General features: G+C 52.0%; 145 protein-coding genes, 1 pseudogene and 2 riboswitches. Of the genes and pseudogenes, 46 read left to right on the forward strand and 100 right to left on the reverse strand.

Going from position 1 to position 174,453, the window contains the following annotated elements; all coding sequences use genetic code 11:
• Positions 1-149 precede the first annotated feature (149 nt).
• A complete protein-coding gene (locus KQI79_RS01870; protein WP_216536525.1) occupies positions 150-1,247 on the reverse strand; it encodes a GerMN domain-containing protein in 1,098 nt (365 codons plus the stop codon).
• Positions 1,248-1,439: 192 nt separating this feature from the next.
• Here KQI79_RS01870 and KQI79_RS01875 point away from each other — a divergent pair, with 192 nt between their 5' ends.
• Both KQI79_RS01875 and KQI79_RS01880 read left to right on the forward strand, forming a co-directional pair.
• Positions 1,440-2,048: a phosphatidylglycerophosphatase A family protein gene (locus tag KQI79_RS01875; RefSeq protein ID WP_216536526.1), complete on the forward strand. Its 609-nt coding sequence runs from the start codon at positions 1,440-1,442 to the stop codon at positions 2,046-2,048.
• Positions 2,049-2,226: 178 nt separating this feature from the next.
• Positions 2,227-2,661 carry a Dps family protein gene (locus KQI79_RS01880; protein WP_216536527.1) on the forward strand — a complete coding sequence of 145 codons (435 nt, stop codon included), beginning with the start codon at positions 2,227-2,229 and terminating at the stop codon, positions 2,659-2,661.
• A 33-nt stretch (positions 2,662-2,694) separates the two neighbouring features.
• On the opposite strand, the gene KQI79_RS01885 is transcribed toward KQI79_RS01880, so the two are convergent.
• The 5 genes from KQI79_RS01885 to KQI79_RS01905 form a co-directional block, all read right to left on the reverse strand.
• Positions 2,695-3,696: an MBL fold metallo-hydrolase gene (locus KQI79_RS01885; protein WP_216536528.1), complete on the reverse strand. Its 1,002-nt coding sequence runs from the start codon at positions 3,694-3,696 to the stop codon at positions 2,695-2,697.
• 55 nt (positions 3,697-3,751) lie between these two features.
• Positions 3,752-4,489 (reverse strand): class I SAM-dependent methyltransferase, encoded by a 738-nt coding sequence (locus KQI79_RS01890; protein WP_216536529.1) that lies wholly within the window; start codon positions 4,487-4,489, stop codon positions 3,752-3,754.
• Between the two features lie 772 nt (positions 4,490-5,261).
• On the reverse strand, positions 5,262-5,450 hold the full coding sequence (locus tag KQI79_RS01895; RefSeq protein ID WP_216536530.1) for a hypothetical protein: 189 nt from the start codon (positions 5,448-5,450) through the stop codon (positions 5,262-5,264).
• 296 nt (positions 5,451-5,746) lie between these two features.
• Positions 5,747-5,971 (reverse strand): helix-turn-helix domain-containing protein, encoded by a 225-nt coding sequence (locus KQI79_RS01900; RefSeq protein WP_216536656.1) that lies wholly within the window; start codon positions 5,969-5,971, stop codon positions 5,747-5,749.
• A 181-nt stretch (positions 5,972-6,152) separates the two neighbouring features.
• The gene (locus KQI79_RS01905; RefSeq protein ID WP_216536531.1) at positions 6,153-6,368 is read right to left on the reverse strand and encodes a helix-turn-helix domain-containing protein; all 216 of its coding nucleotides are present in this window, start codon (positions 6,366-6,368) and stop codon (positions 6,153-6,155) included.
• 154 nt (positions 6,369-6,522) lie between these two features.
• On the opposite strand from KQI79_RS01905, the pseudogene KQI79_RS01910 reads away from it, so the two are divergent.
• From KQI79_RS01910 to nagA, 3 genes and pseudogenes are all read left to right on the forward strand, one after another.
• Positions 6,523-7,374: pseudogene (locus KQI79_RS01910) on the forward strand (MurR/RpiR family transcriptional regulator); the annotation flags it as partial.
• Positions 7,375-7,389: 15 nt separating this feature from the next.
• A complete protein-coding gene (gene nagB / locus KQI79_RS01915; RefSeq protein ID WP_216536657.1) occupies positions 7,390-8,118 on the forward strand; it encodes a glucosamine-6-phosphate deaminase in 729 nt (242 codons plus the stop codon).
• Positions 8,115-9,296 (forward strand): N-acetylglucosamine-6-phosphate deacetylase, encoded by a 1,182-nt coding sequence (gene nagA / locus KQI79_RS01920; RefSeq protein ID WP_216536532.1) that lies wholly within the window; start codon positions 8,115-8,117, stop codon positions 9,294-9,296. Before nagB ends, nagA begins: the two co-directional genes overlap by 4 nt.
• Here the strand turns inward: nagA and KQI79_RS01925 are convergent.
• From KQI79_RS01925 to KQI79_RS01935, 3 genes are all read right to left on the reverse strand, one after another.
• The gene (locus tag KQI79_RS01925) at positions 9,293-10,513 is read right to left on the reverse strand and encodes a tyrosine-type recombinase/integrase (protein WP_216536533.1); all 1,221 of its coding nucleotides are present in this window, start codon (positions 10,511-10,513) and stop codon (positions 9,293-9,295) included. The two genes, nagA and KQI79_RS01925, sit on opposite strands and share 4 nt — an antisense overlap.
• A 349-nt stretch (positions 10,514-10,862) precedes the next feature.
• Positions 10,863-11,996 (reverse strand): YhcN/YlaJ family sporulation lipoprotein, encoded by a 1,134-nt coding sequence (locus KQI79_RS01930; RefSeq protein ID WP_216536534.1) that lies wholly within the window; start codon positions 11,994-11,996, stop codon positions 10,863-10,865.
• A 121-nt stretch (positions 11,997-12,117) separates the two neighbouring features.
• Positions 12,118-12,846 carry a hypothetical protein gene (locus KQI79_RS01935; protein ID WP_216536535.1) on the reverse strand — a complete coding sequence of 243 codons (729 nt, stop codon included), beginning with the start codon at positions 12,844-12,846 and terminating at the stop codon, positions 12,118-12,120.
• Positions 12,847-13,060: 214 nt separating this feature from the next.
• On the opposite strand from KQI79_RS01935, the gene KQI79_RS01940 reads away from it, so the two are divergent.
• Positions 13,061-14,053, forward strand: coding sequence for a ketoacyl-ACP synthase III (locus KQI79_RS01940; RefSeq protein WP_230191067.1), 993 nt, complete (start codon positions 13,061-13,063; stop codon positions 14,051-14,053).
• 51 nt (positions 14,054-14,104) lie between these two features.
• Here the strand turns inward: KQI79_RS01940 and KQI79_RS01945 are convergent, their stop codons facing one another.
• The 4 genes from KQI79_RS01945 to gmd all read right to left on the reverse strand — a co-directional run bounded on the left by KQI79_RS01945 (position 14,105) and on the right by gmd (position 17,913).
• On the reverse strand, positions 14,105-14,536 hold the full coding sequence (locus tag KQI79_RS01945) for a hypothetical protein (RefSeq protein ID WP_216536537.1): 432 nt from the start codon (positions 14,534-14,536) through the stop codon (positions 14,105-14,107).
• A 119-nt stretch (positions 14,537-14,655) separates the two neighbouring features.
• A complete protein-coding gene (locus tag KQI79_RS01950) occupies positions 14,656-15,957 on the reverse strand; it encodes a sugar phosphate nucleotidyltransferase (protein WP_216536538.1) in 1,302 nt (433 codons plus the stop codon).
• 46 nt (positions 15,958-16,003) lie between these two features.
• Complete coding sequence (locus tag KQI79_RS01955; protein ID WP_216536539.1) at positions 16,004-16,945, reverse strand: GDP-mannose 4,6-dehydratase; 942 nt, start codon at positions 16,943-16,945, stop codon at positions 16,004-16,006.
• Positions 16,942-17,913 (reverse strand): GDP-mannose 4,6-dehydratase, encoded by a 972-nt coding sequence (gene gmd, locus KQI79_RS01960; protein WP_216536540.1) that lies wholly within the window; start codon positions 17,911-17,913, stop codon positions 16,942-16,944. Before gmd ends, KQI79_RS01955 begins: the two co-directional genes overlap by 4 nt.
• Before the next feature lie 242 nt (positions 17,914-18,155).
• Between gmd and KQI79_RS01965 the strand changes: the two genes are divergently transcribed.
• Genes KQI79_RS01965 through rfbG form a run of 8 tightly spaced genes read left to right on the forward strand, consistent with a single transcriptional unit; the run spans position 18,156 to position 25,454 of the window.
• On the forward strand, positions 18,156-19,391 hold the full coding sequence (locus KQI79_RS01965; RefSeq protein WP_290370016.1) for a class I SAM-dependent methyltransferase: 1,236 nt from the start codon (positions 18,156-18,158) through the stop codon (positions 19,389-19,391).
• Positions 19,388-19,918 carry a dTDP-4-dehydrorhamnose 3,5-epimerase gene (gene rfbC / locus KQI79_RS01970; protein WP_216536541.1) on the forward strand — a complete coding sequence of 177 codons (531 nt, stop codon included), beginning with the start codon at positions 19,388-19,390 and terminating at the stop codon, positions 19,916-19,918. Before KQI79_RS01965 ends, rfbC begins: the two co-directional genes overlap by 4 nt.
• Positions 19,915-20,847 (forward strand): NAD-dependent epimerase/dehydratase family protein, encoded by a 933-nt coding sequence (locus KQI79_RS01975; RefSeq protein WP_216536542.1) that lies wholly within the window; start codon positions 19,915-19,917, stop codon positions 20,845-20,847. The genes rfbC and KQI79_RS01975 overlap by 4 nt, the downstream gene beginning before the upstream one ends.
• Complete coding sequence (locus KQI79_RS01980; protein WP_216536543.1) at positions 20,844-22,058, forward strand: class I SAM-dependent methyltransferase; 1,215 nt, start codon at positions 20,844-20,846, stop codon at positions 22,056-22,058. The genes KQI79_RS01975 and KQI79_RS01980 overlap by 4 nt, the downstream gene beginning before the upstream one ends.
• Before the next feature lie 5 nt (positions 22,059-22,063).
• Positions 22,064-22,831, forward strand: coding sequence for a cephalosporin hydroxylase family protein (locus KQI79_RS01985; RefSeq protein WP_216536544.1), 768 nt, complete (start codon positions 22,064-22,066; stop codon positions 22,829-22,831).
• Positions 22,832-22,847: 16 nt separating this feature from the next.
• On the forward strand, positions 22,848-23,564 hold the full coding sequence (locus KQI79_RS01990; protein WP_216536545.1) for a glycosyltransferase family 2 protein: 717 nt from the start codon (positions 22,848-22,850) through the stop codon (positions 23,562-23,564).
• A 13-nt stretch (positions 23,565-23,577) separates the two neighbouring features.
• Positions 23,578-24,351 carry a glucose-1-phosphate cytidylyltransferase gene (rfbF, locus tag KQI79_RS01995; RefSeq protein WP_216536546.1) on the forward strand — a complete coding sequence of 258 codons (774 nt, stop codon included), beginning with the start codon at positions 23,578-23,580 and terminating at the stop codon, positions 24,349-24,351.
• On the forward strand, positions 24,345-25,454 hold the full coding sequence (gene rfbG / locus KQI79_RS02000; RefSeq protein ID WP_216536547.1) for a CDP-glucose 4,6-dehydratase: 1,110 nt from the start codon (positions 24,345-24,347) through the stop codon (positions 25,452-25,454). The genes rfbF and rfbG overlap by 7 nt, the downstream gene beginning before the upstream one ends.
• Positions 25,455-25,538: 84 nt before the next feature.
• Here the strand turns inward: rfbG and KQI79_RS02005 are convergent, their stop codons facing one another.
• The 4 genes from KQI79_RS02005 to KQI79_RS28130 all read right to left on the reverse strand — a co-directional run bounded on the left by KQI79_RS02005 (position 25,539) and on the right by KQI79_RS28130 (position 31,194).
• A complete protein-coding gene (locus KQI79_RS02005; protein ID WP_216536548.1) occupies positions 25,539-26,519 on the reverse strand; it encodes a substrate-binding domain-containing protein in 981 nt (326 codons plus the stop codon).
• 31 nt (positions 26,520-26,550) lie between these two features.
• A complete protein-coding gene (locus KQI79_RS02010) occupies positions 26,551-28,314 on the reverse strand; it encodes a cache domain-containing sensor histidine kinase (RefSeq protein ID WP_216536659.1) in 1,764 nt (587 codons plus the stop codon).
• Positions 28,314-29,924, reverse strand: a complete 1,611-nt coding sequence (locus KQI79_RS02015) for a helix-turn-helix domain-containing protein (protein WP_216536549.1) — start codon at positions 29,922-29,924, stop codon at positions 28,314-28,316. Before KQI79_RS02015 ends, KQI79_RS02010 begins: the two co-directional genes overlap by 1 nt.
• Before the next feature lie 217 nt (positions 29,925-30,141).
• Positions 30,142-31,194: a glycosyltransferase gene (locus tag KQI79_RS28130; RefSeq protein WP_216536550.1), complete on the reverse strand. Its 1,053-nt coding sequence runs from the start codon at positions 31,192-31,194 to the stop codon at positions 30,142-30,144.
• Positions 31,195-31,464: 270 nt separating this feature from the next.
• Between KQI79_RS28130 and KQI79_RS02025 the strand changes: the two genes are divergently transcribed.
• Genes KQI79_RS02025 through KQI79_RS02035 form a run of 3 tightly spaced genes read left to right on the forward strand, consistent with a single transcriptional unit; the run spans position 31,465 to position 33,598 of the window.
• On the forward strand, positions 31,465-32,172 hold the full coding sequence (locus KQI79_RS02025) for a glycosyltransferase family 2 protein (protein WP_216536551.1): 708 nt from the start codon (positions 31,465-31,467) through the stop codon (positions 32,170-32,172).
• Between the two features lie 21 nt (positions 32,173-32,193).
• Positions 32,194-32,904, forward strand: coding sequence for a glycosyltransferase family 2 protein (locus tag KQI79_RS02030; protein ID WP_216536552.1), 711 nt, complete (start codon positions 32,194-32,196; stop codon positions 32,902-32,904).
• 40 nt (positions 32,905-32,944) lie between these two features.
• The gene (locus KQI79_RS02035; RefSeq protein ID WP_216536553.1) at positions 32,945-33,598 is read left to right on the forward strand and encodes a glycosyltransferase family 2 protein; all 654 of its coding nucleotides are present in this window, start codon (positions 32,945-32,947) and stop codon (positions 33,596-33,598) included.
• 10 nt (positions 33,599-33,608) lie between these two features.
• Here the strand turns inward: KQI79_RS02035 and KQI79_RS02040 are convergent, their stop codons facing one another.
• Entirely contained in the window at positions 33,609-34,268 is a 660-nt protein-coding gene (locus KQI79_RS02040; protein ID WP_216536554.1) for a glycosyltransferase family protein, read from the reverse strand.
• Between the two features lie 162 nt (positions 34,269-34,430).
• Here KQI79_RS02040 and KQI79_RS02045 point away from each other — a divergent pair, with 162 nt between their 5' ends.
• The 3 genes from KQI79_RS02045 to KQI79_RS02055 are packed head-to-tail and all read left to right on the forward strand — an operon-like array spanning position 34,431 to position 36,823.
• Positions 34,431-35,279 (forward strand): class I SAM-dependent methyltransferase, encoded by an 849-nt coding sequence (locus KQI79_RS02045; RefSeq protein ID WP_216536555.1) that lies wholly within the window; start codon positions 34,431-34,433, stop codon positions 35,277-35,279.
• 22 nt (positions 35,280-35,301) lie between these two features.
• Entirely contained in the window at positions 35,302-36,021 is a 720-nt protein-coding gene (locus tag KQI79_RS02050; protein ID WP_216536556.1) for a glycosyltransferase family protein, read from the forward strand.
• Positions 35,996-36,823, forward strand: a complete 828-nt coding sequence (locus tag KQI79_RS02055; protein WP_216536557.1) for an SAM-dependent methyltransferase — start codon at positions 35,996-35,998, stop codon at positions 36,821-36,823. The genes KQI79_RS02050 and KQI79_RS02055 overlap by 26 nt, the downstream gene beginning before the upstream one ends.
• A 79-nt stretch (positions 36,824-36,902) precedes the next feature.
• On the opposite strand, the gene KQI79_RS02060 is transcribed toward KQI79_RS02055, so the two are convergent.
• Positions 36,903-37,661 (reverse strand): FkbM family methyltransferase, encoded by a 759-nt coding sequence (locus tag KQI79_RS02060; protein ID WP_230191087.1) that lies wholly within the window; start codon positions 37,659-37,661, stop codon positions 36,903-36,905.
• A gap of 200 nt (positions 37,662-37,861) precedes the next feature.
• Here KQI79_RS02060 and KQI79_RS02065 point away from each other — a divergent pair, with 200 nt between their 5' ends.
• Together KQI79_RS02065 and KQI79_RS02070 are read left to right on the forward strand one after the other, a co-directional pair.
• The gene (locus KQI79_RS02065) at positions 37,862-38,998 is read left to right on the forward strand and encodes a glycosyltransferase family 4 protein (RefSeq protein WP_216536559.1); all 1,137 of its coding nucleotides are present in this window, start codon (positions 37,862-37,864) and stop codon (positions 38,996-38,998) included.
• A gap of 6 nt (positions 38,999-39,004) precedes the next feature.
• Complete coding sequence (locus KQI79_RS02070; RefSeq protein WP_216536560.1) at positions 39,005-40,150, forward strand: glycosyltransferase family 4 protein; 1,146 nt, start codon at positions 39,005-39,007, stop codon at positions 40,148-40,150.
• A 107-nt stretch (positions 40,151-40,257) separates the two neighbouring features.
• Here KQI79_RS02070 and KQI79_RS02075 read toward each other — a convergent pair whose 3' ends face one another.
• Positions 40,258-41,904 carry a peptidase G2 autoproteolytic cleavage domain-containing protein gene (locus tag KQI79_RS02075; protein WP_216536561.1) on the reverse strand — a complete coding sequence of 549 codons (1,647 nt, stop codon included), beginning with the start codon at positions 41,902-41,904 and terminating at the stop codon, positions 40,258-40,260.
• A 213-nt stretch (positions 41,905-42,117) separates the two neighbouring features.
• On the opposite strand from KQI79_RS02075, the gene KQI79_RS02080 reads away from it, so the two are divergent.
• Positions 42,118-43,707, forward strand: a complete 1,590-nt coding sequence (locus tag KQI79_RS02080; RefSeq protein WP_216536562.1) for a glycosyltransferase family 2 protein — start codon at positions 42,118-42,120, stop codon at positions 43,705-43,707.
• A 73-nt stretch (positions 43,708-43,780) separates the two neighbouring features.
• Positions 43,781-44,179 carry a hypothetical protein gene (locus tag KQI79_RS02085; RefSeq protein ID WP_216536563.1) on the forward strand — a complete coding sequence of 133 codons (399 nt, stop codon included), beginning with the start codon at positions 43,781-43,783 and terminating at the stop codon, positions 44,177-44,179.
• A gap of 72 nt (positions 44,180-44,251) precedes the next feature.
• Here the strand turns inward: KQI79_RS02085 and KQI79_RS02090 are convergent, their stop codons facing one another.
• Complete coding sequence (locus KQI79_RS02090; RefSeq protein ID WP_216536564.1) at positions 44,252-44,887, reverse strand: DUF1796 family putative cysteine peptidase; 636 nt, start codon at positions 44,885-44,887, stop codon at positions 44,252-44,254.
• A gap of 220 nt (positions 44,888-45,107) precedes the next feature.
• Positions 45,108-46,325 carry a glycosyltransferase family 4 protein gene (locus KQI79_RS02095; protein WP_216536565.1) on the reverse strand — a complete coding sequence of 406 codons (1,218 nt, stop codon included), beginning with the start codon at positions 46,323-46,325 and terminating at the stop codon, positions 45,108-45,110.
• Between the two features lie 180 nt (positions 46,326-46,505).
• Here KQI79_RS02095 and KQI79_RS02100 point away from each other — a divergent pair, with 180 nt between their 5' ends.
• Together KQI79_RS02100 and KQI79_RS02105 are read left to right on the forward strand one after the other, a co-directional pair.
• On the forward strand, positions 46,506-46,859 hold the full coding sequence (locus KQI79_RS02100; protein ID WP_216536566.1) for a hypothetical protein: 354 nt from the start codon (positions 46,506-46,508) through the stop codon (positions 46,857-46,859).
• A 58-nt stretch (positions 46,860-46,917) separates the two neighbouring features.
• Positions 46,918-47,982 carry a glycosyltransferase family 4 protein gene (locus tag KQI79_RS02105; RefSeq protein WP_216536567.1) on the forward strand — a complete coding sequence of 355 codons (1,065 nt, stop codon included), beginning with the start codon at positions 46,918-46,920 and terminating at the stop codon, positions 47,980-47,982.
• Between the two features lie 620 nt (positions 47,983-48,602).
• Here KQI79_RS02105 and KQI79_RS02110 read toward each other — a convergent pair.
• The 24 genes from KQI79_RS02110 to KQI79_RS02220 form a co-directional block, all read right to left on the reverse strand.
• Positions 48,603-49,760, reverse strand: coding sequence for a transposase (locus KQI79_RS02110; RefSeq protein WP_216536568.1), 1,158 nt, complete (start codon positions 49,758-49,760; stop codon positions 48,603-48,605).
• Positions 49,761-50,148: 388 nt separating this feature from the next.
• Positions 50,149-51,069 carry an NAD-dependent epimerase/dehydratase family protein gene (locus tag KQI79_RS02115; RefSeq protein ID WP_216536569.1) on the reverse strand — a complete coding sequence of 307 codons (921 nt, stop codon included), beginning with the start codon at positions 51,067-51,069 and terminating at the stop codon, positions 50,149-50,151.
• 10 nt (positions 51,070-51,079) lie between these two features.
• Positions 51,080-51,799: a glycosyltransferase gene (locus tag KQI79_RS02120; protein ID WP_216536660.1), complete on the reverse strand. Its 720-nt coding sequence runs from the start codon at positions 51,797-51,799 to the stop codon at positions 51,080-51,082.
• Positions 51,799-52,704: an NAD-dependent epimerase/dehydratase family protein gene (locus KQI79_RS02125; protein WP_216536570.1), complete on the reverse strand. Its 906-nt coding sequence runs from the start codon at positions 52,702-52,704 to the stop codon at positions 51,799-51,801. The genes KQI79_RS02120 and KQI79_RS02125 overlap by 1 nt, the downstream gene beginning before the upstream one ends.
• Positions 52,701-53,528: a dTDP-4-dehydrorhamnose reductase family protein gene (locus KQI79_RS02130; protein WP_216536571.1), complete on the reverse strand. Its 828-nt coding sequence runs from the start codon at positions 53,526-53,528 to the stop codon at positions 52,701-52,703. The genes KQI79_RS02125 and KQI79_RS02130 overlap by 4 nt, the downstream gene beginning before the upstream one ends.
• Positions 53,525-54,511, reverse strand: a complete 987-nt coding sequence (locus KQI79_RS02135; RefSeq protein WP_216536572.1) for a polysaccharide biosynthesis protein — start codon at positions 54,509-54,511, stop codon at positions 53,525-53,527. Before KQI79_RS02135 ends, KQI79_RS02130 begins: the two co-directional genes overlap by 4 nt.
• A complete protein-coding gene (gene wecB, locus KQI79_RS02140) occupies positions 54,504-55,595 on the reverse strand; it encodes a non-hydrolyzing UDP-N-acetylglucosamine 2-epimerase (RefSeq protein ID WP_216536573.1) in 1,092 nt (363 codons plus the stop codon). Before wecB ends, KQI79_RS02135 begins: the two co-directional genes overlap by 8 nt.
• A gap of 35 nt (positions 55,596-55,630) precedes the next feature.
• Positions 55,631-57,067 (reverse strand): glycosyltransferase family 4 protein, encoded by a 1,437-nt coding sequence (locus KQI79_RS02145; RefSeq protein ID WP_216536574.1) that lies wholly within the window; start codon positions 57,065-57,067, stop codon positions 55,631-55,633.
• Positions 57,068-57,257: 190 nt separating this feature from the next.
• Entirely contained in the window at positions 57,258-58,430 is a 1,173-nt protein-coding gene (locus KQI79_RS02150) for a CgeB family protein (RefSeq protein ID WP_216536575.1), read from the reverse strand.
• A gap of 17 nt (positions 58,431-58,447) precedes the next feature.
• Positions 58,448-59,551 carry a glycosyltransferase family protein gene (locus KQI79_RS02155; protein ID WP_216536576.1) on the reverse strand — a complete coding sequence of 368 codons (1,104 nt, stop codon included), beginning with the start codon at positions 59,549-59,551 and terminating at the stop codon, positions 58,448-58,450.
• A 159-nt stretch (positions 59,552-59,710) separates the two neighbouring features.
• Positions 59,711-60,721: a diguanylate cyclase gene (locus KQI79_RS27430; RefSeq protein WP_253297904.1), complete on the reverse strand. Its 1,011-nt coding sequence runs from the start codon at positions 60,719-60,721 to the stop codon at positions 59,711-59,713.
• Positions 60,696-61,340, reverse strand: a complete 645-nt coding sequence (locus KQI79_RS27435) for a GGDEF domain-containing protein (protein WP_253297905.1) — start codon at positions 61,338-61,340, stop codon at positions 60,696-60,698. The genes KQI79_RS27430 and KQI79_RS27435 overlap by 26 nt, the downstream gene beginning before the upstream one ends.
• 436 nt (positions 61,341-61,776) lie before the next feature.
• Positions 61,777-62,352 carry a DUF5317 domain-containing protein gene (locus KQI79_RS02165; protein ID WP_216536577.1) on the reverse strand — a complete coding sequence of 192 codons (576 nt, stop codon included), beginning with the start codon at positions 62,350-62,352 and terminating at the stop codon, positions 61,777-61,779.
• 95 nt (positions 62,353-62,447) lie between these two features.
• Positions 62,448-62,780 (reverse strand): hypothetical protein, encoded by a 333-nt coding sequence (locus KQI79_RS02170; RefSeq protein WP_216536578.1) that lies wholly within the window; start codon positions 62,778-62,780, stop codon positions 62,448-62,450.
• 278 nt (positions 62,781-63,058) lie between these two features.
• The gene (locus KQI79_RS02175; RefSeq protein WP_216536661.1) at positions 63,059-63,427 is read right to left on the reverse strand and encodes an alpha-helical endospore appendage domain-containing protein; all 369 of its coding nucleotides are present in this window, start codon (positions 63,425-63,427) and stop codon (positions 63,059-63,061) included.
• 36 nt (positions 63,428-63,463) lie between these two features.
• Positions 63,464-63,751: a nucleoside-diphosphate sugar epimerase gene (locus KQI79_RS02180; RefSeq protein ID WP_216536579.1), complete on the reverse strand. Its 288-nt coding sequence runs from the start codon at positions 63,749-63,751 to the stop codon at positions 63,464-63,466.
• Between the two features lie 78 nt (positions 63,752-63,829).
• Positions 63,830-65,230, reverse strand: coding sequence for a glycosyltransferase family 2 protein (locus KQI79_RS02185; RefSeq protein WP_230191054.1), 1,401 nt, complete (start codon positions 65,228-65,230; stop codon positions 63,830-63,832).
• Between the two features lie 85 nt (positions 65,231-65,315).
• Positions 65,316-66,347: a GT-D fold domain-containing protein gene (locus KQI79_RS02190; protein WP_230191053.1), complete on the reverse strand. Its 1,032-nt coding sequence runs from the start codon at positions 66,345-66,347 to the stop codon at positions 65,316-65,318.
• A complete protein-coding gene (locus tag KQI79_RS02195; RefSeq protein ID WP_216536580.1) occupies positions 66,344-67,072 on the reverse strand; it encodes a sugar phosphate nucleotidyltransferase in 729 nt (242 codons plus the stop codon). Before KQI79_RS02195 ends, KQI79_RS02190 begins: the two co-directional genes overlap by 4 nt.
• 16 nt (positions 67,073-67,088) lie before the next feature.
• The gene (locus KQI79_RS02200; protein WP_216536581.1) at positions 67,089-67,826 is read right to left on the reverse strand and encodes a glycosyltransferase family 2 protein; all 738 of its coding nucleotides are present in this window, start codon (positions 67,824-67,826) and stop codon (positions 67,089-67,091) included.
• Positions 67,823-68,647 carry a glycosyltransferase family 2 protein gene (locus KQI79_RS02205; RefSeq protein WP_216536582.1) on the reverse strand — a complete coding sequence of 275 codons (825 nt, stop codon included), beginning with the start codon at positions 68,645-68,647 and terminating at the stop codon, positions 67,823-67,825. Before KQI79_RS02205 ends, KQI79_RS02200 begins: the two co-directional genes overlap by 4 nt.
• 4 nt (positions 68,648-68,651) lie before the next feature.
• Entirely contained in the window at positions 68,652-69,431 is a 780-nt protein-coding gene (locus KQI79_RS02210) for a glycosyltransferase family 2 protein (protein ID WP_483311361.1), read from the reverse strand.
• Between the two features lie 277 nt (positions 69,432-69,708).
• Entirely contained in the window at positions 69,709-78,240 is an 8,532-nt protein-coding gene (locus tag KQI79_RS02215) for a WIAG-tail domain (RefSeq protein WP_216536584.1), read from the reverse strand.
• Between the two features lie 115 nt (positions 78,241-78,355).
• The gene (locus tag KQI79_RS02220) at positions 78,356-79,513 is read right to left on the reverse strand and encodes a glycosyltransferase family 4 protein (RefSeq protein WP_216536585.1); all 1,158 of its coding nucleotides are present in this window, start codon (positions 79,511-79,513) and stop codon (positions 78,356-78,358) included.
• 261 nt (positions 79,514-79,774) lie between these two features.
• Between KQI79_RS02220 and KQI79_RS02225 the strand changes: the two genes are divergently transcribed.
• On the forward strand, positions 79,775-80,911 hold the full coding sequence (locus KQI79_RS02225; RefSeq protein ID WP_216536586.1) for a YheC/YheD family endospore coat-associated protein: 1,137 nt from the start codon (positions 79,775-79,777) through the stop codon (positions 80,909-80,911).
• Here KQI79_RS02225 and KQI79_RS02230 read toward each other — a convergent pair.
• From KQI79_RS02230 to KQI79_RS02240, 3 genes are read right to left on the reverse strand one after another with little or no spacing between them, the layout of a single operon-like run.
• A complete protein-coding gene (locus tag KQI79_RS02230; protein ID WP_216536587.1) occupies positions 80,890-81,702 on the reverse strand; it encodes an energy-coupling factor transporter transmembrane component T family protein in 813 nt (270 codons plus the stop codon). The two genes, KQI79_RS02225 and KQI79_RS02230, sit on opposite strands and share 22 nt — an antisense overlap.
• A complete protein-coding gene (locus KQI79_RS02235) occupies positions 81,680-83,239 on the reverse strand; it encodes an ABC transporter ATP-binding protein (RefSeq protein WP_216536588.1) in 1,560 nt (519 codons plus the stop codon). Before KQI79_RS02235 ends, KQI79_RS02230 begins: the two co-directional genes overlap by 23 nt.
• Positions 83,240-83,257: 18 nt before the next feature.
• The gene (locus KQI79_RS02240; RefSeq protein ID WP_216536589.1) at positions 83,258-83,869 is read right to left on the reverse strand and encodes an ECF transporter S component; all 612 of its coding nucleotides are present in this window, start codon (positions 83,867-83,869) and stop codon (positions 83,258-83,260) included.
• Positions 83,870-83,948: 79 nt separating this feature from the next.
• A riboswitch (TPP riboswitch) is annotated at positions 83,949-84,061 on the reverse strand.
• 176 nt (positions 84,062-84,237) lie between these two features.
• On the opposite strand from KQI79_RS02240, the gene asd reads away from it, so the two are divergent.
• Positions 84,238-85,044 carry an archaetidylserine decarboxylase gene (gene asd, locus KQI79_RS02245; protein ID WP_216536590.1) on the forward strand — a complete coding sequence of 269 codons (807 nt, stop codon included), beginning with the start codon at positions 84,238-84,240 and terminating at the stop codon, positions 85,042-85,044.
• 36 nt (positions 85,045-85,080) lie between these two features.
• On the opposite strand, the gene KQI79_RS02250 is transcribed toward asd, so the two are convergent.
• Positions 85,081-85,866 (reverse strand): helix-turn-helix domain-containing protein, encoded by a 786-nt coding sequence (locus KQI79_RS02250; RefSeq protein ID WP_216536591.1) that lies wholly within the window; start codon positions 85,864-85,866, stop codon positions 85,081-85,083.
• Positions 85,867-86,141: 275 nt separating this feature from the next.
• A complete protein-coding gene (gene pdxR, locus KQI79_RS02255; protein ID WP_216536592.1) occupies positions 86,142-87,623 on the reverse strand; it encodes a MocR-like pyridoxine biosynthesis transcription factor PdxR in 1,482 nt (493 codons plus the stop codon).
• Between the two features lie 125 nt (positions 87,624-87,748).
• Here pdxR and KQI79_RS02260 point away from each other — a divergent pair, with 125 nt between their 5' ends.
• Entirely contained in the window at positions 87,749-88,363 is a 615-nt protein-coding gene (locus KQI79_RS02260) for a pyridoxamine 5'-phosphate oxidase family protein (protein WP_216536593.1), read from the forward strand.
• A 174-nt stretch (positions 88,364-88,537) separates the two neighbouring features.
• Complete coding sequence (locus KQI79_RS02265; protein WP_216536594.1) at positions 88,538-89,833, forward strand: aminotransferase class I/II-fold pyridoxal phosphate-dependent enzyme; 1,296 nt, start codon at positions 88,538-88,540, stop codon at positions 89,831-89,833.
• A gap of 63 nt (positions 89,834-89,896) precedes the next feature.
• On the opposite strand, the gene KQI79_RS02270 is transcribed toward KQI79_RS02265, so the two are convergent.
• From KQI79_RS02270 to KQI79_RS02280, 3 genes are all read right to left on the reverse strand, one after another.
• Positions 89,897-90,703, reverse strand: coding sequence for a pyruvate, water dikinase regulatory protein (locus KQI79_RS02270; RefSeq protein ID WP_216536595.1), 807 nt, complete (start codon positions 90,701-90,703; stop codon positions 89,897-89,899).
• A 33-nt stretch (positions 90,704-90,736) separates the two neighbouring features.
• Positions 90,737-91,378 carry a helix-turn-helix transcriptional regulator gene (locus KQI79_RS02275; protein ID WP_216536596.1) on the reverse strand — a complete coding sequence of 214 codons (642 nt, stop codon included), beginning with the start codon at positions 91,376-91,378 and terminating at the stop codon, positions 90,737-90,739.
• A gap of 111 nt (positions 91,379-91,489) precedes the next feature.
• Positions 91,490-91,660, reverse strand: coding sequence for a GapA-binding peptide SR1P (locus tag KQI79_RS02280; protein ID WP_216536597.1), 171 nt, complete (start codon positions 91,658-91,660; stop codon positions 91,490-91,492).
• Positions 91,661-92,007: 347 nt separating this feature from the next.
• Here KQI79_RS02280 and glpX point away from each other — a divergent pair, with 347 nt between their 5' ends.
• Entirely contained in the window at positions 92,008-93,015 is a 1,008-nt protein-coding gene (gene glpX / locus KQI79_RS02285) for a class II fructose-bisphosphatase (protein WP_216536598.1), read from the forward strand.
• Positions 93,016-93,082: 67 nt separating this feature from the next.
• Here the strand turns inward: glpX and KQI79_RS02290 are convergent, their stop codons facing one another.
• The 4 genes from KQI79_RS02290 to KQI79_RS02305 are packed head-to-tail and all read right to left on the reverse strand — an operon-like array spanning position 93,083 to position 96,690.
• Positions 93,083-94,279 carry an ABC transporter permease gene (locus KQI79_RS02290; protein WP_216536599.1) on the reverse strand — a complete coding sequence of 399 codons (1,197 nt, stop codon included), beginning with the start codon at positions 94,277-94,279 and terminating at the stop codon, positions 93,083-93,085.
• Positions 94,276-94,965, reverse strand: a complete 690-nt coding sequence (locus KQI79_RS02295) for an ABC transporter ATP-binding protein (RefSeq protein ID WP_216536600.1) — start codon at positions 94,963-94,965, stop codon at positions 94,276-94,278. Before KQI79_RS02295 ends, KQI79_RS02290 begins: the two co-directional genes overlap by 4 nt.
• Positions 94,962-96,020, reverse strand: a complete 1,059-nt coding sequence (locus KQI79_RS02300; protein ID WP_216536601.1) for an efflux RND transporter periplasmic adaptor subunit — start codon at positions 96,018-96,020, stop codon at positions 94,962-94,964. Before KQI79_RS02300 ends, KQI79_RS02295 begins: the two co-directional genes overlap by 4 nt.
• Before the next feature lie 31 nt (positions 96,021-96,051).
• On the reverse strand, positions 96,052-96,690 hold the full coding sequence (locus tag KQI79_RS02305; protein WP_216536602.1) for a Yip1 family protein: 639 nt from the start codon (positions 96,688-96,690) through the stop codon (positions 96,052-96,054).
• 172 nt (positions 96,691-96,862) lie between these two features.
• Positions 96,863-96,976, forward strand: a riboswitch (TPP riboswitch).
• 73 nt (positions 96,977-97,049) lie between these two features.
• Here KQI79_RS02305 and KQI79_RS02310 point away from each other — a divergent pair.
• Genes KQI79_RS02310 through KQI79_RS02330 form a run of 5 tightly spaced genes read left to right on the forward strand, consistent with a single transcriptional unit; the run spans position 97,050 to position 100,830 of the window.
• On the forward strand, positions 97,050-98,066 hold the full coding sequence (locus tag KQI79_RS02310) for an ABC transporter substrate-binding protein (RefSeq protein WP_216536603.1): 1,017 nt from the start codon (positions 97,050-97,052) through the stop codon (positions 98,064-98,066).
• Between the two features lie 51 nt (positions 98,067-98,117).
• A complete protein-coding gene (locus KQI79_RS02315; RefSeq protein WP_216536604.1) occupies positions 98,118-98,411 on the forward strand; it encodes a thiamine-binding protein in 294 nt (97 codons plus the stop codon).
• A gap of 18 nt (positions 98,412-98,429) precedes the next feature.
• Positions 98,430-99,221: an ABC transporter permease gene (locus KQI79_RS02320; protein ID WP_216536605.1), complete on the forward strand. Its 792-nt coding sequence runs from the start codon at positions 98,430-98,432 to the stop codon at positions 99,219-99,221.
• Between the two features lie 3 nt (positions 99,222-99,224).
• Positions 99,225-100,010 (forward strand): ABC transporter ATP-binding protein, encoded by a 786-nt coding sequence (locus KQI79_RS02325; RefSeq protein WP_216536606.1) that lies wholly within the window; start codon positions 99,225-99,227, stop codon positions 100,008-100,010.
• On the forward strand, positions 100,003-100,830 hold the full coding sequence (locus KQI79_RS02330; protein WP_216536607.1) for a TatD family hydrolase: 828 nt from the start codon (positions 100,003-100,005) through the stop codon (positions 100,828-100,830). The genes KQI79_RS02325 and KQI79_RS02330 overlap by 8 nt, the downstream gene beginning before the upstream one ends.
• 282 nt (positions 100,831-101,112) lie before the next feature.
• Here KQI79_RS02330 and KQI79_RS02335 read toward each other — a convergent pair whose 3' ends face one another.
• The 14 genes from KQI79_RS02335 to KQI79_RS02400 all read right to left on the reverse strand — a co-directional run bounded on the left by KQI79_RS02335 (position 101,113) and on the right by KQI79_RS02400 (position 116,776).
• Complete coding sequence (locus KQI79_RS02335) at positions 101,113-102,006, reverse strand: transposase (protein ID WP_216536608.1); 894 nt, start codon at positions 102,004-102,006, stop codon at positions 101,113-101,115.
• Positions 102,007-102,437: 431 nt separating this feature from the next.
• Positions 102,438-103,604, reverse strand: coding sequence for a Gfo/Idh/MocA family protein (locus tag KQI79_RS02340; protein ID WP_216536609.1), 1,167 nt, complete (start codon positions 103,602-103,604; stop codon positions 102,438-102,440).
• Positions 103,605-103,706: 102 nt separating this feature from the next.
• Positions 103,707-104,774 carry an aminopeptidase gene (locus KQI79_RS02345; protein ID WP_216536610.1) on the reverse strand — a complete coding sequence of 356 codons (1,068 nt, stop codon included), beginning with the start codon at positions 104,772-104,774 and terminating at the stop codon, positions 103,707-103,709.
• A gap of 56 nt (positions 104,775-104,830) precedes the next feature.
• Positions 104,831-106,048, reverse strand: a complete 1,218-nt coding sequence (locus KQI79_RS02350; protein WP_216536611.1) for an ABC transporter permease — start codon at positions 106,046-106,048, stop codon at positions 104,831-104,833.
• Between the two features lie 4 nt (positions 106,049-106,052).
• Positions 106,053-106,793: an ABC transporter ATP-binding protein gene (locus KQI79_RS02355; protein WP_216536612.1), complete on the reverse strand. Its 741-nt coding sequence runs from the start codon at positions 106,791-106,793 to the stop codon at positions 106,053-106,055.
• A 125-nt stretch (positions 106,794-106,918) separates the two neighbouring features.
• Positions 106,919-108,406 (reverse strand): ABC transporter substrate-binding protein, encoded by a 1,488-nt coding sequence (locus tag KQI79_RS02360; RefSeq protein WP_216536613.1) that lies wholly within the window; start codon positions 108,404-108,406, stop codon positions 106,919-106,921.
• 641 nt (positions 108,407-109,047) lie between these two features.
• A complete protein-coding gene (gene ptsP, locus KQI79_RS02365) occupies positions 109,048-110,793 on the reverse strand; it encodes a phosphoenolpyruvate--protein phosphotransferase (protein ID WP_216536614.1) in 1,746 nt (581 codons plus the stop codon).
• A gap of 19 nt (positions 110,794-110,812) precedes the next feature.
• Complete coding sequence (locus tag KQI79_RS02370) at positions 110,813-111,073, reverse strand: HPr family phosphocarrier protein (protein ID WP_230191043.1); 261 nt, start codon at positions 111,071-111,073, stop codon at positions 110,813-110,815.
• A 46-nt stretch (positions 111,074-111,119) separates the two neighbouring features.
• The gene (locus tag KQI79_RS02375) at positions 111,120-112,568 is read right to left on the reverse strand and encodes a PTS transporter subunit EIIC (protein ID WP_216536616.1); all 1,449 of its coding nucleotides are present in this window, start codon (positions 112,566-112,568) and stop codon (positions 111,120-111,122) included.
• A 35-nt stretch (positions 112,569-112,603) separates the two neighbouring features.
• Positions 112,604-113,080: a PTS sugar transporter subunit IIA gene (locus KQI79_RS02380; protein WP_216536617.1), complete on the reverse strand. Its 477-nt coding sequence runs from the start codon at positions 113,078-113,080 to the stop codon at positions 112,604-112,606.
• A 213-nt stretch (positions 113,081-113,293) separates the two neighbouring features.
• On the reverse strand, positions 113,294-114,160 hold the full coding sequence (locus KQI79_RS02385; RefSeq protein WP_216536618.1) for a PRD domain-containing protein: 867 nt from the start codon (positions 114,158-114,160) through the stop codon (positions 113,294-113,296).
• A 109-nt stretch (positions 114,161-114,269) separates the two neighbouring features.
• Positions 114,270-115,460 carry a DEAD/DEAH box helicase gene (locus tag KQI79_RS02390; RefSeq protein WP_216536619.1) on the reverse strand — a complete coding sequence of 397 codons (1,191 nt, stop codon included), beginning with the start codon at positions 115,458-115,460 and terminating at the stop codon, positions 114,270-114,272.
• Positions 115,461-115,473: 13 nt separating this feature from the next.
• The gene (locus tag KQI79_RS02395; protein WP_216536620.1) at positions 115,474-116,247 is read right to left on the reverse strand and encodes an SDR family NAD(P)-dependent oxidoreductase; all 774 of its coding nucleotides are present in this window, start codon (positions 116,245-116,247) and stop codon (positions 115,474-115,476) included.
• A 73-nt stretch (positions 116,248-116,320) separates the two neighbouring features.
• The gene (locus KQI79_RS02400) at positions 116,321-116,776 is read right to left on the reverse strand and encodes a chemotaxis protein CheX (RefSeq protein WP_216536621.1); all 456 of its coding nucleotides are present in this window, start codon (positions 116,774-116,776) and stop codon (positions 116,321-116,323) included.
• A gap of 270 nt (positions 116,777-117,046) precedes the next feature.
• On the opposite strand from KQI79_RS02400, the gene KQI79_RS02405 reads away from it, so the two are divergent.
• A complete protein-coding gene (locus KQI79_RS02405; RefSeq protein ID WP_216536622.1) occupies positions 117,047-118,006 on the forward strand; it encodes a zinc dependent phospholipase C family protein in 960 nt (319 codons plus the stop codon).
• Between the two features lie 1,044 nt (positions 118,007-119,050).
• On the opposite strand, the gene KQI79_RS02410 is transcribed toward KQI79_RS02405, so the two are convergent.
• Positions 119,051-120,319 (reverse strand): MFS transporter, encoded by a 1,269-nt coding sequence (locus KQI79_RS02410; protein ID WP_216536623.1) that lies wholly within the window; start codon positions 120,317-120,319, stop codon positions 119,051-119,053.
• 255 nt (positions 120,320-120,574) lie between these two features.
• Here KQI79_RS02410 and KQI79_RS02415 point away from each other — a divergent pair, with 255 nt between their 5' ends.
• Both KQI79_RS02415 and KQI79_RS02420 read left to right on the forward strand, forming a co-directional pair.
• Positions 120,575-121,477 (forward strand): LysR family transcriptional regulator, encoded by a 903-nt coding sequence (locus KQI79_RS02415; RefSeq protein WP_216536624.1) that lies wholly within the window; start codon positions 120,575-120,577, stop codon positions 121,475-121,477.
• Positions 121,478-121,493: 16 nt separating this feature from the next.
• Positions 121,494-122,303 carry a histidinol-phosphatase gene (locus KQI79_RS02420; RefSeq protein WP_216536625.1) on the forward strand — a complete coding sequence of 270 codons (810 nt, stop codon included), beginning with the start codon at positions 121,494-121,496 and terminating at the stop codon, positions 122,301-122,303.
• 147 nt (positions 122,304-122,450) lie between these two features.
• Here KQI79_RS02420 and KQI79_RS02425 read toward each other — a convergent pair whose 3' ends face one another.
• Positions 122,451-123,194: a metallophosphoesterase family protein gene (locus KQI79_RS02425; RefSeq protein WP_216536626.1), complete on the reverse strand. Its 744-nt coding sequence runs from the start codon at positions 123,192-123,194 to the stop codon at positions 122,451-122,453.
• 19 nt (positions 123,195-123,213) lie between these two features.
• Complete coding sequence (locus KQI79_RS02430; RefSeq protein WP_367398125.1) at positions 123,214-124,029, reverse strand: AAC(3) family N-acetyltransferase; 816 nt, start codon at positions 124,027-124,029, stop codon at positions 123,214-123,216.
• 161 nt (positions 124,030-124,190) lie between these two features.
• Between KQI79_RS02430 and KQI79_RS02435 the strand changes: the two genes are divergently transcribed.
• The 4 genes from KQI79_RS02435 to KQI79_RS02450 all read left to right on the forward strand — a co-directional run bounded on the left by KQI79_RS02435 (position 124,191) and on the right by KQI79_RS02450 (position 127,819).
• Positions 124,191-124,433 carry a YkuS family protein gene (locus KQI79_RS02435; RefSeq protein WP_216536627.1) on the forward strand — a complete coding sequence of 81 codons (243 nt, stop codon included), beginning with the start codon at positions 124,191-124,193 and terminating at the stop codon, positions 124,431-124,433.
• Positions 124,434-124,581: 148 nt separating this feature from the next.
• Complete coding sequence (locus KQI79_RS02440; protein WP_216536628.1) at positions 124,582-125,982, forward strand: ABC transporter substrate-binding protein; 1,401 nt, start codon at positions 124,582-124,584, stop codon at positions 125,980-125,982.
• A gap of 92 nt (positions 125,983-126,074) precedes the next feature.
• Positions 126,075-126,971: a carbohydrate ABC transporter permease gene (locus KQI79_RS02445; protein WP_216536629.1), complete on the forward strand. Its 897-nt coding sequence runs from the start codon at positions 126,075-126,077 to the stop codon at positions 126,969-126,971.
• A gap of 14 nt (positions 126,972-126,985) precedes the next feature.
• A complete protein-coding gene (locus tag KQI79_RS02450; protein WP_216536630.1) occupies positions 126,986-127,819 on the forward strand; it encodes a carbohydrate ABC transporter permease in 834 nt (277 codons plus the stop codon).
• Positions 127,820-127,873: 54 nt separating this feature from the next.
• Here KQI79_RS02450 and KQI79_RS02455 read toward each other — a convergent pair whose 3' ends face one another.
• From KQI79_RS02455 to KQI79_RS02485, 7 genes are all read right to left on the reverse strand, one after another.
• Entirely contained in the window at positions 127,874-128,380 is a 507-nt protein-coding gene (locus tag KQI79_RS02455; protein WP_216536631.1) for a DUF1572 family protein, read from the reverse strand.
• A gap of 104 nt (positions 128,381-128,484) precedes the next feature.
• On the reverse strand, positions 128,485-129,258 hold the full coding sequence (locus KQI79_RS02460; RefSeq protein ID WP_216536632.1) for a DUF4184 family protein: 774 nt from the start codon (positions 129,256-129,258) through the stop codon (positions 128,485-128,487).
• A 266-nt stretch (positions 129,259-129,524) separates the two neighbouring features.
• Positions 129,525-130,229 (reverse strand): AAA family ATPase, encoded by a 705-nt coding sequence (locus KQI79_RS02465; protein ID WP_216536633.1) that lies wholly within the window; start codon positions 130,227-130,229, stop codon positions 129,525-129,527.
• A gap of 497 nt (positions 130,230-130,726) precedes the next feature.
• Positions 130,727-131,239, reverse strand: coding sequence for a cation:proton antiporter regulatory subunit (locus KQI79_RS02470; protein ID WP_216536634.1), 513 nt, complete (start codon positions 131,237-131,239; stop codon positions 130,727-130,729).
• 636 nt (positions 131,240-131,875) lie between these two features.
• Positions 131,876-132,640 (reverse strand): succinate dehydrogenase iron-sulfur subunit, encoded by a 765-nt coding sequence (gene sdhB / locus KQI79_RS02475; RefSeq protein ID WP_216536635.1) that lies wholly within the window; start codon positions 132,638-132,640, stop codon positions 131,876-131,878.
• A gap of 3 nt (positions 132,641-132,643) precedes the next feature.
• Positions 132,644-134,401: a succinate dehydrogenase flavoprotein subunit gene (sdhA, locus tag KQI79_RS02480; RefSeq protein ID WP_216536636.1), complete on the reverse strand. Its 1,758-nt coding sequence runs from the start codon at positions 134,399-134,401 to the stop codon at positions 132,644-132,646.
• Positions 134,402-134,416: 15 nt separating this feature from the next.
• Positions 134,417-135,091: a succinate dehydrogenase cytochrome b558 subunit gene (locus KQI79_RS02485; protein WP_216536637.1), complete on the reverse strand. Its 675-nt coding sequence runs from the start codon at positions 135,089-135,091 to the stop codon at positions 134,417-134,419.
• A 185-nt stretch (positions 135,092-135,276) separates the two neighbouring features.
• Here KQI79_RS02485 and KQI79_RS02490 point away from each other — a divergent pair, with 185 nt between their 5' ends.
• Positions 135,277-136,179 carry a LysR family transcriptional regulator gene (locus KQI79_RS02490; RefSeq protein ID WP_216536638.1) on the forward strand — a complete coding sequence of 301 codons (903 nt, stop codon included), beginning with the start codon at positions 135,277-135,279 and terminating at the stop codon, positions 136,177-136,179.
• A gap of 68 nt (positions 136,180-136,247) precedes the next feature.
• On the opposite strand, the gene KQI79_RS02495 is transcribed toward KQI79_RS02490, so the two are convergent.
• The 4 genes from KQI79_RS02495 to KQI79_RS02510 all read right to left on the reverse strand — a co-directional run bounded on the left by KQI79_RS02495 (position 136,248) and on the right by KQI79_RS02510 (position 140,867).
• Positions 136,248-137,552: an endo alpha-1,4 polygalactosaminidase gene (locus KQI79_RS02495; protein ID WP_216536639.1), complete on the reverse strand. Its 1,305-nt coding sequence runs from the start codon at positions 137,550-137,552 to the stop codon at positions 136,248-136,250.
• Between the two features lie 39 nt (positions 137,553-137,591).
• Positions 137,592-138,674, reverse strand: coding sequence for a LacI family DNA-binding transcriptional regulator (locus tag KQI79_RS02500; RefSeq protein WP_230191035.1), 1,083 nt, complete (start codon positions 138,672-138,674; stop codon positions 137,592-137,594).
• A gap of 224 nt (positions 138,675-138,898) precedes the next feature.
• Positions 138,899-139,576 (reverse strand): potassium channel family protein, encoded by a 678-nt coding sequence (locus KQI79_RS02505; protein ID WP_216536640.1) that lies wholly within the window; start codon positions 139,574-139,576, stop codon positions 138,899-138,901.
• Between the two features lie 16 nt (positions 139,577-139,592).
• On the reverse strand, positions 139,593-140,867 hold the full coding sequence (locus KQI79_RS02510; protein ID WP_483311362.1) for a TrkH family potassium uptake protein: 1,275 nt from the start codon (positions 140,865-140,867) through the stop codon (positions 139,593-139,595).
• A 306-nt stretch (positions 140,868-141,173) separates the two neighbouring features.
• Here KQI79_RS02510 and KQI79_RS02515 point away from each other — a divergent pair, with 306 nt between their 5' ends.
• Positions 141,174-142,850 (forward strand): CPBP family intramembrane glutamic endopeptidase, encoded by a 1,677-nt coding sequence (locus tag KQI79_RS02515; RefSeq protein WP_216536641.1) that lies wholly within the window; start codon positions 141,174-141,176, stop codon positions 142,848-142,850.
• Here KQI79_RS02515 and uvrC read toward each other — a convergent pair.
• From uvrC to KQI79_RS02585, 14 genes are all read right to left on the reverse strand, one after another.
• The gene (gene uvrC / locus KQI79_RS02520; RefSeq protein ID WP_216536642.1) at positions 142,819-144,717 is read right to left on the reverse strand and encodes an excinuclease ABC subunit UvrC; all 1,899 of its coding nucleotides are present in this window, start codon (positions 144,715-144,717) and stop codon (positions 142,819-142,821) included. The two genes, KQI79_RS02515 and uvrC, sit on opposite strands and share 32 nt — an antisense overlap.
• Positions 144,718-145,124: 407 nt before the next feature.
• On the reverse strand, positions 145,125-149,414 hold the full coding sequence (locus tag KQI79_RS02525; RefSeq protein ID WP_216536643.1) for an immunoglobulin-like domain-containing protein: 4,290 nt from the start codon (positions 149,412-149,414) through the stop codon (positions 145,125-145,127).
• Positions 149,395-153,243: a GH92 family glycosyl hydrolase gene (locus KQI79_RS02530; RefSeq protein WP_216536644.1), complete on the reverse strand. Its 3,849-nt coding sequence runs from the start codon at positions 153,241-153,243 to the stop codon at positions 149,395-149,397. Before KQI79_RS02530 ends, KQI79_RS02525 begins: the two co-directional genes overlap by 20 nt.
• Before the next feature lie 161 nt (positions 153,244-153,404).
• Entirely contained in the window at positions 153,405-160,205 is a 6,801-nt protein-coding gene (locus tag KQI79_RS02535) for a GH92 family glycosyl hydrolase (RefSeq protein WP_216536645.1), read from the reverse strand.
• A 195-nt stretch (positions 160,206-160,400) separates the two neighbouring features.
• Complete coding sequence (locus tag KQI79_RS02540; protein WP_216536646.1) at positions 160,401-161,222, reverse strand: carbohydrate ABC transporter permease; 822 nt, start codon at positions 161,220-161,222, stop codon at positions 160,401-160,403.
• Entirely contained in the window at positions 161,223-162,206 is a 984-nt protein-coding gene (locus KQI79_RS02545; protein ID WP_216536647.1) for a carbohydrate ABC transporter permease, read from the reverse strand.
• A gap of 72 nt (positions 162,207-162,278) precedes the next feature.
• On the reverse strand, positions 162,279-163,625 hold the full coding sequence (locus KQI79_RS02550) for an ABC transporter substrate-binding protein (RefSeq protein WP_216536648.1): 1,347 nt from the start codon (positions 163,623-163,625) through the stop codon (positions 162,279-162,281).
• Positions 163,626-163,906: 281 nt separating this feature from the next.
• Positions 163,907-165,262: a response regulator transcription factor gene (locus tag KQI79_RS02555; protein ID WP_216536649.1), complete on the reverse strand. Its 1,356-nt coding sequence runs from the start codon at positions 165,260-165,262 to the stop codon at positions 163,907-163,909.
• Positions 165,240-166,700, reverse strand: a complete 1,461-nt coding sequence (locus KQI79_RS02560) for a sensor histidine kinase (protein WP_216536650.1) — start codon at positions 166,698-166,700, stop codon at positions 165,240-165,242. The genes KQI79_RS02555 and KQI79_RS02560 overlap by 23 nt, the downstream gene beginning before the upstream one ends.
• Positions 166,697-167,698 carry a sugar-binding protein gene (locus KQI79_RS02565; protein ID WP_216536651.1) on the reverse strand — a complete coding sequence of 334 codons (1,002 nt, stop codon included), beginning with the start codon at positions 167,696-167,698 and terminating at the stop codon, positions 166,697-166,699. Before KQI79_RS02565 ends, KQI79_RS02560 begins: the two co-directional genes overlap by 4 nt.
• A 558-nt stretch (positions 167,699-168,256) precedes the next feature.
• Positions 168,257-169,279 (reverse strand): S-layer homology domain-containing protein, encoded by a 1,023-nt coding sequence (locus tag KQI79_RS02570; RefSeq protein WP_216536652.1) that lies wholly within the window; start codon positions 169,277-169,279, stop codon positions 168,257-168,259.
• Between the two features lie 351 nt (positions 169,280-169,630).
• Complete coding sequence (locus tag KQI79_RS02575) at positions 169,631-170,641, reverse strand: ABC transporter substrate-binding protein (protein WP_216536653.1); 1,011 nt, start codon at positions 170,639-170,641, stop codon at positions 169,631-169,633.
• Positions 170,642-170,702: 61 nt separating this feature from the next.
• A complete protein-coding gene (locus tag KQI79_RS02580; RefSeq protein WP_216536654.1) occupies positions 170,703-171,704 on the reverse strand; it encodes an ABC transporter permease in 1,002 nt (333 codons plus the stop codon).
• A gap of 18 nt (positions 171,705-171,722) precedes the next feature.
• Positions 171,723-173,279: a sugar ABC transporter ATP-binding protein gene (locus KQI79_RS02585; RefSeq protein ID WP_216536655.1), complete on the reverse strand. Its 1,557-nt coding sequence runs from the start codon at positions 173,277-173,279 to the stop codon at positions 171,723-171,725.
• 261 nt (positions 173,280-173,540) lie between these two features.
• Here KQI79_RS02585 and KQI79_RS02590 point away from each other — a divergent pair, with 261 nt between their 5' ends.
• Positions 173,541-174,326, forward strand: a complete 786-nt coding sequence (locus KQI79_RS02590) for an MFS transporter (protein WP_367398126.1) — start codon at positions 173,541-173,543, stop codon at positions 174,324-174,326.
• Positions 174,327-174,453 lie beyond the last annotated feature (127 nt).

Consider the following 174,453-nt stretch of genomic DNA (forward strand, 5'->3'; position numbering starts at 1 on the left):
GCTGTGCGCTTTTATTTCTATTTCCGTCAAAAACAAACGGCACAGGACTTCTCCCCATGCCGTTTGTCTTTTCATTTGTTGCTCCAAATTTTATATTTGGGCTTATCTTAATGACATTGAGATGAGATTCCCCGTTTTTTTACTCGTTTTTACGATTTGACGGCATTAATATGCTCAGGGCGGCCGACCGGTTTGCCGTAATGAATGTCATCCGTTCCGACGATGTCGGACTCTCCGTTCATGTTGATTTTCACTTGTTTCACGTGATTGTTCTCCGTCAAGGTCAGCACGATCGCCTGCAGGAACTCCGACGGCATTTTATCGCCTTTTTCGAATATCTCATCTTCAAGATCGACCGTAATAACCGATTTTTCTTTGTCGTGTTCGATATGTTTCACGGTTGTGCCCGAGGTCATGACCGAAGCCAACGCTTCCGAATGGATCGGCCCGATAATCAACTGCTCGAGCGCCGTTGCGGCGAGATCGTCTGTCGGATTGACCAGCCTGGTGACCGGTACGTAATATTGGAAATGGTCGGCGGTGATCGCCGAGAAATATAATGTAACCGGTACGGTTTGACTATAGGATACGACATCGTCCGCCTTCTCCAAATTGATGCCGATCGCGCGGGTTAGCGGTTTATCGAGCGGAAATTGGTCAATCGGCATTTCGATCAATTTTTTCCCGTCATGCCATAGCTCAACCTGCTCTATGCCCGAAATTCCCGTTAACGTCCATGTTATCGCTTCGACGACTTTTCTTTCGTCCCGCGGACTGTAATCCGCAAATTTCCCCGACAGCTCCACAATCGCCCGCTTCTTGTCTTGTTGTATCGTTACTTGCTTCACTTCCGTCCCTTTCGGCAATACCGCTTGAAACCCGGACGGGATTTTGTCTTTATTCGCGCTGCCGTCGATCAGCATTTCGAGCGATGTTTGGGCCGGGTTATCGGTCTTCGGCACGGAAATCGTAATCGGAGCGAGCAAGCCGTGTTCGTTCCGCAAATATACCGTTAACGGCGAAGCGTTCGGATCCTGCTTTACTTCCTGCCTGATTTCCTGCACCGTTCCTTGGACGGCGGACAGTTGCAGCTCCGACTCCGCCATCATCTGCATTTCAATATCCGGCGGCGGCGGATCGATCGGACGGCTCGACGGACTGGAAAACAAACCACACCCGGACAGCAATAACGGTACGGCAAGCAACGCTCCTACGGCCGGCTTCCGAAACCATGTGCGCATATTCATCCTCATTTCCTCCCTACGCGTTTTTTGCAAAGCGCCGTTTCCCCTCTCCTTACGGATGCCGATGAAATGCATGCGCTTCTATGCTCCATGTCATAGAACAACCTCCCTGTTTGTACTACCATGTATACGAGCCTTGTCTTTGTGATATAACTACTTACCGAAAAAACAAAATCACATCACGAGGTGAATTTCATGGAGGATTCGACTGCCCCGTATTGCTTGAACAGCAAAGAAGTCGCCGAAGCGACGAAAACCTTGCTCGAACAACGAGGGGTACAAAACGAGCAAATCGCCGAATTGGTTATGATATTGCAAAGGAAGTATTACCCTGACTTAACGATGGAAGAATGTCTGGAGAATGTAGAGGCAGTACTGCAAAAACGCGAGGTCCAAAATGCGGTATTGACCGGAATCCAACTCGATATGTTGGCGGAAAAGGGGGAATTGCTGCAACCTTTGCAAAATATGATCCGCAATGACGAAAGCCTGTACGGGGTCGATGAGATTCTCGCCTTCTCGATCGTGAACGTGTACGGAAGCATCGGCTTTACGAACTATGGTTACATCGATAAACTGAAGCCCGGCATACTTGTCCGTTTAAACGACCGGCATGACGGACAAATCCATACGTTTCTCGACGATATTGTCGGCGCCGTCGCCGCGTCCGCGAGCAGCCGCATGGCTCACCGCAAACAAGCGAAGCGCGAGCAGCAGTTGGAAAAAATGCGATCCGCTCATGCGGATGAAAGTGACGCCGCGCCGGATAACGGACCGGAGAGTTGGGGTTGGACCGAGTCGTAAACGATGCGGCAAAAAGGAAGCGTTCATGTAACCGTAAGAATTGGAACGGGGAAAAGTGGAATAATAAACTTACCGCTTCCTGCTTGATTCCTTAGACGAATCGTGTTATTATAATTTTAGTTAGATTATAATAATTCTAATTTAGTATTAATTCTAATAATAAAAAGGAGTGTGCGCTATGAAACCTGTAGTCGACGTATTAAACAAACAACTTGCCAACTGGAACGTATTGTTTGTCAAACTTCACAATTTCCATTGGTATGTCAAAGGCGAGCAATTTTTCACGCTTCATGCCAAATTCGAGGAATTGTACGGGGAAGCCGCGCAATATGTTGACGACTTGGCCGAACGTGTTCTCGCGGTGCAAGGCACGCCGCTGGCGACGATGAAAGATTATTTGGCAACCGCAACCGTAGCGGAAGCGAAAGGCGGCGAAACCGCTCAACAAATGGTACAAGCAATCGCCGACGATTTCACGAAACTGATTGGCGAATTGCAAGCTGGAATGGAAATCGCGCAAGCGAATAACGACGAATCGACTTCCGATATGCTGCTCGGCATCCATACGAGCTTGGAGAAACACGTATGGATGCTTCGCTCGTTTCTTGCATAAATCGCCCTATTCGCAAGCGAACCCCCGGTGAATTCACCGGGGGTTGTACTTTCTAAAGACGATTTGTCCGTCACGCTCTTCTTCCCGTATTCGATCCAATCGTTTCAACTCGATCAAATGAGCCAACGTCTCGGACATGGCAAAGCGGATCTGATGGATCGTCAGCCTCTTGCCGAACAGGGCGACGCATACCTGATAGGCCGTTTGCGGTTCGCAGAGCAGTTCCATCGTATCGTTCAGGCGGCTTTCATGATGAGCGAGAAGCTCGCCGACGCGCTCTTGGAAATTCGTAAACGGATTGCGATGCCCGGGATAAGCCCGCTCCACTTCATAATGGCGCAAGGAACGCAAACTTTCCAGGAACGACTCCAGCGGGCTCGGATCGCTGCCCGGCAAATAACTGACATTAGGCGAAATTTGCGGCAGCACTTGATCGCCGCAGAACATTTCGCGAGTCTCGGCGTCGTAAAAACATAGATGTCCGGCCGCATGGCCGGGAGCAGTCACGAGCAGCCAATGCCTGTCGCCGATTCGAAACGACTGTCCCGTCCCGGCGTCGATATAACGCACTTCAAGCGGATGCGGCGATACAAGAGGCAAGAAGCCGTCCATATGCGGGATGATTTGGTCCGAGACGCTCTTCTCCATGCCATGCCGCACGTATAATGCGTGGAGCCGGCTTGTCATCGTTTGCTCGGGTCCCCACATCATTTGCGCATGCTCGCAACCGATGCGCGACATCCATACGGGGGCGCCGGTCTCCCGTTGAAACCAGCCTGCAAGCCCGTAATGATCCGGGTGATAATGCGTCAATACGATTTGTTCGATATCGGAGAAGGCGAGGCCCAATTCCGCCATTGCCTTTCGCCAAGCTTGCACGGCGTCTTCGGTATGCAAACCGGGATCGATCAACGTGTATCCGCCGCTTCCGCGAACGACATAGCTGTTGACCCAGCGCAGCGAAAACGGCAGCGGTATTTTGACCTGAGTGATGTTCCCGCTCCAATGCGTTAGTTCTGGATATGATACTCCCAATGGATCGACTCTCCTTTATCGGTTGATGCAGGCAATTCTATATAAACGGATAAATTCAGTCTGCTTGCCCGACAAAAATCATTCGCGGCGACAGCGTCGCGTCGTAAGGTATATTTTCGTCGTAACCTCCGTATACACGCTCCGCGCGCAATCCCGCTTGCTGCAGCATGTCCGTCAATTGCGGCAAACGATACAGTTTCACCCGCTCCAAATATTCTCTCTTCCCGCCTTTTTGATCGGAAATGGCAATTGTCTTTTTTACATAACCGTCTTCAATCCGCCGCTTCTCCGTAATCGTTACACCGTCTTCCTCCCGTTCGGAGAAGGGGACGAGATGCCTTTCCACATAAGACGAATTCAAATAATCGATGATGAATTGTCCTCCCGGCTTTAAGACACGCTTCATTTCCCGCAGCACTTGCAAATGTTCTCCGTCCTCCTCGAAGTAGCCGAAAGACGTAAACAAATTAACGACTGCATCGAACTGCATACTATCCAACGGCAGCCTGCGCATATCTCCATTGAGCCAACGAATGCGGCCTTCCCGATCGCTCTTGCGCGCTTCATCGAGCAGCGTCTCCGACAAATCGACTCCAGTCACCTCATAGCCGGCGTCCGCCAGCGCCTGCGAATGGCGTCCCATCCCGCAGCATAAATCAAGCACCCGAGCCCGCGGCGCAAGGCGCAGCCAGCCGATCATTTTGCGCACTTCCTCGTACGCTCCTTGCAGATCGCGGTGCTTATAGACGAGGAGATAGTCTTGTCCGAAACTGCGCTCAAACCACTCGCACATGCTGTCAACCTCTCTTCTGCCTAGTTATCTTCCTTATTGTAATAGATATTCGATGTTTTTAGAAGGCTCTGGAAAGCGGCGGCAGGCCCCTATTTTTGGCGAAGCGGGGTAAACGCAAACGATTTCTCAACGATCTCGAATATAGTGAACGAACTTGATACGCGGGAGGTGACTTGGATTGAGTTGCAAGACTTATCGTTCAGGGCAATCCGGAGGATAAAACCGAAGAAAAGAAAATGCGGCTGCGGCTGCGGAGGGAAATGCGGGAAAAAATAAAGGTTAACGAAGTAAATAGAAATAGATAGGATAACACATCCCAAGGGAAATCCTTGGGATGTGTTGCAGATAAGGAATTCGCGTTATGCTTTACGTATTCCATACCAGCCGAAGCGATGTGGAGGTTGTTGAAGAATTCTTCTCAGGCGTACGGCAAAGCCCATGAAGATGCAACTCCAGCATGGCTTTGCCGATTGTTTGTATGACCTTAACTCATAACAACCAACGAAACTGACAATCCTTATTCGGCTCAAAATTAATGCGTTTCCAAGCTAACGAAAGTACGTGTCGATATTCATGGGAAATCGGCAGTTTTACCGCCTCTTTCCCTTAATTAGCGTGTTTCCGTTTCGTTACATGAACAACAAGGTGATTTACAGACTATTAACGTGTATCCGTTTCGTTAGCTCGCCCGACGGAGCGTTAGCCGCCAGCGGGTACAAGTTTTGCAAATAGAAATAGGGATACGCGCTACGATGCAAGATCTCTTGTCACGTTACCAGCACTCCCTCACACATCTCGGCATGCCGCATACCTGCGTCGTTCCGGCCCATTTCCCCCATAGGCAGCCTTTGCATTGATCCGGCTGCACAGCCTTCGCCGCTTCCTCTTTTCTTTTCAACTTCCTTCTCATCGGTCCCACATCTTTCCGGCAACGGGAAAAAGCCGCCGGAATGATTGTCATTCGCGAGCGGCTCTTTACAGTTGCCTTTGTATCATCGAAGAGTGCCGGGCAAAGCGATCCATACCTGCGGTTTTCCTATATACGCCGCAAACGGCGCAGGTGACGAATAGTTCAGGTGCTCGCCTTTGCTCGATTCTCGATGGTATAAGAATACCACGAACAGAAACAAGTGTTCTTATACAAGTCTTTGATTTTTCTTTGTTTTTCCTTTGGGCCGCGAATTGAAAATCAAAGAACCTTCTTCCTCAGTCCCTTGCGGGATTGTACAAAGAAGGTTAATAAAGTAAGGCTATCGGTCAGATTTTTAATTCCCCAAGCTTGATCAGCTCGACAACCGCTTGTGAACGACCCTTTACATTGAGCTTCTGCATTACATTCGAAATATGATTGCGGACCGTCTTTTCGCTGATAAAAAGTTGGCCGGCAATATCACGAGTTGTTTTGTCTTGAACTAACAGTTCAAAGACTTCACGTTCACGATTTGTCAACAAAAATTTACTCTTATGGTCGCTACCCTTCAATGGTAACAGCATTCCGGCGAATAACGTCTTGACAAGCCGTGCATCGTGCCTTCCCGTAACGCCGCTTATCGTTACCTCTCATCCATTTGCGCCTGTCCGGGAGCGACGTTATTTCTTCGCTCGCCGCGTGCCGCGGCGTTTCCCGCCGAAGCGCCGCCAAACGCCGGCGTCCTGCCGGACGTCAAGATTGCCCGTTGCCTTCCTCCTGACCTTCCAACCAGCGAATAAACACCTCTTTGGACACCTTCAGGCGTCTTCCGATTTGAATCGTATGAAACTGGCCGGAATGAAACAGACCATAGGCAGTCCCCCGGCCGATGCCGAGTATTTCCTGCACATCCTTCACATCCAGAACAGACGGGTAATGATCGAGTGACTTCGCCGACGATTTCGCCATTTCGCGCCTCCCCCCTCTTTCATTGAATATATGGCCTCCGATTTGACGATAATCCTATTGAAAAAATTTTCAATATCCCTTATGATAGTGTTGAAATTATTTTCATGTCACAAAGTTTAATCATTAAAATTTTTTTCATGCGGGAAGTGATATCGTGTCCAGCATATTACACGCTATTAGGAAGCAACTAGACCATCTTCATCAACAAGAGCGGAAACTGGCCGATTATATTTTGCAATTTCCGGGGCATGTGGTGACGATGGGCATTACGGATTTGGCGGAGCAGTCCGGTACGAGCGCGGCTACGGTGACCCGTTTTTGCAAATCGTTATATTTCCGCGGATTTCCGGATTTCAAGACAAAATTGGCTGCGGACATGGCTCAGCATGCTTCCTCGCAATCGTACCAAGACATTATTGCCGGCAATTCGCTTGCCGGCACCGTATCGGCCATCGAGGCGAATCATTTGCTCTCGATTTCGGATACGACGCGTTTGCTGGATTTGACGGAGCTTGAACGGGCGTTGAAAGCTCTGAACAAGGCCGGACGGATCGATTTGTACGGTGTGGCTACTTCGGGAATCGTGGCGCAAGATTTCTATTATAAGCTGGTTCTGATCGGCAAACACGCGTGCGCTTACACCGATTCGCATATGCAGATCACTTCCGCCTCCAATCTAACGCCTAACGATGTCGCAATCGCCATATCCTATTCGGGGGAAACGCTTGAAACGATCGATGCGTTGAAATGCGCCAAAGCGAATGGCGCTACGACGATCTCGCTCACGAAATACGGCAGCAACACGCTGTCTGATTTGGCGGACATCAAATTGTTCACCTCTTCGTTAGAGGAGGGGATGCGCAGAGGAGATATGGCGTCGCGCATCGCTCAATTGCATGTGATCGACATTATTTTTTCGGCGCTTGTCAGCGAACAGTTTACGGATCTTATTCCGAAATTGGAACGCTCATACCGTATGGTTGAGAAATATCGCAAAGAAAAGGGAGGAAACGTAAGCGACATGAACATTTTGACATTTGAGACGAATGAAGAATTAAACGAGGTAGGCGCAGGCATTATCGCAAGCTTGGTGCAAACGAAACCGAACGCCGTACTCGGTCTCGCGACCGGGAGCACGCCGATCGGAATTTACGAAGAATTGATCAAGCTGTATCAAAAAGGCCGCGTCAGCTTCAAACACGCGACGACGTTCAATCTGGACGAATATATCGGTCTGCCGGAAGACCATCCGGAAAGCTACCGCACTTTTATGAACGAAAAATTGTTCAACCATATCGATATCCCGCTCGAACAAACGCATGTGCCGAACGGAAACGCGGCCGATTTGGAGAAGGAATGCCGGGACTACGACGATATGTTGACGAACAGCAAACAAATCGATTTGCAAATTTTGGGGCTTGGCCATAACGGCCATATCGGTTTCAACGAGCCGGATCAATCGTTGAACAGCGGCACTCATATCGTACAATTAAAGGAAGAAACACGCAAAGCCAATGCCCGTTTTTTCAATTCGATCGACGAAGTTCCGACCCAGGCGATCACGATGGGAGTCGGCACGATATTAAAAGCGAAGATGATTATGCTCGTCGTGCGCGGAGCGGAAAAAGCCGCAATCGTGCAGCGCGCTTTGCAAGGGGCGATTACGACGGACGTTCCGGCATCGCTTCTGCAGACCCATCCGAATGTCGTTGTGTTACTCGACAAAGAAGCAGGGGGAATGTTGTCATGAGCGACTCTCAAACATTCTGCATTTACAACGCCAAAGTAGTTACGCCCGAAACTACGCTTGAAAACGGATATGTTCGGGTCGAAAACGGAAAAATCGCATTTGCGGGCTTGCCGCCGGAGTTGCCGCCGGAGAAGCGGAACGAATGGGATGCCGGCGCGATCGACGCCAAAGGCGGCTGGGTTATTCCGGGCTTTATCGACGTGCATGTTCACGGCGGATACGGAGCCGACTTTATGTATTCCAATAAAGAAGTGTTGGACACAATCACGAAATTTCACCGCGACAACGGTACGACGGCGATGGTCGCGACGACGATGACGGCATCCCGCGAAGCGTTGGACCGCGTCCTGGGAGAAGTTCAGCGTTATATGAGCGAGCCGATGCCTTACGCCCAACTGGAAGGAGTCCATTTGGAAGGACCGTTCATTAACGTCAAATATAAAGGGGCGCAAAATCCCGCTTATATGATCGACCCGCAATTGGACTGGCTCCAAGATTGGGTTGCGAAATATCCGGGCGTCATTAAGCAAGTTTCCCTCGCCCCCGAACGCAGCGGGGCGTTGGAAGCGATCGAATGGCTGCGCGGACAAGGGATCAACGTAGCGGCGGCGCATACGGACGCTTCATATGAGCAGATCGAAGAAGCCGTAAAGACCGGATTGAACCAAGCGGTCCATACTTTCAACGCGATGACCCCGATTCATCATCGCAATCCGGGAACGGCCGGAGCCGTGCTTAGCTTGGACGGAATCGTCGCGGAATTGATCGCCGACTGCATCCATGTCCACCCTGCGGTCATGAAAATCGTAGCCAAAGCGAAAACGGACAACAACCTTGTATTGATTACAGATGCGATGTCCGCCGCGGGACTTGGCGACGGCGATTACGAGCTCGGCGGCTTGGATGTCGTCGTAAAAGACGGTCAGGCTCGCCTGAAAGAAGGGGATTCCTTGGCCGGCAGCACGTTAACGATGATTAACGCATTCCGCAACTTCATTCGCCACGTCGGCGTCACCTTACAAGAAGCCGTATTGCTGACAAGCTATAACGCGGCCAAAGCGCTTGGCATCGACGACCGCACAGGCAGCATTGCCGTTGGAAAACAAGCGGATTTGCTGCTCCTGGACGAAGATTTGAATTTGCTTACGGTTTGGGTGAAAGGACAATCCAACCGCTAAGGCATTGGCGAAGCCGTTCCGGCTCGTTCCGCGGCAGCGGCCGTTGCGCCGCTCTCGGACGAATCGGGCCGGCTTTCTTTTTCTTGACCGAATAAAAGCCGATCGAGCGGTTTTACCATCTCATGCTGCAAATGGGGAAGCAAATGCGAATACGTATCCAGCGTCATATAAACCGAAGAGTGCCCTAGCCGCTCGGATACGATTTTCGGATGCACCCCTTGCTTTAATAGTATGCTCGCATGGGTATGACGCAAATCGTGAAAAGTAATGGGCGGCAGCTGCGAATGCGCCAGCATGCGCCTCCAAGCTTTGTAAAGCGTCCGGGAAGGAACGGGTTTGCCTTCGCGCGTACATACGACCAAATCGGGCGGCTGATTGCCTTCATCCGGTTGGCCGCCTTCCTGGCGTTCCTTGATGACGCATTCCCGGTGTTCCACAAGCCACGCAATCGTTTCCTCGGTCAAAGCGATGACGCGAACGCTTTTATCGGTTTTAGCGCCAGGCTGGAATGTTCTTCCGTCATGCGAGAGCGTTTGCCGAATTCGTGCCACTTTATGCTCGAAATCGATATCCGACCACCGCAAGCCGAGAATTTCCCCTTGTCTCATCCCAGTTAATAACGCCAAACCGATCGCGATCGAATAACGTCCTCCTCTTCGCAGCATCCTAAGAAAATAACGGATTTGCCTGATATCCCATACCGTAAACTCCCTGCGTTTCACTGCCGGTTTGTCGACGGACGATGCGGCGTTTTTCACGATTACATTCGCTTTGGCGGCAGATTGCAGCATCGCGTGCAGCAAGGAAAAAATACGCTTGATCGAAGCGTCGGACAATCTTTTGCCGTACAGATCGTTTAAAAACGACGCAATTTTCTCGGATGTTATTTCCGAGCATTTCAATTGTCCGAATGCCGGCAGCAAGTGGCGCTTTAAATAGGAGGCATACAATTGCTTCGTATTGCCGCTTAACTGGCGTCTCCTCGCAAGCCATGTTCGCGCGTAATCGCCGTAAAGGACATCTCCGGCCGAATCGGAACCGTTTCGTTGATTTTCAAGTTCCAACTTGGCGGCGATCATCGCCCGTTCCGCTTCTTTCTTGGTACGGAATCCGCGTTTTTTGCGGCGCCGCCTTTTTCCGGTGACCGGATCTTTGCCCGCTTCAATTTCGTAATACCACCCGTTTTTTTGCGCCCTCGGATCTTTATATACCGGCAAAGGTTCATCGCCTCCCTCTTCATCGCTTAGTTTCCTTTACTACAATAGTTATGCGGAAATGGATGCGAATTGCCGGTAAGGAGGGAGATATTTCGCCGTATGGATTGGCGCCAGAATGCCGCCAATCCCCCCCGAGCGAATATAAAATAACCTTTGCCGTCAAATGTTAAGGCAAAGGTCATTCTAAGGAGCGCTACGCTTCAATAGTGTCACCCCTCCTTGCTCGGGATTTTATGGTATAACAAGGTTAAGGGATACAGTCAAAGTTATACTATGAAGCGTCATATATAATGGTGCGCTCCGCGCAAAAAATGGGCATTCAAACGAACATAAAAGCTTTATAATTGCATTATCGCGTACTTACCGCCGGTCCCGGATTTACCGAGTAGTTATGATGAACCGTTCCGGTCGTCAACGGAGCCATAGGAGTGGTCGGCGTTGTACGAGGCAACAACGTATTGGTATTATATCCTCTATAACCATACATTCCCGTACCTGTCGTACCCGTACGAGACGGAGTTACGTTAGCGCCGGCGTTCGTCGGGAAAATGCGCTGAACCAATGTGGAAAATTCCTGGGCGAATCCGGCAATCGGATGTCCGTTGCTAACATGAGTCATGTAGTTGTTCAATCGCGACACGAGATCCGGGTTGGACGAAACATATACGTTATTCACATGCGGGGCCATTTCCTTAACGACTTTGGCGATCCGATCCTTCATTGCACTGTCTACATCGGTATTGGTCATATTTGGAGTCGTATTGTATACCGACGGACGGTTGTAATTCGTTGTTGGATAGATCGGTTTGGTACGCGCCGTACTTCCCATGCGATTCATGCGGCCGTCATGATCCGTTCTGAGCGCGTTCGATTTGGCACGGTAATGATGCGGAGCCGTATGCGTGCCGATTCGATTCCGGTCCGTCGTATGCGTCGTATAGCCCGTCATGCCGGACACATATCTCTTCGGGTAAGTAACGTTAGGCGTCCCGTAATTTGTCATGCCTCTTTCCCCGTAACGTTTTGCATATTTAGCCGTATAATTTGTCGCCTTTTTCGTTGCCGCAGTTCCATGCATGCCTTTCGTTCGGTTGACCGCATTTGTCCTGTGCGTGCCAACCGTTCCGTCTGTTCGATTCGTAACATGATCGCGCAGCGTGACGGCTACGTATGCGTTACGATCCGTCAACAGCACATTCGCGCTTTGCACGCCGTTTAAAGCGGTGATCCGGTCCGCGATTTCCCGGCTCATGTGCATATTGCTCATCGGATGAATGCCGTTATCGGAACGGGCCGTAATGTTACCGCGCCCCACATTCCGGTTGAAATCCGCCGGCGTCGTATTCAATCTGTAATTGCCGCTTCTTGTTACATTATTCGTTTTCGGCGTTCCGGTGTTATTCGGCACGCAACCTGTCAAACCAACCATGCCGAACGCAAGAGCCGTCGCCAAAGACAAACTGATTGCTTTTTTAGCTCGCATATCCATCCTCCATCCGTTTATATTTGAGGGCTAACAAGATGTAGGATGTGCGGCTGCACATGAAGCTATGCTGTAATGAATTTGCCAGTTCCGCTAAATGCAGTCCATCGCAACGCAGCGCTTACAACGGATTAAAACCGAGAATGCTGAATAAAATAAATGTAACAAAAAAGTATACCCCTACCGAAACAACGATCATACGGGCTTTATGTACGGTCGAACGGAATGCGTACATCTCCAAGGCGGCGGTCAGAATCAGTACGAGATTAACAAGCAATGCGGCGGCGAAAACGGCAAATCCGAGCGGAAAATAGAGCGCGCTAAGCAATCCGCCGACAATCATCGCCGCCCCCGGAAGCCACTGCACTCCGCCAAGAACGGTAACGATTTCCTTCGGGCTGAGCTTCGCGTCGGCAAAGCGATTGCCGAACAGCCAGACGGAAGTCATAAGTACGGTTTGGGACAACAGGCCGAAAATAAGCGCTTGGAATAAAAACAACATCCAAGTGCCGAAACCGAACAGGCCTTTCAGTCCGAAACTTGAGAACGGATTCAAAAAAAGCGACATAAAGGATGCGATCGTAACGATCGCCCAAACGATAAAGCCCAGTAAAGCCGCTCCAACGCCAAAAATGCCGTATATCCATTGCGCCGATGAATGCAATTCCAAACTTTTCAACGGGTTTTGCAGCAAATCGATTACCATTTTCGTATCGATCTTGATTTTCACGGGCTGGCTGGAAGCCGAATTTGCAACCGATACAAGCTCCTTCCGTTTATCGTCCGTATTTTCCGTATAAGGATTCGTTTCGTTCCGATCTGATTTCAAATTCAAATCCGGATCTGTCATTTGGCAATCCTCCTCATTCATTGATTTCTGCATAAGTACAGGTTATCCTTTATAGCGCAAAAATGTTGTCATTTCGTGTCGAACGGGTATTTTTTAACGAAAGCACTTATCGGAAATGATGAGGCGAAAAACAGTTGACAATAGATCACTGATCAAGTAATCTAATGATAAATTTAGTACCTAATACTAATATTTGATATTAGGAGTGAGTCATGTGAATTCCTACGCCCGCATCACGGCAATTGGCACTTACGTTCCTGAAAAGGTGCTGACGAATTCCGATTTGGAACAAATGGTCGATACGACCCATGAATGGATCGTGCAACGGACCGGAATGATCGAGCGCCGCATCGCCGGCGAGAATGAGTTTACGAGCCATCTATGTATCAACGCAGTACGCAATATGGTCGAGCGGTATAACGTATCGCTTCGCGATGTGGATTATATTATCGTCGGCACGACGACGCCGGATACGATCTTTCCTAGCATGTCGGCGCTGGTGCAGGCCGAATTTGGCATCGATGGCTGCGGCGCGATCGATATTTCCGCAGCTTGCGCCGCTTTCGTATCCGGTTTGCAACTTGCGAACGGATTGATCGCTTCCGGCATTCATCGCAAAATCCTCGTGATCGGCGCGGAGACGCTCTCCAAAGTAACGGATTATACGGACCGCTCCACTTGCATCTTATTCGGCGACGGCGCCGGCGCCGTTCTCGTGGAACGGGTCACCGGCGAACCCGGCGCGTTTCTGGCGGCTTATAATACGACGGCGGGCAAAGGCGGAATCCATGTATACCGCGCTAATCTCGCGCAGCAATTGAACGGAACCCCGTTGTCGGGGGGCGGCAAAATGGTGCAAAACGGGCGCGAGGTATATCGCTGGGCCGTCTCCACGGTTCCTGAGGGCATGAACGCATTAATAAAGCAAACCGAATATTCGCTGCAAGACGTCGATTGGTTCGTGCCGCATAGCGCGAATTTGCGCATGATCGAATCGATCTGCGAAAAATCCGGTTTCCCGTTCGAAAGGACGCTGCATAGTCTCCAATACTACGGAAACACTTCGGCTGCGACGATTCCGCTCGCCATCGATTTGGCTTTGCGCGACGGCCGCGTCAAACCGGGCGATCTGATGCTGTTGTTCGGTTTCGGCGGCGGTTTAGTGCAAGCCGGACTCCTGTTGCGGTGGACTGCGGAAGCGCAATGAATGCAAAAATCCCCTCGCTGTTGCGAAGGGGATTTTTGCTTTGCGGCGCCATTAGTCGGAATAAGCGGTTGCGTTGAAGCTCTCGGGACCGATCCGTGTGACGACAGCGACTCCGCCGACAAAGACGAAAGCTTGGTACGTTAAGAATCCCGGGTTCGGAGGATTGAAATCGGCAGCCGTTACCGTAATTGGAATCGTTGTTAAAGCGGCGACGCCTAATAATGGCAATGTAGTTACAGCCGTATAGATTAGAGTGGCTCCAGGCCCTACGCCTCTAAAAATTTGGACGACTGCGGGGGTAAGAACGGTAAGGACACTCCCTATCGTAACGGTGGCGTTCAAAATGACGCGGAGGTTCGGACCCGCGCCAGCCGTAATTAATCCCAACGTTCCGAATAATTGAGGCGTTCCGTCCAATACCGTGTTCGGCGCGCCAAAGGATCCGGAGTTTTGCGAAATTTGCGAATCTATTAATCTGGCCATTTAAGTTCACCTCCCTTGATAGGTATACTCTAATATATGAATCTCGCAAAAATTCGCTTGGACGAACATGGCGGCAATTAAAAAAAACCGTCTTTTGCATTACTGCAAAAGCCGGACTTTCAATCTATGTTTAGTTGCACGACAATCATATCCAAATCGGTTGCCGCTAGAATCGAATGCGCGGAGCCTCGCTCGATTTGCAGCGTCTTTCCCGGCAGGACCGTACGCCGGTGGCCAGCCACATTCGCCTCGCCTTCGCCGCTAATCACGGTCCACACTTTTCTCGTCTGACTGACGGGGTATTCAATTCGGTTGCCTGCGCATATTTGCACCCGCTCTATCGAAACTTCCTTGCCGTTATCATACTTCTTATAATCTATAATCTTTGAAAATCCCCATCGCTTCTCTTCATACATCGGACGGTTATCGACGAAGAAAGCGAGCTCCTTAATTTGCGCGCTGGCCGATTTGGAACTGACGAGAATCCCGTCCGGGCTCGCAGCGACGATCGTATCGGACAGACCGATGACGGCGATCGGAATGTCGAGCTCGTTGACGATATGATTGTTGGGAAAGTTTCCGGAATCTTTGATGATTCCTTTGCCGACCACCGTATTCGCCATTTCGTTTGTCAACGTCTCCCATGTTCCAAGATCTTTCCAATATCCGTCATAAGGCAGCACAATCATTTTGTCCGTATGCTCGACTACTTCATAATCGAAACTGTTGGCAGGCAGTCCGGGATAAGCTTGCCGAAAACGTTCGTACTCGACAGGCAAACCCTTCCGTTCCAAAATAGACAATAAGAACCGCAAGCGAAAAGAAAAAACGCCGCAATTCCAAAGGGCTCGACCCTGAATTAACTGTTCTGCCGTTCTCGCGCCCGGTTTCTCCTTGAAATAGCTTACCTTCAAATACTCGTTCATGTCCTCGTAGCGCGGCATAATATATCCGTATATTTCGGCCGGATACGTCGGCTTCACCCCGATGAGCGCAAGATCGGCCCCCGAATGCTTGAGCGCTCTCTCCGTCCTTTTGATCAGATCGAAAAAATGCAACTCCACATACGGATCGACCGGCATCACCGCAATGACTTCATCGGGATGCAACTTCTCTTGCGAATATAAATACAAAGCCGATAACGCGATAGCCGGGAACGTATCCTTTCGCTGCGGCTCGACGATGATTTTAGCCCGCCCGTTCAATTGGCCCAGCACGATGTCCTGTTGCGATTGGCTCGTAGCGATGACGGAAGCCTCTTCCAATCCGGACCTTCCGATTTGCCTCCATACCCGTTGAATCATCGATTCATAATGCCCATGCTCGTTCAACAGAACTTTCAAAAATTGCTTCGATCGGGAATCGTTGCTTAACGGCCACAAGCGCTTGCCCGAACCGCCGGATAACAAGATCAGCCTCAACAATCTTCACCTCCAAAGTCGTTAAATCTTGTCAATCGATCGCTGTTTAGAAGTGCAAACGCCACCATTGAAGCGTTTCGGTCAAGCCCGCTTCCACTTTGGTCGCAGGAATCCAACCCGTTGCAGCGGCTAATTTGGCGGCAGATCCGACGAACAATTTCACCTCCGCAGGCCGTCGTTTGCTTTCGTCCCGCCTCACGCCAATCGGTACGGAACTCTGTCGCAGCAAGAGCGTCAGCAAGCTTTCAATGGTGCGCGGAATGCCGGAGCATACATTGTATATGCCGGGATCGGGCTTTCGTTCTATTAATTGAATATAAGCTTCGACGACATCGTCCACATAAGTGAAATCCCGTTCCGCGCTCAGGTCGCCTACGCTCATCACCGGCTCGCGCAATCCTCGCTCGATCGCGACGATTTGCGATATAAAATCGGCGACGACAAATCCTCGCTTCTGCCCCGGACCAAAATGATTGAACGGGCGCACATGGATAAGATGCAAACGTTGCTTGCGGGCGAATTGCAGCGCAATTTGCCCGGCGGCATATTTGCTGACGGCGTATGGATTTTGCGGCATGCATGGGGCTTCCTCGGTCAAAGGGATGCCTAACATTCCGCTTGCGCCATACTCTTCGCTCGAACCGGCCGTCAGCACGACCGCTCCCGGCGCCTCGTCCTTCAAGGCTTTCAGCAATTCAATCGTGCCTAACGTATTCGTACGGATCGTGACGTCCGGCCGTTCCCAAGACTCGCTAACGGTCGACTGCGCCGCCAAATGAACAACCGCATCCGGGCGAAACGTCCGGAGGGCTTGCCGGATCGTTTCCGGTCGGAGCAGATCGAGTTCCAGGCCAATCGTATTCGCGCCGTGCGGCGGATGCGAAAGCGGCCGGGCCGACGCGGCCCCGACCGCAACATTTCTTCGCGCAAGCGCTTCGGTAAGCTTCGCGCCGACAAATCCGCCCGCTCCGGTTACCAACACTCTCATCGCTCGGATTTGACCCTTGCCAGATCGGCCTCCACCATCATTTCAACCAATGTCCGCAAATCGGTTGCCGGTTCCCAGCCGAGCTCCCTCTTCGCCTTCTCCGGATTGCCCAGCAGCACGTAGACTTCCGCCGGACGAAACAGTGCCGGATCGATAACGACATAATCCTCGTAATTCAACCCTGCATAATCAAACGCAAGATGGCACATCTGTCTCACCGTTGTCGTCTCGCCGGTGGCGATCACATAATCGTCGGCACGCTCCTGCTGCAGCATCAGCCACATCGCTTGCACATAATCGCCCGCAAAGCCCCAATCCCTTTTGGCGTCCAAATTGCCCAGCACAAGCCGCCGCTGTTTGCCTAGCTTGATTCTGGCGACCGCATCCGTCACTTTTCGCGTCACGAACTCGATGCCGCGCAGCGGTGACTCATGATTGAACAAAATGCCGCTGGAGGCAAACATGCCGAAGCTCTCGCGGTAGTTCACGGTCATCCAGTGCCCGAACAGCTTCGCCGCTCCGTAGGGGCTGCGGGGATAAAACGGAGTGCGCTCCGATTGCAGCGGTTCTTGAATTTGGCCGAACATTTCGCTGGACGACGCCTGATAAAACCGGCCGGAGCCGCCCGTCAGCCGGATCGCTTCCAATAAAAGAAGCGGACCGACGCCGGTAACTTGAGCGGTCATGACCGGCTGCTCCCATGATGTGCCTACGAAACTTTGTGCGGCCAAATTATAGACTTCGTCCGGCTTGGATCGCATCAATGCGCGCGCAAGCGACGTAATGTCCGTCATATCTCCTTCGAGCAGTTCAACCTCCCGCTCGATCTGCAAATATTCGAGCCTCCAGGTGGAGCAGGTGCTTCTGCGCGGTATCAATCCGTATACTTTATAGCCTTTGCCAAGCAAAAATTGAGATAGATACGCGCCGTCTTGACCCGTAACTCCGGTAATTAACGCTGTTTTCATAGCACACCCTCTTAATCAAGGTTTGGATATTTACAATATTAGATGCGCCTCGTATACGAATGGATTGGACGAATCCAAGATGCCGCGCACAATTAGCCTTTAGCCGTTAGTCTATCTTCCAAGCGCGAGGTAACTTTTCCGAAATGCGAAGAATACTATAATGTAAATTTACCCGAGGAGGGAATCAACCGGATGGAGAAATATACGATTCCTCAAAAGAGAGATTACGAGGCGCTTTTACGTTGAAGAGCAAGCAAAGCTGCCGCTTCTGCTCAGGTACGGCAATGATCAGCTTTGTCGATCTCGGACTGACGCCTTTATCCAATTCTTTCATTTCAAAACAAAAAGCTTTATCGTACGAGACGTTTTACCCGCTGCACGCCTATGTTTGCCCCGCATGCCGTTTGGTGCAGTTGGAACAATTCGAATCGCCTCAACATATTTTCAACGACTACGTCTACTTCAGTTCTTACTCGGACAGTTGGCTGCGGCATGCGCAGCGTTACGCCGACGATATGAGCGCCGCCTTCGCGCTGGATTCCCGCTCGAAGGTGGTCGAAATCGCCAGCAATGACGGTTATTTGCTGCAATATTTCCTTGAGAAGGGCGTGGACGTGCTCGGCATCGAGCCGGCGGGGAATGTCGCCGCTGCCGCCATCGAGAAAGGGATCCCGACCGTCATCGATTTTTTCGGATGCGCTCTTGCCCGGAAACTGGTTCGCCGGCATGCGGCCGATTTGCTGATCGGCAACAATGTGCTTGCCCATGTTCCCGACTTGAACGATTTCGTGGCCGGGTTGAAATTGATGCTGAAAGACGGGGGCGTCATTACGATGGAATTCCCTCATCTGCTGCAACTCATGCGGCATAATCAATTTGACACGATTTATCACGAGCATTTTTCTTATTTTTCATTTCTAACGGTGCAACGCGTGTTTGCCAAATTCGATTTGACGATATTCGATGCGGAAGAATTGCCTACCCACGGCGGTTCGCTGCGCATATACGCCAAGCATCGGGACGACGGAACCAAACCGGCGGCGGACCGGGTCGAACGGATCACCCGCAAGGAACTGCAATTCGGGCTCGATTCCATGCAAACGTATTTGGCTTTCTCCGAACAAGTCAAACAAACGAAGCGAAATATTCTGCGCCGTCTGATCGGTTTGAAGAACGAAGGAAGCTCCTTGGCGGGATACGGCGCGCCGGCGAAAGGCAACACGCTTCTAAACTATTGCGGCATCGGCAAAGATTTCATCGATTACGTCGTCGACAAAAACCCGTATAAGCAGCAAATGCTGCTGCCCGGGACCCGCATCCCCGTCGCTCCGCCCGAGCGGCTCCAAGAGACGAAACCGGATTATGTCATCATTATGCCTTGGAATTTGAAGGAAGAGATTATCGGGCAAACGGCTTATATCAGGCAATGGGGCGGCAAATGGCTGACCCTTATTCCCGAAGTGGCGGTGATATCGTGATCTTCCGGGAAACGCCGCTATCCGGCGCTTATTTGATTGAAATGGATCCGATTCGGGACGGGCGCGGTTTCTTTGCCCGGACGTACTGCCGGGAAACGTTTGCCGCCAAAGGGCTGAATCCGCATATCGAACAATGCAATCTGTCTTACAATCGCAGACGGGGCACGATTCGCGGCATGCATTTTCAACGGGAGCCGTATGCGGAGGCCAAGCTCGTGCATTGCATTCGCGGAGCGATCTACGATGCGATTATCGATTTGCGTCCGCAATCCGCCACGTATAAACGATGGTTTGCGGTTACGCTGACCGGCTACGACCGCATCATGCTCTACGTGCCCGAAGGATTCGCCCACGGGTTCCAAACGTTGCAGGATCATACCGAGGTGATGTATCAGATGAGCCGGGCCTATCATCCGGAAGCCTCCGCCGGCATTCGCTGGAACGACGCCCAATTCCAAATCGAATGGCCCCTCGAATGCACCGTCATTTCCGGCAGAGACCGGAGCTATCCGGAGTATGCGCCGTGAACAAAGTATTGGTCACCGGGGCGAACGGCTTTGTCGGCAAGCATGTTGTCGCTGTACTGCAACAAACTTCCTTCGAAGTGCACGCGGTCGGCAGATCGCCCGTCGATCCGGCGGTCGGCGGAACGGTTTCTCGCTTCGAAGGGGTAAAGTGGCATCGGGCCGATCTGTTCGACGAGAGCCAAACGGAAGCCCTCATGGAGCGGGTAAGGCCGACGCATCTGCTTCATCTGGCTTGGGAGGCAACGCCGGGGTACTATTGGCATGCCCCCTCCAATTACCGGTGGGTCGAGGCGTCCGTGCGCTTGCTGCGCCATTTCCACGCAAACGGCGGACGACGTGTCGTTGCGGCGGGAACATGCGCGGAATACGATTGGCGTTACGGCGTGTTGTTCGAGAACGAGACGCCGCTCGCACACGATAGCACTTATGCCGTCTGCAAAAATGCGTTCCGCAGCCTGCTGCACCGTTTCGCAGCCGATCACGACGGTTTCAGCTGCGCGTGGGGCAGGCTATTTTTCTTGTATGGACCTTACGAGCATTCGTCGCGCTTCGTCCCATACGTCATCCGATCGCTGCTGCAAAATAAAGAGGCGCTTTGCTCGGCGGGCCAACATTTGCGCGATTACATTTATGTCCGCGATGCGGCGGACGCGCTCGCGACTCTATTGGCCAGCGAATGGAACGGCGACGCCAATATCGCTTCCGGCGAAACGATTCGCATGCGCGATATGGCGCTGCGTATCGCCTATCGCCTCGGCAAGCCCGAGCTCGTTCGTTTCGGCGGCTCCAGACAAGAGCCGTTCCCGCTTGTGCAAGGCGATATTAGCGCTTTATCGGCCCTCGGCTGGAGCCCGCGGACGGGACTGAACGAAGGAATCGGGCGAACGGTCGCTTGGTGGGAAGAAACGATGAAAGGGGGAACGTCATGAATTCGAACTTGCAATGCCCGGTTTGCCGCAGTTCGCAAACGGAACCGTTTCTTTCGCGACGCGGAGTCCCTGTTCACCAGAACATGCTGTTCCGCAGTCAGGAAGAGGCCGTTGCCATGAAGCGCGGCGAACTTCATTTATTGATTTGCGAACAATGCGGATTTATTTATAACGCTTCATTCGAGCCTTCCAAGCTTGATTACGGAGCGGCGTACAACAACAGCCAAAATTTCTCGCCCGCCTTTCACCGGTATACGAATTCGCTCGCCGCCCATATCGCGCAGCGGATGAAGGGAAGCGGGAAACGAATTATCGAGGTGGGATGCGGCAAGGCTACCTTTCTGCATCAATTGTTCGAGCTGGACGAAGAAATGACCGGATTCGGATTCGACCCAAGCTACGAAGGCCCGGAAACGGCCTATAACGGCAGGCTCCGTTTCGTGAAGGACAATTATGGGCCAAAGTACGAATCGATCCAAGCCGACTTCGTCGTTTGCCGGCATGTGATCGAGCATATTCCGGATCCGGTCCGGCTGCTGGGGTCGATTCGCAAAGCGCTCTCCCATTCGCCGCATGCTCTCGTTTTTTTCGAGACGCCTTGCGTCGAATGGATTTTGCGCCATACGGCCGTCTGGGATTTCTTCTACGAGCATTGCTCCTACTTCTCCCCATTCTCCTTGTCCACAGCGTTCGCGGAATCCGGTTTCCGTACCGGGCAGATCCGCCACATTTTTCAAGGACAATATTTATGGTTGGAAGCTTCGCTCGAACATGGCGGAAAGGACAGCGGCATCGCGGCGGAAGGCGAAGTTGGCGGCGGAGGCGGCGATCGGCTTGGCCAAGCGGCAGAGACGGCCAACCTGGCCCGAGCTTACCGGGAACGGGAGAGCGCCGTGTTCGCACGATGGAGAAACCGCCTGTTCGAGCTCGCGCATAGCGGCAAACCGGCGGTGTGGGGGGCTGGCGCCAAAGGAGTCACATTCGCGAATTTGTTCGATCCGCATCGGGAACAAATCGCTTGCATCGTCGACGCCAATCCGGGCAAGCAAGGAGGATTTTTGCCCGGTACGGGACATCCTATCGTTTCATATACCGAATTACGAAGGCTTGGAATTACCGACGTATTGCTGATGAACCCGAATTATAAAGAAGAAGTGCTCCAGATCGCGGAGAATCATCGATTGCCAATCAAACTAACGGAGTTGGAGTGAAGCGGATGAAAATAACGATCGATTTACATGCGAACACAATGCAAATCGAACAGGGGGATGCCCCGGTTGCACTGAATTTAAACAGCAAAGAAGCGTTCGAATGCCTGTCCGATCTATGGCTGAAATGCGGTTGGGTCAACAAATACGCTTACAGCTTCAGCTGGCTGGGACGTCCTGTCATCCAATTGCCCGAGGATTTAATCCGGATTCAGGAAACGATCTACCGCGTCCGGCCCGACGTGATCGTCGAAACCGGCATTGCGCACGGGGGGACGTTAATTTATTATTCCTCGTTATGCAAAGCGATCGGACGCGGGCGCGTCATCGGCGTCGATATCGAGATTCGCCCGCATAACCGCCAAGCGATCGAAAGCCACGAATTGGCGGGCTACATTACGTTAATCGAAGGAAACGCCATTGCCGAGCCTGTGGTCGAACATGTCAAATCGCTGGTGAACGAAGGGGAAAAGGTGCTCGTCATTCTCGATTCCAATCATACGAAACAGCATGTCCTGCGGGAGTTGGAGTTGTACTCCCCGCTCGTGTCCGTCGATTCCTATATCGTCGCAACGGACGGCATTATGGAAATGCTTGCCGAAATTCCAGGCATTCGCGGCGATTGGGCATGGGACAATCCGAAAGCGGCAGCGGAGGAATTCGTACGCCGTCACCCTGACTTTGCTATCGAGGAACCCGTTTTCCCATTCAACGAAAGCGCCGTTACGGATCGTATCACCTATTGGCCGAGCGCCTATATTCGACGGTTAAAATGAACGAAGGAGTGCCGCCATGAAATACGTGTTCGGATTTTTCTATCGAAACAGCCTGCCTTTATTAAGGCTGGCGCTTGACAGCATCAAACCGTGCTGGAAGCATACGGTCGTCATCGACAATTCGCCCGGCCACGAACTGCAGACCGCCTCGTTTCCGCCGGGGGTTAAAGTTTGCGAACCGCCGGTCCCGCTGTCATTCACCCAATCGATGAATTATTTGATTCGAATCGGCGAGGAACGCGGCGCCGATGTCGTCATTTTTATGCATAACGACGTCGAGATGCATCCGGGAACGATCGAAGCGTATTTGTCCGCAATCAAGACGCTGCTGCAATCGGATAAACAATGGGGCGTTTTGCTGGCCCACGGCTTTCTTGTCGCGGCGCTCAGAATGGAAGCGGTACGCGTCGTCGGTCTATGGGATACGGTCTGGCCCGACATTTACAGCGATTACGACTATTGCCAACGGATCCATATGGCCGGATTCGACCTGGTCGACACCTATTTGCCGCTCACGCATCATAACGGCGGAAGCAATACGATCAAGAACGATCATCAACTCTTCTCCGTTACGCAATTGATGGCGCCGATTTGGGCGGAAGTGTACAAATATAAATGGGGAGGGCCGCAATTGTTGGAAAAATACCGGATCCCCTACGACCCGTCGTCAACCGCGCCTCCTCCTACTTCATGGTCGAACTATTATCATGATTTCAAAACTTATTTGGATTAGGAGGTCTGACGAAGTGAAAGTAGTCATTTTGGCGGGAGGCTTCGGAACGAGAATTAGCGAAGAATCGCATTTGCGGCCGAAACCGATGATCGAAATCGGCGGCAAGCCGATTTTATGGCATATTATGAAAATCTATTCGTACTACGGCTTCCACGATTTTATCATTTGTCTCGGTTATAAAAGCTACTCGATCAAAGAATATTTCGCCAACTATTACTTGTTCGAATCCGACGTTACATTCCATCTCGGCCGGCAAAGCGAGACCGTTATTCATAACTACTCGGCCGAACCGTGGAGCGTGACGCTGGTCGAAACGGGACTGGACACGATGACAGGCGGAAGAATTCAAATGGTCCGGAAGTATGTCGGCGAAGAGACGTTTATGATGACATACGGGGACGGTGTATCCGACATCGATATCGCCCGTCTGGTCAACCTGCACCGTTCGCGCGGCAAACTAGCGACCGTCACGGCGACGCAGCCGCAAGGGAGGTTCGGCATGTTAAATTTGGCGGAGGACGACACGGTCGTCGGGTTTCAGGAAAAACCGAAAGGCGACGGCGGCTGGATCAATGCCGGCTTTTTCGTCTTGGAACCGGGAATTTTCGATTATATCGAGGGCAAGCAAACCAGCTTCGAGAAGGAACCGCTTGAGAGATTGGCCAAGAACGGGCAGTTGGCCGCTTATAAGCATACCGGATTTTGGCATCCGATGGATACGCTGCGGGATAAAAAATATTTGGAAACCATTTGGGAATCGGGCAAGGCGGCCTGGAAAAAATGGTGAGGGCGGCGGCGGATCGAACGTTTTGGCGGAATAAAAAAGTATTCGTGACGGGACATACCGGGTTTAAAGGCTCCTGGCTTTGCCTGTTGCTCGTATCCCTCGGCGCCAAGCCTTACGGCTATGCGCTCCGCCCCCACACGGAGCCCAGCATGTTCGACGCATGCCGATTGCATGAAATCGTTCCGACGGTCTACGCCGATATCGGCGATGCGGAACGGCTGTTTCGCGCGCTGGACGATTGCGATCCGGATATCGTCTTTCATATGGCCGCCCAGCCCCTCGTGCGGGAATCTTACGCGAATCCGCTGCAAACGTACCAAACGAATGTGATGGGAACGGTCCATCTTCTCGATGCGGTCCGCAGGCGTCTTGCCGCAAATCGTCGCCGAACGCGGGCCGTTATTAATGTCACGTCGGATAAATGCTACGAAAATAACGATTGGCCCTGGGGGTATCGCGAAACGGATCCGCTCGGCGGCAGCGATCCTTACTCGAACAGCAAGGCGTGCTCCGAACTGGTCTCCGCCGCCTACCGCCGCTCCTATTTCCACCCGGACCGTTACCCGGAGCATAGCGTAAGCTTGGCGACGGCCCGGGCTGGAAACGTGATCGGGGGCGGCGACTGGGCCCGCGACCGTCTCGTGCCGGACTGCATCCGTTCCTTGCTGGCGGGAGAACAAGTCGCCATCCGCTATCCGCATGCGATCAGACCGTGGCAGCATGTGCTCGAACCGTTAAGCGGCTATTTGACCCTTGCGCGGAAATGCTGCGAGAACGGCGCCGCCTATGCGCAGAGCTGGAATTTCGGACCTGCGGACGAGGATGTTCGCACCGTCGAGTCTGTCGTGCAAACCCTCTGCTTGCAATGGGGAGCGAGCGCCGCGTACGAAATCGCGCAAGGGGTTCATCCTTACGAAGCGCATACTCTTCGGCTGGATTGCTCCAAAGCGAGGACACAACTCGGTTGGCGGCCGATCTGGAAGCTGGATCAGGCGCTCTTCCAAACGGTCGATTGGGTGCGCGCCTATGCGCGCGGCGAGGATATGCGGGCGGTCACGCTGCGGCAAATTGCGGAGTATGAAGCCGGGTTGGCGGCCGAATGACCCGATCCATCAAATATCGGGAACGAAAGCAACTGATTAGCGATATAAATTCGTTAAACGGGTATATTCGTTCCCGCTCCTCGATTATTTTTCCACAAACGGAAACAGCAGCTTCTGATTTTCTTTCGTATACATATTCGCTTTCGTAATGACTTCCGAACCGGTGTCGATCAAGGCGCTTACTTGTTCTCCGTCGATCGCTTGCACCGCCGTCTTGACTGCCAAATATCCCATATTGAAAGGCTTCTGCACGACCGTGGCCTGCAAAATGCCTTCCTCCAGAAAGGCGATCTCCTCCATCGAATTGTCGAAGCCGACCAGTTTGACGCGGTCCGCCGCTTGAAGCTCCTGAATCGCCTTCCCCGCGCCGACGGTCGAAATTTCGTTCAAACCGACAATTCCCCTGACGTGAGGATGATTTTCCAGAATACTTGCGGCAATCTCGTACGATCTCTCTACCGAACCGTAGCAATAATAAGTGTCGATCACCGAAATGCCGGCCTCCTTCAAACTGTTGCGCACCCCTTCCTCGCGTTCCATCGCGGTGGCCGATCCTTTGACGAAACTGATGATAGCGACCGTATCGCCCGGACCGAACCATTGATTCATCAATTTGCCCGCCTTTTCGCCGGCCGCCACATTATTGGTGGCGATAAAACTCGAAGACAAATTTCCGGACAAGCCCGAATCCACCGTCACCAGCTTAATTCCCGACTTCACGATTTGGCCGGCGACGGGAACGAGCAGTTCATAGTCGGCAGCCGCCAGTACGATCGCTTGCGGACCCATCGCAATTTCTTGCTCCAACAGCCGGATTTGGCCCTCGATGTTAAATTCGGAGTCGGCCCCGACGACCCGCACCTCGGCTCCGTACTCTTGCGCCGCGGCGAACACGCCTTGTTTCATCGTCTGCCAAAACTCGTAGTTTTGCTCTATCGTTTTCGGCACGAACACGATTTGCTTCTCTTTCACCGCCAGTTGCGCGGAAGCGGCCTTGAATGCGGCATAGATTAGAAAACATGCGATAGCGGCGGCCAGCGACAACCCGATTGCTTTGCGAAGCATTACGTCACCTCCAATAGAATGATTGTACGGCCTAATCGACGATTTCCGGAATGCGCAGGGTGACCGTCGTTCCCTCGTCCGGTTCGCTCTCGAATTGCAAGCCGAAGGCTTCTCCGAAATATAGTTTCAAACGATGATTCACGTTTTGCAGCCCCACCCCTTTGCCGGTTTCCAAGAATCGTCTTTTATCCAGCAACGTTTGCACGATCGCCGCGTCCATACCGACTCCGTCGTCCGCCACCTCGAGCTCGACGATGCCGCCGGTTTTCCGTCCCGTAATGCGAATATGGCCGGCGTCGGCTTTATGTTTGATGCCGTGGTACACCGAATTTTCAATAAGCGGCTGCAGCACGATTTTCAAAATTTTGCATTGCAGCAGCTCGGGATCGACATCGATCGAATAGGTGAATTTGTTCCGGTAACGTATATTTAAAATCATCAAATAATTTTCCACATGCTCCAGTTCGACCGCAATCGGCACCAATTCCTCCCCTTTGCCGATGCTTGCGCGCAGCAGTCTGGACAAGGCCGACGTCATTTTGACGACCTCGTCCACCTTGTTCATTTCCGCCATCCAGATGATCGAATCCAACGTATTGTACAGAAAATGCGGTTGAATTTGCGCCTGAAGCGCCTTCAATTCGCTCACCCGCTTCGTTTCCTGCTCCCGCACGATCTGATTCATCAGTTCTTTGATTTTTCCGATCATCAAGTTGAACGTACGGGCCAATTTCCCGATTTCGTTCGGGCTCACAATATCGACGCGAATGTCAAAATCGCCTTTCTCTACCCGCTTCATATGCTTTTCGAGATTTTTCAACGGTTTGATCAGCGTAATCGAAATAAAGACCGAAATAGCCAATGCGAACACAAGGCATAGAAACCCCCAAATCGCCGAAGAAAACTGCATCTCCCGCTTATTCCCGACCATTTCGTCCGGGTAGGTGACGCCGACGATTTTCCAGCCGAAATCCGACGTGCGAATCGAATAGATTTTGGCGTCTCGCCCTTTGCCGACTTCGATCGAACCGTCGTCTGCGGCCAATATCTTCTCGAATTCCTCCGTTTTAATTTGCGTATAAATAATTTGCTGCTGCGGATGATAGATCAAATCGCCTTCCGGGTCCAAAATAAAGACGTACCCTCTCTTGCCGAGATGGATATTGCTTGCCAAATCGTTGATAATGTTATAATTCAAATCGACCAGCAGCACGCCTTTATAGTCGCCCGCTTCGTCGGACAATTGGCGGCTTAAGGAGACGACCCACCGATATTCTTTATGGAAAAGATGCTGAACGTGGGACGAAGAAATAATAATGCGCCCTTGCGCTTCGTCGGCGTCGGTATACCATTCCTGCCGCGTCAACTCCCCGTAAGCTTTCGTCCGGGCGTTCGCGCGGTCCGAGACGACCGCTCCGTTCGAACCGACGAATAGAATGGAAGCGATATCGCTTCTCGAGCCGACAATGGAATGAAACAATCCGCTCAATCTCGCCGCCAGCTCTTCCCCTTCCTTCGCGCCCGGATCGTCAAGCGATAAGTAGCGTTGCAAATCCCCGTTGCCGAGAGCGAAATTCGAGACGCTCTCCATGTTGTTGATATACGTCTGAATGTTAATATTGACTTGATGAACCAACTCCATCGTATTGTCCCGCGCATTGTTCGTCACCGCTTCGACCGACAGCCTGTAGGCGTTAAAGCTTAAAATAACGGTCGTGCATAGAATAAGACAGGAAAAGGCGAAGGCGATATTCGTATGTATGCTTTTAAACCGCAGCAAATTCCCGAGTCTCATCACGCTTGTCCTTTCTGCAAAGCCCGATATTCTTTGGGCGTCATGCCCGTATTCCGCTTGAATATGACGCTGAAATATTGCGGATCGCTATATCCGACCCTTGCGGCGATATCGTATGTCTTCCATTGCGTGAAGGCGAGCAGTTCTTTCGCTTTCTCCAGCCGGTAACGCGTCAAATATTCGACAAACGTTTCACCCGTATGCTGTTTAAACAACGAACTGAAATAACTGATGCTTAAGTAGACATGATTGCATACTTGGTTGAGCGAGAAGTCCGGATCATTGTAGTGTTCGCGGATATAGGATTCCGCCAGGAGCATTTGCGATTGGGCGACATTTGTCCGTTTCTCCGTCAAATCCGAAATGATGCTGCGGCAAGTTTCGTCCAGCCATTCCTTAACCGCGTCCATCGTTTTCATCGCGGCGATTTGCGCGAACGGATTGTCCCCGAACGCTTGGGCGTCGTCGATTCCCGTCTCGGCAACCGCGCTCTGCAAGGAAACGATCAATCTTTGGATCGATCCGCGGCATTTGTCAAGCGAATAGCCGGACATCTTCATCTCTTCGAGCCATTCGTCCAGCGCGGCGGACACAGCCGCCCCCTTCCCCGACTTTACGGCCGAGACGATTTTGCGCTCCCATTCGTCGAAGCTGATCTGATCGATGCTCTTGCCGTATTCCAAATCGTTGATCGAGATCAGCTTGCCGACACCGAGCAGAAACCGGTAATCCAACGCTGAAAGCGCTTCCTGAAACGAAGTCGAAATATGCGCGATATCGCCGTACGGCCTGCCGATGCCGAGCGACACGGTCAACTTCACATATTTTTCAACGCTTTGTTTCGCGTAGCTTGCCAACGTTTGGGCCGATAGTCCGACTTCATCCTCCGCCCCGGAGCAGATAATCGCAATTTTATCGTCGCGCGTCCGGAATACGATGTCGCCGGCTTCTTTTTCGAAAATTTCATGAAAAATGTTGAAGGCGGCAAAACGCAGCAATTCCGTCTCCGTCATTTGGTTTTCATACGACGTTCGTTGAAACTCGTCGACATCCGCGACGATCGCGACGTACGCCGGACCGGGCAGAGACAGGCGGAAATAGCGCAGCTTCGCCTCGATTTCCTCCCGCTTCAACCGGGATGCGGCCATTCGCTCCAGAAAACGTTCGCGCAGCAGCGGCAAGCTTTGATTCAATTGAATCCGCAATTGGCTCAAATCTTCTTTTCTTTGCCGTTCCTCATCCAACTCTTTCCTCATTTCGGACAAGAAACGGGTAAATTCCTCGGAGTTGATCGGCTTGAGCAAATAATCGCTCACTTTCAATTTGATCGCTTGCTTGGCGTATTCGAAATCTTCATATCCGGTCAAAATGACGATTTTCACGTCCCGATAACGGTTGACGACACGCTCCGCGAATTCGAGCCCGTCCATAAACGGCATGCAAATATCCGTTATGATCGCGTCAGGCTGCAGCAGTTCCATCGATTCAAGCGCATCCCTCCCGTTGCCGAAATCGCCGACCAGGTCGAATCCGCAAGCGCGCCAATCCGTTTTCCGTTTAATGCCCTCCCTGACCTCGTCTTCGTCTTCAACAAGGATGATTTTGTACAAAAACTCCACTCCTTTGCTGACATTCCCGGATTTTATTTCATTGTACTTAGCTTAAACATACTCGGCAAACATTTCCTCGCATCGAATCGGGGAAAAGGCTGCCCGTTGGCGAGCAACCTTGCCTGAAACTTTTTACGTTTATTCTATCCGGGACAAGCAGCGTATGGAATGGACTATTTTCCTTAAAAAAGTCGAAAATATTACGATAAAATTGCCGTTACAAGTATGCCTTGACCAATTCCCAAAATATGTTTTCCGTATTTTCCCGGCTAAAATATTTCAGTCGCTCCTTCTGCCGGCTAATGATATTGCGTCTCAATTCTTCGTCCTCCGTCACCTGATGCATCAGCGCGGCGATTTGCCGATCGTTTTGATTCGCGGCGAGCAAACCCGCTCCTCCCAGCGTTTCTTCGACGGCTCCGCCTGCGCGGGCGATAATCGGAACGTTGAAATACATCGCCTCGAGCAGCGGCACGCAAAATCCTTCATGCTCGCTCATGCAAAGGAACAAGTCGGCGTTCAAATAATATGCCTTTAACTGCTCGAACGGCACATGGCCGACGATATGGACGTCTTCGTATCCTTTCTCCGCGATCAGCCGGTTCAATTCGTTGACGTAAGCGGCGAAAGCGGCGTAGCCGACCAGAAACAGCCTCGCCCCCGGCTCCATGTTGTTCCGGTAAAAGGCGAACGCCTCCATTACATCCTCGATCCTTTTATTCGGTACAAGCCGCCCCACGAACAGCACATCCTTGCGTTTTTTGCTGCTGCGCAGCCGGTACAGCATCATATGATCCGGGGGACGGTTATATTCGTCGAAATCGACGATGATCGGCGAAACGGCGTGATGCAAGAAGCCAAGCTGCATCAGTTCGAGACGGTTATATTCCGAATCCGCAAGCGCAAAATGGATATGCGGCATGAGAAATTTCAGCTCTTCCCTGCCCTTCTCGCAGAAGGACGCGAGCTCTTGGTCGTATTTCGCATAATAACGGCCGGGAGTGATGTTATGGTATATCATCCACCTTCGTCCGGTGAACGAAGGGATTCGATAGCTTAATTCGCAGCCGATGCTCATATGGTATATCACGTGGCTGTCGAGCGGGATATGCTTCGCCGGAAGCACCGAATCTTTAAAAATCGGGTGTATGTTTTGCGCATAGATTTCCGAGCGGACCCCTCTCCGGTTCAAACATCGTTTTATGTTCAACGCGGCGTTGCCGATCGCGTCTCCGTAACTCATCGTCAAGAGCAGTTGATTGATTTCCACAGCTGTTTCTCCTCCCTTCGATTAGCTTCGATTCCCCCACCCTTTCATTTCGTTTCCATCATTATATGAGTCGAGCGGGGCCTGTGATTATAACAATCGCCCGCACGGCATACACCATACGGCAATCGTCTGCGGCCGGCCGGCGCATAGTTCCTCGTAATAGATTGATAACCTTTTTTTGTTCGCTCAAGATATTCGTCGCAGCCATCCTCCCATCGCGATCATACTATGAAAATATGACAACCTCTCAACACTTTTAGGAGGGATCGTATGAAATATTTAGTAGGTTTTTTCTATCGCAACAGTCTCGAATATTTAAAAATCGCCGTTCAAAGCGTGAAGCCCTTCTGGAAGCATATCGTCATTATCGACAATACGCCGGAATTGTCCTTGCGCTCGGAGCGCGCATTTCCGGAAGGCGTAACCATTGTGGAGCCGCCTTCCCCGTTAACGTTCACCCAATCCATGAATCTCATTATACGAATGGCGGAGGAGCAAGGTTGCGATGCCGTCATTTTTATGCATAACGACGTACAGGCGCATGCCAATGCGGCGGATCGGTTTCTGCATACGATGAACGAGCTGCACCGCAGCGGCATTCATTGGGGCCTGCTTATGACGCAGCAGTTTTTGATCGTTGCGCAAAATATGAAGATGATTCGCGAGGTAGGCCTTTGGGATACGGTTTGGCCCGATATTTTCAGCGATTACGATTATTGTTACCGGGTATATTTGTCGGGTTATGAAATTTTGAAATTGGAGCTTCCGCTGACGCATCATAACGAAGGCGGAAATACGGTGAAAGCCGACTTGAACCTCTGGTCTTTAACGTTGCTTAACGCGCCGATGTGGCATGATTACTATCAAATCAAATGGGGAGGCGAAATATTAAAGGAAACGTACCGCGTTCCTTTCTCGCCCGGCTCCGCTAACAATCAAGCCGAGGATTGGACCCAACGTATTCGAAACATGTCATGATCAATAGGAGAGGAGTAAGCCATGAAATATATTGCCGGTTTTTTCTATCGAAACGGCCTCGATTATTTGCGGCTCGCCATTCAAAGCCTCAAGCCTTATTGGAAGCATACGGTCGTGATCGACAATACGCCCGGGTTGTCGCTTCGTTATGAAGCGCCGTTTCCGCCCGGCGTCAAGACGATCGAACCGCCTACGCCGCTAACGTTTACGCAATCGATGAATTATTTAATCCGTATGGCAGAGGAGCAAGGCTGCGATGCCGTCATTTTTATGCATAACGACGTTGAAGCGCATCCGGGCACGGCGGAGAAATTTTTGGCGGCGGTCAAGAAGCTGCACGATCAGGGCTCGAACTGGGGTCTGGTAACGGCGCACGGTTATTTGCTGGCAGCGCTCAGCATGAAAGCTGTCAAACGAATCGGTTTATGGGATACGTTCTTCCCTGCCATATTCAGCGATTACGATTATTGTCAGCGGATCCATCACGGAGGCTTCGACATGTTGGAAACCTATTATCCGTTAACGCATCATAACGGGGGAAGCAATACGCTCAAGAACGATCAGATGTTATGGAATTTGACCGCGATGTACGGGCCGTTATGGCTGGAATATTACAAGATCAAATGGGGCGGAGAGCCTTTGCATGAGACGTACCGGATTCCTTTCGATCCGAATTCGACCGTGCCTCCCCCCACTTCCTGGTCCAATGCGGTCATTGCCTACAACGGGTAATATCCGCTTAATCGCCTCTGTACAGAAAGGAGAATCGCAAGTGAAATATTTGGTAGGCATCGGATTTGTAAACAGAGTTGACTTGTTGGTTAAGGCTGTAGGCAGCATCCCGGCCTATTGGCCGCATACGACGATCGTCGACAATTCGTATGAACATATTTTGCGCGGACATGCGCTCGCAAGTATCGTCGCCATCGACGAGTCGCCGATTCCGCTCAGTTACAGCCAGACGATGAATTATTTAAAAAGAAAAGCGGTGGAGGGCAGCTACGATGTGCTCATCTACATGCATCACGATACGGAAGCAATCGTCGGAACGCCCGAAGCGTTTCTGGAACAACTTCGGTCATGGCAGCAATCGGGCCAGCCTTGGGGAGTGGCGTTCACGAACTGCTACTCGATGGCGGCCTATAATGTGCAAGCTCTTAACGCGGTCGGAGCCTGGGATTATTTGTACTTGCCGAGTTATTTCGCCGACACCGATTATTACCGCAGGCTCGCCTTGGCCGGGTACGGTTGGGTGGCCACCGGGCTGCCGGTAACGCATCACGACGGCGGCGGCAACACCTATAAGGCGGATCCGCTTCTTTCTTTGCTGCATCCGATCACAACCCCGCTATACTTGCGCTATTATATGGCCAAATGGGGAGGAGCGCCCGGCGCGGAGCAATACGTCACCGCATTTAACCAATAAACGGCGGCGGCTAGAACGGCCAAGAGTACAATTGCATAAACCGCGCGCGGCACTGTTCGTACCGGTTCCAGTCCACATCGTCCAAGCAGTAGTGAAACACCCACGGTGCCGCCTGAGCGGGAACGACGACGCGATACCCTTCCCGGCGGAAACGGATCGATTGGGAAATATCGTAATAATGAAATCCCCCGATCCTCTCGTCCCACTCCACATCATACTGCGTGATCATCATCACCCCGTCGATCGCCTCGACGTCCGCATACTCCTGCGCCACATCGCCCAAATGCAAATATACGTACGACTGGAAGACCGCCTCCACTTTCCCGTATTGCGGGCTTCCTTCCCACCATGTGCCCGTCGCCGGCACGTTGACGGCTCCGGCGACGCCGAGCATGCCGATGTTTCCGTCCAACCGGAACACCTTGATCATGTCGGAGATGAAGTTCGCGTTCGTAATATACGTATCTTGGTGAAGATAAACTTTATATTTCGCGCCGGTGCGATGCATCGCCCGGTTATACCCTTTGGTCATGCTTTCCGCGCCGTACATGGGAATCAGTTCGATCGCCATGCCGGACGGAATGTGCAGCCTGTTCACATGCGCCACATGCCGTTCATACGTTTTCTCATCGTTCACGCAGCATATAAAAGCTATCAAATAGGGATTCATGTTCTATCACCTCTCGCAATACGGACCAAAACATTATGTAACATACTATGCCGCATCGCCGCAAAGGAAAGGGCATTTATTTTATTTCATAGGAATAGTTAACCATCCAAGCGGAGCGAACGCCCTTTACATATCATAGCATGGCGAAACACGATACAGGGGGTGGGCAACATCGCAGGAAACGAACGGCTCGTCCGTCAGACGATCAGCCAATACAATCAGAGTCAGGTACGAATTCCGCAGAGCAAATTCCGCGAACTGTTGAATATGCCGCATAACGATGCGGAATTCACCGGCGAACGTTTGATTATAAACGATCATGTGAAACGGCAATTCGATAAAGTGTTCCGCGAGCACACGCTTCGCTACGATTTCGCCAGCCGGTTCGTGCAAGGAAATACCGTTCTCGATGCCGCTTGCGGCGTCGGATACGGCACGAAGATGTTTGAGATCGCCGGAGCGGAGCTGGCCATCGGCGTCGACGCATCTGCGGAGACCGTTTCGTACGCAGCTATGCATTACGCGGGGGAAAGGGCGCAATTTATGGCTGCGGACATTCATGCTCTGCCGTTCCCGAACGACAGCTTCGATATTGTTGTCTCTTTCGAAACGATCGAACATATTCCCGACGGCGCGGAATGGATTCGCGAATCGGCCAGGGTGCTGAAGGAAGGCGGGCTGCTCATCATTTCGACGCCCAACCGGAGCAGACATAGCCCGGGAATTTACTTCGGCGAAAAACCGCATCATACGTTCCATTTGTTCGAATACAGCGTGAACGAATTCGTCGGCGAGCTCCTGACGCGGTATGACATTGTCGAATTGTACGGGCAAACATTCGTGCATGATTACGAATGGTACGCCACCCGGTTGGAAAGGGCATCCCGCGGCTTGAATCCCGAATATGTCCCGCCGATGATGGAATTGTCCTATGATTATTCCCTCGTGCCCCTGAGCCGGGTCAAAAACGCCCAGCCTACGTTTGTCATTGCCGTGTGCCGCAAACCATGAATTTAACAATGGAGGGATTCGAGTGCAGGCCGATCCTCATTCCATCGCTTTCATTTCTTGCGTGTCGGACGAAAAGCTGTTCAGCCGGTCCGTATCGTACATCAACGGCTTGCATCTTCCGCAAGGCTTCTCTCTGGAGATCGTTCCGGTCTACCGTCCCCGCAGCATGGCCGCCGGATACAATGCGGGAATGCGGGCCAGCCGCTCGAAATATAAAGTTTATTTGCACCAGGATACGTTTCTGATCAACCCTTATTTCATTTACGAATGTTTAGAAGTTTTTGGACAAGAACCGGCAATCGGCATGATCGGCGTCATGGGCAGCCGGAACCAGCCCTCCTCCGGGACGTGGTGGGAAGGCGAACCGCTCTATACGAAATGGGTGTCGTTCGTCGATAACGTCGTTTCCACGCAAACGATTAACGAGATTCGATCCGGCTACGAACCTGTCCGGTCGATCGACGGCGCGCTTATGGTGACCCAGTACGATCTGGAATGGGATGAACGGGTCGAAGGCTTTCATTTCTACGACGCCGCGCATTCCATTCGCTTCACGGCACAGGGTTACCTGATCGCCGTCCCGGCCCAGAAACAGCCTTGGATGATGCATTACCGTTTGCATGATACGAATTGGGAGGAATACTACGCCGCGCGGGACAAATTTACGCGTCTATACGAATGGGCGCTGCGCGATTCGCGCGGAAAGGAGCTGGAAGATGCTGCAGTCAAAAATTTGCAATGAAAAAGATTTTCTTACGGAATGGTATCTCGAAGGTTGCGCAAAAATGAAAGTCGAGACGTTTCTGTTGAAATCGCATCGGCATTTGCGCAGGGAACAGTTTCGATTTCACCGCAAACTGTGGGAATGGTGCTACATTTATCAAGCGCTGCTCGAACGGGGAATGCTGGCCCCCGGCAAGAAAGGGCTCGGTTTCGGCGTCGGACTCGAACCCTTGACCGCCGCTTTCGCATCGAACGGCTGCGCAATTACGGCGACCGACCTGGATTTCGATTCCGCCAAATCGCTCGGCTGGGTCGATTCGAACCAGCATAGCGTCAGTTTGCAGGATTTGAATCTGGAGAATATATGCGATCCCGCCCAATTTGCGCAGCTTGTTACCTTTGAATATGCGGATATGAATGCGATCGATCCGAAGTTTTACCATCAATTCGACTTCACCTGGTCGTCCTGTTCTTTCGAGCATTTAGGGTCCATCGAACTGGGCAAACAGTTTATTGTCAACCAGATGCATTGTCTGCGTCCCGGCGGCGTCGCCGTGCATACGACCGAATACAATCTTTCGTCGAATACGGATACGCTGGACCACGATTTGACCGTTATTTTCCGCAGGCAAGACATCGAATGGATGGTGGAGACGCTGCGGACGCAAGGATACTCGATCGCGATCGATTATACGGTGGGCGCCGGTCCCGTCGAATCATGCGTTGACGTGCCGCCTTTCGCGCACAACCCGCATCTTCGCCTGCTGCTCGGCCAATATGTATCGACATCGATCGGACTTATTATAAGCAAGCCGTTATGAAGCCGATGAGAGGGATTCCCCCTCTCATCGGCTTTATCGCTTTCGCAAGGACAACCATCCGGACGAACCGGACGTTGGATTATCGAACAAGCATAAGGTCGATATGTTCGATATCGCGATAGCTTTCCAGAAATTCGACGGTCGTGCCCGTTACTCTGAAATCGCGGTGAAGAATATGATAGTTGAATCCATGCTCCGCAAACCGGCGCAAAATCGGCCCCGTATCCCGGTTGGACCAAAGGGCAGGGCAATATTCGAAAAAGATCGTCATCGGGCCGTTCGCTTCGATCATTTGGAATAAATTATCCATAATTTGCGGTTCCCCGCCGTCGATATCGATTTTGACCACATCCGCTTTCAAGCCGGGCAAATAATCGGTAATCAATCCGGTCGGAACGTTCGTCTCGGTAACGCCGTTTAAACTTTCGGCCCCGGGAAAGAAGATGCTGGCTCCCCCTTCGCCGTACGTTTTCAAAGTCATGATGCCTCGCGTGTCGGATACGGCGACCCGGTTTAAATGAACCCGGCCTTTAAATCCGTTGTAAGAAATGCTCTTCAGCATATTTTTATGGTAGAACGGATTGGGCTCAAACGCGTGAACGACCCCTGACGGACCGACCAGCATCCCGGCCAGTAACGAATAATAACCGCAATGCGCCCCGATATCCAACACCGTCATGCCGCTTTTGACCGTCGAAATGAATACTTGCGTCACGTAGTCTTCCCATAAACCGCTCATCGCAATTTCCAAGCAGACGGGATCGCGCGGATCCACGAATATCCGGGGGCCGTTGGCCAAATGGGTGAAGACGGTATGATCCCCTAAATACATGGGCATTTTGTTCAAATTGTGATCATTCCCCTCGCTAAACATTGCCGATCAATGATGTATTATATGCTCCGCATACCGGGTGGAATAGACCAATCCAACGCCTTCCCTAATTTTTATCGTTCATTACGCCAACGCACATGTCCCCCATTCCGTCGATACATATACTAAGTAAGGCGCGAATAAGACGAATAAGGAAGTGAAGCGAAATGAGTTGTTACTCCGGGGTATACTGGATAGGACATGTATACGATATGGGAGGTTACGGGAACGTTTCCCGCAATTACTTGCGAGCGATGGAGACGTTGGGGATCCCCGTGTTTATCCATCCGGTCGGAGAAGAGCACGCGGAGATAGGACCGGAAACGAAGCAATGGCTGCAGCGGCTGTCCAATCCGAATATCGGCGAACGGGCCGTTTACGTTTTTCATTCGCTTCCTTGGGATGGCTTCGCGAAAACGCCGCTGCCCCATGCAGCGAAAAAAATATTCATTACATTGTTTGAAACCGACCGTTTGCCGCAAGACTGGCCTTCCATTTGCAATATGGTGGATGAAGTATGGGTTCCTTCCTCATTCAATTACAATACGTTTTTGCAAAGCGGCGTCATCGCCTCCAAATTGAAAGTATTGCCTTATGCGATTGACGTCTCCCAGTTCTATCCCGGGAGGCCGCATGAGCCTTTTCCGTTTCCCGCCGGCATCGGTTCGTTTAAATTCACCTATGTGTTCAATTTCGATTACCGGAAAGGGTATGATCTGCTCATTCGTTCGTTTTGCGAGGAGTTCGCCGCCGACGAGGACGTGGCGCTCGTTCTAAAACTATATATCTATAAACAAGAGTACTCGTACGAGCATGTTATGGCGGAGATTTGCTCCTGCATTCCCCCCGAACGACTTCAAAAGCAAATTGTCATTTTCGTCGAACCGTTCACACAGGAGCAGTTAATCAGCTTATATGCAAGCAGCGACGTATATGTCTCTATGGACCGCGCTTGCGGCTGGGGAATGACCGTGATGGAAGCGATGGCGCTCGGCATTCCGACCGTGGCTATTCGTTGGGGCGGCTCAACCCAGTTTATGAATGACAGGAATAGCTTTCTAATCGAGACGGAGGGCAGGCTCGTTCCCGTCGATGCCAAATTGCAGCAAGCCAGACCGAACGTATATTACGGACATATGTGGGCGGATGTGTCGATCCGGAATGTGCGGAAAACGCTGCGCGAAGCTTACGCCAACAAAGCGAAAAGGGAAGCGGTGGCCAGGCAAGGGGCTTACGATATTCATACCCAATATTCGCCGTATGCGATCGGTCTGCAAATGAAGCGGCTGCTGGAGGAAGGATAAAGTCCGATGACGAGCGCGAATGACGGAAGAGGCGTTAATTTGATCGGTTTTATCCGTTCCGAGACCGGCATCGGGCAGTCATGCCGCCTTGCGGCAAACGCGTTGGAAACGGCGGGCATACCGTTCTGCATTTTGCCCTACGAATTCGGCGATCCTTCCCGCAATGCCGAGACGGGCTGGATGCATAAAACAAGCGCCGTCCCCCTGTACCAAGTGAATCTATTTCACGCGAACGCGGATCAGATGCCGGATGTCATTCGGCATTTCGGCCTGCAATTATTTGCCGGCAGATACAATATCGGTTATTGGCATTGGGAACTGCCCGAATTCCCGGATCGATGGCGGGGCAGCTTCGACCTGCTGCAGGAGGTATGGGCGCCCTCGCAATTTATCGTGCGCGCGGTCGCCGCCAAATCGCCGGTCCCGGTCATGCGAATACCGCATGGCATCGCCATGTCTCCCCCCGGCCTGTCCGGTACGGACGCTTCTCGAACGGGCGGATGCGACTGCCGCCGGCTGACGGAAGACCGGTTTACATTTTTATCTATGTACTCCGTCTATAGCTTTCAAGAGAGGAAAAATCCGTACGGCGCCATCGACGCTTTCCGGCTGGCCTTTCGGCGCGACCATAATAAGGCCGCCCTCGTCGTCAAAATCAATCATGCCGCCGATCACCCCGAAGAAGTGGAGCGGCTGCAAGCTTACGTCCGGAACGATCCCAATATTCGATTGTTGAAGGATACGATGACGCTCGCAGAAGTGCATGCATTGCTTCGCCAAGCCGATTGCGTCGTATCGTTGCACCGTTCCGAAGGATTCGGATTCGTGTTGGCCGAAGCGATGGCGGAAGGAATCCCCGTCATCGCTACTCATTGGTCGGGTAATACCGACTTCATGAACGAGCGGAATTCCTGCCCCGTCCAATACAAGCTTGTCCCCGTCGGAACCCGGCTTGGGCCTTACGAAGCGTACCAAACATGGGCCGAACCTTCGGCGGAACATGCCGCGCATTATATGGAACGATTATTTTACGACGACGCTTATCGCATGGAAATCGGCCGTGCGGCCCGGCAAACGATACGGGACGCGTTTTCGCCGGAAGCGTCCGGCGAAGCGATGAAGGGGCGGCTGCAATCGCTTGGTTTGCTGTAGCGATCCATTATCAATGCCGCGGCCCAAACGCCAGGAGTCCGCTCCCTGTCGCGCCTGAACAGCGCAATAGGGAAACGGACTCCTTTTCGTTCGCGCCAAGCCGGGCGTCAGCCGCGAAACAAAATAACGATTTGCCCGGGGGCAAGCCGTTTCAAGACGCGATAGCCTTGTCTCGCTTTGGTGGCAATGCCCTCACCGTTCGGCTTGCAATAACCGTTCGCTTCGCATGTGCCGTCGTCCCGGACGGTTAATTTGCCGAGCAGACCGACGGCGACCCATTCCTGCCGCTTCCTGCGGGGCACGTACTCCCTTGCCGGATCCCAAGCGGGATTCAATATCGGCTGAAGTTCGGTGCGCTTTGGGACGATAATTTTGCCGTCCTCGTCTTTTTGCGGCGGTACGTTTACTTCTTGATATTGCACCCTGCCCCATTCATCGACCGCGTATTTCCCTTGCCAATGGAGCTCCTGCGTGTCGCCCGCCACGGCTGGCGCCGCCGCGGTCACGCCGAGCACGAATTTATCGCCGTTGCCGGCCAAGCGGACGCGATCCGCTTCCAAGGTGACGAAATATCCCGGCTCTATCGGATTTCCGTCCGTCGTTTCGAATAATTCCGCATACCCCGGCGCGGCCGCGCCGTAAAACCCGTCGACGAACATATTGCCGGTCGTGCCGATGACTTTCGCGGCAAGACTAAGATTGGCGTCGTCGGTCCCGTTTGCCAAATACCACGAGTAATGCCCTTCCAATCCGGAATCGGCCTTGCCGTATTTTCCCATAATATGTGCGCCGTCCTGGCTTTTGACCAATGTGCGGATCCCTTCGGCATGCGAAGCGATGCCGCCCGCCTCGTTGCACGCGCCTTCGGCATGCGCGGCAAAGGCGGAAGCTTCCGTGCCGGAACCTTCGGCATGCGAATAATCGCCGCCTGCGTATGTTTTGCCGCCTTCCGCATGCGATGCAGCTCCGCTTGAAATCGTAAAGCTTCCTTCCGCGTGGGAAGCCGCTCCGCTCGCGTTCGTGGAGTTGCCTTCGGCATGCGAAGCGAACGTGTTCGCCTTCGATCCGGAGCCCTCGGCATGCGAAGCGAACGCAATCGCCTGCGTCGAGTTCCCTTCGGCATGCGCGGCAAACGCAATCGCCTCGGTCGAATTGCCTTCCGCATGCGCGGCAAAGGCGGTAGCCTTGCTCGTATTGCCTTCGGCATGCGAGCCGAATGCGACCGCGATCGTGCCCGAGCCTTCCGCATGGGACGCGAAACCCGCAGCGGTCGTGTTCGCTCCTTCCGCATGCGCCGCTTCGCCGCCCGCGGAAGTTCCCTTCCCTTCGGCATGCGCGGATTCCCCTTCCGCAACCGTGCCCGAGCCTTCCGCATGCGATTGGTCCCCTTTCGCATGGGTCGCGCTTCCCTCCGCATGCGATGCAATGCCGGCTGCGATCGTCGCGTGCCCTTCCGCATGGGAGCTTACGCCTTCCGCTGCCGTGCTGGATCCTTCCGCATGCGCCATTTCGGCTTTCGCAGCGGTAGCGTAGCCTTCCGCATGCGATACGTTCCCGATCGCTCTGGAATTCGAACCTTCGGCATGGGAGGCCACACCTTCCGCGATAACTGCGTAGCCTTCCGCATGAGAAGCGTTCCCTTGCGCATATGTGCCCGAGCCTTCCGCATGGGAAGTGATCCCTTCCGCAACCGTGTTCATCCCTTCGGCCATAGAGCCTTGGCCGGTCGGATTACGGTTAAACCCATCCGTCATCGAATCCACCCTTTCCATAATCCAATCTTTATATTTAATGCATCCTATAAGCGAATGGATAGGGACAGATTACCTATCTTGCCGGCAAAGGCGCAAATCCCAACCAAGCCCTCCACGTTTACCGTTTCCTTTCGTTCAGGCATCGCATTTAATAAAGAATAGTGCGAGAAAACATCGTCAGTTTAGCATATTGCGCTGGAAAGGAATGAGCATATGGATCATCTTCGAAACAATCCGAAAGTTTCCATCATTATTCCGGTCTACAATAATACGCCGTACTTGAAGCAAGCCATTAATTCCGCGCTTAACCAAACCTATCGAAATATCGAATTGATCATCGTGGACGATTGCTCGACCGATCCGGAGGTAGCCGGCATCGTAGCGGGGTACAGCGGCCATCCACTTGTGCGCGTGTATCGAAACGAACGAAATCTTGGCATCTCCAACACGCAGAACGAGGCCTTATTCCGATCTTCCGGGGACATCATCGCGTTTCTCGATTGCGACGATATGCTGGAACCCCACGCTGTCGAGTTGTCCTTATTGCATTGGACCGATGAAACGAAATATTCTTTTTCCGACCGTATGCATATCGACGAATATTCCAGGGATACCGAACGCGTCGGCAGCGAGCGTTTTCCGAAGCGGGATATCTTTACGGAGCATCTGGACGGGAATATGTATGCAACCCATTTCAAGATGATCAGCCGCGACGTGTTTTATAAAATCGGCATTTTCAATCCGAAATACGATAGCGCCCAAGATTACGACTTGGCGTTAAGAGCCGCTTTCCATTATCCGCGCTCCGCTTTCGTCCACGTGCCGTATGCGATATACAAATACCGAATCCATTCCGGACAGACAACCCATATCATTTTGCAGCATCAGCTTCATCAAGCCGCGCTTATTTCCGGAGAAGCGGTCTTGCGGAAAAAGATTCGCGAAGGGCTCTTCCATACATTCGTCACGTTCGTCGTCATCGTTCATGAAGCGAATGTACATACGTTGGAGTGCGTACATTCGATCGAAAATACCGTTCGCATCCCGCATGAGATTATTCTCTTTGACAACGGCTCGTCGGCGGCAAACGGACAATGGATCCGGGATTGCATGCAATCTTTCGCAAATGTAACAACCGTCCGTTCAACGGACAAACTGAGCTCGGCCGAAGCGAAAAAAGCCGCCTTGCAGCATGCCAGAAAAGACGCCTATTATATTTTCATCGATCCTCACAATGTGGCGACGGAAGGATGGATCGAAGAGTTGCTCGTTCGTGCCGAAGAAAGCGGCGATATCGGATCGGTCGCATGCCGTGTCATATACTCCGACTTTACGGTGCAGCATGCGGGAGGATACGAGCGCATAGAGGGGCAGCGAATTTCCTTCAAGCTGCATCATGCCGGGCAATCCTTTTTGGAACTTCCCACGTTTCAGCGGCATGAGACCGATTGGAACCCAGGCGGGGCTACATTGTATAAGCAAATTATGATACCGGACCATTATTATTATTTTTACGACGATATCGCGGTCTCGTACGAGTTGCGCAAACAAGGCAAAATTCTCGTGAACGCCCCCAACTCCTTGCTTGTTCGCAGAAAGGAGCGATCGGCCGAGGCGTCGCCGCCTCTTCCCGACGATCCGCATCCCGGGCTGCTGCTCAGGTCGGCGGCGCAGTTCTTTATGGAGCGCCGCATCATTCCGGACGATGCCGCCGTCTATCGTATCAACCATATCGACAGCCGGGCGATCACCGATCAAGAATTGGCGGCGGCACTTTGCATGTCGTATCTCGCTTGCGATTAAATTTTATCGTTAGCGACGCCGGTTAAGGCGAACGCCTCGACCAACGTCGCAATAGCCAAGGAGGGATTCCTGTATGCTCATCAAATATTCGCTATCCAGCGGCATCAATCTTGGACAATACGTCTTTCCGCTTCATATCGGCGAGCAAGAAATTTTTTTATCCTTTATTCAGATGCCGAATTTAACCGCCGGCGATCATGTCGTCATCGAGGCCGGAGTCAGCTGGCAAAAGAACTGGGATATCGGGCAACTGCAAATTATCATTCGCAAAGATTCTCCTCATGGGACGATCGTATATCAGGCGGAAGAAACTTGCTTCTCTTCAACTTACAGCACGCTTAGATACGTCGATAGAGAAATTGTCAATCCTTCGCACGCTTACTACCTGTCCGTGAAGTCCACCGATTCGCCGGTAAACCAAGCAAAATTGACAGGTAACGTTTCCTTCGTCGTATCGGCCATGATGCCGTAACCGCCTTGACGCAAATAAGCCTTGATCTCTTTACGACAAAGGGATCAAGGCTTTTCGATTGCTAATGAAAGGTCAAGCGTTCACATATTGAATGCCCTCAAGCAAAATATTCCAATTGGGATCATAGTTGCTTGCATACATATCGAAAGCGGGAAGCTCTACCGAACAAACTTTTTCGAGCGGCCACTCCAAATCGACGATATACGGAACCTGAGTGTAATTGACCAGCAATACGCGAAAATCATGGGTAACCATCGAAGCCAAAACGGATTGCAGTTCGCTTGCTTCCTCAAACGTTCCGTTTAACCTGACAAACAACAGCTTCGGATCGGAGGCCATTTTTTCCAACGTCCGCGCCACGCGCCGATTTAACTTTTCCTTAAACTCCGGATAGCTGGACAAGTAGGAATCCGAACCGGCGCGAATCGGAAAATCATGGCTGGACACCATGTTATAATACGTATCTTGGACGACATAATTCGGATGGTTCGGAATAAAGTCGAGCATCTTCAAATTCGGGAGTTCCATAAAACCCGCAAACCGGTTTTTCAATAACCGGTTCACATCCGACAAATACGCGCTTACCGTCCAATCCAGCACGCCGGCAAACGGCCGCAGCTTGTTCGCTTCCAGTTGAATCGCAGGCGTACAGTTAAATCCCAAGCTAAAAATCGAGTGATAAACCCCCTTAATTTCAGCTAATTTCATGAAGATCCCTCCTACGAAATGAAATCCCAAACATAGAACGGAGCATCCGCTCATTTCATCTGCTTAAGTATCGTTAGCATCTTAGGATCGGGCATAACATAATGTTGAGGCAAACCGGATTTGATTCGATTCCACATCGTATAGTTTACGGACACTTCGGGATTCGAACATTGTATTAAAAAGAGGCCGTTATACAAATCGCTCATGACCTGGAAATGGCTCATTTTTTCCCTCCCCTCAATTCCTCGTACAAATCCAGAAATCGCTGCAGCATCCGGTCGTACGACCAATGATCTATGGCCCATCTTTGCGCTTGAGCCCCCATGTGGCGCCGCAAGGATTCGTCTTCCAGCAGCACATTCAAATAATAGACCATTGCGGTCGTCTTCCCCGTAGGGCAGACGAACCCGGTAATTCCTTGTTCGACCATTTCCGGAATTCCCGCAGCGTCGTTTACAACAGCGGGAAGACCGGCGATTTGCGCTTCAATGAGCGATAAAGGCTGATTATCCAGTATGCTCGGACAGACGAAAATATCGGATATCGCCAACATATACGGAACATCCGTCCTATTTCCCATAAAAGAAACGTAATGCTGCAATCCTAGAACCAAGCTTTGATGATGCAATTTCTCCTGCTCCGGTCCGCTCCCAACAATTCGGCAATGCCAATCTTGGCGGATCGATTTCAATTCCGCCAGTGCGGATAATAAGAAATGAACGCCTTTTATTTCCACCAGACGTCCCGTAAAAATTATCGTTTTCTTCCCTGGTATCCGATCGATTCCGGAAGGGACCGACATTCGCTCCATAAACCGGTTGATATCGTAACCGTATTGAAAAACTCTCACCTTGTCGCTTGGGACGGCAAATTCCTTCACCAATTTGTTCTTCAGCCAATGGGAGGATGTCACCGTCACATCTCCGGAGGACGCGCCCAAATATTCTAATACTTGATGGTATTTCCATCTGCGGGAAAGGCTCAAGTTTTCATCATTTTCGATAAAATGAAGCCTGTATTCCTCCGCCGCCGAGCCGTGCAAACTGGCAATTAACGGCGTTGCGATCGGCTTGACTCTGGAAAACGCGCGAGTGGCGAAAACATCCTGAGTATGGATAATATCGTACTCGTTCAATCCGAAATATGCGGCCGCTATTTCCATACTGAGACATTCGAACTCAAAATGACGAATCCAACCGTCCTCGGCGAGCTCCGGATAAAGCGCAGCATTTATTTTGGCCGACAGCAAAGGCATAATCTGTTCCTTGTGGAGAACCCGATTCGCATTCGAAATATGGTATGTTTGATGCCCTGGACCCGAACTGAACAAATCCACAACATGGCCGAACCCTTCCAACCGGCGCTTCATTTGAGTCATAAACTCCCATACTCCGCCTACATGCGGAGAAATGAAATACGTCGCCAACAATATTTTCATTCCGCTCTCCCCAATCGATATCCGTAGCTTCTTTCCGTCCTTACAATATATTAGCCGCCGTCCCCGAATGCATGGGTATAGTTCCTCAACTCATAAAATACATATTTGTCCAGTCCGTTTTTAGCCATGTATCATATCATAATAATAATTGAAAGAAGCCGATTGGAGTGAAAGGCTGTTATGTCCGTTTTCAAACTAAATTGTTTCCCGGGAGCCGAGTTTGATTCGCGGTACATTCAAGCCGTCGATATCGTCGTTCAAAACCGGGGCGATCTGCCATTTGATATCCTGACCCAAGGTTATATCAACGGCAACATATTCGCTCGTTCCCTACATCATCTCGATCTGTATCCCCAAACCGGATCTATCGTTACGATCGCCGATCTGCGCACGGAATACATGCCTTTTTCCTTTGAATTCGTAACGAACATTATGTCCCCGATATTTACGGATATTACGATCTTCGCCAAAAACAACGGTTCCCCGATCGCAATTATTAACAAAGAGCAGTTAACAATCGCGGATCCGAATTAAACGTAAAACGAAGGGAGAGAAGGCGCGCTATTTCCGCTCTTTCGCCGCGCCGAAGCTCATGAATTTTTTATTTATTCATTACGTTCCGAGCGGCGGTGTCGATTCTTTGAACCGCCATCGATGCCGGGCGCTGCGCAAACTGGGACATACGGGGCATTGTCTCTACTATTCTCCCGGCTCGGGAATGCAAAATATTTCCGATATTCCCACATTTATCGCGAGCGACGACGCCGGACTCATACAAGTTATCGAGCACGGACGGTACGATGCGATTATAGCTACGACCGACTACGGCGCATTTCCGCGATTTCGCAGTCTGGGTTATACGGGAAAATTCATTTTGGAAATCCAGGGATACGGACCGCAGGAAGTCGCGCGAAACGAATTGACGAAAGGAATTGCTTGTATCGCGGAATACGCTTCCGCATTATTAAATCCGAAAACGTTCCATATCGCGGCTCTGTTCGACGAGTTGTTCCCTTACATCCCCAAGTTCCACTTCAACAATCCGTTTGACAGCGAAATGTTTACGTATCGGGAGTTGCCTAAAACGAGCCACCCTATTATCGCTTGGGTCGGGAGAATCGAGGATAATAAAAATTGGAGAGAGTTTTTAACGATCGGAAGCCATTTGATTCATTATTACAATCCTTACATTCGCTTATGGATGTTTGAAGATCCGAATTTAGCGAACGCGCAGGAAAGGGAGCAATTCGAAAGCGAGATCGAGCGGTTGAAATTGAAGCCGTATCTTACGATGTATCAAAACGTGCCGAATGATCAGATGCAAAATTATTTTTCTATGATTGGCGATTCCGGGGGCTTCCTCTGTTTAACGTCCAAAGAAGAAGGCGGGCCTTATTGTGTGCTGGAGGCGATGAGTTGTCGTTGCCCGGTCGTCTCATCGCGGAAAGACGGAGTTGCAAGCACGATTATACACAACGAAACGGGCAAACTATATACGTTAGGCGATATTGTCGAAGCGTTGCAAGAATCCATTTCTTTATTAAGCAACGAACAGCTTAGAGAATCGATTCGCACCGAGTCGCAACGCCTCGTCCGTACCGAGTTTACTCTGGAACGCTATGCGCAAAATTTTATCAATATGATCGAATCGATATAACCCTTTGCGAACCGGGCGGGAAACCGCCCTTCAAACCATTAATAACCCCCCCCCTCCTATTGCCTCCTTTTTAAAACCTTCTAACCACTATCCCATCAGCTCAGAAGCCAATAAAATATAACAATTTTTCATCCCTCTGACCGCTATCCCATCAGCTCAGAAGCCAATAAAATATAACAATTTTTCATCCCTCTGACCGCTATCCCAATCACTCGCTATCCCAACCACTCAGGGGAATTGCATATTCCCATTAAACCCTCTAAACACGATCCCATCAGTAGCGGCGAACCTAGTACTTCTAAACTTAATGTCTCTCTGCGTAGCCATATGAACTAAAAACTAGCAAATCTCAAAACTAAAACTTTATTGCCCCTCTTTAGGGCCGTACTAAATAATCTATATTCCTTTGAAATACAGACACAGCACAAAACAACATCCGATATCCTGGTCGCTCAGAGGTAGTCCCCAACTTAGTGGGCATTAGTAAAACTTATAGTATATCGCTCCTTCAACAAATAGGCGTCGAATTTCAACTTCAATAATCCAATCTCAACAAAACTTTTCGACAGGTTGCAAGAAAGTGTTTCAATGAAAAGTATGCTTCCATACAAGGATCCCCGCTACGCCAGAGTTTCAGCAAGAACTTTTCGAATTTGTCTGCTTTTATGAATAAGGTTTTGCAAATAAAGTTTGTTTCGCTGGTAGCGGCTCAACGTATTTGTTCTTAGATGAGTTGTACTCGTGCCGGTTGTACGCAGGTATTGTCGCGATGCGACGGAGCAAGTCATCGGGCGAGTTGTCATACATAAGTCCAAGAGACTATTCATAATAGGGGCATTGCGGAATTGCATATTTCTGCGAAAACAAAACTCATCCAAATAATATTGCAAATAGGCGGGGCCTATTCCGCGAAACGTCTTATTAATCCATGTTGTCGCTTGATTAAATAACTTCCGCAAATGGGGAAGACGATTGAAATGCATGCGCCCCCGCTCGATGACTACATCGTACGTTTCAGGATCGACATGCTGTTCTGCAAACGCCTTCAAACCGGACTTCCGTAAGCGCATTTCGTCCAGATGTTCAAGAGAGATTTGCTTCATTTTAACGTAAAGCGGCTCTCCTTGCGGGTCGAGGGAGACGCCGACGAGTAAATGATGTTCCTGGGGATGCCGAAATATAGTCGAATTGTAAGGGCGGCCATAGAAATTTTGACCGGCTCGGACGATTCCTGTAAGCGGTTGGTTTGCATCGCCATGACTTATAGCTTGGCGAATCTTATGCAACATCGACCAAGCCGTTTTGTATGTAACGCCGATATACGAACAGAGTTGTACTGCATTGACACCGCAATGTCGCGAAACGAGCCAGATCGCAAAAAGCCATTTGCGCAATGAAGTACGGCTCCCTTCTAAAATCGTTCCGGCTGTAAGAGAAGTTTGATGACGACAGGCGCGGCATTCATATAACGGAAGTCTTCGCGACTCAATCGTATACGCTTGATCATAGCGGCAACGCGGACAATGAAACCCGCCCGGCCACTTCTTTTGGAATAAGTAATCGGCGCAAGCTTCCTCCGTACCAAATTGACGATCAAACATCGCCACAAGGCAATCTGCCGTTGAATCGCTCATGTTCGCCGCATCAGAGCAACTTGAAATGCCATTCGGGTATCCCTCATCCCGATTGCATACAGAGCTTAAATCCCGCTGAACGTCACTAACGAAACGTTCCGACGAAGCGTCCGAATAATCATACTTTCCGGCTCGTTCCTCCACTTATTTCACCCCAATAAGAATAGATGTTCTACTTACATTATACAGAACATTAGTTCGTATTTCAATATAAATATAGATAAAATTACAAAAAATGCAGGTGGGTGAGGTATAGTCGTTAAGACGTTCATCTTCCTTCTTGTTCGATTGTATATTCTCAAGAGGGGTTACTGAGTCAAGGGGATAGTGCTTAGAAGGTTCGATGAGAGTATACTGAGTCGAGGGGATAGTGCTTAGAAAGTTCGATGAGAGGATACTGAGTCGAGGGGATAGTGCTTAGAAGGTTCGATGAGAGAATACTGCCAATGGGAATTGGTTTAAAGAGTCGCATAGCGCTATGTTCGCATGAACACAACCCGCACTTTTCGGAAAGTACGGGTTGGCAGGTTTATTATATGCGTTTGTTGAACAAATGCTCATAGGTTTCGCGCAACCCTTCGCGAATATTATACCTTGCATTCCACCGGAGCGTTTCGCGAGCTTTGCTGTTGCTCAGGCAGCTGTGGCGTATATCGCCCAAACGCGGATCATGGTAGTTGACTTGAAGCGGTTTGTCATGGATGCGCTGAAGCTCGGAAGCGAGCATGTTGACGGATGTCGGTAAGCCTGTGCTAATGTGCACCGTCTCGCCGTCTCCAAACCGCTTTGCCGACAAATTGGCAAGCACGACATCCTTCACGTAAATGAAATCGCGGGTCTGCTCCCCGTCGCCGTGAACGATCAGAGGCAATCCATTCCGAATCCGTTCCATGAATAACGCAACGACTCCGCCTTCGCCCTTTGGCGTTTGTCTGGCCCCGTATACGTTGGCATACCGTAAAATCGTATAACGAATGCCGAAAAGCGCACCAAATATGCGGACATAATTCTCCGCCGTCAACTTAGATATACCGTAAAAAGATATCGGGTTCGCCGGATCGGTTTCCCTGATCGCCGTCCGCTCCAAGTTGCCGTACACGGCCGAGGTGGATGCCAAAATAAATTTGCTCACGCCTGCCTTGACGCACGCTTGAAGCAAATTGACCGTACCAAGCGCGTTGACATGAGCGTCCAGAAACGGATCGCGCACCGATGTTTGGACGTCCGCTTGCGCGGCCAAATGGTAGACGATTTCGGGGCGAATCTGGGCAATCGTTTGCGACGCTTGTTCGAAACGAACGTCCGCTTCGTAAAACTCCGCCGCTCCAGGCACATTCGCTAACGAACCCGTACTCAAATTGTCGATCACATGTACTTCATCGCCTTGCGCAAGCAATGATTCGACAAGATACGAACCGATAAAACCGGCGCCCCCCGTTACGACCGCTCTCATCGACGCCCCCTTACCGGTTAACCAGCTTGGCGATGAAATTGGATAACGGGGCGTGATATCTCTCTCTAGTCTGCGCATATTCCTGCACGACGGCAGGTTGATGCTTCCTCGTTCCCATCTCGTTATGCCAGCGGTAACCGGTCAAACTTTTGTTCAAAAAATAAAAATAATACCCCTTCAATATAATGCGCATCCATAAATCCACGTCATGCGTGTAAGGATAACTTTCGTTAAACAGCCCTACCCGCTCCAGCATGCTTTTTTTCATCATTACCGTACAACCGTTGACCGGATTGTAATGATGCCAAGAACGGTAAAACTCGAGAGCGTTCGGAAACCGGATGCCGACGTCGGCTTCCGTCACATTGCCATGCGCGTCGATATTATCGAAGGAAGTATAACTGATTTTGGCATTTCGGCTTAGCATAAACTCTAGCTGCTGTTCGATTTTGTTCCGGTAAAACAGATCGTCCGAACTTAACCAGGCGATATACTCTCCGGAAGCCATTCTGATGCCGTGGTTTAATGCCGAGGCCGTTCCCCCGTTCGCTTTTCCCAAATAATTCAACTGGCTGCGGTAAGGGGCTATCAATTCCGTATGTTGTGTGGATCCGTCGTCGACGACAATGATCTCGATATGATTATAAGATTGGTTCAGCGCGCTGCGGATCGCTTGATCGACATAAGGACAATTGTAAAACGGAATAACGATCGTTACTCTAGGTTTCATCATTTCACCTCTTGCCGCTTCCTGTAATAGTCAACAATGTCTTGAACGGACGTCTCAAAGGAGATTTGAGGCGTCCAACCAAGTTCTCGCATCAAAGCGGGGTTTGCCGGCACAGGCTCTGTCCGTACATCGTCATTTCCGGCAATTACGGGCACTCGTTTGGAAGCATGACGTTGAAACGCTTCGATCACATCGTCAAGGCGGCGCCATATTCCCGATTCGATCGGATAGACCGTCCCCCTGCTTCCCGCCCGTAAAATAAATCCGTATGCCCGCACGGCATCCCGCACGTCGAGAAAATCCCGCTGTTCTCCGGCGGACGATAAGCGGAAAGGCCCCTCCTTATATCCCCGCTCCATCCGTATCATTTTGCTGGCGAAGAGTGCGCAAATCCCCGTCGAAGGGCCGGGGCCGATCAAATTCGAAGGCTCCGCCAGCATAATATGCTGCTCGAATAAATGCATCCAATGGCGCGCCGCCGTTTGCTGCATCGTCTTGCTCCAACTATATGGATGCGGCGGTTTCTCCGTCCGCGCCAAATCGAATTTCAATTTCGAGCCGACCACGAGAATGCGGCAGTGCGGCAATTCCCGCAGCGCATCCAACAGGATCAGCGTAGACATCATGTTGGTTTCGATATATTGGATCGGATTCGTCCACGATTCGGGAACGGAATTTTTCCCCGCCACATGCAGCACGTAATCGGGACGAACCGATCGTATGGCTTCATACACCTGCTCCTTGACCGTCATATCGCAAACGACCGTCTCTCCGTACTCAGGCGTGTCCCCCGCCTTCCTTACGAGCGCCGCGACTTTCATTCCGATGCTGTCAAAATAACTGCAAGCATGACGGCCGGTAAATCCCGAAGCTCCGGTAACGAGAATCGTGCCGCGCCCGTTCATCCCGACCGCATCCACTGTGCCAGTTCGCGAATCATCTCTTCATAAGGGGGCACGGAATAGTCCAGATCCGAACGGGTGACCGCCAATGTTCGATCGACGGCGATTTCGTCGTCGGGTACGATCTCAACATCGTTCTTGTCGAACGATCTTTGGAACAAACGAAGCAATTCCAGCTTGCTAATACGCTCCGGCGCAACAAGATGGACGAGTCCGTTAACCGGACAGTCAATCCAATGTTCGATCGCCTTAGCGAGTTCGAGCGTCGTGACTCCGTTCCACAACACTTGCCGGTAACCGCGAACGTTGCCTTGTTGCCGCAGAAACCAATGCAACAATCCGATGCAATGCGACCGGACTTCCGGTCCGACGATCGAGGTTCGAACGGTAAGATGGCGGCTGGCGTTCACTTCGCCAAGCGCTTTCGTTCGAGCATACACCGTTATGCCGTCCGGCGCATCCGTTTCGGCATAACCGCCCCGATCGCCGCGAAATACGCAATCGGTGCTAATATGAATGAGCCGCGCCCCGACAGAGTCGGCCGCCGACGCCAGACGATGCGGCAATAGCCCGTTAACGGCATATGCCGCTACCGGATTCCGTTTGGCCGCTTCGTTCAAAATGCCGATCGCGTTCACGATGACATCCGGGCGAACCGTTCGAACGAGCGCCTCCACCATGGAGGGATCCTCCGCGTCGAACAACAATCCGGAATCGTCGGTCTCGTCTCTTGTCGTGTAGAAAACGGAATGTCGGCCGGCGGCGCGAAAATACCCCACCAACATATGGCCAGCCATTCCGTTGCCGCCGAGGACGAGCAATTTCATGACAAAAATCCTCCCCGCACGAGCATGTTCTTGATTTCTTCCTTGTTCATTACATTTTGCGAGGAACTGAAGCTGGTGAATTCTACCGGGGCGCAATGTTCGTACCGCTCCCTTAAACCGGGGATATTGATCGTCGGCAAAATAACCAAATATTGCTCGTCGTAAACGACAGTGGATGTGCTCTCGTATTCGCTCATTAATATTTCATGTATTTTTTCGCCGGGCCTTACGCCGGTTTCCACGATCCGAACATCCGATTTGCCGGAAGCTTCGATTAACACTTCCGCCAAATCGATAATTTTGCAAGTCGGCATCGTCATCACATAAATTTCGCCGCCATAACTCTCTTTTGTCGCTTTAAACAGCAACCGGATCGCATCCTGCAATGTTAAAAAAAAGCGAGTCATTTTTTTGTCCGTCAATCCGATCTGATGTTTCTGTTTAATTTGGTTCATAAATAAGTGAATGACGCTGCCGTTAGTGCCCAGCACGTTGCCGCCGCGCACGCAAACGAATTTCGTGTCCGAACGCAGTAAATTGGCATACACGATTAACTTTTCGCCGATCGCCTTCGTCATGCCGTAAAAATTGGATGGATTCGCCGCTTTATCCGTCGAAATATAGACCGTCTTTTTCACATGATTTTCAATCGAAGCCTCGATCACGTTTTGCGTGCCGATGACGTTCGTTTTTAATGCTTCATAGGGATGATCCTCGCATACCGGCACATGCTTGAGCGCCGCAAGATGGAACACGTAATCCACGTCCTGGCATGCGCGCGAAATCGTCTTTCTGTCGCGTATATCGCCAATAAAAAAACTAAGCCGCGGATCTTCGAAATGACGGCTCATAGCCACTTGACTCGTCTCGTTTCGGGAGAACACGATGATCTCCTTCGGCTTTTGCGGCAGCAGTTGGCTAATCAGTTCGTATCCCCAAGACCCGGTGCCGCCGGTCACCAAAATTCGTTCGTTCTCAAACATCAACCTTCCCTCCAAGCAGAAATTTTACGACTTTTACGGAAACGTCGGTCGCCAAATATCCGTCCGGACACTGCCAGTCGGAAGGCAGTTCCGTCATGATTTTTACGGCCTCCACGATGTTTGCCGCCTTGAGCCCTGAGACGACGTTGCTGCCGCAATCGACCGTTTCCGGCCTTTCCGTCGTATTGCGCATCGTTACCGTCGGAATATGAAAGATACAGCATTCCTCCTGCACTGTTCCGCTGTCCGTCATGACGCAGCGCGCATTCCGTTCCAGCTTGACGAATTCGAAAAATCCGAACGGTTCGTGGAACTCGACTAACGGGTGCATGTCAATGTCCATATATTGCTCCATTCGGGATTTGGTTCGCGGATGGATGCTGCAAACGATTCTCTGCCCGTAAAGCGCGGCGATTTCGTTCAAAGCGCTCATCATTTGGGACAAGTGATCGCGAGAATCTACATTTTCGGCGCGATGGGCTGTCACGAGAAAATAGTTCCGCGGCGATAAGCCCAATTGTTCCAATATATCGTTTTGTTCGATTTGCGGGGCGAAACGGAGCAGCACTTCATAAATGGGATTCCCGGTCAGAACGATGCGTTCGCTTGGAAAGCCTTCGCGCAGCAAGTTCGTTTTGCTCTGCTGAGTGTACGGCATATTGTAAGAGGAAATCGCATCAATAACCCGCCTGTTTTTCTCTTCGGGGACGGCCAAGTCAAAGCAGCGGTTTCCGGCTTCCATATGCACGACGGGAATTCCCATACGTTCCGCGACAATCGCGCATAAAGCGCTGTTCGTATCTCCGAGCAGCAATACTTTATCCGGCTTTTCGCGCAATATGATTTGTTCGATTTCGCCAAACATCGCGGACAGTTGGCTGCCAAAAGATTGCTGCTTCATGTTCAGCCTGTAGTCGGGCGTCCGCAGCTCCAACTGCGTGAAGAAAATATCGCTCAAAGTCGCGGTAAAGTTCTGGCCGGTGTGCACGAGCACATGCTTGTCGGCATACTGATCCAATTTCCGAATAATCAAACTTAGCCGGATAATCTCAGGTCTCGTACCCAAGACAGTCATGATGCGCATAAAAAAATTCACCTTCTTATCGTATGAAAATCGGGCTAGACTCTCGTTCGCACCTTCTTGCGCTTCCGGTTGGCAAGCCGTCTTCTAACGTTGATTCGCTTGCCGATTCTGCGCCTTGCGCTTTTGCGCTTTGCGGCGGCAACTCTTTTTCTGGCAATGGCGGCCTTCCGCTTTAAACGCAGCTTTCTTCCGAGCCTCGCTGCACGTTGCTTCCTTACTCGCATCAATCGCCTTAAGCGCATCGTTTTTCCCGTTCTGCGCGCGGAAAGCGCGCGTCTCGGTCTCGGCGGGCTAAGGGCGTTGATCCGCACAGCCAAATGATTCAAGTTCTTTCGGTAGGATTCGATGCCGAACATCGATTGCACCGTTTGATGATTGGATCGGCCTACTCTGGCTTCGGCATGCGGATCGGCCAGCAACTCGCTGACACATGCCGTCAACTGCTCCACATTCCCTTGCTCGACGACATAGCGATCGTTGCCCGTTGCGCTTTGAATTTCGCTTAGACCGCCCGAACGGTACGTAATGACCGGTTTGCCGAAAATAAGGCCTTCCAAGGCGGTCATACCGAATCCTTCCTGAACTAGACTTGGGACGACCAAAATATCCATCGCCGGGTAAATCGCCTGAATCGAATCTTCAAAACCGCTGAACCGAAAGCGATGCGCGTGTTTCGACCTTTGAATCATCGCGAGACAACGGTTGTAATAGTCCATATCCCTTGGGCTCCCGACGATAATAAATTGCGTATGGGCGAATTTTTCGCAAATTTGGAGCGACATTTTAATAAAATGCTCCAATCCTTTTTCCGGATTGATGAACGTGGAAATATAGCCGATAAGCCGCGTCGACTCGGCAATGCCAAGCTGGTTGCGTCTGGACTTTCTGGCGGCGGGCCATTTCTCGGGCTCGAATTCCTCCATTCGCCACGATGGAGGCAAAATAACGATTTTACGGCGGATCGCGTCGCCGCGAAATGAACGCATCGTCGTATTCGATATGCCGACGATCAGATCCGAATAGCGATCGATAAGCGCAACGGATTGAGCGGTATTCGCATTTTCGTTAATCGTCTCGGTAATTTTCCACACAACCGGAATATGCAGCGTCTTGGCGGCAACCGCCGGCAAAATATGCACGCATGTATTGGTTAACACCACATCGGGGCGTTCCGATTTTAACAGCCGAATTAATTTCGGCAGTTCCGCACATTGCTTCAACCTCTCCAACTGATCCGGCAAATCGGCCGGGGGATCGTAAATAAGAAAAAACAGCGGACACGGCTGAACGACTACTTTAATTCCGTGGGCACGCGCTTGGCGCGAAAGAACCCCTTCTCCCGGCACAACCAGAACGCAATCGTAGAACGGCATCATTTCCCTCGTAAAAAAGAGAAGCAATTTTTCCGCGCCGGTTATGGAGGTTGGGTTGCAGACGTGAGAGAACAATATCATTTTTCGTTTTCTACGCATCGGCACGAATCATACCTAACGGTATGGATTCACCTCCTTTCCCAGGTAGTACAATATATTGAAAGGACATACGTATCGCCACGACATTGAACCCTCCACATTCGTACAATTTCCCTTTCGTATCCCTGCATCGCTTCATGATGCAAGCGATCCGGTACAGCAATTTGTACCGGATCGCGCATCGATTCCTTTACCCGAATATATGGGCCAGCATTTCATTCAATCTTCTGGCATACGTATGCTCGCGCATCGTTCTGGCCAATCCGCGCAATGCGATATCGCGGCGGGCTTCCTCGTTCGCCAAGTAATAATCGATTTTCTCCATCAATTCCTGGGGAGAAGCATACGTCTCAATCTCCACGCCCGGCGTATAGAACCGGGCTAAATCGTCGCGAATATCGGTTAGCTGCAACGTGGCGCATGAACTGATCTCGAATGTGCGCGGATTAGGGGATACCGGGTGTATTTTATTGGTATTGTTATTGACGGAATCGTCATCATGCGACCGGTGCAAGTTAATGACGATCTTCGAACCGTTGTACACTTCCGACGTCTCCTGCGGTCCCATCCATTTGCCCAATTCGATCTTGTCTTTCAGCGTTTCGAACCCTGCAAGCCGATCCCACCATAACCCTGAAATGCTGACGTTCTTGTCTTGCAAATAAGGCACGAGTTGATCGAAAAATCCGACGCGATTCCAATATGCGGAACCGACAAAGCTGATATCGCTGCGAATGGTCGATTGAGTCGGCTTCGGGCGGTATTGCGTCGGCTGAACGGCGAAGGGCAAGTAATATACATTAGGGCAGCCGAGCGATTGATAATAAGGAACGCAGTTCAACTCAAGCGTGAAAACATAATCGTAATGGCCGACCATATTAGACGTGAAATCGGTATAATACGGATCGTCCGTTAGCCAAATCGCGGTGCGGAACCCGAGTTGCCGGATCGACTGCACCTGTTCGGTCGAAAACTCCATGCCGTCGAGCGAGAGCACAAGATCTGGCCGTACTTGGCTTGCAAGATCGGCAACCGGCTGCCGCGGATCGGTCGGAATGAGTTCGGACACCATCCCTTGCAGCGTGCTGATCACGGCTTCGTCGATCGGCGAATACGGAAAACCTTTCCCCGTCGTAACGTACAGAATCCGAATATTGCGAAACGGAACCGGATCTTGAACCGTGTTGACGATGACGTCGGCACGGCCGCGCAAGTAACCTTCGTCAAACCCTTTCTTGAACCCCAATTTCCGCCCTTCTCTGCGGGCTATAGCGGCTGGGCCTAATCTAGTTACGACGATTCTCCGTTTTTTGAGCGCATGGCGCTTTCTCGTTTTTTTCCGACGATGAACGATTAAAGACATGACGACACTCCTTTGCATTATGAAAATATAATTTCAAAAAGGCGATTCAACCGGTCCGCGAACATGTGGTTTTCTCTAGTCGTCCGCAACCCTCTCAGCGCGATAGCAAGGCGTTCTTTTTCATGGCTTAGATAAAATTCGATTTTGTCGCGCAATTCGGATGCCGACGCAAACGTTTCAATATCGGATCCGGGACGGTACAAATGATGCAAATCTTCGCGCACATCGGTAATTTGCAAGGTACCGCAGCCGGAAATTTCATAGGTGCGCGGGTTGATCGACGTGCCGCGAATGTTGCGGCCGTTTCGATTGTCGCTTCCGGCTTCGATCGGCCTATGCATATTGATTACGATTTTGGCCCCATTGTAATAATTCGCCGTCTCTTCAATCGGCGTCCAACCGGGCCGGATATGACGCTTTAACGTTTCGAATCGGGACAGGCGCTCCCAATGTCCTCCGGCGATAACCACTTTCTTGTCAGCCAAATACGGAGCCAATTCGTCAAACAAAGCAACACGGTTCCAAAAGGCGTTTCCAATAAAACAGACATCGCTTTCGTACTCCAATCCCGTGCGGCGCGGATGGAATATCCGGCTGCTTGTGGCGAGCGGCAAATAATGAACTTGGCCGCAGCCGAGACTTCGGTAAAATTCGATGCAATTCATCTCATGGGTGAATATATAATCGTAATGGGGCGCATTGCGTGCCGTATCGTCCGTAAAATACGGATCGTCCGCCAGCCAAACGGCCGTGCGGATTCCGCTGCCGCGAATCCGGTCGAGATGATCGTGATGTTCCTCCGGAAAGACGTGAAGCCCGTTCATAACCAGCAACAGATCGGGCTTCGTCTCCAGTGCCAAATCAAGCATCCGCTGCGGTTCGGCGATTATGCATTCCCGGACGGACGCCTGCAGCGCCTCGATGACCCCGCTGTCGATCGCCTCGAATCCTTGAGGAACATACATCGCCTTCACATCCCGCACCGGGAACGGGCGGGACGCGACTCGCCTCAGTACCGATTGGCACGCTCCCAGACGGTAGCCATGCCTCCAACCGGTTTCGTACCCATGCCGATGCCCTTTGCCCCTGCGTCGGAAAATCTTATCTTTCACAACATTCATCCTGTCCGTCATTGGTTTATAGGTATGTATAAATATATGCGATACAGGCAGACACATCATGGACGCTTATCCGCTAAGATTGAAAATTGGCGAATGTCCAAAAAAACAAAAGACTCTATCTGCGAATGCGTCATTCGCAAATAGAGTCGGATTCTATCGTTATGAAACGGAATTCATTTCTTCCAGTTTAAAATCATACTTGTTCGCGATCATCCGAATGAAGGATTCGACGAACGCTTCGTCGAATTGTTGCCCCGCACAACGCCGCAGTTCTTGTATCGCTTCATCGAACGTCTTCGTTTTCTGATAAGGCCTTTCCGTCGTCATGGCGTCGAACGAATCGATTACGCATAATATGCGTGCCAGCTTCGGAATATCGTCGCCGGCCAGGCCGTACGGGTAACCTTTGCCGTCAACGCGTTCATGATGCAGCTCCACCAGCGGAATCAGATCCGAATATTTATCGATGGCGGATACGATTTCTTTTCCCCATATAACATGTTTCTTCACGATGCTCCATTCTTCGGCGGTCAACTTCTCTTTCTTCTGCAAAATATGCTTCGGCACTTCTAACTTACCGATATCGTGGAACAGCGCTCCCAAAATTAACGTTCTCTTCTCGGCATCGCTGAGCGGAATATAATCGCATAGATCCATGGCGTACGTGAATACTCTTTTGCTATGCTGGAACGTATAAATATCTTTCGATAGGAAGATTTTCAATTGCTGCTCGATTTCCTGTATATCTTGCTCGATATCGATCGTCTTGGAAATCGGCGACTGTTCGTTATAAATATGTACAAGGTTTTTGCCTTGGGCTTTCGCATAATACAGCGCTTGATCGGCTTTATCCATTAGTTGCGACTTATCATAAATTCCCCCCGTATACTCGATAATTCCGGCCGAAAACGTAAGGCAGCCGTGCGGGAAAATTTCAACGCCTTCGAAATAGGAATCGTTAACCTTTTTCCTCAAGGAATTGATAAAAGAGAATGTTTCCCTTTCCCGTTTGCCCGGCAGCAATATCGTAAATTCGTCGCCTCCGTGACGCCCTGCGATATAATGATGGGGATCGCATTCCTGCAAAAGCAATTTGCTGAAAAACTCAAGCAGCTTGTCGCCTTTCAGATGGCCGAACGTGTCGTTATATTTTTTTGAAGCTGTCCACATCCAAAATAACGAGACTTAAGGGAGAGCCTGACGCCTTCGCTTGGGCGAGCTCCTTTTCCAGCAGTTCTTCGAAATAACCGTGGTTGAACAAATTGGTGCGCGGGTCTCTCGCGGCCTTATCCGAAACTTCCTGATACAAGCGAAACAGCTGTTTAAACGAGACGGACAACAGGACGGCGATGATTAAAAACAGAAACAATCCGAAATAAAAATGCGTCTCGAACATCATCGTTAACATTAAGGAAAGCAGTAACGTGCTTATATAGGCGGTTATCGTTTCTTTAACGAATCCATGGATAACCTGGAACAAGCTTTTTTTAATTAACAACATAAAATAAATTCCGAGCGCAATGACATTAACGGTAAAATATGCGGTCATAGCCAAAAGATAAGAATATAGCGCAGTCGGCTCCATCGGACCTGTATGTCCTCCCGTTTGCACGAATACGTAATGGGCCGAAACGATCATTAAAGCATAGACGGCGAAATTGATAATATGTTTCCACCAAACGATTCTTCGTTGATATAGTATATAAATCACTGAACTGATTAACAGTACATTGAGAGATAATTGCAATCCAAAAGTGAAAATACAAGCCAAGTACAATGCCGAATCCATCGATTGAGCATTTCCCTCAGGAGGCAAACGGAATAAAACCTGATTTAATAGCAATATCGATCCCGTGAGTGAAAACAACAATACCCAACCGGATGTCGAAGGCAATTGAATTTGAGAATTTAGCATAAACACGAGAATCCCCACGAAACATAGACCTGTTAAATACAGATTGGATGGGATTGTAAAATACGATTTCAACTTAGCTGTATGATTCATATTCAAATTTCTACCTTTCCTAGAGAAGGTGAAAAGGAAGAAGCATAATCACTTCTTCCTCGGTGGGGCCTTCCGACTTAAGATTATACTAGTCTATAGCCGGAAGTTAGAGCAATAACCAGAGATGCAACGATCGCCAAATTCAAAAGAATTGTTTTCGCTTTGGCTTTATCAAGTTTCATCGAATTCACCTCCTTCTATAATCTAATGGTTGTGCGCTTCACTCCTCTATCGATTTCAGCGAAGATTTCTTCATTTTATCCGCCAGCATCAAATGCTGAATAAAAACGAAAATGCCAATATTCATGACGACATCCCCGACGCTTATCACTTGGGTCCGGGGATACGGACTCGATAACGGGATAATATCGCCCAGAAACCCGAGCCGGGTCGAGTCGGTTATCAATTGATGCTTGCCGTAAACGCCTTCCTGCAGCGCTTGGGTAAAGAACGGATCCAGGACGGATGCCGCTTCCGGCGAAACCGGCATTCTTCCCCCATTGGCCGCCATGACGATAAAATTCAGCAATACGCCGGCGAATATCCAGGGAAAACCGGTATGGCTGCGATTGATCCATAAGAAATACAAGCCGACGACGTAAACGGCCATATAAAAATAATTGCTTGCATACGAAAGCCAGTCCCAGCGGGACTGAAATATAAACATAACGATTTGCACAGCCAGCAGCACAATGAAAATCCAGCCGTGCTTAAGGCGCAAATCGGCAAAGCTTTTCAAGCTGCCGCCGCGAATCAATCCCAAAACAATAGAGATGATAATTCCGTCATAAACCATACTAAGTAACCGCTCCAAGTGGAATATTTTACATTACCATTTCGACAAAATTCTTATATTTCCTTCTTCAAGCAAAAAAACCACCGATTCGGTGGTTATTGCGATGCATATGCAATATGATGGCCGTCTTCGAACCCTTTGGCAAAGCCGGCGTTGAATCCTTCGTTATACGCCTGATCGAACGCCTGATTGAATTCATTCCCTTGCGGCGGGCCCGCATTGTCCTGAATGACCGGCCTGCTGCGGCGGGCATGACCTTTCCGTTTAAGCCGTTTTAAACGGCGCTTGCGAATCGGTCTGATCCGTCTTTTGATTCGGCGCTTCAACTTTTTATGAATGAAACGGCGTTTTCCTTTGAATAACCGTCTCCCCTTTTTCACGATGCGAATTTTTCTCTTTCTTAGCGCCTTTGTCTTTGTTTTTTTCATTCCGCTTATCCTCCTGCACTCCTCGGGTCCCATTCGTTAGTGCGTTGAAAGCTGGAGCCAACCACGGCTTAGTAGGAGTTCCTTTTTTTAATCGCCGAGACGCGACGCCGGCCGCCATCGAGCTTAAGGCTTGCTGGTATCCGGTTACGACTTGCATATTTTCGCCGATACGGTGCGCGAGCGCCTTCGACTCCTCATGTTCCGCCACATCGGCAATAACGTTTAGTATGCGGGCGATCGCTTGTTGGCTGTGCGCAATCGAATCAACAAGCTTTAGCTTAACGATCCTTTCCTTCGTCCAGAGGTCCATTGCCTGTGTCCCCTATATCAAAATTGCCGCCAAACATTCCGTCGAACCCGTCTCCGCCCGAATCCGCGTCCCGATTCAATATGACCCGCAAATTATGGGCCAGGCCGTGTTCCAATTTCGTTAATCCGTCGATCACCTCGACAAGTTGCTCATGAATCGCGATCGGCTCCTTCAATTGATCTTCATGACTTGTAAAAGCGTGTTCGGATAAATGGTTCAACGCCCAATTGCGCACTTTCTCGGCTTCGACCGCTTTCGCTTCCAGGATCATGGAAATATTCCATTGCAACTTGGCGCTTGCATCCAAAATATGCAAGTACGTCTCCTCTCTGTTCAATACCATCCCCTCGCTTCCGGGCCCGGGTTCACGTCTTTACTCTTCTCCCTGATCTCCGATTTCCTTCATGACATGGGTTAAATTTTCCGCCACCGCCTCCTGCAAATCGGCGATGCTGTTTAGATAGGCAACGATATTTTTCGTTACTATCGCCGAATTCTCGATCAAACCGTCCACACCCGAGAATTCCGGATGCCGGTCGGGCAAGGCGTGGATGATCTGCGACATTCGGACCGCAACCTGGCGTTTGGCATCGATGACCCTAGCCATGTGCTGATGGGAATAAGACATGTGTACGATCATTTCACTTATTTTTTGATGCATCCCATTCCCTCCCCATTAACGATAACCCACCCTATTACAACATATGCCGTCGAATGTACCCTGCTACATGTCAAGCGCCTATATATACATCCCTTTAATTAGCGGAGCGGAAACGATCGGCAAGCCTTCCGGCATCTCTCTCAGCCGCTCCTCGGACAACGGCATTCGATTTTTCAAATGCAAATTCCAGACGGCGGCCGCGTGCTCGCTCACGATTTTCCGTTTCTGCTGTCCGATATACTGATATAGCGTCCCGTCGCTTCCCGCCAATAATTGCCCGTTAACGGGCGCCTCCGCGACCGCCGCATGCCCGCGTTCGCCCCCTCTGTAACGCCTCATAACCGCTTCGCCCCCAATGGCGTCTCCTAATTCCCATCCGCGCAATTCGATTTGCGACACCCGCGTGACAGGAAGGGGAATATGGCCCTCTACCGGATGCCTCATTCCGTCCTCGATCCAGTAAATCGTTTCGCCCGATCCTTTCACCAGCACGTGAGACGGATAGAAATGAACAGAAGTGCGAGCGGGCGGCAATGGGACCGTCATCGCTGCAACTATTTGTTTGACCTCATCAACCAATGCGTAAGGATTGGCCCATTTTTGCGAAAAAAAGGCGCTGTTGCGATCGTTCACGGTTTGCAAACCGTCTCCTAACGCCTTCATGCTGACGCTTCCGAAATGGTGCACAAACGTATCCCTTGCCGTCATGAGGGAATAGCCGAGCAAACGTACGCGAATCACATAATCGTCGTCTTCGAAGTTGCCCATTTCATACCCTTCGTCCAAATAACCGGCTTGCTCGAACAATTCGCGCCGAAACAGCAAACAAAAGCCGACCAAACGATCCGTTCTTTGCCATTTTGTTCGATCCGGCCGATTATGCCCTTCCGCGAACGCATGCATCTCCTCCAAATTCCGGTACGGCACTTCGATTTGCTGATCGCCTCCGATATAATTCGTCACAGGACCGACCATGCCGATTCCGGGATCGCTATGCAAGCAAGACAGCATATTCGCAAGCCAATTTCTTGTCGCGATTACGTCGTTGTTCAATAACGCGATCGTCGTTCCTTTGGCCATCATTAAACCTGTATTGATCGCGCCGGCAAAACCGAGGTTCCGATCGTGAACGCGATAACGGACTTCCCCGCCCAATCTTTGCAAATATTGCTCCGTTCCGTCGGTCGATGCATTGTCGACAACGATAATTTCGTAAGGAGTCGGCGTATGAATCCGTATGCTGTCGATACATGCTTTCAAATATTCCAGTTGATTGTACGTCGGGATAATAATGCTCGTACCGTGAAACTTCGTGCCGTATCCGAGCCGGCCGAGCTGGACGCCCTCATTATAGCCTCTCTCATATCCTTCTTCATACGAACGTTCGCGCGTTCGCTTCCGGATTGACGGCCTGCCATGCGAATTTCGGTTCCGGAGGCGTCGCCTCGCCCCTTTCCGTTTGGATTGCTCCGCCTTCACCGCTTGTCACCTCCTTCAAGGATTCAAGGATTTACGGGATAACGCACCGTTTGCCTTCATGCCGACTCCGCTTCGCGCGATTGCATCAAATGCTTTCCCCAGTGGCGATTTTATTGGCCAAATGGCCGAAATCCAGCGCGACTTTGCCCAATTCGGAGGCGATCCGCTGCGAAATGACGACGGCAGGAATGCCCGCGGCGACAAGCGCCATATCGAAATCGTATTGCGCCACCTCCGCCATCACGCGTTGAATGTCTTTCATGCCGTTCACCGGGGCGACGACGCCGGCGACTTGAACGCATCTGCGCGCGAGCACCCCGCTCAGTGCCGGAGCCGCGTTTCCGACAAGCAGCACTCTTCTTCCCTCCATCAACATCGTTAGATACCCCAATTGATACAATAAATAATTCATCGTGGATATCGTCATTCGCAAATCGCTATAACCGATTTGATAATGATGCAGCACCGGGAACAATAACTGTTGGAAATTGGGCGAGCGGGAAACGGGTATGCCGATGATCGTTGCCTGGCGAATCGATTGTGCCAGCAGGTCTCCGGCCTCGGGATCGGGAATGTCGACTCCCGCATATTTCAAGAAAGGACCTTCCCGCAACGCTTGATCCGCGCTTACGACTTTATCGTGGGCGAGCGTAAGCAGTTCGCCGTCGCCAAGGCGAACCAAGGACAACGGTTTCCGCATGTTTAACGCCTGCTGCATTTCGCGAAATACGGTAAATGGATCGAGCAGCGGATACAGACGATGGCGCACCTGTTCAAAGCCGGCCGCTATCACATCCCGAACCGTCAATTCGGGCAAAATCGTAAATGCCGGAAGCATGTCGGATAGAAGCTTCTCACCGCCGTCGTATACGCCGATTTTGTACCCTTCTTCAAATCGGTCGGCATGCGCACGGGGCTCGGGCGCCGCTGCGGCGACAGGCACTGGCTGCGGGGGCTCAGCTATGACGGGAGCGTCCGCAGCCGTCTCCGCCGGCCTTTTCTTCTTGAACTTGTATGTTCTTTTTTTGCCGGCGATCTTCTTCACGACAAGCCGGCGTTTCCGCCCCATGGCGACCCGTTTTTTTCGTTTTCTTATTTTATCCTGTTTTTTGATCACGGCTCTACCCCCCGAAGCATTACACTCGCCTCAAAGAGCGATTCGAACGTTCCCGCATCGGTCCACCATTCTTGCAGCACATCGTATTGCAGACGCCCCGCCTCGGCGTATACATTATTCACATCCGTAATTTCCAATTCGCCGCGGGCGGAAGGAACCAGCCGTTCGACGATGTCGAAAACGTTCGTATCGTACATATAAAGCCCCGTGACGCAATAATGGGACTTCGGCTGCGACGGCTTTTCCTCGATTTTTACAATTTCATCTTTGCGTTCCGGATGAAATACGGGAACGCCGTAGCGGTGCGGATCTGCAACTTGCTTCAGCAGCACCCTTGCCCCGACGGCCTGTTCCCGAAACGACTTGACGAATGGCGCCAAATCGTCCTTGAACAAATTGTCGCCGAGCAGAACGACAAACTTCTCTCCTTCGGATACGAAGCCTTTCGCCAAGCCTAACGCTTGGGCGATTCCGCCGGCATTGCTTTGAATTCTATAGGTAAGGCTGACGCCCCACTCCGACCCGTCGCCCAAAAAATCCATATATAGTCCGGAGGAGGCTTTGCCGATAATCATCAATATGTCGCGTATGCCCGCACGGCGCAAACGTTCGATGCCGTAACAAATCATCGGATATTTGCCTACGGGCAGCAAATGTTTATTGACAAGCTTAGTGAGCGGGTACAGGCGAGTTCCGGTTCCTCCAGCCAATATGATACCTTTCATGCGAAATCCCTCCCCGTCATATATAAATGTGCGGATCCACACCCCATTTATTTTGAAACAACCGATAATTCCGTTCGATCAACTCCTCGATCCGGCCGGCGGCATGCTCTCTGAAGCTCGCGCTTCCTTCGTGATGTACGAGCGCATCGCCGCAAATCATCAAACTAAAGCCGCACATGCGCGCCCGGAAGCAGTAATCGTCGTCTTCATAATGTCCGGGGCTGAAATGTTCGTCCAACAAGCCGATCGTATCCAACACTTCCCGCCTGAACAAAAAACAAAAACCGACGATGCGTTCCGCCAATTTCCGTTTGGAAGCGTCGGGACGGTTCGCTTCGGCGGCAAGCCGCTGAAATTCGGCCAAGTCCGCATAGGGATATGCCACTTGTTGTTTGCCGCTGACATAATTGGCGATCGGGCCGACGATGCCGATATGATCCGCACTGTACAGTCCGGCCAACAAATTGGACAGCCAATTGGCGCTTACGACGACATCGTTGTTTAGCAACAGCAGCGCATCCCCGCTTGCCATCCGCAATCCTCTGTTGCAAGCGGCCGGAAATCCCGTATTGGACGGCAGCGAAATAAACGGAATTTGCTCCTGCCGGCAATAATCCGCCGTTCCGTCCGTCGATCCGTTGTTAACCACGATTAATTCGTACGGTACGTCCGTATATTGCCGAATCGATGCGAGACATTGCCGCAGCAGGTGAAGTCCGTTAAATGTAGGAATAATAATGCTGGTCCTTTTCACCGGCCTTTCCTCCTTAACGCCGCTCTTCTGCGGAAACGATCGGGGAACAGCAACCTTCCGCCTTGTATATCCATCGCCTGCCGGAACGCTTCCAGATGGTCGCCCACAATCAATTGCGAAACCGGATTTATCGTCCCGATATTGATTTTCCGCTCCCTATTATGATGGAAGACGTTTACGCTGACGCTTGCCTCCACTTTCAGTCCTTGCAGCAGCGCGATCGCATGCGCTTTCGGCGGCACCATTAAATTCGCGCAGCCGATCGTTTCGACCGCTTTGCGCGACAGCGCGTGCGGAACCGCTGTTAACGAATTGGCCCCCAAGTCCGGCCGCCCCAAGCAGCGGTTCAGAAATTCCTTGCATCGCGTAACGGCATCGCGTTCATCGAACATTGGCAGATACGGCGACAAATCGTTTAGTGCGACATCCGTTCCGCGACGCACCGCCTCGATGAATTGGGCAAGCGATTCCGCCGGAACGGGAAAGTCGCCGTCCACGAACAATAAAATATCCGATTGCGCCGCTTTGGCGCCGATCGCTCTGCCCACATCATGTCCGATGGGATGCGGATAGTGCAAGATGACCGCTTGCGGATATGATCGCGCGAGCGGAAAACTTCGGTCTCTGCAGCCGTTCATCACGATAATCAGTTCATCCAGCGCAAGCCGGGTCAATTGACCGAGCACCTTCCCGATCGACTCTTCTTCGTTGCTCACGGATACGATCGCAGCGACGGTCGCTGCGGAGGCCGCGGGGCGCTCAACGCTGCTTCTCCGGACCCCGTTCATCGGTTTCCGTACGCTTCTTCCGCTCTGCTTCATTCGCTCACCTCACGATTTCCCGTGTCCTCGACAAATCTCCGAAGCCGCCGCGCGGCTCATTCGCCGTTATCCATTCGATCGCCTCCAGATGATCGCCGATAATCAAGCCTTCCAGCGGATCGTGCCTGCGCCCGCGCATGCGGAGCGGATTCAATCGCCCTACGTTCACGCGGTAAACCGCCTTCACTTGCAATCCGCGTCCGATTGCAATGGCGTGCGCAAGCGGCGGAACCGCCAGATTCTCCGCGCCGATCGCCTCCAGCGCCCTCCGGCTGATCGCATGCGGAACGGCCGTCAACGAAGATCCTTGCAGATCCGGGCGGGAAAGCATCGCATTCAACGCATGCTTGGCCAAGACGACGCCATGCACTCTATGTTTTCGAACCGGTCCCGAATAGTTGTTCAAAGCGACGTCCAATCCGCCGGAGACGGCCTTGACGAACGGCCGCAGTTGCTTGACGGGAATGATCATGTCGCCGTCGATAAACAATAAAATATGTCCTTTTGCCGCCTGCGCACCAATGCTTCGGCCGACATCGTGACCCAAAGATTCGGAAAACGACAATACGGTAGCCCCGCATTTTTCGGCAATGCTTCCGCTCCCGTCTTTCGATCCGTTGGCCACGACGATAACTTCGGTATGCGGGTGCACCATTTGGGCCTCCCGGATCACGCGGGCGATCGTTTTTCTTTCGTTCTTGACGGGGATAATGACGGAAACGTACGGTTTCGAGCCATTCCCCGCATCCGTATTGAGGCGAGTGCGAGTCAAAGTTTTACGAATCGTTCGACGATGACGGATTAACAACGTCATCCACCTCCTAATGTTCGGAAAAAATTGTGAGTATCGGCGAGGCCGCATACCGAATTCGCGTGAAACGCGCTTCACGCTCGCGTTTACACACATTCTATGTTGTACACTTTCTATTGCAACGGCTTATGTACTGCCCCCTCCTTCGGCATTGCATGGCAGGCTACCGGTCGGGACAAAGCAAACACGCGAGTCTATCGACCCGCGTGTTCTAACGTCTGTCCCCGTATCATATTGATTCGCTTCTCGCTCATTTTTGGCCTATCGCGATCCAGGAAATGTATCCGAACGGCTGCGGACTGATGCGGCCCCTCACAATTTCGACGACGGCGAATTTTTCGTTCTTCGCCCGCAATGCCGCGTAGCAGGCCGAATGGTTCGTCATCGCGACGATCACGTAATCCGCATTCGCATAAGGTTCGGCAAATGAAACGGTCACTTCGATTTTTTCGTCTTGATCGCAAAATGCGAAAGGGGTCATTCCGAACTGCTGCAAAGGCGGCGCACTCGATGCAACCGTTTGAACCGGAGTAAACGTCATTTTGTCCGGCGAAACCGATTCGTCCTGCAAGTGCTCGGCGGCAACCGATCCGAAGGCAATCTTCTTGCCGCCCACCGCACGATCGGCCAACTTATCGTTCGTTACGCTTCCGTTGTCAAGCAAGGACGTTACGATCGCATGGGCCTGAATATGCTCGGTGCCGATCGCATCACCCGTTAGCTTCTCCCCGGTAATCGATCCGTCCCGAAGCTGGTCGGCGCCGATCGCTTGATCCCGGATATGCTGCGTTTGCACCGCATGCCGCTGAAGATGGGCTTCCCCGATCGAACCGCTGCGGATATGTCCGCCCGTAACCGCTGCTTCGCCAATGTGCCGTTCTTCAACAATATGGTCGCCAAGATGATCCGGACCGATCGAGCGCGGCGCGATATGCTCCGAGGCGACCGATTCATCCGAAAGATAGAATGTTTCAACGACCTCCGGGGCAAGCTTTGACAAGGTAACGCCACCGTCTTGCAATTGATCCGTGCCGATGGCCCCGTCTTGCAAATGTTCCGGCTGTACGGCCCCCGGCTGCAAATGCTCCGCGCCGACGGAACCGGACTGCAAATGCTTCGCTTCGATCGCCCGGTCGGCAACATGCGATTCGTCGACGGAACCTTCCTTAATATGCTCCGCCCGGATGGACCCTGTTGCAATATGGCCGGTTTGAACAGTTTGCGGCGAAAGGTGGAACGGTTGGATCGACAATGGCGCTATTTTGTAGGCCGTAACCGCAGAATCCTGAATTTTGCCGCTCGCCACGCAACCGTCGCGCAGTAGTGCCGCATCGATCGCCTGCGCTTGAATATGCTCGCCGGTTATCGTTTCCGCCGCCAGCTTGCTTCCCGTGACCGCTCCTTCCTGCAGTTGTTCCGAACCGACGGAACCGGATTGCAGGTGAACGGTTCCTACAGCCTCCGGACCGATATGTTCCGGCCGTACGGACTGCGCCGCCAAATGCGATGAATCGACCGCGCCCCCGCGGATTTTATCCGAGGTAATTGCTCCGTCGCCAATTTTCTCGCTGCTGACGCTGCCGTCCTTGAGCGTATCCGTATCGACGGATTGGAGCTGCAAATGCCGGGAGCTTACCGATTCCGCCGCCAATTTGTCGCCGGTTACCGCGCCGTCCCGCAACTGTTCGGTTCCGATCGCGCCAAGCTGCAAATGCTCCGAATGCACCGATCCCGCTTGCAATTGCCGTTCTGTTACGGAATCCTGCTGCAGATGAGCGGCCGAAATTTGCTCGGATGCGATATGCTCTCCGCCGATCGCGGAAGCGCCGATATGCTCCGGACCGACGATACCGGGGCCAAGATGGTCCGGCCGTATCGAGTGCGGGATGATATGCGTCGAACTGACGGCACGGGCGGCGATTTTGTTGGCCGTTACCGCTCCGTCGCTTATTTTGTCGTTCGTCACGCTTCCTTCTTGCAAAATGTCCGCCGTCACGGCTCCGGATTGCAGATGGGAGGCGGAAATGATTTGCAGAGCGAGCTTATCGCCGTTGATGGAACGGTCGGCAATCAGCGTTCCTTCCAACGAATCGAATTTCGTTTCTTGGACTTGGAGAACGTCAGGCTGCAAATGCTCTCTTCCGATCGACATCGGCTGCAAATGGCGTGATGCGATTTCGCCGTCGCCGATATGACGGCCGCGTACCGCCTCATCCGCGATATGGCGCTCCTCCACGGCGCGCTCCGCTATATGCTCGGGCTCGATGGCCCGCTCCGCTATATGCGCGGGCTCGATGGCCCGCTCCGCTATATGGGCGGGCTCGATGGCGCGCTCCGCTATATGCCCGGCCTGGACGGCTCCGTCCGTCAAATGGCTGCCGCGAATCGAACCGTCCGCAATTTTTACTGCGTCGATCAAACCGGGCTGCAATTTCTCCGCTCCGATTGAACCGTCCGCAATATGATCCGCCTGCACGGCTCCCGCCTGCAAATGATTCGACGCAACGGCGCCTTCCGCCAAATGTTCGGCAGCGATTTGCCCCGAAGCGACATGCTCGCCGAGAACGGCGGCGGAACCGATATGCTCGGACCGGACCGCCCCTTGGGCTAGATGGCCCGACTCGACGGCTAGCGGCGCAATATGCTCCGGCCGAACCGTTTCGGCGCCCAAATGGCCCGAATCGATCGACCGTCCCGCAATTTTGTCGCCGGTTACCGCTTCGGAAGCCAGCTTCTCGCCCGTGACGCTGCCAACCTGCAGCAATTCGGCAGCAATGGAGCCGTCTTGAATATGATCGCTCGCAATGGTCTTCGAGGCGATTCGATCGCCGGTAACGGATCCCTTCCGCAGCTTTTCTGCCGGAATCGATTCGTCCGGCAAATGTTCCGGCAAGAAGGCGCCAGGCTGAATATGCTGCGGTCCGATCGAACCTTCCTGCAAATGATCGGGGCCGATTTCACCGGGACCGATATGGCGCGCCTCGATCGCCGCCACCCCGATATGGTCGGAGCCGATCGAATACGGAACGATATGCTCTGCCGATACTGCCTCTTCCGCAATCTGCTGCGGCCCTACCGCTCCGGGTGCGATTTTGCTCTCCGTCACGCTGCCGTCCGCCAGTTTGGCGGCAATAACGGCGGAATCCGCAAGCAGCGGCGTTTGAACGGCTCCATCGAGAAGATGCTCCGCTGCGACCGTCTTGGCCGCGATTTTGTCGCCGGTAACGCTGCGCTCCTGCAACTTCTCCGCGCTTACGGCTCCGTCTTGCAAATGTTCCGTCCGCACGCTGCCCGATTGCAAATGGAACGATGCTACCGCTTCATGGCGGAGATGATCGCCGGAAATTTCTCCGGATTCGATATGCTGTCCTCCGATCGCTCCGGCCCGAATATGCTCCGCCCCGACCGATTGCCGGGCAATATGGGCGGCATGGACGGATTGTTCCGCCAAATGGCGCGAATGGACCGCTTGAATGCCGATTTTCGCCGCGCTTACGGCGCTGTCGGCCAATTTATCCGTATCGACCGCCCCGTCCTGAAGAAGAGCCTCGGTAATCGCTTGATCCTGAATATGATCTTCCACAATCGATTTCACGGCAATTTTCGCCGTCGTTACGGAACCGGTTTGCAATTTATCCGCCGTAACCGCCCCGTCCTGCACATGTTTCGTCGCGACGGCTCCTTCCGCCAAATGATCGGCGGCGATTTGCCCTGACGCGACATGTTCTCCGTGAACGGCGGCGGAACCGATATGCTCAGACCGGACCGCTTCCTGGGCCAGATGTCCCGTCTCGACGGCTTGCGGAGCGATATGCTCCGACCGCACCGCCTCGGCGTCCAAATGGCCGGAGCCGATCGAGCGCTGCGCAATATGATCGCCGGCAACCGCCGCAGCGGCCAGCTTGTCGCCGGTGACGCTTCCGGCCTGCAACATGTCGGCCGTAATCGAATCGTCTTGAATATGCTCCCCCGCGATCGTTTTCAGGACGATTTTATGGCCGGTAACGGAACGTTTCTGCAGCTTCTCCGCCGTGATCGAATCGTCCGGCAAATGTTCCGGCATGATTGCGCCCGCTTGAATATGCTGCGAACCGATCGCACCTTCCTGCAAATGTTCCGGACCGATTTCACCGGAACCGATATGGCGCGCCTCAACGGCCGCCACCCCGATATGGTCGGAGCCGATCGCATACGGAACGATATGCTGGGCCGAAACCGCCTCGTCCGCGATCTGCTGCGGCCCCACCGCTCCGCGGGCGATTTTGCTCTCGGTGACGCTGCCGTCGGCCAATTTGGAAGCCGCAACGGCGGAATCCGCGAGCAGCGGCGTTTGGACGGCACCGTCAAGCAGATGTTCCGTCGCAATCGTCTTAATTGCGATTTTTTCCCCGGTAATCGTGCGGTCCTGCAATTTTTCGGTACGAACGGCTCCGTCCCGCAAATGTCCCGTATGCACGCTGTCCGTTTGCAAATGAAACGAAGCTACCGCATCGGGGCCCAAATGATCGCCGGAGATTTCCCCTGATTCGATATGGCGGCCCGAGATCGCTCCCGTTCGAATATGCTCCGCTCCTACCGATTGCTGCCCAATATGGGCGGCATGGACGGATTGTTCCGCCAAATGCTGCGAATGCACCGCTTTCGCGCCGATTTTCGCTGCGCTTACGGCGCTGTCCGCCAATTTATCCGTGCCGACCGCCCCGTCCTGAAGAAGAGCCTCGGTAATCGCTTGATCCTGAATATGGTCTTCTACGATCGATTTTAAGGCGATTTTGGCCGTCGTTACGGAACCGGTTTGCAATTTATCCGCCGTGACCGCCCCGTCTTGCAAATGTACGGTCGACAGCGCCCCGTCTTGAATATGGCGGGAAGTGACGGCCATCACCTGCAAATGCTCGCCGGTCACTTCGCCGGGACCGATATGCCGCCCCTCGATCGAGGAGTCCGTCAAATGTTCCGTTTGCACCGCGTTTTCCGTTAAATGAATCGAACCGATCGATTTGAGGGCGATTTTGTCGCCCGAAACGACCCGATCCGGCAATTTGCTTCTCGTCACGCTTCCGTCCTGCAGCATGCCGGAATGGATGGAATCGTCCTGGATATGGGCTTCGCCGATCGATTGTTCGCGCAAATGATGGGTCAGAATGACGCCTTCCGTAAGATGCTCCGACGTAATAATGCCGGATTTCAAATGCCGGCTGTCGACCGATTCCGCCTGAAGATGGGACGAACCGATAACGGAATCGTTGACATGCTCCGCTTCGATCGCGCCTTGCGCAATATGATCCGCAAGGATGGCGCGTCTTGCGACTTTGCCGGAAGTGACCGATCCTGCGGCCAGTTTGGATTCGATTACGCTGCCGTCCTGCAAAATAACCGCGTTAACCGCGTCCGCGCGCAAATGTTCTTGCGTAACCGCCCCTTTTTGCAAATGCGCCGACTCGATCGCTTCTTCCGCGATATGATCCGAATGGACGCTTGCGGCCTGCAGATGGCTTGAGCCGACCGCGCCGATTTGCAGATGACCGCCGGAGACGCTTCCCGGCTCGATATGAATCGATTTTACGGCGCCCTCTCCGAGCTTGGCGGACGTTACCGCGCCGTCCTTCAGCTTATCCGTCCGAACGGCCTGATCGCGAATATGGCTCGTGTCGATCGCCTTGGACTGGATTTTGTTGCCGTGAATGCTTTCGTCGGGAACCAAATCCACGGATAAAACATCCTGCGCCAAGTGAGCGACCGTTACGCTTCCTTTTTTCAGATGATATCCTTGAATGGAATTGACGCGCAGATGTTTGCCCGAGATGGATTCGAGCGCGATATGTTTGCCGGTTACGGCCGATATGGCGATTTTGTCGTTCGTTACCGCCGCGTCCTGCAACATTTCCGCCGTAATGGATTGCGGCTGCAAATGGCGTTCTCCGACCGCAAGATCTTTTAAATGGTTGGAATCGACGGATTGCCGAGTCAGATGCTCCGATGTAACGGACTCCGGCTGAAGCTTGCCGGCGGAAACGGAACGGTCCGCCAAATGCTCTTCCTCAACGCTTTCCGGCTGAAGCTTGGATCCGCTGACGCTGCGCTCGGCGAGCTTTTCTTCCGTAACGCTGGAATTGCATAAATGAACCGATTGAACGGCATGCGCCTGCAAATGCCTGCCGCCGATCGTTTCGTTCCCGATATGATCGCCCTCGATGGAGCCGGGAACGATCTTGGTGCCCGAAACGCTATGCTCCGCCAATTTTCCGTTCGTAACCGCCCCATCCAACAGCATGCCGGTTTCGATCGATTCCGCCGATATATGCTCGGCGCGGATCGCCTTCGCATTCACATGTTCGGATTGAACGGCTTGTTCAGCCAAGGCGTACCCGGTGACGGCTCCTTCGGACAAATGTTTTCTTTCGATCGCCTCCGAGGCCAGCTTGTCGGCCGTTATGCTTTGATTGGCGATTTTGGACGTCGTAACCGACATATCGCCCAATTTATCCGTCGAGACGCTTTCCGGCGACAGCTTTAACGAAGTGATCACATGATCGGCCAAATGATGGGAATAGATCATTCCGGCCCCGATATGACGATCCTTTATCGCATGCGCGGCGATTTTATCGGAGGTAACGGCTTCGTTCTTGATCATTCCTTGCTCGATCGAGTGATTCTCGATATGAACGCTTTGAACGGCTCCCGGCGAGATATGGTAAGATTGCACGGCTTCTTCTTGCAAATTGAACGAACTGACCGCGCTGTCCGCCAAATGGTACGTTTGAACCGATTGGTCCGCGATTTTATCGGATGTTACCGCCTGCGAGGCGATCTTCTCTTCCGTTATCGCGCCGTCCGCCACTTTTTCGGTAACGACGCTGCCTGCCGCCAATTTCTCATCCGTAACGACCGCAGCATCCAAATGATACGTCGTCACCGCGCCCAGCCCGATATGGTCTTCCTGTACGGCAAGATAAGCCAATTTGTCGGAGGTGACCGCGCCGTTTTGCAAATGCTGTTCCTGTACGGCTTCTTCTTGGATATGTTCGGGACCAACCGATTCCTTCTGCAAATGAATCGTTCCTACGCTGAACGGGGCGATCCGGTCCGAGACGACCGAGCCTTTCGCTATGTGCCGAGTTTGCACGGCTTCGTCCGCTATTTTTTGCGGCAAAATACTTTGTTCGGCGATTTTCGAAGTCGTAATCGCATGATCGACGATTTTGACGGTCGTTACCGATTGGTCGGCAAGCTTCGATGTTGAAACAGTTTGATCGGCAATATGCCAGCTTTGAATTTCGTTCTGGCCGATATGTTCCTGTTTCACGGCTTCTTCTTGCAAATGGTTGAAATTGACGGACGACGGCGCCAAATGGGCGGACGCAATCGCGTGCGGCTGAATATGGTTCGGACCGATCGACCGAGAAGCCAAATGATTCGAATTTACATGTCCGTCCGCAATATGATCTCCTTGTATCGATCTGGGCGCCAAGTGCTGTTTCGTAATCGCTCCGTCGCGAATATGGGCCGCCGTAATGCTTTCGTTTTCAATTTTCGCTTCCGTAATCGCTCCGTCGCGTATTTTGGCGGATGTGACCGCATTATCTTTAATTTTGGAACTGTCGATCGACTCGTTGGCCAAATTTTCCGTTTGGATCGCGCCGCTGCGAATTTTTTCGGCCGTAATCGATTGATTTTGAATCAAGTCGGCAGAGATGATCATGGCGCTCAAGTGTTTCGTTTGAATCGAACCTTCGGCGATTTTGCTCGAGTCGATCGTTTTATCCGCCAATTTCTCCGACGTGATGCTTCCGTCTTTAATTTTTTCGCTCGTAATGGAACGATCCCGGATTTTCTGTCCGGATATCGCATTGCGGATCAAATGCTCGCCTGCGATCGATTCCGGCGCGATTTTCGAGGCATTGATGGCGCCGTCGGCGATTTTTATGCTGAGCACCGCGTAGTCCTGCAACGCTTCGGTCCCGATACTGTCCCTTTTCAACTTCGTCCCGTCAATCGAATAAGGCGCAATTTTTTCGTTCGTGACCGCACCGTCCGCTAAATCGTCCGTATACACGACTTCTTTCTTCGCGCTGCGAACCGGCGCTTGCTGCGCTGCGGATTCGAATAAAGCTTCGCTGCCCCTTTTGGGAGACGGGTTGGGCTCGGCCGCGGAAGAGAATGACGCTTTTTGGCCTTTCGCAGCGGGTCCCTCAGGCGCGGCTTCGCTATTCCGCTCTTCATTCGGCTCTTGCAGCGAGCCGGACTTATCCGGCTTCGCTCCGCTTCTCGCTTCCGGTTTCGCCGCGGCCCTAGGCGCTCTGCGTTCCGTTCGCGGTGCGGTTCTGGCTTCCTTTGCATCCGGCAATTCGTCCTTTATCGCTTCCGATCCGCTCTCCGCCTCCGACTGCAACTCGGCAACATCCGCTTCCTTCCGTTCCGCCTTCGCTTCATGAGCTACGTTTTCCGCCCGCGCTTCCCCCTGAGCGGCCGTCTTGTCGCCAAACAAGACCGCTTTTGCGCGATTAAAGCCTTCATCCTTGTTCGTCAACGGTTCTTCGCGAGCCACTTCATGCATCGCATTCAGCATCCATTGCTCGGACGGCGCCTGTTCGAGAACGGATTCCGCCACAGCGCTAACGGCGAATTCCTTCCGCTGCGAAGTCTCTTTGACGTCTTCGCCGTCTTTTTTCTCTTTTTTCATGCTGTCAAGCCAGCTCAGTTCAAGAGAATTCGGGTTATGCACATAGTAAAGCGGTTTTTTCGTTTTCCCTGACTTCACCGTTTTCCTTTGCTTTTTCATTGGCCTCTCCTTCCTGCATAGATCGTCATTTGCATCATATGCATTCACCCAGATACTCGTCACTCGCCTAGAAAAATCGGACAATGAAATTTCATCGATACGATTCTACAGCCATTTACGTGACTTCGCTCTCGATCATTTTGATCCAACGGTCGGCCGTATGACGCCATGTAAACTGTTCCCGAACCCGTTCCGCGCTCGCTGTTCCCAACCGTTTCCTGAGCGTCTCGTCGCGCAAAAGCTGCGTTAAACGCGCTTTCAATTGGCTTCGCAACATTTGCGGGTCCAGCAAATATCCGGTTTCGCCGTCCGCGACGATTTCCTTCATTCCTCCGGCCCTTGTTGCGATGACCGGAATTCCCGCCGCCATGGCCTCCACATTGACCAAGCCGAACGCCTCGCGCGCGGACGAAGGGACGACGGCGATATCCGCCGCGCCGAACCAACGCGCTACCTGGTCGTACGGCACGTATGGAATGAAACGGATATGCTTGGAATACGGCTTTGCCGCCCGTTCCAGCTTGCGCACATAGGGCGTTTTCCGTTTGGAACCGTAAAAAGCGCTGCCTACGATGACAAAAAGCGCCGACGGATCTTCTTTTACAACGTCCGGAACGACGCGAAGCAAATGATGCACGCCTTTCATCGGAATTAATCGGCCAAGGAAAAGAATGATTTTGCGCCCCTGCATTCTGTGCTTGCGCAGCCACTCCTCCCGCAGCTGCCCTCCTTTTTTGCTCCAACGCGACGTGAAACTGTCCGGATCGACGCCCAGATGATTGACCGAGATTTTCCCCTTTATACCGGGAAACAGCTGTCCGATATGATTTTTGAGAAACGCGCTGTTTACGACGATGCGATCGACGGCGCGCAAACTGCGAGCGAGTTGCTGCGTTCCGATATGACGTTTGGAAAGAAACGTCGTGGAATGCAGGTATAGCCAGACGCGCGATTTGGGCATTTTCTTCTTCAAAAAATAAGCGAAGCGCGGCCGGTTCTCCACTTGAATGAGATCGGGCTTAAACGTTTTTAACCGCAAATAGACGGCCGAGATATACTTCCCGCCTTTCCCTGCCGGAAACCGTTCGCAAGGGACGCCCTTAATGAGGCCGAATCTGCGAAGCCCCTTGCCCGTTCTGCCGAAAATGCGCACATTCGCCCGATGTTTGATTAGCGGACATACTTGCTCGACCACGCGTTCCACCGAGCTGCTTCGTTTAGAAGGAATCGTGAAAGATCCCGGCGTTACGACGGCGACTTTTGGCGCGCTCAAACGATCAACCCCTTTCCTTCGAGAAGTGATGAAGCCTCCGGCAGCTGGAAGTGGGAGAGAACTGCGCCGGAGTATGCTACGTTAGCATATACAACCGGCCTATCCGATGGTGACAATGGCGGAAAAATAGACGAATGCGGGGACACATTCGACCATACGGGCCGACAGGGCGGCGGCATAAACTGTACGACAGAAATCTTCGAGCGCGTATTCTACGATTTGCTTTTGTTGAACTACTTCTGGCAGGAGGGACTTTCGTTCATGGGGAACAATTATGTGGGCATTTTGGTCAACTCAGGAACGTATCGGGGGATCCCAAGCGGGAAACCGAAACAGGAGTCGCTGTCCTGTTACGAAGAAGCCGGCAAGCGTTACGGCATTACGCCTTGTTATGTACGGTTGGCGGATTTGCATCCTGATAAGAAAGAAGCCGTCGCCTATGTGAAAGGCAAGTACGGATATGTGAGAAAAACCGTTCCGATTCCGCGGGTTATTCATAATCGCGCATTATACTTCCGCAAAGAGTCGCATGATCGCATCAAAGAACTCGTCAGGCAAGGGATTCAAATATTTAACGAAACGAACCGGTACGGCAAAATCGTCATCGACCGCATATTGCGCGAGGAACCTGAAGTAATCGGCCATCTCCCCGATACGATGCTGTACACCGCGGATAATCTCAAATTGATGATGCAACGGCACGACTCCTTGATTTTAAAGCCGAACAACGCCAGTTTGGGGCAAGGGGTCATCAAACTGCTTCGTTACTCGTCGGGATGGAAACTGTACTATCCCGCAGGCAAAGCGGGCGTGAAGACGGCGTATGCGAGAGCGAAGGAAATGCCGAAAGCGGTCTCGGCGTTCACCTCGCACAAAAAATATATCATCCAGCAATATATTCCGCTCGCCGCTTACAACGGCCGCCCCTTCGACCTGCGCGTCGTCGTGCAGCGTGACGGAAGCGGCCAGTGGCAAGTTACGGGCATCATCGGCAAAGTGGCGGGAGCAGGCAGATATATTACCAATGTGGCGAACGGCGGATCGGTTAGCCGCATTGAACAATTGCTGCCCGCGGCGCTGCCGCATTTCCCTGTGCAAGAGCTGAAGGAACGGATCGATGCCGTATCGCTTTCCATCGCCAAGCGGATGGAGTCGAAGCTGCCTCATCTTGCCGATCTCGGATTCGATATCGGCATTACCAGCCAAGGGGAAGTCAAGTTTATCGAATCCAACGGATGCGGCCGGAGATACGGTTTTCTGAAGGCGCGCATGTACGACATATGGCGGGCCACTTATAGCAATCCTATCGCTTACGCCGATTTTTTGCTGCGCTCCGGCTCCGGGGAATCGGGCGGCGGCGAGAACGAGACCGGCTGTCAAAGCGATTTGCTCATATAGCGCACATCGTCGATGCCGAAAACCGGGAAGCGGAACGCCGCCGCATAAGCGGCTGTCACAAGCGCGGCGAAACAAACGATAAATACGAGGTCCGCAATCGAATAGGAGGTCGCATAATAGTACGTACGTTTCGCCCGCATCCGAAACCGCTTCGCTTCCATCGCAACCGCGATCCGCTGCGCCCGCCGTATGCTTTGGGCAAGAAGCGGGACCGCATACATAGACAGCCTTTCGTACAAGCCTTTCACCCCTTGGGCATAGCGTACGCCGCGCACTTGCAGCGCATGCTTGCGCGTGACAAACTCTTCCCATACGATCGGCAGCAGACGCATCGACGCCAAAAAGCCGTATGCGAACCGGGGAGGCATGCGAAATTGCTGCATCAGGGCGTAGAACAACAGCGACGGACGGGTCGTAAGCGCAAACAGCAAACCCGCGGCCGCGCAGCAAACCGATTTCAATCCGATATGAATGCCGCGGTAAAAGCTTTCCTCGGAAATTTTCAGCAAACCCCATGTCCACCAAACGGTGTCTCCCCTGCCGAACAAGATCATCGTCGACGACGAAGAGAGGAAGACGAGCAGAAACGGCAGCATAAGCGCCGCCATCTTCCACCGCGAATGGCCGCTGGACAAGAACAGCAGCGCAATGTACACAATCGCTTGAAATAACGCGAAATCGGGCCGATGGGTCAACAAGGCGACGACGAACAGACCGAGAAAAGCGGCAAGCTTCAAGGCGGGGTTCACCCTGTGCAGCCATGTCTCTTTAGCGGGTTCGAGCAAGTTCATATCGCTTCTCCTCCTCCCGTTCCGCCCGGCCGCTTGCGATGAATGGGCACCGTTCGGCCGGATCGCGCCGGACGAGCTTGCCGTCTGCGATTTGCCAAACATGCGTCGCGAAATGACGAACCGCCTGCGGGTCGTGCGTTACGGTTACAATCGCGGTGCCTTGCTGCCGCAATTGTTCCAACGTTTCAAGAATCGCAAACGTATTGCGCGCGTCCTGACCGAAGGTCGGTTCGTCCAGGAGCAGCACCCGCTGTCCGCATACGACCGCAGTCGCGACGCTAAGCCGACGCTTCTGTCCGGTTGAGAGCTGATACGGATGACGCCCCGGACCTACATCAAGATCGAACAGCGCGAGCATTTGCGCAACGGCCGCTTCGATCCGAGCGGCGCTCTTCGCGCCGTCCCGCCTTAGCGAGTATGCGATCTCGTCATAGACGGTATTGGTTACAAATTGGAACTCCGGATTTTGAAAGACGAATCCGACATCGTCCGCCATAGGGCGTTGCCGGTTGCGGGAGCCTTGGCTGCCGCTTGCGGACAGATCGCGCCCGTTCAGCTCATACTTCCCCTCCGTCCGCAGCAGCTGCATAAGCGAGAGGAGCAGCGTGCTTTTGCCCGCTCCGTTGTCTCCGACGACGGCGATCCAATCGCCGGGATAGATTTCCGCCTCTTCTACCGCGATGCGCCCTTCATTCCCGCGGAACCCTTTCCAGTCGCGCAATACGATAACCGGCCTTTGAGCGGCCTCCGGCACACGATGTTGATCGGTCAACCGCCGATAGGACGGCGAAGCGGAATAATTCTCCCACACGCCGGGATGCCAGATGCCGTATTCCTGCAATTGACCCCGGCAGGTGCGGAATACGACGTTCGGCTCGCCGTCGGCGATAATGGCTCCTTCATCGTTCAGCAAGACGACCCGGTCTGCGAGCTCGGCAATCCGGTCGATTTTGTGCTCTACGATCAATATCGTTTTGCCGTCCGCAATCTTGCTTACCGATTCCCAAACTTGCCGCGTTCCTTCCGGATCGAGCAGCGCCGTCGGCTCGTCGAGAAACAATACGTCCGGATCAAGCAACAGCGCGGACGCGAGCGCGAGCCGCTGCTTCATCCCTTGGGACAGGCGCTTTACGGGGGTATGGAGATCGTCCAGCGCGAGGCCGACCTGCGCAAGCGCTTCAGTCATACGTGCCCGCATTTGTTCTCTGGGCACTGACAAGTTTTCCAGCACGAACGCCAATTCTTCGTCGACATACGGCATGCAGAACTGCGTATCCGGATCCTGGAATACGAATCCGCACGAGTCGGGAACGCGAATGGAATCGTATACGAGCGGCACTTCAATCGAATCGGGAATGAGCCCTCCGAGCACCTGCAGCAGCGTCGATTTCCCGCATCCGCTTGGGCCGAGCAGCAATACTTTCTGCCCGGCCGGTACGGTTAAGGACAAATCGCGGAACACAAAGGTTTGTTCTCCCGGAAACTTTAATCGCAATTGACCGACGCCTACCGCTTCCGTTTGTGCAATCGCCGCCATTTTCCCGCCTCGCTTTCGTCAGTTCTCATTCTTCAACGATTCATATTCCGACGCGGCCACCGGACGCACCAAATTGGTAACTCCCGTCGCTTCCAACGCTTTGACGACATAATAGGCGAATATCCCGGTGATTAAGACGGAGCTAACGCAGCGCAAACCGTATTTGACGAAAAACATCCATGCCTCGTAATCGGCGATATACCCGTACGAATAATCGACAAGCGCGGAACCGACCGCCATCGCCACGCCGGCGAGCGATGCCGCCGCGATCCCGTAATTCCGGTAACGGAATGCCGCGAATACAAGCTCCGCGCACAACCCTTGCACAAGTCCGTAAAGAAACATTTGGATCCCCCATTCCGAGCCGAACAGCAATTCCACATGGGCCGCGGCCAGTTCCGCCAACAGCGCGACGCCCGGTTTGCGGACGATCAGAAAGGCGATTGTCGACGCAATAAACCACATGCCGTATACGATTTCATCGGATTGAAAAAAGAACGGCTTGAACAAATCGTAGACGACGCCCCAAAACCGGTACACGACGCCAAGCACCAAAGCCAGAAACACCGTTACTAAAATATCGGAAAACTTCAAGCCTTTCCGGTACGCATTACCAATCGCTTGATTCATTTCTTGTCAAACTCTCCCTTTTTTATGAAATTTTACATAAAAAAACCGTCTGGAAATACACAGACGGTTAGAAAGGGCCCTTTGTCGAATCATGATTCTCTCCGCTGGCATTATCCAGATCAGATTAACGGTCGGTAGCGGTTGACTAGCTACAATCTCAGCCTGAATCCTCAAGCCCCCGTATCGTTATGTAATTGACTATAACATATACCATAATCGCGGAATGAGCAACCCCTTTTTTACGATGCGCCGATTACGCGATACGCCTGCGGAGACAAGATCTCTCTATTCATTTGAGCGTGCGAAAAATATTGATTTGCCCGCCGTTCTATGTCAAGATTAACGGGAAGGACAGGTGAGCATAAAATATGGCAAAACATTGGATGCGGCTGCTAACCGAGCTCTCCTCGCGCAAATGGTTGTCGCGGTTGACCGGAGCGTTTGCAAAATCGGGAGCGAGCAAACCGTTCATTCCGAAATTTGCGAAAATGTACGGCATTCGAGTGGAGGATGCGGAAAAAGCGCTGCACGAATACGATTCGTTAAACGAATTTTTTACGAGACGTCTGAAGCCGGGAGCGCGCCCGATCGATAGCCGTCCGGGAATATTGGTCAGCCCCGTAGACGCGCTCATTACCGGAATGGGTACGATCGAAACGGGGTTGATCGTCAATGTGAAAGGACAGGACTATACGCTGGCGGAACTTCTGAACCGGTCGCCGCGCATGGAGAAATATAAAGACGGCTATTATTTCGTATTGTATTTAAGTCCGACCGATTACCACCGCATCCATACGCCGGTCGCCGGCGAACGGATCGAGACGGAACATATTCCGGGCAAAGTATACCCCGTCAACGATTTCGGCCTTCGCCATATGAAGCGGGTATTAAGCCGAAACGAGCGGCTCGTTACTTATATCCGCCACGATGGCGGCGAAGTTGCCGTCGTCAAGGTCGGAGCGCTCAACGTCAGCAGCATCAAGTATGTGGACGAGCGGGCGCAATTATGGGGACGCGGTCAGGAACTCGCTTATTTCGAGTTCGGTTCGACGGTCGTGCTGCTGACCGAAGACGGCACGTTTGCGCCGCGCGAAGACTTAGCCGTCGGGCATAAGGTGAGAATGGGCGAAGCGTTGGGAACGCTGCAGCCGCAAGAGAACGGCCGAACGTCTTAATGCGCGTTCGAAAAAGAGTCGACAGTCGACTTCTAACTAACGGATTTCCGATGGGCTTTTTCCGGTGTATCGCTTGAATTGGCGGCTGAAGAAGAAGATGTCGCGGTACCCGAGCGCTTCGGCCACTTCCGTGACGTTCATCCCCGCATGATGAAGCAAATGCTCGGCGCGTTCGATTCGGGTGCGAATCATATACGATTGGATCGGCACGCCGATCAATTCTTTGAATTTGATGGACAAGTAGCGAGGCGAGAGCTGCGCCCGCGCCGCCAAATCTTCAACGCGGTGCGCGGCGCCGGGATTTTGTCGCACATAATTGGCGATTTCATGGATCGCTTCCGTGACGCGATGGCTCGCTTTCCGCTCGACCGGCTCCTCCAAATCCTCCCTCAGCAAATGGATCATCATTTGCTTCAATATGAGCTTTGCCTCTTCCTCCGCCGCATACGTTTTCACCAGGAACAAACGAACGTAACGCGACAGCATATATTCGAAATCGACCGTTTCCCGCAGCTTACGGTAAGGCGCCGGTATGGACCGGACCGGTTCGCTTACATCGAAATGAATATAGGTCAGCACGAGCGGACGCTGCGGATCATGCGTCGCGCTCGTATGGTCTCCCGGCCGAAACAGAAAACAGCTTCCCTTCGAAACCCGGTATGCCCGGTCGTTCAACAACACTTCGCCTTCGCCGCTCCAAACATAGAATAAATCGTAATTGGGCATCGGCTTTTCCCGTTTCGCCCATTTCCACCCCGGCTCACATACGATTTTGGCAAACGAGGGCTTCAAAACATATGAGGATGGCGATGCGTCTATCATGCGTAACGAACCTCCCTGATTATAAGCGAATTTCGATCATTGTGAATCAATCTCTATTGAAGTGCGTGTTCAAAAAGTCGACTTTTCAGCACCGAGAAGGTTGCGAGAACCCGAAGAAGGAGGAGCGGAGTGTAGGCAAAACCTACACGAGCACCGGACTTCGAGGGTGAACGCAAAATTCGATGTCGAGCTCGCTCCCAGTTCATCTTCGTGATCAAAAGGGGACTTTTTGAACAACCTCTTGAACCATAGTGTACCATATCTTCTCGCTTCCCTTAAACCGATGCTTCCGCTTCATATTCCCGCCAAGCTTCCGCCATGATCCGAACGCCCCGCTCAAGCTGCTCGTCCACCAAATGGGCAAAGCCGAAACATGCCGCAGGATGACCGCCCTCCAACTGATATCTTCGGCCGTCGCTCCATATGACGCCCTTGGCTTCGGCAAGGCTGCCCCATCGCTCGTAAGCTTCGGCCGAATGACGCCATACGCCGTATATATGCAGTCCGGCGTCGCATGGAACGATATCGAACAAATCGGCGGCCATCTCCTGCAGCGCTTTGTACAATACGGCGTATTTTCTGCCGTAAATCCGCTTCATTCTGCGCAAGTGGCGTTCGTAATGGCCCGATTTCATAAACGCGGCGAGGGCACGCTGCTCCAGCAGCGATGACGGATACGGCTCGTATAAATGCTTCGCGCGGTTCATCGGTTCGACCAGCCCCGGCGGAAGCACCGCGTAACCGATGCGCAAGTCGGGATACATCGTCTTGGAGAACGTGCCGACATATACGACGCAGCCTTGGCTGTCCAACGTTTTCAACGGTTCGATCGGCCGTCCTCCGTAACGGAATTCGCTGTCGTAATCATCCTCGACGATGATCGCCTTCCTGCCGGCCGCCCATGTCAGCAGCTGTCTTCTTCGTTCCAACGGAAGCACCGCCCCTGTCGGGAAATGCCGGCTCGGCGTCACGAACAGTAGATTGGCGTTCCAGTCGTCCGGCACGATTCCGTTCCCGTCCACCCGGCCCTTTACGATATTGCCGCCAAACATGCGAACAGCCCTTGCGGTGCCGGGATAACAAGGATTCTCTATCACAACCGGGTCCCCTTCGTTCACCAATAATTGCGCGAGCAATGCGATCGCCTGCATCGACCCGTTGTATATGCAAATATGCTCGGCAGGCGCCGCGATGCCGCGCATTCTGCGCAAATGATGAGAAATCGCTTGCCGGAGCGGCAAATGCCCGAATGGATGGAGAGAATCCGTCCCGCTTTGGCGCAGCGTTCGCCTTACCTCGGCATAGAGCGCCCGGTTCCATTCGTCCGCCGGAAAATGATCCGTAGAAATATGCCATGCTTGGAGATCAACCTTTCCCTTTCCCGTTCGGTCATGCATTCCCGCAGCAGCGCGGCTTCCGTGATACGACGGCATGACGGCTACCCGTTTGCCCCAATCCGACATGGAGATTTCCGCTTGTTCGACAACAGCGGAGGAGGAAGCGGGCGAGCGGTAGCTGACGAACGTCCCTCTGCCCACTTCGGCCGCGACAAAGCCTTCCGATAGCAGCATCTCGTACACTTGATTGACGCTCCCTCGCGAAACCTCGTATAATTTCGCCATTTCGCGGCTGGAGGGCAGCTTCGTTCCATAGGGAACCGTCCCGCTCACAATCGCCGTGCGCATCGCATGATACAAAGCCAAATATTTATAGCGGTATTCCCGTAAATACGAATCGAAAGGGATATAAAAATCCATTGAATCGCCTCCTGTCAAATAAGCCGGATCATTGGTCCAATAATTCCACTGTAAATTGGATCTTTTTTATTGTCAACAAACCGACTATTCTAGGAGAATATCAAAATCGACAGGAGATGAATCCCATGCGCAGAAAAGAATTTTCCATTGCGGAGCGGCAGGAAATCGATACGTTTTTGGCGGAAATGAGCTGCGGTTTTTTAGGTACGATCGGGGAAGACGGGTGGCCGAGAGTCACCCCGTTGAATTTCGTGCATACGGACGATGCGGTCTATTTTCACGGCAGCAAGATCGGAGAGAAGATGGAACATTTGCGGCTCCATCCGAACGTGACATTCGCTGTAGCCAAAGAATATGCCATTATCCCTTCCTACTTTTCCGATCCGAAGCTCGCCTGCCCGGCAACGTCTTATTTTAAATCCGTGCTGTTCAAAGGAACGGCGCAAGCCGTCGACGATTTGGCGGAGAAGGCGCGAAGCTTAACCGCCTTTATGGAGAAATTGCAGCCCGAAGGCGGATATGAGCCGATCGATCCGGACGATGCCGATTATGCTAAACAACTGCGCGGCGTTGCCGTTGTCAAAATATGCGTGGAGTCGGTCAGCGCCAAGTTTAAATTCGGCCAAAATATGAAGGAACCCCGTTTCGATAAAGTTGTCGCAGGATTGGAGCAGAGACAGGAACCGCTGGACGCCGCCACAATCGAATTGATGAAGCGATACTGTCCGCATCATAAATGACATCATCGTCACTGCGCCGGCCAGCAGTTTGGAGCGCGTTTTTCCCGATCCGCCCATCCTTTATGAATCTATTGCCGTCTAGAATGTAAGTGACACCGCATTTGCAAAAATGATATAATTCGGATACAAGCGATGGGAAACTAAAAACCAAGATTTTGGAAGGGATGGCATGAGATGAATCCACTGGCTCAGCAGTTGAACGACACCATTCAACGCGAAAATGCAAATGTGTATGCGATGTTGTCACAGTTGGGAAAGGACATTTATTTTCCGAAAGAAGGCATTTTAAGCCAATCGGCGGAAGCGGCGAGCAAAGCGAAAAAATACAATGCCACGATCGGGATCGCGACGGAGGGCAACGCTCCGATGCACCTGAAGGTGATCCAAGATACATTATCCGCGTATCAACCGAAAGATTTGTATCCGTATGCTCCTCCTGCGGGAAAACCGGAATTGCGGGCGGCTTGGCGCAAGAAGATGATTCAGGAAAATCCGGCGCTTGAAAATAAATCGTTCGGCAATCCGATCGTTACCAATGCGCTCACGCACGGTTTAAGCGTCGTGGCCGATTTGTTCGCCGAGACGGGCGACGCGGTCATTTTCCCGGATAAAAATTGGGAGAATTACGAGTTGACGTTCGGCATTCGCCGCGGCGCGCAAATCGTTAATTTCCCGCTGTATAACGAGCGCAATCGATTTAACAGCGAGGGGCTGCGTCAAGCGCTGCTGGCGCAGAAGGATAAAGGCAAAGCCATCCTCGTGCTTAACTTCCCGAACAATCCGACGGGCTATACGCCAGGCCCGCAGGAGGGCGATGAAATCGTAGCGGCCATCCTTGACGCGGCCGAAGCGGGAATCAAAGTCGTCGCGGTGACGGACGATGCGTACTTTGGCCTCTTCTTCGAGGATTCGCTGCATCAATCGTTGTTCGGCAAGCTGGCCGGACTCCATCCGAACATCCTGCCGGTGAAAGTCGACGGCGCGACGAAAGAAGAATACGTCTGGGGGTTCCGCGTCGGATTCATTACGTTCGCGGCCGAGTCCGAAGCGATCCTTAGCGCGTTGGAACAAAAAACGATCGGCATCATTCGCGCTACCGTATCCAGTTGCTCGCATCCGTCGCAAACGTTCGTCCTTCAAGCATTGAACGCTCCCGAATTCGAAGAGCAGAAACGCGAGAAATTCGAAATTATGAAAGGCCGCGCCAATCGCGTCAAATCGCTGCTTGACAGCGGCAAGTACGACGAGGCGTGGGACTACTATCCGTTCAATTCCGGATATTTCATGTGCCTGAAGCTGAAAACGATTGACGCCGAAACACTGCGCACGCATTTGCTCGATCGATACGGCATCGGCACGATCGCCTTGGGCGAAACCGATCTTCGCGTCGCCTTCTCCTGCATCGAGGAGGAGTATTTGGACGAATTGTTCGATACGATCTACCAAGGCGTGCGCGATTTGACGAAATAAAGCTTGCAACGACAAGGAGTTGCCCTTAGCGGGTTCGCTATCAGGCAACTCCTTTGTTATGTTTCAGTTCAAATATCCTAAAATAATGCCGGCCGTTTCTTCGATCGCTTTATCGGTAACGTCGATGACGGGACAATCCAATTGCGCCGCCAGGACGGAGGCGTATTCCAACTCTTCTTGAATGCGTTCCATCGTGGCGTAGGCGGAAACGGAAGGCAGCCCCAGCGTCCTGAGACGTTCCGTACGGATCTTGAGCAATTGTCCCGCATCCATCGTTAGTACGATCACCCGATTTCGCGGCAAATCGAACAGCTCTTTCGGCGGCTTCACCTCCGGCACGATCGGGAGGTTCGCCGTTTTGTAGCCTTTATGGCTTAAGAAAATGCTAAGCGGCGTTTTCGACGTCCTTGATACGCCCAGCAATACGATATCGGCTTGCAGCAGCGACGTCGTATCTTTGGCGTCGTCGCATTTGACCGAAAATTCGATCGCCTCCATCCGGCGAAAATAGTCTTCGTCCATTTGATGGAGCAAGCCCGGCTTGCGCCGCGGCGAATCGTTAAACGTATCGATATACGCTTGCATCATCGGACCCATAATATCGACGGCGCGAACGCCCAAACGGATGGCCTCGGCTTTCATCATTTCCCTAAGTTCCGGTTGAACCAGCGTATAGGCTACAAAACCGCCGTTGCGGCTTACCTCTTCCATAATGGTCCTTATTTCGTCCTCTTGTTTAATATGTCCGATCCGCTGCAGCCGCACGTCGTGGCCGCTAAATTGCCTCATCGTCGCTTTTACGACGATTTCGGCCGTCTCCCCAACGGAGTCCGAACAAATCGTAATCGTTTGCTGTGGCTTCTGCCCCATCCGCATAGTTCCCCTTTCCCTGTTAGGCTCTCTCTATAAATCTGCGCCCATGCGCAATATTAATTTCGTGATCGTCGTTTTCGTCACTCTGCCGACAACTTCCCATTTATCCTGCTTATGTTCGTCCGAACGCGAAACGACGACCGGGAGCGTATCGATTTGATGCTCCACCATTTTTTTCGCCGCGTCGATAATATGATCTTCGGGAGATATGGTCACGATATTGGGAGTTCGCGTCATCGCGATGCTGACCGGCATGGAAGCGGCATTCGGGTTCCCTAGCGTCACCTTCAGCAAATCTTTGCTGGATATAACGCCGAGCAGGATTCCGTCCGCATCCGCCACGATCAATGTTCCCGTATTGCCGAGAAATAAGGATACAACCGCATCGTTGACCGTTGCCGTCTCCCGAACGATGACCGGCAGCAGTTGTACGTCCTTCACTTTCAAATCCAATTTGAACGGCGCATTGTAAGCCGCCACCGATTTTCCCGGAAAATATCCCACCTTCGGCTTAGCATCCAAATATCCAAGCATGACTAGAATCGACAAATCCGAACGGATTGTCGGTCTGCTGACGCCCAATTGTTCCGCAATTTGCTCTCCGGTGATAGGAGCCTGTTTTTGAACGAGTTGTAATATTTCATATTGGCGTGACGAGAGTTGAATGACCACTCACTCCTAACGATGTTTTCCGGCGATTCCAAGAAATCGCTTAAACTTATTTTACCAGTACCTTGTTCTTTGTTCTAATGATAATGGAAAAAGCGCCGCTAGACAATCTATTTATCCGACTTCCAATCGGCTGTCCCGGTCTTTCGCGCAATCTTCCCGATCGCATTCCAAATAGTAAACGACCACTTTCTCGGTATCCATTTCATCAATGACACGATGGCACCATTTGCATAAAATAACGCCCAGCTTCAAGCCATGCCCGCTTTTTCCCGAATCGCTCATTGAAAGCCCTCCCATGTTTCCTCATTTGTTAAGTTTTGTTCCGCACCGCTTTCTTGCCTGTTGTCGCAATTGCCTGCTCAAAAGCTCGTACTTCAACATCGGACCATTATGACGTCATATATAACCAAGCATATGACTTATAAATAGTTTTCCCGATACAAAATATTTACACACTCATGTTTTCCATTATTCCCTCCTTCTTCTCGTCCGGCCTGTACCTCGACAAAAATTATGCCGCCTGTTTTTAAAAATACGGGTTGATTTTCATTGATGTATATTATATTATTTGTTATAACATATTTCAATGTATATATGACATACTATATAATATCGTGGAGGGGAACCACATGGAGAGACAATTATCTTTAGAAATCGTACGTGTTACGGAAGCGGCCGCATTGTCCGCATCGCAATGGATCGGAAGGGGACTCAAGAACGAGGCGGACGAAGCCGCTACCGCTTCGATGCGGCAAATGTTCAATTCCGTTGCGATCCAAGGCAGAGTCGTCATCGGCGAAGGCGAGATGGACGAAGCCCCGATGCTGTATGTGGGCGAGAAGCTGGGATGCGGCGACGGCCCGGCCGTCGATATTGCCGTCGATCCCGTCGAAGGCACCGAGCTTGTATCGAAAGGCGGAAACGGCGCGCTTGCCGTCGTGGCGATTGCCGACCAAGGCAATTTGCTGCATGCGCCGGACATGTACATGCAGAAACTTGCCGTAGGTCCCGCATTGAAGAATAAGCTCAGCCTCGACGATCCGCTCGAGCTGACATTGCGCAAAGCCGCGGAACATCTCGGCAAGAAGCTCTCCGAGCTGAACGTTTCCATTCTGGATCGGGACCGCCATGCGAACGAAATGAACGTGCTGCGCGACGCCGGCGTCCGCATTCAACTGCTCAGCGCTGGCGATGTTGCGGGCGCCATGGCTCCCGCCTTCGCCGATACCGGCGTCGATCTGTACGTAGGCTCCGGCGGCGCTCCGGAAGGCGTCCTCGCCGCGGCCGCGCTCTATTGCCTCGGCGGCGAACTGCAAGGGCGGCTCATGCCGGCCAACGACATTGAGTTGCAGCGCTGTCTCGACATGGGGATCGGCAATCCGTTCAAGACGCTGCGAATGGAAGACATGATCGGCACCGACGATGTCATTTTTGCAGCGACCGGCATTACGCCGGGCCATTTCCTCGGCGGCGTGCGCGCTTTGCCGGAAGAGCAGGCGGAGACGCATTCCGTCGTCATGCGCGCCAAGACGCGCACGATCCGCTTTTTGCGCGCGATTCATTATATGCCGGGAAAGCCGGCTTATGCCCAGTCTGAACGCATTCTGACGGAAGAACAATACAGCAACGTCATTTAAACGACTAAGCGCCTGCCAGCGGTTTCCCGCGACAGGCGCTTTCCTTTGAACGGATACGGATATTCCATTATTCGTATCGCAATGATTCGATCGGATGCAGCTTCGAAGCTTTGTTCGCCGGATACAAGCCGAAGAAGATGCCGACCGCCGCGGAGAAGCCGAACGCAAGCAAGATCGCCCATAGCGACACGACGAACGGCCAGCCGGACAGAACCGAGAATAGAAACGCGCAAAACAGCCCTAACAGCGCCCCTGCCGTCCCTCCGATGAACGATAAAATGACCGCCTCGATCATAAATTGCAGCATAATCGCACCCGGCGTCGCCCCGATCGCTTTGCGGATTCCGATTTCACGCGTCCTTTCCGTAACCGATACGAGCATAATGTTCATGACTCCGATGCCGCCGACCAGCAGCGAAATGCCGGCGATCGAGCCGATAATCGTTTGCAGGATCGAGAACGTGCTTGAAACCATCTCCTCGGCCTCTTTGCCCGTCTGCGTCATATACGCGTTCTCGGAGACGTTATGCTTGTCGGCCAGCCATTTCTTCACGGCTTTGACGGTTTCGTCGATGTTCTCGGGCGAATTGGCGAGCACTTCCATCGCCTGAAAGCGTTCCGCGCCCCCGTCGCCGGAAGCCGGCATCGCGGCAATCGGCGCAAAACCGGTATACTGCTCGCCGCCTATGCCGCTCAAAATATTTTTTTGCGGCTTATACACGCCAACGATGCGGAACGTCCCGCCGGATAGAACGATTTTGCGGTTTAGCGCCTGCTTCGCCGATCCGAACACTTTCTCGGCGTAATCCGCATCGACTACGATCACTTTCAGCCGGGCGCGCTCCTCCTGGGCGGTAAAAAACCTCCCTGCCGCCAAATCGATATTTTGCATTTTAAAGGAATCGGACATCGTCGCCGTTACCGTAAATTTTAATGTATCCTTTTTAAATTTGGTGGTCATGGAATACGGATTGGAGGAGGAAGAATAACGGACTCCGTCAAGCTTGCGGACTTCCGTAATGTCGCGCATGCGGATATCGGTATCCCCTTGAACCGATTCCATCGGATTCGCATAGATGACAAAATAGCCGTCTTTAAAGTTCGAAACCGCGGATACGATCGACGACTGTCCGGCTTGGCCGATCGACACGACCGTCACAACCGCCGCCACGCCGAACACGATTCCGATCATCGTCAGAAAGGAACGCAGCTTGTTCAGCCGCAAATTGTCCAATGCAACCAGAACGCTTTCCCAAATACTCATGTGACGGCACTTCCTTTGCGCGTATCCTTGATGAGCTTCCCATCGCCAAACCATACGACCCTGCCGGCATGTTCCGCGATATCGGGTTCATGGGTGACTAGCACGATCGTTGTTCCTTCGCCATGGATTTGTTGGAACAAGCCCATAATATCGTGCGACGATTTGGTGTCCAAGTTTCCTGTCGGCTCGTCCGCGAGCAGAATCGGAGCGTTCATCGTTAAGGCGCGAGCAATCGCGACGCGCTGCTTCTGCCCGCCGGACAGCTCGGTCGGCCGGTGCTTCACGCGATCCTTCAGCCCCACCTTCTCCAGCAGCGCGAGCGCCCGCTCCGTTCGTTCCGGCTTGGCGATGCCGGCATACATCATCGGCAATTCCACATTTTGCAGCACCGTTTGCCGTCCCAGCAGATTGAAGCTTTGAAATACGAATCCGATTTTCCGGTTGCGGACGCGCGCCAAACTTTCTTCGCTTAACGTGTGCACCTCTTCCCCGTCGAGCATGTAGCTTCCCGTTGTCGGCACATCCAGACAGCCGATAATATTCATCAGCGTCGATTTCCCCGAACCCGACGAACCCATGATCGCGACAAATTCGCCCTTTTCGATCGTTAAATCGATGGGAGACAATGCTTGTACTTCAAGGGAACCGTTGCGATACACTTTGGAAATCCCGCGCAGTGTAATCATCGTACGCTCACCTTGATCCCGTCGTCCAGCCGTTCCGCGCCCTCGACAACAATTTGTTCGCCGATCCCGACGCCTGAAACGATTTCGATTTGCTCCTCGTTTTCTTTGCCTGTCGTCACTTCGACCTTTACCGCTTTATCGTCGGCCACTTTATAAACGTATGATTTGTCCCCCGCATGTACGACCGCGTCGATCGGCACCAAAATACGAGTTCGATCCGGAATTTCGAATTCGACGGTCACATTATATCCGGACCGAAGCTCCGCGGCGGCATTGTCGAGGGAAACGATCGTTTCGACGGACGGATCCCTCGACGTCTGGTCGGCCAACACGGCGATCGGCGATATGTATGTCACTTTCCCCTTATATACGCCTTCAATCGAGTCCCCGGTAACGACGGCGTCCATTCCCGGCTCGATTTTGCCCGCATCCAATTCGTTTAAGTTCGCTTTTACTTGAAATGAAGTAAGATCGGCAATCGTTGCGACAGGGCTGCCTTGCGCAACCATTTGTCCTTCGCTCACCGCCACTTCCGTCACGACGCCGGCCGTTTTCGCCTTTAACTCGTCGTTATTCAACTTGCGTTCCAGCGATTCGATTTTTACCTTGCTGTTTTTAAGGCGTAAATCGTATTGCGACAAGTCCAATTTCTCGATCTCCTGATTCGGATCTTCCTGCTTCAACTTTTTAAAATTTTCAAAATATTGCTTGCTGGCGCTGTCCCGTTCCGCCACAATCATTTGCAAATTGATGCGTTCCATTGTAAGCTGCTCTTTTACATCTTCCACGTTAAACTTGAACAGCACTTGCCCTTCCGTAACCACGTCGCCCTTTTTTATGCCGACTTGTTTTACCGTACCGCCAATAAGCGCAAAATAATCGGTCACCTCGCGCGGTTCCAGTTTTCCGTTCGTATAGATTTGCTCGACGATCCGTCCTTCCGTCGCTTCCCCTAAGCGGACTTCGACGCTTTTGTTCACATTGTACATGTTGAACGCCGCGAGCCCGAGAATGCACACCCCTAGCAAACCGCCCCATATTATTTTTTTGTTCATGGAAACATCACCCTATTCTATGTATCTGTGCTCAATATAGAAACGAGCTTCCGATCGAGATCAAGAGCCAGCCGACGACGATCCAAGCCGCCACCAGTTTACGCGGGCGTTTGCTCATTACGGTCATGCCGATGATCATCAGAACGAGACCCCAAATGCTGAACGGGTTCAAAATCGATGCCATTTTAAATAATGCGCTTGATTTGTCCGCCACCAGAGCGCCCAAGCTTAAGCTGACCTCGGTAACGGACTGGACGTTCGAGGTCCACATAAGCAAACCGGTTAGAAGCCCGCCGATCGCCGACGGCAGCGACGAATAAGCCGACACGTTGACTAGCTGCATATATTTCGCTTCGCCGCGGATGAACAAATTGACCAGCATCAATAACAGTCCGCCGAGAAACACCATCATCGCAGGCATGATTACGGCAAACACGTAGCTCGTTACTTTACTCGTAGCGATAACCATCTCTTGCATACTTGGATCGATTCCTTGCGCGTCGAAAGTCTTGATCATTTCCTTCTCCAGCGTCGGCATTTGGAAGTAAATCGTAATTAAGGATAAAACGATCACAATGACTAATGGCGCAATCCAGCTTGAGCCCGACTTTTCCCTCACTCTTTCAAAAGTCGATTGAGGCGATACAAAAACGGTGAAACTGTTTTTCATTCGTTCTCCCTCCCATGAATTCAACTACCATATTTTTCATTATCCATCTATTATACGATAGTTTGCCATGCAAGGCTTCATATTCGCCCGAAAAATATTTCTTGCGTTAAAATAAAAAAATAGTGGCTTTTTCGACAGCGTTTGCTATAATCATAATCAATTGATAACAGAATACGTTCCTCCGGGGTGCTGGGAATCGGCCGGCTGAGATTGTGTCCCGTTAGACACTGACCCGTATACCTGATCTGGGTAATGCCAGCGTAGGAAACAAGGATTTCGATTTGTTTTGCCATGCGCACGTCTCCGGATAAGGGGGCGTTTTTTGTTTGTCAAGAAATAGAAAGAGGAGTGGAGAAAATATGCGGATGAAAAGAAAACGATCGTGGTGGCTTGCGCTTTGCGCATTCATGCTCATTACGGCAGGTTGCGGCGGTGCCGGCAAGCCGGCGGAGAATGGACAAGCGAACACGGAGCAGGAGCTCACCAAAGTACAAGTCGTATTGGATTGGGTTCCGAATACGAACCATACGGGTTTATACGTGGCGCGCGATAAAGGCTTTTTCAAGGAGCGCGGATTGGATGTGGAAATTATTCAGCCGGGCGATAGCGGCTCCAATCAGATGGTAGCCTCCGGCCATGCCGAATTCGGCGTCGGCGTACAAGAGTCAATTACGCTCGCCCGCATTCAGAACGTGCCTCTCGTCTCCATTGCGGCGATTATTCAACATAACACATCGGGATTTGCTTCGCCTGTCGACAAAAACATTACAACGCCGAAAGACTTCGAAGGCAAAACATACGGGGGCTGGGGTTCGCCCGTGGAAGAAGCGATGCTGCAATCGTTGATGGAAAAAGACGGAGCCGACGCAAGCAAGGTAAACAACGTAAACATCGGATCGACCGATTTTTTCACAGCGGTGAAACGAGATATCGATTTTGCTTGGATTTTTTACGGCTGGACGGGAATCGAGGCGGAATTGCGGGGCGAACCGCTCAATATCGTCTATTTGACCGATTATAGCGACAAACTGGATTATTATACGCCGGTATTGACGACCAGCGAGAAAATGATCGCGGAAAAACCCGACATCGTAAAAGCGTTTGTCGCCGGCGCGGCGGAAGGGTATCGATTCGCGATCGACCGCCCCGAGGAAGCGGCCGACGTGCTCATTCAAGCGGAGCCGGACTTGAACGCCGATTTGGTCAAGACGAGCCAGAAGTGGCTAAGTCCGCACTACCAATCCGATGCGGCTCGTTGGGGAGAACAGAAGCGCGAAGTCTGGGTGAATTATGCCGACTGGATGCTTGAGCATAATCTTCTGGAGAAAGAGCTCGATGCGGACAAGGCGTTTACGAACGAATTTTTACCGGAATAGAGATAACGATCCGGAACTTAAGAAAATCAATCGATTAAAGGAGATATGAACATGGCCAAAGCGCTCGTAAGCATACAAATTATTCCGAAAACGCCAAACGGCGAAGACGTCATTCCTTACGTGGACCGCGCGATCGAGGTGATCGCCAAAGCAGGCGTACCGTATCGCGTGGCCCCCCTGGAAACGACGATGGAAGGCGATTTGGATCAATTGCTCGATATCGTCAAACAGATGAACGAAGCGATGATTGAGATGGGCAGTCCGTCCGTCATTTCCCAGATCAAAGTGCTGTACAATCCGAAGAGCGGCGCTTCCATGAACAGATTGACGCATAAATACGACTGACGCGGGAGGAAGACCGCTATGAAAGTGAAACATTGGGTTCGACAAGGATGGCCGCCGCTGGCGGTTATTCTTGTCTTATTGATCGGATGGCAAACCGCCGTTACGGTGGGGCATATCGAAGCTTGGCTGCTTCCCGGTCCTTTGCAAATTGTCGAAGTATTCGGCAACGCCGACGTTGCGGCGAGATTATGGTCGCATACGTTCGCTACGGCGCGAATCGCCTTGCTCGGATTCGGGGCGGGCGCCGTCTTCGGCGTCGTGCTGGCCATATCGCTGCACCTGATTCCAGGCATGCGAGCAGCCGTCTATCCGCTGCTTGTCTTGTCTCAGAACATTCCCGTCATTACGACCGGGCCGCTGCTCGTCATGTGGCTCGGCTACGGACTGTTGCCGAAGGTAATCCTTATTATGCTCGTCTGCTTCTTTCCGGTCATCGTCGCGACATTAACCGGTTTGACGCAGCCCGATCCGCATTTGTTGAACTATATGCGAATGATCGGGGCCCGCAAATGGCAGATCATGCGGAAACTGGAGTTTCCGAGCGCGCTGCCCCATCTGTTCTCCGGTTTGCGGATCGCCGCATCCTATAGCGTATTGACCGCCGTCGTCGCCGAATGGATCGGCGCGAAGGAAGGGCTTGGCATCTTTATTAGATTGTCCGCCAACGGTTATATGACGGATCGGGTATTCGCCTCCATTTTCGTTATTGTAGCATTGAGTTTGCTATTGTTCGCACTCGTCGTAACGTTGGAACGCTGCGTTATCCGGTGGCAGCGGGATACGAGAACCGGTTCGAAGGGAGGACGGTAAGGTATGGCTGCGCCAAAATTGGAAGTGGATCGCATCGGCAAATCGTTTCTGCGCGACGGCCGGCAACATCGGGTATTGGACGACATTACGCTCAGCGTAGGCCAAGGCGAATTCGTATCGCTCGTCGGACCGTCCGGCAGCGGGAAAAGCACGCTGCTGCAATTGATCGGCGGACTGCTGCTGCCCGATTCGGGCGGGATTCGCATCGACGGGGAAACCGTTACCGGCCGCAAAGGGCTGATCAGCTATATGCCGCAGCAGCCGGCGCTGTTTCCGTGGTTCACGATCGAGGAGAACGTGACGATGGCGCTGGACATTGCCGGCGGCGCCAAACCCTCCCGCCAGGCGGTGCGCGAGCAGGCGCATGAATGGCTGGCGCGCGCCGGACTCGGCGGATACGAGCGGCAATATCCGCGCGTCTTGAGCGGCGGCATGCAGCAGCGCGCCTCGTTCGTGCGGGCCATGCTCAGCCCGCAGGAGCTCATCTGCTTGGACGAGCCGTTCGGCGCGCTGGATGCGCTAACTCGCCTCCATATGCAGCAATGGCTGCTCGGCCTGTGGGAGCGTCACCGGCGATCGGTGCTGCTCGTGACGCATAGCATCGACGAGGCCATCTATTTATCCGACCGCATCTATGTGCTGTCGTCCTCGCCGGCTCGTGTCGTGCGGCAATTCGCCGTTCCGTTCCCGCGGCCGCGGGACGAGAAAATGCTGCATAGCGAAGCGTTCCTTCAATTGAAACAGGACATTTACGGGTTGCTTAAAAGGAATGAAGATGCGTATGAATAGTTCGACTTCGCCGCGGATCGAAGCGATGGACTCGCATATTCATCTGGATATGTATGCGCCGGAAGACATGCAAAGGCTGCTCGCCAAAGCGAAAGAAAGCGGCGTCCGAAAGCTTGTCGCCGTGTCCCGAAATTTGCAATCCTGCCGTGCAACCCGGGCGATATTCCAAGCTTTCCCCGGGCAGATCGTGCCCGCGTACGGCTTCCATCCCGAGCAGCCGCTGCCGGACGCCGCGGAAGTCGATGCGCTTATCGCCTGGATGCTCGAACGGCGGGACGAATATTTCGCCATCGGCGAAGTCGGGCTGCCGTACTATATGCGGCGCGATGCCGAAAAAATGCGCACGGCCGAAACGTTCCCGAATGCAGCATATTTGGAACTGCTGGAGCGTTTCGTCATGCTGGCGCGAATGTTGGAACGCCCGATCGTACTGCATGCGGTCTATGAGGATGCCGACGCCGCTTGCGACTTGTTGGAAAAGCACGGCGTAACCCGCGCCCACTTCCATTGGTTCAAAGGGGCGACGGCGACGATCGAGCGAATGATCGGGAACGGCTATTATGTTTCGGTCACGCCGGACGTGCTCTACGAGCCAAAGATTCAAGCGCTCGTTCGACAGTATCCGCTGGATCGCATCATGACCGAAACGGACGGCCCGTGGCCGTTCGAAGGGCCGTTCGCCGGCAAGCAGACTCATCCGGCGATGGTATTGGATGTCGCGGCGGCTATTGCCGAGCTGAAGGCTCTCCCTTATGAAGAAACCGCTTCCGCCCTCTACGGCAACGCCGTTCGATTCTACTGCGAAGCGAGCGTCCGCTAATAAGCCTGGGACTATACACTAACGAATAACTTCTGACGAAGTACTTCGGCGATCCTGGGCTTATGTTCTTTTCCCCGCCTTTTGTCGGAATCCCGCTCGCTCAGGATAAAGGAATAAAGAGTAGAAAGTTTCAAAAATGAATTAAAAACAGGTAAGATATGCCCTTTTTCAATGCTGTTATAAAAAACATGGGCAATTGCATCAATACAGGGGTACAGTGCACGTATCTGGATTCAAAGAAAACAGACATTCCATGAAAACAATCGCAGTAAGGACACCCCATTAGGATGCGATTTTATAATGACCCATACCGGAATCGGCGGTACGGCCGACAAGCTCAGGATAAGTAATCGTTCGTGAAGTAACGCAGCTGTTGAATAGCGATTTCAGCGAGGAATTGCTATGGTTGAACATATAACAATAATGATTCAAATAAGCTTGCAGATGCTTGCTTCCAATGCCGCCGAACCGGCAAGCAAGCCACGTTTCCACTTCCCCTGCAAGCCGTATTAACGTTAGGTTCCTGTCGCGTCCGATGCGGCGCGTCACAATCGCACCGGCAGCCGCCTTCGGATCCACATAACGATCGATAAAATGCTCCACCGGAAAAGGCTTAAAGCAAGTTTTGATCGGTTCTTTCCGCTGTTTTTCGATTTTTATTTTCACGATAACCCCGTTCCCGTCCTCCGAAGCGCCGATGAGCAGAGGTTGTGCTTGTTTATGCCAATTCGAGCCGGGCGTGATCCTTAAGGCATAGATCGCTTCCGAAATGCGAACCAGTCCGGACAACAGCTCCGCCGATTCCGTCTGGGACATGGCATACCGCAGCTTGTGGCAGATGAGCCAAGCGGTTTTGTAAGTTACCTCGATGATTCGGGATAATTGTATCGCGTTGACGCCCTCCGGCCTTGCATGGAGATAAATCGCCAGAAACCATTTGCGCAGCGAGGTGCGGCTGCCTTCCATGACCGTACCGGCAATGAGCGAAGTTTGCGCTCTGCAGGATTGGCATTCATATAGAGGGAGTTTGCGGGTCGTAATGACGTAAGCGGCATGATGCTGACACCGGGGGCATCGGAACCCGTCCGGCCATCTCATCTCGAACCATGCCTTCACGCATGTTTCTTCCTTCTCATAATAAGCTGAGAACGCTTCAAAGGATAACAAATCGGTCATGACAATCCCTCCTGGCACGATAATCGGAACATTCGTTCCCATTTATTATACCAAACTAATGTTCCTATTTCAACTTTCGATTTTTATTTTTTGGAAAAAAACTGATCACTCTCTTGCTGAATTGGAAACTTCCCTTTAGAAAGCGATCGTCTAGCTTGGCGGCACTGAACAAAGCTAGTTTTGGGAGTCTTCTGAACGAAGGGGATTTCGACAAAAGGGGATGAAAATGGGATAGCCGAGGAAGTTAGGGCTTGGCGATCGAACGGAACAGTTTTCCGAAGCCTTCTGAACGAGGGGGATACCGACAAAAGCGGAAAAAGCAACACAACGAGGGAAGCGCCTTGCAACATAAAGGGAACGGACTCACACCAAAATATCAAAAAGCCTGGGCCCCCCCAGGCTTACTTAATGCGCAAATATTGAACTCTAACTTACACGTCGTCCACATTCACCCATGCGCCCGATTCGATGGACCGCTCCACCGCTTCCAGCACCTGCTGGCATTTGACGCCGTCGGCGAAGTCGGGATGGAATGATCCGCCGGTTACAATGCTTTGGATAAACTCGTATACAATATGAACGAATGAATGCTCGTATCCGATAATATGGCCCGGGGGCCACCAGTTGCCGGCGTACTTATGAACGCCTTCCGTCACCTTAATCGTGCGAAAGCCTTGCAAATGCGGCTCGTCGTCCAGCAAATATACCTCCAACTCGTTCAAGCGTTCGAGATTAAAGCGCAGGCTTCCTCTGCTGCCGTTAATTTCGAACGTGTTGCCATTTTTCCAGCCGGTAGCGAAACGGGTCGCTTCGAACGTACCGAGCGCGCCGTTTTTGAATTGCGCCAAGAACGAAGTCGTATCGTCAACCGTAACGTCTCCCATTTGGGCGGCAGCGGGCGCATCCTGTCCGCCTGTCCCGGAAGGAAGCGGGCGCTTCGTCACAAATGTTTTGCTCTGGCCGACGACTCTGTCGAAGTCGCCGATTAGAAAATGCGCCAAATCGATGGAATGCGCGTTAATATCGCCATGCGCGCCGGAACCCGCCACGCTTTTTTGCATCCGCCAGGCGAGCGGAAACATCGGATCGACCAACCAATCCTGCAAATACGTTGCGCGGTAATGATGAATCTCGCCCAATCTGCCCTCGTCGATTAATTGTTTGGCAAGCTGGACGGCGGGCAAAAATCGGTAATTGAAACAAATCGCGTGTCTGACCCCGGCTTCGCGGACAGCAGCAAGCATCTCGCGCGAATCCTGCAAGGAGAGCGCAAGCGGCTTCTCGCATAAGATATGTTTGCCCGCTTTCGCAGCGGCGATCGCGATATCCTTATGCGCGTCGCTCGGCGCGTTGATGTCGATCAGATCGATATCGTCCCGTTCCGTTAGCGCGCGCCAATCCGTTTCATAACCGGCCCACCCGAATTTGTCGGCAGCCTGCCGGACCGCCTTCTCATCCCGGCCGCAAATCGCTTTCATATTGACGGACGCATCCATATCGAAAAACATACCGACATCGCGATAAGCGTGACTGTGCGCCTTCCCCATAAATTTATAACCTACCATGCCCACATTGACCGTTAGTTTTTCATTCGCCATACACTCACCAGCCTTTGCGCTTTTTAATGGTATCAGTATGTAATCTTTCATTTCCTAACTTTTTCTTCATCTGCATCCAAAAACCTTCTGCAACCGAGAAATTTAAAACAACCATTTGCCGCCCCGTTGCACGAGTACATCGTCGAGATACAGCTCGCCGCCGCGCTGCAAACTTTTCACCATATCCCAATGGATTGCGGAATCGTTGCCTTTGCCCGCGTAATCAACGGCGCGCCCGACGGCGAGATGAACGGATCCGCCGATTTTTTCGTCGAACAAAATGTTTTTCGTCGGCTGCCGAATGCCGAAGTTCATGCCGATTCCCAACTCTCCCAAGTAGCGCGCGCCTTTATCGGTGTTTAAAGCCGAAGCGAGAAATTCCTGTCCTTTTTCCGCGGAATAATCAACGATCTTCCCTTCTTTAAAGGTAAGGCGGATGCCGGCAATTTCCTGCTCGTTAAACAGCGTCGGCCATTCGAAATAGATGTATCCTTCCGTCTTCAAATGATTCGGCGTGAAGTAAAATTCGCCGTCCGGAATATTGTGCTCGCCGGCGCTAATGACAGCGCGACGCTCTTCGATATCTACCGTCAAATCGGTTTCATTCGCCACGATGCGCACCTTGGACGCTTTGTTAAACAACTCCGCCGCATGCTGCATTTCCTTCTCCAAGGCGGCGTAATCCGCATTGGTGGCGCTATATACGAAATCTTCGTATTCTTCAAGCGACATATCCGCTTCTTGCGCCTGCGAATTCGTCGGAAACAGCGTAATGACCCAACGGAGGCCGCCCGACATTAAATATTGCATTTGCGGGGCGGTCGCCTTCCGCCGCCGCGCGATTCTCGCCGGGTCGACATGGCTCAGTACCTTTGTATTGTCCGAGCCAAGAATACGTATGTATCCGTCCGCATATCGGTACAGCCAATCGATATGGTCCACATTGGCAAGTTGATCGTCGCCCGCCTCGTCATAAAATATTTTTTCCAGCTCCGCCAAACCGATCTGCGTTAGCGGGAGCGCTCCGCACTGAAGCACTTTCCGGTACACTTCTTTGACCAAGGGCCCGGTCGCGGCATCCCCGACGATCAAAATTTTGTCCCCCGATTTTACTTTAATGGAATGGTTCACCAAAATATCCGCAAGTTTCGCAATTCTCGGATCCGCCATCGTATCCTCCCGGCAATAAATTTGTTATATTTCAACATTCCTTCGTTAGGCATGTCTTAGACATCGTCTTCCGAAGTAAACCACTTTTGCCGCGACCATACCGAACGGAACGCTGCGGCGAGCAGCAGTCCTCCCGGCAACGGCAGAAGCTTGAGCAACCATTCCAGCCCGCCGAACGCGAGCGGAATATATAAAATAACGGCAAAGACGCAATGAGCCCGAAAAACCAATTGCACGATCGCTCGTTTGCGCCATAGGTCCGGCAGCGGATAAATCGACCGCCAGAACGAATAGGAATGCAGCTGTCGCACCGCCGTCAATTGCATTCCGATGACAAGCGCGAAGAAGCCGTACAATGCAACGGCCCAAGCCGAGTCGCGCACCCAGAAGAGGACAAACAACCCTAGAACCGTCAACCGTATCGCCATGCCGAACACTTCGCCGCGCAAAAACGACTTTGTAAACAAGTAAAAGTATGCGGACTCGCGCCGAAACGGAATACGGCCGGCGGCCCAGTTCATCCAGGAACGCTTATAGACGCGCTGGGGCGTTGCAGGCATGTCGACGAATAAATTCATAAACATCAGAATGCGCCCCTGTTGCTCTTGCTCCAGCCGGATGAGGCGTTCCCACGCCACCGGGTACCGCAAAGGCAAACGAAGCGCCATGATATAGGTAATGGCAGCAATCGCGCTGAAAACGGCCGCTTTCCAAACAGGCTGCCATAACCAGACGGCAATCATGCCGACGCTAAACGCCCAACGTACCATGCGGAACGATTCTCGCGCCAACGGGCGGTTCATATTCCGTTCCCGCCAACTGCCGTGGCTGTTTATCGCCTTTAAGATGAGCCATACCGCCAGTAACAGCACGAAAGGTTTCGGATCGGCGTCGGCCCGAACGTACAGCGGCCACAATATTCCAAACGCGATGAATAACCAAATCGACTGCTGCACCATACTGTATTTCCAACTGCCCCGGAAATATTCCTTCATCCGCGGCTCCATTGGAAGCAAAAATATAATGTCGGCAGGTTGCAAAAATGTGCGGAAAGAACTGAATGTGACAAATGGCGCTAGCACCAGTAGCGCTATGTAGCGAATTGGAAACGATTCCGGTATGTTTTGTAAAAACCAAACGTAATAAGCGGAAAATGCGATAATGACGAAAGCAAGCAGTGTGGCCGATCCGCCCTGTATCACATAGCGAAAATAAGGGAACAGCTCTTTCCAATATTGCTGGCGCCGCCGCTGCCATAATTGATCCAGTCGCATCGATCTACCCCCCGCCTTTGACCAGCGTGTAGAAACATTCTTCCAGCGTCAACCGATCGGATCCCGCCGCAGCTCGTATATCGTCCAGCGTCCCCTGCGCGATGATGCGGCCATAATGAAGAACGATGAATCGATCGCAATAGGTTTCAATGGTTGATAAAATATGCGAGCTCAATAAAATCGACGAGCCGCTGGTCTTCGTCTCCACCATAAAGTCGAGCAGCGAACGGATTCCAAGCGGGTCCAGTCCTAGAAACGGCTCGTCAATGACATAGAGTGGCGGATGGACAAGAAAAGCGCTCATAATCATGACCTTTTGGCGCATTCCCTTGGATAAATGTTTCGAGAAATTTTCGCGCTTATCGCGCATTTGAAATAAATCGAGCAGCATTTGCGCCCGTTCGGCGTAATCGTCGCGCTCGACGCCGTATGCCATGGCGGAAAGCTCCAAATGCTCCTGAACCGTCAATTCTTCGTATAGGATCGGCGATTCAGGCACATAGGCAAGCGAACCGCGGTATAGCTCCGGCGCTTCGTCCAGCGTCTTGCCGTCAAGCCGGACCCGGCCTTGATGAGGCTGCAGCAATCCCAGAATATGCTTCATCGTCGTGCTTTTGCCGGCGCCGTTCAAACCGATCAAACCGACCATCTCGCCTTGCTTGACTTCAAATGTTACGTCATGCAGCACCGGCCTGCCGATGCTGTAACCGCCTGTCAATTGTTCCACTTGCAAGATCGGATTCATATGATACGTCTCACCTCTTATTCCTCATTATAACGAAGCGAAATGGAAGTTGCGAATCCGCATAACGAAATCCCTCCGTACGATCATCGTACGGAGGGATCTTTATAAGCAACGCAAAGGGCGCGTTAAGGCGCGTCAGCCACCGTTTCGGACTGAGCCGAGCCTTCCGATACCTCCTCAGTTTGCTCCGGGTTTTGCTCCTGCTGTTCTTTTTGCTTCTTTTCCTCTTCCTTCGCTTTGATCAGTTCCAATTGTCCCTTCTCTTGAATGGCGCTTAACGCTTCTTCGGTCGTTTTCTTGCCGTCGACGACTTGCTGCGCTTCTTCATTGAAGAGGTTCGTCAACGTTCCGTAGAAATTCGACGGCATCTTCTCCCATGTATTGTTTGTCGTCGATTTCGGTTTCAGCTTGTAGAACGCTTCAATGTTGCGATTGTCGGTATTTTTCATTATGGATGTGCGCGTCAACAGATCGCCGTCAAACGAACGGGATTGAATTTTGGCAAATTGCTCGCCGTTAATATATTTGATAAATTCCCAAGCGGCGCGTTGGTTCGCCGAGTTGGCGTTCACGCTAAAAATATCGCTTAGGCTGAGTTCGCTAGAAGTTTCAGGATCGGCCGGATTAACGGGGATTGTCACAAGATCCCATTGAAATTTCTTAATAGTTTTGGACATTTCCGACGCTTGTTCGAGTTCCCGCATATAGTAGGTTGCGCCCAAAATCATTCCGACCCGGCCCGATATAAACAAATCTCTGCTGTAATATTCCTCCATCGTCATGCCGCCCATCATATCTTGTTGCTTCGGCGTGTAGACGGCCCCGGATTTAATCGCATTCACTCCCATGTCAAACACCCTGCGCCAATTATCCGAGTCGAATGTCAGCTTCTCCCCGTCCCCGCTAAGGAAAGCCAAATCTTCGGTTTGCCCCATCGAATTAATCAAGTCGAAGATGCTGCTTTGGTAACTCCGCAATTGCAAGCCGTAAATTCTTTCTTTCTCGTCGCCGCCGGTCGGAAAACGTTTCGCCAAATCGAACAATTCTTGCCATGACATTTGATCCCGCGGAAGGTCGATTTGATGTTCGTTAAACAGATCCACGTTATAGTACAAAGCATTGCTGTAAAATGTCGGCGCCAATCCGTACAGCTTGCCGCCGCCCTTTTCCCGCAGCAACTCGACAACGGATGGCAGCATGCCGGCAGTGTCAAATTTATCTTGCGCGATAACGGACTCCAAATCATACAGCATTCCTTCCGCTGCCAATTCCTCGTAACTTTCGATGTTCATCATCAAAACATCGGGCTGCTCTTTGTCGACAAATTTGCGGAATGCCTTCTTATAATCAAATACGCCGCTTTCATCCATATCCGAGTACATCGATCTCGTGCTCACGACTTCGATTTCGATATTCGGAAATTGGGTCGCGAACAAGTTTCCGTACTTTTGGAAGAAATAGTTTTCATCCCAAAACATGACTCTAAGCGTCCCTTCCGCTTCCGCATCCAATTTCGGCAACGCTTCCTTCGCCCCGGTTCCACAGCCGCCTAGTACCACCGCCGCAACAAGCAGCACGGCCAGCAATCCTTTGAGCTTCCACCTACTAAACATCTCCTACGTTTCCTCCATTCAACTATGAATTTCCAAATGATAAAATACCATCCCTATTAATAGACGCGTTCACCGGCATAATGTTTATCCATATGGAAAATATTTTCGGCGTACCCGTTTTAATAGTGCGTGTTCAAAAAGTAGACTTTTCAGCACCGAGAAGGTTGCGAGAACCCTTGGCCCATGCTTCCGAAGTGAGTTTTGCTGCGCAAAACTTTCAGGAGAGCGTGCGATAACGCATGTTCCTTGTTTGACTATAAGAGTAATACACAGTTCTTAACGAACGGCTAATGAAACCCTTAATAAATGCTTAATTAGTTACCCCTGGAAAAGTCGGGCTTTCCCTAGTTAGTATATTTTAACATGGAAATGATAGCAAGTCACAGTACCGTTCAACGGGTGGCTTGATTCGGCCCCTATAAGGGGCATGATACTGGCCTGGCAGCGCCTAAAGGCGCGGTTTCGCAGCAATTTTACCGGCTACCCCCTCAAGGGGTTTATTGAGATGCCTGGTGGGCTAAACTGCTGCCGCCCATGGGTACCGCAATTCTCAGTATAGCAAACGGAGGCTTTGCTCCGTCATGCCTCACGGCACTTCCTGTTCCGTTCTCCCAGGCATAGCCCGGGGCTTAATATTTAAATTAGCGTCGAATCTGGAACAATTCGCGTAGATGCGGCATGATTGCATGCACATAGTCCCTAACTTCGTCAGAAGACTCCATGCGAAGCGCCGCTTCCGCCATTTCCTTCGTTTGCGCCGCCGTTATTGCGCTAAGCGCAATGCGTGCGGGAAGAACGGCGCCGGCATTCATGGAAAACCGGTCCAGTCCGAGGCCGAGCATAATCGGAATCGCGGCAAGATCGCCCGCCATTTCGCCGCAAAGGCTTACCCATTTGCCTTCCTTATGCCCGTTGTCGATCACGAGTCGAATCAAACGCAGCACCGCGGGATGAATCGGATCCGTCAAATGCGATAACTTTTCGTTCGTACGATCGGCCGCCATCGTAAACTGTACGAGATCATTCGTGCCGATACTGAAGAAATCGGCTTCTTTCGCAAGTTGATCCGATATAAGGGCGGCGGCTGGCACCTCGATCATGATTCCGACTTCCATGCGATGACGATAGTTGACGCCTATGGCGTCCAAATCCGCCTTCGCTTCGGCGAGCAGCGCCTTAGCGGCGCGCAATTCCTGCAAAGTGGCGATCATCGGGAACATGATCTTCACGTTGCCGAATGCGCTCGCGCGCAAAATCGCCCGCAACTGCGCCTTGAACGTATCCCGCTCGTCCAGGCTGAGACGGATCGCCCGATAACCGAGAAACGGATTCCTCTCCCGCGGCCGTTTCGCATAATCCAGTTCTTTATCTCCCCCGATATCGAGCGTTCGTATGACGATCGGCGACATGCCGCCGAAAGCTTCGGCCGCCAGTTTATAAGCGTAAAATTGTTCCTCCTCCGTCGGCCAATTCCGGCGTCCCATAAACAATAATTCCGTTCGGAACAGCCCTATGCCTTCCGCCCCGTTGTTGCGCGCATGAACCGCATCCGCCGGATTGCCGATATTGGCTGCCAACTCCACAATTTTGCCGTCCGCCGTAACGGAAGGAGCATGCAAATACGCTTTGGATTCCTCCCGCTGCCGTTCGTACGTTTCTTTTGCTTTTCGGTATGCGGACACTTGCTCTGCCGTCGGATTGATAAGCAATTCGCCTTTCACCCCGTCCAGAATAACGAAATCCCCGTTGTTCAACGACGATGTCGCGTTCTTTAAACCGACGACGGCGGGTATTTCCATCGATCTGGCCATAATGGCCGAATGCGACATACTGCCGCCGATATTCGCAGCAAACCCGGCGACGCGTTCGCGCTCGAGTTGGGCAGAGTCCGAAGGGGTCAAATCGTGCGCAATTAGCACAACCGGCCCGTCAAGATCGCATAATGACAGTTGCTCGCTTCCGGTGAGCAATCCGTGCAGACGCTTGCTAATATCGCGAAAATCCGCAGCCCGTTCGTTCATATATACATTGTCCATACTTTCGAAAAATTGGACCAATTCCTGCGTCACATCGGATAGTGCCGCCTCGGCGTTGATCAACTGCCCGGCAATGAGTTCTTTCGCGCGTCCGACGAATTCTTCATCTTTCAGCACCATAATATGCGACTCGAAAATTTCGGCGTAATCGAGCCCCATTGTGGCGCGAGTTCGCTCCTGCAGTTCCTTTAGCTGAGAGACGGCCTGCTCCACGGCCGCGGTGAAACGCGCAACCTCCTCGGTCGACTTCTCGGGACGAAGCTGTATTCGTTCCACTTCCTTCGCCTGCTCCAACAAAAACGCATGTCCCCATGCATACCCGGGCGCTGCCGCTATTCCCGTTAATTTCATTGTTTCGCCCTCCCGGCATTTATTCGAATATCGATTGTACGATTTCGCCGATTTGCCGAACCGCTTCCGCTTCGTCCTCTCCTTCGGCAATCACCGCGACCCGATCCCCTTGTTTCAAACCTAATTTTAAAATGCCGATCAAGCTTTTGGCGGATATCCGCGTTCCGTCTTCGGTCTCCAATTCGATTCTGCACGGAAACGTCTCCGCCTTTTTTATAATGGCTCCCGCCGGTCTGGCATGTATGCCTGTAGGGTTGTTGATGATATATCGTTGTTGCATAAGGTCCACTCCTTTTCCGATTCCCCCACGTTTGCCCATATGCTCGCTACAGCTTGAGCATCTCGTCTTTCAACAATTCGGACTCCATGCCGAACACGATCTGTACCGCGCCGTATCCCAATCTCATAATCCCCGCGGCGCCCAATGCCCTTATCTCGGCGTCGTTCACTTTCTTATCGTCTATCAATTGAAGACGCAGCCGCGTAATGCACGCATCGATGCTCTCTATATTTGCCTTGCCGCCGATCAGTTCCGTAATTTTCGCCGCTTTATCGCGCAGCGTCGTATTTTTCCCCGATTCGCCCCCCGCGGATTCTTCCAAATCGTCCTCCTCGCGTCCGGGCGTTTTCAAATTAAGTTTCACAATTATAATTCGGAATAGAAAATAGTAGATTACCCCGAATATGAGACCGATCGGAATCAGCAACCACGGCTTCGTGGCGATCGGCAAGTTGAGCAAAAAATCGATCAAACCGGCCGAGAATCCGAATCCTTGATGGATCCCGAGCGAAACGGTAATGAAAGCCGATACGCCCGCCAACAATGCATGAACGATATATAATATCGGCGCCGCGAACATAAAGGCAAACTCGATCGGCTCCGTAATCCCGGTCAAAAAGGAGGCAAACGCCACGCCGATGAATACGGAGGCGATCGCTTTACGCTTTTCCTTTTTGGCGGTGTGAATGATCGCAAGCGCCGCGCCGGGCAAAGCGAACAACATAATCGGGAAAAAGCCGGTCATAAACATGCCCGCGGACGGATCCCCTGCGGCGAACCGGTGCAAGTCGCCGTGGGCGACGTTTCCCGCAGCGTCCGTATAGGTGCCGATTTGAAACCATGCGATCGTATTAATGACATGATGCAGCCCGAACGGAATCAGCAAACGGTTCAAAACCGTGAACACGACGGCTCCGGCCACATCGAAACCGACGACCCAGTTTCCGAATTTATCGAGCACATTCTGAATCGGGCCCCATATCGCGCCGAATGCGATCGCGACAATGACCATCGACATCGACGTAATAATCGGCACGAACCGCTTGCCGCCGAAAAACGCGAGCCAATCCGGAAGCTTGATTCGATGATATCTGTTGTACATATAAGCGGCGATTCCGCCGGCAATGATGCCGCCGAGCACGCCCATATTCAAGATCGCATCGTCGTCGATAAAACGAAACACGCCGGGTACGACGGCCAGCACTTTGCCCAAGACAAGATAGGCGATCACGGCCGCCAATGCCGCAACGGCGTCGCCGGCAAAACCGATCGCTACCCCGATCGCGAAAATGAGCGGCAAGTTGTCGAATATGGCCGTCCCGCCGGCGAGCAAGAACGGAGCGATAAACTGGTTGATAAATCCGCCAGCCGATTCGCCGAACTGAAATTGATTCACATAATCGATTTCGCCGAATCTGCGCAATAAGGACGCGGCTGGAAGCGTAGCAACCGGCAGCATGAACGATCTGCCGATCTTTTGCAAAAAACCTAGCATAAAACTCCCCCTTTCATCCCATTCGGTGCATGAGTTTATTTCACTTGTATTTCCAGAAGCACCCCAACGTTTGCGGTTACTTCGCCCCGGTATGACGTTACTTTCTCAACGGCGTCGCCATTGGCCATGACAACCGCCGTAATGACGGGATAGCCTGCTTGTTCAATCCGCTCGATATCGAACTCGATCAGCAGTTGTCCTTGTTTGACCCGCTCCCCCGATTTCACATACGGTCGAAACCCTTCTCCTCTCAACTGTACCGTATTAATGCCGATATGGATCAATACTTCGACTCCCGATTCATGTTCGATAATGCAAGAATGGTGCGTGTCGAACATATACGATACCTTGCCGTCGCAAGGAGCCACGACTTGGCCGTTTGTCGGCTTCACGGCGATGCCTTCGCCGATGAAGCCTTGGGCGAACGCGGGATCCGGCACTTCTTCCAGCGCAACTGAAATTCCCGATAGCGGCGGTATAAGGGTGACTACTTTTTTCTTTTTGAAAATCATGGGTGCTACCTCCTTCTCTGCGACCCGCGCATAACATGATGACTTATGCAAACAGAAAAAAAAGCATGAGCAAACGGACACGAAAAATCGTAAATGACTCTTCTGCCGCACTTAGCTCATGCCTAGTTTACCTAGTTGCACGCTAATCGCATGTCTGATATTCTATGAAGTCAATTGGCGGGACAGTCCGTAAGACATATACGGTCCTGTATATTACTTGAGTCTCTCATATTGTTGCAGCAGCCGGTAGAGATGCATGACGATGTAACCGACTTCATCCTCGGGCACGGACAATCCGAGGCGCTCCTCAATATGTATTGCGATTTTTTGGGCGAGACGGTACTCGCTTGTAAGCGTCTTCTTTAATTTGATTGCAAACGGATTCGGAGAAATTTTCCCGTCCAGCAAACGCTCGAGCGCAAATCGCAAATGGGTGATTAAACGAATATAATCGATGCTGTCGCGCGGAACTTTAATGCCTGTCTCCGATTCGATCAAGTGGACGGTTTCTTGAATCAAATGCGTCAATTTGACGATATTCCCAAGTGAAATATGGCAAACCGCCGATTGGATATGCATGGCCAGAAAACCGACTTCCGTCTCCGGCACCTCAATTTGAAACGAATTGGAGATCAATTCGGAAGCTTTCTTGGCCAGCGCGAATTCCCTGGAATGGAGGGCTTGGATTTCATAAAGAAAAGGGTTTACAATTTCCATGTGACTGTTGAGACGATGAAGAGCAAACTGAATGTGGCTCGGAAGAGCGATAAACACTTGTTCGTTCAACTCTTCCGTTCCGAATTCTTGGGAGATCAACGCGATGATGTCTTGGGATACGTCAAGCACTTTAGAATCGACTTGTTCCAACAAAACTTGATAATGCTTCTGAGCTTGCGGGTCGTCGAGCGTGAATCTCTTCTCGATCCGCGTATCCGCGGGACTGATCGACATTCCGGTCTTGGCGCCAAAGCCGAGTCCCTTCCCCATCAGGATCAGTTCGGCGCCGGTCTTTTCCCCGGAAACTTGAACCGCATTATTGCTTAACACCCTATGAATCGTATAAGCGGTTGATTCTTCCATGTACCTCCACCCTTTGCTCAAGTTCATATCTTTGAACCTAATTGTAAGAATGTAGTAAAATAAAGTCAATTAAAAACCTGTTTTTTCCACCAATCGTCATCTATCTTTCCTATCGTTTCGATTTTTGCCGTTTTCCCGCGCCTTGATTTCGGCGAATCCGCTCGCCCGCCGGGTGAACTTTTCCCGAGTACATCACTTTCTCCCGTATATCAATCTGCAGTTGTTTCGCAAATTTTTCGATAATGAATCTTTCACGACCCGTTATAATCGTAACCGCCGTTCCTTTCTTGCCCATTCGGCCGGTACGGCCGGCGCGATGCACGTAATGTTCCGCGTCGAGCGGGGGATCCGCATTGAATACGAACGGCAATCCTTCGATATCCAGTCCGCGGGCGGCTACGTCCGTGGCGATCAGCAGTTGGCACTGGCCTTCGCGAAACCGCCGCAATACTTGGGCGCGTTCCTGCTTGTTCGCGTCTCCGTATAACGGTTCGGCCGTAAGTCCGACATACTGCAGCTTCTCCGTCCATTCGGCGATCGAATCGGTATCGTTCACGAAGACGATCGCGGACTTCGGCTCATATAAACGGACCAAGCGCCGGAGCGTATCGATTTTGTCGCGCTCTTCGCAGACGAAATAAAGATGTTCGATCGTCGGTGCAATCCGCTTGTCCGGTTCGATGCCGATCGTGACCGGCTCCGTCATCCACTCCTGCGCGATCGACCGGATTTGGCCTGTCATCGTCGCGGAGAAGAACGCTAGCTGTCTGTCGCGCAAAGCGCTTTTGAAAATCTCTTCGGTATCTTTCGCCGCGCCTAAACGGAAAATTTGGTCGACTTCATCGACCACGATGGTACGCACTTCGTGCATTTTGAGCTTTCGCATCCGAATCAGCTCCAGAACGCGCCCCGGCGTGCCAATCGCCAACTGCGGATGAAGCTTCAGCTTCTCCACTTGCCGCTTCAAAGCGGCGCCGCCGATCAGCGCTTGCACCGTTACCCCGGAACGTTCGCCGTAGGTCTCGGCCACCCGCACGATCTGCATCGCCAGTTCTTGCGTCGGCGCAAGCACCAAGACTTGCGGGTTTTTCTTCCCCGTATCGATCCGTTGCAGCAGCGGAAGCAAATAGGCAAGCGTTTTGCCCGTCCCCGTCTGCGATTGCGCGATGACGTCTTTTCCCTCCATCATGGCTGGAATCGCCTCGATTTGCACCGGCGAGGGCTCCGTAATGTTCCGTTCGGCAAGCTGCGAAATAAAAGGTTCCGCAATGTGCAGATCCTGAAAAGTAGACATAAGCATAAATCCTTTCTTCCTATTTTCTGTTCAACCATCTATAGGTTAGTTTATCCGCAAGCCGCGGAAACAATTGATACAATTTGATACCGGCCGCCGCAGCCCGGGGCAGGTTCAGTTCCGGCTTGCGCCGTTCGATCAGCTTGACGATCTCCCCGGCTACTTTCTCCGGTTTCAATATAAAAAACGAAACGTTGCGCACATAATTTCCGCTAGGATCCGCCTTCTCGAAGAAAGGCGTATCGATCGGTCCCGGATTGACGGACGAGACGGTAACGTTCGTTCCCGCCAGCTCCTGCCTGAGCGAATTGGTAAAGCCGAGAACCGCGTGTTTCGTGGCCGTGTACGAAGTCGATTTGGCGGTGCCGATTTTGCCGGCCATCGACGCCACGTTGACGATATGTCCGCTCCCAGCCTCCAGCATATGCGGCAAAACGGCCTTCGTACAGCGGACGACGCCCATATAATTGACGTCCATCATGTCGGCGAATTGCTCGATCCGCAAACGGTCGAACGATTCGAAGATACCGTACCCGGCATTGTTGATTAAAATGTCGATTTTCCCGAACTTATCCATGATGCGCTCTACCGTACCGCATATTTGCCCGGTATCCGTCACATCCATCGTCATCGCAACGTACTCGCCGCGGATGCCCAGAGCCGCATCGCGCAGCTTCTCCGCGTTCCGGGCCGTCAGGACCGGAATCGCCCCTTTCGCGGCCAGCATTTGCGCCGTCAGGGCGCCGATGCCGCTGGAAGCCCCCGTAATAAGCGCTACTTTCCCGTGTAACAAGCATGATCACCCCGTTCGCAAAAAAAGAAAAGCTCCGTCCGGAGCTGTTCTGATCGTTTTCCATTATGTATCGTTAAGAGATAAGCACTTGAATGTCCAACTCGCCGATTCCGTCCATAATTAACGGAACGGTAAGCGCTTTGGCGGAATTGACGTCTCCTTCCGTCGATTTTAACACTTTCGGCGGGGTAATATCAACACGAACGCCCTGATTGTACAAAATCGTGCTCGCATTGCCGCTAATCATATTGCCTAACTCCGATATGGCGCTATGGCCCATTTCATCCAGCTCCGTCACCATGAAGCCGCCCATCATGGCAGATACCATCTTGAGAGCGACCGATTCGTTCAGACCGAAAATGACGTTGCCGCTGACTTGGCCCGACATGCCGATATGAATCCATATATAATCCTCGATATATGTCAACTCGCGAATTCCCAACGTTCCCGTTGCAGGGCGAACCTGCACGACTTGCTCGATTACGATTCTTGCCGACTCCAAAAATGGATTGATAAATTCCGCTTTCATCTAATTAATGTCCCTCCCATAATCGACAAAAATAATAAAAAATCGATAAAACCATCCATTCCCATTGAAATTTATACCTATTATACTGCAAAACATGAAAAATTAACACTCTTTTTTAGGATGAAAGACTTAACACAAGGTAGAAAGATGGCGACTTTTGCGACTGTACGATTAAGACCTTTTTCGTATAAAATGAAGCTGTTACAGTTTAAACGCCATCTTTTTATACGATAGAAAGCGGAACAACCTCTCAAAAGGAGTCGGTAGCATATGCCAAACATTTGGACCCATCTTATTTTCGGCCAGGAGGTATTGCAAGCGGAAGGGTATCTTCCATACGGAGATGAGCCGGAATTGAAGCGGGTATTCAATATGGGGTGTCAAGGGCCTGATTTTTTATTCTATCATCATTTTTGGCCATGGAAAAAAGATAAGACGATGAACCTGCTCGGGAGCGCGATGCATTCCCTGCACTGCGGCGGCGTCTTGCTCGATATGATCGAAGCGGTATCCGAACGCGCCGAAGACGACCCGGCGCGCATTTACATACTGGGGTTCGCGCTTCATCATGTGTTGGACCGGAATATGCATCCATACGTATTTTATCGTTCCGGATTCAAAAAGTGGAGTCATCAACGCTTCGAAATATGGATGGATACGCTGATCGTGAAACGGAAGCTAGGACTGGAGACATGGAGGACGCCCGTATGGAAGGAAATCGACACCGGGGGCCGTTTCCCGGACGGCATCGTCGATTTGTTCCAAACGGTCGCGGAACGTTATTATCCGGACATCGCCGCGCGCATCAAGCGGGATGCCTGGGACGATGCGAACCGCGACATGATCCGGGCGCAGCGGCTGTTCCACGATCCGAGCGGCTTCAAGCGCATCGCGACGTTCGGCCGGATCTCGCCGCTCGTGTACAAGCGGCGGAACAAGCCGCTTGATATTTTGAACGAGTCGCGCACCGAATGGCGCGACCCGACCGGGGCAGACGCGTCGTATACGACGAGCGTCTGGGACCAATGGACCGCCGCGCGCGAAGACGCGGCGGAGATCGTGCGCGCCGTGGCCGCCTATTGGGCGGCGGCGCGCGCGGAAGGCGCCGCGAGCAGCGCCGCGGCGCAAGCGAAGGAGCGGGTTGCCCGCGCGGTGGGCAACCGCTCCTACGAGACGGGGATGCCCTGCGACAGCGGGCATCGCATCCAGGTCGCCGAGCCGATCATATAACCGATCGGCCCGGCGACCTGCTCCGTATGAGCGTCGGTTGGCACGGTTTTTTGCAGGCGAGACTGTCTGTCAATAAGTCAAGACATACAATTTTTAACGGAAGTGAAAGACCTTAAATCGGCAAAAAGCACTCTTTTCGAATTCTAACGGAAATCAGCGCTCTTATTTATTGTCTTTCTAGCGAAAAATGCTCGAATGACCGCCAATAAGGTCCCTCACTTCCGTTACATTTTAGAAAGTCTCATTTTTTCACAAATAGAGTCCTCTGCTTCCGTTAGCCATGTGTCGCATGGACTCCATCTTTACTTTACTTCTCTTTTACTTCTCCTTTATTCTTCTCTTTTTATTTCTACTCCCTATGCCTTGCTTTATCTCTCACTATCCCCACTCAATCACACCTCATCTCTCTCCTTTTTTACAGCCGCCTTAACCTTTTTACCCCATTAAAGCTTGTTCCTCTTCCCCCCTGTACCTCTGCAACTTCCCTCTTAGCACTATCCCAAATACTCAGAAACTCTTAGCATTATCCCAACTACTCAGAAACAATTTGCCGATTGCCTGACTCTATTGATTATTACCTTTTCAGACCTAATTCTACAAATGAAATAGGCAGGTTTCGGTGTACGAAACATCTGCCTATTGTAGTCATGCTGTTTCAGCTCTCTTCCTTACTAACAGGTGGTTGCAGTTCACACGTTTTCTCGCCTGAACTAAAGGGATAACGATCATACAGTGTACGGACAATCGGTTTCTAGCTCTGTTACCCTGAGCATACGGAATAAACAACATGGTCCGAACCCCCGATACTCCTAAGCAACCGATACAGCGACAAAGGACTTGTGCCGCTTTCCTGAACAACTGGGATGTAGACAAAAGGGTTCCTCTCGCCCTCCCCCTGAACAAACGGGATATCGACAAAAGGACACCTGACCCCTCCCCTGAGCAACCGGTACAGCGACAGAAGGCTCCTCGCCCCCTCCCCCTGAACAAACGGGATACCGACAAAAGAGGCCGCTAACCCAACCATTGCTCCACAACCCCTGCTTATCCCGATACCTCTTCCGCGTCCCGATGCCCTTTCTCCAAATTGACCCGCGTCAACAACAGAATGCCGATGATGAAAAACGCCAGAATGGATAATATTGCCGTACGCGTCGAACCGGTCAGCAAACCGACGATTCCGAATAAGGCAGGTCCCAACGAAGCGGTTACCTTATCCGATAGGCTGAGGAATCCGAAAAATTCGCTCGCCCGCTCTTTCGGGATTAACCGGCTGTATATCGACCGCGCCACCGCCTGGCTTCCTCCCTGCACCATGCCTACGATAAAAGCGAGCAAGTAAAAATGAAGCGCGCTCGTCATAAAATAACCTAATAACACGACAATCACATAAATGCTTAAAGATATGTATAAGGAGCGTTTCGAGCCGATTCTGACCGCGAGCTTGCCGAACGCGAACGTAAAAGGAATGCCGACGAACTGGGTAATGAGCAGCGCAACGATCAAATGGGTCGTTTCAATACCGATCGTCTTGCCGTATATAGCCGCCATACTGATGATCGTGGAAATACCGTCGTTAAAAAACCAGAAAGCGACCAAGTATTTCAGCAACTCCGGGTATTTCCCGATTTTGCGCAGCGTTCCGAACACGCGGCCGAACCCGTGCTTGGCGTAAAAGCCGACGCTTTGCTTCGTTTCCCGCTTCGGATCCTTCATATTTCGGAAAATCGGAATCGAAAATACGAACCACCAAATGGCCACACTGACGAAAACGGCCTGGGTCGCGGCGATTTTGTCCGGAAACCCGAATAAATCCCATTTCTCCAACATGACGATGTTCAGCGCCAAAAGCGCGCCGCCGCCGATATACCCAAACATATAACCTTGCGCGGATACGTCGTCTCTTACTTCCACCGGAGCGATTTCGGGCAGCAATGAATCATAAAAGGTGTTCCCGCCGGAAAAGCCGATCGTTCCTAGAATAAACAGCGCCGATACGTAGATGTAGTCCCCTTGGCCCGCAAAAAACAACAACGCGCAAGACAATACGCCAAGGTAAGCGAAAACGCGCAAAAACCGCACCTTGCTGCTTGATAAGTCCGCCACCGCTCCCAGAATGGGAGCCATGAGCGCAACGGCGATCATCGCAATCGTTTGCGTAAATCCCCAGTAGCTGGATGCCTGATAATCGGGCAAATGGCCTGCCGCCACGTCCGCGTAGAAAATGGGGAGCACCGCGGCCAGCATCGTCGTGGCAAACGCGGAATTGGCCCAGTCGTACATTTGCCAGCTTCGTACCAATTTTCGATTCATAAACGACCTCCTTCAACAATGTTTGAAACCGCATTTGCTACCAATGGCCCATGTCGATTTTTCAACATTTTGTTCGACATCGGATTCGCGCTTTCCTTCTTCCTTCCCGTATCTTATAAATATTGCTCGCTCCCGAAGAATAACCTATAATTAGAATGAGAAAACATATTTATAATTTCTGATCGGTCGATAAAAAAAGCTTTTATCGAAGCCTTACGTTGCGGGAAGTCAAAAATATATCCTAAGGAGGTTCCCATGAACATTAATCAGCTTGAGACTTTGATCACGATCTCCAGAACGATGAGTTTTCGCAAAGCCGGCGAATTGCTTAATCTCACGCAACCTGCCGTATCGGCGCAAATCAAAAGTCTGGAAGACGAATTCAAGACGGTACTCATCGACCGGAACCAGCCTGTCACGTTAACGGATCAAGGGAAGGTGTTTCTGGATCATGCCGAAAGGATATTAAGCATTGTCAGCGAGTTGAAACAACGTCTTACCGATCTGAGCCACATCCCGCAAGGCCATATCGTGCTCGGTACGACGACTTCCATCGCGATGCAAATTTTGCCGAGGGTGCTGTCCTATTTTCAAAACCAATTCCCGCTCATTAAAACGTCGATTTTGACGATGTCCTCCATGCAAATCATGGCAAGCGTCGAAAGCGGCTCGGTCGACATCGGGATCGGTTACTTGTCGGAAGGAAATCCTAATCTCGAATCGTCCGTCCTGTATTACGACACGTTCGAAATGGTCGTTTCGCCGCAGCATCCGCTCAGCCAAACCAAGCATGCGACCTTGGAATCGCTGCGCGAAATTCCGTTCATTATGTTGTCGCCCGATACGGTTGGCCGCAAATTCGTCGATCAAATTTTCAAACAAAACAATATCCAGCCGCTTGTCGTTATGGAACTGTCCAGCAGCGAGGAAATTAAACGGATGGTAGAACTTAACCTCGGCGCGGCCATCGTCTCCAAAATGTCGATCTCCGGCGAACTAAGACGGGGTACGTTGCAGATCATTAAAGTGAATGAGTTCGAGAAGACGCATCCGGTCGGCGTCGTATACAAATCCGGGAAGTATTTAAATTCAGCCATGCAGCAGTTTTTGAGCGACTTGAAAGGGATGCGCGAATCGCAATTTATGAGCACAGAGTGAAGGAGGAATTTTAAGGATGAAATTCGATTTACACACTCATCACTTCCGTTGCGGACACGCCGACGGCAATATTCGCGATTATATCGAAGCGGGCATTCGCGCCAATCTGCAAGTCATCGGCATTTCGGACCATTCGCCGTACTTTGGCAGCGAAGAAGACCAGGCTCAGCCCCGTATCGCGATGGCCAAAAGCGCATTCGCCGGTTATGTGGAAGAGGTTCTGAAATTAAAAGCGGAATATGCGGGTAAAATCGATGTGCTGCTTGGCGTTGAATCCGATTTTTTCCCGGAGCAAGCCGAAACGTATCGATCGATTTATAAACAATACCCGTTCGATTATATTATCGGTTCCGTACATTATACGAGCGGGGTCAGCATCTTCAATAAAAACCGGTGGAAAAACCTTTCGGACGAAGAACATCGGCGCGAGAAGGAATTGTATTACGAAATGATCCGCGACTCGGCCCGCAGCGGCATGTTCCAAATTCTCGGGCATATCGACGCGATGAAAGGAAACTATCCGGCCTTCACCGACATCCCGGCTGCCGAAGCGATTGACGAAACGCTGCAAACGATCCGCGAATGCGGCATCGCCATTGAAATTAACACTTCGGGCAAAACGAAACTAAGCGGCGGATGGTATCCTTCGGACGATATACTGGAACGCGCGTTGTTTTACGGCGTAGACGTAACCTTCGGCTCCGACGCCCATATTCCCGATCGAGTCGGGGACGAATGGGAACTGGTCCGCGCGCGCTTGAAAGAGCTCGGGTTTACCTCATGGGTATATTATAAAGAAATGCGAAAGCAGGTCGTACCGTTATAAACAAAAAAAGAGAACCTGTCTTCCACAGGTTCCAAGGTCTATATATGATTAAAAGGGGGGTCATGAATCTAGTGTAACCCCTCAATGTTATGAAGCCATAACAGAAATATTTCATTTGTGTAACAAAATATAATCTTCATGATGTACCTAGGTTTGGAGACCGCGGTATATGCCCGTTCGCAGTTCGCGAATATAGGCTTCGAGCTTCGGTACCCTCGCTTCTTCCGCTTGGCGGACGGCGCGTTCCACATCGTAAGGGACCCGCACGAATTGAATGGAAAAACCGGCGGGATCAAGCCCACCATACTCCCCTTCCAATATGGCATACGACGCATGCAAGATGTCGAGCGGGTTGCCGACGCTGCCTGCATTGAACAATGTTTTGCCGTACAAATGCTGCATATACGCATTATGAATATCGCCGTACCCGACAATATCCGGTTCCCCGGTTTCCTTCCCTGCACTTTGAACGGCGGGCGTATTCTCGAACAATGCGAGCCGCTTCGCTTCGTCCTCCCAAGGATGCACCCGATGGAAGACGCTCTGCGGAGACGCGTGAAACAGACGGACAAGCTTGCCGCTTAGCAGAAAATCGAACGAAAACGGAAGACCGCTTAAGTAATCGATTCTCTCCTGCCCGAGCCGCTTTGAATGCCAAGTAAATTCTTCGTCATCGGCAGCGCTGCTCATCAATTCGTCCCAATTGCCGCGCACGACGACTTCGCATCGATTCCGAATGACATCGACCGCTTCTGCGGGGCACGGACCTTTCCCGACCAAGTCTCCCAAGCAATAAATTTTGGCGATCCGGCGTTTCTCGATATTGTCCAATACGGCTTCCAAAGCCGGCATATTTCCATGTATATCCGATATAATCGCGATTTGATCCATCGAGGAACACCTCCCATCATTATTTTGTCGACTGGTTCCGATTGCGCTCCATCCACACCGTAGCGAAATCGACCAAATCTTTCTGCGGCACAAGAACGGACGGCGCCTCAATGATATTGCCTCTTCGCACAATATGCGGGCAGTCCTTTTCGAACTGTTGTCCGATGTCCGCAAAGTCTCCTTCGTCAAATTCGATATCCGCAAACTCCACCCATTCGGAAGTTTGTCCGCGCATTATCGGGGCACGGTGGACGATCTGCTTTTTCCCCGGATAGTTTGCCCTGTATTCCGCCAAATGAAGCGACGTATTCACAGAATAGCCGACTCCGAGCAGGAGCACGTATCCGCCCGCTTCGTAAATTTTTGCCAAAGGAGACGCTTCTCCCAAGCAATTCTCCAACGAATGTTCGCCGCAGATCCGCTCCGCGAGCCGGCCGCGGGCGGCAAAAGATACTTGCGGATGAGAGCTGCGCAGCGTTCCCTTTTGTTTGCGGAAGCATTCGGAGATGGCTCCCATATAATAGGTTGGCGACAAATCCGGATCGTATCCCGGCATCGCATTTCGAATGACATCCCACCACTTGGGATCGACAGGAGGATTGACCCATGTCGAAGGATCGCTCAGTTCTCCGGTATGCGTCGGCATGACGAGCGTACCTTCGACGCCGAGCAGTTGCTCCAACGCCATAATAACGGCAACCGGCCCTCCCAAGATCCACCCTCCTAACGATTTCATGGATGAATGGACGATTATCGTCATGCCGGGCCGCAAGCCGAGCGTCTGTAAATCCGCCTTGATCCGGTCCACGGTTATCGGTTCTTTTTTTATCATCATGTCTGTTTCAATACTCCTTTACATCATTTTATGAAAACGGCTCGTACATACATAAACGATTTTCTGCGCCTAAAGTTTCCGAAACGGATAATTTGACGACATTTTGTTTACAATACTCTCGAATGCCAGTAAGTAAATATCGCGGGAGGTTGATGTAAATCATGGCAAAAGTCGCGCTGGAAGACAGCCTGAATTCGGTGGCGGACGCATTGCAAAGGGACGGGCATGAAGTCGTATCCATGAACAATGTGGCCGATTGCGATTGCTGCGTCATCTCGGGACAAGATAAAAACGTTATGGGCATGAGCGGAATCGAGACGAAAGCTTCCGTCATTAACGCCCAAGGATTAAGCAGTGATGAAATCGTAAACCAAGTAAACCGGGCTGTCAACAACAAAAGGTAAGCAAAATATTTCGTTAACGTACTGATCGTCGCGCCCTGCTCGCTGAAGCGAAGAAAGGCGCGATTTTGAAGTTATAAAATAGTAAACGGCTAATACTAATAAAAGAAATACAAGTTTACCGTTATGGTAGAAAAAAGGAGGAGAAAGGATGAAAGCGGATTCAAATAAAGGTAGAAGCGTATCGGCGGTTATCATTGCTTTGCTGTGCGCCGTTCTATTATTTGGTTGTTCGACGAATAGAACGGCCGATCCCGGCGGTCAAGACGAAGGGGGCTCCAAAACGAAGAAAACGATCACGATAACCTACCGTGACGACGGCACCGGGCAGAATGGAACGCTTTATAAATGGATTATGGATGTCTCCTCTAGATACCCCAATAAAGACGTGGAACTGAAACCTGCACCGATCCAAGCGTCGGAAGGAGATTATTTCGCGAAAGTCGCCTTAGCGTTGAAATCGAAAGATACGGCGCCGGATATTGTTACGGAAGACACGTTTATATTGAATGCGGATGCAAGTGCCGGTTACCTCGAACCGCTGGACGATAAACTGAAAGATTGGGAGGATTGGACCAACGGTTCGTTTATCGAAGCGATGAAGAAAGGGGTCACGGCAAGCGACGGCAAAGTATACGGCGTGCCGTATAACACGGATTCGAGAGGACTTTGGTATAATAAGCAAATTTTCAAGCAAGCAGGGCTTCCGGAAGATTGGCAGCCGAAGACATGGGATGACGTGCTGGAGACAGCCAGAACGGTCAAAGAGAAAGCGGGCGGCGATACTGTGCCTATTTGGATGAACATGGGCAAAGCGACCGGCGAGGCGACGTCGATGCAAACCTATGAAATGCTGCTGTACGGCACCGGCGAAAGATTATACGACGACGCAGGCGGCAAGTGGATTATTAAAAGCCAAGGAATTCTCGACGCGCTTCGTTTTATAGAAACCGTCAATAAGGAGAAACTGGGCCCTCCGCTCTCCAAAGTGTTGAACGGGCAGGCGGGCAACACGTCGACAAGAGAATATTTACCGCAAGGAAAGCTGGCCATCTCGCTCGACGGTTCGTGGATTACCGGCAACTATTTAGATGGAGGGGCGTCCCCTTGGCCGGAATATAAAGATGTGCTCGGATTCGCCCCGATGCCGACAAGTCAAGGGCAGGCGCCCGGATCGATCACCCTTGCGGGAGGCTGGGCACTATCGATTCCGAGCAATTCGAAAAACAAGGATGAAGCATGGGACATTATTAAGTTCGCCCTAAATAAAGAAAATACGCAAAAATTGGTTACCGCTTCGGGAAGCTTGACCGTTCGCGCGGACGTCGCGAAAGATCCCGGTTATGCGGAAATGCCTTTCTATCAAATCGCCACCGACTATTTGCAAAACGCGGAATTCAGGCCGGCACAGGACAAATACCCGGAAGTATCGACGCAAATTCAAACGATGGTCGAGTCGGTTGCGACCGGCACTTCCCCCGAAGATGCGATGAATAAATATGCGGCGGATGTGACGCGAATTGTCGGCAAGGATTTTGTTGTGGAGAAATAACGCTCCGGCTTGCTTAGGCTTCTCCTTGCAAACAAGGGGGTCTAAGCAAGCTTTTCATTCTCATGATCGATGCATGCGGAAGGAGGAATACAATGAGCAGTTTGACCGCAGCTTCTGCCTATAAGAAGAACAGCACGTATACTTGGCTTTTCTATTTGCTTCCGTCGGTTGTTATCATGCTTTTATTTTTTATCTATCCGATTTTATTGACGTTTTTCTATTCGTTCACCAATTTGGCCCTAACGGGAGAATCGGCCAAACAATTGCAATTTATCGGAATCGACAACTATACTCGCATGTTTCAAGACCCCACGGTCACCGTCAGCATATGGAATACGTTGATATTCCTGATCGGTTCGGCCGTCATCGGCCAGCAAGTGTTGGGTTTTCTCATCGCCCTCTTGATGAAGAAAAAAAACAAGACGTTCCGGCGTATCGTCGGCACGATCGTTCTGGCGGGCTGGGTAACGCCCGAAATCGTATGCGCCCTTTGTTTGTACAGTTTTTTCGGCGACGAAGGGACTTTGAACTCGATCATTACATTTTTCGGCATCCCTGCGGTTACTTGGCTGTTTACCGTTCCGATGCTTACCGTCATTATCGCGAATATTTGGCACGGCACAGCGTTCTCCATGCTCGTCTTTCAGGCGGCGCTTGACGATGTGCCTGCGGAAATCGAAGAAGCGGCAGTGGTCGACGGCGCTTCCAAACTGCAAATTTTATTTCGCATTATTATCCCGTACATCAAAGAATCCATTACAACCAATATGATGCTTGTTACGCTGCAGACGCTTGGCGTGTTCGGCCTCATCTACGCGATGACAGGCGGGGGGCCGGGAACCTTGACGACGACGCTGCCTATTTTTATGTACAATCAAGCATTCGTCAATTACCAGCTCGGTTATGGAACGGCCATTTCCTTATTGTTGTTGTTGATCGGCATCATTCTCAGTTTGTTCTATATCCGCTCTATGAAAACTGTACATTGACAAGGAGAATTGTTATGAATGCGAAACAACGTAACATGGTGTACCGTATCTTGCCGAATGCCATTTTAGCTTTCATCGGAATTTGTTTTTTGCTGCCTCTGCTATGGGTTTTCGTCGCCTCGGTCGATCCGAACGCCATGCAAACGCTGAAAATGCCCAAGCAAATAACGATGAACAATTATATCGATGTCATATCCGACGCCGCCAATCAGCGCGCTTTCCTGATCGGTCTGTTCATGTCGCTGGGCCAAGCCGTGCTTGTCGTCGCCTTGGCGATTCTGGCCGCTTACCCGTTGTCCCGCTACCAATTAAAATATAAGAAGCCGTTTATGCTGACCGTTCTCTTTATGACTTCTTTGCCGATTACGGCCGTCATGGTTCCGGTGTACCAGCTTTTTCTTAGCATTAAACTGTACGACAATATTATAGGCGTCATTCTGTTCTATGTCGCATCGGCTATGCCCTACGGAATATGGATGCTCAAAAACTTTATGGATTCGGTGCCGAACGACCTGGAAGAAGCGGCATGGGTGGACGGTGCGTCGATCTTTACGGGCATTCGCAAAGTGGTTGCGCCGTTAATGATTCCCGGCATTTGCACCGTAGCCATATTCACCTTTTCCGGCAGTTGGGGAAACTTCTTCGTACCGTATATTTTGTTGCAATCGCCGGATAATTTTCCGGCTTCCGTAAAGCTGTACCAGTTTTTCGGACAATACGGCATGGTCGATTACGGCCGGTTAGCGGCTTTCTCCGTATTGTACGCCTGTCCTTCCGTCGTGCTGTACATTTTATCGCAACGCTTCATGTCGAAAGGGTTCGGCTTGCAAGGGGGGACGAAAGGCTAGCGGCGGCATTAAGCCCAAAAAAAAAGCGCTCCCGCTTCATTGCGGGAGGCGCGATTATTTCGATTCCGGTTTTCTCCGCGGGATGCTGAGCGTCTGCCAGTCGCCGCTCTTCAAATGCTTGCCCAAGAAAACCATTTGCCCGACATGGTACGCGTAGTGGGACACCTGTCTCTGGATCGCTTGCAGCGCCGTATGCGCTTCGCCGCGTATGTAGACGGTGCGCAGCAAATCGTCCGCAGTCAATGCGCGGAGGGCGGCAAACACCGTGTTCCAGCCTTGTTCCCAGCGTTCCAACAGTTCGCGGCGGTCGAGCCTTCCGGCTTCAAATTCGCCGTCTCTGTCCCGGTCTGCCTTCTCCCCGTCGGTCGTCAGGAAATCCGTCCAGCGGGACAGCATATTGCCATGCATATGTTGAATAAGAATCTCCATCGAATTGGACTCCGGGTCGAGTGCCACGTAGAACTGCGAATCGTCCAACTGCTCCAATGTTTTGTCGGCCAGCTTTTTCATGCTTTCAAACGTCCTTATCGCATCTTGCAAGTATGCGGCGGCAACATTCATGAGGCCATCCTCCTTTTATGAAAATAATTGCTATCTATCTCACTTTACCGCATTTTGGCGCGCAAATACAATCGATCTATTCACGTGCGTCCGTCCGCACACGGTCATCTTCGCTTTTGCATCGACCGCTTGCTCCAACAGGATACGAGCAATAAGCCAAGCAATGAGCCAGAGATGGGCGCAACGACGATGATCCCAATCGTATTATAGCTAGGCGACAGCCATAATTTGAATGCGGTTGTGAGCAGTCCACAGAGCGCAACACCGGCCCAATACAGCATCTTTCGGGTACGGTTGACCGCATCGGCTCTCGATTCGTGCAGTACGGCGCTGCCGTTCGCCGGCGCGGCGGCCAATAGCCAAACAATAAGTCCGAACTCCGCGATGAGGCCGAGCAAGGACAAGCCGTATTGGAGCAATTTATAAGCAGGAGAACCTAGCAATATCGGTTGCTGCAGCCATGCCCATTGCTGTACGAAGGAACCGCCCTCATGCGTCCATGCGTCAACAAAAATATGCGTGGCAAAACCTATGACTACCGATCCGACAAAGACGATCCATTGCCTCCATGTCCGCAGCTGCCAAGGCGTAATGAGCGCGGCGGCCCTTCGATCAAGCTGCCAAAATGCCGGCAAGTGGCGTACAAGCTTCCGCTTCACGATGAAATGAAACAAAATGGCAAACAGGACGGACAACGGGATCACTTGCAGTATTAGTCCTTTTATCGAATGTCCGATCGTCGCATACGGCTCCAGAGCAAGAAAATATTCAAAATCCGGCCCCATCGCCCCCAGTACGAGCCCGGTCAAACTGAACCAGGCGGGTCTCAACTTGCGCAAGGGGAGGGCGTATATAGGATGTGCGAAGGTGAAGGGCATACCGTTTTCCTTTCTAAAATAATGTTGGGTTATCGGTGAGTTGCCGGCCAATCACGCTGACAACTTCCATGAACTCGAATCCGCAGCCTTTTTCGATGCAACGCTAGTGCCTTGTTCCCTCTTTTTCCGCCCTTTTGTCGAAATCCCCTTCGCTAAGGATAGGGAGGAAGTACATCAAATCCGGCGTTTCTGAACGAAAGGGATATCGACAAAGGGAAGGAATGGTCATCATACCGCTCTATCAATTCCAGAGATGCTCGACCGTTTTAATCAGAAAACAATTCATCTAACACCTTTCCCCTGTTCTCAAGAAAGCGTCTGGTTATAATATAATGCAGCGTATCTTCGTATCGAATCTCCCGAACCGGCTGCGCGTCAAAATTCAAAATTTGCGCGTTAGGGTAACCAAGCAAAATCGGAGAATGCGTTGCAATGATAAACTGAGCTTCATTCTCCAAATTTTTGATGATTCGCATGAATGCCAATTGCCTTGCGGGTGACAGAGCTGCCTCCGGTTCGTCCAGCAAGTAGATCGCCTTTTTGCCGAATCGGTGGCTAAACAGGGAGAGAAAGGCTTCGCCATGCGATTGTTGATGCAAGGATCGACCGCCATAGTACCGTAAACTATCCGGCATTGTGTCTAAATGGGAAGCAAAGTGGTAAAATGTTTCCGCCCGCATAAAAAAACCGTTTGTAATCTTAGGCATCCAGGAAAGCCGGATATGATCGCCTAATCCGGAGTGGGAAGCATCCACTTCGTAGTAATTGTTCCTGCCGCCGCCCGCCGTATTGAACCCGCATTGGAAGGCGATCGCCTCGAGAATCGTCGATTTGCCCGATCCGTTTTCTCCGACGAAGAACGTCACGTTCGTCTTAAACTCAAGGGAAGTCAATTTCCTTATCGCTGGAATGTTAAATGGATAATCAACCGTTCCGGTTTTATTTATAATCTCAAGTCTGCGCAAGAACATGCTATCATCTCCAAGTGCTTCAACGCGTTATACTATCGTTTCTAGTGATCATACGAACCATTAAAATGCCGCTTAAGATGCCGAAAATGATATTCGTATGTAAGCGGAAAAATAAATATCCAACTATGGTGGTCGTCCAACTGTTAATCGGAAAGAGAGGCAGAATGGATAATAACAAGCATACGATTAACGGGATAACAAGCCAATAACGAAATGCAAATTGTTTTTTCAATATTTTCAGGCAGCCGGGCCATTCGAATACAACTCCCAGACAAACGCTGAAAACGATTATTTTCAATTGTTCCATTGAACCAGCAAACTAATGAGTATAAAGACAATTGTTTTCCGCATAAAATTCACCTCACCTAGTAGACGAATGGCGGGCGACATTGTTGACTTTTTTCTTTGGAATGCTCCGGCAAATTAAACAAAACAGCCAACGCGTCATCACGTTTCCCGCGAAGGAAAGAGCGATACCGTTGGCTGCATTGTACCGGCTAAGCCGATGTATTCTGCGCTTCGTTTCCGTTGAGTAAAAATTCTTTCAACTTCTTGATTTGATGTCTTTCCCCCGCTACGACCAATGTCGATTCCGGCGCAAATTTGTAGTCCGGAGCGGGATTAATATGTTTTTTATGGTCTTTCTCGATAATGGCGATGATTGTCGCCCCCGTCGTTTGGCGGACATCCAATTGGGCGATCGTATATCCGATGCATTTCGCGCCTGGTTCTACCTTATACCACTCGATTACCAGATCGTCCAGCGCCACCTCGATCGTCTCGAGCGCTTTCGGGCGGTAAGTCATGCCGCCGATAATTCCCGCGATCAAACGGGCTTCGTCGTCGTCAAAGCTGACCATGGAAACGCTCTCTTCCGCATCGTCATGGTCGAAATGATAGACCTCCCGCCGCCCGTCGTCATGGATAATGATAACGAGTTTGTCGCCGCTGCGCGCTTCAAGCACATATTTATGTCCGATTCCCGGCAAATCCGTTTCTCTAATATTCAAAGAAATAACCTCCAATATGAGTTTGACTTATTTTTTTTATATTTTCGTCTAAGAACATGCTGTACTGGGCACGAAGCTCGACGTAAACTTAATGGGCATTAGAAAGAGACGTTTCATCTTGATCGGGATGAACGTTCGGTAACTTACGATAGAGTAAACAAAGATACATATAAGCAACAAAAAAGACGGCGGAACGATGGTTCCGATTTTTACAAACCAATGCATGGCAGGGAAAAAAATGTGCCTGACCGAATGATGGCTTTTAATCACCTTTACTTCGTGCATCGCATCCCCGAGCGGCTTCGAACCCGCTTCCATACTAAAGGGAACGAAGGCGGTACAGATCATGAGTACGATCATAATGCTTACGAAAGGCTTGCTATGAAACCTGAGTTGTCGGGCTCCCGTCATACATCCACCTCCGATCGTAATCGCCTGCCTCCGGCATGATGCGGCAATCTTTATGTTAGGTTATCATGTTCGATTTTTTAAATCAAGCTTCAGTTGTTGTAATTTTTCGCCTCTAAATCTATTTTTTTAAACAAAAAAAAGACATACCCGCTGCGAATCCCGTAACGGATATTAGCGCAGGCAGATATGTCTTTAGCTTAACAATCGGGGCGTTGGGTACGATCGTTATACCCCTAACCATTTCTTGAACATATGTTTCGTCGTTTCCTTGTTCATTTCGGCGATCGACGTCGTAAGCGGGATGCCTTTCGGGCAGGAGCGGACGCAGTTTTGCGAGTTGCCGCAACCTTCGATTCCGCCTTCCTCCATCAACGCTTCCAAACGCTCTTCCTTGTTCATTTCGCCCGTCGGATGGGCGTTGAACAAGCGAACTTGCGAAATCGGCGCCGGGCCGATGAAATCCGATTTATCGTTTACGTTCGGGCAGGCTTCCAGGCAAACGCCGCATGTCATACATTTCGACAATTCATACGCCCATTGACGCTTCGATTCCGCCATCCGCGGTCCCGGACCGAGGTCGTAGGTTCCGTCGATCGGAATCCAAGCTTTCACGCGCTTGAGCGAGTCGAACATCCGTCTGCGGTCGATGATCAAATCGCGAACGACCGGAAACGTACGCATCGGCTCAACGCGGATCGGTTGCTCCAGCTTGTCGACGAGCGCCGCGCAGGCTTGGCGCGGTTTGCCGTTGATAACCATGGAGCAGGCGCCGCATACTTCTTCCAAACAGTTCGATTCCCAGCAAACCGGAGACGTCTTCTCGCCCTTCGTATTGACCGGGTTTCGTTGAATCTCCATAAATGCGCTAATCACGTTCATGCCCGGCCGGTACGGCACTTCGAATTCCTCGGTATACGGCTTCGAATCCGGTCCGTCCTGACGCGATACGATAAACTTTACTGCTTTAGGTGTCGCCGTAGTTTCCGCCATCGTTTATTCTCCTTTCTTCTTATCTGTCGAGTAATCGCGCTTGCGCGGCTTGATCAAAGAGACGTCCACATCTTCGTAGCCGATTTCCGGACCGTCCGGCGTCCATTTCGCTTTCGTCGTTTTCAAGTATTGCTCGTCGTCGCGTTCCGGGAATTCCGGCTTGTAATGCGCGCCGCGGCTTTCGTTGCGGAGCAACGCACCCTTCGTCATCGCCTCGGCCAGCTCCAGCATGTTCCACAATTGACGCGTAAACGAAGCGCCTTGGTTATTCCAGCGGGACGTATCCGTAATATTGATGTTGCGGTAACGCTCCTTCAATTCTTTGATTTTGCCGATCGTTTGTTCCAATTTATCGTTATAACGGACGACCGTCATATTGTTCGTCATCCATTCGCCCAATTCCTTATGAAGCGCGTAGGCGTTTTCCGTGCCTTCCATTTTCAGCAAGCTTTCGAACTTGTCGGCTTGTTTCTTCTTCTCTTGTTCGTAGATGGAAGAAGGAAGATCTTCAGCCGATTTGCTCAAACCGCGAATATATTCGACCGCTTTCGGTCCCGACACCATGCCGCCGAAGATAGCCGAAACGAGCGAGTTCGCCCCCAAACGGTTGGCGCCGTGATATTGATACTCGCATTCCCCTGCCGCGAACAGTCCGGGAATATTCGTCATTTGATTGTAGTCGACCCACATGCCGCCCATGGAATAGTGAACGGCCGGGAAAATTTTCATCGGCAGCTTGCGCGGATCGTCGCCCACGAATTTCTCGTAAATTTCGATAATGCCGCCGAGCTTGACATCCAATTCCTTCGGATCTTTATGCGACAAATCGAGATAAACCATATTTTCGCCGTTAATGCCAAGCTTCAAATCGACGCATACGTGGAAAATTTCCCGAGTTGCAATATCGCGCGGAACGAGGTTTCCGTATGCAGGATATTTTTCCTCCAGGAAGTACCACGGCTTGCCGTCTTTGTATGTCCAAATCCGGCCGCCTTCGCCGCGAGCCGATTCCGACATAAGCCGCAGCTTGTCGTCTCCCGGAATCGCCGTCGGGTGAATTTGAATGAATTCCCCGTTCGCGTAATAAACGCCTTGCTGGTACACCGCGCTTGCCGCCGTGCCTGTGTTGATGACCGAGTTCGTCGTTTTGCCGAAAATGATGCCGGGTCCGCCGGTCGCAAGAATGACCGCGTCCGACGCGAACGTAACGACTTCCATCGTACGCAAATCTTGTCCGCAAATGCCGCGGCAAGCCCCCTCGTCGTCAAGCACGACGGACAGGAATTCCCAATGCTCGTATTTCGTTACAAGTCCTGCCGCTTCATGACGGCGCACCTGCTCGTCTAGCGCATACAGAAGCTGCTGTCCTGTCGTCGCTCCGGCGAACGCCGTACGATGATGTTTCGTTCCCCCGAATCGGCGGAAATCAAGCAGACCTTCAGGAGTGCGGTTAAACATTACGCCCATGCGGTCCATCAGATGGATAATGCCCGGAGCGGCTTCGCACATCGCTTTGACCGGAGGCTGGTTCGCCAAAAAGTCGCCGCCGTAAACCGTATCGTCAAAATGCTCCCACGGCGAGTCGCCTTCCCCTTTCGTATTGACCGCGCCGTTAATTCCGCCTTGCGCACACACGGAGTGAGAACGTTTGACGGGTACAAGCGAGAAGAGGTCGACGTGAACGCCCGCTTCTGCGGCTTTAATCGTCGCCATGAGTCCTGCCAATCCGCCGCCTACTACTATGATTTTATTTTTAGCCATTCGCTTTTCCTCCTTTTAACCAAGTACCGCTGTCACGGAATTCAACATAGCCGTGGCCGCTTGGAATTCATCTCCGCGAAATGCGACCAGCGATAAAATAAACAATGTTGCCACGATCACGAACATTCCCATGCAAATATACGAGGATACGCGTTGCGCACGCGGACCGACGGTAATGCCCCAGCTGACGAGGAACGACCAGATCCCGTTGCTGAAATGGAATACGGCGGAAATGACGCCGATCACATAAAAAGCAAAGAAGAGCGGATTCGATACGATTCCGTTCATATGCCCGCCCAATCCTTCATGCGTTACGGTGCCAAGCGCGAGTTGGAAGCGGGTATCGTAAAAATGCCATACGACGAAAATAAACGTAATGACCCCTGTAAGCCTTTGCAGCATGAACATCACGTTGCGGCCGTAACTGTAGCTGCCGACATTGTTTTTCGCTTGATACGCGATGTACAGTCCATATACTCCGTGGAACAGCAGCGGAAGCCATATCCCGAACAGCTCCAGGAAAAAAATAAGCGGCAAGTCGTTCAGAAACTTTACGCTGGCGTTAAACCCCTCTTGACCGCCTTCAAATGCCGAGTAATTCGTCAGCATATGCTCAATAATGAATAAGCCGAGCGGAATGACCCCGAGCAAAGAGTGTAACTTCCGTGAATAAAAAGAAGTTCCTTTCATAAGTAAGCGTTCTCCTTTCAATAGATGCGTTCAATTGTCCATTATTATTCATTCGAAAAAGTGTGATCTATATCACCTTTTCACCATCTATCATCTTACTCCTTTTTAGCTTATAATGGAATTGCTTAATTGGTATTACTTATTATAACTTTTTTGCATATATACATGAAGAAGGAGAAATGACGATGCTAGATATCATGCATGAGTTTACAGTCGTCGTGGAACAATCCAGTTTGAACAAAGCGTCGCAAGTGTTAAATATATCGCAACCGGCCCTCTCCCGCAAAATATCCCGCCTGGAAGAAGACTTGGGCGTGCAGCTGTTCGTGCGCAAAGGCAAGCGGCTCGAACTGACGCGAATCGGGCAGTTGACGTACGAATTCGCGCTGGAGCTTCGCCAATTGCAGCATAACTATTTGCGGACCATCAACGAATACAGGCAAGAAGGCAAAAGCACGATAACGATCGGAGCCAGCTTGACCACGCTGCAATCCACCTTACCTGATATGATGAACATCTTTATGACCAAACATCCGGACGTCGAATTAAAAGCCATTACAGGCAAAACGCACGAGATCGCCTCGCTTGTCAAAGAGAAGAAAGTAGACATCGGGCTCGTCGCCTCGTTCATCGACGACAAAACGTTGCATTGCTTGCCGTTGTTCAAGGATCATTTATGCCTCGTCCTGCCGAAGCATCATCCGCTACTCCTCGGCCGCCAGCCCGACCATCCGATCGGGATGAACGATTTCAACGGATTGCCGATGATTCTGTTCTCCAAAGGAACGTGGTACCGCATCTTGACGGACGAGCTGTTTCATCGGTACCGCATTATGCCCGACGTGCGCATGGAAATCGACTCCTTCGAGGCGATTCTCCGTTTGCTGGCGACATGCAAACTGGCGACGCTCCTTCCTCAATCGTATTTGCGGCCGCAACTGCTCGCGGACAACGAACTGGTCGTCGTCAACTTTAAAGAATTGGAGCAAACGCAGCGCACGACCGCTCTTATCTATGTCGATCCCGCTACGCTTAGCATGACGGCGCGGCATTTCATCGACGAAGCGAAGGCGTTTTTCAAAAAATAGCCGCACCTTGAAGAAGGTACGGCTCTCAAACGGCAGACGGCCCTATAGCTGCGGGATATCTGCGAAGATTATTTGGATTTCAATTGCCACGTCAAATCGTTAAGCCGGCTCATCGTTTCGGTTACGCCCGGATCCGGCTCGGCAGTCGCCTGGTATTGGAGCAGGAACATTCGCGCGAACATGATATTTTCCAAATCCGGTTTTTGCATGAACGAATCCATCCATGCCGCGACTTGCGACAAAGCGGCTTTTGCCTTCTCGTCAGCTGCCGTCTTTAACCGTTCCTCCGCCCATTGCTTTACTTTAAGCGCTTCGAAGACGCTCAGATCGGATAAACCTTTCTTCTTGGAAAAAGGCTTGGCGGGGTTCAGGCCGGCCTCGATTTCCTCCGCATCGGTCACGCCGTCTCCGTCCGAATCGCGGAAAGCGTCGCTGCGTTGATAGTCGATATTATGCTTGTAAATATGCTGCAAATCAAGGGTCGACACATAAGGGACAAAGTCCCACAATCCTGTGCCGAATGCGGTTGCCCGCTCGTAAGCGTATTCGATCGATTCCTTGTCGCCCGGGTTCGAATAATCGAGCGCCAGCACCGTGAGGCCCGTTCTTCGCTGCCATTCGCCGAGTTTGCTTGCGACATCCGTCGTCCATAATTCATCGCCGCCCGTCCATTGGCGATAGACGGCCCGCGGCGGATTCGTATCCCAATCGACCGTATCCCAATCGACGTTGCCGGAGAAAGATTCAAACATCAGCCCGTCGATATACGGGATCGCTTCGTCCATAATCGTCAAACCGCGATTCATGACGAGAATGAGGTCCGGGTAAGCCTCGCGAATTTCCCGGATCAGATCCGTCATCGCATCCTTCATGCCGGGTTCCACGTCGACCGTATCTACCGTATCGAGAAACAGCCCTTGAACGCCATATCCGGCAATCCGCGGAATCATCTTGTTCAAGACCAGATCATGCCATCCTTGATGGCGCACGTCGATAAATTGGGAATTCCAGTTCGTATTGTCTCCGAGCATCCATTTTTTATCGACAAACGGATAATACCATGTCTCCGGGTCCGCTTCCCCGATACTGATATAGCCGAGAGCGATCGTACCGGATTTTGTCAAATCGCGTATCCTTTCCTCCGTTTGCGAAGCCGTTTCCAAAATCGCAAGGTCGAACCGCTTCATCTCTTCGATTTTGTCCTCGCCGTAGTATACTGTGTAGGTTTGAACCCCCGACAATTTGTTTTTCGGGTAAAACCGGATTCCGTCCTTGACGAGCGGGGCGTCCGTTCGCGGCGTTGCCGCCCCGGCAGGCATCGCGAACCCGCAGGACAATAGAAGCAGCAGCATAACGACCCAACTTTTTTTCATGACAACTCCTCCATTACACTGGTTTCATAAAACGAATGATTATCTTTCGCAATCCGATGTAGACCTGACTTTCATTTCATGCGGGACGATCATTTTGATCGGCAGAGGATAGCGTCCTTCGATCGTATCCACGATCAAGCTCGCGGCTATTAGGCCGATTTCGAATTTAGGCACATGCATAGTGGACAGCGGCGGTATCGTATATTCCGACAAATCGATATTGTCATGTCCCATAAACGCCATATGTTCGGGAATGTTCAGTCCCTTCTCCGACACGGCCCGCATCGCGGGAATGGCCATCATATCGCTCGCCGCGAACATCGCCGTCGGAAGATCGTCGCCCTTATCGTTTTCCAGCAGTTCCTTCATCGCCCGGTAGCTTTCGTCGACATTCCACCCCGCATCCATAATCCATTCGGATCGAAGCGGCAGGCCGGCTTCCTGTAAGGCGGATTGATAGCCGCGAAATCTTTTTTCCCGTTCGATCATTCCGCTTAATCCCGCGCCTCCGATAAAACCGATGCGCCGATGCCCTTGGCCGATGAGATGATTAACCGCTTCCTTGGCGGCAGCCACCCGGTCGTACGAAACGACCGAAACATCCGGATCGGCAATATCGACGCCGACGATCGACGGAATATAATTTTTGATAAATTGGTACGTTTCCGGCTCCATTCCTTCGATAATAATAGCGCCGTCCACCTTCGCGCCATGGACGATCCGCCGCAAATTGTCCCGATCCTTGAACTCCTCCAGCGTATAAACATATGCCAGCGATGCGCCTTCATTCCGAAGCCCCTTCTCAATTCCCGATAAAATCGTGGAGAAATAAGGATGGTTGTATTTATGTTGAGTGACCGACAGGAAACAACCGATTTGCGGCGGCGCATCTTTGCGCTGCATCCAGCTTTCATGCCGATTCTCGAAGGAGGCGCGCCTGTAGCCCAGTTGCGCCGCGGCTTCGAAAATTTTCTTTTTCGTTTCTTCCTTCACCATTTGGCTGTTATCGTCATTCAAGGTGCGCGACACCGTAGAAACGGATACGCCGGCCAGTTTAGCGACATCTTTTAATGTAGGTATCGTTCTCCCTCCTTTCCGGAAAGCGTTTGCAAAAATGGTCATTTATGAATTGAATTCATCATATATTATAGCATTAATTTCGTCAATAATTTTCGTAAAATGAAGCGAATCAACTTTCGATAAAACCTTATATATCAGCAGTTTTATACTGCCCAAACGTTTGTCTAAAATCATGTATAATTAAGACCATTCCCTTTCTAATCATGAAAAAAACTGATCATTTACCCGTAAATAAATGATCAGTTTTGTCAGAAAAGTGTTATAGGCTATCCATTTTTCTCTTGATTTAATGCCGTTTCCTGAAACGCTTCGATTTGTTCGTTCGTACCGATGACGACCATCATATCTTCCTTCTCGACAATATCTTCTGCCGTAGGGGCGATGATGACGCCGTACGGTTTATTGAGCGCCACGATGCTGAATCCGAAGCGGGCGCGGATATTCAATTCCTTGAGCGACATGCCTGACAAACAATCGGGCACGGACAATTCCGCAATCGTAAAATCTTGCGACAGCTCGATATAATCGAGCAAATTGGGCGACACCAGTTGATGCGCCACCCGAACGCCCATATCGCGTTCCGGATAAATGACGCGATCGACGCCGATTCTTTCCAATACGCGGCCATGAAGCACCGAAATCGCTTTGGCCACCACTTTTTTGACGCCTAACTCCTTCATCAGAATAGCCGCCAATATGCTTGTTTGGATATCGTCCCCGATCGCCACGACCGCACAATCGAAATTGCGGATTCCGAGCGAACGGAGCATCTCTTCTTCCGTCGCGTCGGCCACGACGGTATGCGTCAGCACATCGCTCAATTCATGCACGACTTCTTCGTCCTTATCGATTCCTAACACTTCGTTTCCTAACTCGATCAATTCTTTCGCCAAGCTGGAGCCGAAACGCCCCAGTCCGATGACGGCAAATTGCTCCGTATTCATCTCCTGCCAAAGCTCCTTATCCTATAATCATTTTTCCTTCCGGATGCCGGTACAATTCTTTCTCTTTTTTCGGCCCCAATGCGTAAGCAAGCGTCAAAGGCCCTAATCTGCCGGCGAACATCATGAAGCTGATGACGATTTTGCCGAATACGGACAGGTCCGGCGTAATTCCCATCGACAAGCCGACCGTACCGAACGCCGATGTCGTTTCGAACAATATGGCCAAGAACGAATGCGATTCCGTCGTTGAGAGCACCATCGATACGAATACGATCAGCGACAACGCAAGCAGCGCAACCGTCAACGCTTTGAATATCCGCTCTTTCCCCAAACGGAATTGAAACATAATGATATCGTCTCTGCCGCGGACCATCCCGACGACCGCACCGATCAAAATCGCAAACGTCGTCGTTTTGATGCCGCCTCCGGTTGAGCCCGGGGAAGCTCCGATAAACATTAATATAATCATGAAAAATTGCGACGCTTGCCGCAATTCCCCAATGTCGAGCGTATTCGCTCCCGCCGTTCGGGTCGTGACGGATTGGAAGAAAGAAGATAATATTTTGCCGCTCCAATCAAGCGGGCCAAGCGTCTTCGCATTCGTAAATTCAAATATAAGCATGACGATAGCTCCGATTACGATGAGAAACGACGACATGGTCAGTACGACTTTGGAATGCAGCGACAGCCGGCGTTTCTTGCGGTATTCGACCAAATCGGAAAGGACGATAAATCCGATGCCCCCCGAAACGATCAGAAACATGGATACCAAGTTGGTTAGCGGATCGCTCACATACATCGTCAAACTGCGAAAATGGCCGAACAGGTCGAAGCCCGCATTATTGAACAGCGACACCGCATGCCATACGCCGTAATACAGCGCGCGCCCGAACGGCATATCGAACGACCAGCGGATCGTAAACAGTATGGCGGCGCATCCTTCGATCGTCAGCGCATAAATGAGCACCTTCCGAATCAAACGCACTATCCCTTCGATGCTCGATTGATTCATCGCTTCCTGAAGAATGAGACGCTCCCGCAGCGATATTTTCTTCTTGAACACGAGCGCGAATAAAGTCGCCATCGTCATAAATCCCAGCCCGCCGACTTGGATCAGAATCGCGATCACGATCTGGCCGAAAACGGTAAAGTGAGTTCCCGTATCCACAACGACCAGACCTGTCAGACAGGTGGCCGAAGTCGCCGTAAACAGCGCGTCGACGAACGCGAGCGTTCTCCCCTCCGCATTCGAAATCGGCATCATTAACAACAATGTCCCGACCAGGATCATCGCCGCAAAACCGATCGCCAAAATGCGGGGAGGAGATAACCGGGAAGGATGCAATCGCCGCTTCAATTTCATCATCACCTCTAATAAAATGTTCGCTCAAAAAACGGCCCGCCAATGAATGAGAAAAATTATAAAGCAAAGTATACTCCATAGAAACGAATTTGCATATCATAATCTTTATTATGACCTATCTTGCCAAATCACCGACCTGTCTCAACAATTTATTTCATTTTTGCGAACGCTCCGAAAATATGGCATCATTAACCTTAATGAAATTGCAACTGCGATATGACGAGGAGGATTTTCATGAACCGATTGGGGGAACGTTTATCGCTCCGCGCCGACCGTAGATTGCTCGGTATACTGGCGGGGATCGGTCTCATCGTATTTTTGGTGCTGCAAGTGCTGCCGGTCTTTACGAATGAATCTCCGGGCGCGGAGAGCGGGGCGGTCATTTCGAAAGAGAAAGCGATCGACGCGGCGTTATCTTTCACTTTGACACAGTGGAAGGATGCCGATCCGGAACTTGCGTCGGGATATGCGATTTACGATACGGACAAATTGCTGTACGGATATTTAACGGCCAACCGGCTATTAAACGACTACAACCGGAAGTTCGAGCGGGAATTCCCGTACGATACGTATCGTGTGGAGTTGAAGGACCGCAGTGTCAAAGGAAAAGTATATTATGTGTATGTACATATGCAAACAGGCAAAGTCGCGCGCTGGAGCATTTACACGCCGCCCGCCGCGAACAAGGAGGGGGCTGCGGCCGATCCGGATGGAAGATTGGAATCGGCTAAGCAATTTGCCGGGCAAATGGGGTACCAGCCGGAGCAGCTACAGGAAATATCGAAAGGATATGCACAGAACGGATTATACACGGTCGTATTGCAAGACATGTCGCGGACGATCGGACAATCCGGCTTGGAGCTTCGGGTTCAATTCCGCGGCCCGGACATCGTCGGGTTTAAACCGGCGTTTACCGTGCCGGAATCGCATGCGGCCTATGTTGAGAAACAATCGAGGTATGCAAGTTGGATGACGGGCATCGGCTACGGTTTGTTGACGCTGGCGCTCGCCGTTCTGGCTGTCGTATACAGCGCCTTGACCCGCTCTTTCACCTCGTTTAAGCGCGGCATCTTGCTTGCGGCAGTCTATACGGCCGTCAATATTATCGGGACGCTCAACATGTTTCCGGCACTGAAATCGATGCTTGGGGAAACGCCGACCGTCGATGTCGCCATCTATTTCGGCATTATCGTACAAAGCTTGTTTACGCTGGCGCTCGGCGCTTCCATCTATTTCTCTCTCGTGGCCGGCGACGGCTTGTGGCGCAAGCGCGGGCTCAACCCTTGGCCGCGCCCGCGGGAAGCGGGATACGGGGACTATACGTTCCGCAGCATGTGGATCGGTTACTTGACCGCCTTCATCCTGCTCGGGCTTCAGCCGGTTATTTTCATCGGCTTGAGCAGCGGGATCGGAACTTGGTTCACGACGGATGCGTCGCAATCTCCGTACAATATGACTTATCCGTGGCTGTTTCCGCTTCTGGCCTGGGGCGCGGGAATCGGCGAAGAAGCGGTCTATCGTCTTTTCGGCATCGCCATCATGAAGAAGCTGGTGCGCAATACGTTTCTGGCATGCCTCATTCCGACGCTCATATGGGCATTCGGACATACGGGATATCAAGTGTATCCGACTTACTCGCGGGTGATCGAGCTCACGATTCTCGGCCTTATCTTCAGCTTTATCTTTTTGCGGTACGGATTTATCGCGGCCGTCTTTGCGCATGTCGTGTTCGACAGCGTGCTGTTCGCGCTCAATCTTATGTTTATGGGAGGGACCGGCAACATCCTGTGGGGAATCTTCTATCTGATTCTTCCCGCGCTCGTCGCCTGGATCATCCGTGCGCTGTACCGCAGACGCAATACGAAAGAGGAGCCGCAAGTTACGACTCCTCCTCCTGAAGCGCTTGTATAATGGATGCGGCGAGCTTGTCGCCGATCGAAAGAGGCCTGAAGTCTTCGACGGAAGCCTCTTTTATTTTTTTAAGCGAGCCGAAATGTTTCAGCAGCGCCTTGCGCCGTTTCTCGCCGATGCCGGGAATCGAATCGAGCTTCGAAGCGACCATCGACTTGCCGCGCTGCTGGCGATGGAACGAAATGGCAAAGCGATGCACCTCGTCCTGGATCCGCTGCAGCAAATAAAACTCCTGACTGTCGCGCGGCAGCGGCACCACTTCCGGCGGATCGCCGATCATAAGCTGCGCCGTCTTATGCTTCTCGTCCTTCACCAAGCCGCAGACGGGGATATACAATCCTAGCTCGTTCTCCAAAATATCGACCGCGGCGGATATTTGGCCTTTGCCGCCGTCCACGACGATCAGGTCCGGCAGGGACAAATTCTCTTTCAGCACCCGCTCGTACCGGCGCCGGATCACTTCCCGCATCGTTTCGTAATCGTCCGGCCCTTGTACGGTGCGGACCTTATATTTGCGGTATTCGTTCTTAGCGGGCTTGCCGTCGATGAATACGACCATTGCCGAAACGGGATCGGTCCCTTGAATGTTGGAGTTGTCGAACGCCTCGATCCGTCCTACCTTGCCGAGGCCAAGCCATCCGCCCAAGTTTTCGACCGCCTTCGAACTGCGGGCCTCGTCGCGTTCGATAAGCAGAAATTTCTCCTGCAGCGCCATGCGCGCGTTATCGAGCGCCATCGTCACCATCTGTTTCTTCAAACCGCGTTTAGGGACATGCACTTTAATATTCAACCATTGCTGCAGCGCTTCGGCGCCGACAGTTTCTTGCGCCGCGACGCCTGGCTCGGCCTGATGAGCGCCAGAATCGCCCTCCGCCTCCGCTACGCTCTCCGCGACGAGCGCCGGCTGCTCGGGCAGAAGCACTTCCTTCGGCAGCGCCGGATTGTCGCTGTAATATTGCGTCACGAAAGAGATGAAATCTTCATACGCCTCTCCGTAGAACGGGAAGACCGAAGCGTGCCGCTCGATCATTTTCCCTTGGCGCATGTACAAGATTTGCACGCACATCCAGCCTTTGTCGACGGCGTAGCCGAACACGTCGCGATCCATCGCGTCGGATGTCGTAATCTTCTGCTTCTCCATAATCGCATCGATGCTCATAATCTGATCGCGCAATTCTTTCGCGCGCTCGAATTCGAGCGCTTCCGCCGCTTCCTCCATCCTGCTCTGCAACTCGCGCTTAATTTCCTCGTGGCCGCCGCCCAGAAAGCGGCCAATTTCCTGCACCATCTCTTCGTATTGCGACGGCTTCACTTCGTATTCGCATGGCGCGATGCACTGCCCGAGATGATAATAGAGGCAGACGCGGTCCGGCAATGTGCGGCATTTGCGCAGCGGGTACATCCGATCCAGCAGCTTCTTCGTTTGCTGGGCGGCGAAGGCGTTCGGATACGGTCCGAAATATTTCGCCTTGTCCTTCACGACGCGCCGCGTCACCTCGAGCCGCGGATGCTCTTCGTTCGTTATTTTAATATAGGGAAACGACTTGTCGTCTTTTAACAAAACATTATATCGCGGGTAATGCTTCTTAATCAGGTTGCACTCCAAAATGAGCGCCTCCATGTTGCTCGACGTTACGATATATTCAAAATCGCGGATTTCCGAGACGAGCCGCTGCGTCTTTCCGTCGTGGCTTCCCGTGAAATACGAACGCACCCGGTTTTTCAGCACTTTCGCCTTCCCGACGTAAATGATCGTGCCCTCGCCGTTCTTCATCAAATAACAACCGGGCTGATCCGGCAGCAGCGCCAGTTTGTTGCGAATATTGTCCATATATGAGCTTTGCTCCGGTTCCTCATGCTCCGTCATCGGCCATCCCTCCCTCGATTGCGGCAAGTTCCATTCCAATACTTTAGTATAGCAAAAAATCGGAGGGGATTGAAGCTGCGTCGCGGCCTTTTCGTTCGCTTCCGTTATGACCGGGAACGCAATCCCTTCGTCTCCGTTGGAATATATCCAATAGAAATGAAGTTTTTATGGGGAGAAGCAGGGCACGATTGGAAAACATCCAATAGATTCTCCCCCATTTCTCTATTTTCCGAATTTTCGAGCAATCTACTGGATAAATTCCAGTGTAAGGCCGTATAACGGAGCCGGATTAGCGAAAACATTGGACAAAATCCAACGACGCTGCCGGCCATACCACATACGATCCGTTCTTCCAAGAGAAAAAAAAAGCAACCGCCAATAACGGTTGCCCTTAAGTTGTTTATCTCTTACTTGGACTCCAGCATGGCGAGGATCAGCGTCACCGCTTCCGCCCGGGCCGCATTGTCGCCCGGAGCGAATTGATTGTTCCCTCTGCCTTGCATCAGTCCGGCTTCCGCCGCAGCGGCTACATAAGGCACGGCCCATGCGGGCACCCGATCCGTATCGGCGAACGTCAACTCCGCATCCGGATTGACTTTCAATCCGAGCGCCCGTACGATCATGGCTGCGATCTCGGCGCGGGTTACGTTTCGTGCCGAACGGAACGTATTGTCATCGTAACCTTGGATCATTCCCGCCTTGACCGCTCCGGCCACGGACGTTCCGGCCCATGCCGGAATCGCATCCCGGTCGGCAAAGCTGAGGCTTGCGCCGTCTCCCTCCCACTTCATGGCGCGAGCCAGCATGGCCGCGAATTCCGCGCGCGTCACTTCGGCGTTCGGACGGAACGTGCCGTCCTCGTAACCGGTCACGAAGCCGAGCCTCACCGCCTTTTCAATCGCTTCCTTGGCCCAATGCGCGGCAATATCGCTCAACGTTGCTTGCGGAGCGTGCCGTTCCGGCGTTTTCCCTTCTTCGCCCCGGTCCGTTTCGTCGACTCTCGGTCTTTCTTCCACCTTCTGCTTCTCCTCTTGTTTCGCTACATTATGAACGGGCACGCCGTAAACCGGATTTCCTCCGCCGCCGGAATCAGGCGAAGAGGATTGTACCGTAAAATGAATGCGGTACGTGAGCGACGTTATTCCGTCCTCCGCCGTTACGACGATTTCCGTCACGCCCGGAAGCCGCTGCGCCGGCTTAATCCGAACGCTCGCTTTGGAATCCGAAGCGGCTGCCGTCACTTCCGGCGCCCGCTTCGTCCCCGCCGGCAACGTCACATCGTATATGAACCGGTGTTGATCGAAACGGCTTAACGCTTTGCCGCCTACGTATATTTCCTTCAAGGTCGCGTCCGTGCCCTTCGGCTCCTCTTCCTTTACCGTGAAATGAATCTCATACGTATTCGCCGCGGCGCCGTCTTCCGACGTTACCCGGATCGTCGCCGTTCCGGGCAATGCTTCGGCAGGCAGGATGAGCTTATGCGAATTCGGATCGTAAGCAACCGCCGTAACCGTCGGCGCGATCGATGTGCCGGCAGGCAACTCCACCTCGTATTCCATGCGGTATCGCTCAAATTCCGCAAGCGGCCGGCCATCCAGTTCGATCGATGTCAAGGTCGCATCCGTTCCTTCCGGCTCTTCCAGTCCGTCAACCGTAAAATGGATGGCATACGTATTCACAGTCGAACCGTCCTCCGACGTTACCCGTATCGTCGCCGTCCCTGGCAATGCTGCGGCAGGCGTGATGACCGTCTGCGCATTGGGATCGTAAGTTGCCGCAGTGACAGTCGGTACCTGTGTCATGCCTTCCGGCAGCTTCACATCGTATTCCATGCGATACCGCTCAAATTCCGCCAAAGGCCGGCCGTCCACGAAGATGGCTTTCAATGTCGCATCATTGCCCCTATGTTCCGTGAAATGAATTTTGTACGTATTTGCTGAGCCGTCTTCCGCCGTAACCCGAATCTCTGTCGTTCCCGTCGCCGTTTTCGCATGTGCAATCGTCATATGCGCGTACGGATCGTAGGTCATAGCCGTTACGCTTGGCATCCGCTCCGTACCTGCCGGCAATTCGTAATTGTACTCCAGCTTGCCCGGATCGAATCCGGCAATCGTAGCAAAGTTTACCCGCAGATCCTTTAGCGCAGCATCGCTGCTCAGTTCTTCCGCGCCGATTGCCTTGACCGTGACGGCAAACGACTTCTTCACGCTTGACGCCCCATAGCGGAGCGTTGCCGTGAGCGCCACGGTTACATCGGGATCCCCGTTGCGCGGACGGGCTACTTCCCCGCGGTAATTGACAATTCCCGGATGGGAACTCTCCCAGAAAACGACGACGCCGTCCTCTCCCCCAATAGCGGCTGGAAGATTCAAATTCTCTTTCACCGCATCGGCGCTCGGCAAATCAAGGGCCCGAACGGCTGACAGCAGTACCGCTTCATCCGCGGTCAATGCCTTAACGGTAACGGCGAACTCTTTCGTCCGGCTAGCCGCCCCTTTCGTCAACGCCGCCGTAAGCGTAACGCCCTCGTCTCCGCTGCCGGGCGCAGGACGCGCGACCCGCCCCTTCTCGTCAATGACATGCGGCTTCGAACTACCCCAGGAGATGGCGGAGCCCTGCTGTCCAAATTCAGGCAAGAAAATATTGTCTGTGACAGCGCTAAGATCTCCGAGATTCAACGCGGCCGTATCGCTGGCGACATCCCCGTTGTCGCCTAAGGCGACGACGAGGACCTCAAACGTTTTGGTCTCCCGCTCGCTTCCGCTCGTCATCGTAGCCGTCAAGACGACAGACTTGTCATCCTGATTCGGCCGACTGACCTTCCCTGAGGAATCGATCGTGCCTGGTTCCGAACTGTTCCATGCAATGGCCGATCCGAATCCCCCTTTGGCGGGAAGCAATAGGTCCGACGCGACCGCGCTTATGTCTCCCAAATCCAATTGGGCTTGATCCAAGGCGACCGCTTCCGCATCGGTCAGCGCCAACACGACGACGGTGAAAGCCTTCGCAGCGGCTGCTTTGCCCTTTTGAATCGTTGCGGTGAGCGTGAGCTCGCCGTTAGGCAACCCTGGCAAAGGTCTTGCAGCCAGTTTGCCGTCGTGGCCGATCAAGCCCGGATTCGAGCTGGTCCAGGCGATCGTCGTCCCCTGTTCTCCCTCCGCCGGCAAACTCAAATCGCCGGACACGGCCGACAGATCGCCGAGATCGAGCGCGTCCTTCGCCGCCAGCACCGCTTCCATGTTCTCCTCGTCGATATTCGAATCATGCTCGATAACGATCTCGTCGACGAATCCGCGGAAATAACCGGAGGCCGCTGTGCTGGAATCGAACCCGAACAAAATTTTGTCGATCATTTTGCCGTTTGCAACCGAGCCGATATTCGCGGAAATATAATTCCATTGATCCTCAACGACAAAACCGCCTTTGCCCTGCGCATTCGGGTGAAGAGCGACGCCGTGCTGGTCCAAGGCGTTCAGTTCGTGCAAATAAGTACCGTCGGTAAACAGAAGATCAAGCGCCGCATATTTGCTTGTCGTGCGCGCAATTTCCGGGAGCACCGAAGGCTTTTTCTCCGGATATACCCAATAGGACAGCCTCGTGGAAGGCCGGACAACGATTTCGACTTCAAAAACCGAGTTATAGGCGTGCGAAGAATTTGCATCAAGCGCGTTGCCGGAATATAGCAGCGATCCGGAACCGAGCATGCCGGGCGAACCTTTCTTCGACTCCATCCCTCCGATTCCGCAGCAGATAGCGCCCATATTCTTCGTCAGAGCCAATATCCGGTACGGGCTGTTCGGTTCGGCCGTATCGGTCGAGGGCGGGTCTCCCTCTTCCAAACCGGATTCGAAATCAATGCCCGCTTTATATTCGAAATCGGCTGCGGTAAGCGCCAATATCGTTACGGGAAACGTTTTGGTTTGGCTTGCCGAACCTTTCGATATCGTTGCCGTTAGCATGAGACTCACATCGGGCTGTCCGATGCCGGGGCGTTTCCGGATTTTCCCTTGATTCGTCATGTATTCTTGATTGGAACTCTCCCAACGGATGCTCGTTCCCTTGACAAAACCGACAGGCAGCGCTAGCCCTTTCTTCAGGGCGCTCGTGTCGCCGAGATCCAGCTTGGACATTGCCATCGATACGGAAGCCGCATCGTCAAGCTCTATGGCGAACAATTTCCAATCGGCCAGTTGCGTTAACGGTTCGCCGTTGTTCGCGGTAATATATAGCCGATAATAGGCATACTCCTCCGCTTTATTGCTTGCTATCGTATATTCTTCGGTCGAGAAACGCGCGGCTCCCGCAAATTGGTTCGTCTGTTCGTCAATTATGTCCCATGTCTTTCCGTCGTTCGAGCCTTCCACCCGCCAATTTTTCGGATCTCTTCCCGGCGCGTCGTTGGCGGTTGTCAAACTATACTTTGTAACGGCCTGCGTATCGCCGTTTTTGAACTGAACTTGAATCCACAGATTCGCATTCGAACGGCCCAGCCATTTCGTATTCTGATTTTGATCGATCAATTTCTCGGCCGTCTCGTTGGGCGGGTTATTTTCGTTGGCTGTGATCGTGACCGTCTCGGCCAAGGCTACATTCACCAAATCGCCGGGCGCGGCACTCGCTCCCGCAGCCGGATACACGCCCAATATCAGAGCGAAACAGAACAGCGCGTGCAACATTTTATTCATCTTGGTTTTCATTTCCGTCGAACCTCCTCTCGAACGGATCCATAACCTCGATCATTTTCCACAACTGCGCGTTACCCGGCGCGTTCGTCCCCGTCACGACGACAGGCGCGGCATCCGCCGTCCCTTGGGCGCCAAGGTGCAGCGGGCCGCCGGCATTCGTCAGCGCGGCGTTCGTTATCCGATAAGCGTTCTGGTATGCAAACAGGACATCCCATGTTTGGTACGCTTTGGCGTCATCGGGAACTTCCGTTACCGCACGGGTGGAATTGGCGCTGCTGCCGTTTGCAAGACTAAGCACGTTCCGGCTCGCAGCATTCACGAAGCGGAAACCGCCGTCTCCGGCTTGCCTAACCGTCCAGCGTTGGTTGTCCGCACCGGTATAATAAGCCCCAAGCTGCAATTGTCCCTCTTCGTTCGCTTCCAGCGCTTTGCCGCCGTTGGCGTTCACAATTCGATAGGTCGCCCCCGGCTTCAACGTCTGTACAAACTTCCATTGGTGGGCGTCCGTAAGGTCGTTTGTTTCGTCTGCCGCGACCGCACCCGTATCGTCGGCTTTCAGCCATTTCTTCGTTTCGACGTTCTTAACCATGTAATATCCGTCGCCCGTCGCAAGCGCTTCCCATTTCAGTGCATGATTCGCATCCGCCTGGCGGACAACCGGTTTGGCCAATTCCGTATCCAATCCAAGCGCAAGACCCGCGCTTACATTGGCGATCGTATAGTTCGCGTACGGATTGCCGTTCATAGACCAGACCTGGCGGTTAGTCGCCGCGACCGCGCCGGTTTGCACCGCCGTTCCGTTTTCCGCAGCCTCGTCAGGTATTTCCAACGCCTGCCCGGTCGCTTTATTGACAAGCCGGTACAGGCCGTTATTCACGATTTGCGAGCCTAAATAACTGTCGGATGGGTGCTCGGGATCGACCGGCCCCGTTCCCCAGGTCATGTTGGCCCGATCGCTGACCGCGAATGACAGTACGCCGCCGTCCGTCATATATTCATACGGTAACCATGTGCTTGCGTAGGTTTGCCCGTTCAACGTGACGCCGTCAATGTATTTCATCCGCAGCGCTTCCTCTTCGCTCTGGTTGTTATGTCCGCGAATGGTGAACGTTTTGCGATCTCCAAGACGGATCAACGCCTCCTCGAACAGCGGAGCGTTCAAGGAAAATCCGCCGATACCGTTAATTTCCGGATACAATCCCAGCGAAGCGAGAATAAACCACGCAGACCCCGCGCCCAGGTCGTTGTTGCCGATCATGCCGGCGGGACCGTCGTGAAACAGTTCGAACATCGCCCTGCGCGCAATGTCTTGCGTTTTCCAGGGCTGCCCTGCGAAGTTATAAGCCCAAGGGACGCCGTAACTCGGTTGATTGCCGAGGAACGAATACGGTTTCCGCGAACCGCCGTTCAGTTCTGTAAAGAAAAAATCCAGCCGATCTCTCGCCGCGTCGATGCCTCCCATCTTTTCGAACAACCCGTTGTAATCGAATGCGACAACCCAGGTGTACTGCGCCGAATTGGCTTCCTGGAACCCGTGTTCGCTGGCCGGGTCGAAGTTGCCCTCGAACTCTCCGTTCGCCTTGCGCGGCCGGATATAGCCGTCCTCGAACGAGTTTCTCCAGTTTTGCGCGCGGCTCATATACGTATGGTACCGCTCGCCGTCTCCGATCGCTTTGGCGAATTGCGCAATGGCATAGTCGGCGACGGCGTACTCGACGCTATAGCCGGTTACCCATCCTCCTCTTTCGATCGGAATATAGCCCAAGGCGAGATAATCTTCCAGATTGAAGCGGCCGTTGAGGCTGGATGGCGTCGAGGCGTGATGATCCATAATCTCCATCGCCGCTTGAAGATCGAAATCCCTTGCCCCGAATGCATACATGTTGGCGATCGTGGCCGAAGCCGGGTCTCCGTTCATAATGTTCGTCTCGGAATTGGCGATGCTCCATTTGGGCAGGAACCCGTTTCGGCTTTTCGCGCTGTTAACGAGCGACTGCGCAAAATCGGAACCGACGTCCGGGAACAACATCGCGATGAGCTGCATCTGCGTACGATACACATCCCAGCCGGAGAAGGCGGAGTAATGCGTATATTTGCCGCCGGTGTTGTATATTTTCTGGTCGAACCCCCGGTAATCGCCGTTTGCATCGTTGTAAACGCTCGGATGTACGAAGGCGTGGTACATGAACGAATAGAACATCCGTTTATGTTTCTCGGTGCCGCCCGACACAAGGATGGAACTTAGCGCCTTCTTCCACTTCGCCCGCGCCGCCTTTGACACTTCGTCGAAATTCCATCCGGGAATTTCTGTCTTCAGATTTAACTTCGCATTGTCGATATTCGTGTAAGAAATCGCCGCTTTCACCTGAACAACCTGATCTTCGCTCGTATCGAACTTCACATAAGCGCCGACTTTCCGGTGATCCGGTTTCTCGGAACGCTCTTCTACGTTGTCTTTCGTTATGACTCCGCTCTTGTATGTGCCGACTTCGGCAAACGGATGGCTGAATTCGGCGGCAAAATATACGGTATAATTGTTTGTGTCCTCTTTAAGCGTGCCGCCGCTTCCTTTGCTGCCGCAAAATCCGCCCGCATTGACCCAGCCGGTCACCATCCGGTTTTCCTTGTCGATTTGGACGAACGCGTCGCGAACGCCGGAAGCGTTGATGCCGGTATTGATGATCATCGTCGCTTTGTCCGTAGCCGGATAGGTGAATCGGCCGATGCCGGCCCGTTCGGTCGGGGCAAATTCCGCTTGAATCCGGTAGCGATCGAGCAATACGCTGTAATATCCCGGAATCGCCGTTTCATTCTCCCGCCTGTACGAGGAGCCGTAATCTTCAAAGTTCGTCGCAGGCGACTTCCACAAATCGCCGACGATCGGGAGGAACGGCACATTCTGGGCGATATCGCAACCTGGGCCGTCGATATGCGTCAAACTGAAGCCGGCAATCGATTTCTTGTCGTAATCGTAGCCGGAACCTAAGGGCGCTTTGCCTGAACCGAGATCGTTATAACCGGTGTCCGGGCTCCATTGGATCATGCCAAACGGGACGACAGCGCCTGGGAACGTATTGCCCCGATTGCCGCCAAACCCGATAATGTCCAATTCATTGTTCGCGGTGCCGAGCATCGGATCCGCATAGACGGTTGGATCGAAACCGGCATTCCAAACTTGAATGTCATCGATAAATCCGCGGTATGTGCCTGCATTTCCCGGCTGCTCGTATGAGACAAGTATGCGTTTGATCGTTTTGCCTTTTGCCGCCTCCCCGATATTCGCCGTCACGAAATTCCACTTGTCCGGAAACAATTTGCCACCGTTGCCCTGCGCCTCCGGGTGCATGCCGATTCCATATTGGTCTTTCGCTTCGGTCTCATGCAAATATGTACCATCGTCGAATGCCAGATCAATCGCGACATTCATGCTGTTCTTGCCGTGATATTCGGCTCCTCCTTCGCCGGTTGACCGGCTCTGCGGATAGATCCAATAGGAGACCGTCGTGTCGGCGTTTACCGCAAGATTCGTTTCAAACACTTTGTTGTACGCGTACGACCGGCCCGCGCCCGTGCTTTGTCCTGCGTATAACAAGGCGTTTATGCCCTTATGGCTCATCTCGTCCGTTACCTTCGTTTCGGGCCGCGATACGTTGCCGCTTAACTCGGATTCATCGATCCATGTCGGCTGTATCGCGTCCTGGTTTTCCAGTCCCGTATGGAAACTCGGCGCGACGGACGCTTCCGCTGTCGGGACCAATGTCGGCGGCACATACAGCGTCCCTGTCAATAATGTAAAAACGAATAATGCACTCAGCCATTTTCGCATTCCATTTCTCGCCATGCTTTTGAAAACCTCCTCAATAGGAAGATTAGGATACATAGTGAAGCGTATGATTTATGAAGGGTGCTATGAATGAGATGTTGATAGGAAAGATGTAAGATGTGGAGGAAAGGCCCCTTAGCGAACGCGCCGCTAAAAGGGGCCAATATAAATGATAAAGCTTATCGATTCAGCACGTTGTATATGGCTTGCGCCGCTTCGGCCCGGGTTGTCATGCCTTGCGGATCGAATATGCCTGCGCCTCGTCCTTGGACCAGTTGCAGCGCCGCCGCCGCATTGATATACGGCAACGCCCATGCCGATATGCTTGCCTCGTCGGTGAACGCCGCGTTCCCATTCGCCTCTGTCTTGCCGCGAGCCGCTTCGTACGCCTGAATCATCATTGCGGTCATTTCCTCGCGGGTGATCGGCGCGTTCGGATCGAACTGCGCAGCGCTTCTGCCGCGCACGAAGCCCGCTTTCACCGCGATGGCGACCGCCTCCGCGTACCAGTCGCCGGCATGTACGTCTTCGAAGGAGAGCTCCGCTTCCTCCTTGAACCCGAACGCCTTGACGAGCAACGCCGCAAACTCGGCGCGCGTCACGCTGCGTCCCGGCTCAAAATGTGTCGCGCTCACGCCGTTGACGATGCCCTTCGCCGCCAATTCCTCGATGACGCTCGCCGCCCAATGGGTCGCCGGCACGTCGATGAACGCCTTCTTCATCTCCAGCGCCGCATATGCGCCGGATTGGCTAATCTGGGCAGCTATTTCGCCGCTAGCGTATTCTCCGCCGATGTAGGCAAGCGGTCCGCTGTTAGCGCCGCCATAAATGCCGACAAGCTTCGGATTCGCCGTCGCGTTAACTTGCAAGCCGATTGTGACCGGCTTATTGAATGTATCCAACCTTACGGATGTCCCGTCCGCTGCTGTTGCAACGAGCTCAAGTATGTAGGCGCCGCCCGCCGCCTTCACGTGCTGCCCGCCGATCCGCGCCTTGACTTCGCCTTCGGTAAGCCGGGTCATTCTCAGCGTGATCGTACCGTTGGTCTGTTGCTCCTGCGATAGCAGCGCTGCCGCCTGGCTGATGACTTCAGACGGAATTTGCAGCATCAGCCCACCCGCCTTCACTTCCAGCACGTTATTGCCGAGCTTGCTTACCGCGTCAAGCGGAATTTGAACTGCCTTGGATTCGGCCGGCACTTCAAGGACGACCTTGCCGCCTGCCGCCGGCTTGAAATCTTCCGGCTTCACCTTGTATATGCCCGGTTCCGGTTCCGGATTCGGCTTCGGCGCCGGTTTCGGACTCGGCTGCGGACTTGGACTCGTGCTCGGCCCCGGATTAGGTTCCGGATTCGGCACTCTGACGGAGAACTGTATCGTATAAGTCCGCTTCGTTATGCCGTCCTCCGCCGTCACGACGATAACCGCCTTGCCTCTAGCGCTGCCCGCCTGTGTGATCTCGACGTTCGCTTTCCCATCCGTGGCACGCGCGGCAACGGTTGGCGACTTACTCGTGCCGGCAGGAAGTTCCACAAAATATTCCATCCGGTCTCGCGCAAATCCCGCCAGCGGCCGGCCGTCCAGTTCGATCGCGGCGAGCGTCGCGTCCGTGCCCTTCGGTTCCTCTTCCTTCACCGTGAAATGAATCTCATACGTGTTCACCGCGGCCCTGTCTTCCGACGTTACCCGGATCGTCGCCGTCCCCGGCAGCGCTTCGGCGGGCAGGATGAGCATATGCGCGTTCGGATCGTAAACAGTCGCCGTAACCGTCGGCGCTTTCGACGTGCCGGCAGGCAATTCCACCTCGTATTTCATGCGGTAACGCTCGAAGTCCGCAAGCGGCCGGCCGTCCAACTCGATCGATGTCAAGGTCGCATCGTTCCCTTTCGGCACTTCCCGATCCGCAAGCTTAAAATAAATGCTGTATGTCGTAGTCGTTTCTCCGTCTTCCGCTGTTACATCGATATAGGTCGTGCCCGGCAATACGGTCGCGTCGACAATGCGCACCGCAGCGTTCGGATCGTACGTCACCGCCGTGACGCTCGGAACGACCGTCGTTCCTTCCGGCAATTCCACCTCGTATTGATGCGTGCCGGGTTCGAATCCGGGGAGCGGCTCGCCGTCGATGCGAAGCTCTTGCAGTCTGGCGTCGTCGCCGAGCGGAGGAATATCCTCCAGATGATAGATTTGAATATCGTCTACATAACCTCTAAATTTACCGGTATGCCCCGTCGCGTTATAGGAGATGACAATTTTATCTACAGTTTTCCCAGCAGCCACATCCCCGATTTTCGACGTGACCGTATTCCAGACGTCCAGTTGCAGCGCCTTGCCTTGATCTAACGGATTCAGCCCGATTCCTTTCTGGTCGACAGCGCCTAGATCATGCAGGTAAGTGCCGTCCGTAAACAAGAGATCCATCGCCACATATTGGCTTGTTTCTCTTTTATTTTCGGGTTGCGTAGCCGCATTCGGACCTTCCGGATGAACTCTGTAGGTAAGGAAGGTCGATGGCTTAATCTCAAGCGCTTCTTCAAATACTTGGTTATAAGAGTAGTTCAACGCCGCATCCGCCGCATTCCCCGAATACAGCAGAGCGCTGTTGGTTTCTCCCTGGGCTTGATCGTAATCCACACTGCCGACTTTCGATTCCATGCCGCCTATTCCGCAGCAATATTCCACAACATTCTTCGAATCGATCCGGGAATTATTCCATTTCGGCTGTTTTTGCCCGCTCTCAAAGCTTGTGGCAAAATCGACGACATGCGGCGGATCTTCCCGGCTCCACGCTTTCACGACAACATCGAATGTTTTGTTCTGGCTTACCGTTCCTTTGCTTACGGTTGCCGTTAAAGTAATGATTGCATCCGGCCGGCCTACGTCGGGACGCGATATCACTTTGCCTTTGGCGCTCAACACCAAGTCGTCGGAGCTGATCCACGATATCGTCGTGCCATGCGCGCCGAATTTCGGAAGCGCAATCCCTGTCGTTACATGGCTTACGTCTCCCAGATCCAGCGCCGCAACAGCGGCGGCTACCGCATCTTGATCCTTAATATCTTGGCCTAGAAGCTCCATCTCCGCCAAGGACGTAGTAGTGCCCCCGTTGTTAGCGGCGATCTCCAGCCTGTAATAAGCGTACTCAGCGTCGCCGTCAATGGCGAAAGCGCGGGTATATTTACGCCATTGGAATGTTTCGTCGGTTCTCGTATCCAACGTCGTCCATTCCAGTCCGTCATTGGAGCCTTTCAATATCCAACTCTTCGGATCGGCTGCTGCGCTTCCCCCGCCGGAGGTCAACGTATACATATTTATTTTTTCTTTGCCTGACATAAATTGAAATTGAATCCAAGGCGCCGAGCCGTTGATCGTCGCCGCGCTGCCCGAAGTGTTGTCGAACAATTTGTTCAACTCCGCAGCGGCCGTTCCTTCGCTGTCGACCGCTCTGCCCAAGCCTTGCGCGATAAGCCGGTCCGTCTTGTCTATCAGCGGTCTTGGAATGTCCGTCCCTTGCGTAATCGATATCGGCACATCCGCTTCCCCGCTTCCCCAATCCCGGTTCGGACTAGGCCCCATATCGAAATCCAGCACGGCTCCGTCAGCCAGATCGGCATGCATAATATAGTTTTTCGTATACTCCGTTCCGTTCAATTTCAAGCTTTGAACGTATTTGTTTTCCTTGCTGTTGTTCGGAGCGTTAATGACGATGTCCTTGCCATTCTCCAGATGAATGGTCGCTTTGGTAAACAATGGCGCGCCGATGGCATATTCCGGACTGCCCATTTTCAAAGGATAGAAGCCCATCGCGCTGAAAATATACCAAGCGGACATTTCGCCGTTATCCTCGTCGCCCGCGTAACCTTGCCCGATCTCGCTGCCGATATACAGCCGGTCGAGCACTTCGCGCACAAGCTCTTGCGTTTTCCAAGGCTGCCCGACGTAATTGTACATGTAAATGATATGATGGGCGGGCTGATTGCTGTGCGCGTACATGCCCATTCGCACATCTCTAGCTTCTCTCATTTCATGGATGCGGCTTGTATATCCCGATTCCGGCGTATCGAAAAATTCATCCAGCTTGGCCGCAAGCCCCTCTTTGCCGCCATATAGATTTGCCAGGCCTACCCCGTCCTGCGGGGCATGAAAGGCCATATTCCAGGCATTCGTTTCCGTATAATCGCTTTCCCATGCGGCCGGATCAAACGTATCCGGCGACGAGCGCCATTCGCCGGCCGCATTGCGGCCGTTGAAAAATCCGATATGCGGATTGAACATATGGACGTAGTTCCGGGCGCGATTCATGTAATAGAGGGCGTCGTCTTCGTAATAAGGCTGGTAAGGATCGTCCGGATCCGCTTCTTCGGCCAGCTTCGCAGCCAAATTGGCGATGCCGTAATCGTTGATGTAGCCGTCCATCGCCCAGGACATGCCTTCGCCCGTTCTCGTATCGGTATAGCCGTTGAATACCGAGCTGTCCATTCCTTTCCGGCCGACATTGCCGTTCGGCGGGACGACGGCGGCATTCTTCACGGCGGATTGATAAAACTCGCGGACATCGAAATTCGTTACGCCTTTCAAATACGCATCGGCGAAAGCGACGTCCGAGCTTGTGCCGACCATCAAGTTGGCGTATCCCGGGGACGACCATCTGGATACCCAACCGCCGTCGCGATACTGCTGAAGGAAACCGTCAATCAGTTCTCCCGCCATCGAAGGAGTTAAGAGCGCATATGCCGGCCATGCCGTCCGGTACGTATCCCAGAAGCCGTTGTTCACATATACTTTGCCTTCTTTAATCGCAGCGCAAGTTCGGGTCGCCGTACTGTCTGTGCACGGATTAATCGGCGTCTGGTCGGCATGCTGATACTTCGGTTCGTCGACGTTGCCTACATTTTCGAACGCCGAGTTCGGGTACATGAATAAACGGTACATATTCGAATACAAAGTGACGAGCTGGTCTTCCGTCGCGCCTTCCACTTCGATGATGCCCAGTTTCCGATCCCACTGCTCTTGCGCCCTCTCTTTCACCGATTCGAACGTATCCGTGTCCGCAATTTCCATCTCCAAATTTTTCTTTGCTTGCTCCACGCTAATGAGCGAGGTGGAGATTTTCATCGTTACCGTTCGATCCGCGGAAGCATCGAATTGATAGTAAGCCTGGACGTTCGTTCCTCCGCCGCCGCTGCCGGACAGCTTGCCGCCCCTCAGTACCGGCTTGTCGAATTCCGCATAGAAGAACATCCGCGTCGCGCCGGTGGAAAGTCCGCTTCGCTTATCGGTGTACCCTGTTATCGTTCTATTTTCGGCATCCAGCGTAATGCCGCCGTTATTCTCTTGATTATCGAAAATCAGGTTGGAAGAAGCCCCCGGAAACGTAAATCGGAACATGGCGGCATGATCTGTCGGCGTCAATTCGGCCTGTACCCCGTTTTCGAACGTAACGCCGTAATAATAAGGCTTCGCGATTTCATTATCATGCGTAAACGCCAGCGCGCGGCTTTTACGGTCAATCGGCGGAGTTTCCGTGGAGGCGCTAGGCATCACATGGAACGTTTGACGGTCTCCCATCCATGGACTCGGCTCGTGGCTAAGCGCAAACGCTTCGATAGCGGGAAGGTTGGCGGCGTTATTGCGTTCCTGATACTGGTAAATCCAGTCCGAACCGGCATTGGTTTTCGGCGTCCAGAAGTTGAATCCATGCGGTACGGCAACAGCCGGGAAGTTGTTGCCTCTTGAGAATGACCCGTTAGCATTCGTTCCTCTGCGAGTGTCGACATAACTGGACAGATGGGAATACGTTTTGGGAACGGGGTTGCTTTCAAGCTTGATATCATCGACGGTTACTCTAAACGTTCTTCCTTGCTTGGCGTCGGGGTGACGGTAAGAGACAAGAATCCGTTCGATGGTCTTGCCTTGCGCCGCCGCACCGATTTTCGCTTTTTTGAAATTCCATTGATTGTTGTACAATGTTTTGGACTCGCCCTGCGCCTGTGCGTCGAGCTTCACTCCGTGCTGGTCGTATACTTCGTAATCGTGCAGATAGGTGCCGTCGTCAAATGCCAAATCGACCGCAGCATAGGTGCTGGTATACTCCGTTTGCTGCCGGTCGGTGAACTCGGGCGCAATGTAGTACGAAAGTTCCATATTCGGCGTAACGGGGATGTCCGTTTCGTAAATTTTATTATAGGCGTACGCTTCGCCGCTCTGGGTAATTGTCCCCGACAAAGTTAAAGCTTTTAACCCGGTCCATCCGACTCCGGATTTGCCCGTATAAAGACCGGCCGGGCCGGCGGTGATCCGGGATTTCATATCGAACACCCGATCAACTCCGTCGGAAATAAGCCAATCCGCAAGCTGCACGATATTGGAGCTGCCGTTATTTCTCGTAATATCCAGCTTATAAAACGAATATTTCGTTTCATTCGCCATTTCGTATGTCTTGGTCAAGTAACGGTCGGGGAAAGATTGACCTGTTTGCGCATCCAACAACTTCCAATTCGTCCCGTCCGTCGAGCCGTATACCGTCCAGTCGACAGGATCCCGATCCGGCGAATCGTTGGCCGACGTCATCGTATAGGCCACAACGGCCGCCGGTTCGGCAAGCTCGTATTGAACCCACCCTTTATTCGCAAACGTAAGCCATTTGGTGCCCGAATTGCCGTCCGTCAAGTTGACGTCTTGCTCACTCGACGGGCTGTCCTTGCTATTGGATGTCACCTTCACGACCGTATCTGTAATATTGCCGATGAGCGAACTGGCGTTGCCGTCGATATTCTTGGCCAGTTTCTCTCCGTCCTTCGTTTCGGCCGTATTCACCCAGTTCAGGGGCGGGCCGTCCGCTTCGAACGAACTGAAAAAATCCGCTGCCCCGGCTTCCGCCGCCGCGGCCGTCTCTTGCCATGCCGACGGCATATTTACTGTGCCTGCTAGCACGGTGAAACAAATGATAGCATGAAACCATTTCCGAAACTGTTTCTTCACCCTATAACCTCCCATTCATACTCCAATCGCAGGGAATCGGGATAACATTGAAACCCTTAATCGTCCTTCAATATTTGACAAAAAAGGACATTAGGATTAAAGTCATAGGAAAGACCTCACTTATTTCCGATCATTTGGGCCGCAAACCACAATTTCGCGAAAATAGGGCGGGGTCTTCTCTTATTCTTCGCTGCGTTACCCTTTGATCGATCCCGCAAGCAATCCTCGAATAAAATAACGCCCCAGGAAAATATAGACGAGCAGCGTCGGCAGCGCTGCCAGCAGAGCTCCCGCCATTTGGATGTTCCACTGCACGATTTGGCTGCCCGACAAGTTCTGCAGCGCAACCATAATCGGCTGCTGCTTCTGCGTCGTCATCGTCACCGCGAACAAAAACTCGTTCCAAATATTCGTAAATTGCCAAATGCCTACAACGACAAAGCCGGTTACCGATAACGGAACCATAATATTTTTGTAAATGCCGAAAAATCCGTTGCCGTCGATCTTCGCCGCTTCCAGCACTTCATTCGGAACCGCAACGTAAAAATTGCGGAACATCAGCGTGCAAATCGGCAAACCGTAGACGACGTGAATCAGAATCAGTCCCGGAATCGAATTGTACAGTCCGATGCCCTGCATAAACTGGATGAGCGGAATCAAAATGCTCTGGTACGGAATGAACATGCCGAACAACATGAGCGCAAACAGCGCATCCGACCCTTTAAACCGCCACTTCGAGAGCACGTAGCCGTTTAGCGATCCAAGCAAAGCGGATAGCAGCGTTGCCGGAATCGCAAGCATAAAGCTGTTGCCCAAATGCGGGAACAGTTTGCCGAACGCTTCGCGGTAGCCCGAGAAATCGAGGCTCGACGGAAGCGCCCACATCCGGTCCAGCGTAATCTCGTCCACCCCTTTGAAGCTGGTGACGAGCAGCACGTAAATCGGCACGAGAAAGAGCGCGGCCAACAGAATCAATACGACATACAAAATAAGACGATTTGCCCGTTTCACACCCATTTACGCATCCTCCTTCTTCATGCTGCTCATAATATACGGCACGATGAGCAGAGAGACGAGAATGAGCATGATCATCGCAATCGACGCGCCCTGCGCGTAATGGTTGCCGCGGAACGTCGTTTCGAACATGTAGACGCCCGGAACGTCCGTCACGAACATCGCCCCCGGTCCCGTCATCGCATAGATGAGATCGAATATTTTCAGCGAAACATGCGTCAGCATAATGACCAAACTGATCGTAATCGGTTTTAGCTGCGGCAGCACGATGCGGCGGAATACGGTCCATTCCGCGGCTCCGTCCACTCTGGCCGCCTCCTTCAATTCGTCGGATATGCCGCGCAGTCCCGCCAAATACATCGCCATGGCGAAGCCCGACATTTGCCAGACAGTCGCGATCACGACGGCGATCAAGGCGATCGGAATGCCCAGTTCGATCTGCCCCGGTTTGAAGCCGGGAATTATCTCGGTGCTGACATACCATTTCGGCAAATTCTCCATACCGATCGCCTTCAAAATTAAGTTCACGCCGGTCGAAGGGTTCAAAATCCACTGCCATACGACCCCCGTAACGATAAACGACAATGCCATCGGAAAAATAAAGATGTTGCGAAACAGCGATTCCGCACGAATTTTCCGATCGACGATCGTCGCCAGGAAGAGGCCGAATACCATCGTCGCTGCGATAAACAGAACGGTAAAAACAAAAGTGTTCCGCAAGTCGGATTGAAAACGGAAATCTTGGAATAGAAAAGCGTAGTTGTTCAACCCGGCAAAATCCATATTTTTAACAAGCGTGTTCCAGTTCGTTAACGAGACGTATCCGGTCCAACCGATGAAACCGTATACAAAAATGGCGATTGCAATGAGCGACGGCGTAATCATCAAGACCGGAACGATCTTTTCCCGTTTCATCCGGCTCATTCTCGGACGGGGCGCTGTTTCGCGTATGGTTTGCGCTTGCTGCCTCGAGCTAGCTGCATTCATTCTTTCCTCACACTCCTAACCTTGGGGCCGAATAAGCAGTTTCATTCGGCCCCGTTCGCTTAATCTGGTTGCTTATTGCGCCATGCCGCTCGACACTTGCGCGTCGCGCAGCGATTTGGCCGCTTGCTCCACGTCGCCGTTCGTGACGAAGATCGTCATGACTTGGTTCGCCTGCGTCAGGAATCCTTCCGAAGCCGCGGAACCGTGAGCCAAGCTTGCCGCCAGGCTGCTTTTCTTGAAGTCTTCGATTGTCGATTGGCCGTATACGTCGTATTTGCTCGCATCCGCATCCACGCGTGCGGGGATCGATCCTTTGAGCGGATTGAATACATCCTGTCCTTCCACCGAGCCGAGGACTTTCAGCCATTCTTTGACCGTGTCCGGATCTTTCACGCCCTTCGGAAGTCCGAACGTATCCGTAATGACCATAAAGCTGTTCGCCGTATTCGGCGTGGCGATCCAACCGAAATCTACGTTCGGCTGCAATTTCAAATCGGTCGTAAAATACCCTTTCGCCCAATCGCCCATAATGTTCATCGCCGCCTGGCCGTTCGCAACGAGTTGGGAAGCGTCCTGCCAGTTGCGTGCCGCATGGTCGTCATTAATATAGCTGAACATTTTTTTCGTTTTCTCCAAAGAGTCTTTCACTTTGGCATCGTCGAACGCAATCTCGCCGGTAAACAGTTTTTTGTAATCTTCCGGTCCGAGCACGCCAAGCAATACGTTTTCGAATACCATCGTCGCCGTCCAAGGCTCTTTATCGCCCAGCGCGAGCGGCGTAATGCCTTTCGCTTTCAACGCGTCGGCCACGGTAACGAACTCTTCGAACGATGTCGGCGGCGTCAATCCGTTGTCGTCGAATATCTTTTTGTTGTAAAAAATGACGTTCCCCCGGTGAATATTGACGGGTACGGAATAAATGGTGCCGCCGTCGCTAACCATGTCGATCAAATCTTTCGGAAATTTATCCATCCAGCCTTCGCTCTCGAACAGGTCGTTCAAGCCTTCCATTTTGCCCGCGGCGACCCATCCCGTATTTAATTCGGCGCCGCCGTGCACTTGGAACGTTCCCGGAGGATCGCCGCCTTGCATCCGGCTTGCCAGCACCGCCTTCGCGTTCGTGCCCGCGCCGCCGGCAACGGCCGCATTGATCACTTCAATGTCAGGATGCTTCTGGTTGAACAGATCGATGAGGCCGAGCAAGCCCGCTTCTTCGCCGGCCCCCGTCCACCAGCTGAAAATTTCAACCGATTTTTTCCCTTCCGGCGCTTTCGTCTCCTCCTTTTTCTCCGGCTCTTGCGCCGTCGGCGCCGGATCACCCGTTGTTGCCGGCTTCTCCGAGCCGGAATTTCCGCAAGCCGCCATAAACATGCTTAAGACGATCATGACGGAAATGAGAAGCAACATTTTTTGTCTCATGTAAATCCCCCTCCATCGTATTGATAAGCGAATTTCGGCTGCTTCCTGTCGCGAAATCGCTTACAAAAAAAGCATAACATAGACCTCGCGCCTTCCGGCGGCGAAACATCTGCACTCGTTTGGCATGTAGCTGGACGGATTTAACATGATCGGCGCATAGTCCGAAATTTTCCCGAACTAGCATTTTAATACGATCGGAAATCGCATATAAATCCATGAAAAAACCTGCCGGCAAAATCGGAACGTTCCGATTTTGCCGGCAGGCCGCGTATTGAGCGCATTTATTTGACATGGTAATTGCGATACTCCGTCGGAGCGACACCCGTCACTTTTTTGAAGACTCTACTGAAGTAATTCGGATCTTTATACCCGACCTCAAAACAAATTTCCTTCAACGACAACCTGCTCTGCTCAATCAATGTGCGGGCGTGCGCGATGCGAAGCTGCGTAATATAATCCGTGAACGTCTCCCCGAAATGCTGCTTAAACAATTTGCTGAAATAAAACGGGCTGAGATGAACTTGTTCCGCCACCTCTTCCATCGATATGTTGTCTTGAAAATGCTCATGGACGAAAGCTTTCGCCTGTTCCATGACGGAACCCGCTTCCTGCTCCCGCCGGCTCCGCACTTGCCGCATAACGGCCTGGACCGCGCTTTGATCCGCCAAACCGTTGCGAATGGAAGCAAGCCGCTCCATTCGTTCCGGTTCCGAGCCGACCGACGGGGCGGGAATATCTTCGTAATGGACAACGTCCGTCATACCGCATTTCGCGGCCCATACCGCTTCCAAGTAGGAGGCGCGCAAAGCGCGGATGCCGTGCTTCAACGACCCGAAACCGATTCGAACCGGCAAATGTTCCGTACCGTAGAGCAATTGATGAAGACGGTCTCCCCATGACATCGTCTCACCTTTGGAATACATCGCGCCCGCCTCCATTCTGACGAAGATCGCCATATGATCGTGCACGATCGGACTGACGATGCATGGCAGCTGTAAAGCAATAAAGCTTTTCACCGTCTGATAGACCCGTTCCTTTTGCAAGCGGCTCCCTTGTTCCCCATCATGGGAACGATCCGGCAAAGCGATCACGATCGCATAACCGCGCTGGGGAGAAAACTCGGCAAATTCGGCCATTTGCTCCACATTCCAATCCAGCACCTGATCGTTCATCAGCATCATCGCCAACTCGTTCTCGACCAGGGGCAGCAGTTGCGATACTTTATCGCGCAGACTTAGCTCCATGTAACGTTTGCTTCTCTCCTGGTCCAATTCTTGCACCAGCTTCGTTATCAGGCCAATAATTTGCTCTTGCTTGGCCGGTTTGACGATATAATCTTTGGCGCCGAGCGTTAAAGCTTGCTTCGCATAAGCGAAATAGTCGTATGCCGTTACAAGCGCCATCTTCACTTGACTGTTCATCGCCCTAATCTCTTGCAACGCCTCCAAACCTTGAATGCCCGGCATTTTGATGTCCATAAGCACGATATCCGGCCGGTATTGTTCCGCAAGCTGAATCGCTTTGCGGCCGTTGTCCGCATGGACGATTTCGAACGTGCCCGGCATGGCCCGGGTAATAATCAATTCCAATCCTTCGCGTTCCAACGCTTCGTCATCAGCGATTAACAATCGATACATTGGCGTCTGCCCCCTCTTTCATCGGTAATCGGAGCCTGACCGTCGTTCCCTTGCCCGGTTCGCTCTCCAACTCGACGATATCGTTGCGCCCATAGAAAAGTTGAAGCCGCTTGAATACGTTCCGCGAACCGAGTCCGGTCGATTTCCGTTCCATATAAGGGCGGAACGGTTCGGGCGAACCGAGGTCCAGCAGCGACTTGCGCACCTCTTCGCTCATGCCTGCGCCGTTATCCGCGATCGTCACGAGCACCTCATCCTCCGATCGCGTAATGGACAGGCTGACCGCCGCTCCTTCTTCCATTCCTTCCACCCCGTGTATAAACGCATTTTCCAAAATCGGCTGCAGCGATAAACAAGGAATTTGTTGATCCATCGCCGTTTCCTCGATATGCATCTCGAAGCGAATGCGATCCCGGAAACGGGCTTGTTGGATAGCGAAGTATTCTTTCGTATTGTCGACTTCCTCCCGCAGCGTCACCGGCTTATCCAATTTGCGCAAATTGTAGCGCAGCAAATTGGATACCGATATGGTCAAATTGCTCGTTCGTTCCGCGCCTTCGATCAAGGCCAGCTTCGAGAGCGCATTGAGCGTATTAAACAGGAAATGGGGATTAATCTGGCTTTGGAGCGCTTTCAATTCCAACTCCTTCACGAGCCGGTCCCGCTCCAAATGTTCCCTTTCCTTCGCAATCAGCTTGCGAATGTTCGTTAACATTTGATGGAACGCTTCCGATAAAATGCGAAACTCGTCGTCCCGACGAAATACGGGAGGCGTAATTTGCAAATTGCCTTTGGAAATTTGCTTCGCCGTTCGGACGAGCAGATGAATCGGACGGGTGATGCTTCGGGACAACCAAATGACAAAAACGATGCTGAGCAGCATATTGACGACAAACAAGGCGAGACCGATATTGTTCATCTGCTGCGTATTCCACAAAATTTGCTTGTAATACGGCTGATAATTGCTTAATTCGAGATCGACCAGCGACTGGCCGTGGTCTTGGATGAAACCGGCGATTTTCTCGGTTTCTTCATACAACGCGACATAGGATTGCAAGCCGCGCACATCGGTCGCTTCCAGTACCTGCTCTTCTTTTTCCAGGAAAGACTCGATCATATTTTCATAGTTTTTGATGGACGTCACATTCATTTCCGTACGCGCTTGTTTGCCCAAATGGAGTTTCAACGATTGAAGTTCGTTATTTTGCTCCAATAACGCTTGATAAGTTTCCTCTTTCTGGTCGATTAAATAGCTGCTTAACGTACGCAGATTTTGCTGCGTTTGCTGGGCGATTTGCTTGTACAGCAAAATCCGTTCCATCATCAAATTATAGCTCTCCTGCATCGTCTTGCTGCTATAGTAAATAAAATAAGTCACCGCGCTGACGAGAATAACGAGGACGGGGATGAAGACGAACAATTTCGTACGGATATTCATCGCCCGTCACTCCATCCGTTGCCGTCTTTGGCCAATACCCCGATATCCATCAGATGAACCGGCGGCGGTTGAATGCCCTCCAAAGCGTCGTGAATCAGCGTGACGGCGTCGTATCCCATCCGGTAAGGATTTTGCACGATCGTCGCTTCGATTTCCCCGCGGGCGATCGCCTGTTTCGTTTCTTCGAGATCGTCAAAGCCGAAGATGCGGATATTGTCGCGATCGGAGTTTTTGACGGCCTGCAAAATGCCGACCGCATCCAACGCGCTCATCCCGACGATCATGTCGATCTCGGGATGCATATAGAGCATTTCGGACGCCTTCTGCGCCGCTTCGATCCGCGAAATGTTGGACACGCGCACGTCGACGATCCGTAAATTGCGGTGCTGGCTGACAACGGACCGGAACCCTTCCAGACGCAGCATTTGATTTTCCGCCAGGTTGCTGCCGATCATAATGCCGATATTCGTATTGCCGGAACGGGGCGACTTCTTATCCGCTTCGACGACAAGCTCGCCCAGTTTGCGTCCCGATTCGATATTGTCCGTGCCGACATAGCTGTAACGCTTGCTGTCGGCCGAATCGGCGTCGACGGTAATGACCGCGATTCCTTGATCGACCGCTTTATCGATCAGGCGTTTATATATAATATTATGAACGCCTTGAACGATAATGGCATCGACTTTGGCCGCGATCGCCTTCTCCAGCAGCGTCGTTTGCTCGTCCGTATTAATGCGGAGCGGCCCGACGTATTCCAGCGCCATGCCAAGTTGATTCGCCGCATCCTTGGCCCCTTGCTCGATCAATCTCCAATACGGATTGTCGAGCTCCTGCGAAATGAGCATCACATGCGGCTTGGAGCCCAGGTCCGTCTCATGTTCGCTTAAATGCTGAATTAACGCCTGATTCTCGTAGGTCGAGATCATAAATTGAATAAGCAAATACATGAACGCGATGACAAGTGTTGCGAGGAGCAGCGTCCATTTTTTATCCGACATATACCGACCATCCCCCAATATTGGTTGCGCTTACATAATTGCCGAGGCGAACGCATCTTTCCGCGATCCCCGACGTCGTTATCTCTCCCGATCCGCGTTTCTCTTTCTAAAGTCTAATCATAAAACAATTGTACACAATATTTCAATATGGTACCAATAAGTGGCTTGTCTCTTTGGATCGTTGTAAGGAAAGGAATGCTACGGAATGCAGCGATTGCGGGAAGAAGGACGATGTATGCGAAAAATCGTACACTATGTGCGGCGTGCGGATCGAACCAGTCGATTTTATTCGAACTTTCATACACCGATTGGGGATTTGGGCTCTAATCGCCTTATTTTGTCCACAAACGCCGTTTTGGCGAGTTAGTGGATTTGACGGCTCTATTTTGCCGCCACTTCACAAAACCGGGGATTCTCAGGCCGATCGCGGCATATGCTGTGCTCCACGTTTCTCGACGCGCAAAGGGAGGAGAATAGTCTCCTCCCACAGCTGTTACCTTGTGCTTCTATAATGAGTTTGGCGGCGGTACCCCGACTCGCAAGCTCCTGTTCCGCTCTTTACTTGGATTCCAGCATTCGAAGCACAAGCACCGTAGCTTCCGCTCTCGTCGCGCTCGCGCCCGGAACGAACATATTGTTGCCGCGGCCTTGAATGACGCCTTTCTCTACCGCGGCTTCCACGTAGCCTTTCGCCCATGCCGGAATTTTGCCGGTATCCGCGAAAGTTAATCCCGAGCCGTCTCCTTCTTCCAGGTTCAAGCCGCGCGCAACCATCACGGCAATTTCCGATCTCGTAATATTGCGATCCGACCGGAACGTGTTGTCCTCATATCCTTGTATAATGCCCGCTTTCACCGCTTTGGCGATTTCCGATTTCGCCCATGCCGGGATTTTATCCAAGTCGGCAAACGCCATATTCTCTTCTTCTTGCAGCTTCAACGCTCTGGCCAATATCGCGGAAAACTGCGCCCGTGTAATCGAATCGTTAGGGCGGAACGTTCCGTCAGGGAATCCTTCGATCATTCCTTTGCCGACCGCTTCCATAATCTTCTCTTCCGCCCAGTGCCCTTTAATGTCTGTGAAGGAGAGCTGAGGCGGCTCCGCCGTGCCGGAAGCGCTTACGGATACGGATTGGTTCACCTCGTATGTTTCGGATTTCAAGTTATGGTCGACGACCTTCATCGCAGTCCATTTGACTTCGGACGATCCGGCTCCCTTCGCTTTAAAGGTAAGCGTACCGATCTGGACGTCTCCCTTCTCGCCCTCGACACTGCCTATTTTCGTATGCGCTACCGTAATCTCCCGATCTTTCTTAATCGGAAAAACCGAGAATCCTTTCATTTTCGACTCCGATTCTTGCAATTCCAATTTGGCGGGATCATAGTCAAACTTCGCTTCATAGGCGTACAAATCTTTCAAGTTTTTGCCGCTCAACGTCATCGTAACGGTTTCTCCCGCTTTCAAACTCTGCTTATCCGCGGTAATGAGAAATTCCGGAGCATCCGCCGCCAATGAGGAGGATAACATCATATACGGGGAAACGAGACTGACCAACAGCATGAGTACGATTTTTCGTTTCATTCGATCGCATCCTTTCCAATATGGAAATAAGATAAACTTCTCTTCGCTCATGCCCGGGTTGCCGGTAACACGTGTCTGGTGGGAAGTTGCCTTACTATTTTATAAGCAGTGCGGATCGTTACACTTTGCAATCGTTTAGACAAGGTGTGGAATACAACTAAAGTATAAAAAAACGAAAACAATATCAACACTTTCGACAAACGTTCTTATGATCATCTATGAAGCTACAAGCATGTCGAATATTCTTGCTTTTTGCGCCGGTATCCAGGTTATCGGTAACCCAAAAAGACCCTGTCAGGAAATTAGTCTCCTAATAGGGTCTTCGTAAATTCGTCTTATTCTAGCATTTTTCTAATCGTACAGCAGCGGCTTAATTTCATCGGAATCGATATTGTCTTTCGTATACCAGTGGAAACCGGTATCGATCGTTTTCTCCAGCTGCTCTCCGTTCACCGCTTGCACGGCCGCTTTCACCGCCCAATAGCCGATGCCGATCGGATCTTGCGTGACCGCTCCGGCCATGAGCCCGCTGCGGACGGCATCCGTTTGCTGTTTGCCGGAATCGTATCCGATCACGACTAGCTGGCCTTCTTTTTTCATTTCCTTCACCGCGTTGACGACGCCGATAGCCGAACCTTCATTGGATCCGAAGATACCTTTCAAGTTCGGGTACGCTTGCATGATCGCTTTGGCAAGGTCCGTCGATTTCAATTGGTCGCCGCCGCCGTATTGGATGTCGACGATTTTGATGTTGGGATAGTTTTGTTCGATGCGGTTTTTAAAACCGTCGCGGCGATCGACGCCCGTTCGGCTCGTTTGGTCGTGAACGACCATGGCGATCTCGCCCTCATTGCCGATCAGTTCCGCCATCTTGTCGGCGGCCAGCGCGGAAGCGGCAATGTTGTCCGTCGCGGCGGTCGTGACCGGAATATCCCCCTCTACGCCGGAGTCGAAACCGACGACCGGAATGTTGGCCGCTTTCGCTTTCTCAAGCAACGATAATGCCGCTTGGCTGTCCAAAGCCGCAAAGGCGATCGCATCCGGTTTTTTGTCCAACGCGGCTTGCAGCATCTCGATTTGTTTGTCTACTTGGGACTCGCTTTCGGGACCTTCGAAAGTAATCTCGACGTTTAATTCCTGCGCCGCTTTCTCGGCGCCCTGCTTCACCGCTTGCCAGAACTGATGCTGGAATCCTTTGGAAATGACCGGAATGTACAATTTCTTGTCGCTCGTTTGCTGCCCGCCTTCGCTTTGCTGACCTGAAGCCGGTTGCCCTTCCGTTCCGGAAGAGGAGCCGCATGCGCTCGCTGCCATCGTCAGCAGCAAAATGACGGAAAGCAACAACATCTTTGATTTTTTCATGTTCCACCGTTCCCCTTTGCAATCGATTTTGTTTTGTATGAAGCTCCCGCATAACGGGAGTTTATACCGAATTTTTGCGCCGCCGCAAAATATCCGCGTATACCGCGAGCAATACGACCAATCCGATAATGACGGTTTGCCACTCCTGAGGCACGGATAAAATGCGCAAGCCGTTCGTCAGCACGCTCATGATCAGCGCTCCGATCACGGTGCCGAGAATCGAGCCTTGGCCTCCGCTCAGCGACGTTCCGCCGATGACGACGGCTGCGATCGCCTCCAATTCATATCCTTGTCCCAGCGCCGGTTGCGCGGAATTGAGACGGGAAGCCATCATAATGCCGGCAATTCCGCAAAATATGCCCGTAATCGTATAGATAACCACTTTCCAATATTTCGTGTTGACGCCGGAAAGCCGCGTCGCTTCTTCGTTGCTGCCGAGCGCGAAATTATACCTTCCGATAATCGTTTTGGACAAGATGACGCTGGCGACAATCGCCAAGGCAAAGAAAATGATGACGGCGTTCGGAATTTCGAGTCCCGGGATCACGTATTTGGCGATGACGGATCCGGTCGATATTTCCTTGAATGCCGGCGTGTCGTTGAAATAAATCGGCTTCGCTCCGGATATGACGAGCGAGAGGCCTTTCGTGATCATCATCATGGCGAGCGTCGCGATGAACGGCGGTATTTTCATTTTGGCTACCGCAAGCCCGCTCACTAATCCGCATAAGGCGCCTGTCGCAATGCCGCCGATAATGCCGAACGGCATCGGCACATTCCAGAAATTAATGATAACGCCGGCCATCACCGACGAGAAAGTCATGACCGTTCCTACCGACAAGTCGATACCGCCGGTAATAATGACGAAGGTGGACCCTAGCGCGAGCACTCCGATGACAGCGGTCGACAGCAAAATGCCCATAATATTGTCAAAACGCAAAAAGTTGCCGGAGGATACGGAGAAGATGACGACGAGGACGATCAAGCTGGCAAAAGCCAATATTTTCTGTGTCGCGCCTGTTTTGAGGGACGGTTGCTGTTTTGGAATTATTTCGGTTTTCATCGTAAGAACACCTCGATTTCATATCTTTATAACACCATGCTCATTCATCTCGGGTTCACGCATCGTCGCATATTTCATAATCATTTCTTGGGTAGCCTCTTTGTTATCCAATTCTCCCGTAATTCTTCCCTCGCACATCACGATAATGCGATGGCTGAGGCGGAGAACTTCCGGCAATTCCGACGAAATGACGATAAGCGATTTTCCCTGCCCGACCAAATCGATCAACAGCTTATAAATTTCGCTTTTGGCGCCGACGTCGATCCCGCGCGTAGGCTCGTCAAAAATTAAAATATCGCAATCGCGCGTCAACCATTTTCCGATTACGACTTTCTGCTGGTTGCCCCCGGACAGAAATTTCACCTTCTGCATGACGCTCGGCGTTTTCACTTTCAACGCTTCGGCAAAATGGGCGGCGGTTTTGCGCATCTTCGTTTTGTTCACCCAGCCCCAAATCGTAAATTTCTTCATGGCCGCCATCGAATTGTTTATTTTCACGTTCATATCCACAATCAGGCCGTACCGTTTCCGATCTTCGGATAAATAACCGATTCCTTGCCGGACCGCATCGTGAGGATTTCTGATCTTCACTTTGTTTCCATGAACATAAATTTCTCCGGAATCGATCGGATCTGCGCCGAAGATAGCCCGCGCCACTTCCGTGCGTCCTGCGCCCATGAGCCCCGCAAAGCCCAGAATTTCCCCTTTGCGCAATTTGAAATTAATATCTTTGAGCGTAGAGCCTGCATGCAAATGTTTCACTTCCAGAACCGTTTCCCGCGCCTGATCTTCGATCTCCGGCTTCGAATCCGTATAAATTTGCCGTCCTACCATCATCGAGATAATCTTGTCGATAGAAGTTTCCTTCGTCGGTACGGTATCGATATAGCAGCCGTCGCGCATCACCGTAATCCGGTCCGTAATGCGCTTCAACTCTTCCATTCGATGCGAAATATAGACAATCCCTACGCCATTCTCGCGCAATTGCCGAATGATGCGAAACAATTCTTCGATCTCCGCATCGGTTAACGCCGCCGTAGGCTCATCCATAATGAGGACTTCCGAATCGAATGACAGCGCTTTCGCAATTTCGACCATTTGCTGCTTGGCAACCGTTAACTCGGACACTTTGATCCGGGGATCGAGCTGCACATTCATTTTCTTCAACAATGTCTCAACCCGTGCGTTCAATTCCTTTTCGTCCAGAAACAGCTTGAACGCTTTGCGCGGTTCGCGGCCGATATACATATTTTGCGCCACCGTTAAATGCGGCATTAAATTCAGTTCTTGATGAATGATGCCGATGCCTAAATGCTGCGCCGCCTTCGTGTTCGGAATGTCAACTTCCTTCCCTTTGTAAACGATGCGGCCGGCGTCTTTCCGATAAACGCCCGTCAATATTTTCATTAGCGTCGATTTGCCCGCTCCGTTCTCCCCGACCAGCGCATGGATTTCGCCTGCCTTCAATTCAAACCGGCATTGGTCGAGAGCATGAACCCCGGGAAAGCGTTTCTCGATCCCTTCCATCAGGACGAGCGGCCCCGCCGCGTTAGACGGCTGATTCTCTTCGTTCATTTGCTGCACCCCCCGTATTGTGCGTGACTTCATTTTATAGGCGCATGGAAACAAAAGGAATTGAATATTTTCCTGTAAAAAGTTGATTATATTATGATTTTTGGTATCGACCGTTGGAAGTTCGGAACAAGCGGACGGAACATCGCAGGTTGGAATTGTAATGGATTTTTAACATTTTCCCTTCGCACGGTATGCATGATACGTCCGGCAAAATGATAGAATAGAGTCATCCATTCCATATATCGATAGGGGTTATTACAAGTGCGGGCACATCCAATCTATATGTTGCGTATAGCAGGTATTTTTGACGGTATTTCATTACTAGTATTGCTTGGCATCGCTATGCCCTTGAAGTATATTTGGGGGATAGACAAAGCGGTAACGGTTGTCGGAAGCCTGCACGGCGGGATCTTCATGCTGTATGCGCTGGCCATCATTTATGCGGGGCTGCGAGTAAAGTGGAATATTCTTTGGTCTGTTGCAGCGCTTGTCGCGGCCTTCGTCCCGTTCGCCAATTTTGTGTTGGACGGAAAGCTGAAGAAGGCGCAAGCCAAATACGATGTACGGCCGTTTAACTATTCCTTGCTCGTATACGGTATCGTATTTTTCTCTTTCTTCGATCTGTTCTCGCAGTTGCCGGTCATGAGTACATTCGCGACTTCCGTCGGCGCCACCCCGTTTATCGCCGGCTTTGTCATCGGGTTGTATTCGCTGGCTAATACGCTGGGCAATGTTCTATCCGGCATTAAAACCGACAAGGTCGGGCCTTTCAAAATGTTAATGGCGGGATTGATTCTATCGAGCGTTGCCCTGCTGCTGTATCAGTTCGTCGACCGGCCCGCCGCGTTGATCGCCGTTCGCATCATTCACGGTTTTGTCGCGGGATTGATTGTTCCGGCCGCCTTCACCTTCTCTGCCAATACGACGGTGAAAGACCAGCAAGGGAAAAAAGTCGCCTTCACCGGCACCTTTGTGGGGCTGGCTGCCATTATCGGCCCCGCTTTCAGCGGCATTACGGTAAGAAAAACGCCTGACGGCGTCCTTTAAGTTCGTGCATCTCCGTTCATACGTACCAAAGTAAGCTGGGGTATGGGGATCTTCTTCCCCTGTCCCCAGTCTACTTTTTCACATCATTTATCCTGTATTCATAGCCATGAACTCCTTTGTAATAATC

The organism is Paenibacillus sp. MSJ-34 (genome assembly GCF_018918005.1).
Lineage (GTDB): Bacteria > Bacillota > Bacilli > Paenibacillales > Paenibacillaceae > MSJ-34.

Excerpts from the sequence above, each read along its gene's own strand:
- KQI79_RS01870 (WP_216536525.1), bottom strand. The coding sequence starts at position 1,247 with ATGAATATGCGCACATGGTTTCGGAAGCCGGCCGTAGGAGCGTTGCTT.
- KQI79_RS01875 (WP_216536526.1), top strand. The coding sequence starts at position 1,440 with ATGGAGGATTCGACTGCCCCGTATTGCTTGAACAGCAAAGAAGTCGCC.
- KQI79_RS01880 (WP_216536527.1), top strand. The coding sequence starts at position 2,227 with ATGAAACCTGTAGTCGACGTATTAAACAAACAACTTGCCAACTGGAAC.
- KQI79_RS01890 (WP_216536529.1), bottom strand. The coding sequence starts at position 4,489 with ATGTGCGAGTGGTTTGAGCGCAGTTTCGGACAAGACTATCTCCTCGTC.
- KQI79_RS01895 (WP_216536530.1), bottom strand. The coding sequence starts at position 5,450 with ATGACAATCATTCCGGCGGCTTTTTCCCGTTGCCGGAAAGATGTGGGA.
- KQI79_RS01905 (WP_216536531.1), bottom strand. The coding sequence starts at position 6,368 with ATGGCGAAATCGTCGGCGAAGTCACTCGATCATTACCCGTCTGTTCTG.
- nagB (WP_216536657.1), top strand. The coding sequence starts at position 7,390 with ATGAACATTTTGACATTTGAGACGAATGAAGAATTAAACGAGGTAGGC.
- nagA (WP_216536532.1), top strand. The coding sequence starts at position 8,115 with ATGAGCGACTCTCAAACATTCTGCATTTACAACGCCAAAGTAGTTACG.
- KQI79_RS01930 (WP_216536534.1), bottom strand. The coding sequence starts at position 11,996 with ATGCGAGCTAAAAAAGCAATCAGTTTGTCTTTGGCGACGGCTCTTGCG.
- KQI79_RS01935 (WP_216536535.1), bottom strand. The coding sequence starts at position 12,846 with ATGACAGATCCGGATTTGAATTTGAAATCAGATCGGAACGAAACGAAT.
- KQI79_RS01945 (WP_216536537.1), bottom strand. The coding sequence starts at position 14,536 with ATGGCCAGATTAATAGATTCGCAAATTTCGCAAAACTCCGGATCCTTT.
- KQI79_RS01955 (WP_216536539.1), bottom strand. The coding sequence starts at position 16,945 with ATGAGAGTGTTGGTAACCGGAGCGGGCGGATTTGTCGGCGCGAAGCTT.
- gmd (WP_216536540.1), bottom strand. The coding sequence starts at position 17,913 with ATGAAAACAGCGTTAATTACCGGAGTTACGGGTCAAGACGGCGCGTAT.
- KQI79_RS01980 (WP_216536543.1), top strand. The coding sequence starts at position 20,844 with ATGAATTCGAACTTGCAATGCCCGGTTTGCCGCAGTTCGCAAACGGAA.
- KQI79_RS01985 (WP_216536544.1), top strand. The coding sequence starts at position 22,064 with ATGAAAATAACGATCGATTTACATGCGAACACAATGCAAATCGAACAG.
- KQI79_RS01990 (WP_216536545.1), top strand. The coding sequence starts at position 22,848 with ATGAAATACGTGTTCGGATTTTTCTATCGAAACAGCCTGCCTTTATTA.
- rfbG (WP_216536547.1), top strand. The coding sequence starts at position 24,345 with ATGGTGAGGGCGGCGGCGGATCGAACGTTTTGGCGGAATAAAAAAGTA.
- KQI79_RS02005 (WP_216536548.1), bottom strand. The coding sequence starts at position 26,519 with ATGCTTCGCAAAGCAATCGGGTTGTCGCTGGCCGCCGCTATCGCATGT.
- KQI79_RS02010 (WP_216536659.1), bottom strand. The coding sequence starts at position 28,314 with ATGAGACTCGGGAATTTGCTGCGGTTTAAAAGCATACATACGAATATC.
- KQI79_RS02025 (WP_216536551.1), top strand. The coding sequence starts at position 31,465 with ATGAAATATTTAGTAGGTTTTTTCTATCGCAACAGTCTCGAATATTTA.
- KQI79_RS02030 (WP_216536552.1), top strand. The coding sequence starts at position 32,194 with ATGAAATATATTGCCGGTTTTTTCTATCGAAACGGCCTCGATTATTTG.
- KQI79_RS02040 (WP_216536554.1), bottom strand. The coding sequence starts at position 34,268 with ATGAATCCCTATTTGATAGCTTTTATATGCTGCGTGAACGATGAGAAA.
- KQI79_RS02055 (WP_216536557.1), top strand. The coding sequence starts at position 35,996 with ATGCTGCAGTCAAAAATTTGCAATGAAAAAGATTTTCTTACGGAATGG.
- KQI79_RS02060 (WP_230191087.1), bottom strand. The coding sequence starts at position 37,661 with ATGCCCATGTATTTAGGGGATCATACCGTCTTCACCCATTTGGCCAAC.
- KQI79_RS02065 (WP_216536559.1), top strand. The coding sequence starts at position 37,862 with ATGAGTTGTTACTCCGGGGTATACTGGATAGGACATGTATACGATATG.
- KQI79_RS02070 (WP_216536560.1), top strand. The coding sequence starts at position 39,005 with ATGACGAGCGCGAATGACGGAAGAGGCGTTAATTTGATCGGTTTTATC.
- KQI79_RS02075 (WP_216536561.1), bottom strand. The coding sequence starts at position 41,904 with ATGACGGATGGGTTTAACCGTAATCCGACCGGCCAAGGCTCTATGGCC.
- KQI79_RS02080 (WP_216536562.1), top strand. The coding sequence starts at position 42,118 with ATGGATCATCTTCGAAACAATCCGAAAGTTTCCATCATTATTCCGGTC.
- KQI79_RS02085 (WP_216536563.1), top strand. The coding sequence starts at position 43,781 with ATGCTCATCAAATATTCGCTATCCAGCGGCATCAATCTTGGACAATAC.
- KQI79_RS02090 (WP_216536564.1), bottom strand. The coding sequence starts at position 44,887 with ATGAAATTAGCTGAAATTAAGGGGGTTTATCACTCGATTTTTAGCTTG.
- KQI79_RS02095 (WP_216536565.1), bottom strand. The coding sequence starts at position 46,325 with ATGAAAATATTGTTGGCGACGTATTTCATTTCTCCGCATGTAGGCGGA.
- KQI79_RS02100 (WP_216536566.1), top strand. The coding sequence starts at position 46,506 with ATGTCCGTTTTCAAACTAAATTGTTTCCCGGGAGCCGAGTTTGATTCG.
- KQI79_RS02105 (WP_216536567.1), top strand. The coding sequence starts at position 46,918 with ATGAATTTTTTATTTATTCATTACGTTCCGAGCGGCGGTGTCGATTCT.
- KQI79_RS02115 (WP_216536569.1), bottom strand. The coding sequence starts at position 51,069 with ATGAGAGCGGTCGTAACGGGGGGCGCCGGTTTTATCGGTTCGTATCTT.
- KQI79_RS02120 (WP_216536660.1), bottom strand. The coding sequence starts at position 51,799 with ATGAAACCTAGAGTAACGATCGTTATTCCGTTTTACAATTGTCCTTAT.
- KQI79_RS02125 (WP_216536570.1), bottom strand. The coding sequence starts at position 52,704 with ATGAACGGGCGCGGCACGATTCTCGTTACCGGAGCTTCGGGATTTACC.
- KQI79_RS02130 (WP_216536571.1), bottom strand. The coding sequence starts at position 53,528 with ATGAAATTGCTCGTCCTCGGCGGCAACGGAATGGCTGGCCATATGTTG.
- KQI79_RS02135 (WP_216536572.1), bottom strand. The coding sequence starts at position 54,511 with ATGTTTGAGAACGAACGAATTTTGGTGACCGGCGGCACCGGGTCTTGG.
- wecB (WP_216536573.1), bottom strand. The coding sequence starts at position 55,595 with ATGCGCATCATGACTGTCTTGGGTACGAGACCTGAGATTATCCGGCTA.
- KQI79_RS02145 (WP_216536574.1), bottom strand. The coding sequence starts at position 57,067 with ATGCGTAGAAAACGAAAAATGATATTGTTCTCTCACGTCTGCAACCCA.
- KQI79_RS02150 (WP_216536575.1), bottom strand. The coding sequence starts at position 58,430 with ATGTCTTTAATCGTTCATCGTCGGAAAAAAACGAGAAAGCGCCATGCG.
- KQI79_RS02155 (WP_216536576.1), bottom strand. The coding sequence starts at position 59,551 with ATGAATGTTGTGAAAGATAAGATTTTCCGACGCAGGGGCAAAGGGCAT.
- KQI79_RS27430 (WP_253297904.1), bottom strand. The coding sequence starts at position 60,721 with ATGTGGACAGCTTCAAAAAAATATAACGACACGTTCGGCCATCTGAAA.
- KQI79_RS27435 (WP_253297905.1), bottom strand. The coding sequence starts at position 61,340 with ATGGATTCGGCATTGTACTTGGCTTGTATTTTCACTTTTGGATTGCAA.
- KQI79_RS02165 (WP_216536577.1), bottom strand. The coding sequence starts at position 62,352 with ATGGTTTATGACGGAATTATCATCTCTATTGTTTTGGGATTGATTCGC.
- KQI79_RS02170 (WP_216536578.1), bottom strand. The coding sequence starts at position 62,780 with ATGAAAAAAACAAAGACAAAGGCGCTAAGAAAGAGAAAAATTCGCATC.
- KQI79_RS02180 (WP_216536579.1), bottom strand. The coding sequence starts at position 63,751 with ATGCATCAAAAAATAAGTGAAATGATCGTACACATGTCTTATTCCCAT.
- KQI79_RS02195 (WP_216536580.1), bottom strand. The coding sequence starts at position 67,072 with ATGAAAGGTATCATATTGGCTGGAGGAACCGGAACTCGCCTGTACCCG.
- KQI79_RS02205 (WP_216536582.1), bottom strand. The coding sequence starts at position 68,647 with ATGAAGCAGAGCGGAAGAAGCGTACGGAAACCGATGAACGGGGTCCGG.
- KQI79_RS02215 (WP_216536584.1), bottom strand. The coding sequence starts at position 78,240 with ATGAAAAAGCAAAGGAAAACGGTGAAGTCAGGGAAAACGAAAAAACCG.
- KQI79_RS02225 (WP_216536586.1), top strand. The coding sequence starts at position 79,775 with ATGGGGAACAATTATGTGGGCATTTTGGTCAACTCAGGAACGTATCGG.
- KQI79_RS02230 (WP_216536587.1), bottom strand. The coding sequence starts at position 81,702 with ATGAACTTGCTCGAACCCGCTAAAGAGACATGGCTGCACAGGGTGAAC.
- KQI79_RS02235 (WP_216536588.1), bottom strand. The coding sequence starts at position 83,239 with ATGGCGGCGATTGCACAAACGGAAGCGGTAGGCGTCGGTCAATTGCGA.
- KQI79_RS02240 (WP_216536589.1), bottom strand. The coding sequence starts at position 83,869 with ATGAATCAAGCGATTGGTAATGCGTACCGGAAAGGCTTGAAGTTTTCC.
- asd (WP_216536590.1), top strand. The coding sequence starts at position 84,238 with ATGGCAAAACATTGGATGCGGCTGCTAACCGAGCTCTCCTCGCGCAAA.
- KQI79_RS02250 (WP_216536591.1), bottom strand. The coding sequence starts at position 85,866 with ATGATAGACGCATCGCCATCCTCATATGTTTTGAAGCCCTCGTTTGCC.
- pdxR (WP_216536592.1), bottom strand. The coding sequence starts at position 87,623 with ATGGATTTTTATATCCCTTTCGATTCGTATTTACGGGAATACCGCTAT.
- KQI79_RS02260 (WP_216536593.1), top strand. The coding sequence starts at position 87,749 with ATGCGCAGAAAAGAATTTTCCATTGCGGAGCGGCAGGAAATCGATACG.
- KQI79_RS02265 (WP_216536594.1), top strand. The coding sequence starts at position 88,538 with ATGAATCCACTGGCTCAGCAGTTGAACGACACCATTCAACGCGAAAAT.
- KQI79_RS02270 (WP_216536595.1), bottom strand. The coding sequence starts at position 90,703 with ATGGGGCAGAAGCCACAGCAAACGATTACGATTTGTTCGGACTCCGTT.
- KQI79_RS02280 (WP_216536597.1), bottom strand. The coding sequence starts at position 91,660 with ATGAGCGATTCGGGAAAAAGCGGGCATGGCTTGAAGCTGGGCGTTATT.
- glpX (WP_216536598.1), top strand. The coding sequence starts at position 92,008 with ATGGAGAGACAATTATCTTTAGAAATCGTACGTGTTACGGAAGCGGCC.
- KQI79_RS02290 (WP_216536599.1), bottom strand. The coding sequence starts at position 94,279 with ATGAGTATTTGGGAAAGCGTTCTGGTTGCATTGGACAATTTGCGGCTG.
- KQI79_RS02295 (WP_216536600.1), bottom strand. The coding sequence starts at position 94,965 with ATGATTACACTGCGCGGGATTTCCAAAGTGTATCGCAACGGTTCCCTT.
- KQI79_RS02300 (WP_216536601.1), bottom strand. The coding sequence starts at position 96,020 with ATGAACAAAAAAATAATATGGGGCGGTTTGCTAGGGGTGTGCATTCTC.
- KQI79_RS02305 (WP_216536602.1), bottom strand. The coding sequence starts at position 96,690 with ATGAAAAACAGTTTCACCGTTTTTGTATCGCCTCAATCGACTTTTGAA.
- KQI79_RS02310 (WP_216536603.1), top strand. The coding sequence starts at position 97,050 with ATGCGGATGAAAAGAAAACGATCGTGGTGGCTTGCGCTTTGCGCATTC.
- KQI79_RS02315 (WP_216536604.1), top strand. The coding sequence starts at position 98,118 with ATGGCCAAAGCGCTCGTAAGCATACAAATTATTCCGAAAACGCCAAAC.
- KQI79_RS02320 (WP_216536605.1), top strand. The coding sequence starts at position 98,430 with ATGAAAGTGAAACATTGGGTTCGACAAGGATGGCCGCCGCTGGCGGTT.
- KQI79_RS02325 (WP_216536606.1), top strand. The coding sequence starts at position 99,225 with ATGGCTGCGCCAAAATTGGAAGTGGATCGCATCGGCAAATCGTTTCTG.
- KQI79_RS02330 (WP_216536607.1), top strand. The coding sequence starts at position 100,003 with ATGAATAGTTCGACTTCGCCGCGGATCGAAGCGATGGACTCGCATATT.
- KQI79_RS02335 (WP_216536608.1), bottom strand. The coding sequence starts at position 102,006 with ATGACCGATTTGTTATCCTTTGAAGCGTTCTCAGCTTATTATGAGAAG.
- KQI79_RS02340 (WP_216536609.1), bottom strand. The coding sequence starts at position 103,604 with ATGGCGAATGAAAAACTAACGGTCAATGTGGGCATGGTAGGTTATAAA.
- KQI79_RS02345 (WP_216536610.1), bottom strand. The coding sequence starts at position 104,774 with ATGGCGGATCCGAGAATTGCGAAACTTGCGGATATTTTGGTGAACCAT.
- KQI79_RS02350 (WP_216536611.1), bottom strand. The coding sequence starts at position 106,048 with ATGCGACTGGATCAATTATGGCAGCGGCGGCGCCAGCAATATTGGAAA.
- KQI79_RS02355 (WP_216536612.1), bottom strand. The coding sequence starts at position 106,793 with ATGAATCCGATCTTGCAAGTGGAACAATTGACAGGCGGTTACAGCATC.
- KQI79_RS02360 (WP_216536613.1), bottom strand. The coding sequence starts at position 108,406 with ATGTTTAGTAGGTGGAAGCTCAAAGGATTGCTGGCCGTGCTGCTTGTT.
- ptsP (WP_216536614.1), bottom strand. The coding sequence starts at position 110,793 with ATGAAATTAACGGGAATAGCGGCAGCGCCCGGGTATGCATGGGGACAT.
- KQI79_RS02370 (WP_230191043.1), bottom strand. The coding sequence starts at position 111,073 with ATGCAACAACGATATATCATCAACAACCCTACAGGCATACATGCCAGA.
- KQI79_RS02375 (WP_216536616.1), bottom strand. The coding sequence starts at position 112,568 with ATGCTAGGTTTTTTGCAAAAGATCGGCAGATCGTTCATGCTGCCGGTT.
- KQI79_RS02380 (WP_216536617.1), bottom strand. The coding sequence starts at position 113,080 with ATGATTTTCAAAAAGAAAAAAGTAGTCACCCTTATACCGCCGCTATCG.
- KQI79_RS02385 (WP_216536618.1), bottom strand. The coding sequence starts at position 114,160 with ATGGAAGAATCAACCGCTTATACGATTCATAGGGTGTTAAGCAATAAT.
- KQI79_RS02390 (WP_216536619.1), bottom strand. The coding sequence starts at position 115,460 with ATGCTTATGTCTACTTTTCAGGATCTGCACATTGCGGAACCTTTTATT.
- KQI79_RS02400 (WP_216536621.1), bottom strand. The coding sequence starts at position 116,776 with ATGAAAGCGGAATTTATCAATCCATTTTTGGAGTCGGCAAGAATCGTA.
- KQI79_RS02405 (WP_216536622.1), top strand. The coding sequence starts at position 117,047 with ATGCCAAACATTTGGACCCATCTTATTTTCGGCCAGGAGGTATTGCAA.
- KQI79_RS02410 (WP_216536623.1), bottom strand. The coding sequence starts at position 120,319 with ATGAATCGAAAATTGGTACGAAGCTGGCAAATGTACGACTGGGCCAAT.
- KQI79_RS02415 (WP_216536624.1), top strand. The coding sequence starts at position 120,575 with ATGAACATTAATCAGCTTGAGACTTTGATCACGATCTCCAGAACGATG.
- KQI79_RS02420 (WP_216536625.1), top strand. The coding sequence starts at position 121,494 with ATGAAATTCGATTTACACACTCATCACTTCCGTTGCGGACACGCCGAC.
- KQI79_RS02425 (WP_216536626.1), bottom strand. The coding sequence starts at position 123,194 with ATGGATCAAATCGCGATTATATCGGATATACATGGAAATATGCCGGCT.
- KQI79_RS02430 (WP_367398125.1), bottom strand. The coding sequence starts at position 124,029 with ATGATGATAAAAAAAGAACCGATAACCGTGGACCGGATCAAGGCGGAT.
- KQI79_RS02435 (WP_216536627.1), top strand. The coding sequence starts at position 124,191 with ATGGCAAAAGTCGCGCTGGAAGACAGCCTGAATTCGGTGGCGGACGCA.
- KQI79_RS02440 (WP_216536628.1), top strand. The coding sequence starts at position 124,582 with ATGAAAGCGGATTCAAATAAAGGTAGAAGCGTATCGGCGGTTATCATT.
- KQI79_RS02445 (WP_216536629.1), top strand. The coding sequence starts at position 126,075 with ATGAGCAGTTTGACCGCAGCTTCTGCCTATAAGAAGAACAGCACGTAT.
- KQI79_RS02450 (WP_216536630.1), top strand. The coding sequence starts at position 126,986 with ATGAATGCGAAACAACGTAACATGGTGTACCGTATCTTGCCGAATGCC.
- KQI79_RS02455 (WP_216536631.1), bottom strand. The coding sequence starts at position 128,380 with ATGAATGTTGCCGCCGCATACTTGCAAGATGCGATAAGGACGTTTGAA.
- KQI79_RS02460 (WP_216536632.1), bottom strand. The coding sequence starts at position 129,258 with ATGCCCTTCACCTTCGCACATCCTATATACGCCCTCCCCTTGCGCAAG.
- KQI79_RS02465 (WP_216536633.1), bottom strand. The coding sequence starts at position 130,229 with ATGTTCTTGCGCAGACTTGAGATTATAAATAAAACCGGAACGGTTGAT.
- sdhB (WP_216536635.1), bottom strand. The coding sequence starts at position 132,640 with ATGGCGGAAACTACGGCGACACCTAAAGCAGTAAAGTTTATCGTATCG.
- sdhA (WP_216536636.1), bottom strand. The coding sequence starts at position 134,401 with ATGGCTAAAAATAAAATCATAGTAGTAGGCGGCGGATTGGCAGGACTC.
- KQI79_RS02485 (WP_216536637.1), bottom strand. The coding sequence starts at position 135,091 with ATGAAAGGAACTTCTTTTTATTCACGGAAGTTACACTCTTTGCTCGGG.
- KQI79_RS02490 (WP_216536638.1), top strand. The coding sequence starts at position 135,277 with ATGCTAGATATCATGCATGAGTTTACAGTCGTCGTGGAACAATCCAGT.
- KQI79_RS02495 (WP_216536639.1), bottom strand. The coding sequence starts at position 137,552 with ATGAAAAAAAGTTGGGTCGTTATGCTGCTGCTTCTATTGTCCTGCGGG.
- KQI79_RS02500 (WP_230191035.1), bottom strand. The coding sequence starts at position 138,674 with ATGACCATTTTTGCAAACGCTTTCCGGAAAGGAGGGAGAACGATACCT.
- KQI79_RS02505 (WP_216536640.1), bottom strand. The coding sequence starts at position 139,576 with ATGAATACGGAGCAATTTGCCGTCATCGGACTGGGGCGTTTCGGCTCC.
- KQI79_RS02510 (WP_483311362.1), bottom strand. The coding sequence starts at position 140,867 with ATGATCCTGGTCGGGACATTGTTGTTAATGATGCCGATTTCGAATGCG.
- KQI79_RS02515 (WP_216536641.1), top strand. The coding sequence starts at position 141,174 with ATGAACCGATTGGGGGAACGTTTATCGCTCCGCGCCGACCGTAGATTG.
- uvrC (WP_216536642.1), bottom strand. The coding sequence starts at position 144,717 with ATGACGGAGCATGAGGAACCGGAGCAAAGCTCATATATGGACAATATT.
- KQI79_RS02525 (WP_216536643.1), bottom strand. The coding sequence starts at position 149,414 with ATGAAAACCAAGATGAATAAAATGTTGCACGCGCTGTTCTGTTTCGCT.
- KQI79_RS02530 (WP_216536644.1), bottom strand. The coding sequence starts at position 153,243 with ATGGCGAGAAATGGAATGCGAAAATGGCTGAGTGCATTATTCGTTTTT.
- KQI79_RS02540 (WP_216536646.1), bottom strand. The coding sequence starts at position 161,222 with ATGGGTGTGAAACGGGCAAATCGTCTTATTTTGTATGTCGTATTGATT.
- KQI79_RS02545 (WP_216536647.1), bottom strand. The coding sequence starts at position 162,206 with ATGAATGCAGCTAGCTCGAGGCAGCAAGCGCAAACCATACGCGAAACA.
- KQI79_RS02550 (WP_216536648.1), bottom strand. The coding sequence starts at position 163,625 with ATGAGACAAAAAATGTTGCTTCTCATTTCCGTCATGATCGTCTTAAGC.
- KQI79_RS02555 (WP_216536649.1), bottom strand. The coding sequence starts at position 165,262 with ATGTATCGATTGTTAATCGCTGATGACGAAGCGTTGGAACGCGAAGGA.
- KQI79_RS02560 (WP_216536650.1), bottom strand. The coding sequence starts at position 166,700 with ATGAATATCCGTACGAAATTGTTCGTCTTCATCCCCGTCCTCGTTATT.
- KQI79_RS02565 (WP_216536651.1), bottom strand. The coding sequence starts at position 167,698 with ATGTCGGATAAAAAATGGACGCTGCTCCTCGCAACACTTGTCATCGCG.
- KQI79_RS02570 (WP_216536652.1), bottom strand. The coding sequence starts at position 169,279 with ATGAAACGAAAAATCGTACTCATGCTGTTGGTCAGTCTCGTTTCCCCG.
- KQI79_RS02575 (WP_216536653.1), bottom strand. The coding sequence starts at position 170,641 with ATGAAAAAATCAAAGATGTTGTTGCTTTCCGTCATTTTGCTGCTGACG.
- KQI79_RS02580 (WP_216536654.1), bottom strand. The coding sequence starts at position 171,704 with ATGAAAACCGAAATAATTCCAAAACAGCAACCGTCCCTCAAAACAGGC.
- KQI79_RS02585 (WP_216536655.1), bottom strand. The coding sequence starts at position 173,279 with ATGAACGAAGAGAATCAGCCGTCTAACGCGGCGGGGCCGCTCGTCCTG.